Annotated in this window: 221 protein-coding genes, 4 pseudogenes, 2 riboswitches and 5 other annotated features (2 of these 232 only partly in view); of the genes and pseudogenes, 175 read left to right on the plus strand and 50 right to left on the minus strand. The window is 34.3% G+C overall.

Features of this window, described 5'->3' with window-relative positions:
* The 4 genes from malS to M1D73_RS08730 form a co-directional block, all read left to right on the plus strand.
* Positions 1-1,071: the 3' portion of an oxaloacetate-decarboxylating malate dehydrogenase gene (gene malS / locus M1D73_RS08715; RefSeq protein WP_002195357.1), read on the plus strand. 642 nt of this gene lie to the left of the window's left edge; the window shows 1,071 of its 1,713 coding nt (coding positions 643-1,713); the start codon falls outside the window, past its left edge; its stop codon occupies positions 1,069-1,071.
* 64 nt (positions 1,072-1,135) lie between these two features.
* The gene (locus M1D73_RS08720) at positions 1,136-2,434 is read left to right on the plus strand and encodes a sensor histidine kinase (RefSeq protein WP_002023846.1); all 1,299 of its coding nucleotides are present in this window, start codon (positions 1,136-1,138) and stop codon (positions 2,432-2,434) included.
* A 2-nt stretch (positions 2,435-2,436) separates the two neighbouring features.
* Positions 2,437-3,369 carry a response regulator gene (locus tag M1D73_RS08725; RefSeq protein ID WP_000500302.1) on the plus strand — a complete coding sequence of 311 codons (933 nt, stop codon included), beginning with the start codon at positions 2,437-2,439 and terminating at the stop codon, positions 3,367-3,369.
* A 118-nt stretch (positions 3,370-3,487) separates the two neighbouring features.
* A complete protein-coding gene (locus tag M1D73_RS08730) occupies positions 3,488-6,682 on the plus strand; it encodes a DEAD/DEAH box helicase (protein ID WP_000011045.1) in 3,195 nt (1,064 codons plus the stop codon).
* Between the two features lie 98 nt (positions 6,683-6,780).
* On the opposite strand, the gene M1D73_RS08735 is transcribed toward M1D73_RS08730, so the two are convergent.
* A complete protein-coding gene (locus M1D73_RS08735; protein WP_000047588.1) occupies positions 6,781-6,915 on the minus strand; it encodes a DUF3934 domain-containing protein in 135 nt (44 codons plus the stop codon).
* A 408-nt stretch (positions 6,916-7,323) separates the two neighbouring features.
* Positions 7,324-7,582: a binding site (T-box leader), on the plus strand.
* A 70-nt stretch (positions 7,583-7,652) separates the two neighbouring features.
* Between M1D73_RS08735 and asnA the strand changes: the two genes are divergently transcribed.
* Complete coding sequence (gene asnA / locus M1D73_RS08740; protein WP_000284917.1) at positions 7,653-8,636, plus strand: aspartate--ammonia ligase; 984 nt, start codon at positions 7,653-7,655, stop codon at positions 8,634-8,636.
* Between the two features lie 58 nt (positions 8,637-8,694).
* Here the strand turns inward: asnA and M1D73_RS08745 are convergent, their stop codons facing one another.
* Positions 8,695-9,147 (minus strand): VOC family protein, encoded by a 453-nt coding sequence (locus M1D73_RS08745; protein ID WP_121868405.1) that lies wholly within the window; start codon positions 9,145-9,147, stop codon positions 8,695-8,697.
* Between the two features lie 229 nt (positions 9,148-9,376).
* Positions 9,377-10,606, minus strand: a complete 1,230-nt coding sequence (locus M1D73_RS08750; protein ID WP_048657254.1) for an aspartate kinase — start codon at positions 10,604-10,606, stop codon at positions 9,377-9,379.
* Between the two features lie 202 nt (positions 10,607-10,808).
* Positions 10,809-10,995: riboswitch (Lysine riboswitch) on the minus strand.
* Between the two features lie 192 nt (positions 10,996-11,187).
* Between M1D73_RS08750 and M1D73_RS08755 the strand changes: the two genes are divergently transcribed.
* From M1D73_RS08755 to M1D73_RS08765, 3 genes are read left to right on the plus strand one after another with little or no spacing between them, the layout of a single operon-like run.
* On the plus strand, positions 11,188-12,096 hold the full coding sequence (locus M1D73_RS08755) for a DoxX-like family protein (RefSeq protein ID WP_000823954.1): 909 nt from the start codon (positions 11,188-11,190) through the stop codon (positions 12,094-12,096).
* Between the two features lie 4 nt (positions 12,097-12,100).
* Positions 12,101-12,712 (plus strand): DUF4166 domain-containing protein, encoded by a 612-nt coding sequence (locus M1D73_RS08760; protein ID WP_000247278.1) that lies wholly within the window; start codon positions 12,101-12,103, stop codon positions 12,710-12,712.
* A gap of 5 nt (positions 12,713-12,717) precedes the next feature.
* Complete coding sequence (locus M1D73_RS08765) at positions 12,718-14,343, plus strand: YndJ family protein (RefSeq protein ID WP_121868403.1); 1,626 nt, start codon at positions 12,718-12,720, stop codon at positions 14,341-14,343.
* Positions 14,344-14,372: 29 nt separating this feature from the next.
* Here M1D73_RS08765 and M1D73_RS08770 read toward each other — a convergent pair whose 3' ends face one another.
* Positions 14,373-14,858: an 8-oxo-dGTP diphosphatase gene (locus tag M1D73_RS08770; protein WP_001134941.1), complete on the minus strand. Its 486-nt coding sequence runs from the start codon at positions 14,856-14,858 to the stop codon at positions 14,373-14,375.
* A 137-nt stretch (positions 14,859-14,995) separates the two neighbouring features.
* On the opposite strand from M1D73_RS08770, the gene M1D73_RS08775 reads away from it, so the two are divergent.
* Positions 14,996-16,258, plus strand: a complete 1,263-nt coding sequence (locus M1D73_RS08775; RefSeq protein ID WP_121868402.1) for an MFS transporter — start codon at positions 14,996-14,998, stop codon at positions 16,256-16,258.
* Between the two features lie 215 nt (positions 16,259-16,473).
* Here M1D73_RS08775 and M1D73_RS08780 read toward each other — a convergent pair whose 3' ends face one another.
* The gene (locus tag M1D73_RS08780; protein ID WP_000823336.1) at positions 16,474-16,938 is read right to left on the minus strand and encodes a hypothetical protein; all 465 of its coding nucleotides are present in this window, start codon (positions 16,936-16,938) and stop codon (positions 16,474-16,476) included.
* A gap of 404 nt (positions 16,939-17,342) precedes the next feature.
* On the opposite strand from M1D73_RS08780, the gene M1D73_RS08785 reads away from it, so the two are divergent.
* From M1D73_RS08785 to M1D73_RS08795, 3 genes and pseudogenes are all read left to right on the plus strand, one after another.
* Positions 17,343-18,146 carry a polyphosphate kinase 2 family protein gene (locus M1D73_RS08785; RefSeq protein WP_000427315.1) on the plus strand — a complete coding sequence of 268 codons (804 nt, stop codon included), beginning with the start codon at positions 17,343-17,345 and terminating at the stop codon, positions 18,144-18,146.
* Positions 18,147-18,298: 152 nt separating this feature from the next.
* The gene (locus M1D73_RS08790; protein ID WP_000678333.1) at positions 18,299-18,838 is read left to right on the plus strand and encodes a PadR family transcriptional regulator; all 540 of its coding nucleotides are present in this window, start codon (positions 18,299-18,301) and stop codon (positions 18,836-18,838) included.
* 36 nt (positions 18,839-18,874) lie between these two features.
* A pseudogene (locus M1D73_RS08795) lies at positions 18,875-20,623 on the plus strand (MFS transporter).
* A 36-nt stretch (positions 20,624-20,659) separates the two neighbouring features.
* On the opposite strand, the gene M1D73_RS08800 reads toward M1D73_RS08795, so the two are convergent.
* Positions 20,660-22,525 (minus strand): leucine-rich repeat domain-containing protein, encoded by a 1,866-nt coding sequence (locus M1D73_RS08800; protein ID WP_000754355.1) that lies wholly within the window; start codon positions 22,523-22,525, stop codon positions 20,660-20,662.
* Between the two features lie 174 nt (positions 22,526-22,699).
* Between M1D73_RS08800 and M1D73_RS08805 the strand changes: the two genes are divergently transcribed.
* Positions 22,700-23,974: an MFS transporter gene (locus tag M1D73_RS08805; RefSeq protein ID WP_121868401.1), complete on the plus strand. Its 1,275-nt coding sequence runs from the start codon at positions 22,700-22,702 to the stop codon at positions 23,972-23,974.
* Between the two features lie 46 nt (positions 23,975-24,020).
* Here M1D73_RS08805 and M1D73_RS08810 read toward each other — a convergent pair whose 3' ends face one another.
* A complete protein-coding gene (locus tag M1D73_RS08810; RefSeq protein ID WP_000555760.1) occupies positions 24,021-25,004 on the minus strand; it encodes a ketoacyl-ACP synthase III in 984 nt (327 codons plus the stop codon).
* Between the two features lie 200 nt (positions 25,005-25,204).
* Between M1D73_RS08810 and M1D73_RS08815 the strand changes: the two genes are divergently transcribed.
* The 8 genes from M1D73_RS08815 (at position 25,205) to M1D73_RS08850 (ending at position 34,050) form a co-directional block, all read left to right on the plus strand.
* Positions 25,205-25,741 carry a hypothetical protein gene (locus M1D73_RS08815; RefSeq protein ID WP_002204811.1) on the plus strand — a complete coding sequence of 179 codons (537 nt, stop codon included), beginning with the start codon at positions 25,205-25,207 and terminating at the stop codon, positions 25,739-25,741.
* Positions 25,742-26,224: 483 nt separating this feature from the next.
* Complete coding sequence (gene hflX / locus M1D73_RS08820; RefSeq protein ID WP_088322012.1) at positions 26,225-27,484, plus strand: GTPase HflX; 1,260 nt, start codon at positions 26,225-26,227, stop codon at positions 27,482-27,484.
* A 213-nt stretch (positions 27,485-27,697) separates the two neighbouring features.
* Positions 27,698-28,909, plus strand: a complete 1,212-nt coding sequence (locus M1D73_RS08825) for an MFS transporter (protein WP_001149398.1) — start codon at positions 27,698-27,700, stop codon at positions 28,907-28,909.
* Positions 28,910-28,919: 10 nt separating this feature from the next.
* Complete coding sequence (gene cysK, locus M1D73_RS08830; RefSeq protein WP_121868400.1) at positions 28,920-29,837, plus strand: cysteine synthase A; 918 nt, start codon at positions 28,920-28,922, stop codon at positions 29,835-29,837.
* A gap of 78 nt (positions 29,838-29,915) precedes the next feature.
* Complete coding sequence (locus tag M1D73_RS08835; protein ID WP_000771272.1) at positions 29,916-30,428, plus strand: GNAT family N-acetyltransferase; 513 nt, start codon at positions 29,916-29,918, stop codon at positions 30,426-30,428.
* Positions 30,429-30,520: 92 nt separating this feature from the next.
* Positions 30,521-31,348 (plus strand): DUF4037 domain-containing protein, encoded by an 828-nt coding sequence (locus M1D73_RS08840; protein ID WP_000523172.1) that lies wholly within the window; start codon positions 30,521-30,523, stop codon positions 31,346-31,348.
* Positions 31,349-31,371: 23 nt separating this feature from the next.
* Entirely contained in the window at positions 31,372-31,947 is a 576-nt protein-coding gene (locus tag M1D73_RS08845) for a hypothetical protein (RefSeq protein ID WP_000505546.1), read from the plus strand.
* A 243-nt stretch (positions 31,948-32,190) separates the two neighbouring features.
* Positions 32,191-32,413: a binding site (T-box leader), on the plus strand.
* Positions 32,414-32,712: 299 nt separating this feature from the next.
* Complete coding sequence (locus tag M1D73_RS08850; RefSeq protein ID WP_001088187.1) at positions 32,713-34,050, plus strand: sodium-dependent transporter; 1,338 nt, start codon at positions 32,713-32,715, stop codon at positions 34,048-34,050.
* Positions 34,051-34,089: 39 nt separating this feature from the next.
* Here M1D73_RS08850 and M1D73_RS08855 read toward each other — a convergent pair whose 3' ends face one another.
* A complete protein-coding gene (locus tag M1D73_RS08855) occupies positions 34,090-34,794 on the minus strand; it encodes a polysaccharide deacetylase family protein (protein WP_000726854.1) in 705 nt (234 codons plus the stop codon).
* Between the two features lie 326 nt (positions 34,795-35,120).
* Here M1D73_RS08855 and M1D73_RS08860 point away from each other — a divergent pair, with 326 nt between their 5' ends.
* From M1D73_RS08860 to M1D73_RS08880, 5 genes are all read left to right on the plus strand, one after another.
* The gene (locus M1D73_RS08860; protein ID WP_000878325.1) at positions 35,121-35,384 is read left to right on the plus strand and encodes a CD3324 family protein; all 264 of its coding nucleotides are present in this window, start codon (positions 35,121-35,123) and stop codon (positions 35,382-35,384) included.
* 160 nt (positions 35,385-35,544) lie between these two features.
* Positions 35,545-36,231 (plus strand): DUF421 domain-containing protein, encoded by a 687-nt coding sequence (locus M1D73_RS08865; RefSeq protein WP_001015543.1) that lies wholly within the window; start codon positions 35,545-35,547, stop codon positions 36,229-36,231.
* A 110-nt stretch (positions 36,232-36,341) separates the two neighbouring features.
* Entirely contained in the window at positions 36,342-36,983 is a 642-nt protein-coding gene (locus M1D73_RS08870) for a FusB/FusC family EF-G-binding protein (protein ID WP_000387072.1), read from the plus strand.
* A 142-nt stretch (positions 36,984-37,125) separates the two neighbouring features.
* Entirely contained in the window at positions 37,126-38,013 is an 888-nt protein-coding gene (locus tag M1D73_RS08875) for an RCC1 domain-containing protein (RefSeq protein ID WP_074047767.1), read from the plus strand.
* Between the two features lie 225 nt (positions 38,014-38,238).
* On the plus strand, positions 38,239-38,439 hold the full coding sequence (locus M1D73_RS08880) for a hypothetical protein (protein ID WP_000919314.1): 201 nt from the start codon (positions 38,239-38,241) through the stop codon (positions 38,437-38,439).
* Positions 38,440-38,602: 163 nt separating this feature from the next.
* Here the strand turns inward: M1D73_RS08880 and msrA are convergent, their stop codons facing one another.
* Together msrA and M1D73_RS08890 are read right to left on the minus strand one after the other, a co-directional pair.
* Complete coding sequence (gene msrA / locus M1D73_RS08885; RefSeq protein ID WP_017657927.1) at positions 38,603-39,139, minus strand: peptide-methionine (S)-S-oxide reductase MsrA; 537 nt, start codon at positions 39,137-39,139, stop codon at positions 38,603-38,605.
* Between the two features lie 90 nt (positions 39,140-39,229).
* A complete protein-coding gene (locus M1D73_RS08890; protein WP_000911822.1) occupies positions 39,230-39,988 on the minus strand; it encodes an SDR family oxidoreductase in 759 nt (252 codons plus the stop codon).
* 546 nt (positions 39,989-40,534) lie between these two features.
* Positions 40,535-40,774: a binding site (T-box leader), on the plus strand.
* Between the two features lie 151 nt (positions 40,775-40,925).
* Here M1D73_RS08890 and ilvE point away from each other — a divergent pair.
* From ilvE to ilvA, 6 genes are read left to right on the plus strand one after another with little or no spacing between them, the layout of a single operon-like run.
* Positions 40,926-41,825, plus strand: coding sequence for a branched-chain-amino-acid transaminase (ilvE, locus tag M1D73_RS08895; RefSeq protein ID WP_121868397.1), 900 nt, complete (start codon positions 40,926-40,928; stop codon positions 41,823-41,825).
* 22 nt (positions 41,826-41,847) lie between these two features.
* On the plus strand, positions 41,848-43,563 hold the full coding sequence (ilvB, locus tag M1D73_RS08900) for an acetolactate synthase large subunit (RefSeq protein WP_121868408.1): 1,716 nt from the start codon (positions 41,848-41,850) through the stop codon (positions 43,561-43,563).
* Complete coding sequence (locus M1D73_RS08905) at positions 43,560-43,790, plus strand: ACT domain-containing protein (protein WP_000019912.1); 231 nt, start codon at positions 43,560-43,562, stop codon at positions 43,788-43,790. Before ilvB ends, M1D73_RS08905 begins: the two co-directional genes overlap by 4 nt.
* A gap of 14 nt (positions 43,791-43,804) precedes the next feature.
* The gene (ilvC, locus tag M1D73_RS08910; RefSeq protein ID WP_000861143.1) at positions 43,805-44,812 is read left to right on the plus strand and encodes a ketol-acid reductoisomerase; all 1,008 of its coding nucleotides are present in this window, start codon (positions 43,805-43,807) and stop codon (positions 44,810-44,812) included.
* Positions 44,813-44,858: 46 nt separating this feature from the next.
* Positions 44,859-46,532, plus strand: coding sequence for a dihydroxy-acid dehydratase (gene ilvD, locus M1D73_RS08915; RefSeq protein WP_001255813.1), 1,674 nt, complete (start codon positions 44,859-44,861; stop codon positions 46,530-46,532).
* Between the two features lie 31 nt (positions 46,533-46,563).
* A complete protein-coding gene (gene ilvA, locus M1D73_RS08920; RefSeq protein ID WP_000250318.1) occupies positions 46,564-47,826 on the plus strand; it encodes a threonine ammonia-lyase IlvA in 1,263 nt (420 codons plus the stop codon).
* 80 nt (positions 47,827-47,906) lie between these two features.
* Here ilvA and M1D73_RS08925 read toward each other — a convergent pair whose 3' ends face one another.
* Together M1D73_RS08925 and M1D73_RS08930 are read right to left on the minus strand one after the other, a co-directional pair.
* Positions 47,907-48,134 carry a hypothetical protein gene (locus M1D73_RS08925; protein WP_000910604.1) on the minus strand — a complete coding sequence of 76 codons (228 nt, stop codon included), beginning with the start codon at positions 48,132-48,134 and terminating at the stop codon, positions 47,907-47,909.
* Positions 48,135-48,186: 52 nt separating this feature from the next.
* Positions 48,187-49,290, minus strand: coding sequence for a CapA family protein (locus tag M1D73_RS08930; RefSeq protein WP_000854536.1), 1,104 nt, complete (start codon positions 49,288-49,290; stop codon positions 48,187-48,189).
* Between the two features lie 203 nt (positions 49,291-49,493).
* Between M1D73_RS08930 and M1D73_RS08935 the strand changes: the two genes are divergently transcribed.
* The 3 genes from M1D73_RS08935 (at position 49,494) to M1D73_RS08945 (ending at position 52,471) form a co-directional block, all read left to right on the plus strand.
* Positions 49,494-50,210: a DUF554 domain-containing protein gene (locus M1D73_RS08935; RefSeq protein ID WP_000236030.1), complete on the plus strand. Its 717-nt coding sequence runs from the start codon at positions 49,494-49,496 to the stop codon at positions 50,208-50,210.
* 18 nt (positions 50,211-50,228) lie between these two features.
* Positions 50,229-51,089 carry a GNAT family N-acetyltransferase gene (locus M1D73_RS08940; RefSeq protein WP_000390854.1) on the plus strand — a complete coding sequence of 287 codons (861 nt, stop codon included), beginning with the start codon at positions 50,229-50,231 and terminating at the stop codon, positions 51,087-51,089.
* A 167-nt stretch (positions 51,090-51,256) separates the two neighbouring features.
* Positions 51,257-52,471 (plus strand): multidrug efflux MFS transporter, encoded by a 1,215-nt coding sequence (locus M1D73_RS08945; RefSeq protein ID WP_000179303.1) that lies wholly within the window; start codon positions 51,257-51,259, stop codon positions 52,469-52,471.
* A 53-nt stretch (positions 52,472-52,524) separates the two neighbouring features.
* On the opposite strand, the gene M1D73_RS08950 is transcribed toward M1D73_RS08945, so the two are convergent.
* Complete coding sequence (locus M1D73_RS08950; RefSeq protein WP_000982899.1) at positions 52,525-53,286, minus strand: DODA-type extradiol aromatic ring-opening family dioxygenase; 762 nt, start codon at positions 53,284-53,286, stop codon at positions 52,525-52,527.
* A 211-nt stretch (positions 53,287-53,497) separates the two neighbouring features.
* On the opposite strand from M1D73_RS08950, the gene M1D73_RS08955 reads away from it, so the two are divergent.
* The 7 genes from M1D73_RS08955 (at position 53,498) to M1D73_RS08985 (ending at position 61,203) form a co-directional block, all read left to right on the plus strand.
* On the plus strand, positions 53,498-54,421 hold the full coding sequence (locus M1D73_RS08955) for an alpha/beta hydrolase (RefSeq protein ID WP_001102581.1): 924 nt from the start codon (positions 53,498-53,500) through the stop codon (positions 54,419-54,421).
* 265 nt (positions 54,422-54,686) lie between these two features.
* Complete coding sequence (locus tag M1D73_RS08960) at positions 54,687-55,331, plus strand: LytTR family DNA-binding domain-containing protein (RefSeq protein WP_000390211.1); 645 nt, start codon at positions 54,687-54,689, stop codon at positions 55,329-55,331.
* Positions 55,332-55,458: 127 nt separating this feature from the next.
* Positions 55,459-56,973 (plus strand): acetyl-CoA hydrolase/transferase family protein, encoded by a 1,515-nt coding sequence (locus M1D73_RS08965; RefSeq protein WP_121868396.1) that lies wholly within the window; start codon positions 55,459-55,461, stop codon positions 56,971-56,973.
* Positions 56,974-57,211: 238 nt separating this feature from the next.
* Entirely contained in the window at positions 57,212-57,655 is a 444-nt protein-coding gene (locus M1D73_RS08970; protein WP_029441985.1) for a GNAT family N-acetyltransferase, read from the plus strand.
* Between the two features lie 27 nt (positions 57,656-57,682).
* Positions 57,683-58,042: a YunG family protein gene (locus M1D73_RS08975; RefSeq protein WP_017657317.1), complete on the plus strand. Its 360-nt coding sequence runs from the start codon at positions 57,683-57,685 to the stop codon at positions 58,040-58,042.
* Between the two features lie 53 nt (positions 58,043-58,095).
* Positions 58,096-59,421, plus strand: a complete 1,326-nt coding sequence (locus M1D73_RS08980) for a bifunctional S-methyl-5'-thioadenosine deaminase/S-adenosylhomocysteine deaminase (protein WP_121868395.1) — start codon at positions 58,096-58,098, stop codon at positions 59,419-59,421.
* Positions 59,422-59,574: 153 nt separating this feature from the next.
* Positions 59,575-61,203: a peptide ABC transporter substrate-binding protein gene (locus M1D73_RS08985; RefSeq protein WP_000823515.1), complete on the plus strand. Its 1,629-nt coding sequence runs from the start codon at positions 59,575-59,577 to the stop codon at positions 61,201-61,203.
* Positions 61,204-61,254: 51 nt separating this feature from the next.
* Here M1D73_RS08985 and M1D73_RS08990 read toward each other — a convergent pair whose 3' ends face one another.
* Together M1D73_RS08990 and M1D73_RS08995 are read right to left on the minus strand one after the other, a co-directional pair.
* On the minus strand, positions 61,255-61,785 hold the full coding sequence (locus M1D73_RS08990; protein WP_000484220.1) for a GNAT family N-acetyltransferase: 531 nt from the start codon (positions 61,783-61,785) through the stop codon (positions 61,255-61,257).
* A 198-nt stretch (positions 61,786-61,983) separates the two neighbouring features.
* Positions 61,984-63,279, minus strand: coding sequence for an Nramp family divalent metal transporter (locus M1D73_RS08995; RefSeq protein WP_121868394.1), 1,296 nt, complete (start codon positions 63,277-63,279; stop codon positions 61,984-61,986).
* Positions 63,280-63,757: 478 nt separating this feature from the next.
* Between M1D73_RS08995 and trhO the strand changes: the two genes are divergently transcribed.
* Positions 63,758-64,717, plus strand: coding sequence for an oxygen-dependent tRNA uridine(34) hydroxylase TrhO (gene trhO, locus M1D73_RS09000; protein WP_000246231.1), 960 nt, complete (start codon positions 63,758-63,760; stop codon positions 64,715-64,717).
* A gap of 200 nt (positions 64,718-64,917) precedes the next feature.
* Here trhO and M1D73_RS09005 read toward each other — a convergent pair whose 3' ends face one another.
* The gene (locus tag M1D73_RS09005) at positions 64,918-66,393 is read right to left on the minus strand and encodes a hypothetical protein (protein ID WP_000387437.1); all 1,476 of its coding nucleotides are present in this window, start codon (positions 66,391-66,393) and stop codon (positions 64,918-64,920) included.
* A 175-nt stretch (positions 66,394-66,568) separates the two neighbouring features.
* Here M1D73_RS09005 and panE point away from each other — a divergent pair, with 175 nt between their 5' ends.
* Complete coding sequence (gene panE / locus M1D73_RS09010) at positions 66,569-67,513, plus strand: 2-dehydropantoate 2-reductase (protein WP_001221903.1); 945 nt, start codon at positions 66,569-66,571, stop codon at positions 67,511-67,513.
* Positions 67,514-67,576: 63 nt separating this feature from the next.
* Here the strand turns inward: panE and M1D73_RS09015 are convergent, their stop codons facing one another.
* Entirely contained in the window at positions 67,577-67,705 is a 129-nt protein-coding gene (locus M1D73_RS09015; RefSeq protein WP_000031873.1) for a hypothetical protein, read from the minus strand.
* Positions 67,706-67,845: 140 nt separating this feature from the next.
* A riboswitch (cyclic di-AMP (ydaO/yuaA leader) is annotated at positions 67,846-67,992 on the plus strand.
* A gap of 144 nt (positions 67,993-68,136) precedes the next feature.
* On the opposite strand from M1D73_RS09015, the gene M1D73_RS09020 reads away from it, so the two are divergent.
* From M1D73_RS09020 to M1D73_RS09040, 5 genes are all read left to right on the plus strand, one after another.
* Positions 68,137-69,963 (plus strand): APC family permease, encoded by a 1,827-nt coding sequence (locus tag M1D73_RS09020; RefSeq protein WP_000254887.1) that lies wholly within the window; start codon positions 68,137-68,139, stop codon positions 69,961-69,963.
* A gap of 593 nt (positions 69,964-70,556) precedes the next feature.
* Positions 70,557-71,717 carry a non-hemolytic enterotoxin NHE subunit A gene (nheA, locus tag M1D73_RS09025; RefSeq protein ID WP_000751828.1) on the plus strand — a complete coding sequence of 387 codons (1,161 nt, stop codon included), beginning with the start codon at positions 70,557-70,559 and terminating at the stop codon, positions 71,715-71,717.
* 37 nt (positions 71,718-71,754) lie between these two features.
* The gene (gene nheB, locus M1D73_RS09030; protein ID WP_061113361.1) at positions 71,755-72,963 is read left to right on the plus strand and encodes a non-hemolytic enterotoxin NHE subunit B; all 1,209 of its coding nucleotides are present in this window, start codon (positions 71,755-71,757) and stop codon (positions 72,961-72,963) included.
* A 107-nt stretch (positions 72,964-73,070) separates the two neighbouring features.
* Complete coding sequence (gene nheC, locus M1D73_RS09035; RefSeq protein ID WP_001171993.1) at positions 73,071-74,150, plus strand: non-hemolytic enterotoxin NHE subunit C; 1,080 nt, start codon at positions 73,071-73,073, stop codon at positions 74,148-74,150.
* 227 nt (positions 74,151-74,377) lie between these two features.
* Complete coding sequence (locus M1D73_RS09040) at positions 74,378-74,557, plus strand: hypothetical protein (protein ID WP_000060529.1); 180 nt, start codon at positions 74,378-74,380, stop codon at positions 74,555-74,557.
* Between the two features lie 193 nt (positions 74,558-74,750).
* Here the strand turns inward: M1D73_RS09040 and M1D73_RS09045 are convergent, their stop codons facing one another.
* On the minus strand, positions 74,751-76,526 hold the full coding sequence (locus M1D73_RS09045; RefSeq protein ID WP_001081793.1) for a M60 family metallopeptidase: 1,776 nt from the start codon (positions 76,524-76,526) through the stop codon (positions 74,751-74,753).
* 1,197 nt (positions 76,527-77,723) lie between these two features.
* Here M1D73_RS09045 and M1D73_RS09050 point away from each other — a divergent pair.
* The 4 genes from M1D73_RS09050 to M1D73_RS09065 all read left to right on the plus strand — a co-directional run bounded on the left by M1D73_RS09050 (position 77,724) and on the right by M1D73_RS09065 (position 82,011).
* The gene (locus M1D73_RS09050) at positions 77,724-78,953 is read left to right on the plus strand and encodes an aminopeptidase (RefSeq protein ID WP_100650745.1); all 1,230 of its coding nucleotides are present in this window, start codon (positions 77,724-77,726) and stop codon (positions 78,951-78,953) included.
* Positions 78,954-79,099: 146 nt separating this feature from the next.
* Positions 79,100-80,470 carry an alpha/beta hydrolase family protein gene (locus M1D73_RS09055; protein WP_001012296.1) on the plus strand — a complete coding sequence of 457 codons (1,371 nt, stop codon included), beginning with the start codon at positions 79,100-79,102 and terminating at the stop codon, positions 80,468-80,470.
* Positions 80,471-80,733: 263 nt separating this feature from the next.
* Positions 80,734-81,318 (plus strand): TetR/AcrR family transcriptional regulator, encoded by a 585-nt coding sequence (locus M1D73_RS09060; RefSeq protein WP_000710981.1) that lies wholly within the window; start codon positions 80,734-80,736, stop codon positions 81,316-81,318.
* A 69-nt stretch (positions 81,319-81,387) separates the two neighbouring features.
* The gene (locus M1D73_RS09065) at positions 81,388-82,011 is read left to right on the plus strand and encodes a GNAT family N-acetyltransferase (RefSeq protein WP_121868393.1); all 624 of its coding nucleotides are present in this window, start codon (positions 81,388-81,390) and stop codon (positions 82,009-82,011) included.
* A 284-nt stretch (positions 82,012-82,295) separates the two neighbouring features.
* Here M1D73_RS09065 and M1D73_RS09070 read toward each other — a convergent pair whose 3' ends face one another.
* Together M1D73_RS09070 and M1D73_RS09075 are read right to left on the minus strand one after the other, a co-directional pair.
* Positions 82,296-82,607 carry a heavy metal-binding domain-containing protein gene (locus tag M1D73_RS09070; RefSeq protein ID WP_000637505.1) on the minus strand — a complete coding sequence of 104 codons (312 nt, stop codon included), beginning with the start codon at positions 82,605-82,607 and terminating at the stop codon, positions 82,296-82,298.
* A gap of 149 nt (positions 82,608-82,756) precedes the next feature.
* Positions 82,757-83,407, minus strand: a complete 651-nt coding sequence (locus M1D73_RS09075; RefSeq protein ID WP_000008141.1) for a CPBP family glutamic-type intramembrane protease — start codon at positions 83,405-83,407, stop codon at positions 82,757-82,759.
* 693 nt (positions 83,408-84,100) lie between these two features.
* Between M1D73_RS09075 and M1D73_RS09080 the strand changes: the two genes are divergently transcribed.
* From M1D73_RS09080 to M1D73_RS09110, 7 genes are all read left to right on the plus strand, one after another.
* Entirely contained in the window at positions 84,101-84,691 is a 591-nt protein-coding gene (locus tag M1D73_RS09080; protein ID WP_025687223.1) for a TetR/AcrR family transcriptional regulator, read from the plus strand.
* A gap of 366 nt (positions 84,692-85,057) precedes the next feature.
* A complete protein-coding gene (locus M1D73_RS09085; protein ID WP_121868391.1) occupies positions 85,058-86,005 on the plus strand; it encodes a sugar-binding transcriptional regulator in 948 nt (315 codons plus the stop codon).
* 304 nt (positions 86,006-86,309) lie between these two features.
* On the plus strand, positions 86,310-86,981 hold the full coding sequence (deoC, locus tag M1D73_RS09090) for a deoxyribose-phosphate aldolase (protein WP_001017436.1): 672 nt from the start codon (positions 86,310-86,312) through the stop codon (positions 86,979-86,981).
* A gap of 99 nt (positions 86,982-87,080) precedes the next feature.
* Positions 87,081-88,262, plus strand: coding sequence for a NupC/NupG family nucleoside CNT transporter (locus M1D73_RS09095; RefSeq protein ID WP_000876188.1), 1,182 nt, complete (start codon positions 87,081-87,083; stop codon positions 88,260-88,262).
* Between the two features lie 36 nt (positions 88,263-88,298).
* A complete protein-coding gene (locus tag M1D73_RS09100; protein ID WP_121868390.1) occupies positions 88,299-89,600 on the plus strand; it encodes a pyrimidine-nucleoside phosphorylase in 1,302 nt (433 codons plus the stop codon).
* A gap of 33 nt (positions 89,601-89,633) precedes the next feature.
* Positions 89,634-90,029: a cytidine deaminase gene (locus M1D73_RS09105; RefSeq protein WP_000358533.1), complete on the plus strand. Its 396-nt coding sequence runs from the start codon at positions 89,634-89,636 to the stop codon at positions 90,027-90,029.
* Positions 90,030-90,236: 207 nt separating this feature from the next.
* Positions 90,237-90,716: a CcdC family protein gene (locus M1D73_RS09110; protein WP_017656786.1), complete on the plus strand. Its 480-nt coding sequence runs from the start codon at positions 90,237-90,239 to the stop codon at positions 90,714-90,716.
* Positions 90,717-90,763: 47 nt separating this feature from the next.
* Here the strand turns inward: M1D73_RS09110 and M1D73_RS09115 are convergent, their stop codons facing one another.
* The gene (locus M1D73_RS09115) at positions 90,764-90,994 is read right to left on the minus strand and encodes a DUF896 domain-containing protein (RefSeq protein WP_000789783.1); all 231 of its coding nucleotides are present in this window, start codon (positions 90,992-90,994) and stop codon (positions 90,764-90,766) included.
* A gap of 189 nt (positions 90,995-91,183) precedes the next feature.
* Here M1D73_RS09115 and M1D73_RS09120 point away from each other — a divergent pair, with 189 nt between their 5' ends.
* Positions 91,184-92,467, plus strand: coding sequence for an aminopeptidase P family protein (locus M1D73_RS09120; protein ID WP_000842983.1), 1,284 nt, complete (start codon positions 91,184-91,186; stop codon positions 92,465-92,467).
* Positions 92,468-92,561: 94 nt separating this feature from the next.
* On the opposite strand, the gene M1D73_RS09125 is transcribed toward M1D73_RS09120, so the two are convergent.
* Entirely contained in the window at positions 92,562-93,197 is a 636-nt protein-coding gene (locus tag M1D73_RS09125) for a pentapeptide repeat-containing protein (RefSeq protein WP_121868389.1), read from the minus strand.
* A gap of 362 nt (positions 93,198-93,559) precedes the next feature.
* Between M1D73_RS09125 and M1D73_RS09130 the strand changes: the two genes are divergently transcribed.
* Entirely contained in the window at positions 93,560-95,200 is a 1,641-nt protein-coding gene (locus M1D73_RS09130) for a multicopper oxidase family protein (RefSeq protein ID WP_121868388.1), read from the plus strand.
* 51 nt (positions 95,201-95,251) lie between these two features.
* Here the strand turns inward: M1D73_RS09130 and M1D73_RS09135 are convergent, their stop codons facing one another.
* Complete coding sequence (locus M1D73_RS09135; protein ID WP_000458537.1) at positions 95,252-95,797, minus strand: hypothetical protein; 546 nt, start codon at positions 95,795-95,797, stop codon at positions 95,252-95,254.
* A gap of 333 nt (positions 95,798-96,130) precedes the next feature.
* Here M1D73_RS09135 and topB point away from each other — a divergent pair, with 333 nt between their 5' ends.
* Entirely contained in the window at positions 96,131-98,275 is a 2,145-nt protein-coding gene (topB, locus tag M1D73_RS09140) for a DNA topoisomerase III (protein ID WP_000766755.1), read from the plus strand.
* Between the two features lie 203 nt (positions 98,276-98,478).
* Positions 98,479-99,726 (plus strand): DUF4153 domain-containing protein, encoded by a 1,248-nt coding sequence (locus M1D73_RS09145; RefSeq protein ID WP_001024721.1) that lies wholly within the window; start codon positions 98,479-98,481, stop codon positions 99,724-99,726.
* A gap of 204 nt (positions 99,727-99,930) precedes the next feature.
* Here the strand turns inward: M1D73_RS09145 and M1D73_RS09150 are convergent, their stop codons facing one another.
* Positions 99,931-100,896: an arsenic resistance protein gene (locus M1D73_RS09150; RefSeq protein ID WP_121868387.1), complete on the minus strand. Its 966-nt coding sequence runs from the start codon at positions 100,894-100,896 to the stop codon at positions 99,931-99,933.
* Positions 100,897-101,189: 293 nt separating this feature from the next.
* Here M1D73_RS09150 and M1D73_RS09155 point away from each other — a divergent pair, with 293 nt between their 5' ends.
* The 5 genes from M1D73_RS09155 (at position 101,190) to M1D73_RS09175 (ending at position 106,679) form a co-directional block, all read left to right on the plus strand.
* Complete coding sequence (locus M1D73_RS09155; RefSeq protein ID WP_000522528.1) at positions 101,190-101,882, plus strand: FMN-dependent NADH-azoreductase; 693 nt, start codon at positions 101,190-101,192, stop codon at positions 101,880-101,882.
* A gap of 238 nt (positions 101,883-102,120) precedes the next feature.
* Positions 102,121-103,479, plus strand: coding sequence for a branched-chain amino acid transport system II carrier protein (gene brnQ / locus M1D73_RS09160; protein ID WP_001284786.1), 1,359 nt, complete (start codon positions 102,121-102,123; stop codon positions 103,477-103,479).
* Between the two features lie 84 nt (positions 103,480-103,563).
* Entirely contained in the window at positions 103,564-103,983 is a 420-nt protein-coding gene (locus tag M1D73_RS09165) for a VOC family protein (RefSeq protein ID WP_000750850.1), read from the plus strand.
* Positions 103,984-104,319: 336 nt separating this feature from the next.
* A complete protein-coding gene (locus M1D73_RS09170) occupies positions 104,320-105,969 on the plus strand; it encodes a copper resistance CopC/CopD family protein (protein WP_033695525.1) in 1,650 nt (549 codons plus the stop codon).
* 89 nt (positions 105,970-106,058) lie between these two features.
* The gene (locus tag M1D73_RS09175; RefSeq protein WP_000439685.1) at positions 106,059-106,679 is read left to right on the plus strand and encodes a YcnI family copper-binding membrane protein; all 621 of its coding nucleotides are present in this window, start codon (positions 106,059-106,061) and stop codon (positions 106,677-106,679) included.
* 42 nt (positions 106,680-106,721) lie between these two features.
* Here the strand turns inward: M1D73_RS09175 and M1D73_RS09180 are convergent, their stop codons facing one another.
* A complete protein-coding gene (locus M1D73_RS09180) occupies positions 106,722-107,627 on the minus strand; it encodes a DMT family transporter (protein ID WP_000192812.1) in 906 nt (301 codons plus the stop codon).
* Between the two features lie 97 nt (positions 107,628-107,724).
* Here M1D73_RS09180 and M1D73_RS09185 point away from each other — a divergent pair, with 97 nt between their 5' ends.
* The 7 genes from M1D73_RS09185 to M1D73_RS09215 all read left to right on the plus strand — a co-directional run bounded on the left by M1D73_RS09185 (position 107,725) and on the right by M1D73_RS09215 (position 113,699).
* Positions 107,725-108,594, plus strand: a complete 870-nt coding sequence (locus M1D73_RS09185) for a LysR family transcriptional regulator (RefSeq protein ID WP_000156743.1) — start codon at positions 107,725-107,727, stop codon at positions 108,592-108,594.
* A 120-nt stretch (positions 108,595-108,714) separates the two neighbouring features.
* A complete protein-coding gene (locus M1D73_RS09190; RefSeq protein WP_000704073.1) occupies positions 108,715-109,146 on the plus strand; it encodes an Rrf2 family transcriptional regulator in 432 nt (143 codons plus the stop codon).
* 70 nt (positions 109,147-109,216) lie between these two features.
* On the plus strand, positions 109,217-109,867 hold the full coding sequence (locus M1D73_RS09195) for a DsbA family oxidoreductase (RefSeq protein ID WP_000216673.1): 651 nt from the start codon (positions 109,217-109,219) through the stop codon (positions 109,865-109,867).
* Positions 109,868-109,924: 57 nt separating this feature from the next.
* Positions 109,925-110,527, plus strand: coding sequence for a nitroreductase family protein (locus tag M1D73_RS09200; protein ID WP_001277021.1), 603 nt, complete (start codon positions 109,925-109,927; stop codon positions 110,525-110,527).
* A 126-nt stretch (positions 110,528-110,653) separates the two neighbouring features.
* Positions 110,654-110,785, plus strand: a complete 132-nt coding sequence (locus M1D73_RS09205; protein WP_000997344.1) for a hypothetical protein — start codon at positions 110,654-110,656, stop codon at positions 110,783-110,785.
* A gap of 111 nt (positions 110,786-110,896) precedes the next feature.
* Complete coding sequence (locus M1D73_RS09210; RefSeq protein ID WP_000759479.1) at positions 110,897-112,507, plus strand: amidase family protein; 1,611 nt, start codon at positions 110,897-110,899, stop codon at positions 112,505-112,507.
* A 178-nt stretch (positions 112,508-112,685) separates the two neighbouring features.
* On the plus strand, positions 112,686-113,699 hold the full coding sequence (locus tag M1D73_RS09215) for an AI-2E family transporter (protein ID WP_121868386.1): 1,014 nt from the start codon (positions 112,686-112,688) through the stop codon (positions 113,697-113,699).
* Between the two features lie 86 nt (positions 113,700-113,785).
* Here the strand turns inward: M1D73_RS09215 and M1D73_RS09220 are convergent, their stop codons facing one another.
* Positions 113,786-114,730, minus strand: a complete 945-nt coding sequence (locus M1D73_RS09220) for an L-lactate dehydrogenase (protein ID WP_000715321.1) — start codon at positions 114,728-114,730, stop codon at positions 113,786-113,788.
* A gap of 200 nt (positions 114,731-114,930) precedes the next feature.
* On the opposite strand from M1D73_RS09220, the gene M1D73_RS09225 reads away from it, so the two are divergent.
* The 7 genes from M1D73_RS09225 to M1D73_RS09255 all read left to right on the plus strand — a co-directional run bounded on the left by M1D73_RS09225 (position 114,931) and on the right by M1D73_RS09255 (position 122,304).
* The gene (locus tag M1D73_RS09225; RefSeq protein ID WP_000528002.1) at positions 114,931-116,367 is read left to right on the plus strand and encodes a flavin monoamine oxidase family protein; all 1,437 of its coding nucleotides are present in this window, start codon (positions 114,931-114,933) and stop codon (positions 116,365-116,367) included.
* Between the two features lie 106 nt (positions 116,368-116,473).
* On the plus strand, positions 116,474-117,397 hold the full coding sequence (locus M1D73_RS09230; RefSeq protein WP_121868385.1) for a CobW family GTP-binding protein: 924 nt from the start codon (positions 116,474-116,476) through the stop codon (positions 117,395-117,397).
* Positions 117,398-117,659: 262 nt separating this feature from the next.
* Complete coding sequence (locus M1D73_RS09235; RefSeq protein WP_000061996.1) at positions 117,660-118,877, plus strand: substrate-binding domain-containing protein; 1,218 nt, start codon at positions 117,660-117,662, stop codon at positions 118,875-118,877.
* Between the two features lie 89 nt (positions 118,878-118,966).
* Entirely contained in the window at positions 118,967-119,740 is a 774-nt protein-coding gene (locus tag M1D73_RS09240; protein WP_000149338.1) for an ABC transporter ATP-binding protein, read from the plus strand.
* Entirely contained in the window at positions 119,718-120,419 is a 702-nt protein-coding gene (locus tag M1D73_RS09245; RefSeq protein WP_001196696.1) for an ABC transporter ATP-binding protein, read from the plus strand. The genes M1D73_RS09240 and M1D73_RS09245 overlap by 23 nt, the downstream gene beginning before the upstream one ends.
* A gap of 21 nt (positions 120,420-120,440) precedes the next feature.
* Complete coding sequence (locus M1D73_RS09250) at positions 120,441-121,301, plus strand: branched-chain amino acid ABC transporter permease (RefSeq protein ID WP_000382805.1); 861 nt, start codon at positions 120,441-120,443, stop codon at positions 121,299-121,301.
* A gap of 49 nt (positions 121,302-121,350) precedes the next feature.
* Positions 121,351-122,304: a branched-chain amino acid ABC transporter permease gene (locus tag M1D73_RS09255; protein ID WP_002040965.1), complete on the plus strand. Its 954-nt coding sequence runs from the start codon at positions 121,351-121,353 to the stop codon at positions 122,302-122,304.
* Positions 122,305-122,365: 61 nt separating this feature from the next.
* Here the strand turns inward: M1D73_RS09255 and M1D73_RS09260 are convergent, their stop codons facing one another.
* Positions 122,366-123,154 carry a LysR family transcriptional regulator gene (locus tag M1D73_RS09260; protein ID WP_000405005.1) on the minus strand — a complete coding sequence of 263 codons (789 nt, stop codon included), beginning with the start codon at positions 123,152-123,154 and terminating at the stop codon, positions 122,366-122,368.
* Between the two features lie 121 nt (positions 123,155-123,275).
* Between M1D73_RS09260 and M1D73_RS09265 the strand changes: the two genes are divergently transcribed.
* The 15 genes from M1D73_RS09265 to M1D73_RS09335 all read left to right on the plus strand — a co-directional run bounded on the left by M1D73_RS09265 (position 123,276) and on the right by M1D73_RS09335 (position 139,414).
* A complete protein-coding gene (locus M1D73_RS09265) occupies positions 123,276-123,824 on the plus strand; it encodes a DUF4865 family protein (RefSeq protein WP_000579893.1) in 549 nt (182 codons plus the stop codon).
* Positions 123,825-123,866: 42 nt separating this feature from the next.
* The gene (locus M1D73_RS09270; RefSeq protein ID WP_001117232.1) at positions 123,867-124,286 is read left to right on the plus strand and encodes a tautomerase family protein; all 420 of its coding nucleotides are present in this window, start codon (positions 123,867-123,869) and stop codon (positions 124,284-124,286) included.
* Positions 124,276-124,599, plus strand: coding sequence for a carboxymuconolactone decarboxylase family protein (locus tag M1D73_RS09275; RefSeq protein WP_000787196.1), 324 nt, complete (start codon positions 124,276-124,278; stop codon positions 124,597-124,599). The genes M1D73_RS09270 and M1D73_RS09275 overlap by 11 nt, the downstream gene beginning before the upstream one ends.
* 153 nt (positions 124,600-124,752) lie before the next feature.
* Complete coding sequence (locus M1D73_RS09280) at positions 124,753-125,196, plus strand: MarR family winged helix-turn-helix transcriptional regulator (RefSeq protein ID WP_001205523.1); 444 nt, start codon at positions 124,753-124,755, stop codon at positions 125,194-125,196.
* Positions 125,197-125,315: 119 nt separating this feature from the next.
* Complete coding sequence (locus tag M1D73_RS09285) at positions 125,316-126,392, plus strand: LLM class flavin-dependent oxidoreductase (RefSeq protein WP_121868383.1); 1,077 nt, start codon at positions 125,316-125,318, stop codon at positions 126,390-126,392.
* Between the two features lie 571 nt (positions 126,393-126,963).
* A complete protein-coding gene (gene cydA / locus M1D73_RS09290; RefSeq protein WP_000448870.1) occupies positions 126,964-128,367 on the plus strand; it encodes a cytochrome ubiquinol oxidase subunit I in 1,404 nt (467 codons plus the stop codon).
* Positions 128,354-129,370, plus strand: coding sequence for a cytochrome d ubiquinol oxidase subunit II (gene cydB, locus M1D73_RS09295; protein WP_000950085.1), 1,017 nt, complete (start codon positions 128,354-128,356; stop codon positions 129,368-129,370). The genes cydA and cydB overlap by 14 nt, the downstream gene beginning before the upstream one ends.
* Positions 129,370-131,091, plus strand: a complete 1,722-nt coding sequence (cydD, locus tag M1D73_RS09300) for a thiol reductant ABC exporter subunit CydD (RefSeq protein WP_000824039.1) — start codon at positions 129,370-129,372, stop codon at positions 131,089-131,091. Before cydB ends, cydD begins: the two co-directional genes overlap by 1 nt.
* The gene (cydC, locus tag M1D73_RS09305; RefSeq protein ID WP_000073644.1) at positions 131,088-132,812 is read left to right on the plus strand and encodes a thiol reductant ABC exporter subunit CydC; all 1,725 of its coding nucleotides are present in this window, start codon (positions 131,088-131,090) and stop codon (positions 132,810-132,812) included. Before cydD ends, cydC begins: the two co-directional genes overlap by 4 nt.
* A 132-nt stretch (positions 132,813-132,944) precedes the next feature.
* Positions 132,945-134,093 (plus strand): hypothetical protein, encoded by a 1,149-nt coding sequence (locus M1D73_RS09310; RefSeq protein WP_121868382.1) that lies wholly within the window; start codon positions 132,945-132,947, stop codon positions 134,091-134,093.
* 107 nt (positions 134,094-134,200) lie between these two features.
* Complete coding sequence (locus M1D73_RS09315; protein ID WP_001260411.1) at positions 134,201-136,762, plus strand: glycosyltransferase; 2,562 nt, start codon at positions 134,201-134,203, stop codon at positions 136,760-136,762.
* A gap of 19 nt (positions 136,763-136,781) precedes the next feature.
* Complete coding sequence (locus tag M1D73_RS09320) at positions 136,782-137,912, plus strand: DegT/DnrJ/EryC1/StrS aminotransferase family protein (protein WP_000427964.1); 1,131 nt, start codon at positions 136,782-136,784, stop codon at positions 137,910-137,912.
* Positions 137,905-138,471 carry an acyltransferase gene (locus M1D73_RS09325; protein WP_048656260.1) on the plus strand — a complete coding sequence of 189 codons (567 nt, stop codon included), beginning with the start codon at positions 137,905-137,907 and terminating at the stop codon, positions 138,469-138,471. The genes M1D73_RS09320 and M1D73_RS09325 overlap by 8 nt, the downstream gene beginning before the upstream one ends.
* Before the next feature lie 184 nt (positions 138,472-138,655).
* Entirely contained in the window at positions 138,656-138,877 is a 222-nt protein-coding gene (locus M1D73_RS09330) for a hypothetical protein (protein ID WP_000459114.1), read from the plus strand.
* Positions 138,878-138,967: 90 nt separating this feature from the next.
* The gene (locus tag M1D73_RS09335; protein ID WP_088344173.1) at positions 138,968-139,414 is read left to right on the plus strand and encodes a DUF6376 family protein; all 447 of its coding nucleotides are present in this window, start codon (positions 138,968-138,970) and stop codon (positions 139,412-139,414) included.
* Between the two features lie 35 nt (positions 139,415-139,449).
* Here the strand turns inward: M1D73_RS09335 and M1D73_RS09340 are convergent, their stop codons facing one another.
* The 3 genes from M1D73_RS09340 to M1D73_RS09350 all read right to left on the minus strand — a co-directional run bounded on the left by M1D73_RS09340 (position 139,450) and on the right by M1D73_RS09350 (position 141,267).
* On the minus strand, positions 139,450-139,788 hold the full coding sequence (locus M1D73_RS09340; RefSeq protein WP_001089868.1) for an EamA family transporter: 339 nt from the start codon (positions 139,786-139,788) through the stop codon (positions 139,450-139,452).
* The gene (locus tag M1D73_RS09345; protein WP_000805125.1) at positions 139,781-140,122 is read right to left on the minus strand and encodes an EamA family transporter; all 342 of its coding nucleotides are present in this window, start codon (positions 140,120-140,122) and stop codon (positions 139,781-139,783) included. Before M1D73_RS09345 ends, M1D73_RS09340 begins: the two co-directional genes overlap by 8 nt.
* Positions 140,123-140,265: 143 nt before the next feature.
* Positions 140,266-141,267 carry a S66 family peptidase gene (locus M1D73_RS09350; RefSeq protein ID WP_000926320.1) on the minus strand — a complete coding sequence of 334 codons (1,002 nt, stop codon included), beginning with the start codon at positions 141,265-141,267 and terminating at the stop codon, positions 140,266-140,268.
* A 259-nt stretch (positions 141,268-141,526) separates the two neighbouring features.
* Between M1D73_RS09350 and M1D73_RS09355 the strand changes: the two genes are divergently transcribed.
* Complete coding sequence (locus tag M1D73_RS09355) at positions 141,527-142,480, plus strand: D-alanyl-D-alanine carboxypeptidase family protein (protein ID WP_121868381.1); 954 nt, start codon at positions 141,527-141,529, stop codon at positions 142,478-142,480.
* Positions 142,481-142,727: 247 nt separating this feature from the next.
* Positions 142,728-143,330 carry a nitroreductase family protein gene (locus tag M1D73_RS09360; RefSeq protein ID WP_011110028.1) on the plus strand — a complete coding sequence of 201 codons (603 nt, stop codon included), beginning with the start codon at positions 142,728-142,730 and terminating at the stop codon, positions 143,328-143,330.
* Between the two features lie 47 nt (positions 143,331-143,377).
* Here M1D73_RS09360 and M1D73_RS09365 read toward each other — a convergent pair whose 3' ends face one another.
* Positions 143,378-143,548: a hypothetical protein gene (locus M1D73_RS09365; protein ID WP_001244279.1), complete on the minus strand. Its 171-nt coding sequence runs from the start codon at positions 143,546-143,548 to the stop codon at positions 143,378-143,380.
* A gap of 738 nt (positions 143,549-144,286) precedes the next feature.
* Here M1D73_RS09365 and entFM point away from each other — a divergent pair.
* Positions 144,287-145,552 carry an enterotoxin EntFM gene (gene entFM / locus M1D73_RS09370; protein WP_098771224.1) on the plus strand — a complete coding sequence of 422 codons (1,266 nt, stop codon included), beginning with the start codon at positions 144,287-144,289 and terminating at the stop codon, positions 145,550-145,552.
* A 99-nt stretch (positions 145,553-145,651) separates the two neighbouring features.
* Here entFM and M1D73_RS09375 read toward each other — a convergent pair whose 3' ends face one another.
* Positions 145,652-146,416: an alpha/beta fold hydrolase gene (locus M1D73_RS09375; protein ID WP_059303923.1), complete on the minus strand. Its 765-nt coding sequence runs from the start codon at positions 146,414-146,416 to the stop codon at positions 145,652-145,654.
* Between the two features lie 240 nt (positions 146,417-146,656).
* On the opposite strand from M1D73_RS09375, the gene M1D73_RS09380 reads away from it, so the two are divergent.
* The 3 genes from M1D73_RS09380 to hitS all read left to right on the plus strand — a co-directional run bounded on the left by M1D73_RS09380 (position 146,657) and on the right by hitS (position 150,251).
* A complete protein-coding gene (locus M1D73_RS09380) occupies positions 146,657-148,417 on the plus strand; it encodes an ABC transporter ATP-binding protein (RefSeq protein ID WP_121868380.1) in 1,761 nt (586 codons plus the stop codon).
* Positions 148,418-148,503: 86 nt separating this feature from the next.
* The gene (hitR, locus tag M1D73_RS09385) at positions 148,504-149,181 is read left to right on the plus strand and encodes an envelope stress response regulator transcription factor HitR (RefSeq protein ID WP_025710347.1); all 678 of its coding nucleotides are present in this window, start codon (positions 148,504-148,506) and stop codon (positions 149,179-149,181) included.
* Positions 149,178-150,251, plus strand: coding sequence for an envelope stress sensor histidine kinase HitS (gene hitS / locus M1D73_RS09390; RefSeq protein WP_121868379.1), 1,074 nt, complete (start codon positions 149,178-149,180; stop codon positions 150,249-150,251). Before hitR ends, hitS begins: the two co-directional genes overlap by 4 nt.
* Before the next feature lie 24 nt (positions 150,252-150,275).
* On the opposite strand, the pseudogene M1D73_RS09395 reads toward hitS, so the two are convergent.
* Positions 150,276-150,864: pseudogene (locus M1D73_RS09395) on the minus strand (DUF3139 domain-containing protein).
* Between the two features lie 196 nt (positions 150,865-151,060).
* Here M1D73_RS09395 and M1D73_RS09400 point away from each other — a divergent pair.
* The 4 genes from M1D73_RS09400 (at position 151,061) to M1D73_RS09415 (ending at position 154,298) form a co-directional block, all read left to right on the plus strand.
* A complete protein-coding gene (locus tag M1D73_RS09400) occupies positions 151,061-151,780 on the plus strand; it encodes a 3-ketoacyl-ACP reductase (protein WP_000818985.1) in 720 nt (239 codons plus the stop codon).
* A 290-nt stretch (positions 151,781-152,070) separates the two neighbouring features.
* Positions 152,071-152,943, plus strand: a complete 873-nt coding sequence (locus M1D73_RS09405; RefSeq protein WP_001258539.1) for an aminoglycoside 6-adenylyltransferase — start codon at positions 152,071-152,073, stop codon at positions 152,941-152,943.
* A 118-nt stretch (positions 152,944-153,061) separates the two neighbouring features.
* Positions 153,062-153,889 (plus strand): peptidoglycan-N-acetylglucosamine deacetylase, encoded by an 828-nt coding sequence (locus M1D73_RS09410; protein WP_121868378.1) that lies wholly within the window; start codon positions 153,062-153,064, stop codon positions 153,887-153,889.
* 67 nt (positions 153,890-153,956) lie between these two features.
* The gene (locus M1D73_RS09415; RefSeq protein ID WP_183128502.1) at positions 153,957-154,298 is read left to right on the plus strand and encodes an SdpI family protein; all 342 of its coding nucleotides are present in this window, start codon (positions 153,957-153,959) and stop codon (positions 154,296-154,298) included.
* A 47-nt stretch (positions 154,299-154,345) separates the two neighbouring features.
* Here the strand turns inward: M1D73_RS09415 and M1D73_RS09420 are convergent, their stop codons facing one another.
* A complete protein-coding gene (locus M1D73_RS09420) occupies positions 154,346-154,954 on the minus strand; it encodes an NUDIX hydrolase (protein ID WP_000141352.1) in 609 nt (202 codons plus the stop codon).
* Between the two features lie 81 nt (positions 154,955-155,035).
* On the opposite strand from M1D73_RS09420, the gene M1D73_RS09425 reads away from it, so the two are divergent.
* The 22 genes from M1D73_RS09425 (at position 155,036) to bcbE (ending at position 179,918) form a co-directional block, all read left to right on the plus strand.
* Complete coding sequence (locus tag M1D73_RS09425; RefSeq protein WP_000510728.1) at positions 155,036-155,674, plus strand: pyridoxamine 5'-phosphate oxidase family protein; 639 nt, start codon at positions 155,036-155,038, stop codon at positions 155,672-155,674.
* A 384-nt stretch (positions 155,675-156,058) separates the two neighbouring features.
* Positions 156,059-156,290, plus strand: a binding site (T-box leader).
* 122 nt (positions 156,291-156,412) lie between these two features.
* Positions 156,413-156,644 (plus strand) — a binding site (T-box leader).
* A gap of 154 nt (positions 156,645-156,798) precedes the next feature.
* On the plus strand, positions 156,799-158,094 hold the full coding sequence (locus tag M1D73_RS09430) for a homoserine dehydrogenase (RefSeq protein WP_001066901.1): 1,296 nt from the start codon (positions 156,799-156,801) through the stop codon (positions 158,092-158,094).
* Complete coding sequence (gene thrC, locus M1D73_RS09435) at positions 158,087-159,145, plus strand: threonine synthase (RefSeq protein WP_121868377.1); 1,059 nt, start codon at positions 158,087-158,089, stop codon at positions 159,143-159,145. Before M1D73_RS09430 ends, thrC begins: the two co-directional genes overlap by 8 nt.
* Complete coding sequence (gene thrB / locus M1D73_RS09440) at positions 159,142-160,035, plus strand: homoserine kinase (RefSeq protein WP_121868376.1); 894 nt, start codon at positions 159,142-159,144, stop codon at positions 160,033-160,035. The genes thrC and thrB overlap by 4 nt, the downstream gene beginning before the upstream one ends.
* A 133-nt stretch (positions 160,036-160,168) precedes the next feature.
* On the plus strand, positions 160,169-160,378 hold the full coding sequence (locus M1D73_RS09445; protein ID WP_001031473.1) for a DUF6366 family protein: 210 nt from the start codon (positions 160,169-160,171) through the stop codon (positions 160,376-160,378).
* Positions 160,379-160,585: 207 nt separating this feature from the next.
* Positions 160,586-162,889, plus strand: coding sequence for a glycoside hydrolase (locus M1D73_RS09450; protein ID WP_481158013.1), 2,304 nt, complete (start codon positions 160,586-160,588; stop codon positions 162,887-162,889).
* A 320-nt stretch (positions 162,890-163,209) separates the two neighbouring features.
* Positions 163,210-164,211, plus strand: coding sequence for an LCP family protein (locus M1D73_RS09455; RefSeq protein ID WP_002182662.1), 1,002 nt, complete (start codon positions 163,210-163,212; stop codon positions 164,209-164,211).
* 164 nt (positions 164,212-164,375) lie between these two features.
* Positions 164,376-165,623 carry a hypothetical protein gene (locus M1D73_RS09460; protein WP_001174871.1) on the plus strand — a complete coding sequence of 416 codons (1,248 nt, stop codon included), beginning with the start codon at positions 164,376-164,378 and terminating at the stop codon, positions 165,621-165,623.
* Between the two features lie 12 nt (positions 165,624-165,635).
* Positions 165,636-166,325 (plus strand): response regulator transcription factor, encoded by a 690-nt coding sequence (locus tag M1D73_RS09465; RefSeq protein ID WP_000036068.1) that lies wholly within the window; start codon positions 165,636-165,638, stop codon positions 166,323-166,325.
* Positions 166,322-167,680, plus strand: a complete 1,359-nt coding sequence (locus M1D73_RS09470) for a sensor histidine kinase (protein WP_121868374.1) — start codon at positions 166,322-166,324, stop codon at positions 167,678-167,680. Before M1D73_RS09465 ends, M1D73_RS09470 begins: the two co-directional genes overlap by 4 nt.
* A gap of 101 nt (positions 167,681-167,781) precedes the next feature.
* On the plus strand, positions 167,782-168,603 hold the full coding sequence (locus tag M1D73_RS09475) for a peptidoglycan-N-acetylglucosamine deacetylase (RefSeq protein WP_000409484.1): 822 nt from the start codon (positions 167,782-167,784) through the stop codon (positions 168,601-168,603).
* Positions 168,604-168,617: 14 nt separating this feature from the next.
* Complete coding sequence (locus tag M1D73_RS09480) at positions 168,618-169,274, plus strand: YkyA family protein (protein ID WP_000873566.1); 657 nt, start codon at positions 168,618-168,620, stop codon at positions 169,272-169,274.
* Positions 169,275-169,433: 159 nt separating this feature from the next.
* A complete protein-coding gene (locus M1D73_RS09485; protein WP_000119510.1) occupies positions 169,434-170,114 on the plus strand; it encodes an MgtC/SapB family protein in 681 nt (226 codons plus the stop codon).
* 96 nt (positions 170,115-170,210) lie between these two features.
* On the plus strand, positions 170,211-170,732 hold the full coding sequence (locus M1D73_RS09490; RefSeq protein WP_000511208.1) for a GNAT family N-acetyltransferase: 522 nt from the start codon (positions 170,211-170,213) through the stop codon (positions 170,730-170,732).
* A 297-nt stretch (positions 170,733-171,029) separates the two neighbouring features.
* On the plus strand, positions 171,030-172,838 hold the full coding sequence (locus M1D73_RS09495) for an IucA/IucC family protein (RefSeq protein WP_001163349.1): 1,809 nt from the start codon (positions 171,030-171,032) through the stop codon (positions 172,836-172,838).
* Positions 172,839-172,898: 60 nt separating this feature from the next.
* Positions 172,899-174,737, plus strand: a complete 1,839-nt coding sequence (locus M1D73_RS09500) for an IucA/IucC family protein (RefSeq protein ID WP_001261812.1) — start codon at positions 172,899-172,901, stop codon at positions 174,735-174,737.
* Positions 174,724-175,962, plus strand: a complete 1,239-nt coding sequence (locus M1D73_RS09505; protein WP_000909573.1) for an AMP-binding protein — start codon at positions 174,724-174,726, stop codon at positions 175,960-175,962. The genes M1D73_RS09500 and M1D73_RS09505 overlap by 14 nt, the downstream gene beginning before the upstream one ends.
* Positions 175,959-176,234 carry a petrobactin biosynthesis protein AsbD gene (gene asbD / locus M1D73_RS09510; protein ID WP_001250560.1) on the plus strand — a complete coding sequence of 92 codons (276 nt, stop codon included), beginning with the start codon at positions 175,959-175,961 and terminating at the stop codon, positions 176,232-176,234. The genes M1D73_RS09505 and asbD overlap by 4 nt, the downstream gene beginning before the upstream one ends.
* A gap of 23 nt (positions 176,235-176,257) precedes the next feature.
* Entirely contained in the window at positions 176,258-177,241 is a 984-nt protein-coding gene (locus M1D73_RS09515) for a DUF6005 family protein (protein ID WP_000200730.1), read from the plus strand.
* Positions 177,242-177,278: 37 nt separating this feature from the next.
* A complete protein-coding gene (locus M1D73_RS09520; RefSeq protein ID WP_000877685.1) occupies positions 177,279-178,121 on the plus strand; it encodes a sugar phosphate isomerase/epimerase family protein in 843 nt (280 codons plus the stop codon).
* A gap of 124 nt (positions 178,122-178,245) precedes the next feature.
* On the plus strand, positions 178,246-178,452 hold the full coding sequence (locus M1D73_RS09525) for an alpha/beta-type small acid-soluble spore protein (RefSeq protein WP_000113545.1): 207 nt from the start codon (positions 178,246-178,248) through the stop codon (positions 178,450-178,452).
* A gap of 236 nt (positions 178,453-178,688) precedes the next feature.
* Entirely contained in the window at positions 178,689-179,918 is a 1,230-nt protein-coding gene (gene bcbE, locus M1D73_RS09530; RefSeq protein ID WP_121868406.1) for a bacillibactin exporter BcbE, read from the plus strand.
* A 53-nt stretch (positions 179,919-179,971) separates the two neighbouring features.
* On the opposite strand, the gene M1D73_RS09535 is transcribed toward bcbE, so the two are convergent.
* On the minus strand, positions 179,972-180,586 hold the full coding sequence (locus M1D73_RS09535) for a LysE/ArgO family amino acid transporter (protein WP_086402054.1): 615 nt from the start codon (positions 180,584-180,586) through the stop codon (positions 179,972-179,974).
* A gap of 118 nt (positions 180,587-180,704) precedes the next feature.
* On the opposite strand from M1D73_RS09535, the gene M1D73_RS09540 reads away from it, so the two are divergent.
* Both M1D73_RS09540 and M1D73_RS09545 read left to right on the plus strand, forming a co-directional pair.
* Positions 180,705-182,147 (plus strand): aminotransferase-like domain-containing protein, encoded by a 1,443-nt coding sequence (locus M1D73_RS09540; RefSeq protein WP_000439422.1) that lies wholly within the window; start codon positions 180,705-180,707, stop codon positions 182,145-182,147.
* Positions 182,148-182,159: 12 nt separating this feature from the next.
* On the plus strand, positions 182,160-182,327 hold the full coding sequence (locus M1D73_RS09545) for a DUF3933 family protein (RefSeq protein ID WP_000816389.1): 168 nt from the start codon (positions 182,160-182,162) through the stop codon (positions 182,325-182,327).
* 112 nt (positions 182,328-182,439) lie between these two features.
* On the opposite strand, the gene M1D73_RS09550 is transcribed toward M1D73_RS09545, so the two are convergent.
* Together M1D73_RS09550 and M1D73_RS09555 are read right to left on the minus strand one after the other, a co-directional pair.
* Positions 182,440-183,405 carry a patatin-like phospholipase family protein gene (locus M1D73_RS09550; protein WP_086402052.1) on the minus strand — a complete coding sequence of 322 codons (966 nt, stop codon included), beginning with the start codon at positions 183,403-183,405 and terminating at the stop codon, positions 182,440-182,442.
* An 87-nt stretch (positions 183,406-183,492) separates the two neighbouring features.
* Positions 183,493-183,639 carry a YjcZ family sporulation protein gene (locus M1D73_RS09555; RefSeq protein ID WP_000540425.1) on the minus strand — a complete coding sequence of 49 codons (147 nt, stop codon included), beginning with the start codon at positions 183,637-183,639 and terminating at the stop codon, positions 183,493-183,495.
* Positions 183,640-183,862: 223 nt separating this feature from the next.
* Here M1D73_RS09555 and M1D73_RS09560 point away from each other — a divergent pair, with 223 nt between their 5' ends.
* The 4 genes from M1D73_RS09560 to M1D73_RS09575 all read left to right on the plus strand — a co-directional run bounded on the left by M1D73_RS09560 (position 183,863) and on the right by M1D73_RS09575 (position 186,725).
* Positions 183,863-184,615, plus strand: a complete 753-nt coding sequence (locus tag M1D73_RS09560) for a YwqG family protein (protein ID WP_121868373.1) — start codon at positions 183,863-183,865, stop codon at positions 184,613-184,615.
* A gap of 149 nt (positions 184,616-184,764) precedes the next feature.
* Positions 184,765-185,925, plus strand: coding sequence for a transglutaminase domain-containing protein (locus tag M1D73_RS09565; protein WP_000520862.1), 1,161 nt, complete (start codon positions 184,765-184,767; stop codon positions 185,923-185,925).
* 109 nt (positions 185,926-186,034) lie between these two features.
* Complete coding sequence (locus M1D73_RS09570) at positions 186,035-186,232, plus strand: DUF4083 domain-containing protein (protein WP_001048091.1); 198 nt, start codon at positions 186,035-186,037, stop codon at positions 186,230-186,232.
* Between the two features lie 31 nt (positions 186,233-186,263).
* Positions 186,264-186,725 (plus strand): NUDIX hydrolase, encoded by a 462-nt coding sequence (locus M1D73_RS09575; RefSeq protein WP_000024999.1) that lies wholly within the window; start codon positions 186,264-186,266, stop codon positions 186,723-186,725.
* Between the two features lie 49 nt (positions 186,726-186,774).
* Here the strand turns inward: M1D73_RS09575 and nadE are convergent, their stop codons facing one another.
* Positions 186,775-187,593, minus strand: coding sequence for an ammonia-dependent NAD(+) synthetase (nadE, locus tag M1D73_RS09580; protein ID WP_000174901.1), 819 nt, complete (start codon positions 187,591-187,593; stop codon positions 186,775-186,777).
* Positions 187,594-187,863: 270 nt separating this feature from the next.
* Between nadE and M1D73_RS09585 the strand changes: the two genes are divergently transcribed.
* From M1D73_RS09585 to M1D73_RS09595, 3 genes are all read left to right on the plus strand, one after another.
* Positions 187,864-189,744, plus strand: coding sequence for an FtsX-like permease family protein (locus M1D73_RS09585; RefSeq protein WP_001025988.1), 1,881 nt, complete (start codon positions 187,864-187,866; stop codon positions 189,742-189,744).
* Positions 189,745-189,860: 116 nt separating this feature from the next.
* Positions 189,861-190,148 carry an AbrB/MazE/SpoVT family DNA-binding domain-containing protein gene (locus tag M1D73_RS09590; RefSeq protein WP_000648324.1) on the plus strand — a complete coding sequence of 96 codons (288 nt, stop codon included), beginning with the start codon at positions 189,861-189,863 and terminating at the stop codon, positions 190,146-190,148.
* A 275-nt stretch (positions 190,149-190,423) separates the two neighbouring features.
* Entirely contained in the window at positions 190,424-191,371 is a 948-nt protein-coding gene (locus tag M1D73_RS09595) for a serine protease (protein WP_086402051.1), read from the plus strand.
* A gap of 41 nt (positions 191,372-191,412) precedes the next feature.
* Here M1D73_RS09595 and M1D73_RS09600 read toward each other — a convergent pair whose 3' ends face one another.
* Positions 191,413-191,721 (minus strand): ArsR/SmtB family transcription factor, encoded by a 309-nt coding sequence (locus tag M1D73_RS09600; protein WP_001259906.1) that lies wholly within the window; start codon positions 191,719-191,721, stop codon positions 191,413-191,415.
* A 106-nt stretch (positions 191,722-191,827) separates the two neighbouring features.
* On the opposite strand from M1D73_RS09600, the gene M1D73_RS09605 reads away from it, so the two are divergent.
* The 4 genes from M1D73_RS09605 (at position 191,828) to M1D73_RS09620 (ending at position 194,747) form a co-directional block, all read left to right on the plus strand.
* Entirely contained in the window at positions 191,828-192,763 is a 936-nt protein-coding gene (locus M1D73_RS09605; RefSeq protein WP_000877965.1) for an aldo/keto reductase, read from the plus strand.
* Positions 192,764-192,810: 47 nt separating this feature from the next.
* Positions 192,811-193,986, plus strand: coding sequence for an MFS transporter (locus M1D73_RS09610; protein ID WP_121868372.1), 1,176 nt, complete (start codon positions 192,811-192,813; stop codon positions 193,984-193,986).
* Between the two features lie 48 nt (positions 193,987-194,034).
* Complete coding sequence (locus M1D73_RS09615) at positions 194,035-194,241, plus strand: hypothetical protein (protein WP_001101741.1); 207 nt, start codon at positions 194,035-194,037, stop codon at positions 194,239-194,241.
* Between the two features lie 143 nt (positions 194,242-194,384).
* The gene (locus M1D73_RS09620; protein WP_001198796.1) at positions 194,385-194,747 is read left to right on the plus strand and encodes a DUF805 domain-containing protein; all 363 of its coding nucleotides are present in this window, start codon (positions 194,385-194,387) and stop codon (positions 194,745-194,747) included.
* A 200-nt stretch (positions 194,748-194,947) separates the two neighbouring features.
* Here M1D73_RS09620 and M1D73_RS09625 read toward each other — a convergent pair whose 3' ends face one another.
* Both M1D73_RS09625 and M1D73_RS09630 read right to left on the minus strand, forming a co-directional pair.
* Positions 194,948-195,172: a hypothetical protein gene (locus tag M1D73_RS09625; protein WP_000162602.1), complete on the minus strand. Its 225-nt coding sequence runs from the start codon at positions 195,170-195,172 to the stop codon at positions 194,948-194,950.
* A gap of 84 nt (positions 195,173-195,256) precedes the next feature.
* Positions 195,257-195,604 (minus strand): DUF4257 domain-containing protein, encoded by a 348-nt coding sequence (locus tag M1D73_RS09630; RefSeq protein ID WP_000426317.1) that lies wholly within the window; start codon positions 195,602-195,604, stop codon positions 195,257-195,259.
* Between the two features lie 196 nt (positions 195,605-195,800).
* Here M1D73_RS09630 and M1D73_RS09635 point away from each other — a divergent pair.
* The 6 genes and pseudogenes from M1D73_RS09635 to M1D73_RS09660 all read left to right on the plus strand — a co-directional run bounded on the left by M1D73_RS09635 (position 195,801) and on the right by M1D73_RS09660 (position 200,934).
* A pseudogene (locus M1D73_RS09635) lies at positions 195,801-196,326 on the plus strand (DinB family protein).
* Positions 196,327-196,508: 182 nt separating this feature from the next.
* On the plus strand, positions 196,509-197,561 hold the full coding sequence (gene rsgA, locus M1D73_RS09640; protein WP_121868371.1) for a ribosome small subunit-dependent GTPase A: 1,053 nt from the start codon (positions 196,509-196,511) through the stop codon (positions 197,559-197,561).
* A 395-nt stretch (positions 197,562-197,956) separates the two neighbouring features.
* Positions 197,957-198,754, plus strand: a pseudogene (locus M1D73_RS09645) (HAMP domain-containing protein); the annotation flags it as partial.
* Positions 198,755-198,982: 228 nt separating this feature from the next.
* Positions 198,983-199,744 (plus strand): methyl-accepting chemotaxis protein, encoded by a 762-nt coding sequence (locus M1D73_RS09650; RefSeq protein ID WP_425594309.1) that lies wholly within the window; start codon positions 198,983-198,985, stop codon positions 199,742-199,744.
* Between the two features lie 196 nt (positions 199,745-199,940).
* Positions 199,941-200,246: a hypothetical protein gene (locus tag M1D73_RS09655; protein WP_000539569.1), complete on the plus strand. Its 306-nt coding sequence runs from the start codon at positions 199,941-199,943 to the stop codon at positions 200,244-200,246.
* A 322-nt stretch (positions 200,247-200,568) separates the two neighbouring features.
* Complete coding sequence (locus M1D73_RS09660) at positions 200,569-200,934, plus strand: DUF3979 family protein (RefSeq protein ID WP_000965068.1); 366 nt, start codon at positions 200,569-200,571, stop codon at positions 200,932-200,934.
* A gap of 34 nt (positions 200,935-200,968) precedes the next feature.
* Here the strand turns inward: M1D73_RS09660 and M1D73_RS09665 are convergent, their stop codons facing one another.
* Positions 200,969-202,009 (minus strand): YkvI family membrane protein, encoded by a 1,041-nt coding sequence (locus M1D73_RS09665; RefSeq protein WP_000370204.1) that lies wholly within the window; start codon positions 202,007-202,009, stop codon positions 200,969-200,971.
* Positions 202,010-202,249: 240 nt separating this feature from the next.
* Here M1D73_RS09665 and M1D73_RS09670 point away from each other — a divergent pair, with 240 nt between their 5' ends.
* The 3 genes from M1D73_RS09670 (at position 202,250) to M1D73_RS09680 (ending at position 204,410) form a co-directional block, all read left to right on the plus strand.
* Entirely contained in the window at positions 202,250-202,693 is a 444-nt protein-coding gene (locus tag M1D73_RS09670; protein WP_000105199.1) for a Dps family protein, read from the plus strand.
* Positions 202,694-202,796: 103 nt separating this feature from the next.
* Positions 202,797-203,252 (plus strand): DUF3939 domain-containing protein, encoded by a 456-nt coding sequence (locus M1D73_RS09675; protein ID WP_000488210.1) that lies wholly within the window; start codon positions 202,797-202,799, stop codon positions 203,250-203,252.
* A 213-nt stretch (positions 203,253-203,465) separates the two neighbouring features.
* A complete protein-coding gene (locus M1D73_RS09680; RefSeq protein WP_086402048.1) occupies positions 203,466-204,410 on the plus strand; it encodes an alpha/beta hydrolase in 945 nt (314 codons plus the stop codon).
* A gap of 44 nt (positions 204,411-204,454) precedes the next feature.
* On the opposite strand, the gene M1D73_RS09685 is transcribed toward M1D73_RS09680, so the two are convergent.
* Together M1D73_RS09685 and M1D73_RS09690 are read right to left on the minus strand one after the other, a co-directional pair.
* A complete protein-coding gene (locus M1D73_RS09685) occupies positions 204,455-205,456 on the minus strand; it encodes an LLM class flavin-dependent oxidoreductase (RefSeq protein ID WP_000594045.1) in 1,002 nt (333 codons plus the stop codon).
* Positions 205,457-205,560: 104 nt separating this feature from the next.
* Complete coding sequence (locus tag M1D73_RS09690; protein ID WP_000683364.1) at positions 205,561-205,752, minus strand: DUF3896 family protein; 192 nt, start codon at positions 205,750-205,752, stop codon at positions 205,561-205,563.
* Between the two features lie 177 nt (positions 205,753-205,929).
* On the opposite strand from M1D73_RS09690, the gene M1D73_RS09695 reads away from it, so the two are divergent.
* Together M1D73_RS09695 and M1D73_RS09700 are read left to right on the plus strand one after the other, a co-directional pair.
* The gene (locus M1D73_RS09695) at positions 205,930-207,393 is read left to right on the plus strand and encodes a flavin monoamine oxidase family protein (protein WP_001168108.1); all 1,464 of its coding nucleotides are present in this window, start codon (positions 205,930-205,932) and stop codon (positions 207,391-207,393) included.
* 84 nt (positions 207,394-207,477) lie between these two features.
* Positions 207,478-208,062 (plus strand): GNAT family N-acetyltransferase, encoded by a 585-nt coding sequence (locus tag M1D73_RS09700; RefSeq protein WP_001068745.1) that lies wholly within the window; start codon positions 207,478-207,480, stop codon positions 208,060-208,062.
* Positions 208,063-208,086: 24 nt separating this feature from the next.
* On the opposite strand, the gene M1D73_RS09705 is transcribed toward M1D73_RS09700, so the two are convergent.
* Positions 208,087-208,989, minus strand: a complete 903-nt coding sequence (locus M1D73_RS09705) for an aldo/keto reductase (RefSeq protein ID WP_121868370.1) — start codon at positions 208,987-208,989, stop codon at positions 208,087-208,089.
* A 165-nt stretch (positions 208,990-209,154) separates the two neighbouring features.
* Here M1D73_RS09705 and M1D73_RS09710 point away from each other — a divergent pair, with 165 nt between their 5' ends.
* Positions 209,155-210,105: a CobW family GTP-binding protein gene (locus M1D73_RS09710; RefSeq protein WP_000613424.1), complete on the plus strand. Its 951-nt coding sequence runs from the start codon at positions 209,155-209,157 to the stop codon at positions 210,103-210,105.
* A 112-nt stretch (positions 210,106-210,217) separates the two neighbouring features.
* Here the strand turns inward: M1D73_RS09710 and M1D73_RS09715 are convergent, their stop codons facing one another.
* On the minus strand, positions 210,218-210,688 hold the full coding sequence (locus M1D73_RS09715; RefSeq protein ID WP_001048677.1) for a GNAT family N-acetyltransferase: 471 nt from the start codon (positions 210,686-210,688) through the stop codon (positions 210,218-210,220).
* A gap of 138 nt (positions 210,689-210,826) precedes the next feature.
* Entirely contained in the window at positions 210,827-211,777 is a 951-nt protein-coding gene (locus tag M1D73_RS09720; protein ID WP_001126148.1) for a metal ABC transporter substrate-binding protein, read from the minus strand.
* A 265-nt stretch (positions 211,778-212,042) separates the two neighbouring features.
* Here M1D73_RS09720 and M1D73_RS09725 point away from each other — a divergent pair, with 265 nt between their 5' ends.
* Entirely contained in the window at positions 212,043-212,192 is a 150-nt protein-coding gene (locus M1D73_RS09725; protein WP_000540932.1) for a hypothetical protein, read from the plus strand.
* Positions 212,193-212,307: 115 nt separating this feature from the next.
* The gene (locus M1D73_RS09730; RefSeq protein ID WP_481158014.1) at positions 212,308-212,967 is read left to right on the plus strand and encodes an oxidoreductase; all 660 of its coding nucleotides are present in this window, start codon (positions 212,308-212,310) and stop codon (positions 212,965-212,967) included.
* Between the two features lie 29 nt (positions 212,968-212,996).
* On the opposite strand, the gene namA is transcribed toward M1D73_RS09730, so the two are convergent.
* A complete protein-coding gene (gene namA / locus M1D73_RS09735) occupies positions 212,997-214,034 on the minus strand; it encodes an NADPH dehydrogenase NamA (protein ID WP_001086168.1) in 1,038 nt (345 codons plus the stop codon).
* A 133-nt stretch (positions 214,035-214,167) separates the two neighbouring features.
* Here namA and M1D73_RS09740 point away from each other — a divergent pair, with 133 nt between their 5' ends.
* From M1D73_RS09740 to M1D73_RS09765, 6 genes are all read left to right on the plus strand, one after another.
* Positions 214,168-214,620 carry a methylated-DNA--[protein]-cysteine S-methyltransferase gene (locus tag M1D73_RS09740; RefSeq protein ID WP_000283912.1) on the plus strand — a complete coding sequence of 151 codons (453 nt, stop codon included), beginning with the start codon at positions 214,168-214,170 and terminating at the stop codon, positions 214,618-214,620.
* Between the two features lie 7 nt (positions 214,621-214,627).
* Positions 214,628-215,632, plus strand: a complete 1,005-nt coding sequence (locus tag M1D73_RS09745) for a DUF2628 domain-containing protein (protein WP_002195426.1) — start codon at positions 214,628-214,630, stop codon at positions 215,630-215,632.
* Positions 215,633-215,716: 84 nt separating this feature from the next.
* Positions 215,717-217,378 (plus strand): peptide ABC transporter substrate-binding protein, encoded by a 1,662-nt coding sequence (locus M1D73_RS09750; RefSeq protein ID WP_000824278.1) that lies wholly within the window; start codon positions 215,717-215,719, stop codon positions 217,376-217,378.
* 59 nt (positions 217,379-217,437) lie between these two features.
* Positions 217,438-217,854: a FosBx1 family fosfomycin resistance bacillithiol transferase gene (gene fosB, locus M1D73_RS09755; RefSeq protein WP_086402046.1), complete on the plus strand. Its 417-nt coding sequence runs from the start codon at positions 217,438-217,440 to the stop codon at positions 217,852-217,854.
* 13 nt (positions 217,855-217,867) lie between these two features.
* Entirely contained in the window at positions 217,868-218,413 is a 546-nt protein-coding gene (locus M1D73_RS09760) for a short-chain dehydrogenase (protein ID WP_000543118.1), read from the plus strand.
* 13 nt (positions 218,414-218,426) lie between these two features.
* On the plus strand, positions 218,427-219,038 hold the full coding sequence (locus M1D73_RS09765; protein ID WP_000858827.1) for a phosphoserine phosphatase 1: 612 nt from the start codon (positions 218,427-218,429) through the stop codon (positions 219,036-219,038).
* Positions 219,039-219,083: 45 nt separating this feature from the next.
* Here M1D73_RS09765 and exsB read toward each other — a convergent pair whose 3' ends face one another.
* Positions 219,084-219,662 carry an exosporium protein ExsB gene (gene exsB, locus M1D73_RS09770; protein ID WP_025687476.1) on the minus strand — a complete coding sequence of 193 codons (579 nt, stop codon included), beginning with the start codon at positions 219,660-219,662 and terminating at the stop codon, positions 219,084-219,086.
* 181 nt (positions 219,663-219,843) lie between these two features.
* Between exsB and cotH the strand changes: the two genes are divergently transcribed.
* From cotH to M1D73_RS09810, 8 genes are all read left to right on the plus strand, one after another.
* Complete coding sequence (cotH, locus tag M1D73_RS09775; protein ID WP_000938001.1) at positions 219,844-220,920, plus strand: spore coat protein CotH; 1,077 nt, start codon at positions 219,844-219,846, stop codon at positions 220,918-220,920.
* Between the two features lie 104 nt (positions 220,921-221,024).
* Complete coding sequence (locus M1D73_RS09780) at positions 221,025-221,642, plus strand: NUDIX hydrolase N-terminal domain-containing protein (protein WP_069355460.1); 618 nt, start codon at positions 221,025-221,027, stop codon at positions 221,640-221,642.
* Positions 221,643-221,746: 104 nt separating this feature from the next.
* Positions 221,747-222,349, plus strand: a complete 603-nt coding sequence (gene uptA, locus M1D73_RS09785) for an undecaprenyl phosphate transporter UptA (RefSeq protein ID WP_000880691.1) — start codon at positions 221,747-221,749, stop codon at positions 222,347-222,349.
* Positions 222,350-222,446: 97 nt separating this feature from the next.
* On the plus strand, positions 222,447-223,826 hold the full coding sequence (locus tag M1D73_RS09790; protein WP_000678845.1) for a putative polysaccharide biosynthesis protein: 1,380 nt from the start codon (positions 222,447-222,449) through the stop codon (positions 223,824-223,826).
* Between the two features lie 332 nt (positions 223,827-224,158).
* On the plus strand, positions 224,159-225,100 hold the full coding sequence (locus tag M1D73_RS09795; protein ID WP_000932389.1) for a magnesium transporter CorA family protein: 942 nt from the start codon (positions 224,159-224,161) through the stop codon (positions 225,098-225,100).
* A gap of 198 nt (positions 225,101-225,298) precedes the next feature.
* Entirely contained in the window at positions 225,299-226,195 is an 897-nt protein-coding gene (locus M1D73_RS09800) for a permease (protein WP_000418716.1), read from the plus strand.
* A gap of 3 nt (positions 226,196-226,198) precedes the next feature.
* A complete protein-coding gene (locus M1D73_RS09805; RefSeq protein WP_000488043.1) occupies positions 226,199-227,068 on the plus strand; it encodes a TIGR03943 family putative permease subunit in 870 nt (289 codons plus the stop codon).
* Positions 227,069-227,187: 119 nt separating this feature from the next.
* Positions 227,188-227,694, plus strand: coding sequence for an acyl-CoA thioesterase (locus tag M1D73_RS09810; protein WP_000141164.1), 507 nt, complete (start codon positions 227,188-227,190; stop codon positions 227,692-227,694).
* Positions 227,695-227,820: 126 nt separating this feature from the next.
* Here M1D73_RS09810 and M1D73_RS09815 read toward each other — a convergent pair whose 3' ends face one another.
* Positions 227,821-227,907 carry a YjcZ family sporulation protein gene (locus M1D73_RS09815; RefSeq protein ID WP_000505094.1) on the minus strand — a complete coding sequence of 29 codons (87 nt, stop codon included), beginning with the start codon at positions 227,905-227,907 and terminating at the stop codon, positions 227,821-227,823.
* A gap of 160 nt (positions 227,908-228,067) precedes the next feature.
* On the opposite strand from M1D73_RS09815, the gene cls reads away from it, so the two are divergent.
* The 4 genes from cls to M1D73_RS09835 all read left to right on the plus strand — a co-directional run.
* Positions 228,068-229,252: a cardiolipin synthase gene (gene cls / locus M1D73_RS09820; protein WP_121868369.1), complete on the plus strand. Its 1,185-nt coding sequence runs from the start codon at positions 228,068-228,070 to the stop codon at positions 229,250-229,252.
* Positions 229,253-229,283: 31 nt separating this feature from the next.
* The gene (locus tag M1D73_RS09825; RefSeq protein WP_079004309.1) at positions 229,284-229,742 is read left to right on the plus strand and encodes a spore coat protein; all 459 of its coding nucleotides are present in this window, start codon (positions 229,284-229,286) and stop codon (positions 229,740-229,742) included.
* A gap of 225 nt (positions 229,743-229,967) precedes the next feature.
* A complete protein-coding gene (locus M1D73_RS09830; protein ID WP_001045960.1) occupies positions 229,968-230,147 on the plus strand; it encodes a hypothetical protein in 180 nt (59 codons plus the stop codon).
* 101 nt (positions 230,148-230,248) lie between these two features.
* Positions 230,249-230,686, plus strand: partial view of an NAD(P)-dependent oxidoreductase gene (locus M1D73_RS09835; RefSeq protein WP_079004310.1) — the 5' portion only. 186 nt of this gene lie beyond the right edge of the window; the window shows 438 of its 624 coding nt (coding positions 1-438); it begins with the start codon at positions 230,249-230,251; its stop codon lies off the right edge, out of view.

A 230,686-nucleotide genomic window follows, 5' to 3' on the forward strand; every position in this document is an offset into this window, starting at 1 on the left:
GGAAATCGTCACCCTCGTATAACAGGTGAAGCTTACGATGAATTTATTGATACGTTTGTACAAGCGGTAAACAAACAATTCCCGAAAGCACTTTTACATTGGGAAGACTTTAGCTCTCGTAACGCACGAAAAATTTTAGATAAATATCGTCATGATGTTTGTACATTTAATGATGATATTCAAGGTACAGGTGCAGTTTCACTTGCGGCAGTATTATCGGCAGTGAAAGCTTCTGGTGTACCGCTAAGTGAACACCGCGTTGTTGTATTTGGTGCTGGTACGGCTGGAATCGGTATCGCAGATCAAGTTAGAGATGCGATGGTTCGCGTAGGCGTATCTGAAGAAGAATCATATAAGCGTTTCTGGTGTATTGATCGTAACGGGTTAGTTACAGATAATATGGAAGATCTTCTTGATTTCCAAATTCCGTACGCAAGAAAAGAAGCAGAAGTAAGTGAGTGGAAAGAAAATGATGTGATCGGACTTGCTGAAGTTGTGAAACATGTAAAACCGACAATTTTAATTGGTACATCTACTGTTGCAGGTGCATTTAAAGAAGAGATTATTAAAGAAATGGCTTCTCACGTAGAAAGACCAATCATTTTACCAATGTCGAATCCAACGCCACTTGCTGAAGCAAAACCAGCAGATTTAATCGAGTGGACAGAAGGAAGAGCGTTAGTTGCAACAGGAAGTCCATTTGAACCAGTTACATATAACGGTGTAACGTATGTGATTGGACAATCAAATAATGCACTTATTTTCCCAGGGCTTGGTCTTGGAACAATTGTAGTACGAGCAAGCGTCATGACGGATGGAATGTTCGCAGCGGCTGCTGAAGCAGTTGCAAGTATGGTAGATACAAGTCAGCCAGGAGCACCTATTTTACCAGAGGTCGAAGAATTACGTAATATCTCAGAAATGGTTGCAATTGAAGTAGCGAAAGTTGCAGTTGCAGAAGGTGTTGCAAGAGTGAACTTAAGTGATAACGATATCAAGATGGCAGTGCAAGAAGCAATGTGGAAGCCAGAGTATCGCCAAATAAAAGCGGTAGAAAAGGTTAGAATATAGAAAAAAAGCCCGTTTATAACAATAAGCGGGCTTTCACTTTTACTACTGAAAAAAAGTATAGGAAGTGTCACCTTTGAATTGGAATCAATTATGGAAGAAAGATATGTCCCTTTTAATTATATTAATGGTCGTTGTTCCGATTGCTGGGGAGCTGAACTTTCATCCCTTTAATGATACGTTTCGAGTTAGCTTCGGTACACCGCTATTCTTCTTTTTATTATTATTTTTAAGAAGAGTACCAGCAGGAGTTGCAGGTATTCTTGTTGGTATATCTGTAGTCTTATTCCGAGTATGTCTTGACTGGATCATGCAAGGTTCATTTCATATGACAGAATCATTTTATTTGCGTTATCCTGTGTTCTTCTATTATTTTATTTATGGCAGTTTTTTTTCGCTTTGTAGGGTAAATAAATTCCATCAGAAACCAATCATTATTGGATGCCTTGGAATTTCAATTGAAATTGTTGCAAGTATGTCAGAACTTGCGTTTTATCACATGTTAGTACTAGGTACAACAATAACGATTTCTGAAGTGAATAAACTTATTATTATTGCTATTTTTCGTAGTTTCTTTGCACTTGGTTTTTTAAATATGATGAATTTATATGAAACGAAATTAAAAGAATCGCAAGTTCGAAAAGAAAATGAAAATATGTTAATGCATCTTTCTAATTTATATGTGGAATCTGTTCATTTGAAAAAGACGTTACAAAATGCGGAGTTAATTACACAAGAAGCATATCAACTATATCGAAATTTACAAGTAAGCGCTGATTCAAGTAGTAAAACAGCATTGAAAATAGCGGGGGAAGTGCATGAAATAAAAAAGGATAATCAAAGGATATTTGCAGGATTATCTAAACTGTTATTAGATAAAAATGTGGCTGAATATGTAGAAGGACATGAGTTAGCAGAGATGATTGTTAGAATAAACGAGAAGTATGCTGAAATGCTAGAAAAGGATATACGTTTTTCTAAACATATAGAAGGTGAGCATGCTGCATACCACGTGTATACAGTGCTATCAATTTTTAATAACTTAGTTGCAAATGCAGTTGAAGCAATTGAAGATAAAGGTTTCGTTATTATTAAGCTATATAAAAGAAATCAGCATATATTTTTTGAAGTAATTGACGATGGGCCTGGTATTACACAAAAGTATAAGAAATTAGTATTTAAGCCAGGATTTACTTCCAAGTATGATCAAACGGGAACACCGTCAACTGGTATTGGGCTTTCTTACATAAATGAAATGGTAACAGAGCTAGGCGGAGAAGTGAAATTAGAAGACCGAGAAAATAAAAGAGGATGTAAGTTTATCGTTTGTTTACCAGAGGATAGTTTAAAGCAGGAAGGGGAATAGATTTGTTTTATTATATCGTAGACGATGATGAAGTTTTCCGTTCGATGCTTTCGCAAATTATTGAAGATGGAGATCTTGGAGAAGTAATTGGTGAGGCGGATGACGGAGCTTTTATTGAAGCGGATCAACTAAATTTTAAAAAAGTAGATATTTTATTTATTGATTTGTTGATGCCGATGAGGGACGGAATTGAAACAGTTCGTCACATTGCGTCAACTTTCACGGGGAAAATCATTATGATTTCTCAAGTGGAATCGAAGCAGCTTATAGGTGAGGCATATACACTTGGTGTAGAATATTATATTACAAAACCATTAAATAAAATCGAAGTTGTATCTGTTGTACGTAAAGTGATGGAGCGTATTAGATTGGAGCGTTCTATACACGATATTCAAAAATCATTGAATAACGTGTTTCAGTGGGAAAAACCGCAATTGCGTACTGAACCAGTGCAAGAAGGAAAAAAGATAGGGGATTTAGGGCGCTTTTTACTATCAGAACTCGGTATTGCGGGAGAGAATGGAAGTAAAGATTTACTTAGTATGCTGGAATATTTATATGGTCAAGAAAAGGCACAGACATTTGAGTTTGGCTTTCCTGCGTTAAAAGAAATTTTCCATCATATTACGATAAGAAAATTAGGGGATTTAGCTTTAGAGGCGGATATTGATAAAGAGAAAAAAGCGTCTGAACAAAGAGTACGTCGAGCTATTTATCAGTCGTTAAATCATTTGGCTTCTTTAGGATTAACAGACTTTTCAAATCCAAAATTTGAAAGCTATGCTCCAAAATTTTTCGATTTTACCGTAGTTAGAAAACGGATGACAGAAATGACGAAAGATGAACTCGCATCTTCTGGTCATACGCGAATTAATACAAAAAAGTTTATTCAAGTGTTGTATTTTGAGGCGAAGAGGTTGATGGAGATAGAGTGAAGAAGATGCTTATAAATAAGCATCTTCTTTTGTTAAATCAACATTTTATATTTTCTCGTGGAGCATGTAAAATGTTAAGTAAGAGAAAATGGTTTTATATTAAGGAAGTGTCAAAGCGATGAGTTTCACATTGAATAAATCGATTATTAAAGAAGTGTGCGGAGAGACCTCATATAAAAGAGGTGAAGCCTATTATAAATCAAATAAAGTAATAATAGATCATTACGATGAAAATAAAGAAATTTGTGAGGCGACAGTAAAAGGGAACGAGGATTTCCATGTTACAGTAGCAAAAGCCAAAAAGGGTGATGTTGTTGCAAAATGTAGTTGTCCTTCATTAGCGTCTTTTCAAACGTACTGTCAACATGTTGCAGCAGTATTAATACAAATAAACTATAATCAACAAACAGGTAGAATGAGCTCCACTAGTAGCAGAAATGATCAATTGACAAGTGGTATGTTTCAGCTGTTTGCAGACAAACCACTGAGGCCAAAAAGTAAACAACACCGTTTTGATACACGTGAAATATTAGATATTGAGTTTATATGTACACCAGTTGCTACGAGAAGTGGTGGGGCTCTTCTTGGAATTCAATTGAAACTTGCCAAAGTGTATTTCATAAATCATATTAGAGAATTTCTTTCTAAGGTGGAGAAAAGAGAGTCTTTTCATTGTTCAAATGAATTTACATATACACCAGATGTACATAGTTTTAAACAAGAAACGGATGCAATTATTCAGCAGCTCATTAAAATGTATCATAACGAAAAAATGTATGAAAATACGCTAGAAGTACATGCGAAACAAGATGAAAGTATGATATTTATACCACCAGCTTCATGGAAAGATATGCTCTTTTCACTTTCTAAAGCTGAATATGTACAGCTGAAACAAAATGAACAACTGTTTCAGGGATTACAAGTTTCAAAAGGGTTGTTGCCGTTACACTTTGAATTTACGAAGGGAAATAATGGCGGATTTACACTTCATATAGAGGGTTTAAATCGTGTACAAGTTATGGATATGTATAACAATGCACTTTATAGTGGGAAATTATATCACTTACACATTGAAGATTGTATGCGACTTATTGAATTACAAAAGATGATGAGTCGCTCAAATAGTAATCAGTTTTATATTCCAGAAAGTAAGATGGAACATTTCGTCGCGAAAGTTGTACCAGGATTAATGAAGCTCGGAACTGTACACATTGATGAAGTAATATCGGATCGTGTTGAAACACCTTCGCTAAAAGCGAAATTGTATTTAGACCGCGTGAAAAATCGCTTATTAGCAGGTCTTGAATTTCACTATGGGAACGTCATGATTAATCCGCTAGAAGAGGATGGACAGCCGTCTGTTTTTAATCGTGATGAGAAAAAGGAAAAAGAGATTTTAGACATTATGAGTGAAAGTGCTTTTGCAAAAACAGAAGGCGGTTACTTTATGCATAATGAAGAAGCTGAGTATAACTTTTTATATCACGTTGTGCCAACATTAAAAGGTTTAGTTGATATTTATGCGACAACAGCAATCAAATTGCGAATTAGTAAAGGGGATGCAGTTCCTCTTATTAGAGTGAGAAGAAAAGAAAGAATTGATTGGTTGTCATTTCGTTTTGATATAAAAGGAATACCAGAAGCAGAAATTAAAGGTGTATTAGCGGCTCTTGAAGAGAAACGTAAATATTATCGATTGGCGAATGGTTCGTTTTTATCGCTAGAGAGTAAAGAGTTTAATGAAATTAATCAGTTTATAAAAGAATCAGGTATTCGGAAAGAATTTTTACATGGAGAAGAGGTAAATGTTCCGCTTATTCGAAGTGTAAAATGGATGAACGGACTTCATGAAGGCAATGTTTTAAGTTTGGATGATTCTGTTCAAGAGTTAGTAGAAAACATTCAAAACCCGAAAAAATTAAAGTTTGCTGTGCCAAATACTTTAAATGCAGAAATGAGAAAGTATCAAGTATATGGGTTCGAATGGATGAAAACACTTGCTCATTACCGTTTTGGCGGTATTTTAGCAGATGATATGGGACTTGGAAAAACGTTGCAAAGCATTGCTTTTATAGATTCTGTTTTGACTGAGATTCGAGAAAAGAAACTGCCAATATTAGTCGTTTCACCATCATCTCTTGTTTATAATTGGTTTAGTGAATTGAAAAAATTCGCCCCGCATATTAGAGCAGTTATTGCAGATGGAATTCAAGCAGAGCGCCGGAAAATTTTGAAAGATATAACGGAATTTGATGTTGTAATTACGTCATATCCATTACTGAGAAGAGATATAAGATTGTATGCAAGACCATTTCATACACTATTCCTTGATGAAGCGCAGGCGTTTAAAAACCCTACAACGCAAACGGCAAGAGCTGTGAAAACAATTCAAGCTGAATACCGTTTTGGGCTAACGGGTACACCTGTAGAAAATTCATTAGAAGAGCTATGGTCTATCTTCCATGTCGTCTTCCCAGAATTATTACCAGGAAGAAAAGAGTTCGGTGATTTAAGGCGTGAAGATATAGCGAAGCGAGTGAAACCATTCGTATTAAGACGATTAAAAGGGGACGTATTAAATGAGTTGCCAGAGAAAATAGAGCACTTACAATCATCGGAGTTATTACCCGATCAAAAGAGTCTTTATGCTGCTTATTTAGCGAAGTTAAGGGAAGAAACGTTAAAGCATTTAGACAAAGATACGTTACGTAAAAATAAAATTAGAATTTTAGCTGGTTTAACGAGATTGCGACAAATTTGTTGCCATCCTGCTTTATTTGTTGATGATTACAAAGGAAGTTCAGCTAAATTTGAACAACTGTTAGAGATTTTAGAGGAATGTAGAAGTACAGGAAAGAGAATATTAATTTTTTCTCAATTTACGAAGATGCTTTCCATTATTGGTCGTGAGTTAAATCGCCAAGCAATTCCATACTTTTATTTAGACGGGAGTACACCAGCACAGGAACGTGTAGAGCTGTGCAATCGGTTTAACGAAGGAGAAGGGGATCTATTTCTCATTTCTTTAAAAGCTGGTGGTACCGGACTTAATTTAACTGGTGCAGATACAGTAATATTATACGATTTATGGTGGAATCCAGCTGTTGAACAACAAGCGGCTGATAGAGCGTATCGAATGGGGCAAAAAAATACAGTACAAGTTATAAAGCTAGTAGCCCACGGAACAATTGAGGAGAAAATGCATGAACTGCAAGAAAGTAAGAAAAATTTAATTGCTGAAGTGATTGAGCCAGGAGAAGAAAAATTAGCATCCATTACGGAGGAAGAAATAAGAGATATTTTAATGATTTAATATGAAAAAGCTATGCTTTCACATGTGAAAGCATAGCTTTTTGTTGTAATAATTATATTTTGTTTTGTGCAAAGTAAAGAAATCAAATGTTATTTAAATTACTTCTTTGTACCTTTACTTTTGTAGGGTTTGGCAGCTGCCTTTTTCTTTGCACTTGATTGCCAACGGTTCCATCCTTTACTTCCTGTACCTTGTCCTACACCTTTTTTCGGTTTTGCTTTCGTTTTACTCATATGATCACTCCGTTATATAAAAAATCTTATTTAATAATAGCCAATGTTTTAGAAAAATATTCTGGATAAATGACTATGTTTGTTTTAAGTAAAAACAAACTGCTTGAATGCTATAGTATATCATGAAATTGCAAGTAAACTGAAAGGAATTATAAAGAAAATGAAAATAATAAGAAATACTGCGGATTCTATATTCCGAACGATCACATTAATTATTGTGTATACGTTAGTTTCGGTCAGTGAAACATTTTTTGGATTGACGAGGCAGAAAAAGTAAAGATGTTAAATTAACAACAATCAATAAAGCCGTAAAATAAAGAATTGAAAAATATTTTAAAACTTTTTGTTGACTTTCTTTATTTTTTGTATAGAATAATCATTAATAAAATGTTTCAGAGATGTGACAACAAAACGACTATGAAAGGACGAGTAGTAGTAGGACGTAGTTTAAGCGAGTCAGGGGTGGTGTGAGCCTGATACGAAGCCTATTATGAAGAACCTCCTGGAGTTGCTAACCGAAATCCTTTATAGGAAAGTAGACTTAGCCGGGAACTTCGCCGTTACAAGAAGAACAGTATCGAGATATTTCATCTCCGTATTGTATAAGTGAGCAACCTCTGTTGCTAATTTGGGTGGTACCGCGGAACCAAAGCCTTTCGTCCCAGTTTTTTGGGAAAGAAGGGCTTTTTTTGTTGGCTTCTTTTCACAACATCCAAACATTTTAGGAGGAAACCACCATGTATCAATCATTAATGACAGTAAGAGAGACTCAAATTGCAATTAAGGAAGTTAAAACATTTTTCGAGGACCAATTAGCAAAACGCCTTGAACTATTCCGCGTATCTGCACCATTATTCGTAACGAAAAAATCAGGATTAAACGATCACCTAAACGGTGTAGAACGTCCAATTGAATTTGATATGTTACATTCAGGAGAAGAATTAGAAATTGTTCATTCACTAGCGAAATGGAAACGATTTGCATTACATGAATACGGATATGAAGCTGGTGAAGGTTTATATACAAACATGAACGCGATTCGTCGTGATGAAGAACTTGATGCAACGCATTCCATTTATGTTGACCAATGGGATTGGGAAAAAATCGTTCAAAAAGAATGGCGTACTGTTGAATACTTACAAAAAACAGTACAAACAATTTATGGAATATTCAAAGATTTAGAAGATCACTTATTTGAAAAATATCCGTTCCTTGGAAAGTATTTACCGGAAGAAATTGTTTTCGTTACTTCTCAAGAATTAGAAGATAAATATCCAGAATTAACACCGAAAGATCGTGAACATGCAATTGCAAAAGAACACGGTGCAGTCTTCATTATCGGAATTGGTGATGCACTTCGTTCAGGTGAAAAGCATGACGGACGCGCAGCTGATTATGACGATTGGAAATTAAACGGTGACATTTTATTCTGGCACCCAGTACTACAATCTTCATTTGAGTTATCATCAATGGGAATTCGTGTTGATAGTAAATCACTTGATGAGCAGTTAACGAAAACTGGTGAAGACTTCAAACGTGAGTATGATTTCCATAAAGGTATACTAGAAGACGTACTACCATTAACAATCGGCGGTGGCATTGGACAATCAAGAATGTGCATGTACTTCTTACGTAAAGCACATATCGGTGAAGTTCAATCTTCTGTATGGCCTGACGATTTACGTGAAGCTTGCAAGAAAGAAAACATTCATCTGTTTTAATAGAAGTAAGGGAATAGCTTAAATATAGAGCTATTCCCTCTTTTTTATAAAACATTACTTATTTATTACCGAGTTCTTCTGCTAAACCGATTAAAATTCCTTCGACTCCACGAATGTAGCAGAGACGATACGAGTTCTCGTACTGAACTACTTCGCCAACGAGCTCTGCACCATGCTTAGTGAGTCTCGATACCATTTCGTCAATATCCTCGACAGTGAACATGACGCGTAGATAACCGAGGGCGTTTACAGGAGCTGTTCGGTGATCTGCTATAGTAGGAGGGGTGAGAAATCGCGAAAGTTCAATTCGGCTGTGGCCATCTGGAGTGACCATCATAGCAATCTCTACGCACTGAGAACCGAGTCCAGTTACGCGACCAGCCCATTCACCTTCGACATTTGCTCGACCTTCGAGATTCAAGCCAATCTCCTCAAAGAAAGAGATTGCGTTATCAAGGGATTCTACAACGATGCTGACATTGTCCATTCGTAGTAATTTGTTGTTTGCCATAGTCTTATCTCCTTATGTATAAAAGTTTATTATTTAATTATCCTCATAATTATACTACTAAGTAGTTACAAATTCCTTTCAGTCAAAAACACCTTGTCACAGTATAGGAAAATGTGACAAGGTGTTTTTTAATATATCATATAGCATCTTGTTAACGAATAGCTTTTTAATTAATAGGAAGGAAGTAGATTAATATGTTTTTTTTATAAGCGTTACTAAACATATCAAATTAGCTCATTTGCACGAAAGGCTCAATTTTCGCCATAAATGATTGATGCAGCGCCTCAACGCCTGTTACTAAATGAAGGCGGTCAATAACGACAGACACTTTAATTTCTGATGTACTTACCATTTTAATATGAATATCTTCTTCTTTTAAAGTAGTGAACATATTTGCAGCGACACCTGGGTTAGATACCATGCCAGATCCTACGATTGATACTTTTGCTAAATGATTTTCATATTCTACTGCTTCATAGTGAAGTGCCTCTTGATTTTGTTCCAATACTTCTAATGTTTCTCTTAAATCATTAGAATGGATGGAGAAGGAGAGATGAACAGTTCCTTCATTTGTAATACTTTGAATGATGATATCTACATTAATATGTGCCGCTGCTAATGTAGAGAAAACAGTTGAAAGTGAACCTTGTTCTAATCCTTTCACTGTGATGCGTGTAATATTATCTTCAAATGCAATACCTTTAACGATTGATTGTTGTTCCATGTTACATTCTCCTTTTACAATTGTTCCGTTTTCTTGTTCCATACTTGAGCGAACTTCTAAAATGACATTATGATTTTTAGCAAACTCAACAGCACGCGGGTGTAATACACCAGCACCGAGGTTTGCAAGTTCTAACATTTCGTCATAAGAAATTTCATCTAATTTATAAGCATCTTTTACAACTCGTGGATCCGTCGTATATACGCCGGTCACATCTGTGTAAATATCACATTTTTTTGCGTTTAGTGCAGCAGCTAATGCGACAGCAGTTGTATCAGAACCGCCTCGTCCAAGCGTTGTAATTTCAAAATCTTCACTGACTCCTTGGAAACCAGCTACAATAACAATCGTACCTTCAGCAAGATAAGATTGAATACGATCTGTATGAATGTCAGTAATCCGTGCACTACTATGTACAGATTCTGTCGTAATACCTGCTTGCCACCCTGTTAATGAAATTGCATGATAGCCTTTTGCTTGCAGTGCCATTGTTAATAATGAAATAGTTACTTGTTCTCCTGTAGATAGAAGCATATCCATTTCACGTTTACTTGGATTTTCTGTGATAGCGTTAGCGAGTGCGACAAGTTCATCTGTGCTTTTTCCCATTGCTGAAACGACAGAGACAATGCTATGACCTCGTTCATATTCTTCAATAATTAAATTTGCTACATGTTGAATGCGTTCGACGCTTCCGACAGAAGTGCCACCGAATTTTTGAACAATTGTTTCCATTACAGATTCCTTCTTTCGTCTATTTTTAAGAATAGATTAGGAAATATATAAATCCCAATACTCCTGTAGTTACCAGAAAGACAAACAAAAAACACCATCTCAAATAAGTGAGGATGGTGCTGTTACAGGAAAAGGGAAACAGAAAACGGAGCTAATAAAAAAACCGCCAAAAAAGGAATATCATAAAAAATGATATCTCTTTTTTGTAGATAGCTCTTCATACGTACACGTCTGTACATATGACAGTTCTGTTTCTATTCGAAAACAGCCCCAATTGATAAATGCAGAGAAACTTATCAATTTCGGCAATACTTCCTTTCATCTAAGTTCATAGACATCTCTGTGTCTCCATTAGAATACTTATAAGTATCGCAACCTCTATCTCACGTTTTAGGCGAGAGTGTTTGATTTATGAAGTTGTTGGTAACATTTGTTTTATAATAATTTAAATTTTTCGGGGAATCAAGTGTTTTATATATATTTTAAAAATTCTTTCTTTTTTCTGAGGAAGTTTGTGAAAAATGTAGCAAAATAAATTCATTGCATGTACATTAAACTTATAGTGCATAGGAGGTGGGAGAATGAAAAGGAAACAGCCTATTTATGTTGCGACAAAAATGAACACGACGATGGGAAAATTATGGGAATATACGCAAGAACCAGATATACATACAGAGTGGGATGCTCGCTTTACTGAAATTTCGTATTTAGAGAAAAAAGAAGGAGAACCACAGAAGTTTTTGTATAAAACAAAGATTGGATTTGGGTTTGAAATAGCTGGAGAAGGGGAATCAATAGGTGAAATAAGAAAAGAAACTGGTGAAAGAATTTCCTCTTTAAAATTTTGGACGGATAATACATTATCTCTTATTCAAATAGGACGTGGTTATTGGAAGTATACGCCGAATAAAGAATACATCCATTTTGAGACACAATATGATTATGATACAAGATTTGGTCGTATAGGAAATGTGATAGATTCCTATATTTTTCGTCCGTTATTAGGTTGGGCGACTGCTTGGAGTTTTGATGCCTTAAAATTATGGTTAGAAAAGGGGCTTCATCCTAGGTTACTAATTAGAAGAACAATGACGTATTGGCTCGTATGTTTTTTATTTGCTTTTGTATGGATATATCAAGGGATAGTGCCAAAACTACTTTTTACTCATTTAGAAGAAGTAAAGATGCTTTCTGTATTAATCGGTTCAAATGAAAATAGTGTATATATACTTAAAATAATTGGGGTGTTAGAAATAATTTTCGGTGTTGTATGGCTGTTGCCAATAACAAAACGAAAATTATTTATACTGCATATTATTGTATTACTAGTTTTAACATTAGCGGCAGGATTTACGAATATTGCAAGCTTTACAGAGCCGTTTAATCCGATTACATTAAATGTTCTTCTAATGGGGTTATCAATTGTCGGTTATATAAATAGTTGCGATTTACCAAGAGCGAAAAATTGCAATAGGGCGAGAAAGGGATAAGTGTATGGTTAATATATATGAACGATTATTAGGGGATACCTATAAAAATCTTCATCCTGAATTGCAGAAGCGTTATGCGATTACAGAAGAGAATAGTTTTACAGGTGAAGGAAAGATGGATGAAATTTACGGTGGCTCTTTTTTCGTGAAATTTATATTAAAAATTGCATCGAAGTTTCGAATGTTTTTCTCGGAACGAGGAGAGGAAATTCCATTTACGATACAAAACATAGCTGAGCGAGATGAATATGGACAAGAATTAGTAAGGTGGAACCGTACTTTTTATTTTCATAATAAGAAAAGATATTTTAATGCAGTTATGCAATTGGATGGAAACGAAAATGAAATTGTAGATTATTTTGGCGAACCACATTTACTCGTTTCTACACTGCATTTTCATATCGATGAGTTAGGGGCAATGCATATTTCTTCAAAGAAACAATGGTTTTATATGTTTGGAAGAAAAATGCCGTTACCAAAATTTTTGTATGGTGAAGCAAAAATTGTTGAAAGTTATGATGCAACACTACAGTGTTTTCGAATTCATGTACAAGTACGAAACCCGTTAATTGGCTCGCTTTTTTCATATAAGGGAACATTTGTGGAAAGGAAATAAACGATATGAAAAATATAATATTTGGGCTTGCTTGTTATGTTGTTTTTCTAATATATGAGTGGTTGAATATAAATCCTGTTGAAGCAATTATATTATTATCTGTTTTATTATTTATACCAATGTCACTTTGTATTATTGATAAAAGAAAAAGAGATGGATCGTATTTATTATTTTATAAATTCGTATCGTTTTTATATCCAATCGCAGCAATTTGTGCAATGCTAGCTTTCGTCACAAATTACAATGTATTTGCGCTAGTTTGGTTTGTATATACAGGAATTGTTGCGTTATTTGGTGTAAGTAGATTGCTAGAAAGAGGATGGAAGCCGTTAGAAGAGATCGCCATAGATAGTGCGTTTATTTATTTGTTTTTAGGTGGTTTTTGGTTTTTTGCTTCAGTAGCAAAACTTTCAATTATGCATTTTAGCTCTGACATTGTTTTACTCACAGCAGCGCATTTTCATTATTCGGCGTTTCTATTGCCATTATCAACTGGTTTAATAGGGAGAAAAAGAGAAAAGAGAAGTAAAGTATATGATGCTATTATGTTTATCATCATGATTTCACCTATGACAGTTGCAATAGGAATTACATACTCAAGAGTATTTGAATTTTTTGCAGTGTTCCTATATTTATGTGCGATTTATGGGTATGGATTTTACGTTTGGAGAGCAAAATTTAATGCTATCAGTGCAAAGATTCTTCTAATCGTTTCGTCTAGTACACTCATGGTTACAATTATGTTCTCACTTATATATTCATACGGAAATTTGAAGCATGTAATGACGATTACAATTGCTCAAATGGTTTGGATTCACGGTGTTGTCAACGGAATTGGAGTAGCGTTACCGGCATTTGTCGGCTGGATGATCGAAAAGAGTGTTCCGAATTATAAATACTATGGGAAACCAATGAGTAAATTAAGAGGAAGTGTGGCAATTGGTGAGGCTTTTTTATATAGCGGCAATTTAGTAGACAGTAAGGAATACAACGGTTTAGTCGATAAAGTAAATGACTTTCATAGTGAGTCATTTGACGTGACGAAGGTACCTTTAAGTATTATTCGTTTTTATGAAAATACAACAGAGTATGAGTTGCAATCAAATATTAAATGGGCTCGTTGGTTCCGCCTATTTGCATTTTGTTATGAGAAAATGAGCAAGCATGTAGGACAAATACATTTAGGGATGGGCGGCAATTGGGAAACGATGCATGGCTCTATCATTAGTGTAATAGATGAGAAAGATGGAAGAGAGAATGTAAGGGCTTGGATAAGGAAAAATGAAGCAGGTGAATCTATTTTTGTAGCTCTTTATTCAAAGCATACAAATAAGAATGAGACATATATGAATATCGCCTTACCTTTACCTTATTCGAATATGACTGGTATTTTGAAACTATATAATGATAATCATGATTTAATCATTACTAGTAAGTTAAGAGAAAATGGCCAGGGAGATGAGGGGATTTATTTACATACTCGGTTCTTAACAATCCGTTTACCGTTAGCAGAGACTTTCATCATTACAGAGGGTAAGGATAAAATGTTAACAGCTCATCATAGCATGTGGCTATTTGGACTTGAATTTTTACATATTCATTATAAGATTGCAAAAATTGCACAGAAGTAAGAAAGGCTTGGATGGGTTTCCAAGCTTTTTTATGTATGGGTAATTGTCATAGAAATTTGTTTATTTAGCTCATTATCCCAAACACGTTGAATTTCAAAAGTGCCTGTTTCAAAAAATAATGGGAATCTTTCTTTAAACCAAGTTTGCATAGGTAGCTTTAGTGCTGTATCGATTGGTATCCATAATAATTCACCCTCAGGAGGATTCAAAAGAAGTTCACCTTCAAATGAGTCTGTCCAATAGTTAAATACCATATATCGAACATTACCTTTCGGATTGACATATTCATCTAATCCTTTAAAAGTTAAATTGGAAACAAGTAATCCAGTTTCTTCTTTTACTTCTCTTATAGCGGCTTGAACGATACTTTTGGGGAAATCTACTTTGCCGCCAGGAGCGATGTAGCCAGGGAAACCTCGATGGCTGGGGTGTTTTATGAGTAAAATTTCATTGTTACGTTGGATCATACACATTGTATAGATCTGATGTTCGATGTTATGTGAATTTGGAGGCATAATGATGTATTCTCCTTTATATTTTTTTGATAATTTTACCATAACATAATTGTTTCTTATATAATCAGAAATGAAATGTTATAAATTTCCAGTTATATATTATAAATTCTATAGTCATTCGAAAAGAGGGGAGAGACATGCAAGGAGAAATACAAAAGGAGAAAAATTTAGGTTATATTGGAAAATTATTATTACCAGTTAAAGTATCAACGCACTTTAAGTTTTTATGGATTGGACAATTACTCTCGGCCTTAGGTAGTTCGATAACTATGGTCATACTTCCAGTTGTTGTGTATTCATTAACTGGTTCAACAGTTGTAATGGGGATGACGATGGCAATGTACATGCTACCTAATATTCTTGCTTTACCGTTTGCGGGTTTAATTGTAGACCGAATTGATCGGGTTAGGTTAATGTTATTTACGGATATAATCCGCTGTATATTAATGCTATTACTTGCATCGCTTATATTTATGGATTTATTAACAATTACGATTTTATATATTCTCGTTGCCATATACGGACTTATGGAAGGGATATTCCAACCAGCATATTCTGCTGTAAGGGCGAAAGTATTCGTCCCTGAAATTCGTAATGCAGCTAACGCACTCACTCAAATGAGTAATCAAGGTATACGATTAATTGGGCCAGCACTTGGTGGGTTAATCGTATCGGTTGCATCTGCAGGGATAGGTTTCGGACTAGATGCAGCAACGTACTTATTATCATTTTTATGTTTATTATTTTTAAAAGAAATTAAGTTTAAAAAAGTAAAACCCATTGAAAAGAGTAAGCTTAATTACAAACAAGAGTTTATGGAAGGTGTTTTAGTTTTAAAAAGTCATCCGTGGCTGTGGATTACAATTTTAGTTTTTTCTTTTATAAATATTTGTTATGCCGGCATTATCGTCGTATTAATTCCATGGTTATTTAATGTTCATCATCATTTTGAAGCTTACGTGTATGGACTTGGCATGGCCTTTTCTGGTGGTGGGGCTGTAATTGCCGCATTAATATTTGGTGGGAAAGAGCTGTGGCATAAGAGAGGATTACTGGCTTATGGAGGTGTTTTAATGAATGGCATTGCTTTATTAATTATGCCATTCATTTCTTGGGCACCCGCTTTAATATTCTTAATGGCAATTGAAGGATTTGGCATGATGATATTTGGACTCATTTGGGAAACGAGTTTACAGGAGCTTGTACCAGAAGAAGCATTCGGAAGAGTGGCAAGCCTTGATATGTTGGGTTCTTTTGCTTTATTGCCATTAGGATACGTAGTTGTAGGCTGGTTAGCTACTGTCATAGGTGGCGAGATAACTATTATAACACTAGCTAGTTTAGTAATTTTAACAATTGGAATAGCATTGTCTGTACCGAGTATTCGTCGATTTAATTGATTATATGGGAAAAGAGGGCTAGACCTATATAGAAAATAACTTAGCATATAATCAACTAGTATTAATAAAACATCTTTGTAATGAAAAGCCTTCCATACACATTTGGCACAAAAAAATTAGTATGGAAGCAACAAAATTAGAAATCACAAAAGAAGTGACGGAAGCGATACAAGCAGGTTTCAAAAAAGAAGACTAAGCCCTAAAGAAATTAGGACTTAGTCTTCATTAAATACAAATGTTTGTTTCATTTTTTTACCTTCATTTACCGGATGGCCGTTATAAGAGAAATTCTTTTCTTCCCAAGTGATTACAACTTTAAAATTATGACTATTAAAGTCTAATGGGAATACCATGTAGTCAAAGCTTGTATGACTTTTAGAAATATTTTCATTAGGTGTAGTAGGTTTAAAGGTAGCCTTAGAGGTAGGATTGTTATCAAGTATTTCCACAGATACGTTTGATACATCATGACCGATGTTTTTTACGAGTAAACTATACGTATCAAATACACCTTGTTTCGGCTGGATTGCTTGCTTGTTTGAGTTATGAGATTTATCAATTTCGACATACCATTGTTTAGACTTTGACGCAATCGGTAGTGACTGAAATGTGTAAGCACTAGCTTGCATTGGTAGTGCTAAACATATAAGCGTAAAGAGAGTTAATATTTTTCGTTTCATTTTTTAAGAGCTCCCATTCTTTAATGGATTTACTTGTTATTATCTTCTTTTTACGAGTAAATATACCATATAATGTAAAGTGGGTATTGTGAGTAGTGAATTAATATATTATTCACTACTCTTATAGCTGGCATAATTACGTATGTAGTAAGAAAGAATAAATTTGTTTTTTCTATACTTAGATTGCTACCCTTTTTAAAAGGGCTATTTTTATGTTTTAATAAAAAAATATACTAAGAGTTCCGTATAAATTATTTATTTTAATGTAGTTAAATGTGCTTGTATATTGTGAAATTAGAGAGGGAAGTTGTGTAGAGATGTTTCTACACAGTTTTTTAGGATATGAAAAAATTGCCAAAAATATGTTAAAATAACATTGTCATACAACAAGGGGGATTTGTTTTATGGAAAATGGACATCTTGCTAAAGTAGACTTAACGAAAAAAATTGAATCAAAATCTAAGTACAATAAGAAATTAGAAAAATATCAAAGGCGCTTATTAGCATTACAACAAATTTTGAAAGAAGAAAAAATCGCGGTTATGCTTGTTATGGAAGGATGGGATGCGGCTGGTAAAGGTGGGGCAATTAAGCGGGTGACGGAACATCTTGACCCACGTGGGTTCCAAGTAGATCCAATTGGAGCGCCTGCACCTCATGAAAAACGTTACCATTATTTGCAACGTTTCTGGCGCAAAATTCCACAGTACGGGCAAATTACCATTTTTGATCGCTCATGGTACGGTCGTGTGTTAGTTGAGCGTGTTGAAGGTTTTGCTACAAAGGAAGAGTGGATGAGAGCATATGATGAGATTAATGATTTTGAAAAACTACTAACAGATGACCATTACATAATGGGGAAGTTCTTCTACCATATAAGTAAAGAGGAACAGTTAAAGAGATTTAAAGATAGAGAGAAAAATCCTTTGAAAAGATGGAAAATTACAGACGAAGATTGGCGTAATCGTGAAAAATGGGATGAATATGTTGAAGCGATGGAAGACATGTTTGAAAAAACAAGTAAGCCAAATGCGAAGTGGCATATTATTGAAAGTAACGATAAATTGTATGCTCGTGTGAAAACGTTAAAAATTATTATTTCATTCATTGAGGATTATTTCTTAGAACATGGTATAGAATTGCCTTCTTATTATTATGAAATGAAAGAGGATATTGAAGTTTTGCAAGATGTAGGTGTGAAAGAGTAAAAAAGAAAATGGCCCTGTGAATTGGTGAAACCAAATTATGGGGCTTTTTTATTTAGAAACATTTTACAATTAACAGAATAAGGTATATAATCAATAATCATATTAACATTGTTAATATGATTATTGATTATATAATGTGTGGGGGGTTTACTTTGAAGGGAAGAGATGTTGTTTTAGGTTTATTAATGGAAAAGGAATTGTCTGGTTACGATATTAAAATTGTGTTTGAAGACGTATTTACTCATTTTTTTGATGGAAGTTTTGGAATGATTTATCCAACGTTACGACAATTGGAGAATGAAGGGAAAATAAAAAAAGAGGTTGTCATGCAAGAGGGGAAACCGAATAAGAAAATGTACTTTATTACAGATGAAGGACGTGAAGAGTTTTATCAATACATGCAGACGCCTGTAGAGAAGGATGTTTTACGTTCGGATTTTTTAATGAGAATGTATTTTGGTAACTATAGTGATGATGTAACAATAAAAAAATGGATTAAAGATGAAATTGAAAGAAAAGAAGCGTACATTGCAGATCTTCGATTGAAATATGAAAAGTGGAGAGTAGGTATTACTTTCGTCGAAGAAATTTCACTAGATGTAGGTATTGCATCGTATAGTGCACAAGTGGAGACTTTGAAGAAAAAATTAGAAGAGTTAGAGGCGAAAGAAAACAATAAAACAGAAGAATGAAAAACGCGTTCACAACAAATAAAGGGGTATATCAAGATGGAGCAATCAAAGGGTATTAAGATTGTCTTTTTAATGTGTCTAGGTATCTTTCTTTGTATGATTGATACGACAATTATGAATATAGCTTTACCGGCAATACAATCGAGTGTAAATACTTCGTTAGAAAAGATGTCTTGGGTATTAAATGTTTATACAATGACGATTGCAGTACTTGCCATTCCGTTAGGGCGGATAGCTGATATCTTTGGAAAAGCAAAGATGTATATTCTGGGTCTGGTGATTTTTGGTGGTGGATCGGTACTTTGCGCTTTTGCTAATACAGGTGATTTTCTTATTTTTTCTCGTTTTATACAAAGTATTGGGGCAGCGATTTTATTTCCAACAAGTATGGTAATTGGTGTATCAGCTATGCCATTAGCTAAGAGGCATGTTGCGCTTGCAATTTTAGGAGTAACACAAGGATTGTCAGCTGCTATGGGACCAGTAATAGGTGGAATTATTACGCAAAATTTAGGATGGAGATGGGTGTTCTTCGTTAATGTTCCGGTTTGTATAATAGGAATCGTGTTATGTTGCATCATGCTACAAATAAAAAATGAAGAACGTATTATCTCAAAAATAGATTGGATAGGACTACTATTAAGTAGCACAGCAATTTTTTCATTTACTCTCATATTAGTAAAAGGTAATACATGGGGATGGTAAAGTAATATTGCTTTGTATTGTTATGCAATTAGCACTATTTCTCTTATTCTATTTATTTTAGTAGAACGAAAGATTCATAACCCAATGGTGAATTTAAAGTTATTTCAAGATCGAATGTTTGTCGGAGCGTCAATCGTTGTTATATTGAGTAATTTATTTTTAATTGGAGTTACTGTATTGCTTCCAACGTTCTTGACGAAACTACAAGGTCGAACGGAAATTGAAGCGGCTTTTTTAGTGACACCTATTTCAGCGATGATATTTTTTGTCTCACCAGTTGCAGCAACTTTAATTAAAAAACTCGGAAAAGTAACTATTATTTTGTCAGGATTTCTTGTTATGGGGCTTTTCTACTATTGGTTGCAAATGATTGATGTTCATTCAACAAATATAGAAATTATTATTCCATGTATGATATTAGGTGTTGGATATGGTTTAGTAGTGGGGCCAATTACAGTTTTAAGTGCGTCTTCGTTTGAAGGAGAATTGTTAACTGCTTCTCAAAGTGTTGTATCAATGTTACGACAAGTCGGAATTGTATTGGCAGTCGCAATATTTGTCTCTAACTTAACTCACAATTTAACTGTAAATAAAGAAAAAGTATATCGTTATGCAGAAGAAAAGGTGCGTACTATTCATGTGAATAGTACTGAGCAAACTGAAATTTTACAAATGACTAAAGAGAAAATAGAGAATCAAAGTTTAGAGTCGAATATAAATAAGAAACAAAATGCAATGACAATGGGATTAAGTAAAGAGAAAAAGGAAGAATTGATTCGCGACAAGACGGATGAAATATTAAGAAAAGTTCCAGTAGAATATAGAGATGTAAAAAGAGAAGAAGTTATGAGGAAAGTGACAAAAGAAGTTGAAAAACAAGAGGAAAGTATAAAGAAAGAGGTACTCACATTTTCAAATGATGTGAATCATTATGCCAAGAATCAGATGGCTATGAGTTTTACAGATTTATATAAAGCAAGTGTGCCAATTATTTTAATTTGTGCTTTCGTAAGTTTGTTGTTTTGGGAAGGGAAAGCTTTGAGTAAAAAGAGAAAGGGAAGGATAGTAGAAGAAGCGTAAAGGAAAACAGGCTGCTATTAGCCTGTTTTCCTTACGTTAGTATGAAAAATCTGGATTTAATTCTTTAAATTTATGACTATAATGCCTTTTATTATTAAAACCAACAAAATCAATTCCGACGCAAGATTCTAAATTTCCGTCTACAATCGTAGAATCCACGAAGCTTAAATGTTTTAATTTTTGTAGTTCTTTAATGAATTGTAGATTTCGTATGTTACCACAACTTGATAAGATGAGAGTTTCTAATTCCGTTAAATAGCGCAAATATTCGTGGTTTTTAAGCTTACTGCAATGGTCGAATTCGATGTGTTTTAAAGTTGAAGCATTGTTTTCAATTTCGTCAATATGCTCTAAATTTCTTAAATAATTGAGTTCTAAATGCTTTAATTTAGGTAATGACCTACATCCTTTTAATGAATTAATGTTCCCTTGTGTAATGCTTAGTTTTTCAATTTTTTGTAAAGACATTAATTCTTCAAGGTTCTTTTGTTTCGGTTTGTATTTCCAAATGTATAGTTCTTTTAAGTTAGGACAAGATTCGAAGCCTTTAATGTTTTTATTACACTTTATGTGAAGTTCCTCTAAATTTGTAAAGCTTTCTAGCTCTGTTAAGTTTAGTGGAACTTGTGGTTCTTCTAGTGATAAAGATTTTAAGTTTTTTAATTTATATAGGGCTGAATAATCAGTAATATATATACTACTAATGTGTAAGCTTTCAATTTGCGGGCAGTGTTCAAGAAAATTAATATGGTGCAAACTATACCTAAAATCATTAATGTAAACATCAGTAAAGTTGTTTGTATTAATGAAGTCTACGTATTCATCCAGTCTGTTTTCATGGATTTGTACTGTGCCATCCATAACTAAAAAGTTTTGTGGTTTCTTTTTGATAGATATTTGTAAAGGATTCATGTATTGAAATATTTCTGTCTTGTTTTCTAAAATAGTTTCAACACTTCTTTTGACAGTTGGAACATTGTCTCTTTGTTTGTAAGCTATTAAGGTTGACTTTATTTCTGACGGATCTGCTAATAAAATTTTTGGAGCCATTTTATATAGTACATCTTCATTTGCAGGTATACAGCTAACCATTGCATCAAGTGCTATTAAACTTAAAGGGTGTCCTTTTGTTAGCCAAGACTTAATTCGTCTCCAAGTTAGTTGTGATACTGCAGCTAATCGCGCCCAATCGTTATGAAATGATACTGCATGTTCCTCTATCCAATCTAATGTTTCTGAGGATTGAAAAGAATGCAGACAAATGAAGGAAGTGGTCGGAAGCTCACTTTTTAATACTGTTTTTAGCCTTTCTATTACTAAAGGAAAGGCTTCTTCAAATGGTAAACAATAAGCTGCAGCGTGAGAAAGAGGTGCAAGTAAATCTTCATCAAATGCCTTCCACAGTTTTCTTATCCAATCTGAGGCGAATTCTCCTAGTATACATATAACAATCTCAAGTAATCTAGTTTTAATTACACCATTCATTGTGTTTGAAAAGCGGTTTATAACAGCATCTAGTACTTCGTTTTGATCGTACCTATTAAGAGCTTCAATTTCTGCTTCTTGAAGAAACCATCTAGTCATGGTGTAATCAAGTAATTCCTCTAAACTAGAGCGAACTTCTTCTAAAGTGGGCACGGGTGTAAGTTTGTGCTCATTCATCTCTAATTTTGGTTGCTTCGCTTTACCATCTTCTTCATAAAAACTATCATGCAAATAATATTTATAAGGTGAGTGAATCATTACAAGGTGGTACCATTCTTTAGGATGTAAAGATAACGAAATAAGACGCTCATGACATCGGTTACATAATTTATAAGGTTGATTTGCTTGATCGGATTCTTCTATTTTATATACTGGATCATGTTTGCAAGCTTCACATAATTCTACTGTTTTTTTCATTGTTTCATCCTTGCCTATTGTGAATAGTAGTATTTTTAATATAGCATGGGATAAGTCGAGTATGATCAGAAAGTTTTTTAGAATGAAAGGAAGGAATGGAAAATGCCATTGAATATGTAACGTTATACATAGTACATTAACAAGAGGGATTAATTTTAAAAGGAGGATGGGGAATTGCTAGATAAGGCAGGGGCTTTAATAGATAATCATGTGTACACAGAAGAAGAGCAACAAAAACTATACAAACGAACGTTAATAATCGTCAGCATTTCACAAATGTTTGGCGGTGCAGGACTAGCTGCTGGTATTACAGTGGGAGCACTTCTTGCGCAACAAATGCTTGGAACAGATGCATTTGCAGGATTACCAACTGCTATGTTTACATTAGGATCGGCATTAGCAGCTTTCATAGTAGGGAAGCTTTCGCAACGATATGGACGCCGAATAGGTCTTGCAACAGGGTTTATAGTAGGTGGATTTGGAGCAATTGGTGTTGTAATGGCAGCTTTAACAAATAGTATTATTCTTTTACTTATTTCTTTACTTATATATGGTGCTGGTACAGCCACGAATCTACAAGCTCGTTATGCAGGTACAGATTTAGCAGATAAGAAGCAGAGAGCAACGGCTGTTAGTATTACGATGGTAATGACGACTTTCGGTGCAGTTGCAGGACCAAATTTAGTAGGGGTAATGGGAAGTTTTGCTCATTCAATTGGAGTTCCTAAACTTGCAGGTCCGTTCATACTATCGGCAGCAGCATTTATACTGGCGGGTCTAGTTCTTTTTGTTATGCTTCGTCCAGATCCTTTGATTATTGCTAACATAATAGAAAGATATAAACAGGAACATACATATAAAGGACAACCAATAATAGAAGAAGCGAAAGAAAATAAACGAGGTATTACAGTTGGAGCAATCGTAATGATACTTACGCAAATAGTGATGGTTGCGATTATGACGATGACGCCAGTTCATATGGGACACCACGGTCACGGTTTAAGTGCAGTAGGACTTTTGATAGGTTTTCATGTAGGTGCAATGTATCTTCCATCTCTTGTTACAGGAATGTTAATTGATAAAATTGGCCGAACTACAATGAGCATAGCTGGTGGAGTGATTTTACTTGCAGCGGGTGTCATAGCTGCGATAGCGCCAAGTGATTCTTTATTATTATTAATCGTTGCTCTGTCTTTACTTGGGCTAGGATGGAACCTCGGATTGATAAGTGGTACAGCACAAATCGTTGATTCCACAACACCGTCTACACGTGCTAAAACACAAGGGAAAATAGATGTTTTTATTGCGCTAGCTGGAGCTTCTGGTGGAGCAATGTCAGGTATGGTAGTAGCGAATTCAAGTTATGCGGCATTGTCATTGGCTGGAGGCGTGTTAGCGTTATTACTTATTCCTGTTGTGATATGGTCTCGAAAAGGGGCAAGAAATTAAATGAAAAAGAGGTTCTAGTTACTGACTAGAACCTCTTTTTATACACTTAAATTAAATTCCACTCTACAATAAGCCCTAAATGCGTAAGTCCGCCACCAAATCCGTATAGTAAAAGTGTGTCTCCGTTATTTAATTTCCCTTCTTTTATAGCTAAATTTAAAGCGAGTGGAATGGTGACTGAAGAGGTATTCCCCATATATTCCACGCTCGTTAATGTTTTTTGTATTGGAATTTGAGATTTTTCGCAAATAGATTCGATCATTCGTAAGTTAGCGCTGTGGGGTATGAACCAGTCTATATCATCTACTTGCATATTTACGGTATGTAATAAATTTTTTATGCCTTTTGGTACTGTGCGTGTTGCCCATTTATATACTTCTCTTCCATTTTGAACGATTTTTTCATTTGTTTGCAGTGGTGTGCCATTCATAGTAGTAGATAAGTTTGTTCTATATAGATGAATGCCGCCATCACCGTTTGTTCCCATGTGAGCAGCGATAAAGCTTGGGGTGTTTTCATCTCTTTCTAATAAAATAGCTCCAGCACCATCACCGAATAAAATACAGGTCGTTCTATCGGTATAATCAGTAACTTTAGATAATGTCTCTGTCGCTACGACAAGTACTTTTTCATGTGATCCAGAAGTGATTAAGCTATTACCGACGTGTAGTCCATATGTAAAACCAGCACAAGTTGCATTTAAATCAAAAGCTAGTGTATGAGGTATGTTGAAGTATTGTTGTATTTGGCAAGCAACACTAGGGAAAACGTAATCAGCAGTAGTAGTAGCGACAATGATACAGTCGACATCTTCTAAGTTTTTCTTATATGTTGTACATAAATTTTCAATTGCTTTAATGGCTAAGTTTGAGGAGTATTCTTCGCCGCTAGCGATTCTTCTTTCCTTCATTCCTGTTCTTTGTACAATCCATTCATCATTCGTATGGACCATCTTTTCTAAATCGTTATTAGACAATATTTGATCTGGAACATAAGTACCAATTGCAGTAATACGAGATTTAGAATGCATAGGAACATCTCCTAACTTTTATTTTTATAACCTGATACTAATATTAGGTTATAAAAATGTCAATAAAGATTTTTGTTGTATTAAAACGATAATACTTAACTTACTATGAAGGAATTTGGCGAGTGCTGTAAAAATAATATACGAGAAGTTTCTAAAATTGATAATGAAGGGAGTTGAGCTCCTTGAAAAGGATTTTACAAATGTTTCCTGTCGTCATCATTTGTAGCTTTATTCTTATTATTTTTCCAGAGAAATCTTATGCTTGTGATTGTATTAAAGTATCAACAGAAGATGCATTTCAAAAAAACGATGTAGTGTTTGAGGGAAAAGTAATTGAGGTTGGAAGGAAAGCAGGGGTTGGAACTGAAGTGTTATTTGAAGTGAAGAAAATTTGGAAAGGGACAACTTCTTCGCAAATTATCGTATATACAAAGGGTGGTGATTGTATGTTTCGCTTTGTAGAAGGAGGGGAGTACTTAGTATTTTCTACTCAAAGAGGATCAGAAAAACAATTACACACAAATAGTTGTAGTGGAACGAAGAGATTGGATGAGGCAGGGGCGGACAAAGCGGCTTTAAGTCAAATTGCAAAAGAGTCTGTTCCGACGAAGAAAGTGGATTTAAAAGGTGAGATGGTGAGCGGTTTAAATTGGCGGCAAGTTGCTATTATTTCCATTGGTTTGTTATTGATGATTGTTTTTGTTATTTTTATTGTGAGAAAAACTCGCAAAAAATGACGATTAAAGTAAAAATATAAAGATTTTCTTTCGTGTGATATAGGTTGTTAAACCTTGTGAAAGCGAATTACTTATGCTACACTTTATGTAACTTAAAATGAACGGAGGGGCTTCCTTTGATCTTAATCAGATTACGTCTCAATACTTTGTGCCAATAATTGAATAGCGCTCAAAGGCTCTGTCTGTGTACAGAGTGAACGGGATTGGTCTGCCTATTTTAAAGGAACCCTTTATTAAGCTTATATGTGAAAAAGAGGGAGGGACGAATACGCCCTCTTTTTGTTTTGCCTTTATAAATAGAATGGGGTTGTATAAGTGAACACTTACTGTGGATACGTATACAATCTTGGGACTTTTTGACTATAAAATAGGATGAAAGCATAGCTTTCTTCTATTTCTTTGGTGAACCCTTATCCGTTTACGAAAACACAGGCAGCGACCTGTGTTTTTTATTTTACGTAATCGAAATGGAGGAATAAATATATGGAAGAAGTATTACAAAGAGCAGTTTTAGTTGGAGTAAATGTAGGTAATGAAGATGATTTTGCATATTCGATGGAAGAGTTAACAAATCTTGCGGAAGCTTGTGATGTAGAGGTAATTGGGCAAGTAACGCAAAATTTACAACGAGTAAATCCATCGCATTATATCGGAAAAGGAAAGATTGAAGAAGTTGCAGCGTATGTACAAGAAATAGATGCGAATATGGTTATCTTTAATGATGAATTATCTCCTTCACAAATTCGAAATTTAGAAGAGGATTTAGATTGTAAGGTAATTGATCGTACCATTTTAATTTTAGATATTTTTGCGCAACGTGCGAAAACGAAAGAAGCACAGCTACAAGTAGAAGTAGCACACCTTCAGTATATGATGCCTCGTTTAATCGGTCTTCGTGAATCGTTAGGGAGACAGAGCGGCGGCGTTGGTACGAAAAATAAAGGTGTCGGTGAAAAGAAGTTAGAGTTAGACCGTCGTAAAATTGAAGAACAAATTTCAGTTTTGAATAAAGATTTAGAAGCGCTCGTTGCCCAGCGTCAAACACAGCGAAAGCAGCGTAAGAAAAATGAAATACCTGTTGTAGCATTAGTAGGTTATACGAATGCAGGAAAGTCAACGACGATGAATGCAATGCTTGAAATTTATAATGGTACAGAAGAAAAACAAGTATTTGAAAAAGATATGTTATTCGCGACGTTAGAAACATCTGTACGAAATATTGATTTGCCAGATAATAAATCATTTTTATTAACAGATACAGTTGGATTTGTAAGTAAATTACCACATCATCTTGTGAAGGCGTTCCGTTCAACGTTAGAAGAAGTAGCGGAAGCAGACCTACTTATTCACGTTGTAGATTACGCAAATCCAAATTATGAACAATTAATTGATATTACAAATGAAACGTTAAAGAAGATTGGAGTAGAAAATATTCCAACGATCTATGCTTATAATAAATCAGATATGGTAGATGTTGAAATTCCGAAAGTGCAAGAAGATCGCGTTTATTTATCAGCGAAGAAACATGTTGGAATGGAAGAACTTGTAGAAATCATTCGCTCACACATCTATAAAGAATATACGAAGTGTGAAATGTTAATTCCATATGATCAAGGACAGGTAGTTTCGTATTTCAATAATCATGCACACGTTTTATCTACGAGTTACGAAAACGAAGGTACCAAATTACAAATAGAATGTAAGACGAGTGATTACGAGAAGTATAAGCATTTTGCAATTTAATGTAAGAGGCAACCCAGTATGTGATTGGGTTGTCTTTTTTTTTGTACTGTTTTACCGCTGAAAGTTACAAGGATGCAAGCCAATGACGGGAGTTAAGTTATATTTCTGGAAAAAGAAATGAAAGCAGTATAGAATAGAAATGTTTCAAAAGTCAGAATTTATTACACCTACTGTAATAAATATATATTTTGTACAGAAAGGGGAGATTCACATATGCAGGCAGTTTCACACAAAAAAACTGTAGAAACACCGACAATATATCGAATTTTATTTGCGATTAGCTTTGGGCATTTTTTAAATGATTCGATGCAAGCAGTTGTGCCGGCGTTGTTTCCTATTTTGGAAAAAACGATGAATTTATCCTATATGCAAGTAGGGTGGATTGCGTTTGCATTAAATATGACGTCATCGATTATGCAACCGGTGTTTGGTATGTATTCAGATAAGAAGCCGTCACCATTTTTATTACCACTCGGCATGTTTTCAAGTATGCTTGGAATGATTGGACTCGCGTTTGCACCAAACTTTATTATTGTTATTATTTCTGTTTTATTTATTGGTTTAGGTTCCGCAGTCTTTCATCCAGAAGGCGCTCGTGTTGCGTATATGGCGGCAGGTGCAAAACGAGGGTTAGCGCAAGCAATTTATCAAGTTGGGGGAAACACGGGGAATTCTCTAGCTCCTATTTTTACAGCGCTAATTTTCGTTCCACTCGGTCAAATTGGTTCATTAGGTTTTACAGCATTTGCAGCAGTAGGAATTGCATTATTAATTTTCGTATCGAATTGGTACAAAAATGAATTAGCAACCGGTGCTGTAAGAAGGAAGAAGAGGGCTGCACTTGAGGCGGAAAATGCAATTGTAAGTACACACATTAAATTCGTTATTATACTTCTTGTTTTTCTTACTTTTGTACGCTCTTGGTACGGTGCTGGTATCGGGAATTTCTATCAATTTTACTTAATAGAGCATTACGGTTTATCTATAAAAAATGCCCAGTATTTCGTATTCGCATTTATGATTGCTGGTGTGTTAGGCACTTTCTTCGGAGGACCGTTAGCAGATCGATTTGGTAAGAAAAATATCATCGTATTTTCAATGTTAGGTTCAGCGCCACTTGCACTGTTATTACCACATGTCTCACTTGTGTGGGTCGTACCGTTATTTTTATGTATCGGTTTTATTAGTTCAAGTAGTTTTAGTGTAATTGTTGTATATGCACAAGAGCTTGTGCCTGGAAAAGTGGGAATGGTGTCAGGATTAATCGTAGGTCTTGCATTTGGACTTGGAGCATTAGGTGCTGTAGTTCTTGGGAAATTAGCAGATATATATAGCCTGCAATTTATTATGCTATTATGTAGTTGTCTACCATTAATTGGACTCACTTCATGGTTACTGCCAAGTGATAAGAAAACGATAGAATAGGGGATGCGCTATGAAATTGTGTGAAAACGTTACGGAATTAATAGGAGATACACCTGTCGTCCGATTATCTAAATTTATTCCGGAAGACGCAGCAGATGTGTATGTGAAACTAGAAATGTTTAATCCATCGCGCAGTGTGAAAGACCGTGCTGCTTATAATTTACTTCACGTTGCAGAAGAAAATGGTTTCATCAAACCAGGAGATACAATTATTGAACCGACAAGCGGGAATACAGGGATTGGTTTAGCGATGAATGCAGCAGCTAAAGGGTATAAAGCGATTTTAATTATGCCAGATAATATGTCAAAAGAGCGTATTAATTTATTGAAAGCATACGGAGCAGAAGTAGTTTTAACACCAGCAGAACAAAGAATGCCAGGAGCAATTGCGAAGGCGTTAGAACTGCAAAAACAAATACCGAATAGTTTTATCCCGCAACAATTTGAAAATCCAGCTAATCCGAATATTCACCGTTATACGACTGCACTTGAAATTTACGAACAAATGGATGGAGAGCTTGATGCTTTTGTTGCAACGGCAGGAACAGGCGGAACGATTACAGGGACTGGTGAAACGTTAAAAGAGAAATTGCCAAACTTATATATTGCAGTAGTGGAACCGAAAGGATCTCCCGTTTTATCCGGTGGTGTACCAGGTCCTCATAAACTAGTAGGAACAAGCCCAGGATTTATTCCGAAAAACTTAAATACAGAAGTGTATAACGAAATTATTCAAATTGCAGATGAAGAGGCTTTAACGACAATGAGAAACTTAGCTAGACAAGAAGGATTATTAGTTGGGCCATCTTCTGGAGCATCTGTTTACGCTGCAATCATGATAGCGAAACGCCTAGGCGTTGGTAAAAAAGTTTTATGTATTGCGCCTGATACAGGTGAACGTTATTTAAGCATGGGGTTATTTGAATAAAAAGGATAGAAACACCTTAATAGTGAATAGCTGCTATTAAGGTGTTTGTTTTATGGAATGAAGAGGGGGAGAAGAACAATGAAACTATTAAAACCAATCCATGAATATAGTGAGCATATTACGGCGTATAGACAAGCGTTTTTACACTCAGGGGAACAACCACATGGAAGTAGTTCTTTACAAAACTTTGATTCTCTTGATGAATGGTTTGAAAAAGTGAGTAAACAAGAACTAGGAGAAAATTTACTAGCTAATCGAGTGCCATCTAGTCAGTTTTTAAGTTTTGAAAAAGGGGAACTTATAGGTTTTGTGAATATTAGACATAGATTAAATCCAGAATTATTACGGGAAAGCGGTCATATTGGATATAGTGTCCATCCGAATAAACGTCGCCACGGTTACGCTACGAAACAACTACAACTTGCATTAGTTGAAGCGCAAAAATTAGGATTGCAGAAAGTATTAATAACTTGCGATAAATCCAATATTGGTTCTGCTAAAACGATTCAAAAGGTTGGAGGTGTGTTAGAAAATGAAGTAGTTTCTTCTCGTACTGGTGAAGTTATTCAGCGCTATTGGATAGAAATATGATTAAGTAGGAATTTGAAAAGGTAATGCAAGCTGTAATATCGAAATAGATAAATGAAATGTAGGGGATTACTGCAATTTTAGGGGGAAATGAAATGGGATTAAAAGAGAAAGCGATAGAGATGTCAGAGATTTATAGGAAAAATCCGAAAGTAGAAGCTATTATTTTAGCGGGTTCAGTAGCTAGAAAGCTTGAAGATGAACATTCAGATATAGAATTACATATTTTATGGTCAACACCGCCAGAAGATGAGGATCGTAGGGCCCCTATTCATCATATTGATGGGACAATATTATCGTATCATCCGTATGAGGAAGAAGAATGGTCGGAAACGTATTTAACGAAAGAGGGAATTAAATTAGAGATTAGTAACTTTTTAACAGAGACAGTAGAGAAAGTGATTTCGGATGTGGTGGATCAATATGATATAAGTTATGAAAAACAATGTATTGTATCATCCATTCATGATGGTGTTAGTTTGTATGGAGAAGGGAAAGTGAATGAATTAAAAGAAAAAGTAGCGGCATATCCAGATGAACTAGCAAAACGGATGATTTCAGAAAATCTATGGTTAAGTAATCGTTGGCACAATCGAAAGGCGCTTTTAAAACGGAAAGATTGGCTTATGCTTTATGACGTTATTTGCGAAGTACAAAGGAACATATTCGGTGTTTTATTTGGTTTGAATAAAATGTACGTACATCATCCAGCGTTTAAATGGATGCCTAATAATGTGGAACGAATGACTATTAAACCTGAAAAATTATATGAACGTATGGCGGACACATTAATAGGGAATCCAGAAAAAAGTGTGCAGGAGTTAGAGTTGCTAATAGAAGAAGTGTTGCAACAAGTTCATACATACGCGCCAGGAGTAAATGTGGATGAGCAAGAAAAATCTATTTTTTATTTTGTGAAATAGAAAATAGTAATAAGGGGGAAGTTATGGGGTTTTTTAATAGGTTTTTTAAAAAAGTTGAAAAAGTAAATGAGCAAGAAGCTACTCTTCATGAATTAAGTGAAGAATTGTATGTTGAATCACCGGTAGAGGAAGCGACTAGTTACTGGGTATCAATGGCACAAAATATAATTGTTAATGCTGTAAAAGCGGCTGACAATGATGTGGAACGTGCCTTCGTGTTATTGAATTTGAAGAAAGGTGAGGCTTCATTTGATATTTTTTATCAAATAAATGGGCAATTGTATTTCTGGGATCAGCTAGAAAATGAGACGATAAGAAATAGAATTCAGAACGAGTTGTTACCGCAAGCTCCAGAAGTTTCAAATGCAGTAAATGAGCAATTTCGTGGAGCTGATCACCCTATAATTTCGTTCGCACAATTGCAGTTTGAATGGGAAACGAAAGCCTGGTTCTCACATGTAATTTGGGAAGATAGCCTTGCTGCTCAATTGCCCAAAACTCAAATTCTAAATGAATGGTTTCGTGTAATTAAAGAAGAAACGAAAAATAGACCACTGGATAGTGATGCGAAATTTTCTTGGTATCCATCAAACTCTTAAAAAATGAATACAGAGAGACAGGTTATGTTTCTAGATGATTTGTATTATTGAATAAGTATCAATAATACGTAATTCTTTTTCTATTGCCTGTTAGAATTCGTTATGTACTAAGCTACTTGTTTTCTAAACTAAAACTTATATTTCGAATTTTTAAATAGATTGTAATACATAAAAATTCGAAATATAAGTTGACACTATTTTTAATGTGTGATAAAAATGATAGTAATCAATTCGGAAAATAATATTTGGGCAATGAAAGGGTATAGTAGTGAATATCTCCCTATTTCAGAGAGCTGATGGTTGGTGTGAATCAGTATATAGATTATTCGTGAAGTTCGTCCTGGAGCATCTTTCATAAATCTCATATTTTGAGGAAATGAAAGACGGTAGTTTATACCGTTATCAAATAAAGTGGTGAAGATTTTTTCACAACTAGGGTGGTACCGCGATATTTATCGTCCCTACGTATTTACGTAGGGACGTTTTTTATTTAGGTCCTAACTTTGGTGTGGCTTCATAACTAGGGTGGTACCGCGATATTTTATCGTCCCTACGTTTTTGCGTAGGGGCGTTTTTATTTAGGTGGTTTCTTAGTGTTCTTCACAACTAGGGTGGTACCGCGATAATTTTGTCGTCCCTACGTATTTACGTAGGGGCGTTTTTTTATTATTAGGGAGGAAGTGAACGTATTAGAAAAGAGTATTGATAGAACAATATAAATACCGAATTGTAACAAAGAAAAAGAGATAGAGAGGAGATTAACAAATGAATTCACAGCAATGGACATCGAAATTAGGTTTCGTATTAGCTGCAGCAGGTTCGGCAATTGGTCTTGGGGCGATTTGGAAATTCCCATATATGGCCGGCATTGGAGGAGGCGGAGCGTTCTTCCTAATTTTCATCGGTTTCACATTATTAATTGGTTTACCGCTATTATTAGCTGAATTTGTTATTGGAAGAAGTACACAAAAAGAGGCTGTCGATGCATATAGAGAGATTGCTCCTAAAACGTTATGGCCTTGGTTAGGTAAATTAGGAATTGTAACATGTTTCATATTACTTTCTTTCTACAGTGTTGTAGGAGGCTGGATTTTATTATATTTATGGAATGCAATTACAGGTAGACTATGGGAAGGAAATGGAGCATACGAAGCTACGTTTGGTGAAATCATTTCCAATCCATATTTAGCAGTTGGATCACAGCTATTATTCATCCTTATTACTATTTTCATCGTAAGTAAAGGTGTACAAAATGGTGTTGAAAAAGTAAATAAATATTTCATGCCAGCACTATTCGTTTTATTCTTTGTATTAATCGTTCGTGCACTTACGTTAGATGGTGCTGGAGAAGGCGTTCGTTTCTTCTTACAACCTGATTTCTCACATGTAACATCAGAAGTTATTTTATACGCAATGGGGCAATCGTTCTTCTCATTATCTGTTGGGGTAGCCGTTATGGTAACGTATAGCTCATACTTACCGAAAGAAGAAAGCTTACCACGTTCAGCATTTTCTATCGTAGCCTTAACTCTTGTTATTACATTACTTGCAGGACTTGCAATTTTCCCAGTTGTGTTCGCATTTGGGATGGAACCATCTCAAGGACCAGGACTATTATTTATCGTATTGCCAGCTATTTTCAGTAAAATGGCATTCGGAAAATTATTCTTCATCGTTTTCTTATTACTATTCTTCTTCGCTACGATTACATCAGCAATTTCGATGTTAGAAATTAGTGTTGCATCGTTAACATCAAAAGGTAAAGGGAAACGTGAAAAAATGGCCTTAATCGTAGGGTTATTAATCTTCGTTGTTGGGGTACCATCAGCATTATCATTCGGTATATTAAGTGATCTGAAGATTTTCGGGAAGACAGTCTTTGATTTAGCGGACTATGCAGTAAGTAACGTATTAATGCCACTTGGTGTATTATTAGTTTCTATCTTTGTTCCTTTAAAAATGAAGAAAGATGTATTAATGAAAGAGCTAGGTGTAAGTAAAAATAAAGGTTATAAACTATTCGTATTATGGTTATTCTTACTTCGTTATATCGCACCAATTGCGATTATTATCGTATTCTTAAATGTACTTGGCATTATATAAAAAGAAAGGTAGCGTATCATACAAAGATACGCTACCTTTTTATTTTGTTCTTTTTTGCAATTCATTTACTGTTACGAACTGATAGCCCTTCTTAGATAAAGAATCTAAAATACCTTCAATCGTTTGTAAATTTTCATTTGACTCATCATACATAGAGTGCAGTAAAATGATAGAACCTGGTTTTACATTTTTATTAACGTATTTAATTTTATCAGCCGCAGATTTATAAAAAGTATCGGGCTCAAGATCCCATGTGATTGTTTCGATATTGTTTTTATTTAAATAATATGGCAGCCCTATTAACTTCTTACCGTTAGGGGGCCTAAAATCAATTTCGTCTGTAAATCCTGTTTGGCGGATTAATGAATTCGTTTTTTCTATTTCATCTTTAATAAAAGAAGGTGTTTTGAAAACCATTCTATTATGAGAATATGTATGGTTTCCGAGTTGGTGCCCAGATTGCGCGATAGCTTCTCCTAACGATAAATTTTGCTCTAATTCATTTCCAATTAAAAAGAAAGTAGCTTTAGCGTTGTATTTATCTAGTAGCGGTAATATTTGTTTTACATTGTTAGTAGGGCCATCATCAAAAGTTAAAGCAATCACTTTTTCATTTGTTTCTACGCGTTGTGTTAAATCTCCAAATAATTGAAAGCTTCTTGCGTTCATAAATTTGTATGTTCCGAATAATGCCGTGATAATAAAGAATAGTGTAACGATTGTAATGATAATTTTTTTCTTCATAATGTAACCTCACAATGATTTTTAATTCAGTTAAAAAGTATTATATCAAACTAAGTAATATCGTGCTTTAAGAAGGGTGTGGATGCAAGGAGAAGGAATTTATCATATAATAAAATGCAAAAGGTATATTAGGAGGTGTTTATATGGCGATTATAATTCAATTGCCAGACACTGCAACGTCTCATGCAAAGCCAAGTATGGAAATGGCGATACTTTGCGTGAGGTAGACAAGTAATATACAATCGCCTATATGAGCTCGTATCATTTTTTATATTTGGCTTTGCACCTTATTGAAATGAACCATAAAAAATAAGGGGCGAGCAGAAATGAAATACGTAAAAGCTAATGCTGTTTTACCAGAGAGTTTAATTACTGAAATTCAAAAGTATATACAAGGTGAAACAATTTACATTCCGAAACAAGAAACGAAACATTATAAATGGGGTACACGATCTGGCGGAAGAAAACAACTAGATGAAAGAAATAAAGCAATTAAAGAAGCGTTTAAAAGTGGGATTGCTATTCATCAACTTGCAGAAGAATATTTTCTTTCTGGGGAAACGATTAAAAAGATTGTGTATTCTAAATAAGAGGAAAAGAGTCTGATTCATATATTACTTTGAATCAGACTCTTTTTGTTTTATGTGTATTGGATATATGAGGTGTGAACGGGCATGATAATAGAAAAAATGTGCCGTTTTTTTATTAAATGGTATACAGAGCACTTGAAAAGTAGAAAGGTGAACATATATGAATCATATTGGACAAATAACGATAGAGCTTTTAGTTGGTTTTTTTGTTCTATTAATTGCTACAAAAATATTAGGGAAAACACAAATATCTCAGCTAACGCCATTTGATTTTATTTCTGCAATCGTCCTAGGTGAGCTCGTTGGAAATTCAATATATGATCCTAAAATTAAAGTATGGTCTATTTTATATTCAGTATTTGTTTGGGTAATTTTAATTTATACTATAGAAGTGATAACACAAAAAGTAAGAGGAACAAGAAGGTTTTTTGAAGGGTATCCTTCAATTATTATTCGTAACGGAAAGATTGATCGTGAACAATTAAGCGTAAATCATTTGGATATAAACCAATTACAACAAATGCTTAGGCAACAAAAAGATATATTTTCAATCCGAGAAGTTGAATATATGATATTGGAACCGAACGGAAACATAAGCGTTCTGAAAAAAAGTAAATACGAATCTCCTACTATAAATGATTTAAGTTTAAAACATAAGCCTGTATACTTACCAATTTCATTAATTAGTGATGGAAAAGTAGTTAAGGATAATTTGAGGGAAGCGGGATTTGATGAAGGATGGCTTTATAAACAAATAAAGCAAAAAGGAATTACTAAATTTGAAGACGTATTATATGCGGAATGGAAAACAGATGATGGCTTCTTTTGTCAGGAAATGCAGCGGTAGAGAATAAGTGATATATGTAATGTTTGTTTCTAAGTTATCTTTTACATATCAAAAAATGTAATCATTGTATACAATAAAACTAGATCAACAATTTGTATGGAGTGATAAAGATGGAAGCGTTTATTAGAAGTGATCAATATAATTTTATAAAATCACAAGCTTATATTTTAGCAAACGGGCATGCAACGGCAAATGATAGAGGTGTAATTCAAGCGTTAAAATCGCTTGCGATTGAAAAGATAATACATGTATTTGAGAATTTAACGGATGAACAGAAAGAGTTAATTGATACGGTATTAACAGTTCAAAATAGAGAAGATGCAGAATCATTTTTAATGAAAATAAATCCGTATGTAATTCCGTTTCAAGAAGTTACAGCACAAACATTAAAAAAATTATTTCCTAAAGCGAAAAAGTTAAAACTTCCTGATATGGAAGAAATGGATATGAAAGAAATATCTTATTTAAGCTGGATTGATAAGGGGTCAAGCAGGAAATTTATTATAGCGAAAAATGATAAAAATAAATTTGTTGGTCTGCAAGGAACGTTCCAAAGTTTAAATAAAAAAAGCATTTGTTCGTTATGTCATGGACATGAAGAAGTAGGAATGTTTTTAGTTGAAATTAAAGGCGATGTACCAGGAACTTTCGTTAAAAAGGGAAACTACATTTGCAAAGATGGTGTAGCTTGCAATCAGAATATGAAGTCACTTGATAAATTACATGATTTTATTGAGCGATTGAAGAAATAACGAGAAAACCTCTAGTATTTAAACTGGAGGTTTTTATTTTTTGAAGAAGTAAAATAAGCTTTCTTTGTAAATGTAGATTTATAATGAAATTTGATAAAAATATCTATTATGATACAGTTGCTTATATGCAAGGAGGTAAAACATGGATTACCTTTTATCGAAAGAAAAAGTGAAGCGATGGCCCAAAGATATGATAGCGGCGGGGCGTTTTCATACAGTTGGCCTGAAATCGGATGGCACGGTAGTAGCGGTGGGCCGGAATAAAGAAGGGGAATGTAATGTAAGTGGCTGGCGAGATATTGAAGCAGTCGCAGTGGGCAATGTTCATATGGCAACGAACACGGGTAATGCTCATACAATCGGTCTTACATGTGACAGTACTGCGGTAGCACTGGGTTGGAATAAGCATGAACAATGTGATGTAAACGATTGGCATAATATTGTAGCGGTTGCGGCAGGGTGGCGTCGTACTATTGGCCTGAAATCGGATGGCACGGTAGTAGCGGTGGGCCGAAATAAAGAAGGAGAATGCAATGTAAGCAGTTGGCAAGGTATTGTGGCAGTCACAGCGGGTGACTGGCATACAGTCGGTCTTAAATTGGACGGCACATTGACGACTGTGGGGAATAATCGATATGGTCAATGCAATGTAAGTAGCTGGCGAGGTATTGTAGCGGTCAGGGCTGGGTATCTTCATACTGTTGGTCTTAAACGAGACGGTACGGTGACAGCAGTGGGGAATGATAAACATAACCAGTGTGATGTAAGTGGCTGGCGAGATATTGTAGCAATAGCGGCTGGTACGAATCATACAATCGGACTTAAATCAAACGGTACCGTGGTGGCAGTGGGTTGGAATGAGTATGGTCAATGTAACGTAAGTGATTGGAGAGATATTGTAGCGATAGCGGCTGGTTGTGCACATACAGTCGGACTAAAATCAGACGGCACGGTGATCGCGGTAGGTAATAATGAATTTGGCCAATGCGATGTAGTTAGCTGGCGCGACATTCGGTTACCTGGCAAATAGTCAATTTACAATAAATCATTAGTAATATTATTCTATTTTAGGAGTAATTATGGAATAGGATATGTAGAAAATAATTAAACTTAAATCTGCTGAATAAGAATCTCTTTTGAAAAGGGATTCTTATTATTTTTCATAAAATGAGGGTGTAAATGGAATTTTTGAACAAATTTTATTTCAAAATTACAGTAGAAGATATAAATTAAAAAGTATAGAGGAGATAAAGGAATGCTTAAAAGGTTTTTACTTTCTTTACCGGATGTTTTACTTATATGTATCGTTCTCTACATAATGTACACAAATTCTTTTAGTTTTGGACAGATGCTAGTAATTTCCATTGCAATCGGAATTATTGGTGGTCTTGCTATTAGAATTTGTAAGGATGTATTCACGTATATAAGATGGACAATTAAACAAAGAAAAAATTGAATATGTTTAATAGTTATTAGGAGGGAATGAAATGACTAAGAAAAAGAATGGAGTGAAAAACGAGATAGTACTTTGGTCACTAACAGCAATTGTTCTGTTAATTGTATGGTACTTTTATCAAAAATAAAAACGCAACGTACTAAAAAAGCACGATGCGTTTTTATTATTTTTTTTGCCAATTTTCTTTTATAAAGTCTTCACGCCCAGATTCTTTTTGCTCAGTAGCATATTTCTCTGGATTCTTTTTATAGAAATGTTGGTGGTATTCCTCTGCTTCGTAAAAAGGTGCAGTAGGACGAATTTCAGTCACGATTGGATCTTTAAACATACCGCTTTCTGCAAGAGCTTGTTTTGATTTTTCAGCAAGCCCTTTTTGTGTTTCGTTATGATAAAAAATAGCGGTACGATAAGATGGACCACGGTCAAAAAATTGTCCGCCATCATCAGTTGGATCGATTTGTGGCCAATATAAGTCTAGTAATTTCTGATAAGGAAAAATAGAAGGATCGAATGTAATTTGAACAACTTCTAAATGTCCAGATGTTCCAGCTTTTACTTGTTCATATGTTGGGTTTTCTACATGACCTCCTGCATAGCCAGAAAGTACTTTATGAATACCAGGAAGTTCATCAAATGGTTTTACCATGCACCAAAAGCAACCGCCTGCGAAGGTTGCGAGTTCGTATGTTTTTTCGGACATTGCTGTAATCCTCCTAAATGTATATGTTTTATATAGTATTATATAAATTGTTTTATTGCGCAATAAAAAAGATTTGAAAATATATGTTTTTTACAAACAAGATCCTCCGCTCACATCAATTAATTGTCCAGTAACCCAGCGGCTGTCTGGAGAAGCAAGGAATGCAGCAGTATCGGCAATGTCTTCTACTTCACCTAAGCGATTGAAAGCGGAAATAGTAGTAGCGTACTGCTTCATCATCGGGTCGCTCAAGAGTTCTGCATTCATATCTGTTTTAATAAATCCTGGAAGTATTGCATTCACCGTTATTCCTCGTGCTCCAAGCTGTTTTGCTAGCGTAAAAGTCATTGTATTAATAGCGCCTTTCGTCATACTATATGCAACAAAATCAGGTAAAGAAATGCGGGTGGCAGCGGATGAAATATTAATAATTCGGCTATTGTCACGTAAACGTGGTAGTGCTAGTTGAATGATAAAGAATGGAGCTTTTGCATTTACTGAAACCATTCTATCAAAAAACTGTTCAGTCGTTTCTTCAATAAAAGCACCAGGACCAATGCCAGCATTGTTTATTAAAATATCAAATTGTGTTTCACCAGTGCGCTTTTGTAATTCAGTATCTAAAGCGTTATAAAGGTTTTCTACACCGTGTAAGGATTCTAGATTTGCGCCGATAGAAAAAGCTTGGCCACCATCTGATCGAATTTCATGAACAGTTTCTTCAGCGTCATCTTTTCGACTACCGTAATGAACAGCAACCAATGCACCGTCATTTGCTAAACGTTTAGCGATCGCTCGTCCAATTCCTCGGCTTGCTCCTGTAACTAACGCTACTTTCCCTTTTAACATAGTTTCCTCATCTCCTCATAAACTTTATAAGTTTTTCTTTATGTAGTAATGCAAACATACTTAAGTAATATATGAGTGTATGTAAGTAATGCATTCCAATTTTGATTTGAGAAAAAATAAATAGAATGAATTTTGATTTTTTTGAAAAAAACATATTGACAACGAAAAGAACAACGTCCTATAATACGTGTAACAAATAAAAGTTAATTAAGAATTTTCTAACTTTATATGTTGTATATGCAAAGAAGAGGAAAGTAGATGATTATGATCGTTTCAGAGAGCTACTCCAAGGCTGTGAGGGTAGTAACAATCGAATCATTGAAGATCACCTCGGAGCATCGCTTGCGAAAGGGAAACTGAGTAGAGGGCGGCGGCATCGTCTCCGGTAAAAGGACGGAGGTCTGATTGGACCTACAAAGCTTATATTTCGTGAGAAGTATAAGGAAGCTGAGTGGTAACGCGAAACTCTCGCCTCAGCAATCAAAGCTACTAAATTGTAGTAGTTGATTGCTGAGGCGAGAGTTTTTATTTTTAAAAATAGAAGAAGAGAATGCGTAGAAGAGGAGAGTAAATGATAAAGATTGTTTCAGAGAGCTGCCCCGAGGCTGTGAGGGTGGTAACAATTCACTCATTGAAAATCACCTTGGAGCACTACTTTTGAAAACTAGTAAAAAGTAGCGGGGTTGTTCCCGATAGAAAAACAAAAGTCTAATTGGACTTGCAGAGCTTATATTTCGTGAGAAGTATAAGGAAGCTGAGTGGTACCACGATTCCCTCGTCTCAGCAATGGATTGCTACAAGTATGTAAGTAATCGATTGTTGAGACGAGTATATTTTTAAGGTTTATATACTGAATATTCTGTTAAAAAAACTCATCTCAGCAATCGATGTAGAAATAGATTGCAAAAAATAGAGAAAAAAAGAGGAGCGATGTGAGATGGGAAACCAGTACATTTACATGAATGGGGAATTTGTAGAAAAAGAAAAGGCAGTTGTTTCAGTATATGATCACGGTTTTTTATACGGAGACGGTGTATTTGAAGGGATTCGTAGTTACGGAGGAAATGTATTTTGTTTAAAAGAACATGTGAAACGATTGTATGAATCAGCGAAATCTATTTTACTAACAATTCCAATGACGGTAGAAGAAATGGAAGAAGCAGTTTTACATACACTCCAAAAAAACGAATATACTGATGCTTACATTCGCTTAATTGTCTCAAGAGGAAAAGGTGACTTAGGGCTCGATCCGAGAAGTTGTGTGAAGCCGAGCGTAATTATCATTGCAGAACAATTAAAGTTATTCCCACAAGAATTTTATGATAATGGGCTAAGCGTTGTATCTGTTGCATCAAGACGTAATACGCCAGATGCGTTAGATCCACGTATTAAGTCAATGAATTATTTAAATAACGTACTTGTAAAAATTGAAGCAGCACAAGCAGGAGTGTTAGAGGCTCTTATGTTAAATCAACAAGGATATGTTTGTGAAGGTTCTGGTGATAATGTTTTCGTTGTGAAAGATGGAAAAGTATTAACCCCGCCATCCTATTTAGGAGCATTAGAAGGTATTACGAGAAATAGTGTTATCGAGCTATGTGAGCGACTGAGTATTCCGTGTGAGGAAAGACCGTTCACTCGCCATGATGTATATGTAGCGGATGAAGTATTTTTAACAGGAACAGCAGCGGAGTTAATTCCAGTTGTAAAAGTTGATTCCAGAGAAATTGGAGATAGGAAACCAGGAAGTGTAACGAAACAATTGACCGAAGAATTTAAAAAATTAACGAGAGAAAGAGGAGTACGTGTTCCCGGGCTGACGGAAAGCTTAGCATAAATAAGGAGAGGAGTTAATGGAAATGAAGCAGCAGTATACAGCGTATGAGAAGTTACAGTATGAAGAAATGACAGGCGCTGGGCACGTGATTCAATGTTTGAAGAAATTGGGTGTAACGACCGTTTTCGGCTATCCAGGCGGAGCGATTTTACCAGTATACGATGCGTTATACGAAAGTGGTTTGAAACATGTTTTAACTCGTCATGAGCAAGCTGCCATTCATGCGGCTGAAGGATATGCGAGAGCTTCTGGAAAGGTCGGGGTAGTCTTTGCTACCTCTGGCCCAGGGGCGACAAATTTAGTTACGGGCTTAGCAGACGCTTATATGGATTCGATTCCTTTAGTTGTCATTACCGGTCAAGTTGCGACGCCTTTAATTGGTAAAGATGGATTTCAAGAAGCGGATGTTGTCGGAATTACAGTACCTGTTACGAAGCATAATTACCAAGTTCGTGATGTAAATCATGCATCACAAGTTGTGCAAGAAGCTTTTTACATCGCCAAAAGCGGACGACCGGGACCAGTATTAATCGATATTCCAAAAGATGTTCAAAATGCAAAAGTCACCAGTTTCTTTAATGAAGAAGTTGATATTCCGGGGTACAAACCAGAACTTGTACCAGACAGCATGAAACTTAGAGAGGTGGCTAAAGCAATTTCAAAATCAAAGCGTCCACTTCTTTATATTGGAGGAGGTGTCATTCATTCAGGTGGATCCGATGAACTCTTCGAATTCGCAAGGGAGAACCGTATTCCAGTCGTTTCAACTTTAATGGGACTTGGTGCATATCCACCGGGAGATCCATTGTTTCTAGGGATGCTTGGTATGCATGGGACATACGCTGCTAATATGGCGGTAACAGAATGTGATTTACTACTTGCATTAGGTGTTCGCTTCGATGATCGTGTAACAGGAAAATTAGAACTTTTTTCTCCGAACTCGAAAAAAGTACATATTGATATTGATCCTTCTGAGTTTCATAAAAATGTAACTGTAGAGCATCCGATTGTTGGTGATGTGAAAAAAGCGTTACACATGTTGTTACATATGTCTATTTATACACAAACAGACGAATGGCTTCAGAAAGTAAAGGCATGGAAAGAAGAATATCCACTTTCTTATAAGCAAAAAGAATCTGAGTTAAAACCACAGCATGTGATCAACTTAGTAAGTGAATTAACGAATGGTGAAGCGATTGTCACAACAGAAGTAGGACAGCATCAAATGTGGGCTGCTCACTTCTATAAAGCAAGAAAACCTCGGACGTTCCTTACTTCTGGAGGATTAGGAACGATGGGGTTTGGTTTTCCAGCAGCAATCGGTGCTCAGCTAGCTAAAAAAGAAGAACTTGTCATTTGTATTGCAGGTGACGCTTCTTTTCAAATGAACATTCAAGAACTACAAACAATTGCTGAAAATAATATCCCTGTAAAAGTATTTATCATAAATAACAAATTTTTAGGGATGGTAAGGCAATGGCAAGAAATGTTTTATGAAAATCGTTTATCAGAATCAAAAATTGGATCACCAGATTTTGTGAAAGTAGCAGAAGCTTATGGAGTAAAGGGATTAAGAGCAACAAATTCAACCGAGGCGAAACAAGTGATGTTAGAAGCATTTGCTTATGAAGGTCCTGTCGTAGTTGATTTTTGTGTAGAAGAAGGTGAAAACGTATTTCCGATGGTTCCGCCAAACAAAGGAAATAACGAAATGATTATGAAGAGGTGGGAAGAATGAGTCATACTTTTTCACTCGTTATTCATAACGAGCCAAGTGTCTTATTACGTATAAGTGGGATTTTTGCTCGACGTGGTTATTATATTTCTTCTTTACATTTAAACGAAAGAGATACTAATGGTGTTTCTGAAATGAAACTCACAGCAGTTTGTACTGAAAATGAAGCGACATTACTTGTTAGTCAGTTGAAAAAATTAATTGATGTTCTGCAAGTAAATAAATTATAAGGAGTGTATGGAATATGAAAACATATTATGAAAAAGATGCAAATGTAGAGTTATTACAAGGAAAAACTGTTGCAGTAGTTGGTTATGGATCACAAGGTCATGCGCAAGCACAAAATTTACGTGATTCTGGTGTAGAGGTTGTAGTTGGTGTTCGTCCTGGTAAGTCGTATGAAGTAGCGAAAGCGGATGGATTTGAAGTAATGTCTGTTTCAGAAGCGGTTCGAACCGCACAAGTTGTACAAATGTTATTGCCAGATGAACAGCAAGCTCATGTGTATAAAGCAGAGGTAGAAGAGAATCTTCGTGAAGGACAAATGTTACTTTTCTCACATGGATTTAACATTCACTTCGGACAAATTAATCCGCCAAGTTACGTAGATGTAGCGATGGTCGCGCCAAAAAGTCCAGGTCATCTCGTTCGCCGTGTATTTCAAGAAGGAAATGGTGTTCCAGCATTAGTCGCAGTGCATCAAGATGCGACGGGAACAGCGCTACATGTAGCATTAGCGTATGCAAAAGGTGTAGGGTGTACACGTGCGGGGGTAATTGAAACGACATTCCAAGAAGAAACCGAAACGGATTTATTCGGTGAGCAAGCTGTACTTTGCGGCGGGGTAACTGCACTTGTGAAGGCCGGGTTCGAAACGTTAACGGAAGGTGGATATCGTCCTGAAATTGCATACTTTGAATGTTTGCATGAATTAAAGCTAATTGTTGACTTAATGTACGAAGGTGGATTAACGACTATGCGCCATTCTATTTCAGATACGGCAGAGTTTGGAGATTATGTAACAGGATCGAGAATTGTTACAGATGAAACGAAGAAGGAAATGAAGCGTGTTCTGACAGAAATTCAGCAAGGTGAATTTGCGAAGAAATGGATTTTAGAAAATCAAGCAGGGCGTCCGACGTATAACGCAATGAAAAAAGCAGAACAAAATCATCAATTAGAAAAAGTGGGAGCAGAGCTTCGTGAAATGATGAGCTGGATTCATGCACCGAAAGAATTAGTAAAGAAATAGAGTAAGAGAGTATAAATGAAAAATATGTAAGAGGGGATTTGACAAGATGAGAAGTGACATGATTAAAAAAGGTTTTGATAAAGCACCGCACCGTAGTTTATTAAAAGCAACTGGTTTGAAAGATGAAGATTTTGATAAACCTTTCATAGCGATTTGTAATTCTTTTATTGAAATTATTCCAGGGCATAAACACTTGAACGAGTTTGGGAAACTTGTAAAAGAGGCAGTTCGCGCGGCAGGTATGGTACCATTCGAATTCAATACAATTGGAGTTGACGATGGTATTGCGATGGGACATATCGGTATGCGTTATTCTCTTCCGAGTCGTGAAATTATTGCAGATTCAGTAGAAACGGTTGTAAATGCACACTGGTTTGACGGCATGATTTGTATCCCAAACTGTGACAAAATTACACCAGGTATGATGATGGCTGCACTACGTATTAATATTCCGACTGTGTTTGTTTCAGGCGGCCCGATGGCGGCTGGAAAAACGTCAAAAGGAGAAGTTGTTGATTTAAGCTCTGTTTTTGAAGGGGTAGGAGCTTATCAATCTGGGAAAATTTCAGAAGAAGAATTAAAAGATATTGAAGATCATGGCTGTCCATCTTGTGGCTCTTGTTCGGGTATGTTTACCGCGAACTCTATGAATTGTTTATGTGAAGTATTAGGTTTAGCTCTTCCTGGTAACGGGAGTATTTTAGCAATTGATCCAAGACGTGAAGAGTTAATTAAACAAGCAGCAGAGAAATTGAAAATTTTAATTGAAAGAGATATTAAGCCGCGTGATATTGTAACAGAAGAAGCAATTGACGATGCTTTTGCACTTGATATGGCGATGGGTGGATCAACGAATACAGTATTACATACGCTAGCACTCGCACAAGAGGCAGGACTAGATTATGATATGAACCGTATTGATGCAGTTTCAAGACGTGTACCTCATTTATGTAAAGTAAGTCCAGCCTCAAATTGGCATATGGAAGATATTGATCGTGCGGGCGGGATTAGTGCAATTTTGAAAGAGATGAGCCGGAAAGAAGGAGTACTTCATCTTGATCGAATAACTGCTACTGGGCAAACATTAAGAGAAAATATCGCTGAGGCAGAGATTAAAGATAAGGAGGTTATTCACTCTCTCGAAAACCCTCATAGTGAAGAGGGGGGCTTACGTATATTAAAAGGAAATCTTGCTAAAGATGGAGCGGTTATTAAAAGCGGTGCAACAGAGGTAAAGCGTTTTGAAGGGCCTTGCGTTATTTTTAATTCACAAGATGAGGCACTTGCGGGCATTATGCTTGGGAAAGTGAAAAAAGGAGATGTAGTTGTCATTCGTTATGAAGGACCAAGAGGTGGGCCTGGTATGCCAGAAATGTTAGCCCCAACATCAGCAATTGCTGGAATGGGATTAGGTGCTGAGGTTGCATTATTAACAGATGGACGTTTTTCTGGAGCTTCACGTGGAATTTCAGTAGGACATATTTCACCAGAAGCAGCAGCGGGCGGGATGATTGCACTTCTTGAACAAGGGGATATTGTATGTATTGATGTTGAAGAACGCTTACTAGAAGTAAGAGTGAGTGATGAAGAATTAGATAAGCGTAAAAAAGAATGGAAACGACCAGAACCGAAAGTAAAAACTGGCTGGCTCGGACGTTATGCACAAATGGTAACATCGGCGAATACAGGGGCTGTCCTGAAAATCCCACATTTTGATTGAGCCAATTTAAAAGAGATAAGGATGATATATAATGGTGCAAAAGGTAAAGGAGAGAGTGAAAATTGAAGATATCTTAATGGCTCATAATTGCCTGAAAGATATCGTTATTAAAACACCGTTACAACGTGATACAGTTTTATCTGAGAAATATGATTGTGACGTTTATGTAAAACGAGAAGACTTACAATTAATTCGCTCTTTCAAAATTCGTGGTGCATACAATTTGATTCAAAGTTTACCGAAAGAAAAGTTACAAAACGGTGTTGTTTGTGCAAGTGCTGGTAATCATGCGCAAGGAGTTGCTTATACGTGTAATTTATTGAAGATTCCGTCAAAAATATTTATGCCCACAACAACACCGAAACAAAAAGTATCACAAGTACAATTTTTCGGTGGTGATTTCGCAGAGATTGTATTAGTTGGTGATACATTCGATAGCTCTTTCCAAGAAGCACAGTGTTATTGTGAAGAAAATAGAATGACATTTGTTCATCCGTTTGATGATCCGTATGTAGTTGCTGGTCAAGGGACAGTGGCAGTTGAAATTATGCATGATATGGAGAAAACGGTTGATTATATCTTTACAGCAATCGGTGGTGGTGGATTAGCATCAGGAGTTGGTACATATGTAAAAGGTGTTAGTCCTACTACAAAGGTTATTGGTGTAGAGCCAATGGGAGCTGCATCTATGAAAGAGGCTTTTCTTCAAAATGAAAATGTAGCATTGGAGAAAATAGATAGCTTTGTTGATGGGGCAGCTGTTAAAAAAGTAGGAAAGTTAACATTTGAAACTTGTAAAGATGTAATTGACGATATTATTTTAGTACCAGAGGGGAAAGTTTGTACGACGATTTTAGAACTGTATAAGAAAAATGCGATTGTAGCTGAACCGGCTGGTGCACTCTCTATTGCAGCGCTTGATTTATATAGAGATGAAATAAAAGGTAAAACAGTTGTATGTACGCTAAGTGGTGGAAATAATGATATTGATAGAATGCAAGAAATGAAAGAGCGTTCGCTCATTTATGAAGGACTGAAACATTACTTTATCATTGAATTTCCGCAGCGTTCAGGTGCGCTAAGAGAATTTCTTGATAAAGGATTAGGACCAGAAGATGACATTACGCGCTTTGAGTATATTAAGAAACATAATAAAGAAAATGGTCCAGCATTAGTCGGCGTAGAATTAAAACATAAAGAAGATTATGAGCAATTAATTACTCGCTTTAAAGAAAATAATATTCAATTTATGGAACTTAATAAAAACCCTGTTTTGTTTGATTTGCTTATTTAATAGAAGGAAAGAGTTAGAATGTAAATAAAAAAGATAGATACAAGCGAGGGAATATAGTGCTTGTTCTATCTTTTTTATAGTTAAACTAGGTACTCATTAAATTCAAGAAGAATAAAACTAGCTAACCAAAAGAGTATCGCAATACGAATGATTACATACATTGTAAATTCAAAAGGAGTAAGATTTCTCTCTCGCTTTATTTTTTTAAATAGTCTCACAGAATAAAAGGAACATAAAAGCAGGATTGCTATAGACATTTTATAGATGTTTTCTAAGAGGTTTATATTTTCTAATAACTCTTTCAGCATGTTTATCACCTATTCTGTAAAGTATATTACAGAGAAATAGATCTTGAGCTGTCTAGTTTCGTTTGTTTTTTATTTTCCCTGTATCATCAATTTCTACATCAGTTGAAATTGTTTGTAAATATTGAAGAGCTTTTTTCTTTTCTCCTTCATTTACAGGGGAAACTTGGTTGTTGCGAATGATATAAGGATTGAATGACATTTGGACATCCTTTCCTTTAAAAGTTAAAGTTAATACGCCAGTTTCAGCGCTTTTCCCATTCACATAACTCGGGAATAAAAAGTTACCTAATGAGTAAGCGATAGGAACTTTATTATAATACTCAAACCCTTGTAACCAATGTGGATGGCTCCCGACAATTGCGTTAGCTCCTGCTTCAACCATTTTAGGTACATATTGCTTTTGGTATTCTACCGGACGATTTGATTTTTCAACGCCCCAATGCATATAGACGATTAAATAGTCTGCATCTTTCTTTTGTTCTTTAATTGTTTTTGTTACAAGATTTAAATCATAGCCATTCGCAACGCCAGGTTTATTCTCACCAGCTACCCAATTAGAATCAGGCATAAATCGAACGAAGGAAAGAAATTTAAACTTTTTCCCTTTTACGGTCATTTCTCGTGCTGTATATGCATCTTTCGCATTTTTTCCGGCTCCAATGTAAGGGAACTTTAATTTTTCTACGTGAGAAATCGTATCTAATAATCCATCTTGCCCATAATCAAGTGTGTGGTTATTCCCAATATTTACGATGTCATATCCAGTGTTTTTAATAGCTTGTAGTGTAGATGGATCACTTTTAATCCAAAACAGTTGCCCAGGTGCTTTCTTTTCTTTCGTTGTAAATGCCGACTCTAAATTCACAAAAGAAATATCAGCTTTTTTTATTTCTTCTTTTACATGTTGGAATGGGTAATCAGCCCCATTCTTTTCGATTATAGGACGTAATTGCCAATCAAACATTGTATCACCAGAGAAGGTGAGTGTGATTTCTTGGTCTTCTATTTTCTTTTCGCTTTTTGAAGCGGTTTTACTAGATTTGTTTTGCAAATCGGGTTTGTCTTTTGCTTTTGAAATAAAAGAGTAATTGATTAATAAAACAATCGGTGTAATGAAAAAGGCTATTAACAAAAATCGTTTTAGTAAAGTTTTCATATATACCTTCCCTTTTAATATTATCCCGCAATTAAATTAACACTGAATCTATTAAAGGTAATTAAAGTTACAAAAAATAGCGGGTTATGTAGTGGAAAACATTTGTTAATATTCTCAATATTAAGTTAACATATAGATAACCTGTAAATCAATGTATAAACCAAAATATAGAAATAAAGAATTCGAAGGGTGAAGAATGAGAAATGGTTATATTAGGAGCAGTTGTAAATGGAATTTGTATTATATTTGGTACTTTACTTGGTAAATTATTTAGTAGGATTCCAGAAAGTATGAAAGGGACGATAATGCACGCAATCGGTTTAGCGGTTACTGTGCTTGGGCTTCAAATGGCATTAAAAAGTGAAAACTTTCTTGTTGTCATACTGAGTTTAGTGATTGGTACGGTAATTGGAGAATGGTTACAATTAGAAGAAAAGTTAAAACATTTAGGGGATTGGCTAGAAAATAAAGTTGGATCGAAAGGGAAAGGTAGCATATCAGAAGGTTTTGTAACAGCTACTTTAATTTTTGCAATTGGCGCGATGGGGATACTTGGTGCACTTGACAGTGGGATTCGCGGAAATCATGATATTTTATTTACAAAGGCGATTATCGATGGGTTTATTTCTATTATATTAACGACAACTCTAGGAATTGGCGTAGTATTTTCGGCAATTCCAGTTGTTTTATATGAAGGTGGTATTGCAGTTTTTGCAACACAAATTAATAGTTTTGTCCCGAAAGAATTAATGAACCAATTTATAGTGGAGATGACGGCTACGGGCGGCATTATGATATCTGCTATTGGATTGAACTTGCTTAGTATTATTAAAATCAAGGTGGCAAATTTACTTCCAGGTATATTGGTAGTGGGTGTAATTGTTTCAATTATTTATGGTTACGGTTTGTTAGTAAATTAGTAGAGGATGGAAACACATATGGAGGAATTTCAATTTACAAAACGTGTGCATAAAATATTGGAGATTGCAGCAAAAGAGAGTGAGTATAACATAATTCACCCAGTCCATCTGTTTATAGGTATGTGTAAAGAAGGTACAGGAGTTTGCGCTGAGTTATTTATGTATTTGTTTCACAAAGTCGGTCCAGATTTTTTAGAAAAACTTTCGTTACGAAAACAATTCGATTTACATAATCAAGAGTATAAAAAAATAGGGCAATATAAACTATCTTATAAGGCGATAGAAATTTTACAAATAGCGAAGAAACGTATGGAACGCTTTCAGCAAGTAGTAGTAAATGAAGGACATGTTATGTATGCATTATTTCGTGTAGATACAAATATTGGTGGATTTATACATACACAAATGCAAGAAGATATATTACGTATTACAGCTGCACCGAGAGACTTAGCGGTTGATTTAAATAGTTTTAAATCTATTTATAATACATTATTTTGTCATGTAAGAAGAGTTAGTCCTTCTGATTTTGATAAGTTATCACGATTTGTAGTGGATGAATTTGGTGAACGGTGGTTACAGTCGGTTGATTATGGATTTCGGACATATAACGAAAAGTTACCTATCTATATTGCACAGCAGGAGGAAGTAATTGTTGGTTTCGCCTGTTACGATGTAGTGAGAGGAAAGAAAGGCTTGTTTGGTCCAATGGGCATAGCGAAACAAAATCGTGTGAAAGGTGTAGGAAAAGAATTATTGCATCATTGTTTATATAATATGAAGCAAGATGGATATGAATATGCGATTATTGGACAAGCAGGTCCCATTGAGTTTTACGAGAGAAATTGTAATGCTCGTTTAATACCGATAGATAATAAGTAACCAACTTCATATAGAGGAGTTGGTTTTATTATGAAAATGATGTAGAGATGTAGTGTTTTTTACTAGAAAATAGCGGGTTTTGTAGTAAATCTTACATATAAAGCAAATTACTAAACTTTTTACAAGAAAGGGTGTAGAATGGGTATCTAAAGAAAGAAGGTGTGAAAATGGCCAGCTGGAAACGGAATTTAATGATTTGTTGGCTAGGTTGTTTTACCACTGCAGCCGGTATGAGTTTAGTAATTCCTTTCTTATCTTTTTATATTGAGGAATTAGGAGTAACTGGCACTTCAAGCATTGCACAGTGGTCGGGACTTGCATTTGGTGTAACATTTTTAATGGGTGCGATCGTATCGCCAATATGGGGAAAGCTTGGTGATATACATGGACGGAAATTGATGCTTATTCGTGCTAGCCTTGGTATGGCGATTATTATGACGCTTATGGGGTTTGTAACGGATGTGTATCAACTAGTCGCACTAAGATTTTTAATGGGAGCAGTATCTGGTTTCCTTTCAACAGCGATGACATTTATTGCAGCAGAAACTCCGAAAGAACATTCAGGTTGGGCGATTTCCACAATTTCAACTGGTGGTGTGAGCGGTTCGTTACTTGGCCCGTTACTTGGCGGTTATTTGTCTGAGTTAATTGGAATGCGTCATGTCTTTCTTGTTACGGGAGCTTTTTTATTCCTTTCCTTTCTCATCGTTTTTTTCTTCCTGCATGAAGAAAATCACTCTGCTCAAGCAAAAAAAACACAGCCGAAAAAAGTATGGACGATGGTCCCAGCGAAGCATTTAATTATTAGTTTATTTGTAACAACATTTATTATTCAACTTGCTAATATGTCAGTTCAACCAATTGTTACATTGTACGTGAAAAATTTAGTAGGTCCTCATACTGCACATATTGAAACAATTGCGGGTGCAGTTATGTCAGCGACAGGATTAGCAGTTATTTTGGCAGCACCAAGACTAGGAAGATTATCAGATCATATCGGTCCTCAAAAAACGTTAGTTGTAGCGTTATTTGCTGCAGGAATTATTTTTATCCCGCAAGCATTTGTAACGTCAGCTTGGCAACTATTAATTCTTCGATTTTTATTAGGTATCGCACAAGCAGGATTATTACCTTCCGTACAAACTCTACTAAAACAACATACACCAACCCATGTTACGGGACGAATATTTGGATATAATCAATCATTTCAGTTTTTAGGAAATATGATTGGTCCAGTGCTCGGGGGACAAATTGCAGCGCATGCAGGTTTCCAATATGTTTTCCTCTCTACATCTTCACTATTATTTATTGCGTGTATTTGGGTTTATTTTCATAATAAGAACGAAGAGGTATCAGAGAAACGACATTTGGAAGTTAGTTAACTAAGTGAATGAAAAAGAAAAAGGATGAAGCAGCATGTGCTTCATCCTTTTCTTTAAAATCGAAGACAAAGATAACTTAATGTACCAAGCTCGTAACTACGGTGAATGACTTCACCGCTATTTTCACCACTTCCCATAGCGATAAATAAAGGAACAAAATGTTCTGCTCTTGGTACTGCTAATTGTGCATGAGGAGCATTTTTCTCCCAATTAAACAATGCATCTTTATCGTTATTCTGCATATGTTTAATAATCCAATCATCAAATTCAATTGCCCATTTTTCAGGTGTAGTTTGATTCCATTTCAGTGCTCGTAAATTATGAACGGTAACGCCACTCCCGATTACTAAAATATCTTCTTGTCCGAGTCCTTTAAGTGCTTCTCCAATTTCAAATTGTTCTTTTGCAGAAAGGAATGGATTGACTGATATTTGCACGACAGGAATATTTGCTTCTGGATACATGCGGTGCAGGAGTGTCCATGAACCATGATCTAAACCTCTCGTCATATTATGATGGACTGAAATACCTTTGTTCTTAAATTTTGTTTCTAAAATAGATGCAATATGAGAAGAGCCTTTCGCACGATATTTGATTTCGTATAACTCAGGGGGAAAACCTCCAAAATCATAAATTGTTTCATACTCGTTATCTGATGAGGAAATCGTTAATACTTCACTTTCCCAATGAGCAGTGAAAATAACAATTGCTTTCGGTTTATATGTTTCTCCAAGTGTTTTTAAAAATCGTGTATAGTCTGTATCTTGAATAGCGAGCATAGGCGAACCATGTGCTAAAAATAATGATGGCATCATAATAGTAGGAACCTCCTAAAAATTATATAGTTACTTTATGTAAGTAACTATATAATTTTATTTTGAATTCGTCAAGAAATTAGTTTAAAAGCAAGTCTGAAAAATACATCATTTGTCATAATGAAAGCAATTACATATAATATAAAATAAGAAAAGTGAATGGATATTCATTTTCTTAAAGCTATACATAATAGAGTTGGGGGCTGACGAAATGAATGTACAGGAAAGTTTCGTTACGGCATTGGATGGATCGGAAATTTATTTGCGTAAGTGGTTACCAGAAGGAGATCCGAGAGGAATTATTCAAATTGCACATGGCATGACAGAGCATGCAGGGGTGTATACAGAATTTGTAGATGCTTTATTGGAAGCAGGGTATGGTGTTTATGCGCATGATCATAAAGGACATGGGAAAACAGTAAAAAAAGAAGAAGACTATGGTCATTTTGAACCAAATATAGGGTGGAATCAAGTTGTATCGGATGTTATCTTTGTTTCAGAAAAGATAAAAGAAGAGCAGTCAAGTCCTTTGTTTTTACTTGGACATAGTATGGGTTCTTTTTTATCAAGACGTGCTGTACAACTTAGAGGCGAATTATATGATGGATTTCTGATTTCAGGAACAGGTGGAAATCCAGGGCTTTTAGGAGCTATTGGTCATAAAGTAGCAACAATCGAAATGAAATTGCGTGGGGCAAAAACGAAAAGTCCAATGTTAAACTTTTTATCTTTCGGAAACTTCAATTCGAACTTTAAGCCAAATCGTACAAAATTTGATTGGTTATCTTCAGATAATAATCAAGTTGATAAATATATTGCGGATCCGTTATGTGGTTTCATTTGTACGACGAGTTTTTACCGAGAATTATTTTCTGGTGTATTAGAAGTAAATAAACTAGAAGAATACAAGAAGACGCCAAAGAATCTTCCAATACATATATTCTCTGGTGATCGTGATCCTGTTGGCGATATGGGGAAAGGTGTAAAAGAAGTATATGAAAACTATAAAAAATGTGGTGTGAAAGACGTGACACTACGTTTATATGAAAATGGTAGACATGAAATGTTTCATGAAGTAAATAAGGATGAAGTATTTAAAGATTTAATTTCGTGGTTAGATGCGCATAATAAATGAGAAAGATAATCCCAAACTGTTTGTAGTTTGGGATTATTTATTATACAGAAATAGGGGCAATAAATTCTTAAATTCACTTTACTTAATAAAAAATAAAAAAATATTGTATGAGAGGAAACCTCACTTTTCTGAAGTGAGGTTTTTTGTAGTAACGAAGTAATAGTGAATAAAACTAATTTTAAAAGTAATTTAAAATTAAACTTTTTATAAAGCAACAGATGCTCGTTCATAATAGTAGTATAATAGTGAATGAGGTGTTAATAGAATGGAAGATAGAACGTTAGGTTTATTACTAGATGTTGTTGGGGAACTATTTTCAGATGAAATTTCAATTGCTGTTTCGAATACGAAAGAATATATTTACTATCGGCCAAGTAAACGAATTGATTTAAAGATTAGTGTCGGGGATCCTATAAAGGAAGGAACGATTGCTCATAAAGCGATGGTGATGAATCAAAAAACCTCTGAGTTTATGAATCGGGATGTTTTTGGTATTCCTTATCATGGAATGGCTGTACCATTTTCAAACAATGGAAAGCTTGAAGGGTGCGTGACGGCAATTTATCCAGCTTTAACGGATGGAAAGTCAGTTGTTACTTTAAAAACAACAGACGGCTGGATTCCGGTTCCTTTTTCAAAGGTTATGTATTTAGAGGCTAAAGATAAAAAGACGTATGTGAATTCAGAAGAGTTATCAGGAACACATAAATACTCTCTGCAAGAATTCGAATACTTGCTTCCGAAAGATTCATTTATTAGATGTCACCGTTCGTTTATTGTAAATGTTAATCATATTAAAGCGATTTATCCTGATACCCATTCTACTTTTGTACTTTCGATGGATAATGGTGAGAGAGTACCAGTTAGTCAATCATACGCTAGTTATTTCCGTAAACTTCTAGGATTCTAAATTTTTCTGCTTTAGAACCTAGATTTGCTGTTCTGTCTGAATTTTCGGCATTGTATACTAAAATCCCTATTTTGATAGTGTTAATGTGTAAAATAATTGTGAATATTCAATGAGAGAGGGATTACATATGGAGAACAATTTAGATAGAATCAGAGATCAACGTCTAAAAGATCGGGTAGTTACACCTGAAGAAGCAGCTTCCTGGATTCAAAGTGGAATGACTTTAGGCTTAAGTGGGTTTACACGTGCAGGTGATGTAAAAGCAGTCCCATTTGCGCTTGTAAACCGAGTTAAGAATGATGAATCTTTTAAAGTAAATGTTTATACTGGGGCTTCTTTAGGATCGGATGTAGACAAATTATTTGCTGAGGCAGGAATTTTAGGGAAAAGATTACCTTTCCAAGCTGACACTACTATGCGAAAAGGAATTAATAACGGAGACTTTTTATTTGTGGATCAACACTTGTCTCATACAGCAGAGTTACTCCGTGCTGACGTTCTGGATATAGATTTCGCTATTTTGGAAGCGGTTGCGATTACAGAGGACGGAATGATTATTCCAACCACTTCAATTGGAAATTCCTTAGCGTTTTCCTTAAATGCTAAGTCTATTATTATTGAAATGAATATGGCTCAATCCGCGCAATTAGAGGGGCTACATGATCTATATGAACCAGGTAAACAAGGGGAGAGGCTTCCAATTCCGCTTGTGAAAACAGATGACCGAATTGGAACAATCGGTATTCCAATTGATCCTGAAAAAGTAAAGGGAATTGTGTTTACGAATCAATTGGATTCGCCATCGACAATTGTTCCTCCGGATGAAGAAACTGTTATTATGGCACAGCATTTAATAGAATTCCTTCGAGAAGAAGTCAAAGTAGGCCGATTAACAAATCGTTTAGCGCCGTTACAATCAGGAATTGGTTCAGTGGCTAACGCCGTATTGCATGGAATGTTAGATTCAGAATTTGAAGATTTAGAAGTATATTCCGAGGTTTTACAAGATGCAGTTTTTGATCTTATGGATGCTGGAAAAGTCAATTTTGCTTCTTGTTGTTCTATCACGCTTTCTGAAGAGAAAATGCAACAAGTATTTTCTAACTTTGAAAAATATCGTGACAAATTAATGATGCGTCCACAAGAGATTTCCAATCATCCTGAAATTATTCGTCGCCTTGGATTAATCTCAATTAATACTGCATTAGAATTAGATATATACGGAAATGTTAACTCTACTCACGTTTTAGGTACAAAAATGATGAATGGTATTGGTGGGTCTGGCGATTTTGCAAGAAATGCTCGCCTAGCTATCTTTGTTACTAAATCGATTGCGAAAGGTGGTAACATTTCAAGTATCGTTCCTTTCGTTTCTCATGTAGACCATACTGAACATGATGTAGATGTTATCGTCACTGAACAGGGATATGCCGACTTAAGGGGACTTGCGCCAAGAGAAAGAGTGGAACTTATTATTGAGAATTGCGCACATCCAATGTATCGTGAACAGCTACGAGCTTATTACGAAGAAGCAAAAATAAGAGGTGGACAAACTCCTCATATTTTAGAAAAAGCTTTTTCTTGGCATACGAACTATGCTAAAAATGGAACAATGCTTGAAGCGATAGTAGAAACTGTATAGGTTTGTATCGTACGAAATAGTAAAACGAATGAGTGAGCTTGAAGATTAAATTTTAGAAAAAGAGAACGCCAACTTTTAGAGATGGCGTTCTTTTTCTTTAAAAAAATTGTTGAAAATCGTACTGATTATAATAAAGATTTATAAAATTAATTTCTATTTTATGGGAATTAAAGGTTTTTTTGAAGTGCTTTCCGAATCAATTTAGTAGTGTACATATTGAAAGTGAGGAAAAAGAATCATGAAGATAAGAGAAGCATTATTAAGTGAAGCAAATGAATTAAGTGAACTCGCACTACATTCAAAAGCAACGTGGAATTATAGTGAAGAATTCATACTTGCTTGTAAGGAAGATTTAACAATTACGGAAGAGTACATAAAAAATAATTTTGTATATGTTTTAGTAAACGATAATGCGAAGATTGGTTTTTTCTCATTTTTACGTAATGATAAAGCTCTCGATTTCTTGTACATTCATCCTCATTACAAAGGAAAAGGTTACGGGAAAATACTTTGGGAGTATGTAATAGAAAAAGCCAATGAACTAGGATTAAAAAGTTTTACAATTGATAGTGATCCGAATGCAAAAGGATATTACTTGAAAATGGGAGCACAGTTAATAGGAGAGACACCATCAACTGTCTTTAAGGGTCGTTTACTGCCTCTTTTGAAATATGATGTGTAAAACTATTAATAGTAGGGGAAGATTAGAATGGATGATGTAAAGAAAAAGCAAATATATGAGGCGTTAATAAGATCTTGGTCAATAGAAACAAGTTCAAAGTGGACAATTGAAAATCCAGCAAAGGGACAGTGTGGTGTAACGGCTCTAGTCGTTCAAGATATATGTGGAGGGAAAATTAAAAAGACAAAAATAGGGTGCGTGTGGCATTTTTATAACTTTATAGATGGGCAGAGATTTGATTTTACAGAGACTCAATTCAATGGGAAATTGAATTATATGGATGAAAAGTCAAATTGGGAAGAAGCATTTGCAGATACAAATGAAAAACAATATAGCATTTTGAAGGGAAAAATAACGAAAGAATTAAAATTATCTTTTGACTCTTAATCTTTAATAAGTTACTATAATGGTGGTAACTTATTAAAGGGAACTTCATAGAGTTGAAAGGGGAAATACTTTTGAAAACAACTTATGTAAACGCTACAATTGTAACGATGAATGAACAAAACGAAGTGATAGAAAATGGATATATCATTGTAGAAAATGATCAAATTATAGATGTAAAGAGCGGAGAATTTGCAAATGATTTTAAAGTAGATGAAGTAATTGACATGAAAGGAAAGTGGGTTTTACCAGGGCTTGTAAATACACATACACACGTTGTAATGAGTCTCCTAAGAGGTATTGGCGATGATATGTTATTACAGCCGTGGCTTGAGACGAGAATTTGGCCACTGGAAAGTCAATTTACTCCCCAAATTGCGGTCGCTAGTACGGAATTAGGATTACTTGAGATGGTGAAAAGTGGTACAACATCATTCTCTGACATGTTTAATCCAATTGGAGTAGATCAAGACGCAATTATGGAAACGGTATCAAGGAGCGGGATGCGAGCTGCTGTTTCAAGGACTTTATTTAGCTTCGGAACGAAAGACGATGAAAAGAAAGCGATTGAAGAAGCTGAGAAATATGTGAAGCGTTACTATAACGAAAGTGGCATGTTAACTACGATGGTTGCACCACATAGTCCATATACATGTAGTACAGAATTGTTAGAAGAGTGCGCACGGATTGCAGTAGAGAATCAAACGATGGTTCATATCCATCTTTCTGAAACAGAGCGTGAAGTACGTGATATTGAAGCACAATATGGAAAACGTCCAGTAGAATATGCAGCGAGCTGCGGATTGTTTAAACGCCCAACAGTTATTGCACACGGTGTAGTATTAAATGACGATGAGCGTGCATTTTTAGCAGAAAATGACGTTCGAGTAGCTCATAATCCGAATAGTAATTTAAAACTAGGTTCTGGTATAGCGAATGTAAAAGCGATGCTAGAAGCAGGAATAAAAGTAGGAATTGCAACAGATAGTGTTGCATCTAACAATAATTTAGACATGTTTGAAGAAATGCGCATAGCGACTTTATTACAAAAAGGTATTCACCAAGATGCAACAGCATTACCAGTTGAAACAGCTCTTTCTCTTGCGACAAAAGGAGCTGCGGAAGTAATCGGGATGAAACAAACAGGGTCACTAGAAGCTGGTAAGTGTGCTGATTTTATTACGATTGACCCGTCTAATAAGCCGCATTTACAACCAGCGGATGAAGTGTTATCACACCTTGTATATGCTGCTAGTGGAAAAGATATAAGCGATGTAATTATTAACGGAAAACATGTCGTTTGGAATGGCGAATGTAAAACGTTAGATGAAGAGCGTATTATATTTGAAGCAAGTCGTTATAAACGAGGTTTGCAAAGATAGATAATTATGTGGCAGTTGAAAAAGCTATCCTTTTAAAAGGATAGCTTTTTTCTTGAACGAATAAATATTCAAAAGAATGTCGCATCTTTCTGTTAGTATTTCTGCTATAATATATTACGCTTTATAATATTTTATATTTAAGGAGAACAACTCATGAAGCGAAAAAAGAGCCATTTAATGGTAATGGCACTTGTTACATCTTTATTATTAACAGCTTGTAATAATAAAGCGAATAAAAGTGATACAGAGGTTAAAAAACAAGTGTTAAATGTAACAGTATCAGAAGAAATTCCTTCTCTGGACACTGCGAAAACAATGGATGGTACATCAGCCCACGTTATGCAGAATATATTTGAGGGGTTATATGTATTAAATGATCAAGATCAGCCTATTCCAGCAGTAGCAAGATCGTTTAAAAGAAGTGAAGATGGTAAGAAATATACATTTGATTTGCGTAAAGATGCAAAATGGTCAAATGGAGACAGTGTGACAGCAAATGATTTTATATTTGCATGGAAACGTGCAATTAATCCTGAAACGGCATCTCAATATGCATACATGCTCTTTTATGTGAAAAATGCGAAAGAGATTAATAAGGGAACAATGCCTCTTGATGCACTTGGGGTTAAAGCAATAAATAATTATACGTTAGAAGTTGAACTCGAACAGCCAGTTCCGTATTTTTTACAGTTGTTAGCACTACCTATATACTTACCACAGCATGAATCATTTTTGAACGAACAAGGAAACAATTATGCATTGGAACCTAGTAATCTCATATATAACGGTCCATTTGTATTAGAAAAATGGAAGCATGAACAAGAGTTTCAATTAAAGAAGAATGCTACATATTGGGATCGAAAGAAAGTGAAATTAGACGAAATAAACTTTCATATCGTAAAGGATACAATGACAGCTGTAAATTTATATGAAGCCGGAGATTTAGATCGAGTACCTATTAATTCGCAAGTTGTAGACAAGTATAAAGGGAATAAGGAATTACATATGTCGAGTGATCCTGGAATTGCTATGCTTCGTTTTAATGAAAAAAATAACGCGTTAGCAAATAAAAAGGTGCGTCAATCTATTTCATTAGCGTTAAATAAAGATGATTTCGTTGCTCACTTTATTAATAACGGAGCAAAACCTGCAAGTGGACTTGTACCAGTTGGTCATGTAAATGAAGTGACTGGTAAAGATTTTAGAAAAGAAAATGGAGATATTTCCTCATATGATTTGCAAAATGCGAAAAAACTTTGGGAAGAAGCGAAAAAAGAGCTTGGGGTAGAACAAGTAAACCTAGAGTTCTTAACGTTCGAACAAGATAACGCAATACGTATGGCAGAATATATAAAAGGTGATTTAGAGAAGAATTTGCAAGGGTTAACGATACAAATTAAACAACAGCCATTTAAGCAAAAATTACAGTTAGAACAAATAGGTGATTACGATATAACTATGGCAAATTGGGGACCTGACTATAAAGACCCAATTAGTTATTTAGAGTTATTTACGACAGGGAATCCGAATAATAAAATGAATTATTCTAATGTTCGTTACGATGAATTAATAAAGAAAGCGAAAACGGATTTTGTACTAGATACGGAAAATCGATGGAAAGCGTTGCGAGAAGCCGAGCAGGTATTATTAGAAGATGCTGCGGTGGCGCCGCTTTATCATATTGGCTCAGCATATGTACAAAAGGATTATGTAAAAGGAATTGAAAAGCATCAATTTGGTGGTATTTATACTTATAAGAATGCTTATATTGCTAATGAATAAATACAAAAAACCTTACTTTTTAAAAGTAAGGTTTTTTACACATGAATTCTATTAAACCGATTTTAATAAAGCGTAAAAATTCGTATCATATGGGATATCATCTTGATACATATAATTTTTTAGAACTCCTTCTTTTTCAAAACCTAGTTTTAATAGCACTTTATTGGAAGCTTCATTTTCAAGAAATACAATTGCCCCAATCCGCTTTAAATGAATCGTATGGAAACCGTATGATATAACCTCAGAAACAGCTTCAGTCGCATATCCTTTTCCCCAGTGTTCAGGCAAAAAGGCATAACTTATATTGGCTCGTTTATGCTCAGAAGACCAATCGTGAAAACCAATGGTACCGATGAGTTCTTTCTTGTCTTTTAATTCGATTCCCCATTTTATACCGTTTCTTGCATTGTAACTCAACTTAAAGTTATGAATGATTTGTTTCACTTGATCAACATCTTGTAACGGTTTTTGGCCATAATAGCGCAGTACATTAGTATTAGAAAAGCATTGTAGTATACGCGGTGCATCTTCTTCGGTAAGTTCTCTTAAAATAAGTCTTTCAGTTTTTAATAAAGGAAACATATTTTCGCTCCTTTTCACATGAAAATAGAATGTATTTGTTATTATATAATTTAATCTGAAAATAAAGATTATTCAAGGTGTAAGGAAGTTATTGGCTGGAAATAGATTATAAAATTTATTTTAAAAAGACTTTATAGGATTAATACAAATAATGAAAAAAAGGGTACTCCAAATTAAAATTGGAATACCCTTTTCTCATTACCCTACAAATGTTTGATACAGTAAGAAGATATTTAAAACGATAACGAGTGCTGCAATTATCCAAGCGATAAATGTTGTTATACGGTGGTTAACGAGTGCACCCATAATCTTTTTGTTACTTGTAAACATAATAAGTGGCACTAGTGCAAATGCAATACCGAATGATAAGACGACTTGGCTCATGACTAGAGCGTAAGTTGGATTTACACCTAAAGCGATAATAACTAATGGTGGAATCATTGTAATAAATCGGCGTAAGTATAACGGAATATGCATGCGAATGAAACCTTGCATAATAATATCACCCGACATTGTACCGACAGAAGAGCTAGATAGTCCTGCTGATAAGAGCCCAATTCCAAACAAAGCAGCTGATACAGGACCTACTAAGTTGGTAAATTGAGTGTAAGCAACATCTAAATCTTCAACGTGCAAGCCGTTTTTAAAGAATAGTGCAGCAGCAACAATTAACATACTTGCATTAATTGCTCCAGCAATAACCATTGCAATAATAATATCGATAAATTCGAAACGAAAAATCTTTTTCTTTTGTTCGTCAGTTGTTCCGACCACACGGCGTTGTGTTAATGCAGAATGCAAGTATATTGCATGCGGCATAACTGTCGCACCTAAAATCCCTGCTGCAAGTAATATACTGTCTACACCTTGGAATTTTGGAATAAATAGTCCTGAAAGAAGGGGACTTAATTCTGGTTTTGCATAAAAAACTTGAATCCCAAAAGCAATTACTACAATGAAAATCATTCCTGTAATAATAGCTTCTAGTGGACGAAATCCTCTACGTTGAAATTCAAGGATAATAAATGATCCGGCTGCTGTAATTAAAGCGGCAGGTAGCATCGGGATTCCAAATAGTAAGTAAAGCCCCAATGCAGCTCCAATAAATTCCGCTAAATCTGTAGCCATAATAACTAGTTCACCTTGTATCCATAAACCGATAGACACAGGCTTTGGAAAGTTTTCACGAGCTATTTCGGGTAAATTGTTTCCTGTAGCAATTCCTAATTTAGCTGATAAAGTTTGGATTAATACAGCCATTAAGTTAGAGGCGAGTATAACCCATAATAGTAAATATCCATATTGTGAACCAGCTGCGATATTTGTAGCAAAGTTGCCAGGATCAATATAAGCAACGGACGCTATAAAAGCGGGTCCTAAAAATGGTAACAGTCTTTTCCAGCCTTTTGTTTCTCCACTTAAAGCTAAGTGAGCTGATTGTACGGTTGTACTTTCAGAAGGGAGATGTTCATCTTTTGCTATATCTTTATTCATAGTAGTTTTCCCCTTTAAAATGTTAACTTGATGAAATTATTGTATTTATTCTTACTCATTATTTCAATACATTTAAATATGTTATATGATAATTTCATTTGAACACGAAAGTTTCCTTAATGCAAATTATATGCCTTTATGCAATGGATGGTGTGATAACGTAAAATAAATTGGGAGTTTATGGTGTGATGACGTGGGGAAACATAATAAATTAAAGGGTCAATTTTGAAATTTATGTGAACATAAAGCCGATAATCCAGCATATTAATTGATGGAATTGCATTTGTATGATATATAATATATTGGGATTACAACATAACCATAGTGTTTTGATGTGTAATCTTGTTTTTTATTTTTGTTAACTGATAGAAAATAGTATAAAGAAAAGAAAATGGGATTCATTTTCTTATTATATATGTTTTGATATGAACGTTAACTTATACATGATTTTAAAAATTAGATAGGTGGTAGAAATACATTGGCAACTACAAAACCATACAGAGTATTACTATATTACATGTACACAACAATTGAAAACCCAGAAGAATTCGCGGCAGAGCATTTAGAATTTTGTAATTCACTTGAATTAAAAGGAAGAATTCTTGTAGCGAAAGAAGGTATTAACGGAACTTGTTCTGGAACTGTAGAACAAACAGAGAAATACATGGAAGCAATGAACAATGATCCACGTTTTGACGGTATCGTATTTAAAATAGATGAAGCTGATGGTCATGCATTCAAGAAAATGCACGTGCGTCCTCGTCCAGAGTTAGTTACACTTCGTCTAGAAGATGACATTAACCCACACGAAATAACTGGGAAGTATTTAGAGCCAAAAGATTTTTATGAAGCAATGAAACAAGAAGATACAGTTATCATTGATGCACGAAATGATTATGAGTTTGATTTAGGTCACTTCAAAGGTGCGATTAAACCTGATATCGAATCATTCCGTGAATTACCAGATTGGATTCGTGAAAATAAAGAAGTACTTGAAGGTAAAAAGATTTTAACTTATTGTACAGGCGGAATTCGTTGTGAGAAGTTTTCTGGTTGGTTAGTTCGTGAAGGCTATGAAGATGTAAGTCAGCTTCACGGCGGAATTGTAACGTACGGAAAAGACCCAGAGGTACAAGGTGAGCTTTGGGATGGACAATGTTACGTGTTCGATGAGCGTATTGCTGTACCAGTAAACCAAAAAGAACATGTTATCGTTGGTAAAGACCACTTTACAGGTGAACCTTGTGAGCGCTATGTAAACTGTTCAAATCCAGAATGTAATAAGAAAATTTTATGTTCTGAAGAAAACGAAGCGAAATATTTACGTGCATGTTCTCATGAATGTCGTGTAAGTCCACGTAACCGCTACGTAATACAACATGAATTAACGGAAGAGCAAGTAGCTGCTGCATTAGAGCAAATCGAAGCAGGGAAGTAAACTGAATTCGTATAATAAAAGGGGTACTCCAAGTTTTATTTTGGAGCACCCTTTTTTTATTATCCGGTCCTGTCATTTGTCGGTAAGTCGATATATTAAAAAAATCGCTGATATATTTCGAGTTGCGCCGATATAATCGGAAAATCGCTCATAAAAATTTCACTTACTGCAGCGCACCAAGAATTTGAAAATAACCTTTTTTAATTTTTATCTTCTTTCTCTTTAACGGCAGAAAGTACAGTTTGTTTTACCCAAGCTTTTCTTCGTTTATGTTGTAGACCCCATTGGTATAAACTTTGGGCTCCTAAAATAAGTGAAATGACAATGCCGCTAATCGCAATTAATAGAGCGAAAAATTCAAGAGGTGACGATATTTTGTTTGAATCGGTGTTTCTTAAAAGGTCAATCATAGTAAACCCTAACATTTGGCCCACTACAGAGTAGAGCGTTAAAATTAACAATAAGAGGCTATCTTTTTTAGAGGCGACATTTTCTTGATATTTAAACAAACTATCAAGATTTTGTTTCGCGTTCGAGTATAGAACCTCAATATTAAAAAGTTTTCTTAAACGAAAGAAAATATCTTCACTTTGTGATTGGGATACTAATTCTAAAGAAAAATAATTAGCAGTGAACGAATTGATCGAATAAATTAATTTCTCTATTTCATTAGTATCTTGTTCAATGTTTAGCTCAGCATAGGCGTTAGCCATTTTTAATAAAACAATTTTATGGAATAGGTTTAATAATAAAGCGTAATAAAATTCTCCGTACATTTGACTAGCAAGTTTAGCGATTTTACGTTCTCCTTCATTTGTTACACATGTAAAAATATGTTCTTCCATTATGAAATAACGATTTGGAGCCCATCTCTGGTAAGCGTGTTTTTTTAAATAGTCATGAATGTAAGGAAGGTTATTTGCGCTCACATATGGCTTACCATCACTTGTTAATCCGGAAAGACTAGAAGTACGATAAACATCCACTTCATTAAGCTCCATACCTTCTTTTAGCGACAATAAAGTTTGGACGTACATTCTTTGGTCTTCGAAGAAAGGGAAGGTTTGAAAGTATGAACTTCTTAATCTCTTCTTTTCAAAGAAATCAGTTACGCCATGAAATAAATAACCAAAAATGAATTTTTCAACTTGGGAATACTTTTTTCCGTTACATTCAATACAAATAGTTTCATTTGTATCATTTTTAGTTTCAAGTACACGGAAGCGAGCAGCGAATTCGATTGCTTCAGATAAAGTCATGTTTGGAGCAGTGTTTACTTCTGTTCGAATTGTTAAGAAGCCAAGTTCATAAGGACAAAGTGTTACATCAATAGAGTGTATCTTGAATGGGATTGAAATACGGTTTGTTGTTAAATGTCCAGTTAAGTTAAGGTCCTTTGAATAACGTTGCAAGCCCTTTTGATGCTCTGAGTGAGGAAAGAGAATTTTATTTGTAAATGAAAGATAGTATGCTTCCATATTTTGATGTGAAACTTTAAACTCCCCATAATATGTATTTTCATCATCGAGATGATCGAGCCGAAAAGGACGAAAATCGTTTTTTTGTAAGAAAGGGAACATCTCTTGTTCATATCCAGCTTTAAACGAAAACGGGAATATAAATTGAAATATAGCTGTTGCTACACCTTTTTCCTCAATTGATTGTATTGCCTCCATCTACATTGTGTCCTTTCCATATATGCTATAGAAACAACATGCCCAAATTTATTTGAAAATAACCACTCTTTTATACTCAATTGAGAGTGAAAATTCAGCTTATTTAGCAGAGGACATGTATAATGTTATGTATACTAAAAGTTATAAAATTTTATTTTGAAAAGGGGGATGCTGTATGCGGATTTTAGTATTAGGCGCTGGTGGAGTCGGAGGATTTTTTGGTGGCAGATTAGTCGAAAAGGGAGAAGATGTTACATTTCTTGTTCGTAGTAAACGGAAAAAACAATTAGAGGAAAGAGGACTTGTAATCCGAAGTGTTAACGGGGATTTTTCCTTTCAACCGAAATTAATAACGAAAGAAGAGAGAACTTCTCCATTTGATGTCATTTTATTTTCAACAAAAGCGTATCACTTAAACGAGGCAATTCAAGATTTGAAGCCGTTTGTTGGCGAAAATACTGTAATCATTCCATTGTTAAATGGTATCGCTCATTTATCGCTATTACAAAAAGAATTCGGCGAAGAAAAAGTAATTGGCGGTTTATGCTTTATCGAGACGACGTTAAACGATCAAGGAGAAATTGTACAAACTAGCGCTGCCAACAGACTTGTGTTTGGAGAAATTAAGTCTCAAAATTCAGAGAGAGTAAAGCATATTTCTAAAGCATTTGCAGGTACGAAATCTAGTTTTGTTTTAAGTGAAAATATTACGCAAGATATGTGGCATAAATATTTATTTATTACTGTAATGTCCGGTGTGACAACGTTAATGCGTGCACCAATTGGACCAATCCGTGAAAGTGAAGGCGGCCGTGATTTTATCCGTAATGTATTTGAGGAATCTGTACAAATCATGAGAGTATTAGGAGCTCCAATAAAGGTTAATATTGTCCAGGAACATATGAAAACAATTGATAAAATTTCGTATGATATGAAGTCATCGATGCAACGTGATATGGAGAAGGGTTCGTTTATTGAAGGGAAGCACTTGCAAGGATATTTACTGGATGTAGCAGAGCAATTTTCTATAGCGGCACCATTATTAGGCACTATATATCAAAATTTAAAGGTGTATGAAGAGATGACCTTTAACAGATCTGTAATAGAATTAGATGTATGAAAAAATAAAAAAGATAGCAATATATAAGTGTATTGCTATCTTTTTTATTTTTTGTATGACAAATTATTTATTTCTTTTCGTTCTATCTGTCAAATTTATTTCCTGTTCACGTTTACCATATAACTGATTAATTTCATTTGCTACTGCATCTAAATATGAATCGGAAAAAATAGGCTTCTTTTCTTTAGACATATGGGTCTCCTTTGCGGATTTTTTAGTATTCATTATGTATATTTCTCAGTGGATTATGCGCAATCATTTTAATTTTTTTCTTATTAAAAATTTTTGTTTACTTTTTGAAAATAAAGGAGTATTATAATCCACAGTTTCAATTTTCTAAATCGCTGAAACCGCATGGTACGGGGGACCCGTTTTTACGGATTAGTACATAATCCGATGGGGTGAATCCTTGAAAAAGGTAGGGCTACTCATAGGCCCGAATCCGACAGCTAACCTCGTAAGCGTTATATTGAGAAGGAAGGTGGAGCTTGTGCGACAAAAAAAATAATGTCTACAAGTCTATTTCGCTATGGCTTGTAGACATTTTTTGTTTTCTGAGGAAATCGTTTACTGGCTGTAACAAGCAGTAAAGTTCGTACAAAATTATTGGAGAGTGGACAGCATTGGTTTCATCTATTAAAAGATTTTTAATTGGAAGACCGTTAAAATCAACGGAGCTTGGAGAACAGAAGCTTAATAAAACGAAAGCTTTAGCTATTTTATCTTCTGACGCATTGTCATCAGTTGCTTACGGTCCAGAGCAAATTTTAATTGCTTTAGCAGGTGTTGGAGCGATCGCTTATTGGTATTCCATTCCGATCGCTGTTGGGGTATTAGTATTATTGACAGCCCTTATTTTATCTTATCGTCAAATTATTTTTGCTTATCCGCATGGCGGGGGAGCGTATGTTGTATCAAAAGAAAATTTAGGGATGAATCCAGGCTTAATTGCTGGAGGATCTTTATTAGTTGACTATATTTTAACTGTTGCGGTAAGTGTGTCCGCTGGTACAGATGCAATTACGTCTGCATTTCCTAGCTTACATGCACACAACGTAATTATTGCGGTTATATTTGTTATATTAATTACGATCTTAAATTTAAGAGGAGTAACGGAATCAGCTTCCGTTTTAGCATATCCTGTTTATTTATTCGTTTTAGCATTATTTATATTAATTGGTGTAGGCATATATAATATTTTAACTGGTCATGTTTCACCCACTTTACATGCGCCGATTGGTACACCAGTTGCAGGGATTAGTTTATTTTTATTACTAAGAGCATTTGCATCAGGTAGTTCTGCTTTAACAGGTGTTGAAGCAATTTCAAATGCAATTCCGAACTTTAAAGATCCTGCGCCAAACAATGCTGCAAAAACATTGCTTGCAATGGGTGCATTACTTGCTGTGTTATTTTCAGGAATTGTGTTTTTAGCCTATTATTACGGAGTGACTCCGAGTAAAGAAGTAACAGTTGTTTCTCAAATTGCTGAACAAACATTTGGACGTAATTTCATGTACTATTTCATACAAGGTACAACAGCTTTAATATTAATTCTTGCTGCTAATACAGGTTATTCTGCATTTCCTTTATTAGCGGTTAACCTGGCAAAAGATAAATTCATACCGAGAATGTTTACGATTAGAGGAGACCGTCTAGGTTACTCAAACGGTATTATTATACTTGGAGTTGCTTCGATTATTTTAATTGTAGCTTTCCAAGGACAAACAGAACATTTAATTCCACTATATGCAGTAGGTGTATTTATTCCATTTACACTTTCTCAAACAGGAATGGTATTAAAATGGCTTCGCGAAAAGCCTGAAGGATGGGCTTTAAGATTAACGGTTAATTTAATTGGTGCAGTTATTAGTTTTATCGTAATGAGCATGTTCTTTTTAACTAAATTTGCACAAGTTTGGTCGATTCTTATTTTCTTACCAGTTATTATCTTCTTATTCCATCGAATTAAGAAGCATTATGATGCAGTGGGTGATCAATTAAGTTTAAAAACTTGCGAGCCTCTTATTCCAATTGAGGGGAATGTAATTGTCGTTCCTGTAGCAGGTATGACGCATGTAGTAGAAAATTCATTGAACTATGCGAAGTCTCTTTCGGCAGATCAAGTTATCGCTGTATATGTTGCTTTTGACAGAGAAGAAGAAAAGAAATTTGAAGAGAAATGGAAGAAGTGGCAACCTGAAGTAAGGCTTGTTACATTACATTCTCATTATAGAAGTATTATTCAGCCGCTAACGAAGTTCATTGATACAGTGCAATATAAGGCAAGTGAATCGAATTACCGCGTTACGGTCGTTATACCACAGTTCATTCCGAAAAAAGGTTGGCATAACATTCTTCATAATCAATCCAGTTTACTCATACGTGCGTATTTACTTTATAAAAGAAATGTTGTTATTACGACAGTTCCATATCATTTGAAAAAATAAGAAGATTTTTTAAGGATAGTTTCATGAAAATGAAGCTATCCTTTTTGTGTATATGCTATGCATAATTGCATACGGGGTTAAAAATTATATCAATATAATTTCACCAGTTGTTTGCAAGTAGTGTTTTCTGTTGTGATATGTAGATATTTCAATCGATAAAGTGAATCGGATTATATTTTGAAATAAGGACATGAAAGCTTGAAAATAAAGGGAATGAAAATACTTCTTTACGTTATATAAACAGCTGTGTTTAAATGACCTTACAGTACAAAACTTATATGAAAACAAAACGAAATTTCATATTTACGTATGTTGTTTAGTTTGAAATGAATAATATTTTTACGTAATATATTCACTGTGTGAATGTGAGAATTTCGATGAAATAGAAAATTTATACAATATTATTCATACTAAGCACATATGAAAAATTTTATAACAATAAGTAAGTACTGTAGCAATAACAGTTGGGAGAGATGGTTCATACATAGATCACGGTGAGAACGTTCTCTATTTTAACCATCTCAAATTATGGGCAAGAAAATAGAATAATAAAATGCGATAGTAATAGTTGCTAATACATAGGAGGGGTTAAAGTGAAAAAGACTTTAATTACAGGGTTATTGGTTACAGCAGTATCTACGAGTTGCTTCATTCCTGTAAGCGCTTACGCTAAGGAGGGGCAAACAGAAGTGAAAACAGTATATGCGCAAAATGTAATTGCTCCAAATACATTATCCAATTCAATTAGAATGTTAGGATCACAATCACCGCTTATTCAAGCATACGGATTAATTATTTTGCAACAGCCAGACATTAAGGTAAATGCGATGAGTAGCTTAACGAATCATCAAAAGTTTGCAAAGGCGAATGTACGAGAGTGGATTGATGAATATAATCCGAAGCTAATTGACTTAAATCAAGAGATGATGAGATACAGCACTAGATTTAATAGCTATTATAGTAAGCTCTATGAACTAGCAGGAAACGTAAATGAAGATCAGCAAGCAAAAGCAGATTTTATGAGTGCATATGGAAAATTACAATTGCAAGTACAGAGCATCCAAGAGAGTATGGAGCAAGATTTATTAGAGTTAAATCGATTTAAAACAGTATTAGACAAAGATAGTAACAACTTATCAATTAAAGCCGATGAAGCAATAAAAACACTACAAGGATCAAGTGGAGATATTGTGAAATTAAGAGAAGATATTAAAAGAATTCAAGGAGAAATTCAAGCTGAACTAACTACTATTTTGAATAGACCTCAAGAAATCATTAAAGGTTCTATTAATATCGGTAAACAAGTATTTACAATCACAAATCAAACTGCACAAACGAAAACAATTGATTTTGTTTCTATCGGTACTTTAAGTAATGAAATTGTAAATGCTGCAGATAGTCAAACGAGAGAAGCAGCTCTTCGCATTCAACAAAAGCAAAAAGAGTTATTACCACTTATTCAAAAGTTATCACAAACTGAAGCAGAGGCGACTCAAATTACATTCGTTGAAGATCAAGTAAATAGCTTTACAGAATTAATTGATCGTCAAATTACAACTTTAGAAACGTTATTAACGGATTGGAAAGTTTTAAATAATAATATGATCCAAATTCAAACGAATGTTGAAGAAGGCACGTATACAGACAGTAGTTTACTTCAAAAACATTTCAATCAAATTAAAAAAGTAAGTGATGAAATGAATAAGCAAACAAATCAATTTGAAGATTACGTTACAAACGTTGAAGTACATTAAACAGAAAAATAATTAGCGATATAGGGAGAGAAGAAAAATGACAAAAAAACCTTATAAAGTAATGGCTCTATCAGCACTGATGGCAGTATTTGCAGCAGGAAATATTATGCCGGCTCATACGTATGCAGCTGAAAGTACAGTGAAACAAGCTCCAGTTCATGCGGTAGCAAAAGCTTATAATGACTATGAAGAATATTCATTAGGACCAGAAGGCTTGAAAGATGCAATGGAAAGAACAGGTTCAAATGCTTTAGTAATGGATCTGTATGCTTTAACAATTATTAAACAAGGTAATGTTAACTTTGGAAATGTATCGACTGTTGATGCAGCTTTAAAAGGAAAGGTGATTCAGCATCAAGATACAGCTAGAGGAAATGCGAAGCAATGGTTAGATGTATTAAAGCCACAGCTTATTTCAACGAATCAAAACATCATTAACTACAATACGAAATTCCAAAACTATTATGATACTTTAGTTGCTGCGGTAGATGCAAAAGATAAAGCGACTCTTACGAAAGGCCTAACTAGATTATCAAGTAGTATTAATGAAAATAAAGCGCAAGTGGATCAGTTAGTAGAAGACTTAAAGAAATTCCGAAATAAAATGACGTCGGATACGCAAAACTTCAAGAGTGATGCAAATCAAATTACATCTATATTAGCTAGTCAAGATGCAGGAATTCCACTTCTGCAAAATCAAATTACAACGTACAATGAAGCAATTAGTAAATATAATGCAATTATTATCGGTTCATCTGTTGCGACAGCTCTAGGACCAATTGCAATTATCGGTGGTGCAGTAGTTATTGCTACGGGCGCAGGAACACCGCTAGGAGTCGCATTAATTGCAGGTGGTGCAGCAGCTGTAGGCGGTGGTACAGCTGGTATCGTATTGGCGAAGAAAGAACTTGACAATGCACAAGCTGAAATTCAAAAAATAACTGGACAAATTACAACTGCTCAATTAGAAGTAGCTGGGTTAACGAACATTAAAACACAAACTGAGTATTTAACAAATACGATTGATACTGCAATTACAGCGTTGCAAAACATTTCAAACCAATGGTATACAATGGGATCAAAATACAATTCTTTACTTCAAAATGTGGATTCAATTAGTCCAAACGATCTTGTTTTCATTAAAGAAGATTTAAACATTGCGAAAGATAGCTGGAAAAACATTAAAGACTATGCAGAAAAGATTTATGCTGAAGATATTAAAGTAGTAGATACGAAAAAAGCATAATCGAATACGAATCGTTAGGGCGTTAAGTGTTGATGAATGATTTGAAGCTCCTGTTCAGTTGTGAGCAGGAGCTTTTGATATCCTTATAAAAAGAATAGGTGAAAAATATGCAGAAACGATTTTATAAAAAATGTCTTTTAGCGGTAATGATTGCTGGGGTGGCAACGAGTAACGCATTTCCTTTACATCCTTTTGCAGCAGAACAAAATGTAACGGTGCTACAAGAAAATGTGAAAAACTATTCTCTTGGACCAGCAGGATTCCAAGATGTAATGGCACAAACGACATCAAGCATATTTGCAATGGATTCATATGCAAAATTAATTCAAAATCAACAAGAGACGGATTTAAGTAAAATAAGTTCGATTAATAGTGAATTTAAAGGAAATATGATTCAGCATCAAAGAGATGCAAAAATTAATGCAGCATATTGGTTAAATAATATGAAGCCTCAAATTATGAAAACAGATCAAAATATTATAAATTACAATAATACTTTTCAATCGTATTATAATGACATGTTAATAGCGATTGATCAAAAGGATAGCGGAAAATTAAAAGCGGATTTAGAAAAGTTGTATGCGGATATTGTAAAGAATCAAAATGAGGTAGATGGATTATTAGGAAATTTGAAAGCTTTTCGCGATAGAATGACGAAAGATACAAATAGTTTCAAAGAGGATACAAATCAGTTAACATCGATATTGGCAAGTACGAATGCTGGTATTCCAGCTCTAGAGCAACAAATAAATACATATAACGATTCGATTAAAAAGAGTAATGATATGGTCATTGCTGGTGGCGTACTTTGCGTAGCTCTAATAACATGTCTTGCTGGCGGGCCGATGATTGCGGTTGCGAAAAAAGATATCGCAAATGCAGAAAGAGAAATCGCCAATTTAAAAGATAGAATTTCAGGAGCACAAGCAGAAGTCTTAATTTTGACTGATGTAAAAAATAAAACAACAAACATGACAGAAACAATTGATGCAGCAATTACAGCACTACAAAACATATCAAATCAATGGTATACAGTAGGTGCAAAATATAATAATTTACTACAAAACGTAAAAGGAATTAGTCCGGAAGAGTTTACGTTTATAAAAGAAGATTTACATACAGCGAAAGATAGCTGGAAAGATGTAAAAGATTATACAGAAAAATTACATGAAGGCGTGGCGAAGTAAACAGTGGACTAGTTCTGCTGTTTATTTTTTTATCTTGTTTTTTTGTAAGGGTTGAACTTGCAATTATATATAAGTTTGTCATGTATTTTTATATTTTTTATAAATTCTAAAAGGACATTCCCTATTGTTGGTATGATAGACAGAAACTGTTTTTTTAGAACAGGAGACAATAAATAGGGAAAATAACATTAGGATTATTAGTTATATTTCTATTTATATTTATGTACATGTCTTTAGTAGGAGATGAGAATAAGGGTTCCTTAACTCCTAATCTGATTTCAAAGGAAAAATATTTAGAAATTGATTCTGTTGCTGGAGGTACATTTAGAGATTATGGTCAAGAAGCAGAAGCAGTGTTTGAAAAACTAAGTAGTCAGAAAAATGTTGAAACAAAAAAGATTTTTTGAGGAAGAAATTTTTGAAGAATCATTATAGACTTTTACTTTATTAGTATTAACTGAAACTTATTCACTTAATTTCCTATCAGAAATTATAAAGTGAAAACAGAACATGAAATACGCAAAAAATATCACAGGGCAGATCCTCAAAATATTTCAAAATCCACCCTGTGATCATATACTCATTTACAAGTGAAAATAATTAATACCCTAAAATATCTACTTCAGCTGCTGAAGCAAATCCATTCTGTCCTTTCGTTACTTCCACTTTTACATACTTTGCAGTAACTGGGGTAAATGTTGCCGTTTTCTTATCACTATTATTTTCCCATGTTCCTGATGATATTTTGTCATACGTAATGCCATCTACACTCGTATAAATATTGTAAGTTAAAATACGGCCATTTTCTGACCAATCTTGCCTTGGAAGATATGCCAATTGTGAAATGGTACGTGTATCACCAAGTTCTAGTGTCAAATTGTAAGGATATTGATTTGGTGTCCAAGTACTATGCCAAAATGTATCTGTTTTTCCATCTATCGCCTTACTAGCTGAGCCCGTTGATTCCTCACTATTTGCACTTGCCTTCATTATTTTTTTTGACAATACAGCAAGTGGTTTAACAGGTTTAGCATCCGTCGCTTCCCATATAGGTGCAATTAATGTTGGATTGTTTAAAGCTTCTACTTTTTGTCTCGTTTCTTGTGTTGCTTTCAATCCCCATTTATCAAAGAATGGCAGTACATTTTGTTTTGCTATTTTCGATGTATTGTAAATAAATGCCTGTATTTTATCCTCGTCTGTTTTGGGAAGTTGATCCTCTGGTATCTCACGATATAATTTGTGGAGATTTGGATAAAAATCATCCCCATATGCCAAATGAAGTTGCCAAAGCATAACAAGTTTTACAAACAGGTCGTCAATATTTTTATATTCCTTATTTGTTTGTTTTAAATACGCAAAAGCTCTATTATAATCTCCCTCTGTATCTAAACGTGTTGGTATATTTGGGTATATTTTCTTGAATGCAGCTAAAGAATATAGATTATTAGTTACTTCACCCATACCTCTTAAATCATTCCACGTCCATGGATATTGTTGTCGTGCATGTCCCGCTTCATGCATTTGTCCCCACCCAAACTCATTGACATTTAAAGTACTTTTGATAGCTTCACCAGCAGTCGTAAAGACGGCTCCATCCCAACTTGCATACATGCCCCAACTTTGTGCGTTAGGATTTTCTACAAAGGCCCAAATACGACGAGTTGAACGATGTAAAGGATTAGGATCTGTTTCAGATAGCCCTGCTAACTTGTCTTGCGCTCGAATCATTTCATCATATTTATTTAATAGGGGCACAGGATCTTGATTTACAATATATTTATTGGCACTATCACGAGTTACAGTTAGCACCGCTCGTTCTGATTTCAATTGTACTGCATGTGCATTTGGATAGTTGTTCATCATGGCAATCCAGTCTGCTTTTGTGTGTTTCCCTAATACAAAGAAAGGAATAGGGCTACCGCCTTGCGTTACTTGCACCTTAACTGTTCCTGTGCTTTGAAAATTATCTAACCCTAATACGCCGCCGTTTGGTGAAGAGATGGTATTAGAGCCAGGTGAAAGATCAATTTCTTTTCCCCATTCTTTATCATATTGATGTGTCCCAATAATGGCTCTAATCTTTTGCGTTCCTGATACTGTAATTGTAACCTGTTCATTAGGTTTCACATATATGCCTGTTGGCATATAATTTTTTTGCTCACTTCTTTTTTCTCTTTTTGCTTCATCCCAAAAACTTCCTGTACCTGGAAGGTCAAACTCTCTTTGTTCAAATTGAGTTGCAGTTTGTGCAGTTTCAGCATGTACATCTAAATTGTTTGACATAATAGGTGTAAATAACGTGGTTGCTAAAATAGCAGATGTTGCAAACACCTTTATAGTTTTTTGTAATCTACAATTCTTTCTTCTGTTCATATAGATCAGTCCCTTCGTTAAAATTCATTATTACTTACATACGAAATATCAGTTTTTTCACTAATGCCGAAAGTGGATTTTTTAAATTCACACTTATAAAAAAATGTTGATGATATTTTTAGATGAGTAAAAAAAAGCATAGTAACACTTCAAGTTCCCTTCCTGATTAATTTAGAAACACATTACCTTCATTGATTTCTTAAATCACTCCTCTAAGTAAACAATTAAGATAAATGTCCTATCTCAAAGCTCCTTTCCTAATTTTGGGATTACGAATTAAGTATAGTTCAAAAATAAAGTTATACAATTGAGAAAAATTAAAATGTTAAAAAATTACATTCTCGTAAAATTTTTAACATTTACTAAAAAATATTTGTTATAGAGAGGAGATTCACATACCCATCAAGCTAAACTTTTGAAATATCTCCAAAACGAAAATTCTATCTCTTCATAATTATTCATACAATCCGATTCAGTTTTCCTTTCTATGGGGGCAATTTAACTCTTAACTTGATGGGCATGTGGCGTTACCTCTAGGAGATAGCTTCATCTAGATAGGATAATGTAAACATGAAAAAATAGGTAAAGTGGAAACACGTTTGTTTATTTGCAAAATGAATAAAAAGAAAACCCCCTTGCAGATAAATGTAAGGGGGTTTTTTTGAGTAGTAATTTCGTATCCATGTGTGCGTAAAAATTTTTCCGTTATCGCTCCCTTTGATAGAATCTATTTTTATATGGTTTTTTACCCAATTTTTTAAAAATTAAATTTTATGGCTTGATAATTCATTTAAAATGATTTAATCTTATATCAAATGATATGTTTATCTATCAAAAATGCTTTTGTAAAGATAAAGGAGTGATTGAGAATGTTAAACGCCCCATTGATGGTAAGCCTTTAGGTGCAGCAGCATTGAAAAGATTGAGAAGAAATGAGTGAGCTTTCACAATAAAGAAATCTATAACTTTATGTAGTGTTTGATACCCTTCGATTAGATTATTTGAAAAACAAATCAATATTAATTGAATCAAAGTTTAGAAATTTAATATATGAGTAGTAGAAAAAATCCATTAGTTGTTATCATGTCCTGATAAAAAATGTGAAAAATAGGGAATTAAAATTCTGAGAAAACCTGTTCAGAAAGTAAGTTAGTGAGGGGAATTCAAAACCAATTTAATAAAAGCGAGGTAAATAATATGACTTTTGAAGAAAAATTACAAGCATATGCAGAACTTACGGTGAAAATCGGTGTCAATATTCAACCAGGGCAATACTTATTAGTCAATACATCAGTGGATGCATTGGATTTCGCTCGTATAGTTGTGAAAGAGGCTTATAAGGCTGGGGCAGGGCGTGTTCATGTTAATTTTTCGGATGAAGAAATGGAACGTGCTTACTTTGATTATGCCTCAGATGAAGAATTTAATCGCTTCCCAGAGTGGATAGTCAAAATGAATGATGAGCTGATCGAACGTAAAGGAGCACTATTAATGATAGATGCTACAGATCCTGATAAATTTACAGGTATTTCATCTGATCGTCTAGCTACCTATCAAAAGGTAGCAGGAGCTGCTCTGAGAAACAATCGCAACGCCGTAATGAAGGATTCAATAGCTTGGTCGATGGTAGCAGTTCCTTCACCAAAGTGGGCATCGAAGGTGTTCCCAGGTTTAGCAACTGAGGATCAAGTACCAGCATTATGGGAGGCTATTTTTAAAGCTGTTCGTATTGGTGACGGCAGTGCTATTGAAAAATGGCGTGAACATGTAACAAATTTAGAATCTCGTGCGGTCCTACTGAACGATAAAAAATATATGAAGCTTCACTATACAGCGCCAGGTACTGATTTAACAATTGCATTAGCACCACAGCATAAATGGGTTACTGGAGGTGGTAAAACTCCTGATGATACTATCTTTATGGCTAATATGCCGACAGAAGAGGTTTATACGTTACCGATGAAACAAGGTGTAAATGGCTATGTAAGCAATACAAAACCATTAGTTTATCAAGGGAATATTATCGATGGCTTTAAACTGACATTTGAAGAAGGAAAAATTGTTAAAGCTGGAGCACAGGTAGGACACGATTTATTACAAGAGCTTATTAATGTGGATGAAGGCTCTTGCTATTTAGGTGAAGTAGCACTTGTACCACATGAATCACCAATTTCAGCATCGGGAATTTTATATTTTAATACATTGTTTGATGAAAATGCATCGAACCATTTAGCGATTGGTAAAGCTTATCCAACTTGCTTAGAGGGTGGAAGAGATTTAGAAAACGATCAACTTGAAACGTTAGGGGCAAATATTTCAGTAACACATGAGGACTTTATGATTGGCAGCAGTGAGATGGACATCGACGGTATTCTACCAGATGGAACTGTAGAACCAATTTTCCGTAAAGGTAGCTGGGCATTTTAAGTTTTTAATTTGAATAAAGGAGTAGAGTGGATGAAACGGTTACTAAGCATAATTAGTGCAACTATATAGGTGTTTCATCTGCTTTTGCTTAGGCTGAAAACTACCTCTTTAATTAGAAATAAAATGCATGCAAAGGAGATAGGCCAATGAATTTCTGGGAAGTTGTTTTGATAGTAGTGAATTTTAGTCTATTGAGTTGGATACTGTTAATAGGCAGAGAAACGAAAAAGTGGTCTAAATTAGCTACTTTGATTGCCGTTGTAATGGTTACAGTTCAGTTATTGGCAGAAGGTTTTAGGTGGCAGATGATTCCGGCATATGTATCCCCAGTTATCTTAATTTTATGCTATTTATTAGCTGGGCGGAAAAAGGGCTTTAGAAGTTCGGGTATATTCATAGTTAAGACTTCGTTACTATGTATCTATTTGTCTGTAGCAGTTGCGCTACCCTTACTTATGCCAGTATTTTCATTTGAAGAACCAACTGGTCCACATAGGGTCGGTACGAAGCTATATCATTGGGTTGATCATCAGAGAAATGAACCATATTCAAAAAATCCAAACGATCGGCGCGAACTGATGGTGCAAATTTGGTATCCTGCAGCTGAAAAAAGCAAGGGGGATCCAGAACCTTATATTCGTAACATAAATGAGCTCTCCAAGGGATTGGAAAAAACATTGTCTATTCCTGCATTTGCATTCAGCCACATGGAATTGGTAAAGTCTCATTCGTTTATGGATTTACAACTCTCAGACTCAGAGAATCACTATCCCATATTACTCTTCTCTCATGGTTTTAATGGTTTTCGTAATCAAAACACGTTTCAAGTTGAGGAGTTGGCTAGTCAAGGATATATTGTTCTAAGTATCGATCATACCTTTGATGCTGCAGCTACCGTCTTTCCAGGTGGTCGAACTGCTTACGTACAGCCCATCAATTTAACTGATGAAGGAGATAGTCACATAAAATTATGGGAGGAAGATGTCAGCTTTGTCCTTAATCAGATAGAGAAACTTAACGAAAACGATGAGACCGGTTTCTTTACAGGAAGACTGGATACCTCGCGAATTGGAATGTTTGGCCACTCTTACGGTGGAGCTACCGCAGCACAAATACTTGCAAAAGATTCTCGTGTCAAAGCAGCTATCAATATGGATGGTACATTGTATGGTGAAATCTTGCCTGAAAGTGGCATTGGAAAACCATTTCTGCTCATGAATGCAGAAGAGCCTGATGAAGCAGATCCCTTTGAAGTGAGGGAGCGATACGGACGCGGGTTAGCTGGCGGTGGTATGTCGATGGTCATTCCTCATACGGATCATACAAGCTTTACCGATTTACATTTGTTCTCACCTCTGTTGCAGAGCCCAGGTGAAAATCCAAAGGAAGTTCATCGTATTATTAACGAATTCAGCCTGGCATTTTTTGACCAGTATGTAAAACAGAAGGATGACGGCTCAACCCTTAAAAGGCTGATAACCAAATACCCGGAAGTGAATTTTAAAATAAACCGATAACTTTATGCAGAAAGTAACTCGTACCATTTCCTTTGGCTCTTGTATTTATTACATTAAAGAATTTAATTTCTTCATCGTTATCTAAATAATGAAATACTAAAAATGAAACATTCAAAGTACTATCAGTTTCAGGAATATAATTCTTTTTGAAAAGCTACATTCAGCAGCTGGACACTTTATTTGAGATTGTTTATTATAATATCAAATGATATATTTATCTATCAAAAATGACGACTTTATACAGAAAAAGGGAGAGATTGACGATGAAGAAAGACTTGTCAGCGTTGAAGGAAGCGAGATTTAATGCAATTCTTGATTCAGCTACTATATTGCTTGTTGAAAATCCTACTGCTTCGATGAATGAAATTGCGGAATATGCGGGAATTGGAATTGCTACACTCCATCGCTACGTCGAAAGCAGGGAGAAATTGATGCTGTTCTTGGGCCATCGGGCTATACAACTGGTAAGTGATACTGTAAACCAGATTCCACTGGATGAGGAAAGAAGCGAAAACTATATCCCGGAACTCATTGAAGCGTTAATCCCTTTAGGTGACAAAATCTATTTTCTAGGTCATGATGCATCTGTATTTAACAACAAAGAATTAGGTGAAGCAGAAGAGAAGCTGAGGGAACCCTTAAGACGCGTTATTGAATTGCTACAACAAAGAGGTTACTTTCAGCAAACAGTTAGCAGTGAATGGATTTTGAATACGCTTTATGCTCTGCTTTTCCATACCTGGGAACAGGTACATGAAGGAAATGTGGCTAAAAAATCTGCTGCAGAGCTTGTTTTAAATACATTTTATTATGGTTTCAAAGCTAAGGATGAATTGAGAGGGAAGTGAACTGATTCAAATTCAAATCCATGATAATTAATATTAATAATATAGAAAGTGAAAAGGAGCAATAGGATAATGAATAAAATCTCTATTGTAAAGGCTGTTCATCAATCCATGGTCGGCGCCCAGCTAAATGTAATGGCATTGGAATACATGGCGTTTCCACTTGCAGGATCTGAGGAGAAGAACACAGTCGATTGGACATTTTGTAAGCTATGGCGGCAGGAGAACAACCGTTTTAGTCATCAATACGCCTATGAAGCTCAAATGGACGGGAAAACTTTAGGGATGATTACTTGCTATCCCATACCCGTTTTAAATCGTCTTGCCTGGCCCACTTTTAAACAGTTGCTTTCGTTCCGAAAGCTGGGTTTTGTTGTTTATAACATTCTGAATATCAAAATGCTTTATTCCATGTTTACCTTGAGGGAGGGAGAAGATGACGAGTTTCACATCGGAACAATTGCCTTACTGCCCGAAAGTCAAGGACTAGGGATAGGTACCAGATTAATTGAGTTTGCTGAGGAACAAGCTTCGCTGCAAGGCTTTGCCAAATGCTCTCTAACGGTAAAGAAAGAGAACCAACTTGCCATTAAATTGTATCAGAGGATAGGCTACCAGATTACAGGTGAAATCAATAAACCAAAGTTATCGTTGTACAGAATGGTCAAAAACGTAGAACCTTACAACCATTTATAAAAAATTTGTACAGTATTAGAGGGTACCAGCACATGCCCATAAGCTTAAGGATTCAAAATTACCCCAAAGTAAAAAATGTACATTTTTTATAAGTTAACACAAAATTTTAGCTTGATAGTGATGGGATGAGGCTTCTATATAAAAAAACACAGTTTACACTCAAACTGTGTTTTTTCGACGTATAATGCTTTATCAACATCTCTTTTTATTCTTTAAAATCTGCAACAGAACCAGGCCCCTCCTCAAAGTATAAATTCCAAGGGAGGAACCGTTTTTTTATTTACTTATATACGTACAGCTGTACCACTGACAGCAACCATTAACATTCCATCACGTACAACTTCGTAATCTACGTCAATGCCGACGATAGCGTTCGCACCTTTTTGTTTTGCAAGTTCTTTCATTTCGTCCATTGCAATATCACGAGCGTCTTTTAGCTTACTTTCATAAGCACCAGCACGGCCACCGACAACATCACGAACTGAAGCGAATAAATCGCGGACAATGTTTGCACCCATAATAGCTTCACCATTTACAATATCAATATACTCAATAATTTCTTTACCTTGAATTCCAGAAGTTGTTGTTACAATCATGACTGACACTCTTCTAATAAGTTGTAGTTTTGATAAGATTTCTTATGCCTTAGAAAAAGTGGTTCTGGTGCCAAAAATACTCGATAGAAACATAGAGTATTTTTGCATCAAAACCTTCAATTACATATGTCTTGTTATGACATATGCAATTAAATAAAAGGAATAAAATTGTTTAACATATGTATCGCTATAACATATGCAAGGGATCTATTAGAAATAAGATAAGCCGCAGTAAGCATCACTGTGCCAGGTAAATATATAGCAAGATCCGAAAGTTGATTTGAATGAAGACCTGCAAAAATTATAATCGAAACGATGGATGCAATAGCAGTACCAACATATTCCGAAAAACGATTTACTAATATATGACGAAATATAATTTCTTCAATTATTGGTCCTATAATCCCAAATAGAAGTAATGTGAATATAATAGGCATCTCTGCGCCATTTGTAAGGATCTGTTCTTGGTTCTCTGGCTGACCTGTATTTAGAAAATGCATAATAGAATTTTCCACAATTATCATAAGTAAAACTACCATAGGAATGCTTACTATTTTCAAAATTGTTTTCTCTTTAAAATAAGTAAAACTTTCAATAATTTCTTTCCTAAAGAAAATGATTCCTACAATAGCAGGTACAGTCAAACCGATGGCACTAAGAGCAAATTCTGATTCAACTAAGTTGCTGTTAGTTAAAAGGGAGATGCCAAATAATATGAACAAGCCAATTTGAAGTAGTGCAAACAGTATATAAACTATTAGCATAACAAGTTCTTTTGTATTCATTTTTATAAAGCTCACTTTATTACCTCCATAATGAAATTACTTAGAATCTTTGATTTTTCTTGTTGCATTAGGTTCTCCTTCTAAAATATATTTATTTAATACCGAACCGGACCGTTCGGTTCGGAAACTAATGATACTATAAGTTTCTAGTTTTTTAAACCCCTTTTATAAATTATTAATAAAATAAAAATGGTAAATAACAAATATATTTATATCTCAGTTGCTTATTTACAAGCAAATTTCAGTACTCATTAATTTTTGACAATTAGCTTTTTATAGAATGAAGTGATAAGGCTTTTAACTGCAAGGACTGCGGGAGATATCCTAATATACGAAGTGAAAGTGGGAGTAGTTCAAACACTTTAGCTAAACATATTAATAAAAATTATATATAATAATCATAGTCTATACGTTAAAATTAACTATATATTTTTACACCTTCTACAATTGTAGGTGAAATTAGTTGTATAACAGGACTGAATTAAATAATTGGACATGTTAATTTTGACAGAAAATTTATTTGAATGATATAGATAATACAATTTGATTACCTCTTTTCAAACTGTATTGTTTGAGGTTCACATAATATAGGGATGGATAATATATTTTTGTTCCAAACTTATTTATACTTACAAAAAAATTCAAGAAAATAGATGGTAAATATCACCTGGAATATTAAGCTCGTTTTTATTAGGAGGATTACAAAGTATGACTAAAGTTGATAAGATTAAAGAAAAAATTATTGAAACATCTTTATATTTATTTAATACTAATGGGATAACTCGCACATCCATACAGGATATAATGACAGCTACTGAACTACCTAAAGGATCTATTTATCGTAGATTCAAAAGTAAAGAAGAAATTGTCCTTGCTGCCTATGACAAAAGTGGTGAGATTATGTGGAGTCATTTTCATAAAGCAATGGAAAATAAAAAGACAGCAATTGATAAAATCCTTGCAATTTTCCTTGTATATCAAGATGCAGCTAATAATCCTCCTATTGCTGGAGGCTGTCCATTACTTAATAGCGCAATTGAAAGTACTGGAGTATTTCCAGAATTACAAAAAGCAGCAGCAAAAGGTTATGATGATACAGTAATGTTAATGGCTTCTCTCATAAAAGAAGGAATAGAGAAACAAGAACTTAAAGAAGATATAGATATTATATCGCTCGCTTCTTTTCTTGCATCTTCAATGGAGGGAGCTATTATGGCAAGTCGCGTATCTAACGATAATATACACCATCATTATTTTATTGAACAAATAAAACATCATCTTTTCACTTATTCTAAATAAGTGAGAACTTGCAGTGTTTCCATCCGATTTTTATAAACTTAAATTGAATAAATACCCCTTATGAACAGTATCTTTTGTTTATGAGGGGTATTTGAATAGCTTTTTAGACGATATTCATGTTTCTTATTGAACGGCTTTGTTATCGTTACTACAGAAAAAGCAATAAAGAATTACATATAAACCGATTTATATGTTTTAAGTGTTTCTATATTGGGTTTGTAAATCTACACAATAAGGTTTCATTGTATATAATAAGTGGAATAGAAGTTTAGTTAGATAAAATCCGGTAGTCGAATTTTTTTGCATAAAGCTGTATAATGCTTGTAACGAAAGGGAAATACAGGAAGGGATTTGTAATGAGTTACTATGGAAAAAGATAAACAACAATTAAGCGTTGAAGTTGCAAGATTATATTATCAATCAGATTATAGTCAGCAAGAAATTGCTAACAAATTAAATATTTCAAGACCGACGATTTCTAGATTGTTAAAGTACGCGAAAGAAAAAGGGTTTGTTCAAATTAGCATCGCCGATCCATTTGCGGATTTAGATAACGTTGGGAATTTACTGAAAGAAAAGTACAACTTGTTAGAGGCACATGTTGTATTTTCTCCAGTACCGGAATATGCAACGATTACAGAGTATATAAGTAAATATGCTGCTGAGTATATGGAAAAGACGGTTAAAAACGGTGATATTGTTGGTGTAAGCTGGGGCATGACTATGTATGAAATCGCTAGAAAAATCGTACCGCAACATATAAAAGGGGTAGAGGTTGTCCAGCTAAAAGGTGGTATTAGTCATTCAAGTGTAAATACATATGCGAATGAGACGATAGCTTTATTTGCAGATGCTTTTCAAACGACGCCAAGAAATCTACCTCTTCCAGTTATATTTGATAATGCAGTGACAAAAGAATTAGTGGAGCAGGATCGACATATTCATCACATTATCGAAATGGGAAAACAAGCGAATATTGCAATTTTTACTGTAGGAACAGTGCGAGACGAAGCGTTATTATTCCGATTAGGTTATTTCGATAAGGATGAAACAAATTTACTCAAAAAACAATCGGTCGGTGACATTTGTTCACGTTTCTTTGATGGAGACGGAAATATTAGTAGTGAAGAAATCAATAAGCGTACCATTGGAATTGAGTTAGAGGAACTGAAATTAAAGAAACGCTCTATTTTAGTTGCAGGTGGTAATAGAAAAATAAAAGCAATTGATGGTGCGTTACGTGGCGGGTATGCAAATGTATTAATTATCGATCAGCATACAGCAAAAGAACTGTTACATTATCAAAAAGGTTAGAAATAAAAGGAGTTCTCAAAATTAACATATTGAGAACTCCTTTTATTTTGTTATGTATGAATGATAGGAGTCTTTTTTGAACACAATTTGCCTTTTTAAAAATAATTATGGATATGGAGATACATACTACCATTGTTAACATAGAAAATTTGATTATATATGAACTGTTCTTTGTTAGAATGCGCTTTATTTACTACAAGAAAATGCTTTTTAAAAAAGAATGAACAAAATTTCAAAAGTGTATTTACATTTGTTCAACTAAGAGTTAGAATGAAGTTGTTAAAAGATATGAGGAGTGAAGATAATGAACATTGCAAAGTTAATTGACCATACAATTTTAAAAGCTAATACTACTAAAGAAGATGTTATGAAAGTAATCGAAGAAGCAAAGGAATATAAATTCGCTTCTGTTTGTATTAACCCAGCATGGGTAAAATTAGCGGCTGATGAACTAGCTGGACATGATGTAGACGTTTGTACTGTAATCGGTTTCCCATTAGGAGCAAGCACTACTGAAACAAAAGCATTTGAAACAAAAGATGCTATCGCAAAAGGTGCAACTGAAGTTGATATGGTAATCAACGTAGGCGCTTTAAAAGATGGCGATAACGAATTTGTTGAAAAAGACATTTATGAAGTAGTACAAGCAGCAAAAGGAAAAGCTCTTGTAAAAGTAATCATTGAAACTTGCCTATTAACAGATGAAGAGAAAGTACGTGCTTGTGAATTATCAGTAAAAGCTGGTGCTGATTTCGTAAAAACTTCAACTGGATTCTCAACTGGCGGAGCAACTGCTGAAGATATCGCATTAATGCGTAAAACAGTAGGACCAAACGTTGGTGTAAAAGCATCTGGCGGTGTTCGTACACGTGAAGATGCAGACAAAATGGTAGCTGCTGGAGCTTCTCGCGTTGGAGCAAGTGCTAGTGTTGCAATCGTATTAAATGATGCAAAAGGTGCTACAGATAATTACTAATCGATAAAAGGTTAAAGCAATAGATATACGTTTAAAGTATATCTATTGCTTTAATAATTGAAAAAAATGTAAGCGGATACGAATGGGAGGAAACGGCTTATGAAATACTTAATCGGTGTTTTTGGCCTCGTATTGATTTTAGGTATCGCTTGGCTTGCTAGTAATGATAGAAAGAAAGTCAAATATCGTCCAATCATAACGATGGTTATATTACAATTCATTTTGGGGTTTCTATTATTAAATACAAGTGTAGGGAATATATTAATTAGCGGAATAGCAGATGGTTTTGGAGAGCTATTAAAATATGCCGCTGACGGTGTGAATTTCGTATTTGGTGGATTAGTAAATCAAAAAGAGTTTTCGTTCTTTTTAAGTGTATTAATGCCAATCGTATTTATATCAGCCTTAATAGGTATTTTGCAACATATTAAAGTATTACCTATTATTGTGAAATCTATCGGTCTAGCATTAAGTAAAGTAAATGGAATGGGGAAACTAGAATCATATAACGCTGTTGCATCTGCGATTTTAGGACAATCTGAAGTATTTATTTCAGTTAAGAAACAACTAGGGTTATTGCCAGAGAAAAGAATGTATACATTATGTGCATCAGCAATGTCTACAGTTTCTATGTCTATCGTTGGATCATATATGGTGTTATTAAAACCACAATATGTTGTAACCGCTTTAGTGCTTAACTTATTCGGTGGTTTCATCATTGCTTCTATCATTAACCCATATGAAGTTACTGAGGAAGAAGATATGTTAGAAGTACAAGAAGAAGAGAAGAAGACCTTCTTTGAAGTATTAGGGGAATACATTATTGATGGATTTAAAGTTGCGATTACAGTAGCAGCTATGTTAGTCGGTTTCGTTGCTCTTATCGCATTCATTAATGCAGTATTTAAAGGTGTAATCGGTATTTCATTCCAAGAAATTCTTGGTTATGCATTTGCACCATTTGCATTTATTATGGGTGTACCTTGGCATGAAGCAGTTAATGCCGGAAATATTATGGCAACAAAATTAGTATCAAATGAATTTGTCGCTATGACAGATTTAGCACAAGGAAACTTTAATTTCTCAGATAGAACGACAGCGATTATCTCTGTATTCTTAGTTTCATTTGCAAACTTCTCTTCAATTGGGATTATTGCAGGGGCAGTTAAGAGCTTAAATGAAAAGCAAGGGAATGTAGTCGCAAGATTTGGTTTGAAATTACTATTCGGTGCAACATTAGTAAGTTTCTTATCAGCAACAATCGTTGGCTTATTATTTTAATAGATTTATATAATATAAAAAGGAATGGTGATTGTAATGAGAATGGTAGATATTATTGCAAAAAAACGTGACGGCAAAGAATTAACGACTGAAGAAATCAAATTCTTTATTAATGGATATACAGACGGAAGTATTCCTGATTATCAAGTGAGTGCGCTTGCAATGGCAATCTTCTTTAAAGATATGACAGATCGCGAACGTGCAGATTTAACGATGGCGATGGTTGAGTCTGGAGAAACGATCGACTTATCAGCAATTGAAGGAATTAAAGTAGACAAACATTCAACTGGCGGTGTTGGTGATACAACAACATTAGTATTAGGACCGTTAGTAGCTGCTTTAGATGTACCAGTAGCAAAAATGTCTGGTCGTGGTTTAGGACATACAGGCGGAACAATTGATAAATTAGAAGCGGTAGAAGGATTCCACGTTGAAATTACGAAAGAACAATTCATTGATATTGTAAACCGTGACAAAGTAGCTGTTATTGGACAAACAGGAAACTTAACACCTGCAGATAAAAAGATTTATGCATTACGCGACGTAACAGGAACTGTTAACTCAATTCCTTTAATCGCAAGTTCAATTATGAGTAAAAAAATTGCAGCTGGTGCTGACGCAATCGTACTTGATGTAAAAACAGGTGCTGGTGCATTTATGAAAACAGAAGAAGATGCAAAAGAATTAGCACATGCAATGGTACGTATCGGAAATAACGTAGGACGTCAAACAATGGCAGTTATTTCAGATATGTCACAACCTCTTGGATTTGCGATTGGTAATGCTCTAGAAGTGAAAGAAGCAATTGATACGTTAAAAGGTGAAGGTCCAGAAGATTTAACAGAATTAGTACTCGTATTAGGAAGTCAAATGGTCGTACTTGCGAAAAAAGCAAATACGTTAGAAGAAGCTCGTGAAATGCTAATTGAAGTGATGAAGAACGGAAAAGCAACTGAGAAGTTTAAAGAGTTCTTAAGCAATCAAGGCGGAGATAGTTCAATTGTAGACAATCCAGAAAAAATGCCACAAGCAAAGTATGTAATTGATGTACCTGCAAAAACTTCAGGTGTTATTTCTAACATTGTTGCAGATGAGATTGGTATTGCAGCTATGTTACTTGGTGCAGGTCGTGCAACGAAGGAAGATGAAATCGATTTAGCAGTAGGATTAATGTTACGTAAAAAAGTTGGCGATGCAGTAAAAGAAGGCGAGCCTTTCGTAACAATCTACGCAAACCGTGAAAATGTAGAAGATGTAAAAGCAAAAATTTATGAGAACATCTCTATCGCTGAAACAGCAGTGGCTCCTAAATTAGTTTATACAGTTATTACTGACTAATCATCATTTCATTTACTTTGAGGGGGAAATAATATGGATAAGAAAAAATATATTGAAGAAGCAAACAAGATGTTATCGAAAGCGTATATTCCGTATTCTAAATTTCCTGTTGGCGCAGCGTTAGTTACGAAAGAAGGGAAAATCTATACTGGTTGTAATATAGAAAATGCTTCTTATGGTTTATGTAACTGTGCAGAAAGAACAGCAATATTTAAAGCGGTATCAGAAGGGGAGCGCGATTTTAGTTACTTAGTTATTACAGGAGAAACTGATGGACCGATTTCACCATGTGGTGCGTGTAGACAAGTAATTGCTGAATTCTGTGATCCGAAAATGCCTGTATTACTAACGAATGTAAAAGGTGATGAAAAAGAAGTGACTGTTGAGCAATTACTTCCAGGTGCTTTCACAATTGACGATTTAAAATAAGTTAAAAAGCCATTTTGCAATTATTAATTGCAGAATGGCTTTTTTGTTCATATTCCGTTCATAAACTTTGCGTAAAATGATTGCAGCGAATATGGAAAGTTTACAGCAGGAGGAATATAATGAAGAAATTCTATAATGCGGCATGTAGTTACTTATTGGTTTATGATTTTGCTAAAAAAGTCATTTAAATAGATAGGAGTGGAAAGTATGATAGCACTTTTATCAAGTGTCATAGCGGTTTGTATGGCTGTTGGGGTAATGTTTCTACGTTTTAAAGCAGCGAAAAAGCCGATAACGAAAAAGAAAATTATATTACCACCAATTTTTATGAGTACAGGCGCGATGATGTACTTTTTACCAGATTTTCGATTAACATCGTTAGAAATAGTCGAGGCAATTAGTATAGGGATTATTTTCTCTATTTTTCTTATTAAAACAACTAAGTTCGAAATAAAAGGCGAACATATATTTATGAAACCGTCAAAAGCATTCATATTCATTTTAGTAGGCTTATTAGCTGTACGCGTGGCATTAAAGTCATATTTAAGCCAATCAATTGATTTGGCAGAGTTAAGCGGAATGTTTTTCTTACTTGCATTTGCGATGATTGTGTCGTGGAGAATTGCGATGTATCGCTCGTTTACTAAATTAAAAAAGACAATAAAAAGAGCTGGAATTTCTATATAGGAAATCCAGCTCTTTTTATGTTTTATTAGAATTCTTTAGCTCGGAACTCATTTGCTTAATTTTAAACGTATTTGAGCATCTTGTAATGCGGCTGGTGTAACGTTAAGACCATTTTGATCAACAATTTTTGTGTTTAATAAAATGGAATCTAAGCTTCCACGAAATGTTTGTGTATAGTTTTGGCGCAACATTTGTTGTTCTTGTTTTTCATCAACTGTTAATCCAGTTGCTTTTTCTTTTTTTGACAATTCGTTAATACGGAATAAAATGTTTTTCATTTGATTCACCTCTAGTTAGATTTAATTATATTAGTTACTTACTAATATATAGTTATTTTAACGCTTAATTTTTATTATGTCAACACCATCTAAAAGGTTAAAAATTGACGAAAAATTATAACAATAATAAAATGAATAACAGAGGACAATTAGCTTTACAAGCATACATAGAACACTAGGGGGATTATTATGAAATCAACATTTTTTGCTCAAAATAGAGAAAGACTAACGAAAACATTACCTGATGAATCCGTTACGATTTTATTTGCGGGACGAGCACCGCATATGTCAGCTGATGCCCATTATAAATTTGTACCGAATCGTAATTTTTACTACTTAACGGGAATCGATGAACCAAATGTTATTTTTATGCTGAAAAAGTTTGGGAATAGTGTAGAAGAGACACTTTTCATTGAAAAATCAGATCCAGTAATGGAAAAATGGATTGGGAAGACAGTTTCTAGCGAAGAAGCAGAGGGAATTTCAGGTATAAAGAAAGTTGTATATTTAGATAGCTTTGAAAAGACAATGTCAAATATACTTTTTACAGAAAATGCGAAGCATCTATATTTAGATATAGAACGTCGTGATTGGAATGGTACGGAGACAAAAACATTAGCATTTGCTAAACATGTAAGAGAAAAATACCCACACGTAACAATTGGTAATGTATATCCGAACATTTGTGAATTACGAGTATTTAAAACAGAGGAAGAAATTGAAATTATTAAAGAAGCGATTGCTGTAACGAAAGATGGTATTTACAATGTGTTAAAAAATGCAAAAGCAGGCATGATGGAGTATGAATTAGAAGCTCAATTTGATTTTACACTGAAATCATCTGGCATTAAGCACCATGCGTTCAATACAATTTTGGCGAGTGGGAAAAATGCTACAGTTCTTCATTATGAAGATAATGATGCACAAATTCAAAATGGTGACTTAGTATTACTAGATTTAGGTGCTCAAAAAGACTACTATAACGCTGATATTAGTTATACATTCCCGGCAAATGGAACATTCTCTAGTCGTCAAAAACAAATTTATAATATTGTATTAAAAGCATTAAAAGAAACAACAGCGCTTATTAAGCCAGGATTAAAGTTCGCTGCATTAAATGAGCATACAAAAAAGGTACTGGCAGAAGAGTGTAAAGCAATTGGTTTAATTCAAGAAGATGAAGAGTTATCAAAATACTATTATCATGGTGTCAGCCATTTCCTTGGTTTAGATACACATGATGTAGGAACATATAAAGATAGAGTGTTAGAAGAAGGTATGGTTATAACAATTGAACCTGGTCTTTATATTGAAGGAGAATCAATTGGAATTCGTATTGAAGATGACATTCTTGTAACGAAAGACGGGTATGAAAACTTGTCAAAAGATATCATTAGGGAAGTTGAAGAAATTGAAGAATTTATGAGTGTAAATAATGAACATGTAAAAGGAAACCAAGCTGTAGTTAAATAATAAAAGAGTCATCACTAATTTATTTGAACTTTATCTCGAATCGTGGACAATTAAAAAATCCATGATTCGGGATAGGGTTCTTTTCTTCGAAATACTAATCTTTAATTATTAATCCTAATAAAGTAGCAAACTGAACAGCTTGATATGTTGATACTTTACATCCTCTTAAATCGTTCACTGAAACTGTAAGTATATCAAAGGTAGAAGAACTAATATCTATCCCCTTCAGTGATGTCTGATCAAAATTAGCTTCATCAAGACTACATAATTGGAATTCAACTTTTTTAAGTTTACAGTCAAAAAAATCTGCATTATTTAATGAAGTTTCATTAAATATAATTTTTTCTAGTTTAGAATTTCCAAATGCTGCTAAATTCAAAATTGAATTCTCAAATTTAACATTTCCTAAGCTAGATTCTGTGAAATTTACTCCGATTAATTTACTATTTTTAAATTCGACTCTGTGAACAGAAGAATTGCTTAAATTAACATTTGATAAATCACAGTTTTCAAAACAAACATCTGTAATATCAATATTGCTAAAGTCTGTATTAGTAAACTTACAGTTTTTTATCACCGCATCATACAATCGCACTCTATCTACACATTCATTTTCGAAAGTGGAGTCTATAATTTCACAGACTTCTAATGTTGGATCTTCTTCATAAAAAATATCTTGAAAATTCTTTGAAGATAACTCTGGTGAAATTTTTGGTCTATCAATTTTCATCGTATATCAATCCTCTTCTATTTGATATATTTGTGTAATTTGAGTCCATTGTCTGTAAAGAACATTAGTTCTTATTATACAAAAATCTAAGTTCTTTTGTGAAGAGCATTTTAGCTACATTTTTCTTATTTAATAATAGCAGTGTTATTGTTTCTTAAGAAATAACGTCAAAACAAATACGAGAACGGCTAATATAGTCGCTACAAGGAAAGCATTATGTATTTCTAAAATATTCGCCTCTTGTAATGTCTCCGCTTTTAGTAATCTTCCAATTAGCTTACGTAAGATCTAATTACATCTCCTTATTTTCTTGAAAATCAACTTCTATAATGATTTTGAAAAAGAAAAAGGGGGGATTTTCCATGAAGCGATTTGTATTAGCAGTCATTACAGTCTCTGCAATATTTTTAATTGCTGCCTGTTCTGTGACGACAAATACAACAAATGATCATAAAAATATGAATGATAAAAAAACACTACAGACTGAAACAGCTACAACACCATTGAAAGTTGAAAAAGGACCAGAAGTTACTTTAATAGCGAAAGAAGAAAAGCAAAAATTAAGTAACGGTGTTATTGTTCCAGTCTGGACATTTAATGGCTCATCTCCTGGTTCAGAAATTCGGGTGAAAAAAGGTGAAAAGGTGAAAGTGACATTAAAAAATGAATTATCTGCACCAGTATCTATTCATTGGCATGGATATCCTGTCCCAAATAACATGGATGGAATTCCAGGCGTGACACAAGATGCAGTTGAACCAGGAAAAAGTTTCACTTACGAATTTGAAGCGAACGTACCAGGAACGTACTGGTATCACTCGCATCAAGATTCTGTAAATCAATTAGATAGAGGTTTGTATGGAGCGCTCATTGTAGAAGATACAAAGGAAAAATATGATAAAGATTACACATTAATGTTGGATGAATGGGTTACAGATAAAGAAGAAATGAATAAGCAGTTAAAAGAAATGACAAAAGGGCAAATAGGTAATAAATCTAAAGGTAATGAAAATGGGGAAAAGAATGATGATAAGAACGGCATGGCTCATTCTGATATGAACATGGGCATTGATAAAAAAGACTCTAGTAATATGGAAGGAATGGACCATGGAAATATGAAGATGGAAGGTCATGATATGAGTATGTACGATTTATTCACAATCAATGGAAAAAGCGGTGATTTAGTAGCGCCATTAAAAGTGAATAAGGGAGATAACGTTCGTCTTAGACTCGTCAATGCTGGTTATCTATCACATGATATACATGTTCATGGCCATGATATAAAAGTAATTGCGACAGATGGTCAACCAATAAACGATCCAAAAGTTATAAAGGATAAAGTAATTTCAATCGCACCGGGTGAACGTTATGATATTGAATTTACTGCTAATAATCCTGGGAAATGGTATGTTGAAGACCATTCGAAAAATAAAGGTGCAAAAGGAATGAAAGCTGTTATTGAGTATGATGGCAGCAAAGAGATGAAAGATAAAACAGACGAAAAAGAAAAATTACCGAAAGTAGATATAATGAAATATGGTACTAAAAAATTAGGTAGTTTCACGTTAAATCAAGAGTATACTGCCACATATAATATGGACTTAAATACGCAAATGAATGGAAATGAAATGGTATATACAATTAACGGAAAGGTATTTCCGGATATTGACCCAATTCAAGTGAAAAAGGGTGATTTAGTAAAAGTGAGATTGGTAAATCGTTCTAAAATGGATGATCACCCAATGCATTTACACGGACACTTTTTCCAGGTGTTGAGTAAAGATGGAAAACCGATAGAAGGTTCTCCAATTGTGAAAGATACATTGAACTTAAAACCGGGAGAAGAATATGAAGTAGCCTTTGTAGCAGATAATCCGGGCGATTGGATGTTCCACTGTCATGATTTACACCATGCTTCAGCTGGGATGGTAACAGAAGTAAAATATACAGATTACAAATCGGATTATGTTCCAAACCGAAACATTCCTAATAAGCCAGAGTAATATTAAGCAGTTATCCTATGGATAGCTGCTTATTCATTTTTGTTGCAAGTACTAATGTATGTGTTGATCATGCCCGGATGTAGGTGAGGGAGTATGATCTGGGAATGTCGCGAATACGGCAACGATAATTACTACACTAATTGAAAGTAATGACAAAAAACGCTGTTGGATAAAAGTAGAAAAGTTCTCCGATAATAATTGAATCACACAGGACATAGTAATCGTTATAGTAAGTAAAAGGCTAATGAACAATATACTATGAGCTTGTTGAGCGTTTAACATTTCTGTAATCATTGCTCCCATCATACTTGCCATTAATCCAGAGAACATTCCTTCTAAAGCGGTATATAGGTGAAAACGTAGACCGATTAAAAAGCCGATAAAACCACTAATTGAAATAGCAAGCAAAGTAGAATATAGTAATTCCTCCTTAAAGAGAATGCCTAAGTAAAAACCAATACTTAAACCGATACTCATACTAAAAGACATAATAAATACCATATACTCCATTAGGGTACCCTTACGTTTGGAAATATAGGATGTAATAAGAATCGAAGTACAGCAAAGTGTTAAGGTAGTTAACGTATAAGCAAACATTATGATACCTCCTTGTCCTATCGTTCATTTCATCATATGTTTATATGGAGGGTACTTATGCTTATTAATATCTGCATATTATCTGCACAATTTCATAGATGTAGGCAAAGAGACGTTTGATTTTTTAGGGCGTCTTTTTTAATTATAAGCATGTGAAAGAAATTGTTATATTATGAGTTTCTATTGTGAAGCCATAAAGAATAAGCGTATAATATTATAGGTCTCACATTTGCGAGACAAACCGCGAATGATAAATAAGATTGTTGTTTTATCATCGCTTCTAAACATATAGACAATGAAAGTAACACTGGAATACAGATAGGGAGTTATAAAATGAAATTAATTATTGCCGAGAAACCAGATCAAGGGTTGGCTCTTGTTTCACAGTTTAAATATCGCCGGAAAGATGGATATTTAGAAGTAGAAGCGAATGAGTTATTTCCAAATGGAGCGTACTGTACATGGGCAATTGGTCATTTGACGCAGTTATGTAATCCAGAGCATTATCACGCAGAGTGGAAAAAATGGTCACTTAATACGTTACCGATGATTCCAGAGCGTTTTCAATTTGAAGTAACAAAGTCGAAGTATAAACAGTTTAACGTTGTGAAACAGCTGTTACATAATCCACAGGTAACAGAAATTATTCACGCAGGCGATGCTGGGCGTGAAGGGGAACTGATCGTACGAAATATTATTAATCTTTGTAACGTGCAAAAGCCGATGAAGCGTCTATGGATTTCGTCTTTAACGAAGCAAGCTATTTACCAAGGGTTTAAAAATCTACTTGATGAAGCAGATACAATTAATACGTATTATGAGGCGTATACAAGGTCATGTGCGGACTGGGTCGTTGGTATGAATGCATCACGTGTTTTTAGTATTTTGCTAAAGAAAAAAGGAATGAATGATGTATTTTCTGCTGGTCGTGTCCAGACACCAACGTTAGCATTGATTGTAAAGCGAGAGAAAGAAATTGAAAACTTTAAGTCAGAGCCTTTCTGGGAAGTGTTTGCAACCTTTAATATAGAAGGAAAGAAATATGACGGAAAATGGGAAAAGGATAATGAATCCCGCTTAAAAGACCCTGATATGGCGAATAAAATTGCGGCATTTTGCCAAGGGAAACCGGCTGTTGTGAAGGAAATGAAAACGGAGCGTAAAGAGTTTCAGCCGCCACTTTTATTTAACTTATCATCACTGCAAGCAACGGCAAATAAAGCCTTTAAGTTTTCACCGAAAAAGACGCTTGATATAACGCAAGCACTCTATCAAAAAGGGATTGTTTCTTATCCACGTTCAGATTCTAACTATGTTACACAAGGAGAAGCAGCGACGTTCCCTGATATTTTACAGAAGTTAAGTCAGTTTGATGAATATAAAGGCTTATTACCGGCTCCGGTTGAATCCATTATGAATAACAAGCGTTATGTAAATGAAAAGAAAGTAACAGATCACTACGCAATTATTCCGACAGAGCAAGTTACAAACCCAAGCAGACTATCAGGTGATGAAAAGAAAATATACGATATGATCGTAAGAAGGCTTATTGCAGCTCATTATGAAGTTGCAATCTTTGACTATACAACGATTGTAACGCTTGTAGATGAACGTGCTGAATTCATTTCAAAAGGAAAACAGCAAATTCAAGAAGGTTGGCGTAAAGTTATTTTCCAAGACGATAAAGATGACGAAACCATTCTTCCAATTGTAGCTGAAGGCGAAGAAGGAAAAGTTGTAAAGGTGAAAGTGAAAGAAGGAAAAACACAGCCACCGAAGCGCTATACAGAAGGACAACTTATTACGTTAATGAAAACAGCTGGTAAGTATTTAGAGAATGAAGAGCTGGAGAAAGTATTAAAGAAAACAGAAGGTTTAGGTACGGAAGCGACTCGCGCAGGTATTATTACGATGCTGAAAGACCGTAAGTATATAGATGTAAAGAAAAACCAAGTGTATGCGACTGATAAAGGAAAAGTATTAATTACCGCAATTGGTGATAAAATACTAGCTTCACCAGAAATGACTGCGAAATGGGAACAACGTCTTGCGGAAATTGGTGAAGGTACAGCTTCACCAGCTACATTTATGGAACAGACGAAAAAGCTATCAGCTAAAATTATTGAAGATGCAGTGGAAATGTCTGAGAAGTGGGATTTCACTGGACTACATGTTGAATCGATTGAACGAAAAGGATCGAAATTTACAACGGGTAAAAAGGTTGGTAGCTGTAAAAAATGTGATGGCGATGTAATTGATAAGTCAACGTTTTACGGTTGTTCTAACTATAATACAACGCAATGTGATTTCACCATTTCAAAGAAGATATTAAGTAAAACAATTTCGCAAAAGAATATGACAAAGCTCTTAAAAGGTGAAAAGACTGATTTAATTAAAGGCTTTAAAAAGGGCGAGAAAACGTTTGATGCGAAATTAGAGTGGAAAGATAATAAGATTAATTTTGTATTTGAGAATTAATTTGTTAAAAGAGCATGACATAAAACTGTCATGCTCTTTTTTTTTCTTTTATATAAAATTTAACGATAAAAAAAATCCTTTAAATAATAATTTTTTATTGTAAAACGATAAAATTTGTATTAAAATCAAAATCATAATAAATGAGTGAGGTGCTTTTTTTAAAAGGTAACAACCTTATTTTTAAAATTAGAGGAGGTATAACTATGAACATTAACAATTTGATTGTTAAAAATATGGATAACCCCCATGAGTTGGAGAAGATGTATAGAAAAGATCCGAAAGCTTTTAAAAAAGCATTCTCACAAGCATGGGACCAAAACCCTGATTCTCAAGTTCTAGGTGCTTGGTATGAAAGGTTGCATTTCAAGGAGAAAGTAAATAAAGAAAAAACATCTTTGTTTCAAAAAGGTTTCTTATTCATGGGCCTTTTAGCTATTCTGGCCGGCATAAGCACCAGGATCATTTTCCACTTTGTTGAGCAGGAAGCAATTGCTCCAATTAACTTGGCTTTTGGTGTAATTCCCTTTATTGCTGCTTATTTTGTTTACAATAATACTCCGAAAAAAAGTATTATTTATTCCCTTGCAGCGTTGTTCCTAATTTCCGGGTATTATCTTAATACGCTGCCAGTAAATTATAAAGACAGTACCATACTTGCGTATTTACATCTTCCTATATTTTTATGGGTCTTAGTAGGGCTTGCATTTACAGGAAATGAATATTCAAAAGGCAGTACAAGATTAGCCTATATTAAATTTAATTTAGAATATTGTCTTCTCTACGGGAGCATGGCAGTGAGCGGAATGATACTTGCGGTATTCACCATGCGTTTATTTAGCTTTGTTGACTTAGATATAGGAGAATTCTATTTTAGTAATGTTGTTTTATTTGGAGCAGCGGCTCTCGCTATTGTGACTGCATACTTAGTATCAATGAATCTTAAGCTTGCTAAAAATATTACACCATATATATCTAAAATTTTTAGTCCTCTCGTCCTGATTACCTTGCTTATCTATCTTATAACGGTAATTTGGGTCGGGAAAAATCCATTCTTGGATCGCAATTTCCTAATGGCCTTCAACGGAATACTGCTTGGCGTATTGGCTGTTACTATATTTTCTATCGTTGAGAGTGACTCGGACGAGAAAAAGAACATTTCAGATTATATAAATTTTTCCTTAATTGTTCTGGCGCTTATTATTGACACTGTCGCATTGTCAGCCATAGTATTCAGACTTTCTTCTTACGGGATTACACCTAATAGACTTGCTGTTTTAGGAGTAAACATACTGATTTGGGCAAATCTCATTTGGATTATGTTTGCCTATATGCGTTTCTTGCAAAATAAATCAGGACTAAAAGCTATCCAAGATGCCGTTACGAAGTATTTGCCAATATACGGACTTTGGGCAGCTTTCGTTATATTTACGTTTCCTATCATTTTTAATTAGAAAGGATCTGTTAATGCGGGAGTGGTGAGGGCTAATAATCATTGGGGGATGAACAAAACCCCCAATGATTAAAGTTTCACTTTATTACAATTGGTATTATTACGTTTGTAGTTTCGGTAATTTCATTTGTATTGATAAATAAGAAGCAAGTGTTGTATGTAATCTTTCCATAATAAAAACCGTCCCCAAATGGGACGGTTTTTATTATGCGTATTGCCGTTTTTTCTTAATAAGCAACAAAACTTGTGAAACAAAAGCTAGTACCGGTAACTCAATCAACGGTCCAATAATGAGTGCAAGTGCGATAAGAGGCTCGTCTGGAAAAGCTGTTACAGCGATAGCGAGTGCAACAGGTGAGTTTCTTGCTAACGTTGTTAAGCTTAGACTTACTGTATCTTTGTAAGATAAATGCATCATGCGCCCGATAAATTGTCCTAGTAAGAAATTAATGATGAAGAACAATAGAACAGGAACGAGTAATAATAAAACGATATTCATATTTTGCAGTAAATATTTACCTTGTGATGCAAACATCGCTACTATTGCTAAACTTAAAAATACAATTTGAGCAGAGCTGAAAAACGGAATGAGTTTATTCTCGAGAGTTTCAGCTTTTTTCATTTTATTCATAATGAATTTTGTAGCGTGTGCAAGTATAAATGGTAAGACGATTACGATAACAATACTTTCTACTAAAACAGAAACCGCTACAGTTTTCATGACACCAGCAAATAAAAATAAATAAATGGGAAGGAGCAGTACTTGCAAAATTAAATTTACAGGTAAAATTGCAGTAGAAAGTGCTACATTACCTTTCGCTATTTCAGTAAAGATTAAGTACCAATCTGTACATGGAGTAACCATTAACATTATAAATCCAACCCAAAGTGCTGGATGATCGGAAAGAAATAGTGCTCCTAACCCCCAAGCGAGTAAAGGTGTCCATAAGAAGTTAATAGTAAGACTTGTTCCAGCAAATTTTAAATTGTGAAATCCGTTTTTTATTTCTTTTAATGGGATGCTGAGGAATAATCCATATAGCATGAAAAATAAGAAGGGAACAATAAATTTGTCTGAATACATATGTATGAAATTAAATTGTCCGAGTACGATGCCGCATGTAACAGCAAAAAGAATAATAAAAGTTTGGATCTTTTCTATAGTGCTCATGAATAAATCCTTTCTAAATATGAATTTTCCTCTCTAATTTTATTATACAAGTAATAAAGTCGTATTTGGTGTTCAATTGTATTTTAGTAAATGTTTTTAATTTGAGATTTATTTTTTTATTAAAAGTTACTTAACTAAAGTAAGTGACTATATTACAATCACTTACATAAGGTAATTAAATAACAAAAAGTTTTTTGTATCTTTACTTAAGGTATCTATTGGAACTTTTTCTTAGAATAAGAATTTTTATGATGATGAATAATGAATATGAAAAGAAAGATTAGGTGAAGAAAATGGGACTATTTAGCTCATTATTTGGTAAAAAAGAAGAAAATACGAATGTAGAGGGGAATAAAAAAATGTCAAAAGTATTATTTGTAAAAGCAAACGATCGTCCAGCGGAGCAAGCAGTTAGTTCAAAAATGTATGAAACATTTGTAAGTACTTATAAAGAAGCAAATCCAAATACAGAAATTACGGAATTAGATTTATTTGCATTAGATCTTCCTTATTACGGAAATATCGCGATTTCAGGTGGATATAAACGTAGCCAAGGCATGGAGTTAACTGCTGAAGAAGAGAAGGCAGTTGCTACAGTAGATCAATATTTAAATCAGTTTTTAGAAGCTGATAAGGTTGTATTTGCATTCCCATTATGGAACTTTACAGTACCAGCGCCATTAATCACATATATTTCATACTTATCTCAAGCTGGAAAAACGTTTAAATATACAGCAAATGGCCCAGAAGGTTTAGTTGGTGGTAAAAAAGTAGTTGTGTTAGGTGCTCGTGGTTCAGATTACTCTTCAGAGCAAATGGCTCCTATGGAAATGGCAGTTAATTACGTAACAACGGTACTTGGATTCTGGGGAATTACAAATCCAGAGACAGTTGTAATTGAAGGACACAATCAATATCCAGATCGTTCACAACAAATTGTTGAAGAAGGTCTAGAAAACGTTAAAAAAGTAGCAGCAAAATTTTAATTCATGATAGTAAATGGAAAAACCAACATGGATGACCATGTTGGTTTTTTAGTCTATTTTTCATGTTAAAAAATGTATATTTATAAAATAAAAGAAAAGTTCGAAAATAGTATTGCAAAATATTATATAGCAAATTATAATGAGTTCAAGAATAGTTGATACTTAAATTAAATATTCAGAAAATTCAATTAGTTAAAATTGGAAAATGAGATAAGGAAACTTGAATGGGGGTTATATTATGGCGAATAAAGTACCATTTTCGTTCATAGTAGTTATTGGATTAATGTTATTTGCACTATTTTTTGGAGCGGGAAATTTAATTTTCCCAGCGATGCTTGGTCAATCAGCAGGAGAGAATGTATGGATTGCTAACGCTGGATTTTTAGTAACTGGTGTTGGATTACCATTACTAGGTGTGCTAGCATTTGGTTTTTCAGGTAAAGATGATTTGCAGTCGTTAGCTAGTCGTGCTCACCCAGTGTTTGGGATTGTGTTTACAACAGTTTTATACTTAGCGATTGGTCCGTTATTTGCAATACCGAGAACAGGAAATGTTTCTTATGAAATTGGTCTTAAACCGTTTATGCCAGAAGGAGTAGGTTCTACACCTTTAATTCTTTTCACAATTATATTCTTTAGTATCACTTGTTTTTTTTCGCTAAATCCCGCGAAAATTGTCGATATTGTTGGAAAAATCTTAACACCAATTAAGTTGACTTTCATCGGTATTTTAGTAATCGTTGCTTTTATACATCCGATTGGAGATATGCAAGCACCAGTGGAAGCTTATACATCACATGCATTCTTTAAAGGATTCCAAGAAGGATACTTAACGATGGATACGCTTGCATCATTCGTATTCGGGATTATCATTATCAATGCTATTAAAGAAAAAGGTGCGAAAACGAAAACACAAATTATGGTCGTTTGTGCAAAAGCGACAATTATTGCAGCATCTATTTTAGCAATTATCTATACAGCACTTTCTTATATGGGTGCTTCAAGTGTTGCAAAGCTTGGACATTTAGAGAACGGCGGAGAAGTATTAGCGAAAGTTTCTAACTACTATTTCGGATCATATGGCGGAGTATTATTAGGATTAATGATTACAGTAGCTTGTTTAACAACTAGTGTGGGACTTGTATCAGCATGTTCTTCATTCTTCCATAAGTTATTCCCAAATGTTCCTTACAAAGCAATTGCAATCACGCTATGTGTATTTAGTGCAATTGTTGCAAATGTAGGATTAACACAGTTAATCGCAGTTTCTGTTCCAGTATTAACAGCAATTTATCCACTAGCAATCGTATTGATTTTCTTAACATTCTTCCATTCATTATTCAAAGGAAGAGCTGAAGTTTATCAAGTGAGCTTAATCGTAACATTTATCATCAGCTTATTCGATGGATTAAGTGCAGCTGGAGTTAACATTGAAGTAGTAAGCCAAGTGTTCACTAAATTCCTTCCGATGCAGGAAGTAGGATTAGGCTGGATCTTCCCAGCGATTATCGGTGGATTTATCGGATATGGACTTAGCATTTTAAAAGTGAAAAACCAAGTTCAACCAGCAACTAGAGCGGATAAGAAAATAGGTTAAATAAAAAAAGTTATAGAACTTGTTTCTATAGCTTTTTTTGTTACTATTAATAATGAGAAAAAATAAAGTAGTAGGGGAAATAAAATGAAAAAAACAATTGATCATATCGGAATCGCAGTTCGTGATATAGATAGTACGATACGTTTTTATGAAAATGTGTTACTAGGAACTTTAATAGATCGTTACGTAAGTGAAGCTCCTGGTGTGGAAAGCGAAGTAGCCATTCTTGAAGTGGATGGAGATAGAATTGAATTACTTGCACCGACGAATAATACGACATCTCCAATTGCCCGTTTTATTAAACAAAAAGGTAAAGGTGTTCATCACGTTGCGTATCGTGTCGATGATTTAGATGTGGCTCTAGAAGAGTTAAAAGAACAAGGTATTCGGACATTAGAGCATACACTACGCATTAATAAGCACGGTAGAAGGTTAATTTATCTTAACCCAGCGGATACTGAAGGAACGATTATCGAGTATTGTGATTATCCGGAAGAGAAATAGAAGAGGGATATTTTTTTAAAGGTGTTACGTAATAACGTAATAACGTAATACCTTTTTATTTATGTATTTCACATTTTCTTCACAAATGATTCACGATAACTTTTCTTCTTTGATAACTTACATAAATATATTTTATGATATAATAACAATCGGCTTTAAAAATGTAAGTTGTATCTATCATGATAGTTACTATTATATTGGAAGTTTAGAGGTGGAAGAGAAATAAAGAGTTATACTTTCTAGAAGTTTATATTTAATCAGGTTAATATTTTGCCCAGGATCAAACTTTGGAAGTTAAAGTAATGAAAATAGAGCAATGAGGAAGAAAGAAGTGAAATGAGTGTGAAAGTAATGAAAAGGTTAGGGACATTGTTATTACTTGTGTGTGTGCTTATCATATTGATCCCGCAAAGTGCATCTGCTCATGCGTACGTTGTGAAATCAAACCCTACTGAAAATGAAACATTGAAGAAAGCACCATCTGTTGTAAAAATCGAATTCGATGAGGACATACAAGTTTCACGTTTTAATACATTGTACGTGAGAGATACATCAGGTAAAAGGGTCGATTTAAAAGATGCTCATATTGATAAAAAAAATAAAAAACTATTAGAAGCCGGATTAAAAGAAAACCTCAAAAATGGTCTCTACTCTATTCAGTGGAAAGCTATTTCAGCTGATGGACATCCAATTCAAGGGGTTATTCCATTCCGTATTGGATTAGCGGAAGCGGAAACAGACGATGTACAAGTGGAAGAGATGGGGTATGTTCCGCAAATTGATATGATCATGGAACGTGGAATTTTATATACAAGTTTCTCACTATTTATAGGAGTGCTATTCTTTAATCTTATTATGTATAAAGGGAATGCAACCTCGGTTCGATCAAGGAGTAAGAACATAATATGGATTTCCTTATTAGGGATATTTACTAGCTTGTTATTCAATCTACCACTGCAAGCGAAAATAAATGCTGATGTTTCATGGCTAGAAGCATTCAATCCTTTACTATTAAAAGAAACGTTACAGCTTTCTGTTTTTAGTTATGTTTGGATTACTCAAATGGTTCTCATTAGTTCGCTTATAATCGTTACGTATTTTGCGATGGGGCGTGAGAAGCTATCGTCTTTTAAAGTATGGAGTATTCCAATAGTGCTGTTTATTGGAATACTTGTTATGAAAGCATTTAATAGTCACGCATATGGTTTAAAGTTTAAAGATATTGCTGTTGTTATGGATTTTTTACATTTATTCGCAGCTTCATTATGGATTGGTGGTTTATCGTCTATTATTCTTCTGTTACGTAAAGAGGATAACAAATGGAATATGTATTGGGATATGATTAAGCGTTTTTCACCGTGGGCAACATGCGCTGTCATTGTGATTTTAATAACAGGTCTTTTTAACAGTACATTTTTTATTCCAACAATCCACTCGTTATTTGATACGAAGTATGGATTAGCTTTACTAGCAAAGATACTTTTATTCGTTTTCATGGGGATATTGGGAATTATTCATTATGTGAAAGGGAAAATGAGAGCGGAGCAAGGATTAGGTGCTACGGTGAAAGTAGAGTTTATCATTGGAATTATCATTTTCGTCATCGTAGCTTTTATGACAAACGTACAAACACCACCGATGCCTCCTACTGGACCTTTTACAGAGAGTAAACAATTAGATAATGGATATGAAATGACGCTAAATGTAAGTCCTAATAGAGTAGGACAAAATATATTCCATATTACTTTAAAGGATGAGAACGGACAACCCGTTACTGATATGGAACAAATTATATTAACGACTCAATCGTTAGATATGAATATGGGAAAAGGATCATTTAAAGTTTCGGCAGTTTCACCGGGAGAATATGAAGCAGAAGGTATGTATATTAACATGACAGGAAACTGGAATATACAAGTACATGGATTAACGAAATCGCTTGATAGCTTCGATACGGATTATAAATTTATTGTAGGTGGCAGATAAAGTGAAACTTTAAGCAGCCCTCATCAATTGGGCTACCCGGCGAATAGCGGGATAAAGAGTAGGTATAGATAAAAAGGAGCTAATTGAAAATGGAACGTATAAAAAAATTAGGAACAACAATGATCGCAACAGCAATTACAATGGGAATGTTTTCGTTACCTGTTAGTGCGCACGTTACTGTGAAGCCAGCAACTTCTGACATCGGTTCTTGGGAGACTTACACGATAAAAGTACCAGTTGAAAAGAATATAGCAACAACAAAAGTTACACTGAAAATACCGTCTGGTGTGGAATTCCAACAGTATGAACCAGTGCCAGGGTGGAAAATGGAAGAGCAGAAAGATAATGCCGGAAAAGTGAAAACTGTAGTATGGGAAGCAATAGGAGAAGGGATTTTACCCGGTCAGTTCCAGCGATTTACTTTCGTCGCTAAAAATCCGGATAAAGAACAAAAAATAGCTTGGGATGCATATCAACAATATAAAGACGGAGAAATTGTTGAATGGACAGGCGATGAGAAAGCTGAAAAACCGCATTCACTTACTACAATTGCAAAAGGTACGTCATTAACAGGAGAACATGGTGAAGTATCTAATGTAGAAAAGAATGAAGGTACTAGTAATATGCAGTTGATAGCAATTGTTTTATCTATTTTGGCAATTGTATCTTCGGTAGGTGCGTGTGTTTTTGTAGTGCGTCGTAAAAAATAAGATATAAAAAAGAGCCTACAAATAGTAGGCTCTTTCTCATATTTATTTCACTTCAACCTGCTGCCTTACAGCAAGTGTTTTCGGCTTTATATTTACAAAACAAATGCTCACAACAATAAATAATAGGCCAATAAATAAGCTCATTGTAATGGCTTCATGTAAGAAGATTGAACTTACAATAATAGCGATAAGGGGAATAAGGAATGTATAAGCCCCTACTTTACTCGCTTCACCAGCTCCAACGAGTGTGAAGTATGCAAGCCACCCCATTGCAATAACAAAGAATGAAATAAAGAGTAGTACACTAACAAATGGCATACTCCAAGCAATACTAGACCAACTTTCAAATTCTGAGCCAAATCCGATTAAACAAAGACCACCGATAAGAAGCTGAATTGTTACCATCCAAATGGCATTCACACGGTGACCAGTCTTCTTAATGAATACTGTGCCAAGTGCCCAGCCAATAGCGCATCCTAACGCGAGAAGGATTCCAATAACAGAAATATGTCCTGTTAAACTGCTTGAGCTAATAACACCTACACCAATAAATCCGAGAACAAGCCCGAAAATTTTCAAGCCGTACATTGATTCTTCAAGCCATATCCACGAGAAAATACCGAGTAAAACTGGTTGTAGAAATACAATGGCGGAAAATAACCCAGCAGGCATATATTGAAGACCAACAGTTTGTAACCCGTAAAATATAATGATGTTAAGTAAAGAAGAAATAACGTATAAATGCCACGTTTCTTTTAAATGTAATTCTTTATATTTGGGTAGAGCGAAAAGGAGTAAAATGAATCCTCCAATTAAAGTTCGAACGCCTGCAAATAAAACGGGTGGTGTATAATGCAGGGCAAACTTAGATAAAGGCCAATTGATTCCCCACATGAAAACGAGAAAGGTAAGGATTATGGCCGTCTTAGTTCGAGAAAGCTGTGTCACGGTAAGACCTCCTTGTTGTTATTCATTTCACTATGATATGATATCGAATGTAATAAATAAAATGAATCTTTTTTATAAGGAGTATAAGTGATTAGTTATGACTATTACACAACTGCAAGTATTAATAAAAACTATTGAGTTAGGTAGTTTTACGAAGGCTGCCAGGGTGTTAAATATGACGCAGCCAGCTGTAAGTCATGCCATTTCAAGTATTGAGTCAGAGTTAGGAGTTACGATTCTTATACGTGATAAACGACAAGGATTACTCGTTACGGATGTAGGAAACAGAATTCTTGTACATATTAGAGAGATTTTGAACGGTGTAGAGAAGATTGAACAAGAAGTTGCGATGGAGAAAGGACACGAAGTGGGGACGATTCGAATTGGGAGTTTTCCGAGTGCTTCTGCACATTTCTTACCGAAAATGATAAACCATTTTAAGGAGAAGTATCCGAGCTTAGAGGTCGTTCTTTGTGAAGGAACAATTAAAGAAGTTGAAGATTGGTTAATATCGAGGGTTGTTGATATAGGAATTGTTATTTTGCCTAATAAAGAGATGGAGATTGTCCCGTTAACGAAGGGAAAAATGGTTGCTATCTTAAGAGAGGATCATCCTCTTTGTAAGAAGGACTCTATTACAATTCGTGATTTGGAGAATGAACCGATCATATTATGTAAGGGCGGATACGAACCACCCATCATTGATATGTTTAAACAAGCCAACGTACCACTTCGGGCTGAGTATGTAATTTCTACCGTTACTACAGCTTTAAATATGATTCAAGAAGGATTAGGCATTGCAATATTAGCTGAATTATCTTTAACGAATTTACCACAGAATGTGCAAACGAGAGAATTGGAACCGCAAGTATGGAGAGAAATTGCTTTAGCTGTTCCTTCATTAAAGGATTCTTCAATCGCTGTACAGCTATTTATTGAAGAATTTCAAGCGCTATTTGCAGAATAAAAAGGGGTGTCTCATATATCATAATGGGGCACTTTTTAATTTACTTATAAAAAATCTATGAAAAGGATTGACTTATTTTTCAGTTGTAACTATAATGATTACATCGAGGTGGTGATTACGATGAAAATTAGTAGCCGCTTTTCCATAGCTGTTCATATTTTATCTATTTTAAAAAACAATCCATCTTCACTTTGTACTTCAGACTATATGGCTGAGAGTGTCAATACAAATCCAGTAGTCATTCGTAAAATCATGTCGTACTTGAAACAAGCTGGCTTTGTTTACGTAAATCGTGGACCGGGTGGCGCGGGATTACTAAAGGATTTACATGAAATCACATTGTTAGATGTGTATCATGCAGTGAACGTAGTCGAAGAAGACAAGCTATTTCATATTCACGAGCAACCGAATCCAGATTGTCCAATTGGGGCGAATATTCAAGCGGTGTTAGAAATTATTTTAATTCAAGCACAATCCGCGATGGAAGAAGTTTTGAGAAATATTACGATGGGGCAGTTGTTTGAAACTTTGCAAGAAAAAATGAATGCTTAAATAATATTTATATTTTTTTATCATTAATGTAACTGATTTGATTACAACGATAAGGTAAGGTGTAAAAGTTATGACTGTAAAAATGAAAGTATACTCAGATTTTATATGTCCGTTTTGTTTTTTAGCAAAAGGTCCATTAGATGAGGTAGCGAAAGAGAAAGATGTAGAGATTGAATGGATGCCATTTGAATTACGTCCAAGTCCATATTCAAAAATAGATCCATGGAATGAACCAGAAAAATTAGGTTCATGGGATGCTTTCATTCTTCCGACAGCGAAGAAGTTAGGAATTGATATGCGCTTGCCACGTGTTTCACCACATCCATATACACATTTAGCTTTCGAAGGATGTCAATTTGCGAAAGAACGTGGACTAGGTAATGAGTATCATCACCGCGTATTCACAGCATTTTTCCAAGAAGAGCAAAACATTGAAGATATTGATGTGTTAACAAAATTAGCGGTAGAAGTAGGACTTCCTGAGGCGGAATTTAAAGATGCTTTAGTAACTCGTAAATATAAAGAAAAGCATCAAGAAGCAATTCAACACGCATATGATGAAGCGAATATTATGGCTGTTCCAACTGTCATGATTGGAGATGAAGTCATTCAAGGGCTTGCTAGTAAAGAAACACTAGAAAGGGTCATTGATAAAGAAATTGAAAAGGATAAAACAAATTCATTTGAAGGTATGCAATGTAATACCGATGGATATTGCTAATTCGCTTGTTATGAAATAACAAAATAAATTATAAAACAAACATTTGGAGGAATTAAAATGTCAGCAACTACAACAAACTTAAAAGAAGCAATCGTGAACCGCCGTTCAATTCGTAAAGTAACAAAAAACGATGCAATTACGAAAGAAAGAATTGAAGAAGTGTTAAAAACAGCTTTACACGCACCAACATCTTTCAATATGCAAAGTGGTCGTATGGTTGTATTAATGGATGGAGAGCATGAAAAGTTTTGGGATATCGTTAAAGAAACACTAAGAGCACGCGTACCAGCAGAAAACTTTGAAGCGACTGTAGAAAGACTAAAAGGCTTCCATGCAGGTGTAGGAACAGTTCTATTCTTTGAAGATCAAGCAACTGTAGAAAAAATGCAAGAAAATGCCCCATTATACAAAGATCAGTTTCCATTCTGGTCTCATCAAGGAAATGCGATGTTACAACATACTGTGTGGATGCTATTATCTGCTGAAGGAATTGGGGCGTCATTACAACATTACAACCCAATCGTAGATGCTGAAGTGAAAGAAACTTGGAACATTCCGGCAGAGTGGAGCTTAGTAGGTCAAATGCCATTTGGTGAACCAAACGAACAACCAGCAGAAAGAACGTTCTTGCCTACTGAAGATGTAGTGAAATTTTATTAAGAAATACAATATGTAACGAGAAGGAAGCTGTGCTTAAAAACAGCTTCCTTTTTTGTAGTGGTGTTAATTTATGCGCATTTAGGGAAGAAATATAAGAAATAATACGGTGAGAAGGGAATTAGAAAAATGAATGATGAGAAAAAATATACAGTGGTAGGTACTGATGTTGAGGAAGTAAAGCGTTTAAATAAAAATTCAGGATTAACGTATAATCAAGTGAAAGAAATGTTAGCAAAGCAAATGCAAAAAAAGAAGTAATTAGATTGAAATCTTTCATTTTTTCATTTAGCATTTTGATTGGAGAGAGTTAAGTAAAAGGTAACTCTCTTTTTTGTATAGCTAAGCATCTTATAGAGTGGAGGAAGCAACATGAAGAAATGGGTAAAGGTAACGCTGTCTATCACTGGAGGCATTGTCTTATTAGCGTGTGCCGGCGGATATTACGTGTATAAAAATTATTTTCCAAAGGAACCTGAGCGTATTGTATATGATAAAGAAAGAGTGCTACAACCGATACATAATCAGCTTAAAGGAATCAATATAGAAAATGTAAAGATAAAAGAAAGAGAAGTCGTAAATGCGACTGTAGATGAGCTTCAAAAAATGATTGATGATGGAAAGTTGTCATATGAAGAATTAACGAGTATTTATCTCTTTAGAATACAAGAACATGATCAAAATGGAATAACATTAAATTCTGTTACAGAGATAAATCCTAATGCGATGGAAGAAGCAAGAAAGTTAGATCAAGAGCGGGGTAGAAACAAAAATTCGAATTTATATGGTATTCCTGTCGTTGTAAAAGATAATGTACAGACGGAAAAAGTGATGCCGACTAGTGCAGGAACTTATGTATTAAAAGATTGGATTGCAGATCAAGACGCAACAATTGTGAAGCAGTTGAAAGAAGAAGGAGCATTTGTTTTAGGAAAAGCGAATATGTCTGAGTGGGCGAACTATTTATCTTTTACAATGCCAAGCGGGTATAGCGGGAAGAAAGGACAAAATTTAAACCCGTACGGTCCGATTACATTCGATACTTCAGGATCAAGTTCAGGATCTGCTACAGTAGTTGCAGCAGATTTTGCGCCGCTTGCAATTGGAACAGAAACGACGGGATCGATTGTTGCACCAGCGGCGCAGCAATCAGTAGTTGGGTTACGTCCATCTTTAGGTATGGTAAGTAGAACAGGAATTATTCCATTAGCTGAAACTCTTGATACAGCAGGACCTATGGCAAGAACAGTAAAAGATGTAGCAACGTTATTTAATGCAATGATAGGTTATGACGAAAAAGATGTTATGACAGAAAAAATGAAAGATAAAGAAAGAATTGATTATACAAAGGATTTATCAATAGATGGATTAAAAGGGAAAAAGATAGGGCTTCTTTTTTCTGTAGACCAACAAGATGAAAATAGAAAAGTAGTAGTAGAAAAAATTAGAAAAGACCTTCAAGATGCAGGTGCGATATTAACTGATAATATCCAGTTAAGTGCTGAGGGTGTAGATAATTTGCAAACATTAGAATATGAGTTCAAGCATAATGTAAACGACTATCTTTCACAGCAAAAGAATGTACCGGTAAAATCGTTAGAAGAGATTATAGCGTTTAATAAAAAGGATAGTAAAAGACGAATAAAATACGGACAAACATTAATTGAAGGGTCTGAAAAATCTGCTATAACGAAAGAAGAGTTTGAAAACGTAGTGCAAACGAGTCAAGAAAATGCAAGAAAAGAGCTAGATAGGTATTTAGTAGAAAAAGGTTTGGATGCTCTAGTTATGATTAATAACGATGAAGTCCTTCTATCAGCTGTAGCTGGTTATCCGGAATTAGCGGTTCCTGCTGGATATGATAAAAATGGAGAACCAATCGGTGTAGTGTTTGTAGGGAAACAGTTTGGTGAAAAAGAGCTTTTCAATATTGGATATGCGTATGAACAGCAGTCTAAAAATAGAAAATCACCTAGTTTATAAAAGATTATATGAAAAATAACTGCCACCGAAATTATGTTGGTGGATTCCAGTTAAACGAATCTAACAATATGAAAAGAAAAAAAGGATTCTTCTCAATTAGTAAGAAAGATTGTCTATAGGAGTTCATAAAATGTAATATATTCAATTTCCATCCATTGAAGGGGGAGGTTAATTCTTAATGAATGAAGTAAAGAGTTTTTTTCGAAGTAGAGGGTTTCAACGGTTTCTCGTTTTAATAATAGTAGCGCTTGTATTATACGCATTAAAAAGTATGATTAATTTAATATTAATTACGTTTATACTGACGTTTTTAATGGATCGATTTCAACGTTTTATTTCAAGAAAATTGAAAGTAAACCGGAAAATTGTTATTGCATGTTTATATATAATACTAGTTTCCTTTATAGGCACAACATTATATAAATATTTACCTGTGCTGACGATACAAATTTCACAATTAATTTATCAATTTAAACTGTTTTTTCAAAATCCACCTGATAATGAAATCGTTAAATATGCACTTTCGACAATTAGTGGGATGGAAGTATCAAAATATATAGAACAAGGTGTAGACGTCATATATCAATCAATAGCAAATATAGGAAAGGTAAGTTTACAAATATTATTATCTCTAATTTTAAGCTTATTTTTCTTATTAGAAAAAGAGCGTATTATTACATTTACATCAAAGTTTAAAGATAGTAAGTTAAAAATCTTTTATGGAGAAATTGCATATTTTGGTGAAAGATTTGCAAGATCGTTCGGCAAAGTAATTGAGGCTCAGTTTTTAATTGCCGTTGTAAATTGTATTCTTACTGTCATTGCATTAATCGTTTTAGGATTTCCACAGCTACTTGTATTAGCTGTTATGATTTTCTTACTAGGGTTGATTCCTGTTGCAGGTGTGATTATTTCTTTGTTTCCACTTTGTATCATTGCTTACAACGTAGGCGGAGTTATGTACGTAGTATACATACTCGTATTCATAACAGTAATCCATGCTCTTGAAAGTTATTTTTTAAATCCGAAGTTTATGTCTGCAAAAACAAATTTACCAATATTCTACACATTTATGATTCTTATCTTCTCAGAGCATTTCCTTGGAATATGGGGGCTTATTATCGGGATACCAATCTTTATCTTTTTATTAGATGTACTTGATATAAATAATGAGGATGCGACTAAAAAATAAGAAATGATAGAAAATCACTAAAAAGTCATAGGAGATAATGAAAATAAAAAGCAATCCAAAATAAATTGGATTGCTTTTTATCTTAATTAAAGAACCGGAGCCATTGTTTCTTTCAATACTTGAACAGAGTGGTCGAATTTTAATTCTTCATCTTCACTTAATTCAACCTCTAAAATTTCACGAACACCGCCGCGATTTAAAACAGCAGGTACCCCGATATAAACATCTTTTTGACCGTATTGACCTTCTAAGTAAGCTGATACAGTTAATACACTATTTTCGTCGTTTAAAATTGCTTTTGTAACACGTAGAAGTGACATACCGATACCATAATAAGTTGCGCCTTTACGCTCAATAATATGGTAAGCTGCATCACGGACGTTTATGAAAATTTTGTCTAAATCTTCTTGATTATACGTGTTGTCTTTTTCAAGCAGTGTTTGTAGTTTTTGGATACCAACGGAAACATGGCTCCAAACTGGAAGTTCAGTATCGCCGTGTTCTCCGATAATATAAGCGTGAATGTTGTGTGGACCAATATCGAAGTACTCACCTAACATATAGCGGAAACGAGCAGAATCAAGCGTTGTACCAGAACCGATTACACGTTCTTTCGGTAAACCAGATTCTTTCCAAGTTACGTAAGTTAAAATATCTACAGGGTTTGTTGCGATTAAGAAGATGCCATCAAATCCGCTATCCATAATACTGCGAACGATTTGTTTGAAGATTTTAGCGTTTTTCTCAACTAAATCTAAACGTGTTTCGCCTGGTTTTTGTGGTAATCCAGCTGTAATAACTACAAGGTCAGCATCTTTACAATCTTCGTAGCTGCCTTTCCATACTCTAGTTGGAGCTGGTGCGAATGGAACAGCATGACTTAAGTCCATTGCTTCCCCTTCAGCTTTTGCCTCATTTACATCGACTAAAACAAATTCTTCAGCTACAGCCTGGTTAATCATGCAGTAAGCATAACTACATCCAACTGCTCCTGTTCCTACTAATACAACACGGTTAATACCTTTTTTCATTTCAAAATTCCTCGCAATTTCATTGATTTTATTATGTAAGATAATACGTCTTACTTCTATAGAGTCATATCTAGTTTATTACATTTTATAAAAGATATTCAAGTATTTGAAAATGTATCCGTGCAAATCCGCGAACAAAACATAGGAATTCAGTGAACCGAATATAATTCAGTAAAATCCTTTGTAAAAGGGGAAATGGCATGGGGAATCCATTAGCAATGGAAGAAATGCTTCATATTATTCATGCAGGGCTTGTTAAAAAGAATAACCCAAAACGGATTACGATTGCAGGTGCAGGGATTTCTGGATTAGTTGCAGGTTCTTTATTAAAAGAGGCTGGGCACGAAGTAACGATTATAGAAGCAAATAACAGAATAGGTGGCAGAGTGTATACGATTCGGGAACCATTTAGTGTGGGTTTATATTTTAATGCGGGACCGATGAGAATCCCTGACACCCATAAGTTAACCTTAGCGTATATTCATAAATTTAAACTACCTTTAAACCTTTTTATAAATAAAACTTTTGCAGATATCATTTATACGAATAACATTCAAACGAGATTGAATGTGTTTGAAAATGATCCAAGTGTACTTGAATATCCGGTTTTGGATAAAGAAAGAGGAAAAACGGCAGAAGAGCTAATGATTGAAGTATTAGAACCAATACTAAATTACATTAAGAAGGATCCTGATAAAAACTGGCTTATCGTTGAAAAAAAGTATAAAACGTATTCGCTTGGTTCATTTTTAATGGAGTATTATTCAGATGGTGCGATAGATATGATTGGGGTACTTCTTGATATGGAAGCTTATATGGGAATGTCCTTAATTGAAGTATTACGTGAAATGATTTTCTTTACTTCAACAACGAAATATTATGAAATAACTGGTGGAATGGATAAGTTATCGAATGCATTCTTACCACAATTAAGGGAACATATTTTAATGCCGTATAAGGTTGATAAAATTATACAAGAAGATAATAAAGTAATGTTACAAGGAAATCATGAACAAACGTTAGAGCAATTTACAATAACAAGTGATTTTGCTATTATTACAATTCCATTTTCAGCGTTAAGATTTGTAGAAGTTCAGCCATACTATTTATTCTCTTATTTTAAAAAAAGAGCAATTCGTGAATTAAATTATATTGCTGCAACTAAAATTGCAATAGAGTTTAAAAGTAGATTTTGGGAGAAAGCGGGACAGTGTGGCGGTAAATCTATTACTGATTTACCGATACGGTTTACATACTATCCGAGTTATGGCATTCATACTCCAGGACCAGCTATCGTTATAGCAAGTTATACGTGGGCAGATGAGGCGTTAACATGGGATAGTCTCCCGCAAAGAGATCGTATTCGGTACGCATTAAAAAATTTAGCGGAAATATACGGTGACATCGTCTATAGTGAGTTTGTCACTGGAACATCTTTTAGCTGGAGTAAAAATCCGTATTCTTGCGGTGCATTTACAGCTTTCGAACCAGGCCAAGAGCTCGAGTTATTTCCGTATATTACACCACCATCTGGAAAAGTACATTTTGCAGGAGAGCATACGACATTAACACATGGATGGATGCAAGGGGCAATTGAGTCTGGAGTTAGAGTTGCATATGAAGTAAATGAACAGTGAATCTCTTATATTTACAAATGGTCATTCTTTTAATAAAATGATAAATATAAATCGTAATTATTACGCTTTGAATACATTTGAAGTAAAGAAATGGATGGTCGGTTGAATGAATAAAGTGGAGATTCATATATTAGGTGGTTTTTTAGGTAGTGGAAAATCAACATTATTACAAAATTTATTGTTAGCAGAGAAAAAGAAGAATAGAAAAGTTGCAGTATTAATGAATGAAATTGGTGAATACTCAGTAGATACAGATATTATTGGAAAAGAGAATGTTTTAAGAGAACTTCTTAAAGGATGTATTTGTTGTACGTTAAAAGAAGAGCTTGAAATACAATTACATTCGTTATACCAACAAGAAAGACCAGATGTAATTTATATAGAAACGACAGGTGTTGCGCATCCAATTGAAGTGTTAGACGCGTGTGTCTCGCCAATTTTAGCTCCTTTTCTGGAAGTGAAATCAATTGTAGTCGTTTTAGATGCAGTAAGGTGGTTAAATCGAAGTATATTAAGTGCAAATGTACAACAGCTATTGCATGAGCAACTGAAATTTGGTAGTCACATTCTTGTTAATAAAGCAGATTTACTAACAGATGCAGATAAGAATACAGTATTTGAAGAAGTAAAGGCAATAAATGATCATGCGAAAATGTATGAGACAAAGTATTGTAATATATCTTTAAAAGATATAGAAGAAGCAGAATTTCCAAATGATGAGGAACACGAGACACTACATGTCAAACAGCATTTACATATACAAACAATGACATATCAATTTACGAAACCGATTGATCAAGACAAATTATATGAATGGCTTTCGAATTTACCAGATAGTATTTATCGAGTGAAAGGTTTTGTGAAATTCCATGGAGATAAATACCCTCACCTATTCCAATATTCGTTCGGAGTACCAACTTTATTAGAACAAGACTTCGGTTTCCCGACAAACTTAGTAGTAATAGGAGAAGGACTAGATAAGAAACAATTGGCTGAAGGGTTAGAGAAAGTAGAACTTAACTCTAATTAAGGGGAAAAGACTAACTTAAAAATAAGTTAGTCTTTTTGTATGGTCATTACTGAAATGAAACAGTATTTTCAATTGGATTGCAGAATATATATTGATTGTATGTCCGTTTCCATTACATAGGAAGGTGATTATATATTTGTGCCGAATGTAGAGGGTACTACAAGAGTTTTCCATTATCTATCGAATTAGTTAGTCATGATTACGGACAGGGGATTTTGGCGTGTTTGATTCTATCAGAAAGTAAAGTATGGGGAGGATCACAATGTCGATGAAAAAACGTAAGTGGCTAAAAACAATGTTTACTGGCTGTGTTTTAGGTTCGTTATTAATAACGGCAGCTTGTTCAGGAAAGAAAACAAGTACAGAGGATGAAAAAACGATTAAGGTAGGAGTTCTTGCTTCTTTAACAGGACCGCTAGAATCGTATGGAAAACAAACAGTGAACGGATTTGAATTAGGGTTAGATTATGCAACTGGTGGAACTGGGAAAGTAGATGGGAAAAAGATTAAGTTTGTTGTAGAAGATACAGAAACGAAAGCGGATGTAGCAGTTAAAAAAGCTACGAAGTTATTAGAAGAAGAGAAAGTTGATTTTTTAGTTGGATCGTCTAGTTCAAGTGATACGTTAGCGGTTTTACCACTGGCTGAAGAATATGAAAAGATTATGGTTGTAGAACCGGCAGTTGCGGATAGTATTACCGGGAAGAACTGGAATAAATATATTTTTAGAACTGGAAGAAGTTCCTCACAAGATGCGATTGCAGGAGCAGCAGCAATTGCGAAAAAAGATGTAAAGATTGCAACATTTGCCCCAGATAACGCTTTTGGTCGTGAAGGGATTGCTGCATTTAAAGCGGGTGCGAAAAAATTAGGTGCGAACATTGTGAATGAGCAATACGCGGATACAAATTCAACAGATTTTACAGCGAATATTCAAAATATCATTAGTTCAAAACCAGATTATTTATTTATCGTTTGGGCAGGGGCAAATTCACCTTGGAAACAGTTGAAAGATATGAATGTGGAAGCGCAAGGTATTAAAATTTCTACAGGTGCGCCAGATATACCAGCATTAAAAACAATGGATGCATTAGTAGGTATGCAAGGTTTTTCTGTATATTATCACACACTTCCAAAAAATAAAGTGAATGATTGGCTAGTTGAAGAGCATAAAAAACGTTTTAATGGTGCAGTGCCAGATTTGTTTACAGCAGGAGGAATGTCAGCAGCAATTTCTATTGTAGAAGCCTTAAAGAAAACAAAAGGTGATACAGATGTAGATACCTTGATTAAGAAAATGGAAGGAATGGAATTTGATACACCGAAAGGAAAGATGAAGTTTAGAGAGAAGGACCACCAAGCGATGCAGACACTGTATTCTATCACATTGAAAAAGCAAGACGGTGTTGATTATCCGGTGCCAGTGTTAGAGCGAGAATTAACGATGAAAGAAACAGAACCACCAGTTCAAAATAAATAGACTGAATTTTCTGTTGTTTTTGTATAAAGAGGGGGGACCCTCTTTATACATATTTCTTTCATACTCACGGCTTTAAAGGGAGGGATTTCGTGACACATTTGCTAGAGACGAAAAATCTTAGTGTATCTTTTGGTGAACATCAAGTTATTAAAGATGTAAATTTAACTGTCCAAAAAGGAAAGCTCATTTCTATTATTGGGCCAAATGGTGCGGGGAAGACAACGTTATTTAATTTACTAAGTGGACAGATTTCACCCACAACAGGTGAAGTGTATTTTAAAGGGCAAGATATTACAAAACTATCGATTTCAGATCGAACACGCTTAGGAATCGGTCGCTCTTTTCAGCTTACAAACATATTCCCAGAATTAACGGTACTTGAAAATGTCCGTTTAAGTGTTCAATCATTCGTACAAGATTACTATAGTTTTTTCCCGAGTTCAGCAAAATTAAAGCAACAAGTTGGAGAGGCGAGACGTTTCTTAAAAACAGTATTACTTCATGAAAAAGAGAACGTATTAGCGAAAGATTTGGCACATGGAGAGAAAAGGAAGCTAGAACTTGCGATGTTATTAGCTTTAAAAACGGATGTGTTATTACTTGATGAGCCGACGGCAGGTATTTCGGTTGAGGAAGTCCCTGCTATATTACAAGTGATTGAAAATATTAAGAAACATCCAGAGAGCACAATTGTACTTATCGAACACAAAATGGATATGATACTAGGTTTGTCAGATCATCTTATCGTTTTATTTCATGGAGAGTTATTGGCTGAAGGATTGCCAGAAGAAATTATGAAAGATGAGCGTGTACAAAGTGCTTATTTAGGGGGATTATATAGTGGCACTATTACAAGTGAATAATATAGAAACGTATTTAGATCAGTTTCATATTTTGCAAGGAGTATCTCTTGCTGTTGAGAAAGGGACGATTACTGTACTGTTTGGTAGAAATGGGGCAGGGAAAACAACGACATTACGTTCAGTGATGGGGTTTCACCGCATTGCAGATGGTGAAATTTATTATGATAGTGCAAAAGTGAGTGGATTACCTACACATTTAATTTCAAGAAAAGGAATAGGGTATGTACCAGAAAATCAAGGTATTTTTCATGATTTGACAGTAGAAGAAACTTTCGCTCTTGCTAGGGGAAAAGGTGAGGAAGTAGAAGGGAAAATAGAGTGGATGCTGGAACTATTTCCGGATTTAAAGCAGTTTTGGAATAAGAAAAGTGGGCTCTTGAGCGGAGGGCAAAAGCAAATGTTGGCTATTTCAAGAGCGTTTATTAATAGTGATGGATTATTACTTATTGATGAACCGAGCAAAGGGCTATCCCCGATAATGGTGGAGAAATTAATGGTAGCTATTTTGAAGATGAAAGAGAAAACAACAGTTTTACTTGTTGAGCAAAATTTTATGATGGCCAGTCAAATTGGCGATTATTTTTACATTATGGATAACGGACGAATTGTTCATAACGGTTTTATGAATGAATTAAAAAAGGATAAGGAAATGTGTCATAAATATTTAGGAATCTCTTAACATGAATCCGAGGTGAAAAGGATGGATGTGTTAATCAATTTATTTGTAAATGGGATTTCAACAGGGATGCTCATTTTTTTGTTAGCATCAGGTCTTTCACTTATTTTCGGTTTAATGAGCGTTTTAAACTTTGCACACGGTGGTTTATTTGCATGGGGAGCATTTACAGGTGTTTGGTTATTTAATGTGACAGGAAGTTATATATTAGCTTTAGTTGGAGCAGTAGCCATGGGAATGTTCCTAGGATTTATTTTAGAAAGGTTTCTTATTAGGCCGGTATATGGAAATCATGTTCGACAGCTGCTCGTTACGCTTGGAGGAATGCTCGTTCTTAGTGAGTGTATTAAAATATTTTGGGGGCCAAACCCTATTAGTGCAAAATTACCGTTATGGTTACAAGGAAGTTTTACATTCGGAGGTATTATATTAATTAAATATCGTCTATTTGTTATTTTGATTGGGATAATTATTTACATTGCACTACTACTATTACTCAAAAAGACGAAGATAGGTCTTATGATCCGTGCAGGTGTAATGGATAAAGAAATGGTTCAAGCGCTTGGTATTAATGTAAAAGCGATATTTTCTTTCGTCTTTTTATTAGGGGCAGGGATGGCAGCTTTGGGAGGATTCTTATTAGCACCGTATTCGGGCGTTATTTTCGCCGAGATGGGCATGCAGTATGCAATTTTAGCTTTTATAGTAGTAATTATCGGTGGATTAGGAAGCGTTCAAGGTTCAGCTATTGCTTCTTTAATTGTCGGGTTAGCTGGTGCTTTTACAGCGTATTTTATACCAGATTTATCACTTGCAATTAATATGTTAATGTTACTATTTTTCTTAATAGTGAAGCCAACTGGACTTGTTGGTGAAAAGGGGTGAAATGGTGAACAACACATCGGACCGAATTAAAGTATACTTCGGAGTATGTATGCTCATTTGTTTAAGTGTATTTCCGTTCGTAAATGATTCACGGAGCCTGTTAATTTTGTTCACTCAAATCTTCATCTTTGCTATTTTTGCAATGAGTTTTGATGTATTACTTGGGTATACAGGAATTGTATCGTTCGGTCATTGTATGTTCTTTGGGATAGGAGCATATGGGGTAGCGCTTTTATTTGATCGACAAGGCGTATCAATAACGAACTTTTTAATTGGAATAGTAGCTGCAATTATCGTTTCAGCAATCGTTAGTTATATAATTGGTTTGCTTTCTTTACGATTGAAAAGTCATTTTTATGCAATGTTAACACTTGCTATTTCACAGTTATTTTTTGTACTTGCTGAAAAATGGCGTGGGCTTACTCACGGAGGAGATGGTTTTACATTTGGTGTACCAGACGTATTCCGTGATCGTTTTACGTTTTATTATGTAACACTTATATGTTTACTTATCATTTTTGTTCTGTTACGTCTTTTCACCAAATCTTCTATTGGAAAAGTATTAAAGGCAATTTCCCAAAATGAGCAACGTGTTGAAGCACTAGGATATAAAGTGCTTCATTATAAAATTATTGCTAGCATTGTTGCAGGAGTAGTAGCTGCGATTAGCGGTGGTTTATTTGTTATCACATTGCGTTTTGTTAATACGACTGTATTTTCAATTGAAATGACATTAAATGCATTATTGATGACGATGATTGGTGGGGTTGGAACGTTAATTGGAGCAATTGCAGGAGCTGGAATTATTGAATCTCTAAAATATTATTTATCAGAACTAGCTACAGAGTATCCGATCTTTGAACGATGGACGATTATTCTTGGTTTATTGTACATTATCGTATTGCTAGTTTTCCCGAAAGGATTAGTTGGCACGGTTAAGGGACTGAAGAATATGAAGCGGAATAAGAAGGAGAAAAGTGCAGAAGTGGAGCAAAATGTGTGAAAAATCAATTGTATAGAATATGAAAATCCCTCTTTTAGATTCATAAAGGAGGGATTTTTTATTAACCGAATAGTTCATCAGGGATTTGTTTGAAAGAGTTTTGATTTGTAAAAAAATGAACAGCTAATTTTTCAACTGGAACATCTTCAATTGGTACCAATTTATCATTTTTAATCGGCAAAAAGGCTATCCCTTTTCCGTCCTGAATAAACTCTTCCATAAGCGAATAAGAATCTAATTGTTGAAGTTGACGCTGAGATAAATTATTTTCTTTTAGAAATTGTATCGTCTTATTTCTAAAAGGGCACTTTTTGTCATTGCTAACGAAGAAGAGTTCCTTTGAATAGTCAATGATACATTTTTCTTGATCTTTTAGTAAGCCTATAGAAATTGAAGTAGTAAATACTTTTTTAAAACCTGCACCAGAATCATCCTCATAAGTGATGACCATATCAACTTTTTGTTGCTGCAGTAATTTTGGCAAATGACTACTATTTTCTACATATATTTGATAATTCATGAAATTTTCTTTAATACGCTTACTTAAATAATTAGTCAAAATCGATTGTGACGTCGCGATTATATAAGAAGACCCACTTGTTTTAATTTTATCTTTCGCTTCTTCTAATAGAGTTAATATTTGATTCGTGTAATCTAATAAAATGTCACCAGAAGGTAATAAGGAAACGCCTTTGTTATCTCTATGTAGTAAGGGTGTTTCTAATTCTTGTTCTAATTTTTTGATTCTTTCAGTTACGTTCGGTTGAACATAACCTAACTCTTTAGCAGCTTTACTAATAGAACCCTCACTGGCTACAGTTTTGAATATAATAAGATCATTTATTTCCATATATCTCAGCCCCCTTATGCACTATCATTATAAATGATACCAAACATAATTTATACCTATTTTACGTTAGCTACTTATCGATTTATCATAATGTATATAAGATTGAAAGCGAGTGATAAACATGATTGGAATGCAATATAAGGTCATTTTGCCAAAGGATTATGACATGGAAATTATTAAGAAAAGGGTAAAGGATAATGGTTATAAAACTGATGGTTTCCAAGCACTAAATTTTAAAGCTTATTTAATTACGGAAACGGAGAAAGACGGGAATTTTTATAACTGCTATGCACCTTTATATATTTGGAATGGGCATGAAGGGATGAATAAATTTATCTTTGAAGGGTATTACGATAATATTTTACAATCGTTTGGTTGGCAACAAATACATATAGGTGTTCCATTAGTTGTTAATCTAAGTGATGGATTTAAGAAAAGTAGATATGTTGTTGAATATGCAGGAAGTATTGCTCAAAGTAAAACGCTGATTGGGACTCAATTAAACATGATGAATGAAAATGTACAAAACAATGAAAAGTGTTTAGGGAATGTAATCGTTTATAATCCGGATAAATGGGGATATAGTAGGTTTGAGTTTTATGAAGAGAAGCCTGATATTATAGTAAATAAAGGTGCTACAGTATATGAGATTTTACACATTTCACGATGAAATTTTGTTGTATATTAAAAATAAGAAAAGGAATGAAAGTCTATGCCTTTTGTGAAGATTTATTATCCTGAAAACATATTAAATGAAGAAGAGTTGGAAAAAATGGGGGAATGTATCCATCTTTCGTTAATTGAACATTTTAACATCCCTGAAAATGATTATTTTCAAATGTTCTTACCTTACCAACAAAATAAATTTTTATATAATCCATATTATTTGTTGGAAAGAGGAGAAAAGAGAACAGAGAATATGATATATGTTTCTATTACATGTGGACCGGGAAGAACGGTGCAACAGAAAAAAGATTTGTATCAATCGATATCTTTAAAAATTACGGAATATTCCGACGTTAAAACTTCGAATATTTTTATTACACTAAATGAGACAGCTGCTGAAAACTGGTCATTTGGTCAAGGAATAGCACAAATGATGAAAATAAAGGGAGAAAAAAATGAAAAATGAACTTATTGAAGTACATATTAAAAAGAAAATGAGAGAAATGGCACCTGCATTTGCTCATTATAGTGAAAAGATATTATTTGAGGAAGTGTGGCGGGATGCCACTTTAACATTAAGGGAAAGAAGTTTGTGTACTGTGTCAGCACTAATCAGTCTCGGTAATACAGAACAATTACAATTTCATCTGAAGCTAGCTAAACAAAATGGGATTAAGGAGAATGAATTGGTTGCATTAATAACACATATGGCTTTTTACGTTGGTTGGCCAAAAGCTATGTCAGCTTTAAATATAGTAATGAATGAAATGAAAAGCTAAGAATAATGATAAGTAAGAATTCATGTTTATATGAATTCTTACTTATCATTATTTATGCAATACTTTATCGCTATATTTATTACATTTTCTCTTGCTTTTTTATCACTTGCGTAGTAAAGTGATAGTAAGATTAACGCTAGGAAGTGATCAAACATGCGTGATAATACGATAGGATCATTAATATGGTTACGTTTAATACGATTTACGAACCAAAGTAATCAAATGTCAAATGAGTTTTTAAAACGTTTTGATTTAACGACAGCTCAATTTGATGTGCTTTTGCAAATACGTACGTATCAACCACTAACACAAATGGAGTTAGCTGAAAAGGTAACTGTTACACAAGGTGGCATTTCTCGAATGTTAACTCGTCTTGAAAAAGAAGGATATATTGTACGAAAACAAGATTGGAAAACGAAAACAATTAGTCTTACAGAGCAAGGAGAAGCGGCTTTAGAGAGAGCATTGCCAGAGCAACTTGCATTTCAATCTTCGTTTTTTGATGATGTATTAAATGAAGAAGAGCAGAAAATATTATATGAGCTGATGACGAAAGTTCATAAGCATAGTGAAAAAAAAGAATTACCGCAAGAGTAATTTTTTTTACACCATCAATTGACTAATCAAGTGATGGTGTAGGTAATACGGAGATAAACTTGACTTACCAACGTTTTTAGAAAAAAACTAATACTACTTTATTAAAGGGGAGAGTAACTATGGAAAAATACCGTATAGATACAAGAAAAGGAATTGAGTTTGGATTATATTCAATTGGTGATCATGTTTTAAATCCACATAATGGGGACAAAATTACGCCAGAGAAAAGAATTCACGAACTAATTGAAACAGCTAAGTTAGCAGATGAGGCAGGGCTTGATGTGTTTGCTGTCGGAGAAAGTCACCAAACACATTTTACAACGCAAGCTCATACAGTTATTTTAGGTGCGGTCGCGCAAGCTACGAAAAATATAAAAATTGCAAGTTCCGCAACGATATTAAGTACATCTGATCCAGTTCGAGTATATGAAGATTTCGCTACCATTGACTTGATTTCTAATGGACGTGCAGAAATTGTGGCTGGTCGTGGATCTCGTATTGGAGGATATAGTTTACTTGGTTATGACGTGAATGATTATGAAGAATTATTTGAAGAGAAGATTGATCTTTTATTAAAAATTAATAACGAGGAACATGTAACATGGAATGGACAGTTCAGAGCACCGCTCGCACATGCATCGGTTATTCCAAGAGCGAAAAATAATAACTTACCAATTTGGCGTGCAGTTGGAGGTCCACCAGCTAGTGCAATTAAAGCAGGACGTGCAGGTGTGCCAATGATGATAACAACACTTGGTGGTCCAGCAATTAACTTTAAAGTGTCAGTAGATGCTTACCGCGAGGCTGCTCAGCTAAGCGGATTTGATCCAGCTAGTTTACCAGTTGCGACAACGAGTTTATTTTATACGGCAAAAAATTCACAAGATGCACTTAGTGAATATTACCCTCACATTAATGCTGGTATGCTTACACTGCGCGGTGATGGGTATCCGAAACAGCAATTTACAAATGCAATAGATTACCGTGATGCTTTAATGGTTGGTAGCCCACAACAAATCATTGAGAAAATGCTTTACCAATATGAATTGTTTGGCCAACAACGCTTTATGGCACAAATTGATTTTGGCGGTGTACCATTTGATAAAATTGAGAAGAATATTGAATTAATTGCTACTGAAATTTTACCAGCCGTTAGAAAACATACAGCAAAACAAATAAAAAAACTGAGAGTTTAATCGACTCTCAGTTTTTTTATTTGTTCTGGAAAAATGACAAAAAAATGAACTTTTAGTCGAGGAAGAGGGAAGTTGTTTTCTATTTTTGAATAACATTATTTCGAGTTTGAATTTTGAAAATACATTTTTCTCTTGACAAAAAATAAGCATTTATCGCGGGTGCTTTCGAGGACATTTTTCCGAGTAAAAGTCAAGCGTATGAAGAAAAAACGATTGTTTTATAGATATAAAAGTAAGAAGTATATTGAAAAAACACATTTTGCTAATGAGAAAAATCTGATTCAAAAAAATGACAAAAGACATATTTCAGACAAAATGATGTCAATAATACGTCAAAAATAACCTGAATTTACTATGCAGGTATATTATACAATTCGATTAACGAATAAAACACTACAGAAATAGTGAAAAGGTAAAAAATAGCATTACAATAGTTTGAAAAACTGAAACTTCATATTTTTCGACAATACATACAAAATGTTTTTGTCTTTTCGTATTTCTTAATAATTGAGTTTGATAAGATTGCTCAATTAACTTTTATTATAAAAACTATGAAGGAAGTGATTTTAGTATGGAAACGCTCGAATTGGCACGAATACAGTTCGCATCAACAACGATTTTCCATTACTTTTTTGTTCCGCTGTCAATTGGTTTAGCTTTTATTATTGCAATCATGCAAACGTTGTATGTGGTAAAAGGGCAAGAGGTATATAAGAAGATGGCAAAGTTTTGGACGCAATTATTCCTTATTAACTTTGCAGTAGGTGTAGTAACAGGTATTTTACAAGAATTTCAGTTTGGTATGAACTGGTCAACGTATTCACGTTTTGTAGGTGATGTATTTGGTCCCTCGCTTGCAATTGAAGGATTACTGGCATTTTTCATTGAGTCTACATTCCTAGGTTTATGGGTATTCGGTGAGGACAAATTACCGAAGCGAATTCACTTAATGTGTATTTGGCTCCTTTCAATTGGAACGATGTTATCAGCATTCTGGATTTTAACTGCAAGTGCATTTATGCAGTCACCTGTCGGGTATGAAATGGCAGCTGATGGTCGTGCGCAAATGAATGATTTCTTAGCCATTATTCAAAACCCACAACTATGGGTACAATTCCCGCATACAATTACAGCGGCAATTGCAACAGGTGCATTCTTTATTGCTGGTGTAAGTGCATGGAAAATTACAAAAGGACAAGAAACTGTAGTATTTAAAAAATCTTTCCGAATTTCTATCATTGTTGGAACAATTACAACGGCGCTTGTATTATTCTTTGGTCATGCACAAGCGCAACAATTAATTAAGACACATCCAATGAAGATGGCGGCAGCTGAAGCGCTATGGAATACAAGTGAGGATCCAGCACCATTTACAGTATTTTCGAAAATTGATACAGAGAAGAAAGAAAATTCGTTTGAAATTCAAATCCCTTATATGCTAAGTCTATTATCGTATGATAAGTTTAGCGGTCAAGTTGAAGGGATGAATCAAATTCAAAAACAATATGAGGAAAAATATGGACCTGGAGATTATATTCCTCCAGTGCATACAATGTTTTGGAGTTTTAGAGCGATGGTAATGAGTGGAACATTCATGCTTCTTCTAGGAGCTTACGGATGGTTCTTATCAAGAAAAGATCGTTTAGCTGAAAAAACGTGGTATTTAAAATTAATGGTGTATGCAATTTCTCTTCCATTCATCGGTAATACAGTAGGGTGGATTATGACTGAAATGGGTCGTCAACCTTGGGTAGTATTTGGTGTAATGAAAACAGAAGATGCTGTATCACCAAATGTAACATTCGGTGAAGTATTATTCTCACTTATTTCATTCACATCAATGTATTTAATTATGGGTGGAATTTGTGTGTACTTATTCGTTCGTACCATTAAGGGCCACACGAATAAGAAAACGAAAAAGGATTATCAAAGCCATGATCCATTTGATAAGGAGGAAGAGTATGTTATCTCTTAATGAGTTGTGGTTTTTAGTTATTGCAATCTTGTTTGTTGGATTCTTCGTACTGGAAGGTTTCGATTTTGGTGTAGGAATGGTTTCGAGGTTTTTAGGAAAGAATGATTTTGAAAAACGAGTTTACTTAAATACAATAGGACCGTTCTGGCACGCGAATGAAGTATGGCTTGTTTGTGCTGGTGGAGCCATGTTTGCGGCATTTCCGCACTGGTATGCAACTTTATTTAGTGGTTTTTATATTCCATTTGTATTTATGCTTCTTGCTTTAATTTTAAGAGGTGTTTCCTTTAAATTTCGTGCGAAAATAGATAATCATAAATGGAAGAGTGCATGGGATTGGGGGATGTTTATTGGAAGTATGTTACCTCCTATCCTTTGGGGAGTTGCGATTGCAAACTTTATGGTAGGTGTACCTATTGATGAGAGTAAAAATGTTGTAGGTGGATTCTTGCAATTACTTCATCCATTTGCGTTACTTGGAGGAGTAATGTTTCTCCTACTATGTATTGTTCACGGATTACAATTTCTTACGATACGTACAACTGGTAAATTGAGAGAACGTGCACGAATTGCTGCAATAAAAATTGCACCATTTTCATTACTTACACTTCTTGTTTTTGCTGGTGTGGGGTTATGGAAAACCGACATTTTCACTGCTCATGGAACAGAATGGATTATGGTACCAATCGGAGCTTTTGTAGCACTATTAGTGTCCACTTTATTAAATAAAAGAAGAAGAGATGGTTGGGCTTTCTTTATGACGAGTTTAACGATCATTTTACTAAGTGCGAGTGTATTTATCGGTATGTTCCCACGTGTTATGATTAGCTCTTTAGGAGCAATGAATGATTTGACAATTTACAACGCAGCATCAGGAGCTTATGCATTAAAACTTATGACTTACTTTGCGATTGCTATTTTGCCTTTCGTTATCGGAAGTCAAATATGGAGTTATTATGTATTTAGACAACCTGTTAAGTCAGACAACGATTTGGAGTACTAATGAAAAGAAAAAGAGGACTTCCGTCTTATCCCGGTAGCCGTATTTTATATGTAGCGTTAACGATTATTAGTATTTTAGAAGCTTTTAGTATTATTGCGCAAACAATCTTTTTAGCACGAGCTATTACGTTTTTATTTCATGGAGAGACAGTACAAACAATATTAAGTGAAGTTGTTTATTTTGGTATCGCGTTTGCAGCGCGTAACATAGTAGTTCGAACATCACAAATATTAGTGGAACGTTTTGCTGAAAAAACAGGGTCGTTACTAAGAAAACAATTGATAGAGGCATATTTCACATTAGGTCCAAGGTATGTTCAAACTGTTGGAACTGGTCATCTGGTTACCTTATCAATTGAGGGGATTGAGAAATTTAAAACATATATTGAATTAACGATTCCTAAAATGATTAGAAGTAGTATCGTTCCAGGTCTAATTGTACTATATGTTTTTACGCTAGATATTGAGTCTGGAATCATTTTAGTTGTAACGATTCCTATCGTGATCATATTTATGATTCTTCTCGGATTAGCAGCGCAAAAAATGGCAGATAGTCAGTATGAGATATATCGTGTACTTTCGAATCATTTTGTAGATACGTTAAAAGGTTTAGAAACATTAAAGTATTTAGGGAAAAGTGAACAGCACGAAGGAAAGATTGAAAAAGTAAGTAAAAGATATAGAAAAGCAACGATGCGTACTTTGCGAGTTGCTTTTCTTTCTTCTTTTGCATTAGATTTCTTTACGAGTTTATCAATTGCGTTTGTGGCAGTTGGATTAGGGATACGTTTAATAGATGGAACGATTATACTATTACCAGCCCTTACAATTTTGATTTTAGCTCCGGAATATTTTCTGCCGATTAAACAAGTGGGAGCAAATTATCATGCGACATTAGATGGACAAATTGCGATGGAGCAAATAGAAGAGATTTTGCAACAACAAAAAGGAATACAAAAGAAAGATTTAAATGAAGATATAGTATGGAATGCCTCTAGTAGCTTGAAATTACAAGATATCAAAGTTAATAATACTGAATCTGAAAAGGCTATATTAGAAGGAATTAATTTTACTTGGGAAGGTAACGGTGCTATTGGTGTTATTGGTGAAAGTGGTGCAGGGAAATCGACGTTAATCGACGTATTAGCAGGTTTTTTATCTCCTTCGAGTGGAAAGATGTTAGTAAATGGTGTAGAAGTTGATGGATCTACTCGTGAAGATTGGCAAAAAAATATTGCTTATATTCCGCAGCAACCTTATATTTTTCCGCTTTCATTAAAGGATAATATTCGTTTTTATGAAACAAATGCAACAGATGAAGAAGTTGAAAGAGTTATTAATGAAGTCGGCCTTCGTTCACTCGTTACATCACTTCCAAATGGGATACACGAAAGAATTGGAGAAGGTGGACGTATGCTAAGTGGCGGACAAGAACAGCGTGTTGCTATGGCGCGTGCGCTTTTAAGTAAAAAACCAATCATTTTATTAGATGAGCCTACGGCACATCTTGATATTGAAACCGAATTTGAAATAAAGCAAGCGATGTTACGTCTATTTAATGGAAAGTTAGTATTTTTAGCAACTCACCGTCTACATTGGATGAAACAAATGGACCATATTCTTATTCTAAATAAAGGGGAAATGAAAGAAAGTGGGACGTATGAAGAACTTTTAGAGAATGAGACATTACATTTTCATAGGGAAGAGAGGGGAGAGAAATGAGTAACTGGGTTAAACCTTATATAAAACAAAATAAAGGTAGAATGACTTTAACTATTTTCCTTGGTCTTCTTGGAGTTAGTTCAGGAGCGATGTTACTTTTTATTTCAGGTTATTTGATCTCAAAATCTGCCCTTAGACCAGAAAATGTAATGGCTGTATATGTTCCTATTGTTGCAACAAGAGCGTTTAGTATAGGGCAAGCTGTATTTCATTATATAGAGCGCCTAGTCGGACATGATGTCGTACTACGTATATTAGAAAAAATGAGAACGAGGCTATATAGAATAGTAGAACCACAGGCGTTATTTTTCCGTTCTCGATTTCAAACGGGTGATATGTTAGGAGTGTTATCCGAAGATATAGAGCATTTGCAAAACCTATATTTACGTACAATATTTCCTAGCATATTAGCGCTAGTTGTTTATAGTATCTTTGTACTTGTTATCGGTGCATTTGATTTTGTTTTTGCACTTATTGTAGGTTGTATGTTAGCTATTATCGTTTTTCTTCTTCCGTTTGTATCATTACTTTTGATGAAGAAACATCATGTTACTTTAAAGCAAGGAAGAAACCGTTTGTATCAACAACTGACAGATGCTGTTTTTGGATTATCTGATTGGCAAGCAAGTGGTCGTAAAGATGAATTTATTAATGAGTATGTAAAACAAAATGATCAGTTGTTAAAAATCGAAAAGAGAGTGAAACGCTGGTATCATATTAGGGACAGTATCATTCAATTAGTAGTAGGTATTGTAGTTATTTCGATGATCATATGGACTGGGAATGAAGCGGCAAGTGAACAAATTGCTCCTACAGTTATCGCAGCTTTCGTATTAATGACTTTATCTGTAACAAACGCGCTTATTCCTATTGCAGATGCCATCGATCGAATACCGTCGTACGTAGAATCTACCCATCGTCTTAATGGCGTAGAAAGTGATAGTGTTTTACATGATGAAACGGATTTGCATGGAGAGAAAGATTATATTGAACCAAAACATGTAGATATTGAACTGAATCACGTATCGTATAGTTATCCAGATAGTAATGAGATTGTATTAAAAGATGTATCATTACAAATAAAAGCAGGGAAGAAAATTGCTATTTTAGGGAGAAGTGGGACAGGGAAATCTACTTTACTAAAATTGTTAACAGGGGCGTTAAGCCCAGTAAATGGCCAAGTTGTATTGAATGGTGAACGAGCTCATACGAATCTTTTATCTAAATATATTTCTGTATTAAATCAAAAGCCGCATTTATTTGATACGACAATTGGAAATAATGTACGAATTGGCAAACCGGAGGCGACGGATGAAGAGATATGGAAAGCTTTAGAGAAAGCACAATTAGCTTCACATGTTACTTCTCTTCCAGACGGATTACAAACAAAAATGCATGAAATGGGAAAGCGGTTTTCTGGTGGGGAAAGACAAAGGGTTGCTTTTGCTAGAACTCTTATGCAAGAAACACCAATTATTGTACTTGATGAACCGACTATCGGTTTAGATCCAAAAACAGAATTGTCTTTAATCGAAACAATGTTTTCTGCAACGGAAGACAAGACGGTTATTTGGATTACGCACCATCTTGTAGGAATAGAACATGTAGACGAAGTTATATTCCTTGATCGTGGCCAAATTGTCATGCAAGGTAGTCATAAACAACTTCTGAAAGAAAATGAAAAGTATCGTAAACTTTATGAGTTAGATAAAGGAATATGATTTAAATAAGCAATAATTGTAAAAATAGCTACGCCTAATGGTGGAGCTATTTTTTTGTTAGATTGCAGGTGTATATGATTGTTACGAATTAAAAATGAATTTCATATTATACATATAATGGAGGGGATGTACATGAAGGAGCAATATAAAATCATTGTTTTAAGTGATGAGTTATCAGGGGAGAGGATTCGAAATACGTTAGACAAAAATAAATGTAAAACAATAGTTCATGTTGTAGACGTTTCAGATGTTGTTCGTATAGAAAGTTCTTTTCAATATATAGTCATTTGGAGAGGGGACGCAGAAAAACTTACAAATGACTTGATAAATAGGGGCGTGCAAAGTTCAAAAATTATTAATTTAACAAAATACATGTATGAATGGAAGGATAAATTAATTTCTATCTATCAAATAAATCCGGATCTTATGTCTTTATACATTTCTATGAAAAAAACAAAGAGTGATCCGACGTATGAATTGTTTGCTACCGGTTTGTCTTATCCACATTGTGGCATAAGTACGGAGCTTCTCTCAAAAAAGTCAATAAAATTAACACTTCCATCGCAAGATCTATACTATGATTATTTAATAGCGTCACAACTTTTATCAAACAATCATTCATTTCAATATTGTTTAATAGGAATAGCCTATTTCTCGTTTTACTTTGATATGTCGTTATCATCTGAATCATATAGAATTCACAAAGTATATTATCCATTGTTTCAAGATGGTCATCATACTGTAGTTCATTCTCCTCTACCCACTGATGGATTCTCACATCTAAATACTCCGAAACCACTTCTTTCTATTTTTAATTTGCATTTTGAATATATTTTATTAGACGAACTAAAAGATGAATCATTGACGCTGCCTTGGATAAATGCTGAATGGAATACTACTTCTCTTCATATTCCTTTTGAAGAACACGGGAAAATAAGAGCAGCTTCACATGCTAAATTGGCGTATCCTCATACTTTAGTTGAAAATAAAATGATTTTTAAGAAATATTTAGAATTACTGTTAAAAAACGATATAAAGCCATTAATTGTTGTGTTCCCTGTTACTTCACATTATTTCAATTGTAGTAGTAAGAAATTAAAAGAAGATTTTTATAAAGTTATAAATGATTTTCAAACTCAATATTTTTTTCAAATTATAGATCTATTTGATTCGCCATTATTTTGTGACGATGATTTTTATGATAGTGATCATATGAATAAAAAAGGTGCAAATAAAATGTCCGCATTATTAAATATGTTTATTCAGGAACGAAAAGTATGATATTTTGTTTCCTGTTTGCATAAAAGTATATAGGCTCCATACAGTTAAAGTAATGTGATTTTTGTGTCGCGTATATAAATAATATGCGAAGAGGTGAGAGAGTTAAAATGAGAACTCGTATTGAAAGAACTGAAGAAATGGTAGAGCAACTTCCGTTGGTAAGTGTATTAATTCCTACGTATAATCGTCCTAGTTACTTTGAAAAGGCGTTATGTAGTGTGTTAGAACAAACGTACCCTAATATAGAAATTATAGTTGGAGATGACAGCACGAATGATGAAACAGAAAAATTGTTACAAAAATACTTATGTGATCATTCAAATATTATTTATATAAAAAATAGGTCAACTCTCGGACAATTTGAAAATGCGTTAATGTTATTTAATGAAGCGAACGGTGAGTATATAAATTTTTTAATGGATGATGATGTATTTCATGTGAATAAAATTGAAAAAATGATGAAGTATTTTTTCAATGATTTAGATAATGAAATTAAGCTTGTAACATCTCATCGTCAAGTCATTGATGATAAAGGGAAAGAACTGCGACATATTTATTCGACTGTCCGTTTATTTGAAGAGGATACCATTATAGAGGGAACAGAATTAGGAAATAAGGTAATTGTGGATCAAAAAAATTATATTGGAGAACCGACAACAGTTTTATTTCGTAAAAATGATTTACAAGAACCATATGGGATTTTTGATAAGAGGCGGTATTTATGTAACGTAGATATAGCTTCATGGTTATCTTTATTAAGTAAAGGAAAAGCAGTATATATAGCAGAGACACTGAGTTACTTTCGATTACATCCAGATCAACAGTTAAATGAATCTAATAAAATGATGGATGGGTTAGAAGATTTTTCACACAGTATTATAGCAGGAGAACAATATGGTTTCTTATCCACCGAAAAAGAGTTAGACAAAGCGATAACTAATTTTCTAGATTATGCAAGAAGGATAGTTCCATCATCAATATTATATACATTAGACTATTACCAAAAAATTAGAGCGAAGAAAATAAACATAGAAAAGAAAAAACAACATATAAATAATAATTCTTCATTACCGAAAGTAAGTATACTTATTCCTGCATACAATAGACCTTATTACTTGGAATTAGCACTCAACAGCGCTTTGAATCAAACATATGAAAATATTGAAATTATTATTTCTGACGATAGTACAAATAATGAAGTCAATGCTATGATTCAACCGTACTTACGTGAATATGAGTGTATTACATATGTTAAAAATGAAACGCCGTTAGTTGCCGAAAACTTTAATAAGTGTGTAGAACTTGCGAATGGGGACTATATAAACTTTTTATTAGATGATGATTTATTTCATCATGAAAAGATCGAGAGAATGATGAAATACTTTTTGACGTTAGAAAATATTTCATTTGTGACGTCATATCGTGAACTGATTGATGAGAATGGAGAGATATTACCACCTTCAACATTAAATATGAAAATCGCGAAAGAAACTACACTTTTTGAAGGAAAAGAATTAGGAAATTATATGTTAAAAAACTTAAAAAATGTAGTTGGTGAGCCGACAACTGTTTTGTTTAATCGGGATTTGTTTGACGGGAAGTTTGGATATTTTAAAGGAAAGGCTTATTCTGCTATTAATGACATTGCAACTTGGCTAGATATGATGAGGAAAGGAAAAGTAGTTTATATGCAAGAACCTCTTAGTTATTTTAGACAACATAGTGGACAAAATCAAAAACAAATGCATTTTATTTTAATGACAATTGAAGAGTGGATTGAATTAATTATAGATGCATATAATAGTGGATTTTTAAGCTCCGAAAGTGAGTATAAAGAGAGTTTATCTTATTGTTTAGAAAATGCGGGATTTATAGTTAAGGATGCAGTAAAAAATGGCGAACTAGATCAAATTTATAATGAAAAGATAAAAAAAGGGTTAAACAAGTTAGTTGCTCATATGTTTGAGAAAGAATCTTGTTATTGTCAATATTGCAATCAACAATTTGAAAAATTTTCACCTTGGCCAGCGCATTATGATTTTCCGAAATATAAATTTGAGATGTGGAATAAAGATACAGGGATATGTCCAGTTTGCAATTCGATGGATCGTGAAAGATTGTATCGTGCGTACATTGAAACGGAAACGGACTTGTTAAATAGAAACTATACAATGCTTCATATTGCACCTGAAGCGAAGTTAAGAGATTGGTTTAACGAGTATAAAAATATTACGTATGTATGTGGTGACTTAGAACCAAAGGATCCATTAATGAAGGAAATTGATGTTACAAGGATTACATATGATAGTAATACTTTTGATGTAATATTATGTAGCCATGTGTTAGAACACGTTCCTGATGATGACAAAGCAATGCGAGAGTTATATAGAGTGTTAAAGCCAAATGGATGGGGAATTATTCAAGTACCGATCGTAATGAATGTAGATTTTATTATAGAGAATGAATTAATTGTAACACCACAATTGAGGAAATTAGCTTTTGGTCAAGAAGATCATGTGAGAATTTACAATCAATCGGGATTTATTCAACGATTAATGAATGCAGGATTTAAGGTAGAATTATATAACATAGCGGAAAAACAAGGAATGAAAAGTGCTAGGAAGTTTGGATTATCTGAAACAGATATGCTCTATATTGTCCGAAAATGATAGGAAGGAATAGATAGATATGGAGAATATTCCTTTTTTACGTGCTTCAACTGTACCTGTAAGTGAGTATTTGGACGAATTGAAGGAAATTGATACATCTCACATATATACGAATTATGGACCTATAAATCAACGTTTTGAGGAAACAATTATGTCGTCATTTTTTCAAAACAGGGGAGCTGTTACAACAGTAGCAAACGCAACGTTAGGGTTAATGGCGGCTATTCAACTAAAGAAAAGAAGAAAGGGAAAGTATGCTCTCATGCCTAGCTTTACATTCCCTGCGACTGCCTTAGCCGCTATTTGGTGTGGATTGGAACCGTACTTTATTGATATTTCAATAGATGATTGGTATATGGATAAAACCGTACTTTTGGATAAAATAGAAGAATTAAAAGAAGAGGTTGCGATTGTTATCCCGTACGCCACTTTTGGATCATGGATGAACTTAGAAGAATATGAAGAACTAGAGAAGAAGGGGATTCCGGTTGTCGTAGATGCGGCGCCGGGATTTGGATTAATGAATGGAGGGATGCATTACGGTCAAGATTTTAGTGGAATGATTGTATATAGCTTTCATGCAACAAAGCCGTTCGGAATTGGTGAAGGAGGGCTCATATATAGTAAAAACGAAGAAGATATACAACGTATTAAAAGAATGGGGAATTTCGGATTTGATAAAAATCGTGAATGTACGATGATGGGGTTTAATTGTAAAATGTCTGAATACGCAGCAGCTATTGGGATAGCGACTATAAAAAAGTGGGATCAAAAATTAAAAGAACGCAGCCGTATTTCTGAATGGTATAAACAGTTGTTACAAAATACTGGGTTAATGAAAAAAGGGTGGAAAGTCCAAAAGACAGAAGCGGTTATTCACCAATTTATGCCTATCATTTGTCCAGAAGAAGTTCGCAATATACAAGTAATAGAAGAACTGAAAAAACAGAAAATAGAAGCTAGATTATACTTTTCACCATCTTGCCACCAACAAGTTCTTTTTAAAAACTATAAGTCTACAGATTTAACAAAGACGAATAAAATAGCAAAACGAATCGTAAGTTTACCTTTATGGGAAGGAATGACGAAAGAACTAGTAGAGCAAATTGTAATCTGTTTAGAGCAGAAGGTGGTGTCGGTAGATGAATAGTTTTTATAGTCAAGAAGAACTAAAGCAAATTGGATTTTTATCTGTTGGGAAAAATGTATTGGTTAGTAAAAAAGCAAGTATATATAATCCGAGTGCTATATCAGTTGGCAATCATGTAAGAATTGATGATTTTTGCATTTTAAGTGGTAAAATCACAATTGGAAGTTATTCGCACATATCAGCGTATACAGCGTTATATGGAGGGGAAGTTGGGATTGAAATGCATGATTTTGCAAACATCTCAGCTAAAACAATCGTATATGCAGTACTTGATGATTTCAGTGGAAATACATTAATGGGGCCAACCGTCCCGAATCAATATAGGAATGTGAAAGCAGAAAAAGTTATTTTAAAAAAACATGTGATTATTGGTGCCAATTCTATTATTTTTCCAAATGTAATTGTAGGAGAAGGTACGGCAGTCGGCGCGATGAGTATGGTAAAAGAGAGTTTAGATGATTGGTATATTTACGCTGGAGTTCCCGTAAGGAAAGTAAAACCTCGTCAAAAAAAGATGCTAGAGTTAGAAATTGATTTTTTAAAAAGCATCCATTCTTAACAAAAAAGAATGAATGCTTTTTATTTTTATCTCGCTATTCGCCGATAAAGATTCGACTGGTGAGGGCTAATTAAAGTTTCACTTTATGATAGAGCGGAGTGTATCTTAACTTATTATGTTTTAAATTTTGCTGACCAAGGCAATACTGAGCCATAGTGAATGTAAAGTTGGAGGGCGAGCGTATATGTTTGATGAAGATGGGATTGTTTTAATTATGGAACCAACTGATGAAAGAAACTTGAGGAGATTTATTTTTTCAGTGCCAAAGTCAGTGTATGAAAAGAAGGGGCTTACATTACACTATGGAACAGCTATAGGACAAGGCTATATGGATATAATTGAAGATATTATAAGCGTACATATAGAAATAGATGTTGTAACGATAATAGGGCATGTAAGAGGATAAATAGCTATTTGAAAAAGGTTATAAACAATTTAGCTAGAAGTTATGTATAGAGAAAATTACAGACAATGATAAAGACGAAGGGGGTCTAAAATGAAAATAAAATCAATTTTATTAGTATTTATAGTTTCAATTGGTTTAATGGGATGTTCAATAGTGGAAGAAGGAAAGAACTCCATAGATTATGCTCAAAAGGCGACAGACTATGTAAATGAAATAAGTGCATTTGCAAATGATGCACCAGCATTAGCAGAAAAGGCCGTTAATGATAGCGAGGCTCGAAAAGAATTAGAAACGAAGCTTAGTGAAATTAAACAAGATATACCCGCATTCAATGAATTAACGCCACCTGATGTAGCAAAGGATCTTCATCAACAAATCGTCGGATATAACGAAAAGTTAAATACGTTAATTGATACGGCGAAGATAAAGATAGAAGAAGGCAAAGTGGATGTAGAGCAATTTAAAAACTCTGAGCTTATGCAGACGGTAGATCAAGTTCGAGATTTGAAAGATAAAGTGCAAAATTTAGGTCAATAGTAAAAAGCTCCGTTTGTGATAAACGGAGCTTTTTACTATTGGATACAATAAACGATTACACCAACGATAATAATCATGTTGCCGATGAGTTTACGTTTCGTTATTTTTTCTCCCAGGAAATACCAACCGAAAATTAATATGATGATATAACTTAAGGATTCTAATGCTGATGCTTGTTTTAATGCCATACCCTTCATGGCGATAACATTTAATCCGGCGTTAATTACAAATAAAGAGTAGCCGATAATAACATAAGGATTCACATATTCTTTTATTCTAGAATCGTATTGTTGCAAAGTAGCTTTTTTTAATAATATTTGTGAGTAATTAGCTAAAATTATCCCGAAAATAAATAATAACATATAACTATTCATCTTTTGTCACCACCACAATTCCGACAATAATAATAGCTGCACCAAGTAAATGATTCCACTGAATCGTATCTCCAAATAGAAATACTGACCAAAGCATTGACCACAGTATAATAATTCCGCGATGTGAATATGCTTTTGAAATTTCGAAATGTTTAATTACTTGTTGCCATAAAATTGCATATCCGAATAAAAGTATAACTAGTCCGAAATAAGCAACAAAAAATGAGATGGAAGCAATGGGGAATTTAGCTGCCCATTTCATGTAAACCATAATGATAGAATATATCAAAAAAGCTACATGTAAAAATACGTAATTTTTAATAGTTGGTTTCATTTATTCACTCTCTTTTGCATATAAATATATATTTATACCTAATTTTTCTAATGATAGATATTGGAACGTATTTTGTTTAATCTTTCACATTCCAAATTATATAGTATCATGGCTTTTATTGTAAAACAATAGAAGCTATGCATTCATTTTTTCCAAGGTTCTACAATATGTATCGTTTTATTTGTTGCATCCAATTCTACTTGAACACCGATAGGCATGGTAATCATGGGATGTGTATGACAACAATCGAAGTCAGCTAGAAAAGGAATTCTTTGATTTTGAAGTACTTCTAATAGTATTTCAAAAGGTTTTCGATTTGTACCACAATCATCAAAATGCTCATGTTTTCCAAGAATGATACCTGAAATTTTATCGAATACACCGTTAATTTTAAGTAATGAAAAGCTTCTTTCAATAGTAGCTGCATCTTTTGAACTGTCCTCAATGAAGAGAATGTCGCCTTCTTGAATATGTGGCATATAGGGGCTACCCCAAATTCCTTGTATCGTGTTTAAATTCCCGCCAATAATACGCCCAGTAGCTTTTCCATCAATTACTGAAATCCAATCGTTTGGTCGAAGTTCTTTCTCCTTCGTCTTTTCTTCCCAATTAATAAATTCATCTGACCAAAATAATGGTTGTTTTATATGATAAGGAAGAGAATAATCATGTAGTAAAGTTTCAGCAAAATATTTGTATGTGCAATCAACAAAAGGTTCAAATTCGCCAAAGGAAGGGACGAGAGCTGGTCCATAAAATGTAGTGATTCCTGTTTTGGCGTAAATTGCTAGTAATAAAGCAGTTGCATCTGAATACCCAATCATTATTTTAGGGTTCTTTAGAAAAGCATCATAATCAATATAAGGTAATATTGAATTTGAATTCATCCCACCAATTGTTGACATAATACAAGAAATATTAGGATTTCTTATTAAGACATTTAGCTCCTCAGCACGCTCTTGTATACTACCAGAACGATAAAAATCATATCGACCTGTTAATGAACCTTCTAATATATGAAACCCTTTCTGTTGTAAGTAAGATTTTGCTCGTTCAAATCTTTTTGGAGAAGTGTAGGTTACTGGTGAAGAAGGGGAGTAGATCCCAATTGTGTCTCCGTATTTTAATGATTTTGGAAGTAGCATTTGTATGAATCCCTTCTATTAAATAGTTTATCTCGCTATTTGACGGGTAGCCCGATTGGGGGACTGATTAAAGTTTCGCTTTATTTACGAGATTTTATTATTGAATATTCTTACGTTTCAACATTGTAAGTTTAACATAAATAAATTAAAATAATCATTGCTGTATATGAATAAATATACCTTTTACCTTGACTATATAAAGGAATTGTTGATAAGGTTAAATGTGAGTGTATAAAAGGTTTGCTAAAGGAGTTTTGAAATGAATCGGTTAAAATGGGGAAGGATGACAGTCCTATTAGTCATTATTTTAGGGATATGTTGGTTCTTATTCCAAGGAAATCAAAAGAGCGTAGCGAATGTAGAGGGACAACCTTTGCAAGTGGCAGAACTACCTAAAGCAGGATTTACTGAAAAAGTAGTCCCGCCAAAGTACATCCCACCAGAAATTAACGCAAAAGCAGCTATGATTATCGATGCGAGTGATGGAGATATTATTTATCAATATAATGAAAATGAAGCTTTTGCACCGGCTAGTATGTCTAAGATGATGACAGCGTATCTTCTACTAGAGAGTATACATAACGGGAAAGTTCGCTGGGAAGATCCAGTGAAAATGAGTGCGAAGGCGGCACAAACAGAGGGAGCGAGAATCCCAGTACAAGTTAATGACACATTAACTGTTAAAGATTTATATCATGCATTAATGATTGAGTCAGCTAATAATTCAGCTGTGGCTTTAGCAGAACATATGGCAAAATCGGAGAAAGATTTCGTTCAGCTTATGGATGCAAAAGCGAAACAGTTAAAAATGTCGGAACATGCTAAATTTGCAAATGCTTCTGGATTACAAGAGCCAGATGGAAGTGAAACAAAAATGACGGCTGGTGATGTAGCACAATTGGCGTATCATCTTATAAAAGATTATCCGGAAATATTAGAAGTGACTCACTTACTTCAAAGTCAGCTAGCATTTAATAATATTAATGTTATAAGCACAAACGACATGTTAAATAAAAATAATAAAAGTTTATATATAGAAGGAATGGACGGACTAAAGACTGGATTTACAGATAGTGCAGGATACTGTTTTACTGGGACTGCAAAGCAAGGCGATAATCGAATTATTACAGTGGTCATGGGGACATCAAGTAAAACAAAACGTTTTACAGAGACAAATAAGTTAATGTCGTATGCATTTGGATTAGTTAATTAAGTAAGTAAAATACGAATCTAGATCGCTACATAAGTAAGACTGTTTGTTGTTACTAATTTTAGATAACAACAAACAGTCTTTTTATTTTCATTTTAAAAAGGAAAAAGGGTCTAAATATAAGTGTTATTATTTGAGTTTGTTTGTTGCTGTGATATTATAAAGTTATAAGCTTATTAATAATAAGTTTGAGGGGGCGTAATATGATATATACATATGAAATAGCCTCAATTGAAAATTGGAGGGAATTATGATGGCAAAAGATTTTTACTCAGCAATTGAAGACAGAAGATCTATTTATGCAATTAGTAAAGAGCAAGTAGTTTCTGATGAGAAAATTCAAGAAGTGATTTATCATGCTGTAAAACATACACCTTCAGCTTTTAATTCTCAAAGTGCTCGCGTTGTTGTTTTATTAGGAGAACAACATGATAAATTATGGGATATTACGAAAGAAACGTTACGAAAAATTGTACCTGAAAATAACTTTGCACCTACTGAAGAAAAAATGAATGCATTTAAAAGTGGTTATGGAACGGTTTTATATTTTGAAGACAGTGAAGTAGTGGAAAGCCTTCAAGCTAACTTTGCATTATATAAAGATAATTTCCCAACTTGGTCTCAGCAATCATCAGGAATGTTACAATTTGCAATTTGGACAGCTTTAGAAATTGAAGGGTTTGGTGCTACGTTACAGCATTACAATCCGCTAATTGATGAAGAAGTGAGAAAAGAGTGGGATGTTCCAGCAAATTGGAAACTTATTGCGCAAATGCCATTTGGTAAACCGGTAGTACAGGCTGGTGAAAAAGAATTCCAACCGTTAGAAAACCGTGTGAAAATTTATAAATAAAATAATTTGATAAAAGGTGAACAGGAATATAACCTGTTCACCTTTTTTTATACGTAATAAGGGTTTTTTTGTCCGGCATTTTTCATCTGATTTTTTAATTCATTTTTACGTGTTTCAATAGCGGATACTTTTTGTAATGTTATCATTGAAACGAATTGAATAAAAGCATAGTATAGCTCTATATTTTTTTGTATTGGATCATCTATTATATTTCTCACAAATATGCCTCCTCTTTTTATTCCAATAAAAATCCGCATTAACGGGCAGCCCGAGTGGTGAGGGTTAAAAATTAGCGGAGGATGTATAAAACCCTTACTGATTAAAGTTTCATTTTATAAAATGAAACTTTAATCAGTTCGCTAAAATTCTTGTTTATTAAGATATGTATATAATACTATAAACATCCTATAAATTCCATTATCGGAAAAAGAGAACAGTTGGTATAGTGTGTGTTTTCTTTAAAGGAGAAATGGCTTTTGTGAAATAAATCTTACAATTCGTCAAATTATTTCAAAATTGTAGATAGTATAGAAATTTAGTTTTCTAAAAATATTATACTATTGATAAATAGAGTGATTTTTGTCATGATGAAAGTATACTTTATGTAAGGAGCTTTATAAGGAAATACATACTTGAGTTTGTATTAGGTTAATAGAATTTTTTATAATAGATAGAAAAGAGATATTTTATATTAAAATATTAAATAGAATGTCGAATTTTTATGTGATATATAAGAAATTTGAAAAAACCATTGCAAAAACACTGTGTTTAATGATAAAGTTCACATGAAGTTCACACGGATTTCACTTTGTTCATTTAAAATGAACTCTGTGTGAAAAATAAAACTCTTGCTAAAAAATGGAACTGGATGAATATTTTACTTTGATAATATTGTAAAGTATTAAAGTTTTAGTTTTTTTTAAGAGGATAGTAGGGAAAGGAAGTAAAGACAACTTATGAAAAAAGTAATTGCAGGTTTAGCAGCAGCTTCTGTAGCTGGCGTTGCAGTTCCAGGAATGGATTCTGCTCATGCACAAGTTTCAAATGAAGCGCTAAAAGAAATTAATGGACAAACTCAAACTCAAACGACTGTAACTGAAACAAAAACTGTAGAAACAACTTCTGAATTAAAATACACAGTAACTGCTGATGTATTAAATGTTCGTTCAGGTGCTGGTACAGGACATAACGTTATTTCTAAAGTAAAATCAGGCCAAGTGCTACAAGTAGTTGGACAAGAAAATGGTTGGTTCAAAGTAAACGTAAATGGTCAAACAGGTTATGTAAGTGGTGACTTCGTAACGACTGGTGGCAAAACAGGAACGACTGTTCAACAAGGAACAGGTACTTACACAGTAAACGTTTCTTCACTTAACGTACGTACAGGCCCAAGTACATCTCATACAGTATTAGGTTCTGTAAACAAAGGTAAAACAGTACAAGTTGTAGGTGAAGTACAAGATTGGTTTAAAATCAACTTCAATGGTGGAACTGGATACGTAAGCAAAGACTTCGTAACAAAAGGTGGTTCTGCTGTATCTAACGAAACACAACAACCAACTACAAACAACAATACTACAACAGTTCAAACTGGTGGTTCTTATGTTGTTAACACTGATGCTTTAAAAGTACGTACAGGCCCAGCTACATATAACGCTGTAATCGGTGGAGTAACAAATGGTAAAGTATTAAACGTTACTGGTGCTGAAAATGGTTGGTACAAAATTAACCATAACGGCCGCACAGGTTACGTAAGTGCAGACTTCGTTAAGTTTGTAAAAGGCGGAGTAAACAACGTTACAAATAACGTTCAACAACCAGGTAAAGACGTACAAAAACCAACAACAGGTGGAGATACATCTTCAATCGCTGGATTCGCTAGATCTTTAGATCATTCGAAATATGTATTCGGTGGTGAAACTCCTAAAGGAGGTTTCGATTGCAGTGGATTCATTTACTACGTATTAAATCAAACTGGTCATAAAGGTAGCCGTTTAGATGTTGCTGGATACTGGAGTTCGAAAACAAAAACAAGCAATCCACAACCAGGTGATTTAGTATACTTCTCTAATACTTATAAAAAAGGTCTTTCTCACATGGGTATTTATTTAGGAAATGGTCAGTTCATTAGTGCGGAGAATGAAACAGTTGGTGTAAGAATTAGTTCAATTAATAACTCTTACTGGGCTAAACATCTAACTGGTTACACAAAAGCATACTAAGAAAAAGTAGTTTTATATACTTTTCGTATAGAGAAAAGGCTTTCCAAGGAAACTTGGGAAGCCTTTTTATAGTTGAATAAATTGGAAGTTTAATAGTTTTTATTTTAACTTTCCATTTAAAAATCGATCATATAAGTCATGGAAATAGTTAGGACGAAATAAGTTCGCTGCATGTCCCGCTAACGGTATTTCCTTATATAGAACGTTAGGCAAAATAGATTTCAAATCAAATAGACAAGATTTATAGAGATGATCATGCTCTCCCATTACCCATAGTATAGGGTGAGGAAGTGATTTTAATTTAGATTTTAAATCGAATTCTAACCGATGTCGTAATGACTGGGCAATTATGGATGAATGTAATTGTAATCCGAAACGGTAGTAAATATTTCTTGAAATGACTGCGAACGGATTTGCTTTTAATATACCGCTTGGAAAAATAGTATTTGCGTATTGAGAGAGCCATTTAGAGTATTCATCTCCTCGCTTCTCCCAAAAATTTTGAAATACATTATATAAACGAGAAGGGTTATTGTAATGTCCTCCAATATGACAAATACTTAATACTTTTTCTGGATGCATTTGTGCAAAAATTGTAGAGATGTAACAGCCGTAACTTAGCGCACAAATATGTGCTTTTTTAATACCTTCTTGCTCATATAAGTTTAATAATTGAGCTACGAGGCGCTGTAATGAAAAGTCGATTGCTTCTCCTTTATCATCACCGTGACCTAATAAGTCATAAGTTATAATGTTGTAGGAGGAAGAAAAACGTTTTTGCTCCTTTTTGAAGGCGCGACGATTGCCAACTAATCCATGAATAAAAATAATTGTTTCCTTTTTAGAATGTATATTTGTTTGCAAAAAGGATACTCCTTTCACTAACTGGAGATTTATATCGTGTTTTAAATTATTTATCTATAATTTACATAGAATAATATTAAGTACCAGGTAATAATATCAGATGTTTATATCTGTTGTAAAGATGAGTTTTTATGTATATTTTGTAAAAATAGAAAAAGTGTGTTTACATTCAGTTTACATTTGTATCGTATTCTAATTTTAGAAAGAACAGTTTTGTTTAACATGAGGAGATGAACAGGAATGGAAGTTAGAAATGAAATAAAGAAAAAAGGGAGTTGGAGGCAGTTTTTACGCCTTATTCAAGATACAAATCCTCCGAAAGGAATTTTAGTTTTTGCGTTGTTAATGAGTTTGCTTTCTACGGGAGCGAGTTTATTTATTCCTATGCTGACAAAAGGATTAGTAGATAATTTTTCGCTTTCTTCAATTAGTGTAGGACAAATTGTTGGGTTAATTGCTTTCTTTGTAATGCAAACTATTGCGGCAGGGTTGTCTATATATTTACTAAATTATATTGGGCAGAAGATTGTAGCGGGACTAAGAGAACGTTTGTGGAAAAAGGTACTTATCTTGCCGGTATCTTATTACGATCAAAATAGAACAGGTGATACGATTAGCCGTATGACGAATGATACAGGTGTTGTGAAAACGTTAATTTCTGAGCATTTGTCAAACTTATTAACAGGTGGTATTTCAATTGTTGGATCGTTAATTGTATTATTTGTTTTAGATTGGAAAATGACTGCGTTACTTTTAACGGTTATTCCGTTGTCTGTGTTAATTTTAGTTCCACTTGGACGAAAAATGTATAAGATTTCAAAAGCGCTTCAAGATGAAACTGCATCTTTTACAAGTGTGTTAACGCAAGTGTTATCAGAAATTCGTTTAGTGAAATCTTCAAATACAGAAAAGAGAGAATATGAAACGGGTAATACAGGTATACAAAAGTTATTACAATTTGGTTTGAAAGAAGGAAAAGTGCAAGCATTAATTTCGCCAGTTATGTCGTTTGTTTTAATGGCACTACTTGTTATTATCGTAGGGTATGGCGGGATGCGAGTTTCTAGCGGTGCATTAACAACCGGTGAACTTGTAGCGTTTATTTTGTATTTAGTTCAAATTGTAATGCCAATGAGTCAATTATCTATGTTCTTTACACAATTCCAAAAGGCAATTGGTGCAACGGAAAGAATTAGTACGATTTTAGAATATGAAGTAGAAGATCATGAAACTGGTGTGAAAGTGACAAATGCTAAGCAACCGATCGTTCTTGAAAATGTACATTTTGAGTATAACGAAAAAGAGCAAGTTTTGAAAAATATTGATTTCACAATTGAATCTGGAAAAGTGACAGCGATTGTAGGACCAAGTGGTAGTGGGAAAACAACGTTATTCTCATTACTGGAACGTTTTTATGAGCCAACTAGTGGCGCCATTAAATTAGGGGAAGAATCAATTACGAGTTATTCATTACAGTCATGGCGACGTCAAATCGGTTACGTATCACAAGATAGTCCGTTAATTGATGGAACAATTCGTGATAATATTTGTTATGGCGTCGAGGGCGAAGTAACGGATGAAGAAATTGAAAAAGTAGCAGCAATGGCATATGTTGATGCATTTATTCATGACTTACCAAACGGTTATGCAACAGAAGTTGGAGAACGCGGTGTGAAGCTTTCTGGGGGACAAAGACAGCGAATTGCCATTGCCCGAGCGTTGCTTCGAAATCCGCAAATTCTTATGCTAGATGAGGCGACTTCAAGCTTAGATAGTAAATCTGAGTCTGTCGTTCAAAAAGCGTTAAATAACTTAATGAAAGGCAGAACAACGTTAGTGATTGCGCATAGACTTTCTACTGTTGTAGATGCAGATAAAATTGTCTTTATTGAAAAAGGGAATCTTACAGGTAGTGGTACGCATGATGAATTATTACAGACGCATGATATGTATCGTGAGTTTGCAACGCAACAATTGAAAATTAAAGAGGGTGCATTATAAAATGAATCATCAGCGGGAAGTTTACTCCACTGATGATTCATTTTTAAAAAATATATTAGATGCTAAGTAGAAAGGAAATGGTTCCTTTGATACCTAAAATTTTAATAGTAGATGACGATCCACACATTAGAGAACTCGTTTCGGTATTTTTAGAACGAGAAGGTTTTCAAACATATGAGGCAATTGATGGAGTAGATGCACTTCAGAAAATGGATGACGTAAAAGTCGATATGGTTATTCTTGATATCATGATGCCAAATATGGATGGATTTGATGTATGTTTTGAATTAAGAAAATACTATGATATCCCGGTTCTGATGCTAACTGCCAAAGGGGAAACATCACAAAAAGTAAAAGGATTTCACCTTGGGACAGATGATTATCTTGTAAAACCATTTGACCCTATAGAATTAGTAGTGAGAGTAAAGGCATTATTGAAACGTTACCAAATTACAGTTTCCCAATCGATTCAAGTTGGAAATGTATTATTAAATCGTAAAACATTCGAAGTTACATGTGGAGAACAAACGGTTACATTACCGTTAAAAGAATTTGAGCTGCTCTTTACTTTAGGGTCTAAATCGGGAAGAACTTGTTCGAGAGAGCAATTAATTGAAGAAATATGGGGATATGATTTTGAAGGGAATGAACGTACACTAGACGTTCATATTAATCGGTTACGTGAGAAGTTTCAAGAAGAGCAGTCGAAATTTAGTATTAAAACAATAAGAGGATTAGGGTATCGCTTAGAGGTAAGTAAATGAGAAAAAGAAAACGAATGAGTAAGTTGAAGATGCTGAAAGTATTTGGAGCGGTATTAGCGCTCTTTTCTTTTCTTACTATAATTTGGTCTATCGCATTTTATGTAGCAACTAGTTTATTGAATGCTTTTGACGTAAACGTATCGCCGTTTGTTGCCTTTCTAATTAGTGATATGGTCGGTTTTGTCTTTATTATTCTTATTTGGACATTGATTGGAATATTAATGAGACCAAAACGAGAGGCGATGATTTGGACTATTATTGAACCGATACAAAAAATTGCAAAAGGAGACTTCTCCGTAAAAATAAGAAATGAAGAAAAGTATGATGGTGAAATTGGCGTGCTCGTAAAAAGTATAAATGATATGACAGATGAACTGAATACGATGGAGAAAATGAGACAAGAGTTTGTATCGAATGTTTCTCATGAAATACAGTCACCGTTAACTTCTATAAAAGGATTTGCTAGAGCACTACAAGACGATAATCTTTCTGAGGAAAAAAGAAAGCATTATCTTACCATTATTGAAACTGAAACAACGAGATTATCTAAACTAAGTCAAAATTTACTAAAGCTAACTCTTTTAGAATCAGAAGAGTATACACCAGAAAGAGTGAGCTATCGATTAGATCAACAATTAAAGCAAATTGTGTTAAATAGTGAACCACTCTGGGCTGAAAAAGAAATTGAGTTAGAACTAGATTTAGAAAAAGTATATGTTATTGCTGACCAAGAAAGTATGAGTCAAGTGTGGATTAATTTAATTCATAATAGTATTAAATTTACTCCAAGCGGTGGTACGATTACTATTCAGTTAAAGGAACATGAGACAGTAGTGGAAGTGCGTATCCGTGATTCAGGAATTGGTATATCAGAAGAACAGAAACAACATATTTTTGAGCGTTTTTATAAAGCGGATTCTTCACGAAATCGTGCCTATGGAGGAAGTGGCTTAGGTTTAGCTATTGTAAAGAAAGTACTCGATCTTCATCATGGGGAAATAAAAGTTGAGAGTGAGGAAGGAAAAGGTACTGAATTTATTGTGCGTATGCCAAATCATGAAGAGAAATAGTGTTAGAAGGTTCTCCTTCTAACACTATTTCTCTTTAAAAATGCATTTACCGTTACTGCAATTATATTGATAAGCTTTTCCTTCGCTATTCATACGATATGAGTAATCGGATTCTTTATCTTTCTTAAAGTCAACGTATGCTTCCACACCGTTTTTATCGTCATCTATATCAATGAATTGAACGTGTCGTATAGAATAATCTTTCTTTTCTCTTAAACCTATTCCTTGCAAGTTTGTATGAATACCATCTACTAACTGGTCAAACAACGACCAGTTTAAATTAAGATGTTCAAATGACTCAGTATGTCTTCCTAAAATACCGTTGTCTTGTATTATTTTTTTTATTATCATCGTATGTATAAGAGTAGGTGAAATATGGTTCGTCTTTATATACTACTGTTGCATAATAGCCAATATTATAAAGGGGAGTATATTTTCCGGTTATGTTTTGTATTTCTTCTTGCTTATAACCTTTTTTAATATGGAGATAATGGCTAGTATCTTTTTCTATTACTTTATAATTTAGCGGGTTAACAAATATAAAGTACAGTGCAAACAATATGATACATAGTCCGACTGCAGTTAGTAACAAGAACCATTTTTTTCTTTTCATAATCATACACTCCCCTATGCTGGATTTGTTTTTATTTTACATGAATAATGGTAAAAAAATGAAACTTATAAATAAAAACTTTCTATGGTTACCTACAAGTAACCTACGCACATGAAAGTGCATCATTGCCTTTTTACATAAACATAGATACAATTTTAATATAATACATAAATGAGATGATTAAGGAGTGTTATACTTGGCAGAATTATTACAAGGTAAAAATGCTTTAATTACAGGAGCAGGTAGAGGGATTGGTCGCGCTGTAGCAATCGCATTAGCGAAAGAAGGCGTAAATGTAGGCTTATTAGCTCGTTCAGAAGAAAACTTAAAAGCTGTAGCAAAAGAAGTAGAAGCAGAAGGTGTAAAAGCTGTTATTGCAACTGCTGATGTTTCTTCATATGAAGAAGTAACAACTGCGATTGAAACGTTAAAAAATGGTTTAGGATCTATCGATATTTTAATTAATAACGCTGGTATTTCTAAATTCGGTAAGTTTTTAGAACTAGACGTTGCTGATTGGGAAAAAATCATTCAAGTAAACTTAATGGGTGTATACTATGCAACTCGTGCAGCTTTACCGAGCATGATTGAACAACAATCTGGTGATATCATTAACATTTCATCTACAGCAGGACAAAAAGGTGCACCTGTAACAAGTGCATATAGTGCTTCTAAATTTGGTGTCCTTGGCTTAACAGAATCGTTAGCGATGGAAGTTCGCAAACATAACATTCGTGTAACAGCTTTAACTCCAAGTACAGTAGCAACTGATATGGCTGTAGATTTAGGATTAACTGATGGAAACCCTGATAAAGTAATGCAAGCAGAAGATATTGCAGAATTTATCGTAGCGCAGCTGAAATTAAATAAACGTACATTTATTAAATCTGCTGGGCTTTGGTCTACTAATCCATAGGAATTAAATTTAACTTTAAAAGAAGGGATATCTATTCTGTAAGGGGTAGATGTCCTTTCTTTATTTTTTGTATTCGAGACAGAATTTTCGGTATAATTAAAAGTGAATGGTAGAAAGCATTGGGAAATTGAAAGGGATGGCAGTTGTAAAAGATTGATGTAAGGAGGAAAAAGGGATGAAAAAGAAGTTTCAAAAATTATAACATGTATCGTGTATAACGAGATTAGCTCGTGGACCTCCAATATACATAACACTATATTATATATTAAAAAATTGGAGGATATAAATAGATGAGAACTGAAAAAGAAATGTTAGACGTAATTATAAATATAGCAAAAGAGGATGAAAGAATTCGAGCAGTTATCATGAATGGATCGCGTGTAAATCCAAATGTGAAAAGAGATTGTTTTCAAGACTATGATATTATGTATGTTGTAAATGATATACAATCTTTTACGTCTAATCATAATTGGGTTCATAGATTTGGAGAAATAATGATAGTACAAATGCCAGAAGAAATGTCGTTAGTTCAACCAGATGAAGATGGGAAGTTTCCATATTTAATGCAGTTCATGGATGGGAATCGGATTGATTTAACGCTAGTTCCAGTTGAGTTAATAAAAAAGTTCGTTGGACAAGATAGTTTAAGTAAACTGCTTCTTGATAAAGATAATTGTATGGAAGGATTCCCGCCAGCAAGCGATAAGGATTACTTAATAAAAAAGCCTACAGAAAAAGAGTTTTTGGATTGCTGTAATGAATTTTGGTGGTGTAGTACAAATGTGGCAAAAGGGTTATGGAGAGAGGAACTTTCTTATGCAAAAGGAATGCTTGAAGGACCAGTGCGAGATATGTTCATCGTAATGCTAGAATGGCATATTGGTATGAAAACAGACTTTACAGTTAATACAGGGAAGTTTGGAAAGCATTTCGAGCAATATATTGAAGAAGATATGTGGGAGCAATTTAAAAGGACATTTTCTAATGCTGAATATGAAAACATATGGGAGTCATTCTTTGTCATGAGTGATTTATTTAGGGAAGTGGCGAACGAAATCGCTAACACGTATGAATATCAATATCCGCAAGATGAGGATGATAAAGTGACGAACTATTTAAAACATGTGAAAGCTTTGCCAAAAGATAGTACATCAATTTATTAATAATATAAAGTAGTAAGGCTGTCCTAATTAAGGACAGTCTTATTTTTGTTTATGAATAACAATTTCTCTAACAAAGTGGAGATGAATCACATATGAAAATTTAGGGAGGTTTTTTATCATGTATTATTTTTATTCGCCACAAATGTTTACTCCATATCAATGGGGACTAGAACGAGATGTTTCGTATGCTTATATGCCATATAACTCACTTTATTATGGAGAATATATAAGCGTATTGCCATACGCATATATCCCTCAAAATTATGAAGTACAAATGAAAGCAGATGATCGTGGATCGTGGACACCATTTTCATGGGTTGAAAAATATGCGTACGCATTTTCAGGACCGTATAATAAAGCGGAAGTAGCTCTTACATTTGATGATGGACCAGATTCAGAATTCACGCCAAAAATATTAGACAAGTTAAAACAACATAATGTAAAAGCTACTTTTTTCTTACTTGGTGAAAACGCAGAAAAATTTCCGAACGTAGTAAAGCGTATTGCAAATGAAGGGCATGTAATTGGTAATCATACGTATAGTCATCCGAACTTAGCGAAAGTAAATGAGGATGAGTACCGTAATCAAATTATAAAAACGGAAGAAATATTAAATCGTTTAGCTGGTTATGCACCGAAGTTTATACGTCCGCCATACGGTGAAATACTTGAAAATCAATTAAAATGGTCCACAGAGCAAAATTTTATGATTGTACAGTGGAGTGTTGATACGGTTGATTGGAAAGGTGTGAGTGCTGATACGATTACAAATAATGTGTTAGGGAATTCATTTCCTGGAAGTGTCATCCTCCAACATTCAACACCAGGTGGGCATTTACAAGGATCTGTAGATGCACTAGACAAAATCATTCCGCAGTTAAAAACGAAAGGGGCACGTTTTGTAACACTTCCAAGTATGTTCCAGACATCAAAAGAAAGAAAGTGAATGTGTTATGAATTAGGAAAATAAGGTTTATGTCGTATAATGAAAGTGTAAGTTAGGGGGGATATAATTGATTTATGCACTAGTAAACATAGGAATAAGCATATTGATTAGTATTATTTTTATATTTGTGGCAATTATTCTTCAAAAGAATCCACCGACCGATATTAATGCGGCATATGGTTATCGTACGAAACGATCTATGAAAAATAAGGAATTATGGGATGCGGGTAACAGGTATAGTGTAGAAGTGATGAAGCAGAACGGATTCATCATGATGTTAATTGGAAGTGTTATTAGTATACTGTTTAGATATCCACATACAATAATAGCGATTATAGTGGTTATGCTGTTATTAATCATTCGTTTATTTATACAAGTAGAGAGTAGATTAAAAATCCTTGAACAATAATAAAAAATAGGACTCTACGCAATATTATGCTAGGAGTCCTATTTTATTTATAAACTATTATTTTTTAATAATTCTTTTCCTTGCTCTATAACAAATTCATAGTATGCAAGATCATATGGATAAATATCTTCAAATGTTATCGTAATCGGTGTATTGTTTAAGACTGAAATAGTCGTTAAAGATGAAATCTCTCCTTTTAATAGTTGTAGAAAAGAAGTTGCATGTACTTTCATCACATCGTCTACTTCTTCACCTGGTGCGAATGGAAGTGGATTGATGACGTTGTGAAAATACATATGACAAAACTCGCGATCAGTAAGATTTGAAATTTCATAATCTATTTTAAAGATTCCCTTGTATGTTAAATCATTAGTTTGAAAGGAAAGCCCTAATTCTTCCTCAATTTCACGAAGACCACCAATTTGTACATCTTCATCATGCATAATATGTCCAGCTGAAGTAATATCCCATATACATGGAGCTTCTTTTTTATTTTTAGAGCGTAATTGGAAATATAAAAACATATCTTCATTATCTTTTTCTACAAACCAGCAATGAAATGTTTCGTGCCAATCGCCGTCGCGATGCACTTCATCACGTAATTTCTTCCCAAGTGTATTTCTTTCAGGATCAAATATTGTTAACCACTCTGTCATTTTAATTCCCCTTTCCTCAAATTTTATTATACAATATTTGTATTGAATTTTGGGAAAATAAAGAAAAAGGAGTGGTTATAAGTGGGGATAGAGCGTACGGAAATAAAATCGATTATTTCAACAGAGGAAGAGTTACGGAAAATATTGGGGCAACCAAGTGAGCGAGCGTTGAAAAAAGTCATTTCATCATTAGACCACCATTGCGTAGATTTTCTTTCTAAATCTCCTTTTCTAGTATTATCCACTGGAAATAAGTTGGGGGAGTGTGACGCCTCGCCGCGAGGAGATGCACCTGGATTTGTATACGTACTCAATAATAATAAAATTATCATTCCAGAAAGACCAGGAAATCGTCGTATAGACTCCATTTTGAATATTATTTCAAATCCACGTGTAGGACTAATCTTTTTTATTCCAGGTCTTGGGGAGACACTCAGAATAAATGGCCGAGCGTATATTACAAACGACGAAGAAATTTTGAAAGAAATGCAGGCGAATGGACGCAATCCGTTGCTTGGAATTGTTGTTGAAATAGAAGAGTGTTATATTCATTGTGCAAAAGCGTTTATTCGTTCTAAGATGTGGGATCCAGAATCTTGGTTAAATAAAAAAGAGTTACCATCAGCAGCAAAAATGTTGCTGGAGCATGCGAAAGTGAATACTTCAGAAGAAGATGTTGCACGTTCTTTAGAAGAAAGTTATACAAAAAGATTGTATTAAAAATTTTATTAATATAGTTTTGTAGAGCGGATATGTACGGTTTTTAGAATGGGGAATTTATCCCGCATTAACGGGCAGTAACACTCCTACCTCAAAATTCAGCGAAAACAAAGAAGTTAGGTGGGGATCAACTGCCCGTAAAAGCCCGATTGGTGAAGGCTAATAATCAGTGGGGATAAACAAAATCCCCACTGATTAAAGTTTCACTTTATATATGAACCGTTGATTTATAAACTGGAGAAATAACAAAATAGGTAAATTGAGTGGCGGTTGCATAATGATATTGTGAAATATAATAAAAAAAATTCTTGAAAATAGTTAGTAAAAATAGGCTTGCTTTTTAAAAAGTTGATAACTATAATGAATTAACAAATAGACATGAACGAAAAAGTAACGATAAGGACAAGAAATCATTTTTACGGTTTACAGAGAGGGAAGCCAAGGGTGTGAGCTTCCTAACACGAGAAATGGTTTTACCACCTTTGAACTTCAATAGTGAACGAGTAATCTAGTAATTATTGACGGTATCAGCCGTTATCTGAACTTGAGCAATCTAGGGAGAAATACGTCTAGATTGGAACAAGGGTGGAACCACGAAAACACATTCGTCCCTTTCCTAGGGATGAGTGTGTTTTTTTACGGATTTGGAGATTGAAAATTTAAAATTTAAAATAATTAAAAAATAGTATTGATTTTGTTTTTTATGCGAGTATAATGAGTTAACAAATAAACATGAACGAAAAAGTAACGATAAGGACAAGAAATCATTTTTACGGTTTACAGAGAGGGAAGCCAAGGGTGTGAGCTTCCTAACACGAGAAATGATTTTACCACCTTTGAACTTCAATAGTGAACGAGTAATCTAGTAATTATTGACGGTATCAGCCGTTATCTGAACTTGAGCAATCTAGGAGGAGGTACGTCTAGATTGGAACAAGGGTGGAACCACGAAAACACATTCGTCCCTTTCCTAGGGAAGAGTGTGTTTTTTTATTACTTTGAAAGGAGGTGCGGTAATATGAAACGATTTATAAGTACGGAAATAACCACCACCTGCATGACAAAAAAGCAGAGTAAGGTGATTTATAGATGTAACAATTAAACTTTTAGGAGGAGATTAGAAGATGAATAACGTTATAAATGTTGGGGTATTAGGTTTAGGTACGGTCGGAAGTGGTGTTGTTCATATTTTGAAAGAACATTATAAAAAAATCGCACTTGATACAGGATACGAAGTGAAAGTGAAAACAGTCGTTGTACGTGATTTGGAAAAAGAACGCGATGTTTGTATTGATGGAATTGCAGTAACAAGTCATGCAGATGAAGTTCTAAATGATTCAAATATTGATATTGTAGTAGAGGTAATGGGTGGAATTGAAGAAGCGAAGCAGCATATTGTTAAGGCTTTACGAAATAAAAAGCATGTCGTAACAGCAAATAAAGATTTAATGGCTGTATATGGTGCAGAGCTTCTTCAACTGGCGAACGATAATGATTGTGATTTATGTTACGAAGCGAGTGTAGCGGGCGGTATTCCAGTGTTAAGAGGACTAACTGATGGGCTAGCATCAGATCAAATTGAAAAAATAATGGGAATTGTAAATGGTACAACAAATTATATGTTAACAAAAATGAGTCAAAATGGATGGTCTTATGAAGAGGCTTTACAGGAAGCACAAAAATTAGGCTTTGCAGAATCGGATCCGACAGCAGATGTAGATGGACTAGATGCGGCAAGAAAAGTAGCAATTCTTGCAAACTTAGGTTTTTCGATGAATGTTTCATTAGATGATGTGCAAGTAAGAGGGATTCGAAAGGTCGAAAAAGAAGATTTACAAATGGCTGAAAAGTTAGGATTTACTATGAAGTTAATTGGTAAGGCTGAAAAACAAGGACCAGCCATTCATTTAAGTGTAGAACCGACGCTTTTACCGAGCCAGCATCCATTATCAAATGTGAATAATGAATTTAATGCGGTGTATGTCCATGGTCAAGCGGTAGGAGAAGTAATGTTTTATGGACCCGGAGCTGGGAAGTTACCGACTGGTTCTGCTGTAGTAAGTGATATTATTTCAATCGTTAAAAATATGAATCAAGTTCCGAAAAATAAAAGTGCGTTAAAAGAACCAGTTCCTTATGAATTACAAGGTGATGAAGAAGTAGTTTCGAAATATTTCTTACGTATTTCATTACGAGATGAGCCTGGGATGTTACAAAAAATAACAGAATGTTTCGTTAATTATTCTGTAAGTTTAAAAGAGGTTATTCAATTACCTTTAAACCGTGAACTGGCAGAAGTCGTTGTTGTGACACATCGAACTTCCAAGTATCAATTTGAACGAGTTTTAGAAGCGATAGAAGCTGTCGCGAGTGAAATAAACAGTTACTACATTATTGAGGAGGAAAAACAATATGTATAAAGGACTATTAAAACAGTATGCGTCTTATTTACCAGTGAATGAAAATACACCTGATGTCAGCTTAATGGAAGGAAACACGCCACTTATTCCATTATTAAATATATCAAAACAATTAGGGATTCAGCTATACGGTAAGTACGAAGGAGCGAATCCGACAGGTTCTTTTAAAGATCGTGGTATGGTCATGGCAGTTGCTAAGGCGAAAGAAGAAGGTTCAGAAGCAATCATTTGTGCATCAACAGGTAATACATCAGCATCAGCTGCAGCATATGCGGCACGTCTTGGGATGAAATGTATTATCGTAATACCAGAAGGAAAGATTGCACATGGAAAATTAGCGCAAGCGGTCGCTTATGGAGCTGAAATTATTTCAATAGAAGGGAATTTCGATGATGCACTTAAGGCTGTAAGAAATATTGCTGCAGAAGAGCCGATTACGTTAGTAAATTCAGTGAATCCTTATCGAATTGAAGGGCAAAAAACGGCAGCATTTGAAATTTGTGACCAATTGCAAAATGCACCAGATGTTCTAGCTATCCCTGTTGGGAACGCAGGAAATATTACAGCATATTGGAAAGGTTTCTGTGAATATGAGAAAGAAAAAGGTTATAAGAAGCCAAGAATCCATGGTTTTGAAGCGGAAGGAGCAGCTGCAATTGTAAAAGGGCATGTAATTGAAGACCCTGAAACAATTGCAACAGCAATTCGCATTGGTAACCCAGCAAGTTGGTCGTATGCAGTAGAGGCTGCCGAGCAGTCTTGTGGTGAAATAGATATGGTATCAGATGAAGAAATTTTACATGCGTATAGGTTATTGGCAAAAACTGAAGGAGTTTTCGCTGAACCGGGATCAAATGCTTCATTAGCTGGCGTAATTAAACATGTTAAATCTGGAAAAATCAAAAAGGGAGAAACAGTTGTTGCAGTATTAACTGGAAATGGTTTGAAGGATCCTGATATCGCTATTTCTTCAAATCAACTAGATATCGCAAGTTTGTCAAATGATATAGAACAGATTAAAGATCATATTAAAGGGGTGATTATGTCGTGATACCATTAAGTGTTCGTGTCCCTGCTAGTACGGCAAATGTTGGTCCTGGATTTGATTCAGTTGGAATAGCTTTGTCATTGTATTTAGATGTGGTGGTTAAAGAAAAAGCTGATAAATGGCAAGTAATCCATTCCTTTGAAGAATCAATTCCGACAGACGATAAAAATTTAATCGTTAGCACGGCATGTAAAGTCTGTCCTTCTATATCACCCCATATAATAGAAGTTACTAGTAATATCCCATTAACAAGAGGGCTAGGAAGTAGTGCATCAGCGATTGTAGCTGGGATAGAACTTGCGAATCAACTAGGCAATTTGAACTTAACTGCTGATCAAAAAGTTCAAATTGCTACAAATTTTGAAGGACATCCTGATAATGTTGCTGCTTCTATATTAGGTGGAACTGTAATCGGAGCACTTGATGGAAAGGATATTTCCGTCGTAAGAATTGAGAGCAAGGAATTAGGGGTAATTTCTCTTATTTCGAATGAAGAATTAAATACAGATGAAAGTCGATCTGTATTACCAAAGATGTTTCCGTTTCATGAGGCAGTTAAAGCTAGTGCGATAAGTAACGTATTAGTAGCTGCATTATGTCAAAAGCGGTGGGAAGTTGTAGGTGAAATGATGGAGAGAGACCATTTTCACGAGCCATATCGTTTAGAACTCGTACCGTTATTACCATCTATTCGTAAATGCGCAAAAGAATTTGGTGCGTACGGTACAGCACTTAGCGGTGCGGGACCATCTATTTTTATATTAACGCCATATGAGAAACGTCAAGAAATCGCTGAGCAATTAGCGAGAGTATTTACAGATATGAAAGTATGTGAGCTTGAAATCGACCATAAAGGTATTATTGTAAATAAGGAAGAGCATATTGGATCGTAAAGAAAGCTGGCATGGCTAGCTTTCTTTACGTTGCAAACCTATTTTAAATTAGGTTTTTTCGGAAAAAAATATAAAACAAATGTTGATTTTGAATAATGTAAGTAAAGAGTGCATTCATTTTGGAGGTGATTAAATGAATAAAGAGTCACCAGAAGAAAAAAGAGAGCGTATGAGACAAATTGAATTAAAAAGTAATCCTACGGGTTCTTTACATGACGGACTCAATAGAGCGGAAACAGGTAGTCCAGTTGATATAGCAGGCGGTATGAATTGGAAAGGTACAGGGATAATCATTTTAGTACTACTTTTAGGATACATTGTATACACTTATTTTTTCAGTTAAAGAATGCTTGTTAAAATTTTGATTTGTTTAGTTTCATAATTGTTGAGAAAAAATGCAGTTACTGTATTACATATCTTCTAAGCAAGTTATAGTTATTCATATCAACTTTTAATAATCCAAATAGAGCTAGCAAAATGCTAGCTCTATTATTTTTTGCCACATTCCTGTAACAAACCACCTGTATATTCATTGGTGGAGGTGCAGAGGATGAAAAAAATGATAGCGATATGTCTTCTAACAACTATGCCATTTTCGACTTTAGTCGGTTGTGACGTAAAAGGTAGTAATGCTGTACAAGAGTCTAAAATAAAGAAATCGACGTATAAAGATTTTACTTATGATGTAAATCCAGAAACATTCACATTAACTGTAGAACATGAGGGGGTAAAGGAACAGGCATCACGACCCCTACCGAAAATGAAGGTATCGAATGTAAAAAAAGAAAAGGATCGTACATCGTGGGAATATCCAGATCAAAAAGTAAAAATAAAATTAGAAAAGAAAAAAGACCACTTAAACATTGAAGTGGAATCGACTGGTGCAGAAAGCTTTACATGGCCGAAAGTAGAAGCTGAAAATTATACACTTCCGTTATGGGAGGGTAAGCAAATTCCGAGCAATGATGAGAATTGGAAGAAGTTTTTAAAGGATGATGCATATTCATTTGCTGAATCATTTTCTATGAAGTTTTTCGCATTAAATGGTTCGAAATATTCAATTGTATATATTGCAAACAATATGTTTAATAATGAATTGAAGTTTCATTCGGATCCGAAAATAGGATTTGATTTTACACATGAATTTCCGAGCATAAATAAAAATAAAACATATGGATTTCAATTATATGTGACAAATAATGATGCGGTAAGCATTGCTAAACTGTATAAGGATGATATTGTTCGAAAAGGTGAATTTAAAACATTACAAGAAAAGGCTAGAAAAAATAAAGAAATCGAAAAGTTATATGGAGCGGCGCATTTTTATTTTTGGAATCAAAATGGTCTATCAGAAAATAATATAAATTGGCCAAAACTAAGGGAGCAAATAAATAGCCCGCTGTTTAGTCATATAAAAGAACTTATTCAAAAGAATAGTTCAGAGCCTGGGGAACTGAATGTATTAGATCAAGTAAGTAAACAAGATTTCATTGATAAGTATCAAAAAAATGTTATTTTACGTTATATAAGCGAAGTATTATCCATGAAGGAATTTTATAAAGAGGATATTTTTCAAAACGTTGATCAGGAAGCTAGTGTGCTATTAAAGAAAGGTGTAGGTCACTTAACGAACACAGAATTGTATAGCTTAAATAAGCATTTATTAAAGTCGCTACTTGGTGATGCGGTTGAAGAGGTAAGTAAATGGGGTAATGCAGATGGAACGGACATACTAAAGGAAATGAAAGAGGTAGGAATAGAAAAAGCGTGGATTGGTCTGCCGAACTGGGAACAAGGATTTATGCAACCTAATTTCGTGACAAAAGCGAAGGAAATGGGGTATTTAGTTGGTCCGTATGATTCATATCATTCCATTCACGAAAAAAGTGATAAAAATTGGAACACAGCATCCTTTAATGACCCATCATTATATGAAGAGGCTACTGTAACGAAGAAAAACGGAGAAAAGGTGCAAGGCTTTTTAGGCAGAGGTCGCAAGTTAAACCCGACTTTATCGCTGCCTAGTGTAAAGGAACGCATGAATGATATATTACAAAATGGTCCTAAATATAATTCATGGTTTATTGATTGTGATGCGACAGGTGAAATTTACGATGACTATTCAGCGAAACATATAACGACACAAGAGCAAGATTTAAAAGCACGTTTAAAACGAATGGACTACATTGCGCAAGAAAAGGGTATGGTCGTTGGTTCTGAAGGTGGAAATGATTTTGCTAGTAGTACGATTGCATTTGCACACGGAATTGAAACACCTGTTATTAAATGGGACGATGAAGATATGCGGAAAAATAAAACAAGTCCGTATTATGTCGGTGGATATTGGTCACCAAATCAAAATGTTCCCGAAAAATATGCAAAACAAGTACCATTGAAAGAAGAATATAAACAAGTGTATTTAAACCCAGTATATTCGGTACCATTATATAAATTAGTATACAATGATTCCATTATTACAACGCACCATTGGGAATGGGGAAGTTTAAAGGTAAAAGATGAAGTTGGAAATCGAATGCTGTCTGAATTATTGTATAATGTTCCTCCGTTGTACCATTTAGATGAAGTAGAGTGGAATAAGCATAAAAAAGAAATTACAGAGCATCTAAAAGTTTGGAATGAAGTTCATGAAAAAGCAGTAAAAGAAGAGATGACGAATTTTGCGTATTTGTCAGAAGATAAGCTAGTACAATCTGTTTCTTATGGAAAAAATATTAAAATCATTGTGAACTTCTCAAATGAAGACATGGAAGTAGAAAAAACGAAAATAAAAGCAAAGTCGGCTTTTATTGATAATCAGGGGAAGAAAAGCATGTATACGCCGTTTGAGAAATAATAACGTGAAATATACTGTATTCATAGAGGTTTTATCATTAGCTGGACTCTTTATTCATATCGTTTATCTGGAAAAAGATATCCTAATTTAAAATGAAAGAGTTAATGAATTTATAAATTTGCATGTTGCGAAGTGCTAAATTTTTGAAATTGGTAAATAGTGACTTGCCAAAAATAAGTACGAGAGTATAATGTGAAATGGAATACATATTGGGTTTTAGTAGTAACCTTACAAAATTGTAAGGTTACTGAAAGGAAATTCAATATGAAGATAAATAGACTTACATTATACTTGGTAAAGAGAAAGAGAGGCGAATGGGTATGAGCTCTGAATTAGAACAAAATACGAGAAGTAATAAAAAGCGTTCTAAAAGAAAGTCAATAAAATGGTTCATATTAATTCCATTTTTCCTACTTATTTTTGGAGGAGTAGGATATGGTTCGTTTATATATAATAAAGCAAAAGCTGTTGTAAATGATGCGTATGCGAAAATTGAAAAGTCATCAAAGCGTGATAAAGAAGTTGAACCTTTAAAGGATAATATTTCAATATTAATCATGGGTGTAGATGGAAGTGAAATGAGAAAAAGCCAATATGGCGAAGCAGTTCGAACAGATGCACTTTTATTAGCAACAATTAATAAAGATGATAAGTCTGTTAAGCTAGTAAGTATTCCACGTGATTCACGTGTTTATATTCCAACTAGAAAAAAATTAGATAAAATTACTCATGCTCACGTATTTGGTGGCGTAGAAAGCACACGCGATACGGTGGAAAGATTCTTAAATGTCCCTGTTGATTATTATGTGAAGTTTAACTTTGAATCATTCGTACAAATTGTCGATTCAATTGGTGGTATTGATATTGATGTACCAGTTACTTTCACTGAACAAGATAGTAAAGACCAAGCTGGTATGATCCATTTAGAAAAAGGTTACCAACATTTAAATGGAGAACAAGCACTTGCACTTGCAAGAACGCGTAAAATTGATAGTGACGCAATGCGTGGACAGAGACAGCAACTTGTAATAGAAGCAATTGCCAAAAAAGCGATGTCTGTTCAATCAATTAGCAAAATGGGCTCTTTACTAGATGCGGTTGATAAAAATATGAAAACGAACTTAACATTTGACGATATGCTTGCCATCACAAAAAATATGGCAGGATCTAATTTGGAAATGGAAAAATTGCAAATAGAAGGCACAGATAAACGTATCGGTGGTATTTATTATTACATTCCAAATGAAAAAAATGTAAAAGATATTTCAAAAAAATTAAATGATCATTTAGGTGTAACGCCAAAATCAGTCCGAAATGAATAATAAAAAAAGATTGGCTTTTGCCAATCTTTTTTTTTGGAATGTATTTGTAACTTTTCTGTAACGATTTTTTAGTTTAGAAAAATTATACTCATATGTATGAGTATAATGGATAGGTAAAAAAGTAAAAGGACATATTCAAAATTTGTGGTAAGGAAAGATATCATATGCAGAAATGGTTAAGTATGATGGGAATTATCTTTATATTGACTGGATGTAAAATGTCTGAAGCTCCAACAAGTCTAATGGAAGCTCCTACAAATGAAAAATGGATTAATGAATTAAAGGAACAAATTGATAAAGATTTACCTGTTAATTATCGCTTACTTACTCCAATGTCTAATAGAGATAAACAGACGACATGGTCAATGAATTTCGAGCGAGATAATAAAAAAGAAGCTGTCATCGTATATAAAATACCTAATGAAGATTATCATATATATTTAGCCGTATATGAGAAGAAAAATAATGGATGGAATATGAAGTCAACCTATACATTTGATGGGGAAGAAGTAGATATTGTTGAGGTAGGAGATTTCACAGGGAGTGGGAAAAGGGAACTATTGATAGGAATAACTACCAATCGTGATTTATTAGAAAACACAATGTATGTTTTTTCCGATGAGAGTGACGATATAAAGGAATTTTATAGACAGAAGTATACAAAGTTATTTATAGATGATTTAAACAAAAATGGTTTTAAAGACATAAGCCTTGTTTCGCATATGAAAGATGAACAGTTGAAGGTTCAGTTCATTGAAAAGTTTAAGGTATTGTCAGAGGTTACATTTGATCCGTATATAAATAGTATTCAAAGAATACAAATGGGTCGTATTTCTAAATCATTAAAGGCAGTTGTAATCGATGCGGGAACAGGGGCTCATTCAGGTATAACTTATGTAGCAAAATTTGATCAGGATCATTATGAAGTATTACCTATAGATGGGAAAGAAGATTTATTTAATGAATATGTTGTAGAAAGTAAAGATGTTAATGAAGACGGCATTATTGAATTTGTTCGTACTGTACGCCCAAAAGGTTGGGAAGATAAATCACATGGTGATAGTCCGCTTTTTGAACGTTACATACAGTGGAGTGAATCTGGAATTAAACCAATTGAAGAACGATATATAGATATAGAAAAAGGGTATTATGTGAAAATTCCTAAAGAGTTAATAGGGAAAATTACAATACCAGATCAGCAAAAAGAATCAAATTCTCAAAAGTTTTTGGATACAAGAACAAATAAAATATGGCTTGAAGTTCATATTTTTAAGCGGAAAGAATGGTTCAATATAAAAGGCTACAGCGCAGCAATTAAAACGGCTTCTCACGTATATGCAGTACCGAAGCAATCGGAATTTGAAAAAGTGAAAGCATATATAAAACCGCTAGCGGATTATCAACAAGAGTAGGAGGTGGGAATTATGTCAAAAATTTTAGTTTTAGAAGATGAATTAACGATCCGTAGCTTTATTGTTTTAAATTTAAAACGTGCTGGATTTTATGTAATAGAAGCTACTACTGGAGAAGAAGCGTTACAAATTTTGAGTGAACAAACTGTTGATATAGCACTGCTGGATGTAATGTTACCGGGGATTGATGGTTTAGAAGTTTGTAAGGCTATCAGGAAAGAAAATGAAAAAATGGGTATTATTATGTTAACCGCACGTGTACAAGATGAAGATAAGGTGCAAGGACTAGGAATAGGTGCAGATGATTATATTGCAAAACCGTTTAGTCCAGTAGTATTAACTGCACGTATACAGTCTTTATTAAGAAGAATAGAAGTACATGAAGAAAAAACGAATATTGTTACGTCAGGTCCATTTTCGTTAAATATTATAGAAGAAAGATTGTATAAAGATGGACAATTAGTCGATTTAACACCTACAGAGTATATGATATTACAGTATTTAATGAATCAGGCTTCAAAGCCAGTTTCGCGTGATGAAATTTTAAATATGATTTGGGGAACCAATTACGTAGGTGAGACGAAAGTAGTAGATGTAAATATGAGACGGTTACGTCAAAAGATAGAATGTAATCCATCAGAACCTGAATTTATTCTTACGGTGTGGGGAAAAGGATATGTGTGGAAGGAAAGTATAAGATGAAACGGAAAGTGACTTTATATTTTATGACGGTCATTACACTTATGCTTGTATTATTTGAAGTTGTATTTTCAGTCTCAATTTATCGATACTATTATAATGGTATTGTGCAATATATAGAGTCTCATGCGAAAACGAGTACACGTTTTTTTTCAGAATACAATTCACTATACTTTATTCGATTACAAGAATATAGTGGTGACATAATTAGTAGCTTTCAATTAGAAGGAACAGAATTACAGTTAATTGATCGTCACGGCTCGGTTATACAATCTTCAAGTGGTGAAAAGGTAAAAGGTAAAGTGAATATTCCACAATCATTATTAGAAGGTGAAATGTATAATCAAGTTACTACGAAAGGTAATAAAAAACAACTAGAGGTGCTAAGCCCACTTATACATCAAGGACAAACTATTGGTGTTTTAAAATATACGACTGTTTTAACAAATGTAAATAAAAAGATTATTGAAATTATTACGTTTACTATTTCTGTAGGTATTGTTATTTCGGGAGTCGCCTTCTTAATTAGTAGACGTTTGGCAAATTCATTTGTTGAGCCAATTGAATCCATTATTCAAGCCTCTTCACAAATTGCAGAAGGCACATTAAAGCAAAAAATTAAAGAAGATTATCCTGGAGAATTAGGTGAATTGGCACATAGTTTAAATTATATGGCCTATAAAATAGATAAGGCTGAGCAGATGAAAAATGAATTCATTGCTTCTATTTCGCACGAAATACGAACGCCTTTAACAGGAATTAAAGGTTGGAGTGAGACGTTAAAAACAGTAGATCATTTAACAGAAGAAGAAATAAAGCAAGGTATGGGCATTATTTCAGGTGAGACAGATAGATTGATTCATTTAGTAGAAGAATTGCTAGATTTTTCAAGATTACAATCAAATCATTTTAATTTATATAAACAAAAGGTGCAGTTGTACGATATACTAGAGGAGACGATTTGGCAATTAACTCCTAAATCGGAAGAGAAGGAAATTCAATTTATTACTACTATAGACCGAATTGAATTGATGGGAGATCGAAATAGGTTAAAGCAAGTTTTCTTGAATATTGTTCAAAATGCAATTAAGTATTCACATAAAAAAAGTACAATACACATTGAAGTGACTAAAATAGAAGGACAAGCAGTGATTAAGGTAAGAGACGAAGGGATTGGAATTGCTAAAGAACATTTACCATATATTGAGCAATCATTTTACCAAATTAATAATCATGCTGCAGGTGCAGGTATTGGTTTAGCTATCGTTAAAAAAATGGTAGAGCTTCATGGCGGTGTGCTTAGTGTTACAAGCAAAGAAGGAATAGGAACAACAATTTTGATAAAACTCCCATTATAATACAAATAAAATCTATTTATATGGTGAAATAAAAATAAATAGATGTATAATTATATTGGGCGATTTATATATAAGATTAATAGGGAGAGGAATTCGATAGAATGGAAAAAGCTTTAAAAATTAAACAAATAGTAGTCGTTTTAATAGCGATTGCCGCAGTAGCTATTGGGTATTACATGTTTCAATCAATTACTTCACCAGCAAAAGCTGTTGCGAAACAAGAAAATGTAGTGCAGCTTGCAAGTGAACAGCCGAAAGTTGAAATGAATAAAACGGCACCAAGTCGTTTTAATGGAAAAGAAAGAAAAGTTGCTTATCTTACATTTGACGATGGGCCAGGGAAATATACGGCTGAATTATTAAATACGCTAAAACAACATGATGCGAAGGCGACGTTCTTTTTAATTGGAGCGAATGTAAAAGAATTTCCTGATTTAGTGAAACGTGAAAATGCTGAGGGTCATTATGTAGGCATGCATAGTATGACACATAATTTCGCAAAGTTATATAAAAATGGCGAGTATGTAAATGAGATGAAAGAAGATCAAGGTTTAATCGCTAATATTATTGGGAAATCACCTAAATTAACACGTCCTCCATATGGTTCGATGCCTGGATTGAATGAAGGTCTCCGAAATAAAGTGGTAGAAGGCGGATTTAAAGTATGGGATTGGACAATTGATTCATTAGATTGGAGATACAATAAAATGCCAGTTGATGCAGCTGCAGCACAAATTGCTCAAAACGTATTAACAAACGCAACAAAACCACAAGAAGTAATTTTAATGCATGATATTCACCCGCAATCAGTTGCTGCTGTGCCAGCAATTTTAAAGGGGCTAAAAGAAAAAGGTTATGAGTTTGAAGCTTATCATGAAGAGAGTCACTTCCCAGTGAACTTCTGGCATGATAACCGTATGTAATGGAGGAATGAACGTTGAAGTATGGAAAAGTAGCAGTAGTTGGAGCATTATCAGTAGGACTTTTAACAGGTTGTTTCGGTGAAAAGCCAGAAGAAAATCTATATACAGCTTTTGAAACAGCAGCAACACAAGAAAAATCTTTAGTGGATGAAGCAAAAAAATTAGAGCAGTTAGAGAAACAAGGGCAAGAATTATATGCTCAAATTTTGCAAGAAGGTAAAGATCATAATGAAGCAGTTGTGAAGAAAATAGAGCAAGCTACTGCAAATGTAGATGATCGTGAAAAAGTATTGAAAAGTGAGAAAGAAATGCTAGAAAAAGCACAGAAGGAAACGAAATCTGTTCAAAGTAATATAGAGAAGATTGAAGATAAGAAGTTACAAAAACAAGCAAAAGCAGTAGAAGAGTCGTATAAGAATCGTTATGATGCATTCCAAAAGATGAATGAAAATTACACGAAAGTGTTAGCGACTGAAAAAGAACTGTATGAAAAATTAAAAGTAAAAGAAACGAAATTAAAAGAAATCGGTGAAAAAGTTAAAACTGTTAATGAATTAAATGTGGAAGCACAAAAGTCGAAAGAGCAGTTTAACAAATTTACAAAAGAGTATAATGACAGTAAATTAGCATTCTACAAAGGTGCAGAAATTAAGATTAAAGATCAGAAATAAAGAAGAATCTAAAGTGTAATAAAAAGCCGGAGAAACATCGTTATAAATGTTTTTTCGGTTTTTTACGTTAAATGAATAGAAAAGACTGGAATTGATATCATAAAAGAGTTATAGTGAGTTATTCTAAGGGAAACATTGTAAAGTAAGGAGAATAGGAATATGTCATATGAATTTTTACTCAAATTAGGTTTAGCACTCTTTTTAGGATTATTCATCGGGATAGATAGGCAGCTAAAGAATAAACCACTTGGTGTGAAAACAAGTATGGTTATTTCTGTAGCAAGTTGTTTAATTACGATGGTTTCAATTGAATCTGTGCATGTATATTCTGTTCCAGGACATACAAATATGGATCCGATGCGACTGGCCGCTCAAATTGTTAGTGGAATTGGTTTTCTTGGCGCAGGTGTCATTTTACGAAGAAGTAATGACGTTATTTCTGGATTAACAACAGCTTCTATGGTGTGGGCTGCTTCAGCTTTAGGAATCGCAATTGGTGCGGGATTTTATTTACAAGCGACAGTTGCTATGGTTTTAATTATTTTAGCGATTAATGTACTTCCGCAACTTGTGAAAATTGCAGGACCGTATTCATTAAGACAAAAGGATTTATCTATAAAAATTACTGTTAAAGAGCATCATGAGTTAGATGGTATATTTAAGCAAATTAAAAATTTAGGCATGCATGTGAAACGCGTGAAAATTAAAGATATAGATAGTGGAGCATTTCAGCAACTAGAGATGGTTATTTTAGCTCCAGAAGATTTATATACAACAGAATTATATAGTTCCCTGAAAGAGATTGATCGAGTAGTTTCAGTTGAAGTGGAAAGTAGATAATTGTGATAAAAAAGAGTGAAGTGAATTCACTCTTTTTTATTTGGATTTTTAAGGAATGAAATTGATATAATGATGAGTAATAAAGGGGGAGAAATGATGGGAATACATATTAGAAGAGCAATAAAGGATGATATACAAGGTATAGCAAAGGTGCATGTCGATAGTTGGAAAGCAACGTATAAAGGGATATTTGCTGACGAAATTCTAGATAATATAGCATATGAGAAACGAGAAAAACAATGGGAAGATATTTTTCAAAAAGAGGGTAATCATCAATTTAGATTTGTAGCAGAGAATTTAAATGGAGAAATAGTTGGATTCATCGATGGGGGAGTAGAAAGAACTGGTACATATAATTGTGATGGAGAATTATATGCAATCTACCTTTTACAAGAGTATCAAGGAATGAAAATAGGACAAAAGTTATTTCAAGCTTTATTATCGGATTGTATAAATAATGATATGCAATCACTTTTAGTTTGGGTTGTTACGAATAATCCTTCTAAAAAGTTTTATGAAAAATTTAACCCAGAAAAAATTGATACAAAATTTTTAGAGCGATTACAGGTAGAAGAGACAGCATATTGCTGGAGAGATATAAATAATATTATTATGTAAATTTTATGTTTGAAAGAGGTATACCAATTAAGGTATACCTCTTTTGTTTAAACATTTTGGATAGATTACTAATGAAAAATAGTAAGTATGTAGTTTGAAACTGAGTATTTTTTTGTGTATTTTTAACTAGATTAAAGAAAAGAGGGAAAACAATAAAAATTAAAGCAGATAAAAAAATTCTGAAATATACTATTGAATTGAATATCATTATCAATTAGAATCATAGTTGATAACGATATTCAATTATCAATTGTAATATGAAATTCTCATAGCGTTAATATAAAGAGGAGGACCAACATGCAGCATGCGAAACAAATCGCAGAACATGCAACATTACAAAGCTTTTTAAACTGTTATTTAAGAGAAACAGGGAGTGGAGAATGGATTACAGAGGATGAAAGAATGAAGAGTATCTTCAGTAATACGTTGAATAGAGATACAGTCCCCACATATTTATGTTGTCGGCTATCGGCACAGAACGTTACTTTGTATGGAGAAGTTATATATAAATCATCAACAGATCGCCATTTGTTTGGAGAACAATTTTATTATCAAATTGGAGATAGTAATTCTGTTATTACAGCAGATTACGTTACAGTTATTACATTTTTAATAAAAGAGATGTCTATCAACTACGGAGAAGGAACGAATCCTGCGGAACTTATGCTTCGAGTCATTCGTAGTTGTCAAAATATTGAGGAATTTACAAAAGAGAGAATAGAAGATAAATCCGCATTATACGGTTTCCATACAACTTTTATAGAAGCGGAGCAGTCTTTATTATTTGGGCATTTAACTCATCCTACACCAAAGAGTAGACAGGGGATATTGGATTGGAAAAGTGCAATGTATTCTCCAGAATTAAAAGGAGAATGTCAGCTTCATTATTTTCGGGCACATAAAAGTATAGTAAATGAAAAATCATTATTATCAGATTCTACAACAATGATTATAAAAGAAGAATTAAGCAATGATGAGACGGTTAGTAAGGAATTTATAGCGAAGTACTGTAAGGAAGATCAATATGCATTAATTCCAATTCATCCGCTTCAGGCAGAATGGCTCTTGCATCAAGCTTACGTACAAGATTGGATAGTTCAAGAATTGCTTGAGTATATTGGACCTGTAGGTAAGTATTATATGGCAACATCATCACTAAGGACACTGTATCATCCCGATTCGAAGTATATGCTTAAGTTTTCATTTCCGGTGAAAGTAACGAATTCAATGCGTATTAATAAACTGAAAGAACTTGAGAGTGGTCTTGAAGGGAAGGAAATGTTAAATACGGCTATTGGTGAAGTACGAGAAAGATTTCCAGGATTTGATTTTATTTGTGATCCAGCCTTTATTACATTAAATTATGGAACACAAGAATCTGGATTTGAAGTAATTATTCGTGAGAATCCTTTTTATAGTGAACATGCAAACGACGCAACATTAATTGCTGGGCTAGTTCAAGACGCTATACCTGGAGAGCGTACGCGGTTATCGAATATTATTCATCGTCTAGCAGATTTAGAAAGTAAAAGCTGTGAAGAAGTAAGCTTAGAGTGGTTTAGACGATATATGAATATTTCTTTAAAGCCAATGGTATGGATGTATTTACAGTATGGTGTTGCATTAGAAGCTCATCAGCAAAATAGCGTTGTTCAGCTAAAAGATGGTTATCCGGTCAAATATTATTTCCGTGATAATCAAGGATTTTATTTCTGTAATTCAATGAAAGAAAAGCTTAATAATGAATTAGCTGGTATTGGAGAACGTACTGGAAATTTATATGACGACTATATTGTGGATGAGAGATTTCGTTACTACTTAATTTTCAATCATATGTTTGGCCTCATTAATGGTTTTGGCACAGCAGGATTAATTAAGGAGGAAATTCTTCTCTCGGAATTAAGGTCTGTACTTGAATCATTCCTTCCGTCTAACCGGGAACCTTCAACATTTTTAAGAGAATTATTGGACGAAGATAAGTTAGCGTGTAAAGCAAATTTACTAACGAGATTTTTCGATGTCGATGAGTTAAGTAATCCATTAGAGCAAGCAATTTATGTGCAAGTACATAATCCGCTCGTTAGAGAAGTGGCTGTTCGTTCATAAATAGCGTTAAAATTTCACGTAATACAAATAATGGTATTTTGTCATAAGGTGGAGGGTTTTATGAGAGTGGACATGTATCATACGAAAGTATTGAAGGCGCTCGAATCAGAAGATTGCATTTCAGTACGAAGAAGAGTGCTACGTCAATTAGTAGAATCGTTAATTTATGAGGGGATTATTACGCCGGTTCGCATAGAAAAAGAAGAACAAATTCTTTTTCTAATACAAGGACTTGATGAAGAAGACAAAAGTGTCACGTACAAATGCTATGGCAGGGAACGGATGACATTTGGACGTATTTCTTTAGACTCATTAATAGTAAGAGTCCAAGATGAACAGCAAGAAATACAGTCTGTCTCGCAATTTCTAGAAGAAGTTTTTCGGGTTACTAGTGTAGAACAAGCTAAATTAGATTCTTTTATGCACGAATTAGAACAAACAATATTTAAAGACACGATTGCACAATATGAAAGAAATAATAAGAGAGAATATACTCAAAAATCTTACGATGAGTTTGAAAGCCAATTAATAGATGGCCATCCATATCATCCTAGTTATAAAGCACGTGTTGGATTTCAATATCGTGACAATTTTCAATATGGTTATGAATTTATGCAGCCAATAAAACTCATATGGATTGCAGCACATAAGAATTATGCGACTGTAGGTTATGAGAATGAAGTGATGTATAACAACATTTTAAAAGAGGAGATTGGCGATCGTAAATTAGAAGAGTTTATGGAACGAATTCGTAATAAGGGATGTAATCCAAAACAGTACGTGTTTATACCTGTTCACCCATGGCAGTGGGAGAATTTCATCATTTCAAATTATGCGGATCATATACAGGGTAAATTTATTATTTATTTAGGAACATCAGAGGACGATTATTGCGCGCAACAGTCAATGAGAACGTTAAGAAATATTACGAGTCCAAAGAAACCGTACGTTAAATTATCGATGAATTTACTCAACACTTCAACACTTCGTACGCTGAAACCATACTCTGTTGTAAGTGCACCAGTAATATCAAATTGGTTAAATGATGTTGTAAGTAATGACGCCTATTTAATGGATGAAGCACGTTTAATCTTGTTAAGTGAGTTTTCAAGTGTAACGTATGACACGAATAAGAAAGCTATATATGGTTCATTAGGATGCATTTGGCGCGAAAGCGTTCACAAGTATTTAGATGCACAAGAGGATGCAATTCCTTTTAATGGTTTATACGCTAAAGAGAAAGATGGTACACCAATTATTGATGCGTGGTTGAATAAATATGGAATGAAGGATTGGCTACAATTACTTATTCAAAAAGCGATAATACCAGTTATACATCTTGTTGTAGAGCATGGCATCGCACTGGAATCACATGGACAAAATATGATTCTAGTCCATAAAGAAGGGGTGCCTGTTCGTATTGCGTTAAAGGATTTTCATGAAGGGCTTGAGTTTTATCGTCCATATTTGAAAGAAGTTGACAAATGTCCCGACTTTACTAAAATGCATAAAACATATGCGAATGGAAAAATGAATGATTTCTTTGAAATGGATCGCATTGAATGTTTGCAAGAGATGGTGTTAGATGCACTATTTCTGTTTAATTTAGGAGAATTAGCATTCGTACTTGCGGATGAGTATGGATTGAAAGAAGAACATTTTTGGATGATGGTTGTTGAAGAAATTGAAAATCATTTAAGAATATATCCACATTTGAAAGGTAGATTTGAAAATATTCAATTATATGCACCTACATTCTATGCTGAACAATTAACGAAACGTCGATTATATATGGATGTGGAATCGCTTGTTCATGAAGTTCCAAATCCATTGTATAGAGTAAGACAACTTATGAAACAAAAATCAGCTGTTACAGGGGGAAATTATGCTAATCGTTAATAAACAAGAGTATAGCAAAAGTGATTTTGAATTGAGATTACAAGTTTATGAGGAAATGGAACAATTTCAAAAAGCAGAAGGAAATAGATTTGCACTTTGTCTGAAAGATCCATTCGATATTATTACGCTTGTGTTTTTCTTAAAAGAAAAGAAATCATCAGTATTACTTATACATGAAGATACGCCAAAAGAAACGGCTATTGAAATGGCAAAGCGTGCGAATTGTGTAGGGATTTTATATGGAGAATATGGCGATTTTACAAAATTAGAAGTAGGGAACTTTTTACTAGAAGAGCCTTCTTTATTGCAATATAGTTCGGGAACTACGGGAGAACCGAAACTGATTCGTAGAGCATGGACGGAAGTTGATACAGAAATTACTGCCTATAATGAAGCTTTAAACTGTGAAGTAGATGAAGTGCCAATCGTTATGGCTCCTGTTTCACATTCATACGGACTAATATGTGGTACGTTATCAGCAATTACGAGGGGGAGCAAGCCTGTAATCATTACGAACAAAAATCCTAAATTCGCATTAAATATAGTTCGCAATACAGAAAAACATATTATATATGCAGTACCACTTATGTTACACATTATGGGGAGTTTTCCATTAGGAACGTTCCAGTTTCATAAAATTATGACATCAGGATCGCCTTTGCCAGAAGCACTATTTTATAAACTAAAAAAAATGACAACATATATGATGCAGCAATACGGTTGTTCTGAAGCAGGTTGTATTAGTATATGTCATGATATGAAAAGCCATTTAGATTTAGGAAACCCTCTACCTCATGCAAGTATAAGCATAGGTTCAGATGAAAATGCACCGGAAGAAATCGTCGTGAAAATGAATGATAAGGAAATTTTCACGAAGGATTTAGGGTATAAATCTGAGCGTGGCATTCATTTTATGGGGCGTATGGACGATGTAATTAATGTCTCAGGATTAAAAGTCTTTCCTATAGAGGTAGAAGAAACGATGCTTCGATTGGAAGGTGTGCAAGAGGCAATTGTATATCGGGGGAAACATCCTGTGATGGGCGAAATAGTTAAAGCGAAAGTGATCTCTCATGTTGATCCAGTGAAAATAAGAGAATGGTGTATTCAGCACTTACCTTCTTATAAAGTTCCGCATGAAATTGAAAGTGTAAATGAAATTCCTAAAAATAAAACTGGAAAAGTAAGTAGAAAGTTACTAGAGATGGGAGAGGTTACAACATGAGACGGGAAGCGTTAAAGAATGCCGTGTTAAAAATTATGATAGAAAAAATGGAACTGAAAAATGTAACGCATTTAGAAGAAACGATGCGCTTAAATCAAGATTTATATATAGATTCGGTAATGATGTTACAGCTTATTGTATACATAGAAATGGATGTAAAGCTATGCGTTCCAGAGGATGAGGTAGACCCAAAGGCATTTCTTACTGTAGGATCTTTGCTTGATTTTATGGAAGAGTTAGAGCCGTTACAGGAAGTAAATGTGAATAACTAACCTTTAGGAAAGTGGATGAGAGTATGACTTCAATTAAAGTGCACTGTTTAGTGAGTTGTTTTTGTGAAATTATAAAAAGGCGTAGCGACATTGATTTTCGTCCATTTTATTTTGGACTATGGGATGGAGATTTTGATATAACACAAGGCGGAATTATTTCATATCACTCTGAAAACATTAACCATGATCATTATTTACTTTGGTTTGAAAAATTGTACGGTATTAAAGTAAACGAATGGTATGATCATGCAAAAGATAAAGATAGCAATGTAGAAACGTTTTTAGAATTAGTAGAAAACAAGCCGGAAAATCGTTATGTCATTGTAATGGTTGATATGTCTCTATTACCAGAGAGGGAAAATAAATTTCATCAAAAACCGTTTCCACATTATTTAATGATATCAAAAACAGAGAAAGAAGAAGAGTGGTTCATGCTAGATCCTGATTTTCGTTGGGAAGGAAATATGGAAAGAGAAAAAGTACTTCACTCTATTCAAGATAACCCATTTGGTGGAGGTTATTTCATTGATATAGAAGGAATTGGGGAGCCAACGCAAGAAACAGTAGCTAGTTATTTCACAGAAACATTCAAAAAGAACGAAAATGAACTGACTATGGAACTGAAAAATTTAATTGTAAAAATGGCAAATGAGGAAGAAGGATATGCGCTTTCTGGACTTGTAGCAGCAGTAAAACAAATACCAGTACTTGCAATTCGTAAATATAGTTATGAGCATGCCTTTGCATACTTCCGTGAAACGTTGCAATATTCGGAGCAAGAATTTGATTATTGGTGTGATCGGGTAGAGGATATTGTACAAGGATTTACAAATGTACAGTATCGTGCAATTAAAATGGCAATGACGAATAATAAAGGTATGCTAGTATCGATTATTGAAAAACTGGATGAAATGAATGCAATTGAACTGCAAATTAAGAAGGAATTAGAGAGACAGTTTCTATCATGGAAAGGTATGAAAACAAATCAATCTGTCGCAACTCTTTAATAAGCTAACTGAATTTAAGATAGGGGAGTTTAATACTATGAAATATTCGCTATGTACCATTTCATTTCGTCATCAATTAATTTCATTTACTGATATTGTTCAATTTGCATATGAAAACGGTTTTGAAGGAATTGAATTATGGGGGACGCATGCACAAAATTTGTACATGCAAGAACGTGAAACGACAGAACGAGAATTGAATTTTCTAAAGGATAAAAACTTAGAAATTACGATGATAAGTGATTACTTAGATATATCATTATCAGCAGATTTTGAAAAAACGATAGAGAAAAGTGAACAACTTGTAGTACTAGCTAATTGGTTTAATACGAATAAAATTCGCACGTTTGCTGGGCAAAAAGGGAGCAAGGACTTCTCGGAACAAGAGAGAAAAGAGTATGTGAAGCGAATACGTAAGATTTGTGATGTGTTTGCTCAGAACAATATGTATGTGCTGTTAGAAACACATCCCAATACACTAACGGACACATTGCCTTCTACTATAGAGTTATTAGAAGAAGTAAACCATCCGAATTTAAAAATAAATCTTGATTTTCTTCATATATGGGAGTCTGGCGCAGATCCAATAGACAGTTTCCATCGATTAAAGCCGTGGACACTACATTACCATTTTAAGAATATATCTTCAGCGGATTATTTGCATGTGTTTGAACCTAATAATGTATATGCTGCAGCAGGAAGTCGTATTGGTATGGTTCCGTTATTTGAAGGTATTGTAAATTATGATGAGATTATTCAGGAAGTGAGAGGTACGGATCTTTTTGCTTCCTTAGAATGGTTTGGACATAATTCAAAAGAGATATTAAAAGAAGAAATGAAAGTATTAATAAATAGAAAATTAGAAGTAGTAAGTTCGTAATGTGAAATGATGTGAGAGTCTCGTTTTAGAGGCTCTTTTTTTATGGTAAAAAATAACCAAAAATTTCCATGTATTTTAATTTGAATTTAACACAATTTATATATAAATAAGGAGGTGATTGGTAATGGCTAGAAATCGTAATTCTAATCAATTAGCATCACATGGAGCACAAGCAGCTTTAGATCAAATGAAGTATGAAATTGCACAAGAGTTCGGTGTACAACTTGGAGCTGATACTTCTTCACGTGCAAACGGTTCTGTAGGCGGTGAAATCACAAAACGCCTAGTAGCGATGGCAGAACAACAGCTTGGTGGCGGATATACTCGCTAAATGTAGAAGGTTATAGGAGAAAGGAAGGATTCTTCCTTTCTTTTTTTTTTCAATTAATTGGTATGAATATATTGCGAACAGAATTCAAAGAATAAAAGTAATACTATATTTTACCCAATTTCTTTTGTTGTGAATGGGAAGTATTAAAGATGTAATAGCCCTGGTGGAATGAAAATTATGTTCCAGCAGGGCTATTATATGGTAAGAAATATATGATGAAAGGTTCCGAAATCAACATGTTAAAAAAAGAAAACTGTTGTTTAATTGCGCTTGCATCAGTTCCACTTGTCATGACATTAGGGAATTCAATGCTCATTCCAATCTTGCCGACAATTGAAAAGAAATTACATATTTCATCGTTTCAAGTATCCATGATTATTACAATTTACTCTATCGTAGCCATTTTACTTATACCGATTGCTGGTTATTTATCAGATAGATGGGGACGAAAGATGGTAATGGTTCCGAGTTTGCTGATTGCGGCTATAGGAGGAGCTATAACTGGTTGGGTATCTTGGAAAGTTGATAATCCCTACACTTGGATATTAATCGGTAGAGCGATTCAAGGTATTGGTGCTGCTGGGGCAATGCCGGTTGTTATACCGTGTGTTGGTGATTTATACAAAGACGAAAAACAAGTTAGTACAGGCTTGGGAATTATTGAGACATCCAATACATTTGGAAAAGTGCTGAGCCCTATTTTAGGATCTGCTCTTGCTGCCATTGTATGGTTCTTACCATTTTGGGCGATTCCAGTTTTATGTATCATATCAATTGTTTTGTTACTTGTTCTAGTAAAGGCAAAGAAACAAGAAGGAGAAGTACCACCACTTAAAGAGTTTATAAAATCTATTCTGTCTACGTTTCGAGAAAAAGGAAGATGGTTAATTGCCATTTTTGCATTAGGTGCAATTATTATGCTTATTTTATTCGGAATTCTCTTTTATTTGTCGACTATACTGGAATCAAAGTATGACATTCATGGTATATGGAAAGGGTGTGTGCTTGCTATCCCGTTACTTGTACTGTCACTTAGTTCATATATGGCCGGTAAAAAAATTGGAGATAATCAAAATGTTATGAAGAAGTGTATTTATATTGGTTTTTTAATGGCAGCTGCATCAGTCATCATTCCTTTATTTATAAAAGGGATTTATTTACTACTTCTTTGTCTCGTTATTATGGGGATAGGGATTGGTATGGCACTCCCATGTTTAGATGCCCTCATTACACAAGGAATTGAAAAGGAGCAAAGGGGAACGGTTACGTCATTTTATAGTTCAATGCGATTTATCGGTGTAGCAGCTGGACCACCTTTATATTCTTTTTTCATGAAAGGGGCGGACCATGAAGTGTTTTATTTGACAAGTATTTTCGCTGCCATTGGTGCTATCATAGCAATCATTTGGATTAAACCAGCAAAGGATGCAAAGACGGTAAAACAGAAACCAGAGCCTACTTCATAATTTGTAAGAGAATTGCATGATGTTTTGAGTAACATGCAATTCTCTTTCGTTCATTAAGAATAAATAACTTGTTTTAACATATAAAGCGCGACACCCCATATGATGAGACCAGAAAATTTATTTAATAATAAAATTGTCTTTCCGGTTGAGTCTAGTCTTTTTAGAAATTTCCCTGCTAACGCTAAGCTTATAAACCAAATCCAAGAAACGATAATAGTTGCAAGTGTGAAAGCCCATTTTTCACTTCCTATGTATTGAATAGAATTTGTTCCAATTACACCGATTGTGTCTAAAATAGCATGTGGATTTAATAACGAAACGGATGCTGCGAAAAGGATTTGCTTTTTTAAGGGCATACTTTTTTCTTGTTTTACATCGTTGGAAGGGTTACTTCTCCAAATAACAAAGCCCATGTATAGGAGAAAGAAAAATCCAACTATATATAACGAGTTAGTTAGCCAAGAAAAAGTAAGGAGTACAAGGGAGACACCTTGCACTGCAATCAATATGAGTAACGTATCACATATAGAGGCAGTTAATACTACAGGGGCTGCCCTCCAAATGTTTGGTTGGCTCGCACCTTGGTTAAAGACAAAAACATTTTGTACACCTAATGGAATGATAAGTCCAAATGCAAGAATGATACCATGAATAATTGCTTCACTCATCATATTACCTCCTATTTTAATTCATTATGATAGTGTATATTGTATAGAAGAAATGAAAATTTGTATCCATCCATATGGTTGGGGAGGTTACCAACCAAAAAGAATATAAGGTGATATAATGGAAAGATTCGTTTGGAAACCGAATATGTCTCTAGCGACTCCTCTGTATAAACAAATAGAAACGTATATAAAAGAAAGGATCGTTAATGGAGAATGGACCGTTGGAACGAAATTACCTTCACAAAGAGATTTGGCACATACATTTGGTGTGAATCGAAGCACAATTGTAATGGCTTTCGGTGAACTAGTTGCAAAGGGATACATAGAAGGGAATGGCAGGAAAGGAACAATTGTTGTAAATAATAATGAGAATGCTTCAACTTACGCACCCCCGCCTAATTGGCAGTCTTATGTAGAAACAGGACTTCATTATCCGAATCTCCCAGCTATTCAGGAGATTAATCAAGCTGAATTTTATCCACATGTAATTCGATTAGGAACAGGTGAGCTCGCGCCGAGTCTCTTACCTGAGAAAAAGATGAAAGAAATTATGAATAAGCTTTTAAAGTCAAATGTGACGCTTGGGTATGAAGAGCCGAAAGGAAATTTTTATTTAAGGGAAAAGATTTCCGAATACTTAAAGGGGCATGGTATATGTGTATCTCCTGACTCTATATTAATTGTTTCAGGAGCAATTCAAGCGCTGCAACTTATCTCTATGGGGCTTCTTCCAAAAGGGGCATCCATCTTATTAGAAAAACCATCCTATTTATATTCGCTTAATGTTTTTCAATCCGCAGGAATGCGTTTCATTGGAATACCAATGGATGAGAACGGTTTAAATACATCATATATTACAAAATATAAGAAGCAATTTAATGCATCTATTTTATATACAATCCCGTCTTTTCATAATCCAACGAACTTTAGTATGAATGCGAAGAGACGAATAGAAGTGATGGAAATATGTAATGAAATTGGATTACCTATTATAGAGGACGCAGTGTATCAAGACTTATGGTTTGATGCACCTTGTTCGAAACCTTTAAAAGCCTATGATAAAAATGGAATCGTACTACATATTGGAAGCATGTCCAAAGTAATTAGTCCAGGGTTAAGAATTGGATGGATTGTTGGACCTGAGCCAGTAATTCAAAGATTGTCAGACATAAAAATGCAAACAGATTATGGTTCAAGCACTATATCCCAGCAAATTGCAGCAGAGTGGTTTACAAATGGTCTATATGATGAGCATTTGCGCTTTGTAAGAAGTGAATTGAAAAAACGAAGAGATTTTATGTTACTAATGTTAGATAAATATCTTCGTGAAATAGCAACTTGGCATGAACCAACAGGGGGATTTTATATATGGGTACATATAAAAGTAACCATTTCATATCGCAGTTTATTTGATAAAGCTCTGCAAGAAAAGGTTTTATTAAACCCAGGTACTTTATATGATAGAAGTGCAAATCAATTTTTGCGCCTATCGTATTCATACGCAACGTTAGAAGAAATTGAAATAGGTATAAAAAAACTTGCACAACTAATGAAAAAGTAAGAGGAGAAAGTAATGAAACAATATGTAATTTGCCAAATGATCAATGGAGAAAAATATTTAGCTGCTTATGCGGAGACGAAGCAAGAAGCGATTGAAAAAGCAGAACTGTTAGGATTAAGAACGGGAAATCGTTACATAGTTATTACTGCAGAGGAAGCCGAAGGGTTAACGTATCCTTAAACAATGTACGAGATTATATAATAATAAATAAGTCTAGTAATATAAGAAATTACTAGACTTATTTATTATTAAGTTGTTAAACGTTCTCGTATTTATACGCAAAGTAATAATATTATGAGTCAAGTTGACGAAAAAATCGATTTGTCTTTCGGTCTTGCTTTCCTTTTCTATATTCATCGATATATTGCCTAAAGTTCCAAGCTTGTAAAAATTTATTAGCAGAGTTATAACCAGAATTGTAAAGCCATTCTTTTTCTTCCTTTGTCAGTTCAAAATTAGTACTTGTAATCGTTCCTGTTGGAATTGTAATCGTTCTTGCTTTTGATTCCTTATCTAAATGACGTAAATCATGAGCTTGCATCATTGTTTTAAATAGTCCTTTGAACATGGAAATAGGCTCGTTATAGTGAGCAGGATCAGCTTGAATCTCATCTTTTACAAAATGAAATCCGAAAGTCGGCCAGCGAGGAGTGGTAGGTGAATCGAAGATCCAAATTGGATAATTACTTAGAATTCCTCCATCAACCATATAACAAGGCTGCTTCCATTTTGGAGTTCTCCATTTTACGGGTTCAAAGAAGAAGGGGATTGTACTACTCATTCTTACCGCTTTAGCGATAGAGAAGCGATAATTTAAAAATCCGTAGTTTGGTAAGTCGTCAGGAAAGACAACCATTTTACCATTACTAATATCAGAAGCGATGATTTTGAGTTTGTTTAGATCCGGTAAATCAGTAAATAAATGAACACCTTTTTTTCGAAGTAATTCTTCAATCCATTCTTCTATAAATACATTAGAGTATATACCTAGAGTAGTCCATGCACTTAGTCCTTTTCCGATAAAGGGGATTTTGTCAATAAAGGTTTTCTTCGTAAATTTGTTATAATCGATATCAGTTATAATCGTTTTTAGCTCTGAACAAGAATATCCTGCCGCTACAAGTGCCGCAATAATTGCACCAGCTGATGTTCCAGCTATACGTTCCCATTCATAACCTTTTTCGGCTAATGCGCAAATTGCTCCAACATGTGCAATACCGCGTACACCGCCTCCTTCAAAAACACCATCGATCTTCATTAAACATACTTCCTTTCAAATAAAAGATTTGGAAATGGCAAAAAAGCACGTATTGTACGTGCTTTTTTACAATGGTTTTTAAGTTTACTAGCAGCCTACAAAGCCGCCCCAACAGCTAGCTCCGATGATGATTAGAAGGATGAATAAAACGATTAATAAAGCGAAACCTCCGTAACCACAACCACCACAGCTACCGCCGTAACCGTAACCGCCGCAACTATATCCGTAACCCATGTGGAATTCCTCCTTATATTAAAAATAAAAATGAACGAGGGGAAAATGTACTGGAAGAACTAAAGAACTATCGTGTTTGTAGGAACAATGTATAGTATGCTTTTTTAAACTTGTTCGCGTACGAAGGATAAGCCCGTTTTTGGGAGGCTTGTTGATTTTGTAAAGAATGAAGTATAATCTTTGTACTATGATATAAATAAGTATGTAAATGTAAGGAGAATTTATGAATAAAAAAATTGAAGTATTAATTGATAAATATGAACTAACACACTTGAAAGAAGAACTTATTAATACTGTATTTTCTTGTATAAAAGTTGTGCCAAAGCAGCAGGGAACTGTTGCGATAGGTAGTTCGAAAATGGGAGGAGTTCCTGATCTACCAGCTTTATTTGAATATCCAAAGCATAAAGGAAATCCACTACAATTTATCGCGCAATTTAACTTAAGTGATTTACAAAACGTTGGTATGGATCACAATCTTCCTAAGACGGGGATGCTGTATTTCTTTTGCATTGAAAATTATTTTGAAGAAAATGTGAATCTAACAGAAGCTGGGCGTGTACTTTATTATGATGTTCCTGTAGAGCAATTACGAAGAGAAAATGAAATACAAGCGAAATATAACCAGTGTGCAATTACTTTTGAGCTGACATACAAATTACCAGAACTTTTCATTGAAGATGAGGCTGATTCAGATCGTTTCTTGCAATTACTTGAAGAGCTAATTCCAGATAACTACGATAACCATCAAATGTTTGGTGAGCCATTCTCTGTACAAGAAGAAGTGTTATATGAGACAGGAGAATATATGGGAGTAGACCCGCAGCAAATGACTCTTTTATTCCAAATTGATTCAGATCATAAAAATTGTAATATGGTTTGGGGAGAACTAGGGATGCTATATTTCTGTATTAGTAATGAAGATTTGAAAAATCAACGTTTTGAAAATACATGCTGTGTATTACAAACATGCTAATGAAAAAGGTTGTTCTTTTAAAAAGAACAACCTTTTTATGTGAATTAGTTAATATGCATAATCTCATATGACCTATACGAAAAAGTATTGTATACTCTGAAACTATACGATACTTTTTCGTATAGTTATAGAATATAAGGAGTGACAAGATGGGAAAGACAAGTAAGTATGTGACAGCTGCCGCACTTTGTTCAACTATAGTAATGGGAGGCTTGCAAGCGTCATCTGTATCTTATGCAGCTACAAATCCGACTACAGTGACAGCACAATCAGATGTAAAGTTATTAGATGATTTCAGAAAAGAATTAAAAAAACAGATTGATAATCGAGAAGAAAATATTACAATCACATATAAAACAAAAGATAGAAATGCTAGAAATATTATGGATCAATTGTATGGTGAGTTTAATAAAATTGTAGATGCTGATGAGTATGTAAAATATAATGTAGCGTCTACTAGATATTCTATTAAAGGAATGCCAGGGGACTATACGTTTACACTGCAAGTAAAATACCGTGAATCAAAAGAACAAACTCAATATGTAAAAGCTCAGGCGAAATCAATTGTTGGATCAATTGTAAAACCAGGGATGGATGAGCATGAGAAAGTAAAAGCTATTCACGATTACGTTGTTAAGCATGTGTCTTATGATACGTCTTATCAAGCGTATACAGCATATGAAGCATTAGCGAATCGTTCTGCCGTTTGCCAAGGATATACATTATTAACGTATGAGTTGTTAAAAGAGGCAGGTATTCAAAACCATATTGTAACAGGCACAGGAAACGGACAAGCTCACGCGTGGAATTTAGTGAACATTGAAAACAAATGGTATCACCTAGATACTACATTTGATGATCCAGTACCAGATAAAGCAGGGCGTGTAACTTACTCATATTTTAACATGTCTGACGAACAGTTAAGTAAAGATCACGACTGGGATCGTAGTAAATATCCAGCAGCAACTACAAGTTATTTTGGTGAATTAACAAACAAAATAAAAGCTGGTAGCTCAAAAACTGTCGTATATGAGCAGATGTTAAAAGAAACAAATTTACAATACTTATCTGCAGAATACGGAGCAGAAAATTATAATGAATTTAAGCAAAAGTTGCAGCAACAGTTTGCAGCCAAACCAGAAAAAGTAGAAGTGCGATATAAGCAGTCCATGGATGGGACGATGCAAGATATAAAGAAAGTATTAAATGAAATAAATTGGCCAAAAGGTGCAAAGCGTGTGTCTTATCAAGTAGCGCCTTATAGTGCATTGGCGGGTTATTCATTAGCGACAATTACATTTACGTATTAAGCAATGGGAAAAAGCACCTGTAAAAGGTGCTTTTTTTATTGATTGATTGATTACTTTTGAATATTAAGAATTATGTGATAAAACAAAAGGATAAGGATGTGAATGTGGAATGAACTTGTTCGAAAGCGATATTTTTACATTGATATATACTTGTTTAGTAATCGGACTTATCGTTTTGTTTTTCATATCATTTACTTTGTTTATTAGAAGAGTATTACAAAGCAGTGCTGCAAAGAAACACCACGTGATTAATATGAACCAGAAGCTAGATCGAATCATTGAATTGCTTGAAAAAGATAAGAAATAGCGATAGAAGAGGTATGAAAAGGGGAATGAGAATGGCGAATTATATAAAAGAATTACGTGAAAAAGTAGGACATGATTATGTTTTCTTAAACTTTGCCGGTGGTTGTGTATTTAATAAAGAAGGAGAAGTATTACTGCAAAAAAGAGGAGACTTTAACGCTTGGGGCTTTCCAGGTGGTGCAATGGAGATAGGAGAATCAGCTGCGGAAACTGCAATCCGGGAAATAAAAGAAGAAACCGGGTATGATGTAGAAATAAATGAGCTTATTGGAGTGTATACAAAATATTTTCAATCATATCCAAATGGAGACAAGGCCCAGTCAATTGTGATGTTCTTTTCATTCTCAATAGTTGGAGGTGACAAAAAAGTAGATGGTGATGAAACGTTGGATTTGAAGTTTTTCCCGTTAGACGACATGCCACCGTTATTTTGTAAACAACATGAAGATTGCCTGCAAGATTTATTGGAGAAAAGAGTAGGGGTATATCGTTAACATATAAAAAAGAAGCTAAATGAAGATTAGCTTCTTTTTTATGTTTAATTTATTTCCACCAATCATCAAACATTGACGCTGGTACTTGTCTTTTATGCTCACTCACTGTGTAACGTTTTTCAATTTTCTCTGCAACGTCAGCTGGAACTGCTTTACCTTCTAAATAATCATCTAATTGATCATAAGTAATACCTAACTCTGTTTCATCAGCTTGACCTGGTTTTTCATCTAATAAATCAGCTGTTGGCATTTTTAAGTACAGTCGCTCGTCTGCGCCTAACTCTTGTAATAATGCACGTCCTTGGCGCTTCGTTAATCCCGTTAATGGTAATAAATCTGCACCACCATCTCCGAATTTTGTAAAGAACCCTGTTACAGCTTCTGCAGCGTGATCTGTTCCGATAACAAGTAGCCCTTTTTGTCCACCAATTGCATATTGAGTAACCATACGGATACGTGCTTTCACGTTACCTTTATTGAAATCTGTTAGTGATTCACCCAATAAGTTTTCATATTGATTTGAAAAAGCATCAACAGTTGAAGCAATATCAAATGCAACAGATTGATCTGCTTGAATGAATTGTAATGCTAATTGTGCATCATCTTCATCTTTTTGTACTTTATAAGGAAGACGCACGGCGATAAACGTTGCATTACCACCTTCGTTACGAATTTCTTCAACTGCAAGTTGTGCTAAGCGTCCTGCTAATGTAGAGTCTTGTCCGCCGCTAATACCAAGTACAAATCCTTTTGCACCTGTTTTTTTTACATAATCCTTTAAGAAATCAACTCGTTTACGAATTTCAACTTTTGGATCAATTACAGGCTGAACATGTAATGCTTTCATAATCTGTTCTTGTAATGTCATTATGTTTTCCTCCTATTCATATTAAAGCGGTAAATAAGTTTATATGTATAATGGTACATACTTCTATCCTTTATTATTTCGCAAAACTAACGAATATACAATAGGATGTGTGTATGAATATGAATGTAGTCATTATAAATAAAGTACTACGTATAAGCAATTTTTTTAAACCTTTCAAAAATGTAAGGTTTTTGTCATTTGAATCGATGGAAGGTATTTCCGCACTTTACTAATATAAAAACATAGATAGTAGAAGGGCGGAAAAGTAATATGAACATTAGAGAACTAGCATATCGGAATGTAACCCGAAATAGACGGACATACTCAGCCTATTTTTTGAGTAGTGCATTTGCAATTATGGCCTTTTTTGTGTATTCATTTTTTGCGTTTCATCCGGCATTAAGTGCAGGAGAATTAGGTCAGTACGTATTCGTAAGTATGTCTTTTGCACAGTCTATTATTTACTTATTTACATTCTTCTTTATTTTATATTCGATGGGAATGTTTTTAAAAACGAGAAAGCGTGAACTAGGAATTTTAATGATGCTAGGTATGACGAAATATCAATTAAAGCGTCTGATCTTTTTTGAAAATATTATGATTGGAATAGGGGCAATTATTTTTGGTATTCTTTCAGGTATGTTATTTTCAGGGGTATTACTATTTGTCGCTCCGATGATATTGAAACTAGATATCTCCTTATCCTATTACATACCGATGAAAGCAATTGTTGTAACGGGTATTATGTTTTTTATTTTATTTATGATCATATCATTGTTTAGTGCAGGAATGATTCGTAAAAATAAGATTATGAAGTTGTTTAGAGGATCAGCAGAGGCGAAACCGGAACCGAAAGCATCAATCATTTCTTCAATATTAGCAGTAGTATTGCTTAGTGCTGGCTATGTAGGAGCTCTTCTATCACATGGAGCAATGGTATTTATTATGATGATTCCTGTTACAACGGTAGTTATTATCGGGACGTATTTGTTGTACAAGCAGCTGAGTGTCTTTATTATTCGATTATGTAAAAAAAGTAAACGTTTCTATTGGACACAGACTAATATTATTACGTTATCAGATTTAGCGTATCGTATGAGAGATAACGCAAGAATGTTCTTTATTGTAACCATTATTTCTACTGTAGCATTTTCCGCAATAGGGACATTAGTAGGCTTCGCATCCATGACGAAAGGTATAATGGAGAGACCAATTGCGTTTCATTACCATTCTAAGCAAGGGAATAGTAACGAATCACAACATATACAAATGATTGACAAAGGATTAAAGAAACATAATATAGCAGCTTCAAAAACTAATATTTCGACAAAGAAAACGGAGGAACAGTCGTTAAGAAGCGCCACTTTTATAAAAGAATCAGACTATAAGGAATATGCAAAGTTAACGGGAGAACCATTTAATACTGTAGCAAATAAAGAGGTTGTATTTTTGTCAGCTGATATACCAGGGCCAGCGATGAAAGAAAGAAAAGAAATTACTTTACCTAATATGAATGAAAGTTTAAAGGTGAAAAAAGTTACTTCATCTTCATTGGGGAAAATATTAAGAGGAAATGTTTATGTAATCTCTAATGATCAATATGATTCATTACAAGATGGATTTATAGAGACAAAAGATTATATGTATAAAACTGAAAGAACGAAAGATGAGATTGAAATTGGTAAAGAGCTTACGCATCAAATTAAACCGTATCAAGAATATTCAACGTTTAGTGCGGAAGAGTACGAGCAAAACCAAAGTTTACAAATTGCAGGACCGATTTTATTTGTAGGTTTCTTTATTGGTATAGTATTTTTCGTTTGCGCAGGAAGTTTCCTTTACTTCCGTTTATTCTCCGATTTGGAGGATGATGTTCGCTTGTTCGAAATGATTCGAAAAGTTGGATTGACAAGCAGGGAATTATCGAAGGTAGTTACAATTCGATTGGCGCTTTTATTCTTCGTTCCAATTGGTGTTGCAACATTACATGGGGCAGTAGCCTTAACGGCGTTAGGGCAAATGTTTGAGTACTCATTGTTTAAAGAAAATACAGTTGTATTAAGTATTTTCATAGGTATTCAAGTTGTATACTTCTTACTTATAAGATCCCGTTATGTAAAACAATTGAAAGAGAGATTACGTATGCATTAAATGTGTTTTTTTAACTCGAGTACAAAATTTTCTAAAAAGAGGCAAGTATTGCCAAAAAGTGATAAAATGGAAAAAGCGAGGTGAAAAAAATTAATAGAGAGAAAGGGGGGAGAAATATGAAAGCAACAGGAGTTATTCGAAAAGTAGACGAATTAGGACGAATTGTTATCCCTAAAGAATTACGCGATGTATTGGGAATACAAATCAAATCACCGCTTGAAATTTTTGTAGAAGCAGATAAAATCATTTTACAAAAATATCAACCTTACAATGCTTGCCAAATCACAGGTGATGTTTCAGAACAGAACATATCATTAGCAAATGGAAATATTACTGTTGGGATAGAGGGAGCGGAATATTTAGTAAAAGAAATAGAAAAGTTTTTAAACAAGAGTGAGGTTTAGTCTTAATTTATATTATTTTTCAAATTACATATCATTCTTTTAAAAGACTGTAAGAGGACCATTAATTGGTCCTTTTATTTTGGTTATTAGTTGAATGACCCAGGCTGTTATTTCCTATAAATCATAGGGGAAATACAAAAGTAGTATAGAGTTAGTAAATGATGTTGAGAAATATTTGAAAAGAAGGAAAACAAAAAGAATAAAACGAATGTTACATTTACACGTATTCAAAAGTGGTCTGAAATGAAAATAATACATTTTCAGGAGGGATTACGATGAGTAGTACAGTGAATAAACAAAAAGGTATACAATTGATTCCATTTACCGTAAATAAGGTTGTAGAACAAGTAAATGAAATTCCACCAGGTGTACAACTGATTCACGCTCCGCAAGTATGGGGAAAGAGTGTGAAGGGGCAAGATGTAGTCGTTGCCGTATTAGATACAGGGTGTGATACTAATCATATAGATTTAAAAGATCGTATTATCGGCGGAAGAAATTTCACAAAAGATTATGAAGCTGATCCAAATGTGTATCTTGATAATAACGGACATGGTACTCATGTCGCGGGGACGATTGCAGCAACTGAAAATGGTGTCGGTGTATTAGGAGTTGCACCGCTTGCTAAAATGTTAGTATTAAAAGTTTTAGCGGGAGATGGTTCTGGAAGTTACGAGCAAATTATTGAGGCAATTCATTATGCTGTAAATTGGAGAGGGCCGAATCAAGAGAAAGTGAGAATTATTTCAATGTCACTTGGTGGTCCGCAAGATGTTCCAGAATTACATGAAGCAATTCAAAAGGCGGTAAAGCAGGATGTTCTCGTCGTATGTGCTGCTGGGAATAATGGAGATTGTAATGATAATACAGAGGAACTAGATTACCCAGGTGCTTACTCGGAAGTAATTGAAGTCGGCGCTGTCAATTTAGAACGGAAAATCACATGTTTTAGTAATTCAAATCAAGAAATTGATCTAGTAGCGCCAGGTGATGAAATATTATCTACGTATCCAGATGGGAAATATGCAGTGTTAAGTGGAACTTCCATGGCGACGCCGCATGTTGCTGGAGCGCTTGCCTTGCTCATTAAACAGTGTGAGCAAGAATACGGTCGAAAGTTATCAGAGCCGGAAATATATGCACAACTTATTAAAAGAACTGTACCTTTAGGGTATGAACGTACATCCGAAGGGAATGGATTATTAGATTTATTAAAAGAATAGCCATATTAAAAAAACATCTCATATGAATATGAGATGTTTTTTTAATATGGCTCTGTCGCATGTAATACAACTTGTAATAAACCTGGGAATCTAGCATTTAAATCTTCTTCACGAATTGAAATGAAACGTTGTGTTCCTTCAAGGCGCGTGTACATAACACCTGACTCACGTAAAACTTTGAAATGGTGAGATAAAGTTGATTTTGCAACAGGGATGTTTAAAGCACCACAAGATTGTTCATTTTTCTCTAGTAACATATTTACAATTTGTAAACGAATTTGATCGCTAAGTGCATATAAGACAGAAGAAAATTGAATTTCTTCTCGATTTGGATGATAGAGTGTACGCATATTTCACCTACTTGTATAAGTTAAGATATTTGCACTATAACATATAAAGTGGTATATTTCTATTGTTCGAATATGTTCGAACAATAGAAATATAGGGGGAGAAAAAATGAAGTATACAAAATTGCAAAAGGCAGGATTAAATATTTCAAAGTTGGGTTTAGGTACAAATGCAGTAGGGGGACATAATTTATATGCTGATGTGAATGAAGAAGAAGGAAAGCGATTAGTAGAAGAAGCTATTCAGCAAGGGATTACATTTTTTGATACAGCAGATTCATATGGTTTCGGTAGATCAGAGGAATTAGTAGGAGAAGTATTAAAGGGAAAACGTCATGAGTTTATACTTGCTACAAAAGGTGGAATTCAACCGTTGTTAAATGGAGAAACTTATATTAACAATGAACCAAGTTATTTAAGGAATGCTGTGGAAAATAGCTTAAGAAGATTACAGACTGAATATATTGATTTATATTATTTACACTTTACAAATCCTGAAACAAGTTACATAGATTCAATCGGAGAGCTTACTCATTTAAAAGAAGAAGGGAAAATTCGTTCAATTGGAATATCGAACGTAAACATAGAACAATTAAAAGAGGCGAATCAACATGGTCATATAGATGTTGTACAATCTCCATACAATATGTTAGAACGTACAGCTGAGGAAGAACTGTTGCCGTATTGTATAGAAGCGGGTATTTCATTTATTCCATATGGGCCTCTTGCTTTTGGAATATTAGGCGGAAAATATACAGAAGATTTTAAATTAAATGAAGTCGATTGGCGTCAAAATGTAAATCTATTTGAAGAAAATACATATAAGAGTAATTTTAAGAAAGTGAATAAGTTAAAAGGGCTAGCTAAAGAAAATGATATTGAAGTGTCTCATTTAGCGTTAGCATGGTTATTAAATAAAGAAGGAATTGATACTGTTATACCTGGTGGAAAGCGGGCAGAGCAGGTAAGAGAAAGTGTGAAAGCGGTAGACGTTGCATTGAATGAAAGAGTCATGAAAGAAATCCAATCTATTTTAGAAGATTAGTTAAACAGAGGGAGAGTACCCTCTGTTTATATAAGGAGAAGGTCTAAATGAACAGAGTACTAGCTGTATTTTTTATGATAATGTTTATGATCGGTACAGATACTTTCTTAATTTCACCACTGTTGCCGACATTGCAACAGGTGTATCATGTTTCAACTGAGTTGTCAGGATGGATGGTGAGTTCGTATGCTTTAGGGTATGCTGGATTTGCGCTTATTGCTGGTCCTATATCAGATGGATTAAACAGAAAAAAAGTGATGGTACTAGGTATGAGTTTTTTTGCAATAAGTACGTTTTTGTGTGGAATTACACCGAGTTTTTTATGGATGCTAACATTTAGATTTTTAGCAGGTGTAAGTGCAGCTTTTGTATCTCCACAAGTGTGGGCATCTATTCCGCTCCTTATAGAGAAGAAGCAAATTGTGAAAGCAATTGGGGTTGCAACAGCAGGGTTATCAATCTCTCAAATTTTAGGGCTGCCACTGGGAGCTTATTTAGCAACGATACATTATACAATCCCATTCTATTTCATTGGTATATTATCAGCACTACTTGTCATTCTTATTTATGTTGTATTACCAGAAATACAGTCGGTTCATATAGGTGGAAATAAAAAAGCGATTTTACAGCGTTATAAACAATTACTTACAGATTCAAAGGTTTCACTTTCTTATTTTGCATACTTTGTTTTTCAAACCGGAAATTTTGCTGCATTTTCATTTTTTGGTGTATGGCTTTCCATTCAATTTGGCTTACAAGTTCATGAAGTAGGTACAGCTATGCTCGTATTAGGGTTAGGAAATTTAACTGGTAATATTTTTGGTCCTAGAATCGTAAATAAAATTGGTTATAACCTTTCTTTCTATGGTGGAATTATATTTACAGCAGTGCTATATGTATTACTTCCACATGTAAAGAACATTGTATTGGTGGAGTTATCGTTCTTTGCTTTGTTTTTTTGGACAGGAATTTTGTTTGTATTAATGATGAGGCACTTACAAAACATATCTAGTGCAGCAAGAGGAACAGGAGCCGCGCTTGCAAATGCTTCTATGTATATTGGTCAAATGATTGGTGCGGCAATAGCAGGAATGTTATTTGCAGTATCTCACAATTTTATCCTTATAGGTAGTTTTACAGCGTTACTATATATAGGAGCTTTATTTTTGTTTAGAAAAAGTGAAAAACTTACTGAAAATAGTGAAACAGGAATCGCATCATAAAGCTTGTATAAATATTTCGCAAATCAGAATTAATAAGAGTGTGAATACATGAATGTGCTTTTAATTAAAGTGGTTACTAAAAGTATAGAAATAGTAGAAGAAATGTATTGTAACAAAGTTATGAGGAATCAAAAAATAAAAATCCCTATAAAGATAGGGATTTATATATCGGCATATAGTTCCTTGGAAAAGGATATACTTAGTTTAGCATATCGGACTACTTATATTTGTGAAATAGATGTGAAAGTAATGTGAAAAATGCCGAAGGAAAAAACTATTTAAATAGAGGGCAATTTAGATGGGAATATGGATTTTACATAAATATTGTGTTATATTTCTACTTATCTGTTAATAATTACATATTTTAATTTTATTGGGGATAAAAGGGAGAGGTTTAAATGCAATGGTATTTGAAAGCTCTAAAGAATTATGGGAATTTTAGTGGTAGAGCTACGCGAAAAGAGTACTGGATTTTTAGTTTATCCAATATCGTAATTTTTTGGCTACTGTTATTTTTATCATCATTTTCAGAGGTGTTAGTTGCTATTATTGCGTTGCTATTTATGTTAGTAATGATTATACCAAGTTTTTCGGTTGGTGCACGACGATTACATGATATTGGGAAAACGGGATGGTGGCAACTATTAAATTTTGTACCGTTTGGTAGCGTTGTTTTACTTGTATTTTTTATCATTGAAAGTGAAGAAAATGACAATCAATACGGACCAAATCCGCATTCAGATTTAAAAGAAGCGATTTAATAAACTTATTTAGTTTGTAGCATTACTAGTTCAATTATTTTATCTATTATTAAAATGGTTTGCGTGGGCTAATATTATTAGTTTGATCTTTAGGTCTAGATGACTTTTGAAACTGTAAAAATGGGAAGTATAAAGGCGGAGAGAATATAGCATGGAAAGAAAAAAATTCTAAATAAAAAGCACTGTTTTAGCTAATGTAGCTAAAACAGTGCTTTTCTCTTTGATTGAACAGTTGCAGCATTTTCATCATGTATACCTGCATCTTTAATAATTCGTTGTTTTGCTTTATTTAATAGATGGTTTACTGCTTCGCCAAAATAGTTAGCTTCGCTTTTTGTGCGGGCTTCTCGTAAACATTTATAGTTTTCTAGCAGTTCCTCTTTTTCGGAGTTTGTTAAGAAATCTTCTATTTTCTTTTTTGTCATACGAAACACCCTTTCTCCTGACAAACGACGCAATAGAAAATATTTATTTCTCATTATAACAATAATTTTAAAAGAAAGTATACACTAACGTCGCAATAATTTGTCAATTTCTTGAATCTTCTCATCAGCTTTCCCAATTTGCGTATTTTTAGCCTGTTCGCCACCAAGAGCTTGATGTAGTAAAAAAGTTTGACCGGAAATAGCAGTTACAATGGATACTTTTATAATTTCTTTTATTGCGGTGACATCGAATAAAACGAGCCCAAGAAGTGCGGCTAGGCTACCAGTAAAAATATCAGTTAAAAATCCAAAATGAAAAAATGTTTTCAAACGGCGTGGAAGCAATAACTTACCTTGGTTATTGATTAGATGGGAAACGAAGCCGGTAATGCCACCAACGAGAACAGCGGTTAGCCATTGATACATCTCCATCGAATCCACTCCTTTTAGTGAATAAGATTCGATTATTTTATATTGATTCCTTTTAATATTTCATATAAGCATATTGAGAAAGTTTGTTTGGGTATAATTTGTATTCAAATTAATTGTAACAGAAAATTTAGATATATTTCAGTCTATTATATGAATCATTTTTACAATAATATGAATGCAGAAAGGGGTGCGTGATATGAATATAGATTATCGAATAAGAAGTGTAGTTGGTTATACAAAAAATAGGGGAATTAGTAAGCCTGCTTGAGCATACGAGAGCTGTAACATTAGGCGAAGTAAAAAAATTATCAGTTGAGCAATTAGATTTAATTATGCAAAGCAGCGGAAATTCAATTGGCGCCTTATTAAAGCATATAGCAGCTATTGAAAAAGTTCATCAGCTTATTTCATTTCAAGATCGTGACTTTACAAAAGAAGAATTAGAAATCTGGGAAGATGCACTGTATTTAGGGGAAGCGGGTAGAGCAATCCGTGGTCATGAAATACAGTATTATGTACAACTTCTACAAAGTGTTCGAGAAGAATCTCTGAAGTATTTAAGTGAACAAGGTGATGAGTGGCTCATGTCAGAAAGAAAGTGGCCTAACGGTGTAGCATATAACCAGCACTATCTATGGTTTCATGTGCTAGAAGATGAAATTAGTCATCGAGAACAAATTAGAATGCTCAAAAACAAGTTATTTGAAAATTACGTAAAATAATGTAGCTTTTTATAGGAGAATTCCATATAATGAGAATAATTAAAATAAGAACGGGGTGATGTATTATGGCGAAAATAACTTATATGAATAATCAACCAAATACAAAGGTGGATGGAAAGGGCGATATTATATAAGGTAATTCCCAATCCTTCCACTTAGTACAAACTAGGGAGGATATTTATTTGAATCAAAATATTTTAGAATCTTTCGGCTGGGATTCATTTTTTGAAGAACAAGTTACAGAGAAAAATTATGAAGTAGGTCGTATTTTACTTGAGCATAAGCATATATATCGCATTATTTGTAATGATGGTGAATATATGGCAGAACTGTCTGGGAAGTTTCGGTATGAAGCGATTACGAAAGGCGATTATCCAGCAGTTGGTGATTGGGTGTATATAAAGAAAATAGAAGATGAAAAGAAAGCGATTATTCATCGTATTTTCCAGCGAAGAAGTTCTTTCTCAAGACAAGAGGCTGGAACAAGAACAGAAGAACAGATTATAGCAGCAAATGTAGATTATTTATTTTTAGTGAATGCACTTAATCATGATTTTAATGTTAGAAGGATGGAACGTTATTTATTATTGGCGTATGAAAGTGGCGCTATGCCAGTTATTGTTTTAACAAAGAGTAGTATATGTAATGATGTAGAACAAAAAATTGTAGAAACGGAAGCTATAGCAATTGGTGTTCCTATTTTCGTTGTTGATAGTTTAGAGCATACAGGTATTGATTCGTTGAAACAATTCGTTTCTTCAGGGAAAACAATTGCTTTAGTTGGGTCATCAGGGGTAGGAAAGTCAACTTTGTTAAATGCTCTAATAGGAATTGATGTAGCAAAAACGGGAGATATACGTGAAGAGGATAGTAGGGGGAGGCATACGACAACGCATCGAGAATTATTCCAATTGCCTAGTGGCGCTCTCGTGATTGATACGCCTGGCATGAGGGAATTGCAACTTTGGGAAGGCAGCGAAGCGATTCAAACAGCATTCTCTGATATTGAAGAATTTGCGACAACATGTCGTTTCCGTGATTGTAAGCATGAGAATGAACCAGGATGCGCGGTGTATAGTGCAATTGAAAACGGACTTATTACGATAGATCGTTTGAAAAGCTATAAAAAATTACAAAGAGAACTGGCGTATTTTATGAGGAAACAAGATGCAATCCTTGCCAGAGCAGAGCGTGATAAATGGAAGAAAATTTCTAAACAACATAAAAAAATGTAAAAACCAAAGGGGCCCCTTTGGTTTTTTCTATTTGTAAATTTTATAATAATATTATTCGTATATATAGACAAAGAGAAATTAATTGTTTAAACTTTACAAAGTATTCACCATAATAGGTTATGAAAATAATAATTAAGGAATGGGAAATATTCATAATTAACTCAATTTAACTTTTAAATTCGAAAATTAGGAGGTTCATAATGGGTAAACTATTAAATTTGTTTCGTGATATGAAAGTAGCAAAAAAGCTATTAATTTCATTCTTTGTAATTTTAATTGCAGCCGTTTCTATAATCGGGGGCATGTCTTATCAAACTGCTAAAAAGAATTTTGAATCACAAATTACGAGTAGTGCTAACGATAATATAAAAATATTAGATAATTTAATCAATCAAATGATTGAAGCAAAATTTAACGATGTGAATAACTTTGCACGAGTAATTCAAGGGAATATGTATCAAGGGGATAATCAGGATGAGCTAAGAAAGACATTATCTCAGTATATCAATTTAAATATAGATGTTGAACAAGTGTATGTTGCCGGTAATGATAAGAAATTTGTACAGGAACCAAATATACAAATGGCAGCAGATTATGATCCAACAACACGACCTTGGTATAAAGATGCAGTGGCAAAACAAGGTGGTATTGTTGTTAGCGAGCCATATAAGGCAAAAGGAAATGGACATATTGTCGTAACGATTGCAAAACAAACAGAAGATAAAAATGGGGTTGTTGCGCTAGATTTAAGTTTAGACAATTTATTAAAAACAACAAAGTTAATCAATATTGGTAAAAAAGGATATGCCTTCATTTTAGATGGAAAGCAAAAAATCATTGCTCATCCACAAGAAAAATCAGGGGATAAAGCAGCTGATTCTTGGGCAAAGAAAATTTATGAAGATAATCACGGTGCTTTTACATATTCTTATGGTGGTAGTGAAAAGAATATGGTATTTGCTACAAACGTAAAAACAGGTTGGAAAATTGGTGGGACGATGTACGCAACTGAAGTAATTGAAGCTGCTCAACCTGTATTTTATAATATGTTAATTGTTATGCTTATCTCATTAGTAGTAGGCGGGGCACTTATTTATTTTGTGACACTTTCAATTACGAAGCCTTTAAAGAGATTAGTTGTTACCTCTAAAGAAATAAGCGAAGGGGATTTAACGCAAACAATTGAAATCCATTCTAATGATGAAATCGGCCAACTTGCTAAAGGCTTTAATGAGATGACGAATTCGTTACGGACGTTAATTGGAAGAATTAACGATTCAGCTGGGCATGTTGCAGCGGCATCAGAAGAGCTAACTGCAAGTGTAAGGCAAGCAAGTGAAGCGACTGAGCAAATCACAATCGCAATGGATGAAATATCAAGTGGGGCAACGACGCAAACAACAAGCGTAGAAAATGGCGCTATGTTACTGTTTGATGTAACGGAAGGAATTCAACATGTAGCAAATAGTTCATCATCTATTAATACGGCTTCTGCACATACTCGTGAAAAAGCAGAAGATGGTGGGAAACTAGTAGGAAGAACAGTAAACCAGATGCAGTCTATTGCAGAATCGGTTTCACAATCAGATGCAGTTATACAATTACTAAATAATAAATCAAAACAAATTGGTGATATTTTAGAAGTAATTCAAAATATTGCAGATCAAACAAACCTTCTAGCTCTAAATGCGGCGATTGAAGCCGCAAGAGCCGGTGAGCATGGAAGAGGTTTCGCAATTGTTGCAGATGAAGTGCGTAAATTGGCAGAGCAGTCTAGCGTATCTTCTAGTGAAATTAGTAAATTAATATGTGAAATACAAGATGATATGGGTAAGACAGTCAAATCTATGAATCATGTAAATGAGGAAGTTCAATCTGGACTTGTTATCGCAAATGAAACGAAGCAAAACTTTGCTGAAATCTTACAATCTACAAATGAAATAGCTAATCAAATTAAGACGATGGTTGAAACGGCTAATGGAATGTCAAAAGGGGCAAATGAAGTATCTATTTCGGTAGGACAAATTGCAATGACAGCACAAAATAATGCGACAAGCACACAAAATGTTGCGGCTTCAGCTGAAGAACAGCTAGCTTCGATGGAGGAAATTGGATCTGCAGCAGGCACGTTATCTCAAATGGCTGAAGAGTTGCAAGGACTAATTGACAGATTTAAAGTCTAATAGAGAACAGACTACCTCTAGTAGCATTATGCCAATAGAGGGTAGTCTGTTTTATTGTGTAAAATCAAATGGAGATGTAAACTTCCTTTATGACGTTTAAAATGGTATTTTGCATAATGTTTGTCGAAAAATAGAGGTATTTGTTAGCTTTGTGTATAATTATTAACGTATAGAATACAAATAAAAGGAGAGTATTATGGGAGTGTATTGGGGGACAAAAAGACATTCTTGGCTTAGTTACGTCTCATTTTGGCTAAGTATTTCATTTTTTATTGTTTTTCTAATTGAAGTGTTTATATTAAAAACACTTTCGAATAGCTCGGTGCAAATTGTTAAATATTTTTATTTTATATTTGTACCAGTAAATATTTTTCTTAGTTTAAAGTTACTATTTAAGAAGAATGAAAAGAAAGCGTTACCTATTTTTAGTTTCATTGTCTCATTATTATTTGCAATTTTAATAATCGTATTAGTTTTAGCAGCTATAGGGAAGGTCTTTTGAGGGGAGTGGTATAAGTCACTCTCCTTTTTTATTTGTGGTAGTCTTACTATATATAAAAGTGTGAATGCTGTGAGCTAATAAAAGCAGAGAGTAGACAATATTTGCATGGATTAAAGTCTGTCGTTATTTGAACTTGTAAGAGTGTATGGAGTAATGAGGTAATATACATAATAATGGAGATAGAATTAGTTATTTTATAAGTATGTATGAAGCAAATGAATACGGTAAGAACGTTGATATATGGTACAATAGCTATGGATAGTGATAGAGATAAAGGGTATATAAAATACTCATCGTTTTTTAGTAAGAGAGGGGTTATCTTATGCTATACGAGGATTTGGAGACATTATTTCAAACAGCTCCGAAAGAAGATAGAGGCGGATGGAAATATATAATCCAAGAACAAAATAATACATTTAAAATTGTTGATGAAATACTGAAAAATCAAATGAGTGTCGAATTATATTTTAATGAATACGATGAGGTGAAAATCACTTTATATAAAGATGGAATTCCCATTACGACTATGCAAAGAATTGCGATTTCAAAAGTTGAATTAGACGAAGATGAAGAAGGTATTCAATTTGTTTTAGAGCGCATGCCTAGTCGAATGATTCGGTTGCAGTTAAAGCCATATTTAGCATTAGAAATGGGACCGTACTGGGAAGTATGTGATGATTGTGAATGAGCGTAAAAAAGCATCCAATAACATGGATGCTTTTTTATGTTTTTTGAAGTTGTTTAAACGCAATGATTGGCAGTATAACAATACTTACCCATCCGATGATAGGATATAGAATGTGAAGTAAGTCACTGTAACCGATGTAGCTAAAGCAATAACTAATTAGTAAAATGAAGAAAATAATATTGTTATTTTTCCACCCAGTAATAGATTGCATCTGTTTTGTCATTCCGAACACATTACCAACTAAAGTTGTGAAAACTTCACCGAAAATAATGAGAACGAAAAAGAAGTGAAAAGTTGCATTAAATCTTCTTATGACTTCAGCCATTGGGATGTTATATTGGTAAAATTGATCGACTGATAAGATTGCTAAATGGCTGCATAATAAAATTAAAGAAAGTCCAGCACCACCTAAAATCCCACCCCAAAAAATAGCTTTTCGGTCCTTTACTTCACTGGCTAATGGGACGAGAACACTTTGGGCGAGAGAAAGATTTAAGGCGACATATGTAATAGGGCTAGTAATCCATTTCATATTCCAGTTCTCTGCAGGAATAGTGTTATTAATGGAAGGTGTACCGTGAAAAAAGGTTGTAATAGCAAGTCCGATAATAAAAATCATCATAATAGGTACGACAAGTGTATTTACTTCGAAAACACCTTGTAATCCGCGGCTACTTATAATAAGACAAGCGATAACTGTAATAAGAATACCGAGTTGTCTTGGTAAGCGAAGTTGCTCTTCAAATACTGCACCAGCCCCTGATAACATAACGCTCGTTACGCCGAATAAAACGAGTAATAATAATGTGTTTACAACATTCCCAAATACATCCCCAAATAAATATTTGTTAAATTCTTGCGCTGAAAATGCCCCGATTTGTGATGAAAGTAACATCATCTTTGTGCCAAGCCAAATAAAAAAAAATCCACTTACACATATGCCAATGGTCCCGTATAATCCATTCACTGTGAAAAATTCAACAATTTCTCGTCCAGTAGCAAATCCAGCTCCAACGACAGTTCCGATATAAGTAGCGGCTACTTTCTTTGCTACTTGCCATTGTTGATTGTCCATGTTATCCCTCTTTCTACTATGATGAGCTTGATGTACTATTATGCATATGTATGAGCTTGGACAATTAGACGTATGAAGTGTTTGAAAAAATACATGAATTTAATGATATTAGGGAAGCATTAAAGGTGTTAAAACTTTGTTACATATAAGCCAATTGTTCGAAAGGAAAGGGAATGTATGGTAAAATGTAATTGGGTTATTAAAAGATAAACATTACAAAATGATAAGAGGAGTGATTGTATGAGTACGAAAACAAATGTTGTTGAAGTATTAAACAAGCAGGTAGCAAACTGGAATGTGTTATATGTTAAACTACATAATTATCACTGGTATGTGACAGGGCCACACTTCTTTACATTACATGAGAAATTTGAAGAGTTTTATAATGAGGCTGGAACGTATATTGATGAGTTAGCAGAACGTATTTTAGCTTTAGAAGGTAAACCATTAGCGACAATGAAAGAATATCTCGCAACATCTAGTGTCAGCGAAGGGACAAGCAAAGAATCTGCAGAAGAAATGGTGCAAACATTAGTGAATGATTATTCTGCACTTATTCAAGAATTAAAAGAAGGTATGGAAGTTGCAGGTGAAGCTGGTGATGAAACATCAGCTGACATGCTGTTAGCAATTCATACAACATTAGAACAGCATGTATGGATGCTAAGTGCATTCTTAAAATAACGATAAATATAATAGAAACCCATTGAAAAATTATTTCAATGGGTTTTTTTATGATTTTTCAGTTTTCTTTTATGCTATAATATAGTAAAAAGGAGGCGATGCGATGTTTCGCTTTTTCAGAACTGGAAAAGAAGAGCGGGAAATTACGAAAGATGAATTAGAACAAGCGATGGCTCAGTTTTTAGAAACGAATGCTAATATCGTTTATACAGTATTAGTAAATGAAGATTATACAGTAAATTATGATTTGTTAAAACCGTATTTACCTGCATTTCCAACAAATGATTTTCTCATAACGAAGGAAACGCTTGAGGTATTTGAACATACAGCAGAAAATTTAAGCCTAGTGAAAGAAATTGATGTCGTACAAAAAGCAGTAGACCAATACGTAACAGAAAAAGAAATGTTCCCAATTGTTGAAGGTAGCGAAGATCGCCTCATATGCGGAATGAAGCTAGGACCTTACTTAAATCGTAGCTTAAAAAGAGACTTATATATTTCAGAAAAACATTATTTAGTTTCAAGTAAACCAGATAGAAAAAAACAAAAGAGCGGGTAGATGTAATGAAAACAACAATACATATATTGTTGTCTTTTTTTGTTTGTTAAAATATTGATTTTTCAGTCTATTATTATTTATACTAAATGTATTGGACAGGGAAGAGTAACTATTAAGCATCATTTTGAGAATAAGGTATTGTTAGCGTGGGTTATACAAAGTGGTATAAAGATTCGCAAAAAATATTATAAAAGGTTTCGGGGGAATTGGTACATGAAAAATAGCATGACTTACATTCAATTATTAAATGAAACGTTACGTTGTTATGCAAATAAAGGAAGTTTTGAAGCGTACAATTATATAATGGAAAACGCTACAGGTGTAATAGGGAATGAGGTGCAAATATATAATTTTAAGTATGCACTCGCAAGTGCATCGGGACTTGAAAAAGAAGCATTACATTTAATGAGAGAGGCCATTATAGAAAAGGGATTCTGGTATGGAAATGAGTATTTAATTTCCGACGAAGATTTAAAATCACTACATAAATTTGAAGAATTTCATACAATGGTGCAATTATGTAAAGAAAGAGAAGAATTAGCACATAAAAAGGAAAGACCAGATGTGAAATATATATACAGCAAGAAAGAGGGAAATCTACTACTTACATTGCACGGTGACCAAGAAAATATACAAATAGTAGAACCATATTGGAAATCTGTGTTGACACAAGATTATATGTTAGTTTTACCACAGTCTTCACAAATTGAGTTTTCAGATGGATTTGTTTGGGATGATATAGAGAGAGGGAAAGAGGAATTAAAAGAGCATTACAATAAGTTTATAGAAAATCATACAGTAGAAAGTGTAATCATTGGTGGTTTTTCTGCAGGGGCGAGAGTAGCTTTATATACGATTTTACAACAAGATATAAATGTAGATGGTTTTGTTTTTATGGCACCATGGCTTCCCGAGATTGAAGAATGGGATGAGTTGTTAAGAGTGCTGCAGGATAAACATATAAAAGGATATATAGTATGCGGGGATCAAGATGAAGATTGTTTCGAATCCACGCAGCAATTTGTACAACTATTAAGAGAGAAGAATATAGAACATAAGTATAAAGTTGTGCCTGACTTAGATCATGATTATCCTATTAACTTTGAAGAGCTATTAAAAGAAGCTATTGAATATATAGGAAATGAAAACAATAAGTAGTAAGAAAAAGAGATGCATCACATGTGATGCATCTCTTTTTAGAATTATAAATTAAAAGCATTTGCTAATAAGCGATAAGACTTTAATTTATGTTCAAATTGATGAGTAATCGTGACAATCATAAATTCGTCAGTATTGTATGCTTTGCTTAAGTTTATTATTTTTTCTTTTACAGAAGACGGATCACCAACAATCATACGTTGACGATTTTCTTTTATACGGAATAAATCATAAGCGCTGTATGAATAATTTTGAGCAGTTTCAATAGAAGGTGTACCAGTAGTTCGTTTTCCTTGCTCTAATAATAAGATTGATAAATCTAAACTAGAAGCAATTTTTTCTGCTTCTTCATTTGTTTCTCCGCATATAACAAAGATGGCAACGATTGAATTAGGCTTATCTCCTAAAAATGAAGGCTGATATTGTTCTTGGTAAGCCCTCATAACTTCAGGGCCTCCGAAGCCGTTAATAAATTGTGCAAATGCGAAAGAAGCACCGTTGTTTGCAGCAATTTTAGCGCTCTCTCCGCTAGAACCGAGCATCCACATTTCAGGAGACGTTGGGATAACTGGAGTGGCTTTTAAGTTTGCATAGTGATGGTTTTCTGGTACTTGATCATGTAAGTACATTGCAACGTCTGCAATTTGTTCTGGATATTGATCAAGTGAGACCATTTTCCCTTCTTGAAGTGCGCGAGTTGCTATTGGCATACCACCAGGAGCTCTACCAACACCGAGATCGATGCGGTTCGGATACAATGCTTCTAGAACACGGAAATTCTCAGCAACTTTATATGGGCTATAATGCGGTAACATAACACCACCTGAACCGACTCTAATACGGTCTGTTTTTGCGGCAATATGAGAAATAAGTATTTCTGGACTTGAACCAGCTAAGCTTACGGAATTATGATGTTCGGATACCCAAAAACGTGTGAATCCGAGTTTTTCAACTTCTTGTGCAAGCGTAACTGTATGTGAAAAAGCTTGGGCTGCTGTGCTACCATCTGAAATAGGTGATTGGTCTAATACACTTAACTTGATCATAGAATATACCTCTCAATCTTAATGTACATCCTATTATATATTTACTTATGAAAAATGCGTAGTGAAATGCTCAAAATGAAAAGCGGATAATCCTATTTCCGCTTTTAATGAGAAAATCCGCGTTCATAATGATTCATTTCAACCAGATTTAAAATATATTCATAGTTGTCAATTTCACATTTTAGCTGTTCACGTTCTTTTTCAGATAGTGTCATATTGCTAAGTTTTTTACATAAGTTTTGTTTCTTTAATTCTAAATGCTTTTTTGTAGCATGGTAGTCATAAGTATGTTTCATTTTTAACCACTCCTTCTTTGCAGTTGCTATATTATACGAAGTATAAAGAAATGTGAGATCTGTCTCTTATGTACTTTTAGTGAATATTCAAATTGCAATGGTGTTATGTTTATGGGGATGTATGAATAAAATGCACTAAACCACTAACGTCCATTTGATGAAGTAAGGGGTGGAATTGTGCAGAAAGATATAATGTATAACACTGAAATGGATGAAGCGTTAAAAATTATAGATAAAGGATTGAAGAAGACGATAAGCCCAAAACAAATTATTATTGTGGGAGCTGGTATGGCTGGATTAGTTTCAGCATCTTTATTAAAGGCTGCAGGACATGATGTGAAAATTTTTGAAGCAAACAACCGGGTAGGTGGCCGTATAGAGACAGTTAGAATGGAAGATACCGGATTATATTTAGATGTTGGAGCAATGAGAATTCCGTATACACATACATTAACGATGGCATATATAAGAAAGTTTGGGCTACAGGTGAGTCCTTTTATTAATAGGAATGAGACGGATATTATCTATGTAAATGGACGGAAAACGACGTTGAAACAATATGAAAAGGATCCGAGTATTTTAAGGTATCCTGTGGAAATGAACGAAGTGGGAAAAACGTCTGAAGAACTATTGTTACTAGCAGTACAGCCGATAATAAATTTTATTAAAAGAAATCCAGAGAAAAATTGGGACGTTGTAGTAAAGGATTTTGGAAGATACTCTACTGGGCAATTTTTAAAGTATCATCCTTATCAGTATAATACTTACTTTTCGCCAGTAACAATTGAGATGATCGGTGTTCTATTAGATTTAGAAGGTTTTTTGGAACGATCGTTTGTAGAGACTTTACGCTTTCTATACATTATGCAAGAGGAGAGCGGATTTTGTGAAATTGTGGGCGGGAACGATAGATTGCCAAAGTCATTTTTACCGCAATTAGAAGAGAATATTATATATAATCAAAAATTAATGAAGCTACATCAACACGATAATGGTGTGACAGCTTTCTATCGGAACGAGGAAACTTTTGAATATAGTAGTATTACAGGAGATTTAGTTATTGTTACCATTCCGTTTTCGACAATGCGTTTTGTAGAAGTAGATCCGTTTGATTCTATATCTCATGAAAAATGGAAAGCAATTCGTGAATTACATTATATGCCTGCGACGAAAATAGGAATTCAATTTAAAAGCCGATTTTGGGAAGAACAAGGACAATTAGGCGGCAGAATTATAACAGATTTGCCAATTCGTTATGCCTATTATCCAAGCTATGGAATTGGGGAGAAAGGACCGGCTATGATGTTAGGTAGCTATACATGGTCTTATGACGCGTTGTTATGGGATGGTTTATCAAAAGGTGATCGTATTTATTACGCATTACACAACTTAGCAACAATATTAGGTGGTCAAGTGTATGATGAGTTTATATCTGGAATATCAAAAAGCTGGACATTGGATCCGTATGCGCTTGGAGGATTTGCACTTTTTCAAGCAGGTCAAGAATCTGAGCTGCAACCAGCGATTGTCAAACCAGAGGGGAGAATATTCTTCGCTGGAGATCATACAACGCTATATCACGGATGGATTCAAGGTGCGATTGAATCTGGAATTCGTGTAGCGGCGGAAGTGAATGAGTAAAAGGTTTTTAATTCAGAAAATTCTTTACTATATAACTTGAGATGGATATTATTATATATAAAAGAATTATGGGGAGTGTTTACAGTGAATCCGTTATTATTCGATTTTCCTTCTGAATTTTATACTGACAGGCTTTTTATTCGAATGCCGAAACCAGGAGATGGTAAAGTTGTATATGATGCAATTCAGGCTTCAATACAAGAACTGAAACCTTGGATGGTGTTTGCACAAAAAGAGCAAACAGAGCAAGAAATAGAAGAAAGTATTAGAAAATCACATATTCAATTTTTGCAACGTGAGGATTTAAGATTACTAGTATTTTCGAAAGAAACAGGTGAATTTATTGCTTCAGCCGGATTACATCGTATTAATTGGGATATACCTCAATTTGAAATCGGATATTGGATTGATACAAGGTTTAGCGGAAAAGGCTATATGGTAGAGGCTGCGAAAGGTATAACGGATTACGCTTTTTCTGAATTGAAAGCAAACCGTGTAGAAATTCGTTGTGATTCTTTAAATAAGAAGAGTAGAGCGATACCTGAGAAATTAGGTTTTAAGTTAGAAGGTACGTTAGAAAGTGCGAGTGTTGCGGTAGATGGAAATGGATTAAGGGATATGTGTGTATTTGCAATGACGAGAAATACATATAAAAAAGAAGAGCTGTAAAGAAACAGCTCTTCTTTTTGTGTATTATGGTACAGGATGTCCATTAGAGCTTTCGAAAATTGTAAACCATTGTTGACGATCTAAGTTAACGTTTGTAGCAAGAGCGGCCGTTTTTACGCGATCTAATTTACCAGAGCCAACGATTGGCATCATATTAGCTGGATGAGCAAATAACCAAGCATACATAACCGTATCGATACTAGAAACACCTAGCTCAGTAGCAACTTTTTGCATAGTTTCGCGTACACGTACGGCACGTTCGGATTGACCAGTAAAAATTTCCCCACCAGCAAGAGGTGACCAAATCATTGGATTGATTCGTTTTTCTTGGCATAAATCAATTGTCCCTTTTTCAAAATGCTCAAGCTGCAATGCAGAAACTTCAATTTGGTTCGTAATAAGTGGAAAATCTAAGTACGAACTTAACATATTAAATTGTGAAGGTAAGAAGTTAGATACACCGAAGTGACGAACTTTTCCTTCTTGTTTTAATTGTGAAAAGGCTTTTGCCACTTCATTTGGATCCATAAAAGGATCGGGACGATGAATAAGTAATACGTCAATATAATCTGTATGTAAATTGTTAAGTGATGCTTCTACACTTTGCATAATATGCTCTGCACTAGTATTGTAGTGAGCAACATATCGCTCTGGAAATTTCGGTGATGGGGGAGCGATTCCACACTTTGTAATAATTTGCATGTTTTCTCGTAAGGAAGGCTTTAATTGTAAAGCTTCTCCAAACAATCCTTCACACGTATATCCGCCGTAAATGTCAGCGTGATCAAAAGTAGTAATTCCCATATCCATACAATCTTCAATGAAAGAAAGTAATTCTTGTTTCGTCATATTCCATTCTGCTAAACGCCAAAATCCTTGAATAATACGAGAGAATTCTAGCGTTTCATTCATTTGAACTCGTTCCATTATAAGTACCCCCTTGATGAATAATTATTATTTTGAAAAGGCTTTCTTACTACGTATTATTATATAGTTTGGGGGGTGTACATACAATAAATATGTTTTGCTAAAAAAATGATTTTCTCTATATGCTATAATGTAGAAACATATAGGTAGAAGGAGATGTACGAAATGATTCCAGTAACAATATTAACTGGTTTTCTTGGATCGGGGAAAACGACATTATTAAATCGTATTTTATCAGAAAATCACGGTAAGAAATTAGCGGTGATTGTAAATGAAATAGGGCAAATTGGCATTGATAATCAGTTGATTATGAATGTGGAAGAAGAAATTATGGAAATGACAAATGGCTGTTTATGCTGTACTGTACGTGAAGATTTACTCGTTGCTTTAAAACAGTTATTGGACGTAAAAGCAGAAGGGAAAATGGATTTTGATGGTTTAGTAATTGAAACGACTGGCCTTGCAAATCCAGGCCCGATTATTCAAACATTCTTTTTAGATCCAGTCATCCAATCTGCTTACCAAATTAACGGTGTTGTAACGGTGGTAGATAGTTATCATATACATAAACATTTTGAAAAAGGATTAGAAGCAAAAGAGCAAATTGCGTTTGCTGATGTTGTTTTAGTAAATAAATTAGATTTAATTGAAGAGAATGAGAAAGAAAATCTCTTGCATAAAATTCAAGGAATTAACCCGACTGCAAAGTTAATTGAGGCGACTAACTGTGAGGTAGATATACCATCTTTATTACAAATCCAAACGTTTAAAACGAAAGATACGTTGCAAATTTACCCTCATAAAGAACATAACCACTTAGAAGGTGTGAAATCATTTGTATTACGTGAAGAACGTCCGCTGGATTTACAAAAGCTTAATGAGTGGATGTCAGCTGTCGTGCAAGAGCTAGGGGAATATTTATATCGTTACAAAGGAATTTTATCGATAGATGGAGTAGATAAACGTATCGTTTTCCAAGGTGTACATACGTTATTTGCTGCTTCGTACGATAGAGAGTGGCAAGAGGGAGAAGAGCGAGTAAGTGAAGTAGTTTTTATCGGAAGAGATATTAATAAAGAGTGGTTCCAAGAACATTTCGAGGAGTGTGTGAAATAAGTCTGCGTAAATTGTAGGCTTATTTTTTATGAACACTCTATTAGATTGTAAAACAGAATTAAATAAGGGAAAGAAACTAAAAATTGATAACTGTATAATAAAAAGCCTGTTTTCACAGGCTTGTATTTTCGTCTATTAGTAACTCCATTACAACACCTACAACTGGACCTTCATCATCAATATCCCCATTTAAGCGGAAACCAAATGATTCATACAGTCCCATTGCAAGTTTGTTGTCTGGATGTAAACTTAAGTAAATTATTTTACATTCAAATTTTTCTTGTAAGAATTGAATGAGTAAGCGAAGGAAACGTTTTGCGTATCCTTTTCCTTGATATTGTTGGTCAATCATAAAGCGATCGAGCCATACACTTTTATGTTTTACTGAATACCATCCATACATTGCGTATCCTACAAGTGTTTCGCCATCATATAAACCTACTGACGTTCCGTTTCCTTCATATAATGATTCTGCTAAAGAAAACGCGTTACTTTCAATAAATTGTTGCTGGTCTTTTGCGACGTCTAAAGCAACTACTGAACGCCAATTTTTTGCTGTTACTTCACAAATGTGAAGATTCATAATTCCAACTCACCTTCTAAATTAATATAGCTTTCAAGCTAATATGGATAATTTTACTTGTTATTTTGGTCAAGTCAAGGATAAATACATAAAAAGGCAGCTGAATAACAGATTCAGCTGCCTAGAAAATATAATGGATTAGTTTGTTGCTTCTTTCAATGTATTTACGTTTTCTTCCATTAAAGTGAAGTAATCTTTATTATTTTTTGCATCATCTTCAGAAATAGTAGCTAAGTGATTTAAGCGTAAAACTTTTGTACCAGTTTCTTTTTGAATTACGGATGCTACTTTTGGAGTAGAGAACGTTTCGAATAAAATATATTTTAGATTATGTTCTTTTACTGTTTTTGTAATGTCAGCAAGCTGCTTTTGAGATGGTTCATCAGAAGCTGAAATTCCAGCGATAGGAATTTGTTTTAGGCCGTATCGTTGTTCCCAGTAACCATAGGCAGCATGAGAAACTAAAATTTCTTTCGTTTTTGCGTTCGCTACAGCTGCCTTAAATCCATCGTCTAAATCAGTAAATTTAGTTTGAAGTGCTGCAAAGTTTTTTTCGAATTCTTTTTTATGTTCAGGTTGTAATTCTACAAGTGCATTTTTAATTTTTTCTGCTTGTTTCATTGCTAGAGTAGGATCTAACCAAACATGTGGGTCTTTATCGTGATGATGTTCATCTTCTTTATGGCCATCTCCATGATCATGATGCTCTTCTTCAGTAGAAGCACGAAGCTCAATACCTTTAGATGCATTTACAATTTTAACATTTTCTTTTTGTAATGTTTTTTCCATTTTTTCAGCAAATGGTTCTAATTCAGCGCCGTTATAAACAAATAAATCGGCTTTTGCAACTTGTACTGTTTGTTTTTGACTTGGTTCAAATGTATGTGAATCTGCACCAGGTGGGTAAATTGCTTCAACATTTACATAGTCGCCACCAATTTTCTTTGCGAAATCAGCAAGTGGGAAAATCGTTGTATAAACTGTTAGCTTTCCATCTTTCTTGGCATTACTTTCTTTTTTATTTGAGCAGCCAGCGAAAATTAAGGTAAAAATAAGTAAGAATGAAAATATAGTCAATCTTTTAGGCATGAAGTTCTCCTCTTTTCTTTTTTACGGATATATTTTCCCCAATTATAGAAGAAAAATATCATTTTAATACAAAACGGAATAATTACGTTTTAGTTTGCGAACTTAGTATAATACATCTTTAATAAAGTTGCAATAAATAATAATCATTCCGATTTGTTTTTGTTATAAAGTTGTCAAATATAGGTGTATTATTTTTGCAAATGCATGCATATGTGACAACGCTGTTTTCATATATTGAAAAGGAGGTAAAGAGGGGGATGAGCGCTTGGGTTACTTAATGGAAGCTATTTTATTAATATTAGCGGTAGTATTGCCATTATCTTTCGTATTAATTTTTTTAAGAAGATTAATAAGTAATTTAGGGGACGCTACAACAATAACGAAATTACAAGAGAGAGATGAGAAAAAAGAGTGAGTAAAGCACTATGCGTACGCATAGTGTTTTACTTGTGGTAAAATAAGAGCAGGAAACTCCTAAAGGTTGTATTTTACTGAAGGAGAGAAAAGTAAAATAAGAGGTATATGCATATATGAATAAGCGAACAGCGTTAATACTTGGTGCAAGTGGTTTAGTTGGACAAGAGATAACGCGTCTATTACTTGAATCAGATTACTACGATTCGGTTACTATTTTTGTAAGAGAGCCAATGCAATTGCAACATGAGAAGTTACAGCAGAAACAAGTTGATTTTTCGGTATTAGAGGAATATAAAGAGTTCTTTGCTGTGGATGATGTTTTTAGTTGCTTAGGAACAACAATAAAAAAAGCAAAAACAAAAGCAAATTTAAAAAAAGTAGATTATGAATATACGTTACGAGCTGCTTGTTTAGCTGAAAAACAAGGGGTACAAAATTTCCTTGTCGTGTCTTCTATGGGAGCGAATCCTAAATCATTTTTCTTTTATTCACAAGTAAAAGGGAAAATGGAAGAAGAATTGCAAAAGTTAGTGATCGGTGGTATTCACATTTTTAGACCATCATTATTAGTAGGAAATCGACAAGAATTTCGTTTCGGCGAACAAATGGCTGAAAAGTTATCTCGTATTATTCCTTTTATTTTTAAAGGAGCTTTCAAAAAGTATAAACCAATTTCAGCTAAAGATGTGGCGAAAGGTATGTATATAACCGCGCTGCGAGAAGAATCGGGTATCCATACTTATAATTCAAATGAAATTACAACGATAGAATAAATAAAACCGAGAAGAATGACTTCTCGGTTTTATTTATTCGTATGAATTTTTCCTGGTGCTCGCTTATATTGGTGAGGTTCTTGCAATTCAAAGCCAAGTTCATTGGCCGCTATTCTTGGGAAGTACGGATTGCGAAGTAACTCACGTCCGATAAAAATTAAATCTGCTTCGTTATTATTTAAAATTTGCTCTGCTTGTGACCCAGTCGTAATCAATCCCACTGCACCAGTTGCAATGTTAGTATGCTCTTTAATATGTTTGGCGTATTGTACTTGGTAACCAGGATACACATCAATATGTGCTGGTACAACTGCACCAGAACTACAATCGATTAAATCTATTCCCTGTTCTTTCATCCACTTTGTATACTGAACGTAATCTTGAACCGTTAGCCCGTCAGGGTGATAATCATTTGCTGAAATACGAACGAATATTGGTCCGTCCCAAACTTCATTTACAGAGTCGATAATTTCGCGTAAGAAACGATAGCGGTTTTCAGGTGAGCCGCCGTATTTATCCGTTCGTTTATTAGTAAGTGGTGATAGGAATTCATTGATAAGGTAACCGTGAGCGCCATGTAATTCGATAACATCAAATCCGGCTTGTTTTGAACGTAACGCGGCCCTCTGAAAAGCTAATATAGTCTCTTTGATTTGCTGTATATTCATTTCTACTGGTATCTTCATCTTATCATTAAAAGGAATTGCAGAAGGAGCGAAAGCATTCGTATCTAATTCAGCTTTTCTTCCGGCGTGAGCGAGTTGAATGGCAGCTTTTGCGCCGTTATCATGTATAAAAGTAGTCGTTTTATGTAAGCCTTCAATTAGGTTGTCATCCCAAATACCTAAGTCTTTGTTAGAAATTCGTCCTTCAGCTAACACCGCAGTTGCTTCAACCATAACTAAACCTACTTGGCCAGCAGCGCGAGTTCCATAATGAATGAGATGAAAATTCGTAACGCGGCCATCCTCATTCCCCGATGAATACATACACATAGGCGACATAACGATACGATTTTTTAGTGTAACGTTCTTAATTGTATAAGGTGAAAAAAGCTTGGAATTCATCAAATAGCCTCCTTGATTGAATTTTCTTATATTTTACCATTCTCTTTTTTGTTTCTCTAATAAAACGCTTATACGAAAAATTTTGTATATTCGTGTTACAATGACTAATATGAACTGAATTGGAGGATGGCATATGTACCAGGCTTATTATGAAAGCGAAGTAGGTTTGCTTGAAATTACAGCGAATCAAGAAGGAATTACGTCTGTTATATTTGTTGATGAACGACAAGAAGAAAATAAAAATGAAATGATAGAACAATGTATAAATGAGTTAGATGAATATTTTAAAGGGAAAAGAAAAGAGTTTACGGTCCCGCTGTCTGCGGAGGGAACAGCATTTCAAAAAAATGTATGGGATGCACTTTATACTATTCCATACGGCGTAAGTGCTTCATATTTAGATATTGCAGAGAAAGTTGGAAATATAAAAGCTGTACGGGCAATAGGAGGGGCAAATAGTCGGAATCCAATTTCAATAATTGTTCCATGTCACCGTGTAATAGGAAAGAGTGGAAAGCTTGTTGGATATGCTGGTGGTTTATGGAGGAAAGAGTGGTTATTAAAACACGAAGGTATTTTGAAATGACGTATGGATGGGAAGAGGGATTGTTTTGAAATGTATAAATTGTGGGCAACCTTGCGAGGAGGAACAGTTAAATTGTGCAAGTTGTCAGCGAAACTTGGATAATGAACAAGAGGAAGGTAGCTCGTTAATAGATAAAGAACTGGAAGTATATGTAGGGAGACAATATCCGTATTACAAAAGGAAATGGGATCTTGAGAATAAGCGGATTGCTAGGTGGAGCTGGAATGGTTGGGCTGCTATTTTCAATATAGGCTGGCTAGGATATCGTAAGTATTATGTACCAGCTGCTTTATTTATGTTGTTATTAGTAGCGTGTGATGCATTTTCGTATTATATGGGATTTAATGTAGCGTTGCCAATCATTAATATGGTGCCTCTTACGTTTTTATTACTCATTTTTATTCTGTTTGGAATGGGGATTTTTGCAAATGGATTATACTATCAATTTGTGGAAAGACGTATATACCGAATAAAAGCAAGAGAAATAAAAGATAAATCAGTTGAAAACTATCTAATCAATGATAGCGGCGGAACGAGCAAAATGGGAGCGACAATTGTTACTATTTTAGCAGTTGCTAGCATATTTTTTAGCCATTTCTTTTTTCCGACTGATCGAGACGTTATTCAAAAGGTTCGTACAAGCTCGCTTTATGAATATCCTTTCTTTTCAATAGGTGAATCTTTTGAAAATTATTTTCAAAATTCAGGTTGGATATATTATCGTGGAACGGAAGGGTTAGAATTAGTAGAATTCCAAGGGTATAACACCGGAACGCCAAGACAAAAGGTGAAGATTCAATTTGTTGTCGATTATAAATTAGGTGAAGTGGAACCATACTCACTTATGGTTAATGGTGAATCTAAAACTGAAGAAGAGTTTTTGAAGCTGATGGAAGAAATATTTAAAGTTCAAAATCCATTTGATATAGAGGATGGATTACAAGTAAATGCTATTCAAGAAAGCGGCTGGAAAGAAATTTCCGATCGCTTTTTTCTATGTTTGTTAAAATAAATATTTAAAATAATCAGAATCTTTTGTATAATGAAATATATTATATAGGATTTAACTTATACATATAGATTGGGGGAAGGAAGAATGAAGAGAAAGACAACAACAATTGCTGCACTTGCGTTAACGACGAGTGTATTGGTTGCAGGATGTGGGAATGGTGAGAAGGCTTCGACAACGAAGAAAGAATCGAATAAGGGAATGGCCGATAAACAAGTTTTAAATTTGCTAGAAACAGCTGAAATTCCTTCAATGGATACATCTAAATCAACAGATTCTGTATCTTTCCGTGTATTTGTAAATGCAATGGAAGGTTTATATCGTCTAGATAAAGATAATAAACCAACACCAGGTATGGCAAAAGATGTGAAGATTAGTGAAGATAAAAAGACATATACATTTGAATTACGTGATGCGAAATGGTCAAATGGTGATCCAGTTCGAGCACAAGATTTTGTATATGCATGGCAACGTACATTAGATAAAGCATTAGCGGCAGAATATGCATTCATTTTATTTGATGTGAAAAATGCACAGAAAGTAAATAAAGGTGAATTACCAGCAGATCAATTGGGTGTTAAAGCGAAGGATGATAAAACGTTGGTAGTAGAATTAGAGCAACCAGCACCTTATTTTCTTGAGCTTACGTCGTTCCCTACATTTTTCCCATTAAATGAAAAATATGTGAAAGAGCAAGGAGATAAATACGGATTAGAAGCAGATAAATTAGTATATAATGGACCATTTACAATGAGTCAATGGAAACATGAACAAAATTATCAGTTGAAGAAAAATCCTAATTATTGGGATAAAGATACTGTAAAATTAGACGAAATTAATGTAAGTATTGTGAAGGAAACAAGCACGGGAGTAAATTTATATGATAGTGATCAAGCAGATCGAGTTATTTTAACTTCTGAATTTGTTGATAAATATAAAAAGAATAAGCCAGATGAATTTAAAACGAAGTTAGATCCACGCATATATTTCTTGCGTTTTAACCAAAAAAATGCAACATTTAAAAACCAAAAAGTACGTGAAGCGATTGATTTAGCATACGATAAAAAAGGAATTGCTGATGTCATTTTAAATGACGGTTCATTGCCAGCATATTTCTTAGTACCTGAAAAATTCACGACAGGTCCGGATGGAAAAGATTTCCGCTCTGTAAATAAAAACTTCCGTGATAGTAAAGATAATGCAGAGAAAGCAAAAAAATTATGGGAAGAAGCGAAGAAAGAGCTTGGTCAAGATACAATTACGGTTGAATTACTAAACGATGATAACGGTAGCCGTAAAAAAGTGGGCGACTTTATTAAGGAAGAACTAGAGAAAAACTTGCCTGGTATTAAAGTGAATTTGAAACAGCAACCATACAAGCAGAAGCTAGATTTAGAAAAGAAATTCCAATATGAATTCTCATTATCTGCATGGAGTCCTGATTATCCGGATCCAATGACTTATATTGATATGTTTGTTACTGGAAGCTCATTTAATGAAATGGATTATTCTAATCCGAAGTATGATGATTTAGTAGCGAAATCAAAAGGAGAGCTATTAAAAGATGATAAAGCACGCTGGAATGCACTTGCGGAAGCTGAAAAAATCTTAATTGGTCAAGACGCAGCAATTTCTCCTACGTACCAACAAAGTACAGCTTATTTAGAGAAGCCGTTTGTAAAAGGCATTGCTAACCATACGTTTGGCGGGGACTTCAGTTATAAATGGGCATATATTACAAAAAAATAGTATAATGAAAGGTGAGTGAATTTTCGCTCATCTTTTATTTGTATAAGGAGGAATTATAGTTGTTAAGGGGAATCAATCATATTTGTTTTTCGGTATCTAATTTAGAAAACTCTATTATGTTTTATGAAAAAGTATTAGAAGGAGAATTATTAGTTAAAGGAAGAAGATTGGCTTATTTTAACATATGTGGAGTATGGATAGCGCTTAATGAAGAGACGCATATTCCGAGAAATGAGGTTCATCAATCTTATACGCACATTGCATTTTCTGTTGAACAAGAAGACTTTAAATGTCTAATACAGCGATTAGAAGAAAATGATGTTCATATTTTACAAGGAAGAGAACGTGATGTAAGAGATTGCGAATCTATATACTTTGTTGATCCTGACGGTCATAAATTTGAGTTTCACTCAGGGACACTGCAAGACCGTTTAAATTATTATAGAGATGAGAAACCTCATATGACATTTTATTAGGGAGGGATAGCATTTGCATGCACTTGTAATTGGTGGAACAGGAATGCTAAAGAAAGTTTCTATGTGGCTTTGTGAGAAAGGATTTTATGTTTCTATTATCGGGCGAGATGAAGTGAAATTAGAAAATGTTAAGCGAATGAGTTCTGCACCAGAAAATATTACATGCCTTTCGTTAGATTATCATAATGATGAAGATGTAAAGCTAGCTATTAAAAGTACAATTAAGAAAAATGGCCCAATCACATTAGTTGTTGCATGGGTACACACAAGTGCAAAGCATGCACTATCAAATATTTGTAAAGAACTAGATTTGTCGTCTAAAACATATAGTTTATTTCATATTTTAGGTAGTAAAGCATCACGTATGCCTGCACAAAAAATAGGGAGTACGCGATGTATTTATCATAGAATTATTTTAGGTTTTATTTTAGAAGATACATATGGAAGATGGCTTACTCATGAAGAGATAGCTGATGGAGTTATAAAAGGGATTGAAAGTAAACGAGCGGAGTGGATTGTAGGGAGAGTTGAACCGTGGGAATTACGACCAACATGGTGAGGGGGAGTAAGAAATGAAAACAACTATATATGTAACAAGGCATGGTGAAACAGAGTGGAATGTAGCGAAGCGAATGCAGGGACGGAAAAATTCTGCTTTAACTGAAAATGGTATAGTTCAGGCGAAACAATTAGGGAATCGAATGAAAGATTTACCAATCCATGCGATCTATAGTAGTCCGAGCGAAAGAACACTTCATACGGCAGAGTTAATAAAAGGGGAACGTGATATACCCATTATAGCGGATGAGCATTTCTATGAAATCAACATGGGTATATGGGAAGGACAAACAATCGCGGATATAGAAAAGCAATTTCCAGAAGAAGTACATCTGTTTTGGAATGAGCCACATCTTTTTCAGTCAACATCAGGCGAAAATTTTGAGGCCGTTTATGAAAGAGTAATTGAAGGGATGCAGCTTCTTTTAGAGAAGCATAAAGGACAAAACATATTGATTGTTTCTCATGCGGCAGCAGCAAAATTACTTGTAGGGCATTTCGCGGGAATTGAAATAGAAAATGTGTGGGATGATCCATTTATGCATAGTGCCAGTTTGAGCATAATAGAATTTGAAGAGGGTATTGGTAAAGTGAAACAATTTGCAGATATAAGTCACTTTCAATAAATGTAAAAAAGGCCGCAAAACGGCCTTTTTTGGGTGGTATAAAAACTAGCAGTTACGTTTTTTATACCAGAAGTGATCGAATTTCTTATTTTTGCAAGATGGGAATTTATGTCCGCCTTTGCAATCATTCCATTTGTGTCCGTTATCGTGACAGTCTTTACCATGATCACATGAATCATCGCAAGAGTGACCGTGTCTGTTAGGGAAGAATTCGCATTTTTTACAGAAACTTCGTTTTGTCCAGAAAAATTTCTTTTCAAAGCGTATGCATTTTGTAATGAATGTACAATGTTTTCTGCGAGTACGTTTTGTAACTAGTACGCATTCTTTTCTACGCGTTACTTTCGTAACGAACGTCCATTTTTGAACACGTACACGTGTACATTTCGTAACAAATGTCCATTTTTTTACGTGCGTACATTTTGTAACGAACGTACAATGTTTCACTCGAGTACATCTTGTTCTTGGACATTTACCCCCAGTTGTACATTTACATCCAGTTGTACAATGATGATGAGTGAATTTATCATCATCGCATTCAAAAGTACTTGGATCTTGGTGTAAGAAATCCTCCATCCCAGCACTTTTGATTTCTTCAACAGCTTTTCTAATATCACGTTTCATAGAAATCCTCCTTATCATGTATTAAAGTGAAAAGGTATTCTTTTTCCTTAACATGATATGTATGTAGGCATCTTTCTGAACAGGACAAGAGTGTAATTTTATATAAATAGATGATTGCGGATGTATGGACAAGACAAGGCGCATACATTGAATGAAGAGAACTGAGAAGGGATGAGAAAACATGCTGCCTTCATATGATTTTTTTGTTCATCCAATGTACTTAGTGGAATTGAAAAAGGACATTTGGTCAGATAGTCCAGTGCCAGCAAAATTAACTTATGGAAAAAAGAAGTATGATATTGATATCGTATACCGAGGAGCTCATATTCGCGAATTTGAGAAAAAGTCTTATCATGTTATGTTTTATAAGCCTAAAAAATTTCAAGGTGCGAAAGAGTTTCATTTGAATTCGGAGTTTATGGATCCGTCTCTCATACGAAATAAATTATCTTTAGATTTTTTTCATGATATTGGTGTACTTTCGCCAAAATCACAACATGTATTTATAAAAATTAATGGTCAAATTCAAGGTGTGTATTTACAGTTAGAATCGGTTGATGAAAATTTTTTGAAAAATAGAGGATTACCGAGTGGTTCTATTTATTATGCGATAGATGATGATGCGAATTTTTCATTAATGAGTGAACGAGATAAAGATGTTAAGACAGAGCTCTTTGCGGGTTATGAATTTAAATATTCGAATAAAAATAGTGAAGAACAACTGAGTGAATTTGTATTTCAAGCGAATACTTTGACGAGGGAAGCCTATGAAAAAGAAATTGGGAAGTTTCTACATGTAGATAAATATTTACGATGGTTAGCAGGAGTTATTTTTACGCAAAACTTTGATGGTTTCGTTCATAACTATGCACTATATCATAACGATGAAACAAATTTATTTGAAGTTATACCGTGGGATTATGATGCGACTTGGGGGCGAGATGTACAAGGGAGACCACTTAATCATGAATATATTCGCATTCAAGGGTATAATACGTTAAGTGCAAGATTGCTAGACATACCTGTATTTAGAAAGCAGTATCGAAGTATTTTGGAAGAAATATTAGAAAATCAATTCACAGTTTCGTTTATGAGGCCGAAAGTAGAAGGGTTGTGTGAATTGATTCGCCCATATTTACTACAAGATCCATACATGAAAGAAAAATTAGAAACATTTGATCAAGAGGCTGATATGATTTATGAATATATAAATAAAAGAAGAAAGTATATACAAGACCACTTACATGAATTAGATTAATTTTGAAAGAGATTGAAACGTTATCAATCTCTTTTTTTTGTATAATAAAGATGTATCAATAAAAATGAAGTAATATATTTGATAGAGAATGGGGATGCGGATATATGACGATTAAATGGATTGATTGGGTAAAACAAATACAATCTATAGCTCAAGCGGGTTTAACGTATTCTAAGGATGTGTATGATATTGAGCGTTTCCAGCAATTACGAGATATTTCTATTTCAATGATGTCACATTACACGAAAACAGATTGGGAAGTCGTAGAGAAATTATTTGCAAGTGAGACAGGCTATCAAACACCTAAAGTTGATATAAGAGCGGTTGTTTTTCAAAATGAAAAGTTATTATTTGTGAAAGAAAAAAGCGATGGGAAATGGGCATTGCCAGGTGGATGGGCTGATGTCGGTTACACGCCAACCGAAGTTGCAGCAAAAGAAGTTTTCGAAGAGACTGGTTATGAGGTAGATCATTTTAAGTTACTAGCTATATTTGATAAAGAAAAACATCAACCATCTCCATCGGCGACGCATGTATATAAGATTTTTATTGGATGCGAGATTATTGGTGGAGAAAAGAAAACTAGTATTGAAACAGAAGAGGTGGAGTTTTTTTGTGAAAATGAATTGCCTAATTTATCAATTGCTAGAAATACAGAAGACCAAATTAAAGAGATGTTTGCCTACATGAAAGACCCGCAGAAAGAGAAATTAATAGATTAATCCTGCTTGAATTGTACATATTGTTAAAATGAAGATATTGGCAGATTGCAGCCTTTATGTAATAATGGGATGGTATGTGAAGAAAAAAGGAGATAAAAAAGAACATGTTAGCAAACATAATAGATCAGTTATTGCAATTTTTTGCAAGCTTAGGTTACTTTGGAGTAGCTCTTGCTTTAATGATTGAAGTAATCCCGAGTGAAATTGTACTTTCGTATGCTGGCTTTTTAGTAGCGAATGGTAAAATTAGTTTTGTGGGTGCAGTTATCGCCGGAACGATTGGTGGTACTTTAGCGCAAATCTTTTTATACTGGCTTGGATACTACGGAGGGCGTCCGGTTGTAGAGAAATATGGGAAATATCTACTTATTAATAAACATCATTTAGACATAGCGGAAGGTTGGTTTAAGCGTTATGGAGCAGGCGTAATATTTTCTGCGCGCTTTATCCCAGTAGTACGTCATGCGATCTCTATTCCAGCAGGACTAGCTAAGATGCCATTAAAACTATTTACACTTTATACGGTTGTAGCGATCATTCCATGGTCAATTCTATTTATATACTTAGGTGAAAAACTTGGTGGGAATTGGCGACAAATTAAAGAGTATGCATCTGATTACACACATTACATAATTATAGGAGCTGTTCTTTTTATTGCTCTATACTTTGGTTTAAAGTATTTCAAAAAGAAAAAAGCAGCGCGTTAAAGTCAATGATTTTTCATTGGCTTTTTTTGTTTGTTTCGGTTCTAAAGAAAAGGAGTTGTCCATAATGTGTAATAATAAAGCGTAGCGGAGGAATGTGATGAAAGGGTCACCGTTTATACGTGGAACGATATTTTTAACGATGGCAACGATGATATCAAAAATGTTAGGGTTTATATATGTTATACCATTTACAGCGATGGTCGGTACGAGTGGTTACGTTCTATACACATATGCATATCGTCCTTATACCATCATGCTCAGTATAGCAACAATGGGATTACCACTTGCAGTTTCAAAGATGGTATCAAAATATGATCAACTGAATGATTATCATACGGTTAAGAGAGTGTTGAAAAGTGGAATCGTGTTTATGTTTATAATGGGAGTCATTTCGTGTTTTACGTTATATATGCTAGCTCCGCATTTAGCTAAGCTTGTCATCGATGGGAATGATCAAACGGGGAATAGTGTAGGAGCGGTTACTACTAATATTCGAATTGTAAGTTTTGCGTTAATACTTGTGCCAGTAATGAGTTTATTAAGGGGCTTCTTTCAAGGATTCCAATCGATGGGGCCTTCTGCATTAAGTGTAGTTGTAGAGCAATTTTTTCGGGTTTTAACCATTTTAATAGGAAGCTTTGTCGTTTTATATGTTTTAAAAGCTTCTGTTTCGCTAGCGGTTGGTATTTCAACGTTCGGTGCATTTATGGGAGCTGTAGGTGGATTAACTGTTTTAAGTGCGTATTATATAAGAAGGAGAAGGCACTTAAAGAAAAAAGAGATGGAAAGTATACCACAAACAACGAAATCTTTTTTCTCATTGTATAAGGAGCTCTTTACATATTCTATTCCTTTTGTTGTGGTGGGCTTAGCAATTCCGTTGTATCAGACGATTGATACATTTACAATTAATAAACTACTTATACAAATAGGGTATATGCAAGGAGAAGCGGAAAAAATTAATGCGATAATTGGTCTTGTTCAAATGGTTGTGCTTATCCCGGTATCCGTTGCGACAGCTTTTAGTATGTCTCTCGTACCAGAGATGACGAAAGCTTACACAGCAGGAAATACGAAGCTATTGTACAAACATTTTACGAGAACAAATGTATTAGTAGTAGCAATTACGGTACCGGCGGCAATTGGAATGATGGTGTTAGCCAAACCTGTATATACTCTTTTATTCGGTGCTGGAAATGATCCAGAGATGGGGAGAATCATTTTACAGTATTATGCTCCTGCTTGCATACTATTTTCTCTTTTTACAGTAACGGCTGCTATGCTACAAGGAATCAATCAACAGCAGAAGACGGTGCTAGGACTAGTGATTGGAATTATTGTGAAGATAGTTTTAAATATTGTATTGCTTCCGTATTTCGATTATGTAAGTTTTATCATTTCAACATACGCGGGCTATACGATTTCAGTCGGGTTTAACTTGTGGATGCTTTCTAAATATGTTATAAAGGCAACATAAGCTTTTAAGGCAGAGAGCACTCTGTCTTTTTCTATGTTTATCCCGCTTTAACGGGCAGTGAGACCCTGACCGCACAATTCAGCGAAAGAAAAGAAGTTTGGTTGGGGGCGGATAACCCGTAAAAGCCCGATTTGTAAGGGCTAATAATTAGTGAGGATGAAGCCCCCCACTGATTAAAGTTTCACTTTATAATATTTTTCTTATAAAAACGTTTTCAAAATAATTTTTCTATTGAAATTTAAACGTATGTTTCATATGCTGAGAATGGCGGTTTAAAAACTGTGATTTAAGAGAGGTAGATTCCTACATGTAAAAAGAATCGGGGTGATAGTATGTTAAATATATATTTAACAGACCGAAACGGAAAACTACAAGAGATTGAGGAAATGCAAAAGGGGTGCTGGATTAATGTACTTCATCCAACAGAAGAAGAAATTCAATATCTAGTACAAACTTTAAATGTAGACTTAGATTTCATTAAAGACCCTTTGGATGATGAAGAACGCTCTCGTATTGAAAAGGAAGACAATAATACTTTAATTATCGTGGATATTCCGACAGTTAGACATGACGAAGAAGGAAATTCGATTTATGACACGATTCCAATAGGTATGATTGTGATGCCGGATTGTTTTGTTACAATCTGCTTAGAAGAGAATCCAATTTTTGAACGTTTTATTAATCAACGTATTAAAGAATTTTATACGTTTAAGAAGACGCGCTTTGCACTTCAGCTCTTATATACGATTTCTACTTATTATTTAAGATACTTAAAGCAAATAAATCGAAAAACAATTGATTTAGAGCATCAATTAAATCAGTCAATGAAAAATAAAGAGATTTTCACATTGTTAGGCCTTGAGAAAAGTTTAGTATACTTTACAACGTCATTAAAGGCTAATAAAATTGTAATTCAAAAGTTAATGCGTAATAGTACATTTTTAAAAATGTATGAAGACGATCAAGATTTATTAGAAGATGTATTAATTGAAAATAAACAGGCTATTGAAATGGCGGAAATATATAGTCACATTTTAAGTGGAATGATGAATACTTTTAGCTCCGTTATATCAAATAATTTAAATAGTGTTATGAAACTGTTAACGTCAATTACGATCATTTTATCTTTACCGACGATGGTTTCTAGTTTCTTTGGAATGAACGTAAAGGTTCCGTTTGAAGGGGAAGCCCACGGTTTTGTAATTGTACTCATCATATGTGTAACACTATCTTTCACGTTAGCTTTTGTTTTTTGGAAGAAACGTTACTTTTAACGATAAGAAAGCTGCTCTAGCATAGTTATATAACTACGCTAGAGCAGCTTTTTTGCTATGAAATCTCAAATTTTGAATAGAATATAACTTGTACAATGTAATGTATATAAAGGGTATGTATGCCATATAAACCTTGTTCAATTAATGAAATGGGGTTAAAATTACATATTGTTAATGAAAAGTTGGAGGAAATACATCATGGAATTGTTTCAATTACCGAAAGCATTCCTGCAAATGAATACAATTTTTATCTCCATATTGATCGAAGCACTTCCTTTCGTGCTCATTGGTGTATTTATTTCAGGATTCATTCAAATGTTCGTGACAGAAGATATGGTGGCAAAATGGATGCCGAAGAACCGATTTCTGTCTGTTTTATTAGCTACTTTTTTAGGTATGTTGTTTCCAGGTTGTGAATGTGGAATTGTTCCGATTGTAAGACGATTAATTGGAAAAGGCGTTCCACCATACGCAGGGATTGCATTTATGTTAACTGGACCTATTATTAATCCAGTTGTATTATTTGCTACTTATGTTGCCTTTGGGAGTAGTATGCACATGGTATGGTATCGTTCTATTGTAGCGATTATCGTAGCCATTATCGTTGGAATTATATTATCCTTTATGTTTAAAGAACATCAATTAAGAGATGATCACTTCCCAGAAGTGAATAATAAGCGTCCACTGCGTAAAAAAATGTGGGATGTATGTACACACGCTGTTGAGGAATTCTTCTCAATGGGAAAATATTTAGTACTAGGTGCGTTAATTGCAGCAGCGGTACAAACGTTTGTACAAACTTCAACACTTCTTGCTATTGGACAAGGTCCGTTTTCTTCATCAGCTGTTATGATGGGACTTGCTTATATATTATCACTTTGTTCAGAGGCAGATGCATTTATCGCTTCTTCGTTCCAAAGTACGTTTTCAACAGCTTCACTTGTCGCGTTCCTCGTTTACGGACCGATGGTGGATATTAAAAATATGTTTATGATGCTTGCGACATTTAAAACTAAATTTGTAATTGTTGTTATAGTTACAGTTACTCTTGTTGTTTATGCAAGCTCACTACTCATTTATGCGATGGGGTGGTAGGTTATGTTTCGAGCATATATATTATTAGGTTTTACAATATTAATTGCGCAGCTTCATATTTCCGGTAACATTACGAAGTATATCAATATGAAGTATGCCTATTTATCAACAACAGCAGCAATTATTTTAGGTTTCTTAACGATTATACAAATTATCGTCGTTTTCCAAAAAGAGCACCAAAAGGAAAAAGAGAAAAATGATTGCAGTTGTGACCATAGCCATTGCGGGCATGATCATTCAAAAGATGAGAATACATGGTGGAAAAAAGCATTTTCGTACTCCTTGTTTTGTTTTCCAATTATCTCAGGGTTATTTTTCCCAATTGCGACGTTAGATTCGGATATTGTTAAAGCGAAAGGATTTCACTTTCCTGTTGCACAAGCAGAAAGTAAGGATCCATTTATGACAAGACAATTTCTAAGACCTGATACGAGCATTTATTACGGGAAAGAAGGATACCGTGGTGTAATGGAAAAAGGGAAGAAAGAGTTTGTTACGAAAGACAATATTAATTTGAAAGATGAAGACTTCCTAAAGGGTATGGAAACAATTTATAATTATCCTGGCGAGTTTACTGGGAAAAAATTATCTTTTAAAGGGTTTGTTTTTAGGGATGATTCTTCTAAAAAAGAACAATACTTCTTATTCCGTTTCGGTATTATACATTGCGTAGCAGATTCTGGTGTGTATGGTATGTTAGTGAAAAAGCCAGAAGGCGTAGAGTGGAATAATGATGACTGGATTCAAGTAGAAGGAGAGATAACTACTGAGTTTTATCAGCCGTTTCATGCGAATATTCCTGTATTAGAAGTAACAAAATGGAATAAAGTTGAACAGCCGAAAGAACAATATGTATTTAGAGGAGCCGATTGATAAAATCGGTTCTTTTTTGTGGACTAAAAGTTCTGAATGTTGTTAATATTAAACGTGTAGTTCATTTAGTATAGTGATTATTGAAATATTAGGGATAAATCATTAAAGGGGTGATAACAATGACAGAAGTAAAGGGGAAAACAGCCAATGAGTCAAGGGTGTTCAAAACGAGCCGAGTATTCCCAACAGATTTAAATGATCATAACACGCTATTTGGTGGGAAGATATTAGCGGAGATGGATATGGTTGCTTCTATTTCAGCATCCAGACATTCGAGAAAGGAATGTGTCACAGCATCTATGGACTGGGTCGATTTCTTACATCCTGTTCGTTCTTCAGATTGTGTTAGTTATGAATCTTTCGTAATTTGGACGGGAAGAACTTCGATGGAAGTGTTTGTGAAGGTAGTAGCTGAAGATTTAATTTCAGGTGAGAAGCGTATAGCGGCAACGTCATTCGTTACTTTTGTGGCACTTAGTAAGGAAAATAATCCAGTTCCAGTACCGCGTGTTATCCCTGAAACAGAAGAAGAGAAAGAATTACATCGTATTGCTGTGTTACGTGCAGAACAGCGTCATATACGTAAGGCAGAGAGTAAGAAAGTAGCCACATTGTTAACCTTTTGAGATGAATATTTAGCCATTTAAGTTACTATAGCAGTCGGAAATGGTTTTAAAATGAAAAGCGGACACCTAAAAATAGGTGTCCGCTTTTATAGTTTTTTCATCCACATATCATATGACAGTAGCTACTTAGCAGAAGCAAGCAGCACCGACGATGATTAAGAGGATAAATAATACGACTAATAGCGCAAATCCATTACCATGTGCGAAGCCCATTGTTATTTCCTCCTTTTATTTTAAGATACAACATACAATATGCAAATGAGCTATTGTTTGATATGGACATATATCATGCAATGACATATTTTCTTGAATGATAATGTAATAAAAAAGGGAAGATATAGAAATAACAGTAAGTGGAGAAAGGAATTTATCCATGAAGCACTTTTTCGCTATAATCCTTTGTTTAATAGGTGTATTCATTTGGATGAACATCGATGTGGAAATGGGGAAGGAAATGGCTAGTGAATATGAATTAGGACAAGTTCGATTAGGTGAATTTCAATTATATACGAACGGTGAAGAGTTATATAGAAAATTATTTGAGGATATAAACGATGCAGAAAAGTATATATATATCCATTTTTATATTGTAGGAAAAGATGAAACAAGCCAAGAGTTTTTACAGTTATTAGAGAAAAAAGCATCTAGCGGAGTAGAAGTGAAATTGTCAGTCGATCGGATAGGTGGATATAAGCTGAAGAAAAAGGTAATTAGCCGATTAAAGGAAAACGGTGTGAAGTTTACATTTAGTAAAAAACCGAAACTGAAAAATGTGTTCTATTCTTTGCATCAACGGAATCATAGACGTATTGTTACGATAGATGGAAAGGTATCATACGTCGGTGGTTTTAATATCGGAAAGGAGTACCTTGGACAAAATCCAAAGTTTGGGCCATGGCGTGATTATCACGTGCGCATCCATGGTGAGGGTGCAGCGGATATGGAAAGAAAGTTCGCCGAAGATTGGAAAGAAGATACAGGAGAAAAAATGCCTATACATGAAAGTATACCTACATTAGGGAATGTGAAATATCAATATTTATTTTCAAATGGAAAAGGCTTATGGGAAAAGTATGGGGCACTTTTCAAAAAGGCTAAAAAGTCTTTAATTATCGCTACACCATATTTTGTACCAAGTAAAGAAATGGTGAAAGAGTTAAAAGCTGCATTAAATCGTGGTGTTAATGTGAAAATTCTCGTGCCATTTAAAAGTGATGCCATATTGTTAAAACAAGCTGCCTATCCATATTTGAAAGATATGTTACATGCTGGAGCGGAGATTTATCAATATCGAAATGGATTTTTTCATGGGAAAGTAACAATTATTGATGGAGAAATTGTTGATATTGGGACAGCGAATTTTGATAATAGAAGTTTTTATTTAAATTGTGAGTCTAACTGTATCATATATGATAAAACAGTTGTTGATGAAGTATGGAGTCGATTACAGGTAGACTTTCATAAATCAAAACGATTTTCTGAAGAAGATTTTGAGAAAATTAGTAGATGGGATTGGTTTTTAGCGAGAATAGCGAATGTTTTAGCATCATATTTATAGTATATGGACAAAAGAGAAGGGAGGCGCTTTAATGGACTGTATGAAAGAATTAATGAAATATAGTTATATGCTAATATACAAGGTTGGAGAGTATGCTGGAAAGGTCAGAGACGAAGAATTAAAAAATCTATTACAGCACCATTTACCATATATGTTACAAGCATATAATGAACAAGTAAATTTTCAAGAAGGAGAGAATGTGCAGCATATAACCTGTGAAACAATGGAGTTTTATTTGCATGAAATGGGAAAGGAAACAGTTAGTAAATATACAGGGGATATTCATATTGCAACCAGTTATATTGCGCATTTGAAACGATTAGCTTTAAAGTTTGCTCAAGTTGCAGTGGAAGTTGCTAACCCAGAGTTTCGCTCATTTTTGGAAAATTGTTTCCTGAAAATGAACCGTTACGCTTATAGTGTGTGGCAATATGTTATGAAGAAGGAATATAAGATTACACATCTATATGAAAATGAAAAATTTGCATGAGAAACTAAGGCGAAATGGTATGCGCCTTAGTTTTTTTACGTCCATTGAGAGAAAAAACTAGTTTTATTGTGTATCGATTGGAAATGAAATATATAAATTAAAATTAGGTTTTGTTATCGGAAAATTTACAAAAATTTACCGTATATTTACTGTTTTTCAATCTCTCCTTTAAAAATAGAGAGTAATATGAGGTTGTACATATTCTATCACAAGGAGGAAACGCAAATGAACAAATGGGTTAAATCATTAACTGCTATGGCACTTGCAAGTTCTTTATTAATGGTAGGTTGTAGTAAAGGTGAGGACAAGAAGAAAGAAGACGACACAACAACACAACAAGAGGACAAAAAGGATAAAGAAACAAGCGGAACCGAGAAGTCTACTGATTCTAAAGAAAAGAAATAAAGTAATAATAAAGCTTCCTCTTATATATGAGGAAGCTTTTTTGTTGTAAATTGACTGAGATTATTGAAAAATAGAAAGAGAATGAAAGAGGGGGAAAACAAATGAAAGTATGTATATTGGGAGCAACAGGACGAGTAGGTTCAAACATAATTAATTTAGCATTAAAGGATTCAGCTGAAGTGACTGCATTAGCGCGTGATTTAAATAGAATAGAAATACAACATGAAAGGTTAAGAGTGATAGAAGGGAATGTATTGAACGAAAATGATATAAAGAAAGCGATAGAAGGAAGTGATATAGTAATTAGTGCACTTGGAACGGATCAAAATGGAACATTAGCGAAGAGTATGCCACAAATTATAAAAAAAATGGAAGAAGATGGGGTTCGTAGGATCATAACAATAGGAACAGCTGGTATTTTACAAGCAAGAACAGATCTAAATTTATATCGTTTTCAATCAACGGAATCAAAAAGGAAAACGACAACGGCAGCGGAAGATCATTTGGCTGCATATAAGGTACTAAGTAATAGTAATAAT

The sequence above is a fragment of the Bacillus sp. PK3-067 genome, assembly GCF_056738645.1.

Bases quoted from the DNA above. Each gene is read 5' to 3' on its own strand.
- M1D73_RS08775 (WP_121868402.1), top strand. From the start codon at position 14,996: ATGCAAGGAGAAATACAAAAGGAGAAAAATTTAGGTTATATTGGAAAA.
- M1D73_RS08985 (WP_000823515.1), top strand. From the start codon at position 59,575: ATGAAGCGAAAAAAGAGCCATTTAATGGTAATGGCACTTGTTACATCT.
- M1D73_RS08950 (WP_000982899.1), bottom strand. From the start codon at position 53,286: ATGATGCCATCATTATTTTTAGCACATGGTTCGCCTATGCTCGCTATT.
- M1D73_RS09555 (WP_000540425.1), bottom strand. From the start codon at position 183,639: ATGGGTTACGGATATAGTTGCGGCGGTTACGGTTACGGCGGTAGCTGT.
- M1D73_RS09315 (WP_001260411.1), top strand. From the start codon at position 134,201: ATGAGAACTCGTATTGAAAGAACTGAAGAAATGGTAGAGCAACTTCCG.
- M1D73_RS08755 (WP_000823954.1), top strand. From the start codon at position 11,188: ATGAAAAGGAAACAGCCTATTTATGTTGCGACAAAAATGAACACGACG.
- M1D73_RS09380 (WP_121868380.1), top strand. From the start codon at position 146,657: ATGGAAGTTAGAAATGAAATAAAGAAAAAAGGGAGTTGGAGGCAGTTT.
- M1D73_RS08815 (WP_002204811.1), top strand. From the start codon at position 25,205: ATGTTTCCTGTCGTCATCATTTGTAGCTTTATTCTTATTATTTTTCCA.
- M1D73_RS09685 (WP_000594045.1), bottom strand. From the start codon at position 205,456: ATGATCAAGTTAAGTGTATTAGACCAATCACCTATTTCAGATGGTAGC.
- M1D73_RS09470 (WP_121868374.1), top strand. From the start codon at position 166,322: ATGAAACGGAAAGTGACTTTATATTTTATGACGGTCATTACACTTATG.
- cydD (WP_000824039.1), top strand. From the start codon at position 129,370: ATGAAAAGAAAAAGAGGACTTCCGTCTTATCCCGGTAGCCGTATTTTA.
- M1D73_RS09110 (WP_017656786.1), top strand. From the start codon at position 90,237: ATGATAGCACTTTTATCAAGTGTCATAGCGGTTTGTATGGCTGTTGGG.
- ilvB (WP_121868408.1), top strand. From the start codon at position 41,848: ATGAAGCAGCAGTATACAGCGTATGAGAAGTTACAGTATGAAGAAATG.
- M1D73_RS09335 (WP_088344173.1), top strand. From the start codon at position 138,968: ATGAAAATAAAATCAATTTTATTAGTATTTATAGTTTCAATTGGTTTA.
- M1D73_RS09815 (WP_000505094.1), bottom strand. From the start codon at position 227,907: ATGGGCTTCGCACATGGTAATGGATTTGCGCTATTAGTCGTATTATTT.
- M1D73_RS09540 (WP_000439422.1), top strand. From the start codon at position 180,705: ATGGAAAGATTCGTTTGGAAACCGAATATGTCTCTAGCGACTCCTCTG.
- ilvC (WP_000861143.1), top strand. From the start codon at position 43,805: ATGAAAACATATTATGAAAAAGATGCAAATGTAGAGTTATTACAAGGA.
- M1D73_RS09220 (WP_000715321.1), bottom strand. From the start codon at position 114,730: ATGAAAAAAGGTATTAACCGTGTTGTATTAGTAGGAACAGGAGCAGTT.
- M1D73_RS08780 (WP_000823336.1), bottom strand. From the start codon at position 16,938: ATGAAACGAAAAATATTAACTCTCTTTACGCTTATATGTTTAGCACTA.
- M1D73_RS09665 (WP_000370204.1), bottom strand. From the start codon at position 202,009: ATGGACAATCAACAATGGCAAGTAGCAAAGAAAGTAGCCGCTACTTAT.
- M1D73_RS09275 (WP_000787196.1), top strand. From the start codon at position 124,276: ATGAAAAATGAACTTATTGAAGTACATATTAAAAAGAAAATGAGAGAA.
- M1D73_RS09715 (WP_001048677.1), bottom strand. From the start codon at position 210,688: ATGAATCTTCACATTTGTGAAGTAACAGCAAAAAATTGGCGTTCAGTA.
- M1D73_RS09620 (WP_001198796.1), top strand. From the start codon at position 194,385: ATGCAATGGTATTTGAAAGCTCTAAAGAATTATGGGAATTTTAGTGGT.
- M1D73_RS09750 (WP_000824278.1), top strand. From the start codon at position 215,717: ATGAAGAGAAAGACAACAACAATTGCTGCACTTGCGTTAACGACGAGT.
- panE (WP_001221903.1), top strand. From the start codon at position 66,569: ATGCGGATTTTAGTATTAGGCGCTGGTGGAGTCGGAGGATTTTTTGGT.
- M1D73_RS09360 (WP_011110028.1), top strand. From the start codon at position 142,728: ATGATGGCAAAAGATTTTTACTCAGCAATTGAAGACAGAAGATCTATT.
- M1D73_RS09655 (WP_000539569.1), top strand. From the start codon at position 199,941: ATGGGAGTGTATTGGGGGACAAAAAGACATTCTTGGCTTAGTTACGTC.
- M1D73_RS09455 (WP_002182662.1), top strand. From the start codon at position 163,210: ATGAGCTCTGAATTAGAACAAAATACGAGAAGTAATAAAAAGCGTTCT.
- M1D73_RS08890 (WP_000911822.1), bottom strand. From the start codon at position 39,988: ATGTTAAAAGGGAAAGTAGCGTTAGTTACAGGAGCAAGCCGAGGAATT.
- M1D73_RS09210 (WP_000759479.1), top strand. From the start codon at position 110,897: ATGAAGAAATGGGTAAAGGTAACGCTGTCTATCACTGGAGGCATTGTC.
- M1D73_RS09055 (WP_001012296.1), top strand. From the start codon at position 79,100: ATGAATTTCTGGGAAGTTGTTTTGATAGTAGTGAATTTTAGTCTATTG.
- M1D73_RS09490 (WP_000511208.1), top strand. From the start codon at position 170,211: ATGGGAATACATATTAGAAGAGCAATAAAGGATGATATACAAGGTATA.
- M1D73_RS09780 (WP_069355460.1), top strand. From the start codon at position 221,025: ATGACGATTAAATGGATTGATTGGGTAAAACAAATACAATCTATAGCT.
- M1D73_RS08850 (WP_001088187.1), top strand. From the start codon at position 32,713: ATGAATTCACAGCAATGGACATCGAAATTAGGTTTCGTATTAGCTGCA.
- ilvA (WP_000250318.1), top strand. From the start codon at position 46,564: ATGGTGCAAAAGGTAAAGGAGAGAGTGAAAATTGAAGATATCTTAATG.
- M1D73_RS09565 (WP_000520862.1), top strand. From the start codon at position 184,765: ATGGGAAAGACAAGTAAGTATGTGACAGCTGCCGCACTTTGTTCAACT.
- M1D73_RS08800 (WP_000754355.1), bottom strand. From the start codon at position 22,525: ATGAAAAAAACAGTAGAATTATGTGAAGCTTGCAAACATGATCCAGTA.
- M1D73_RS08995 (WP_121868394.1), bottom strand. From the start codon at position 63,279: ATGAATAAAGATATAGCAAAAGATGAACATCTCCCTTCTGAAAGTACA.
- M1D73_RS09235 (WP_000061996.1), top strand. From the start codon at position 117,660: ATGTCGATGAAAAAACGTAAGTGGCTAAAAACAATGTTTACTGGCTGT.
- M1D73_RS09270 (WP_001117232.1), top strand. From the start codon at position 123,867: ATGCCTTTTGTGAAGATTTATTATCCTGAAAACATATTAAATGAAGAA.
- M1D73_RS09345 (WP_000805125.1), bottom strand. From the start codon at position 140,122: ATGAAACCAACTATTAAAAATTACGTATTTTTACATGTAGCTTTTTTG.
- M1D73_RS09080 (WP_025687223.1), top strand. From the start codon at position 84,101: ATGACTAAAGTTGATAAGATTAAAGAAAAAATTATTGAAACATCTTTA.
- M1D73_RS08935 (WP_000236030.1), top strand. From the start codon at position 49,494: ATGGTTATATTAGGAGCAGTTGTAAATGGAATTTGTATTATATTTGGT.
- M1D73_RS09280 (WP_001205523.1), top strand. From the start codon at position 124,753: ATGCGTGATAATACGATAGGATCATTAATATGGTTACGTTTAATACGA.
- M1D73_RS09205 (WP_000997344.1), top strand. From the start codon at position 110,654: ATGAATGATGAGAAAAAATATACAGTGGTAGGTACTGATGTTGAGGAA.
- uptA (WP_000880691.1), top strand. From the start codon at position 221,747: ATGTTAGCAAACATAATAGATCAGTTATTGCAATTTTTTGCAAGCTTA.
- entFM (WP_098771224.1), top strand. From the start codon at position 144,287: ATGAAAAAAGTAATTGCAGGTTTAGCAGCAGCTTCTGTAGCTGGCGTT.
- M1D73_RS09185 (WP_000156743.1), top strand. From the start codon at position 107,725: ATGACTATTACACAACTGCAAGTATTAATAAAAACTATTGAGTTAGGT.
- M1D73_RS09460 (WP_001174871.1), top strand. From the start codon at position 164,376: ATGCAGAAATGGTTAAGTATGATGGGAATTATCTTTATATTGACTGGA.
- M1D73_RS09145 (WP_001024721.1), top strand. From the start codon at position 98,479: ATGAACATTAACAATTTGATTGTTAAAAATATGGATAACCCCCATGAG.
- M1D73_RS08785 (WP_000427315.1), top strand. From the start codon at position 17,343: ATGGAAAATGGACATCTTGCTAAAGTAGACTTAACGAAAAAAATTGAA.
- M1D73_RS08955 (WP_001102581.1), top strand. From the start codon at position 53,498: ATGAATGTACAGGAAAGTTTCGTTACGGCATTGGATGGATCGGAAATT.
- M1D73_RS09135 (WP_000458537.1), bottom strand. From the start codon at position 95,797: ATGTTTGCTTATACGTTAACTACCTTAACACTTTGCTGTACTTCGATT.
- M1D73_RS08745 (WP_121868405.1), bottom strand. From the start codon at position 9,147: ATGGCAAACAACAAATTACTACGAATGGACAATGTCAGCATCGTTGTA.
- M1D73_RS08880 (WP_000919314.1), top strand. From the start codon at position 38,239: ATGCTTAAAAGGTTTTTACTTTCTTTACCGGATGTTTTACTTATATGT.
- M1D73_RS09810 (WP_000141164.1), top strand. From the start codon at position 227,188: ATGACAGAAGTAAAGGGGAAAACAGCCAATGAGTCAAGGGTGTTCAAA.
- M1D73_RS09475 (WP_000409484.1), top strand. From the start codon at position 167,782: ATGGAAAAAGCTTTAAAAATTAAACAAATAGTAGTCGTTTTAATAGCG.
- M1D73_RS09350 (WP_000926320.1), bottom strand. From the start codon at position 141,267: ATGCTACTTCCAAAATCATTAAAATACGGAGACACAATTGGGATCTAC.
- M1D73_RS09595 (WP_086402051.1), top strand. From the start codon at position 190,424: ATGAGTAGTACAGTGAATAAACAAAAAGGTATACAATTGATTCCATTT.
- M1D73_RS09485 (WP_000119510.1), top strand. From the start codon at position 169,434: ATGTCATATGAATTTTTACTCAAATTAGGTTTAGCACTCTTTTTAGGA.
- M1D73_RS08930 (WP_000854536.1), bottom strand. From the start codon at position 49,290: ATGAAAACTTTACTAAAACGATTTTTGTTAATAGCCTTTTTCATTACA.
- M1D73_RS09705 (WP_121868370.1), bottom strand. From the start codon at position 208,989: ATGGAACGAGTTCAAATGAATGAAACGCTAGAATTCTCTCGTATTATT.
- M1D73_RS09005 (WP_000387437.1), bottom strand. From the start codon at position 66,393: ATGGAGGCAATACAATCAATTGAGGAAAAAGGTGTAGCAACAGCTATA.
- M1D73_RS09050 (WP_100650745.1), top strand. From the start codon at position 77,724: ATGACTTTTGAAGAAAAATTACAAGCATATGCAGAACTTACGGTGAAA.
- asbD (WP_001250560.1), top strand. From the start codon at position 175,959: ATGAGACGGGAAGCGTTAAAGAATGCCGTGTTAAAAATTATGATAGAA.
- msrA (WP_017657927.1), bottom strand. From the start codon at position 39,139: ATGTCCGAAAAAACATACGAACTCGCAACCTTCGCAGGCGGTTGCTTT.
- M1D73_RS09800 (WP_000418716.1), top strand. From the start codon at position 225,299: ATGGAATTGTTTCAATTACCGAAAGCATTCCTGCAAATGAATACAATT.
- M1D73_RS08965 (WP_121868396.1), top strand. From the start codon at position 55,459: ATGGAGAACAATTTAGATAGAATCAGAGATCAACGTCTAAAAGATCGG.
- asnA (WP_000284917.1), top strand. From the start codon at position 7,653: ATGTATCAATCATTAATGACAGTAAGAGAGACTCAAATTGCAATTAAG.
- bcbE (WP_121868406.1), top strand. From the start codon at position 178,689: ATGTTAAAAAAAGAAAACTGTTGTTTAATTGCGCTTGCATCAGTTCCA.
- M1D73_RS09115 (WP_000789783.1), bottom strand. From the start codon at position 90,994: ATGAAAAACATTTTATTCCGTATTAACGAATTGTCAAAAAAAGAAAAA.
- M1D73_RS09615 (WP_001101741.1), top strand. From the start codon at position 194,035: ATGAATGTGCTTTTAATTAAAGTGGTTACTAAAAGTATAGAAATAGTA.
- M1D73_RS09045 (WP_001081793.1), bottom strand. From the start codon at position 76,526: ATGAACAGAAGAAAGAATTGTAGATTACAAAAAACTATAAAGGTGTTT.
- M1D73_RS09570 (WP_001048091.1), top strand. From the start codon at position 186,035: ATGAACTTGTTCGAAAGCGATATTTTTACATTGATATATACTTGTTTA.
- M1D73_RS08975 (WP_017657317.1), top strand. From the start codon at position 57,683: ATGGATGATGTAAAGAAAAAGCAAATATATGAGGCGTTAATAAGATCT.
- M1D73_RS08855 (WP_000726854.1), bottom strand. From the start codon at position 34,794: ATGAAGAAAAAAATTATCATTACAATCGTTACACTATTCTTTATTATC.
- M1D73_RS09265 (WP_000579893.1), top strand. From the start codon at position 123,276: ATGATTGGAATGCAATATAAGGTCATTTTGCCAAAGGATTATGACATG.
- M1D73_RS09060 (WP_000710981.1), top strand. From the start codon at position 80,734: ATGAAGAAAGACTTGTCAGCGTTGAAGGAAGCGAGATTTAATGCAATT.
- cysK (WP_121868400.1), top strand. From the start codon at position 28,920: ATGAAATTGTGTGAAAACGTTACGGAATTAATAGGAGATACACCTGTC.
- M1D73_RS09585 (WP_001025988.1), top strand. From the start codon at position 187,864: ATGAACATTAGAGAACTAGCATATCGGAATGTAACCCGAAATAGACGG.
- M1D73_RS09625 (WP_000162602.1), bottom strand. From the start codon at position 195,172: ATGACAAAAAAGAAAATAGAAGATTTCTTAACAAACTCCGAAAAAGAG.
- M1D73_RS08905 (WP_000019912.1), top strand. From the start codon at position 43,560: ATGAGTCATACTTTTTCACTCGTTATTCATAACGAGCCAAGTGTCTTA.
- M1D73_RS09730 (WP_481158014.1), top strand. From the start codon at position 212,308: ATGAATAAGCGAACAGCGTTAATACTTGGTGCAAGTGGTTTAGTTGGA.
- M1D73_RS09215 (WP_121868386.1), top strand. From the start codon at position 112,686: ATGAATGAAGTAAAGAGTTTTTTTCGAAGTAGAGGGTTTCAACGGTTT.
- namA (WP_001086168.1), bottom strand. From the start codon at position 214,034: ATGAATTCCAAGCTTTTTTCACCTTATACAATTAAGAACGTTACACTA.
- M1D73_RS08750 (WP_048657254.1), bottom strand. From the start codon at position 10,606: ATGGAAACAATTGTTCAAAAATTCGGTGGCACTTCTGTCGGAAGCGTC.
- M1D73_RS08875 (WP_074047767.1), top strand. From the start codon at position 37,126: ATGGATTACCTTTTATCGAAAGAAAAAGTGAAGCGATGGCCCAAAGAT.
- M1D73_RS08735 (WP_000047588.1), bottom strand. From the start codon at position 6,915: ATGAGTAAAACGAAAGCAAAACCGAAAAAAGGTGTAGGACAAGGTACA.
- M1D73_RS08870 (WP_000387072.1), top strand. From the start codon at position 36,342: ATGGAAGCGTTTATTAGAAGTGATCAATATAATTTTATAAAATCACAA.
- M1D73_RS09610 (WP_121868372.1), top strand. From the start codon at position 192,811: ATGAACAGAGTACTAGCTGTATTTTTTATGATAATGTTTATGATCGGT.
- M1D73_RS09720 (WP_001126148.1), bottom strand. From the start codon at position 211,777: ATGCCTAAAAGATTGACTATATTTTCATTCTTACTTATTTTTACCTTA.
- M1D73_RS09660 (WP_000965068.1), top strand. From the start codon at position 200,569: ATGCTATACGAGGATTTGGAGACATTATTTCAAACAGCTCCGAAAGAA.
- M1D73_RS08990 (WP_000484220.1), bottom strand. From the start codon at position 61,785: ATGTTTCCTTTATTAAAAACTGAAAGACTTATTTTAAGAGAACTTACC.
- M1D73_RS09825 (WP_079004309.1), top strand. From the start codon at position 229,284: ATGGACTGTATGAAAGAATTAATGAAATATAGTTATATGCTAATATAC.
- M1D73_RS09765 (WP_000858827.1), top strand. From the start codon at position 218,427: ATGAAAACAACTATATATGTAACAAGGCATGGTGAAACAGAGTGGAAT.
- M1D73_RS09170 (WP_033695525.1), top strand. From the start codon at position 104,320: ATGAGTGTGAAAGTAATGAAAAGGTTAGGGACATTGTTATTACTTGTG.
- M1D73_RS09320 (WP_000427964.1), top strand. From the start codon at position 136,782: ATGGAGAATATTCCTTTTTTACGTGCTTCAACTGTACCTGTAAGTGAG.
- thrC (WP_121868377.1), top strand. From the start codon at position 158,087: ATGTATAAAGGACTATTAAAACAGTATGCGTCTTATTTACCAGTGAAT.
- M1D73_RS09525 (WP_000113545.1), top strand. From the start codon at position 178,246: ATGGCTAGAAATCGTAATTCTAATCAATTAGCATCACATGGAGCACAA.
- hitS (WP_121868379.1), top strand. From the start codon at position 149,178: ATGAGAAAAAGAAAACGAATGAGTAAGTTGAAGATGCTGAAAGTATTT.
- M1D73_RS09495 (WP_001163349.1), top strand. From the start codon at position 171,030: ATGCAGCATGCGAAACAAATCGCAGAACATGCAACATTACAAAGCTTT.
- M1D73_RS09590 (WP_000648324.1), top strand. From the start codon at position 189,861: ATGAAAGCAACAGGAGTTATTCGAAAAGTAGACGAATTAGGACGAATT.
- brnQ (WP_001284786.1), top strand. From the start codon at position 102,121: ATGGCGAATAAAGTACCATTTTCGTTCATAGTAGTTATTGGATTAATG.
- M1D73_RS09545 (WP_000816389.1), top strand. From the start codon at position 182,160: ATGAAACAATATGTAATTTGCCAAATGATCAATGGAGAAAAATATTTA.
- M1D73_RS09575 (WP_000024999.1), top strand. From the start codon at position 186,264: ATGGCGAATTATATAAAAGAATTACGTGAAAAAGTAGGACATGATTAT.
- M1D73_RS09445 (WP_001031473.1), top strand. From the start codon at position 160,169: ATGAATAAAGAGTCACCAGAAGAAAAAAGAGAGCGTATGAGACAAATT.
- M1D73_RS09095 (WP_000876188.1), top strand. From the start codon at position 87,081: ATGAAATACTTAATCGGTGTTTTTGGCCTCGTATTGATTTTAGGTATC.
- M1D73_RS09745 (WP_002195426.1), top strand. From the start codon at position 214,628: ATGGGAAGAGGGATTGTTTTGAAATGTATAAATTGTGGGCAACCTTGC.
- M1D73_RS09550 (WP_086402052.1), bottom strand. From the start codon at position 183,405: ATGAAGATCGATGGTGTTTTTGAAGGAGGCGGTGTACGCGGTATTGCA.
- M1D73_RS08840 (WP_000523172.1), top strand. From the start codon at position 30,521: ATGGGATTAAAAGAGAAAGCGATAGAGATGTCAGAGATTTATAGGAAA.
- M1D73_RS09120 (WP_000842983.1), top strand. From the start codon at position 91,184: ATGAAATCAACATTTTTTGCTCAAAATAGAGAAAGACTAACGAAAACA.
- M1D73_RS08760 (WP_000247278.1), top strand. From the start codon at position 12,101: ATGGTTAATATATATGAACGATTATTAGGGGATACCTATAAAAATCTT.
- M1D73_RS09515 (WP_000200730.1), top strand. From the start codon at position 176,258: ATGACTTCAATTAAAGTGCACTGTTTAGTGAGTTGTTTTTGTGAAATT.
- M1D73_RS09340 (WP_001089868.1), bottom strand. From the start codon at position 139,788: ATGAATAGTTATATGTTATTATTTATTTTCGGGATAATTTTAGCTAAT.
- M1D73_RS08860 (WP_000878325.1), top strand. From the start codon at position 35,121: ATGAAATACGTAAAAGCTAATGCTGTTTTACCAGAGAGTTTAATTACT.
- nadE (WP_000174901.1), bottom strand. From the start codon at position 187,593: ATGACATTACAAGAACAGATTATGAAAGCATTACATGTTCAGCCTGTA.
- M1D73_RS09535 (WP_086402054.1), bottom strand. From the start codon at position 180,586: ATGAGTGAAGCAATTATTCATGGTATCATTCTTGCATTTGGACTTATC.
- M1D73_RS09230 (WP_121868385.1), top strand. From the start codon at position 116,474: ATGAATAAAGTGGAGATTCATATATTAGGTGGTTTTTTAGGTAGTGGA.
- M1D73_RS09125 (WP_121868389.1), bottom strand. From the start codon at position 93,197: ATGAAAATTGATAGACCAAAAATTTCACCAGAGTTATCTTCAAAGAAT.
- M1D73_RS08835 (WP_000771272.1), top strand. From the start codon at position 29,916: ATGAAACTATTAAAACCAATCCATGAATATAGTGAGCATATTACGGCG.
- ilvD (WP_001255813.1), top strand. From the start codon at position 44,859: ATGAGAAGTGACATGATTAAAAAAGGTTTTGATAAAGCACCGCACCGT.
- M1D73_RS09260 (WP_000405005.1), bottom strand. From the start codon at position 123,154: ATGGAAATAAATGATCTTATTATATTCAAAACTGTAGCCAGTGAGGGT.
- M1D73_RS09795 (WP_000932389.1), top strand. From the start codon at position 224,159: ATGTTAAATATATATTTAACAGACCGAAACGGAAAACTACAAGAGATT.
- M1D73_RS08825 (WP_001149398.1), top strand. From the start codon at position 27,698: ATGCAGGCAGTTTCACACAAAAAAACTGTAGAAACACCGACAATATAT.
- M1D73_RS09420 (WP_000141352.1), bottom strand. From the start codon at position 154,954: ATGACAGAGTGGTTAACAATATTTGATCCTGAAAGAAATACACTTGGG.
- M1D73_RS08940 (WP_000390854.1), top strand. From the start codon at position 50,229: ATGGAGGAATTTCAATTTACAAAACGTGTGCATAAAATATTGGAGATT.
- M1D73_RS08960 (WP_000390211.1), top strand. From the start codon at position 54,687: ATGGAAGATAGAACGTTAGGTTTATTACTAGATGTTGTTGGGGAACTA.
- M1D73_RS09175 (WP_000439685.1), top strand. From the start codon at position 106,059: ATGGAACGTATAAAAAAATTAGGAACAACAATGATCGCAACAGCAATT.
- M1D73_RS09105 (WP_000358533.1), top strand. From the start codon at position 89,634: ATGGATAAGAAAAAATATATTGAAGAAGCAAACAAGATGTTATCGAAA.
- M1D73_RS09150 (WP_121868387.1), bottom strand. From the start codon at position 100,896: ATGAGCACTATAGAAAAGATCCAAACTTTTATTATTCTTTTTGCTGTT.
- M1D73_RS09200 (WP_001277021.1), top strand. From the start codon at position 109,925: ATGTCAGCAACTACAACAAACTTAAAAGAAGCAATCGTGAACCGCCGT.
- deoC (WP_001017436.1), top strand. From the start codon at position 86,310: ATGAACATTGCAAAGTTAATTGACCATACAATTTTAAAAGCTAATACT.
- cydA (WP_000448870.1), top strand. From the start codon at position 126,964: ATGGAAACGCTCGAATTGGCACGAATACAGTTCGCATCAACAACGATT.
- M1D73_RS09130 (WP_121868388.1), top strand. From the start codon at position 93,560: ATGAAGCGATTTGTATTAGCAGTCATTACAGTCTCTGCAATATTTTTA.
- cydB (WP_000950085.1), top strand. From the start codon at position 128,354: ATGTTATCTCTTAATGAGTTGTGGTTTTTAGTTATTGCAATCTTGTTT.
- M1D73_RS09225 (WP_000528002.1), top strand. From the start codon at position 114,931: ATGGGGAATCCATTAGCAATGGAAGAAATGCTTCATATTATTCATGCA.
- M1D73_RS09600 (WP_001259906.1), bottom strand. From the start codon at position 191,721: ATGCGTACACTCTATCATCCAAATCGAGAAGAAATTCAATTTTCTTCT.
- M1D73_RS09100 (WP_121868390.1), top strand. From the start codon at position 88,299: ATGAGAATGGTAGATATTATTGCAAAAAAACGTGACGGCAAAGAATTA.
- M1D73_RS09330 (WP_000459114.1), top strand. From the start codon at position 138,656: ATGTTTGATGAAGATGGGATTGTTTTAATTATGGAACCAACTGATGAA.
- hflX (WP_088322012.1), top strand. From the start codon at position 26,225: ATGGAAGAAGTATTACAAAGAGCAGTTTTAGTTGGAGTAAATGTAGGT.
- M1D73_RS09560 (WP_121868373.1), top strand. From the start codon at position 183,863: ATGAATAAAAAAATTGAAGTATTAATTGATAAATATGAACTAACACAC.
- M1D73_RS09450 (WP_481158013.1), top strand. From the start codon at position 160,586: ATGAAAAAAATGATAGCGATATGTCTTCTAACAACTATGCCATTTTCG.
- M1D73_RS09520 (WP_000877685.1), top strand. From the start codon at position 177,279: ATGAAATATTCGCTATGTACCATTTCATTTCGTCATCAATTAATTTCA.
- M1D73_RS09355 (WP_121868381.1), top strand. From the start codon at position 141,527: ATGAATCGGTTAAAATGGGGAAGGATGACAGTCCTATTAGTCATTATT.
- M1D73_RS09255 (WP_002040965.1), top strand. From the start codon at position 121,351: ATGCTCATTTGTTTAAGTGTATTTCCGTTCGTAAATGATTCACGGAGC.
- M1D73_RS09070 (WP_000637505.1), bottom strand. From the start codon at position 82,607: ATGATTGTAACAACAACTTCTGGAATTCAAGGTAAAGAAATTATTGAG.
- M1D73_RS09410 (WP_121868378.1), top strand. From the start codon at position 153,062: ATGTATTATTTTTATTCGCCACAAATGTTTACTCCATATCAATGGGGA.
- M1D73_RS09670 (WP_000105199.1), top strand. From the start codon at position 202,250: ATGAGTACGAAAACAAATGTTGTTGAAGTATTAAACAAGCAGGTAGCA.
- M1D73_RS09250 (WP_000382805.1), top strand. From the start codon at position 120,441: ATGGATGTGTTAATCAATTTATTTGTAAATGGGATTTCAACAGGGATG.
- ilvE (WP_121868397.1), top strand. From the start codon at position 40,926: ATGGGAAACCAGTACATTTACATGAATGGGGAATTTGTAGAAAAAGAA.
- M1D73_RS09165 (WP_000750850.1), top strand. From the start codon at position 103,564: ATGAAAAAAACAATTGATCATATCGGAATCGCAGTTCGTGATATAGAT.
- M1D73_RS08970 (WP_029441985.1), top strand. From the start codon at position 57,212: ATGAAGATAAGAGAAGCATTATTAAGTGAAGCAAATGAATTAAGTGAA.
- M1D73_RS09155 (WP_000522528.1), top strand. From the start codon at position 101,190: ATGGGACTATTTAGCTCATTATTTGGTAAAAAAGAAGAAAATACGAAT.
- M1D73_RS09500 (WP_001261812.1), top strand. From the start codon at position 172,899: ATGAGAGTGGACATGTATCATACGAAAGTATTGAAGGCGCTCGAATCA.
- M1D73_RS09430 (WP_001066901.1), top strand. From the start codon at position 156,799: ATGAATAACGTTATAAATGTTGGGGTATTAGGTTTAGGTACGGTCGGA.
- cls (WP_121868369.1), top strand. From the start codon at position 228,068: ATGAAGCACTTTTTCGCTATAATCCTTTGTTTAATAGGTGTATTCATT.
- M1D73_RS09740 (WP_000283912.1), top strand. From the start codon at position 214,168: ATGTACCAGGCTTATTATGAAAGCGAAGTAGGTTTGCTTGAAATTACA.
- M1D73_RS09015 (WP_000031873.1), bottom strand. From the start codon at position 67,705: ATGTCTAAAGAAAAGAAGCCTATTTTTTCCGATTCATATTTAGATGCA.
- M1D73_RS09650 (WP_425594309.1), top strand. From the start codon at position 198,983: ATGTTACTGTTTGATGTAACGGAAGGAATTCAACATGTAGCAAATAGT.
- M1D73_RS08945 (WP_000179303.1), top strand. From the start codon at position 51,257: ATGGCCAGCTGGAAACGGAATTTAATGATTTGTTGGCTAGGTTGTTTT.
- M1D73_RS09790 (WP_000678845.1), top strand. From the start codon at position 222,447: ATGAAAGGGTCACCGTTTATACGTGGAACGATATTTTTAACGATGGCA.
- M1D73_RS08765 (WP_121868403.1), top strand. From the start codon at position 12,718: ATGAAAAATATAATATTTGGGCTTGCTTGTTATGTTGTTTTTCTAATA.
- M1D73_RS09285 (WP_121868383.1), top strand. From the start codon at position 125,316: ATGGAAAAATACCGTATAGATACAAGAAAAGGAATTGAGTTTGGATTA.
- cotH (WP_000938001.1), top strand. From the start codon at position 219,844: ATGCTGCCTTCATATGATTTTTTTGTTCATCCAATGTACTTAGTGGAA.
- M1D73_RS09605 (WP_000877965.1), top strand. From the start codon at position 191,828: ATGAAGTATACAAAATTGCAAAAGGCAGGATTAAATATTTCAAAGTTG.
- M1D73_RS09680 (WP_086402048.1), top strand. From the start codon at position 203,466: ATGAAAAATAGCATGACTTACATTCAATTATTAAATGAAACGTTACGT.
- M1D73_RS08845 (WP_000505546.1), top strand. From the start codon at position 31,372: ATGGGGTTTTTTAATAGGTTTTTTAAAAAAGTTGAAAAAGTAAATGAG.
- nheB (WP_061113361.1), top strand. From the start codon at position 71,755: ATGACAAAAAAACCTTATAAAGTAATGGCTCTATCAGCACTGATGGCA.
- M1D73_RS09465 (WP_000036068.1), top strand. From the start codon at position 165,636: ATGTCAAAAATTTTAGTTTTAGAAGATGAATTAACGATCCGTAGCTTT.
- M1D73_RS09325 (WP_048656260.1), top strand. From the start codon at position 137,905: ATGAATAGTTTTTATAGTCAAGAAGAACTAAAGCAAATTGGATTTTTA.
- nheC (WP_001171993.1), top strand. From the start codon at position 73,071: ATGCAGAAACGATTTTATAAAAAATGTCTTTTAGCGGTAATGATTGCT.
- M1D73_RS08730 (WP_000011045.1), top strand. From the start codon at position 3,488: ATGAGTTTCACATTGAATAAATCGATTATTAAAGAAGTGTGCGGAGAG.
- exsB (WP_025687476.1), bottom strand. From the start codon at position 219,662: ATGAAACGTGATATTAGAAAAGCTGTTGAAGAAATCAAAAGTGCTGGG.
- M1D73_RS09505 (WP_000909573.1), top strand. From the start codon at position 174,724: ATGCTAATCGTTAATAAACAAGAGTATAGCAAAAGTGATTTTGAATTG.
- M1D73_RS09195 (WP_000216673.1), top strand. From the start codon at position 109,217: ATGACTGTAAAAATGAAAGTATACTCAGATTTTATATGTCCGTTTTGT.
- M1D73_RS09690 (WP_000683364.1), bottom strand. From the start codon at position 205,752: ATGAAACATACTTATGACTACCATGCTACAAAAAAGCATTTAGAATTA.
- M1D73_RS09310 (WP_121868382.1), top strand. From the start codon at position 132,945: ATGAAGGAGCAATATAAAATCATTGTTTTAAGTGATGAGTTATCAGGG.
- M1D73_RS08810 (WP_000555760.1), bottom strand. From the start codon at position 25,004: ATGCATTCTAAATCTCGTATTACTGCAATTGGTACTTATGTTCCAGAT.
- M1D73_RS09805 (WP_000488043.1), top strand. From the start codon at position 226,199: ATGTTTCGAGCATATATATTATTAGGTTTTACAATATTAATTGCGCAG.
- M1D73_RS08770 (WP_001134941.1), bottom strand. From the start codon at position 14,858: ATGCCTCCAAATTCACATAACATCGAACATCAGATCTATACAATGTGT.
- M1D73_RS08925 (WP_000910604.1), bottom strand. From the start codon at position 48,134: ATGCTGAAAGAGTTATTAGAAAATATAAACCTCTTAGAAAACATCTAT.
- M1D73_RS09830 (WP_001045960.1), top strand. From the start codon at position 229,968: ATGAACAAATGGGTTAAATCATTAACTGCTATGGCACTTGCAAGTTCT.
- M1D73_RS09710 (WP_000613424.1), top strand. From the start codon at position 209,155: ATGATTCCAGTAACAATATTAACTGGTTTTCTTGGATCGGGGAAAACG.
- M1D73_RS09405 (WP_001258539.1), top strand. From the start codon at position 152,071: ATGAGAACTGAAAAAGAAATGTTAGACGTAATTATAAATATAGCAAAA.
- M1D73_RS09630 (WP_000426317.1), bottom strand. From the start codon at position 195,604: ATGGAGATGTATCAATGGCTAACCGCTGTTCTCGTTGGTGGCATTACC.
- topB (WP_000766755.1), top strand. From the start codon at position 96,131: ATGAAATTAATTATTGCCGAGAAACCAGATCAAGGGTTGGCTCTTGTT.
- M1D73_RS09065 (WP_121868393.1), top strand. From the start codon at position 81,388: ATGAATAAAATCTCTATTGTAAAGGCTGTTCATCAATCCATGGTCGGC.
- M1D73_RS09675 (WP_000488210.1), top strand. From the start codon at position 202,797: ATGTTTCGCTTTTTCAGAACTGGAAAAGAAGAGCGGGAAATTACGAAA.
- M1D73_RS08865 (WP_001015543.1), top strand. From the start codon at position 35,545: ATGAATCATATTGGACAAATAACGATAGAGCTTTTAGTTGGTTTTTTT.
- M1D73_RS09085 (WP_121868391.1), top strand. From the start codon at position 85,058: ATGGAAAAAGATAAACAACAATTAAGCGTTGAAGTTGCAAGATTATAT.
- M1D73_RS09040 (WP_000060529.1), top strand. From the start codon at position 74,378: ATGTCTTTAGTAGGAGATGAGAATAAGGGTTCCTTAACTCCTAATCTG.
- cydC (WP_000073644.1), top strand. From the start codon at position 131,088: ATGAGTAACTGGGTTAAACCTTATATAAAACAAAATAAAGGTAGAATG.
- M1D73_RS09190 (WP_000704073.1), top strand. From the start codon at position 108,715: ATGAAAATTAGTAGCCGCTTTTCCATAGCTGTTCATATTTTATCTATT.